This window comes from Gimesia benthica, assembly GCF_009720525.1.
GTDB lineage: Bacteria > Planctomycetota > Planctomycetia > Planctomycetales > Planctomycetaceae > Gimesia > Gimesia benthica.
Window position 1 is genome coordinate 576,714 of sequence record NZ_CP043930.1, and the last position, 230,686, is coordinate 807,399.

A 230,686-nucleotide genomic window follows, 5' to 3' on the forward strand; every position below is an offset into this window, starting at 1 on the left:
ACCCGCATGTGGACTTCCTGATCGGCAAAACACTCTCGGAACATTATCGATTTTCAGAGGGTGCCACCTACCAGAAACAGGCTCTGGAAAAAGAAGAAAAATATCTGCCGGCCCGGATTCAACTCGCACAGGACCAGTTAAGACTGGGACAGGAAATTAGTGGCTGGGAGCATGCCCAACAGGCACACGACCAGGACGGTTACGATACGACTATATTTAATCTGCTGGAGTTGAAAGACCAGTTGGCCCAATTTAGAACTCTTGAAGATGATTCCTTCATCATTCGCATGGAAGCCAGGGAAGCAGCGATTTACGGTGAGCAGGTCAAAGCTCTACTCTATGAAGCCAAACAGTCGCTCTGCCAGAAATATGGACTCAAACTCAACCAGAAAATCACCGTCGAAATCTTTCCCAATCCGGATGATTTTGCCGTGCGTACGTTTGGTATGCCGGCAATTTCAGGTTATCTGGGAGTCTGTTTCGGCAAAGTTATTACCGCCAACAGTCCCGCTTCGCAGGCCAATCACCCTGCTAACTGGCAGTCTGTGCTCTGGCATGAGTTCTGCCATGTCGTCACCCTGGAACTCACCCACAATAAAATGCCCCGCTGGATCAGCGAGGGTATCTCAGTGTATGAAGAACGTCAGAAGAATGCGTACTGGGGCGAGACCATGACTCCCCAGTATCGCGAAATGATCCTGCAGGGAGAAACCACGCCCATCAGTCAGCTGAGTAGCGCATTCATGAACCCCAAAAGTAGTCTGCATATTCAGTTTGCATATTACCAGTCATCCATGGTCGTGGAATACCTGGTCAGGAACTTCGGTCTGGAAACCGTACGTGAGATTCTGGGTGACCTGCAGGCGGGCATCCCCATCAATGTTGCTATCGAACGTCGCACAAAGATACTGGGAGAACTGGAAGAAGAGTACGCAGTCTGGCTGAAACAGCAGGCACTCGATTTCGCTCCCCGAGCAGACTGGTCCGAACAGGACCTGCGACCGCTACTCAATGACGATACCAAACGCTTCGATGACTGGATTCGGGAACATCCTGACCATTTCCGAGGTCTGATGGCCTATGCAACGATTCTTTCAGAAGAAAACCGCATAGTTGAACTCGAAACCATCCTTAAAAAACTGGTGGAAATCTATCCTGAATATACCGGAGCAGATAACGCTGCCCAACAACTGGCTCAACTCTACCAGAATCAGAAACGTTTCGCAGAGGAACAACAGATTCTGGAAGAGCATGCCCGTATCAATCCTGACGCATTGGGAGTCTATCAGAGATTGATTGAGCTTTATCAGCAGCAGGAAGACTGGTCTGCCGTTTATCAGACTGCCCGTCTGGCCCATGCAGTGAATCCTCTGAATCAGAATTCACAACTCTCACTTGCCATCGCCTGCACCAGACTGGACCGGCGGCAGGAAGCTATCCAGGCCTACCGGGCGATTCTGGCATTAGATCCCCATAATAAAGCTGAAATACACTACCAGATAGCCCGTCTGCTGAAATCAGAGAACCAGCAGCAGGCAAAACGACACACGCTGATCGCGCTAGAACAGGCTCCCCGTTTTCGGGCTGCCCACCTTTTACTCCTGGAATTGACAACAGATAACACCACCCCACGCTCGCAACGGAACTGACATGTAAATACAGAGGCTCGGGAGGAGCCTGCCATGAACAAAACCCTGATTTCACTGGCAGCCGCAGGCATCATACTGATCGTCGCCACGATCTGTATTGGACAGTACCGCTCCCGCAGCCCCATGGACCGGAATGGTGTTCCGGAATGGAAAGTTGATCCCGAGTTCCAGCACGACGTCTTCACATTCGTCCGCATCCGCTACAACTCACACCGGGGCTGGCGCCGCTGGGCTACCGATTATCCAGACAGTGATCTGAACTTCTCCTACCGTCTACAGCAATTAACTTCGCTGAAGGTCGATCCCGAAGGTCGAATCCTCGAACTGACGGACGAGGAGCTTTTCAATTACCCGTTTATCTATCTAATCGAGCCCGGCTCCCTTGAATTTACGGAAGAAGAAGTCACCGCCCTGCGACGTTACCTGACCAACGGTGGCTTCATGATGGTGGATGATTTCTGGGGAGAAGCCGAGTGGGACAATTTTGCCTGGGAAATGAAACGTGTTTTTCCGGACCGCGAACTGGTCGACATCCCTCTTGAGCATCCCATATTCCATTGTGTGTATGACCTCAAAGAAAAACCGCAAGTCCCCAGTATTGGCGTCGCCCAGTGGGGACGCTCTGAAGGAATTACCTGGGAACGGGAAGATGCCCGGGAAGTGCATTATCGCGGCCTGTTCGACGATAGCGGCCGATTGATGGCGGTTGTCTGTCACAATACCGATCTGGGTGATGGCTGGGAACGGGAAGGGGAGGACAAATGGTACTTCCGTGAGTTCTCTGAAAAGAAAGCTTATCCCCTGGGGATTAACATTGTGTTTTATGCCATGACCCACTGAATACAGCGTCTCTGCTTTGACAGTTTTTTTATCAGGAGTCGAAACGTGAATTTGAAACTTGTCTCCCCCGATGTCAGCGACACTGACGAGCGCATCTTTGAAATGCTGCAGAACAGTCGACAGCAGATTGACCGCGAAATTTCTAAGGCAGTCATTGGGCAAAAAGAAATTATCGACCAGCTCCTGATTGCACTGTTTGCCGGCGGACATTGCCTGATTACAGGTGCTCCGGGCCTGGCGAAAACGCTACTGGTAAATTCCCTGGCCCAGGTCTTCAAACTGAAATCTCAGCGTATTCAGTTTACTCCCGACCTGATGCCCGCCGACATAACGGGGACGGAAATTCTGGCAGGTGATACATCTGAATCACGGGCAATGAAGTTCGTCAAAGGCCCCGTCTTCACCAATATTCTGCTCGCAGATGAAATCAACCGTACGCCTCCCAAAACACAGGCTGCACTACTCGAAGCGATGCAGGAAAAACAGGTCACCGTCACGGGGATCAGATACGAACTGGAAAAGCCCTTTTTCGTGCTGGCAACTCAGAACCCGATCGAAATGGAAGGCACATACCCTTTACCAGAAGCACAATTGGACCGCTTCATGTTTAATCTGGTCATCGATTACCTCTCTGAAGATGATGAGGTCGCCGTTGTGACCCAGACGACAGCCCGCAATTCTGAACCGATCGAACCACTGTTTACCGGAAATGATATCCAGCAGTTCCATGGTTTTGTGCGTGAAGTACCTGTTGCCGAAGAGATTGTCCGTTACGCGGTTCAACTTTGTGCCGCTTCCCGGCCACACCAGGAGAATACTCCGGAATTTATCAATGAGTGGGTCAACTGGGGTGCCGGATTACGTGCAGCCCAGAGTCTGATTCTGGGCGCCAAAGCCCGGGCCGTTCTGCGGGGCCGAGTTCATGTCACCCAGGAAGATATTGAGGCCCTGCTGGCACCAGTCCTGCGTCACCGAGTTTTAATCAACTATCGCGCAGAAGCCGAGGGGGTCACCGTGGAACAGGTTGTGCAGAAATTGATAGAGACTATTCCCGCCCCCGTCAAAGGATGAATTGAAGCTGCATGAACACAAATACCACAGCCCGCCGTAATCAGAGACTGATGTCTCAACGCATTGACCCTGCCTGTCTGATGCGGATCAAATCTCTCGAATTACGTGCAAAAACCGTTGTTGAAGGAACCTGGAAAGGACTGCATCGCAGCCCCTACCACGGGTTCTCCGTTGAATTCACCGAATACCGCGAATATACGCCCGGAGATGACCCGCGCCATATCGACTGGAAACTGGCAGCTCGCTCCAACGAACACTACATTAAACGATTTGAGGAAGAGACCAACCTCTGCTGCCATATGTTGCTCGACCTCAGCACCTCGATGCAGTTTCAGAGCCTGGGCTATACCAAAGCCGAATACGCCAAAACCCTGGTTGCAACATTTGCCTATTTTCTGGCCCAGCAGCGCGATGCCACCGGACTGATCATTTTTGACGAGCAGGTAGAAACGGTCATCCCCGCTCGCTTTACGCGAGGCCAGCTCAGACGAATCCTGATCGAACTGGAACGTCCCCCGCAAGGTTCACACACCAATCTGATCTCTCCATTGAAACATGCAGTAGAAACCATCAATAAACGAGGGCTCGTAGTCCTGATATCTGATCTGATGAGCCCCCTGGATGAGTTAAATACCCACCTCGCCTATCTTCGCGCACAAGGACACGAAGTCGCATTATTCCAGATTCTGGACCCAGCAGAAATTCACCTTAATTTCCAAGAAACGGCCATCTTTGAAGACCTGGAAACTGGCGAGCGTATCGCCCTCAACCCCAAGACAGCCCGGGAAAATTATCAGCAACAGTTACAGGAACATCAGGCGGCGATTCAGTCGTTCTGCCGCAAACAGGGAGTTCATTACCATCAGTTAACCACAGATATGCCCCTTGAGCTGGGGCTTTCTGAATTCCTTACCGATCGCGCTGCTTGACAGTGCGATCTAATTAGAGGACCTGAGTTGAGTTTTTTAACCCCACTTTATTTATTTGGTATCATCGCCGTCGGACTGCCGATCCTACTGCACCTGGTCCGTCATCAGCCTAAGAACGTCTTCTATTTCAGCTCTCTCCGCTTTCTGGAACACAAGCCCCCCCAGACTAATCGCAAAAATAAAATCGAGCACTGGCTGTTACTCTCATTACGCGCTTTGGCCGTGATTCTCCTCGTCGCCGCATTCGCCCGCCCTTTTTTCAAGAACCAGGATCTGAAGCTCTCCTCAACACAGCCCCAGAGCCAGACCATTCTTCTGATTGACACCAGCGCCAGTATGCAGCGGGATTCCCTCTGGGAAAAAGCATTAACCCAGGCAAATGAGATCATCAAAGAGACGCCTCCGAATCAAATCGCAGTTTATACGTTTGACACACAACTCACAGCAGTCAAACCGTTACGACAGTCTCAAGAAACACGTTCAGCAAGCTCGCTCGAAAGAAACCAGAATCTATTAGGGGAATTGACTCCCGGCTGGAAAGCAACTGACCTGGGAACGGCCCTGACGGAACTGGCGGCACTCCTTCAGGAACAGGCAGTCTCTGATCCAACCGGGAGCATCCTGCGTCACACAAAAATTGAACTGATTACGGATTTCCAGGCAGGATCACGGACCGAAGCGCTCTCCGAGTTTTCCTGGCCCGAGGAGTTAAGTGTGCGGTTGCACCAGCTAGAAGCTGACAACTTAGATAACGCCGGCCTGCAGTTACTCACACTCGATGATGAGTCTCAACCGACAATTCGAATTGTGAATGCAGCTGACTCTCAGCAGGAAAAATTCACAATCGCCTATGAATTACAGCCAGGTAAACTCGAAAAGAGTCAGCAGGTCTATGTTCCTCGAGGCCAGTCTCGAGTTGTCCGCATGGCCTCCTGGCAACAGCCAGCCCCCGTTCCCAGAATTGTGCTCAGTGGCGATCTACAGAATTTTGATAACCACATTTATCTTCAGCCCGCGGCCCGGCCCAATCTGACAATCGTGCATTACGGGACTCCAGCCGAAAACTCGATTGAGTCTGCGAATTACTTTGCCCGACGGGCCTTTCCCAGTACCAGCCAGCGAGATATTGATTTTCAGACGATCGGCCCTGATACACCACCACTGCTGCTCACCGCAACAGAGATCCATCTGATGCTGATCAGTCGCCAACTGGCACCAGATGAAACAGAACAGGTCCAACGTTATCTGGAGCAGGGGGGAGTAGTCCTTCTCACGCTGCACGATGATCAGTCCACTGATTCGCTGAATCAGCTGGTGACGCAAAACACAGACACTACAGCACTGATAGAAACAGTCTCCCCCGAAATCAACGGTTATGCACTACTCACCGATATCAATTTCGAGCATCCCCTGTTTCAGATCTTTCAGGCTCCGGAATTCTCAGACTTCACCCGACTGAAATTCTGGAATTATCGCGGGCTCAAACTGCCGGAACAGATTCCACATCGGGTACTGGCCCGCTTCGATCATCATGCTCCCGCGATATTGGAAATATTACGAAATAAAGGAAAACTGCTCGTAATGAGCTTTGGATGGACGCCTCAGGAAAGCCAGTTCGCGTTATCAACAAAATTCGTCCCGATGTTAAATGCAATCCTGACTCTGAATGACAGGGCACAGAATACACCGGCACAGTTCACGATCGGCCAGAAAGTCAAGCTGCCCGTAGATCAACAGACGCGTCTAATCAGTACGCCTGATCGCTCCCAGATCAAACTTGCCTCCGATCAGCAGGATTTCACAGAAACTATTCTGCCCGGACTGTATCAGATTGAAAGTGATACCCAACTGCCCCCGACCAGGCAGTTTGCAGTAAATTTGGAAATTAGCGAAAGCCAGACTGAGCCTCTCGCACGAGAGAAGCTGGAAGCACTTGGAGTCCACTTTATGGACTCCGGTCCAGAATCACAGGAGCATACTTCTCCCGCCGAACTTCAGCGTCAGGCACAGTTGCGAGAACTGGAACAGAAACAGCAGATTTGGCGCTGGTTGATCATAGTGGCTCTTGCGTTACTGGGCCTGGAAACTGTGCTGGCCAGATGGTTGACCGGCAAATCTTCTGCGACAGGAAAGGCGTAAACATGGGCCTGCCCGATCTACTAAAACAGCTGAATCAGGTCATCTTTCGTCAGCAGATCAGTCTGAATCTTAAGCGACTGACGCTACTCTGGCTGGTTGCAGGCTGCCTGACCCTGCTGACGGTACTCCTGCTTCCCCCCGTAGCAGCTCCTGCCCAACAGTACTTGCTATTGGGAGTTTTACTGGGAGTCCCAACCTGTATCGCTGTCGGCTTGCTAGCCCATCGCTCGCGAAACCGCTACTCTCCAGCCAGTCGTCACGCAGTGGCAAAACTGATCGAAGAAACTTATCCTGATCTCGACACCAGTCTGCTCGCAACACTGGAGCTGGAAAAGCAAAACTGGAATGAGTCGCCCACATTTCTACAGAAGCGTCTGCTGGCCCAGGTCATATCACACGGTACAAACCATGACTGGAGGCAGGCTATTTCCAACCGCAGGCTGATTTTGCAGAGCACCACACACTTAACCTGCTTTACTGTCTGGTTGCTCTGCTGCCTGAGTTGCTGGACTCTGCTCCAGGCCGCTCCCACTCCTCAAAAAACCTCCATCGCTCTCATCAACCAGGCCCAACAGGAATTCAAAGTTAAAATTCAACCTGGTTCTACCGAGGTAGAAAAAGGGCATCCTTTGCTGATCACCGCACGTTTCTCGGGAAAAGTCCCGGAGACTGCAACTCTGCATTTCACAACTCCCAGCGGGACCACCACAGAACTTCCGCTGACCAAACAGCTGGACGACCCGATTTTTGCGGTTCGAATTCCTGCTGTAACAGAGGATTTGAGCTATCAAGTGCACTCAGCAGACTGGAAGTCAGATGTTTCACAGGTAAAAGTCTATGTCCTGCCCGAGCTGGTTCAACTTGACAGCACAATCACACCGCCAGACTATACAGGTCAACCAGCGCAGCGGAATGAAGACAGTCTCACACTGAGTGCGATTGTTGGTTCTAAAATTCAATTCCACGCCCGCTTTAATAAGCCAGTGAAAACAGCTGAACTTAGAAACGATAACGGCAATGCGTTACCGATGGTGATCGATTCAAATGGGTTATCGGGCCGTCTGACATTGCAGGCAGAACAGGACCAGACCTGGAACCTGCATCTGAACGACAGCGATGGTCGTTCAAACCGCACTCCACCATTTATCGATTTGGCTGTGATACCCAATCTTCCACCTGAAATCAAAATCACATTTCCAGCTCGTGACACCCGTGTCTCCCCACTCGAAGAGGCACTGGTCCAAGGCACCGTAGTTGACGACTTCGGCCTGCAACAGGTAGGTCTGGTTTACTCGATTCCTGGCCAGGAACCTCAGACTGTAGTACTCCGTCAAAGCGATAAAGCAGCAGTCGATTTCACAGCTGAGCACACTCTCTCTCTGGAACGTCTGCACGTGCAGCCCGACACCCTGATTTCCTATTACCTGTTTGCTGAGGATCTCGAAGCAGAGGGTCGCACGCGCAAAGTACTCAGCGACATGTATTTCATGGAAGTCCGTCACTTTGAAGAGATATTCCGGGAAGGACGATCTCCCGGAGGTGCCTCACAGGCAGGAAAAAGTGGCGGCAATGCACAACAGGCCGAGAAGCTGGCAGAACAACAAAAACAGATAATTAATGCAACCTGGAAAGTCATCCGCCGCGAGATCAAGCCAACCGTCTCTGAACAGTTTTCCCCAGATCTCGAGACGCTCTCGCAAGCACAACAGTCGCTGGTAGCAGAATTGCGCAAGCTTTCCGAAAAAATCAAATCCCAAAAGTCGAAAGCATTGATTGACTCCATCTCGCAAAGCATGCAGGAGGCCGCAACCCACTTGGACTCTGCCAGGGAGGCGCAGTCCGTATCGACACTTTCAACGGCTCTGGCTGCAGAACAGACCAGTTATCAGATGCTGCTGAAACTGCGTGCCCGGGAACATGAAGTCTCCAAGAGTAAAAACGGCGGAGGTAGCAAGGGGGGAGGCAGCAGCCGTTCGCAGACTCAACTGCAGCAGTTGGAACTGACCAATAAAAAACAGCGTTATGAAACAGAAAATCAGGCTTCTCAGCCCGTTGCTGCTCAACCAGATCGGGAATCTCTACAAATTCTGAATCGTCTGCGGGAACTGGCTGAGCGTCAGAAAGATCTGAATGAACAGCTCAAGGAGTTGGCCAATAAACAGCGGTTTGCCAAAACAGACGCAGAACGGGAAGAGATCGAACGACAGCTCAAACGCCTGCGGGAACGACAACGCGAACTGTTGCGTCAGGCAGATGAAGTGGCCCAGCGGATGGATCAGGCGAAACAACCCGATTCAATGAAATCTCGTCGAGAACTGGAACAGACCCGCCAGCATCTTCAACAAAGTGCTCAGTCATTAAAAGAGGGACAGGTCTCCCGGGCACTGAACTCAGGCACCCGGGCACAGCAGAAACTGAATCAGCTTAAAAATGACTTCCGCAAAAAAACAGCCAACCAGTTCGCCGATGCCATGCGTTTGCTGAACCAGCAGGCAGAACAGCTTGATCAGAAGCAGCAGGCTATCAATCAGGCGATTAATGACCGGGAACGGAAACCGGAACCGGGAGCACGGCGTTCCCTGCGAAGCCATCGGGGCAATTCAGAACTGGCAGATCAGTTGCAACAACAGGAAGACCGCCTCAAAGAAATCATGGAACAGATGAAGCAGGTTGTACAGGAATCGGAACAGGCAGAGCCGCTGCTCTCACGACATCTGTATGACGCAATTCGCAAAACGAGACCCTTTCGCCCCGAAGAAGCATTGAAAGATGCGGCCAATTTCCTGAAAGAGGGAAATGGTAATCAGGCTCGTGAAGCAGAAGAACGTGCTTCACGCGGCATCGAGACCATGAAACAGGGAATTCAGGTCGCCGCTGAGAGCGTACTTGGCAACGATCTGGAATCATTAAAACGCGCTCGCCAGGCACTCAAATCGCTCTCTTCTGAAATACAACAGGAACAGCAACTGGCAAGCAATTCTCCCCAACAAAAACCACCAGGCACTGGTTCGGGAAAACCTGGTTCCCCATCTCCACAACAAGCAGGTCAACGTCCCAATCCAGCAGGTTCTCAGGGGCAAGGTAAACCGGGTGAGAGTAGACAAGACCAGAACAGCCTGGCACAGAATCAGCCGATGCCTGGAAAATCAGGTCAAAATCCGTCCTCAGCCGAACAGTCAAAGTCTGGCCAGCCTCAATCTGGACAACCACAGCAGGGACAATCAGGACAAAGTCAACCTGGAAAAAGCCAGTCCAATTCATCAGGACAGCCTGCCAGTCAGGGCCAGGGCAAGGGCCAGGGGCAAGGGCAAGTACAGCTGACCTCGGCCCAGGCAGGCAAAGGAAACGGTTCTCAAGCCAACTCCCCCAACTCTTCTCAAAATTCAGCCGGCCCCAAATCTCTTAAGGGACAACGGGGACAGTCTCAGGGAGGACCTGGTGGTGGCCAAGGAGGCCCCGGCAGCCCAACCCCTGGACCTTTGACGGGAAACCAGTTCCGCGAATGGTCAGACCGGATGCGGGACGTGGAAGAAATGGTGGGGGATCCCGAACTACGTAGTCGAGTCGCTCAAATTCGTGAACGCGCACAGAGTATGCGTGCAGAGTTTAAACGTCACTCCAAAGCACCAGAGGGAGACTTGATCAATGCACAAATCCTGGAACCGCTGGCTGAAATTCAAACAATTCTGTCAAACGAGATCAGTAAACGAGGTGCGCAAACATCGCTGGCACCGATTGACCGTGACCCGGTACCAGAAAAGTACTCAGACCTGGTCCGACGCTATTATGAAGAACTAGGGAACGGAAAATGATCAGTCTGGCAGAAATTCAGTTTGGTGCTCCGGGCTGGAGCCTTTTTGTACCAGTAGCCATCATCACAGGACTGGGGCTGTTGGTCTACGCGTACCGTTCGCTGACAGTTCAACGTGCCCTGTCAGGGGGGGCTGCCGGGTTAAAACTACTGGCGATCGCAATCCTGGCTATCACCCTGACGGAGCCCCTCTGGAGTGGCACACGTATGGCCCCTGGCACGAATCTTTTCGCCGTCCTGGTCGATGACTCCCAAAGCCTCGCCATTCAGGATCCGAAAACGGGCAAACCCCGTAGCGAACAGTTGAAACAGTTACTAGCGTCAGCCAATAAACAGCAACCAGAAGCTCAAGCCCGCTGGCTGATCGATCTGGAACAGAATTTTTCCGTACGCAAGTACTCGCTCGACTCCCATGCTCATGTCCGCTCTGATCTGACACAGCTGAAATTTGAGGGAACGTCTTCGAATCTGGTAACCAGCCTCAATGAACTCAATCAGCGATACCAGAAACTGCCCCTCGCGGGAATTCTGGTGCTGACGGATGGTATTTCAGCCAGTGATACCAGCCAGTTGAAATCCAGCGTCCCCATCTATCCGGTTCCCATCGGTCATGTAGATCGGTCAACCGATCTGGCAATTACTAATACTTCAGTCAGTTATTCTCCTTTCGAGGATGCTCCGATACGCATCCTGGCCGATCTTTCAGCCACGCAATGCCAGCAGAAACAGCTTACCGCCCAACTAATAGATCCGGCTGGAAAAGTCGTTGAAACTATCACGCGCGAAGTCAGTCTGCCCGAGCAGCAGTTCCAGATTCGCTTCCAGGTCAAACCAGAAGAGACCGGCGTTGCCTTCTATCGGATTAAAACCAGTGTCAATATTCCAGAGGGGGGCGAACTGACGCTCGCTAATAACCAGCGCACACTGAAGGTCGACAGGGGACGGAAAGCACACCGCGTTCTTTATGTCTCAGGGCGTCCAAACTGGGAATTTAAATTCCTGCGGCGTGCGATTCATGAAGATGAGCATATTCAGCTGGTAGGACTGATTCGCATTGCCCAAAAAGAAACAAAGTTTGATTTTCGCAGTCGAGACGGAGAAGAGGGCAACGCCCTGTACCGTGGCTTTGATGAGAAAAACGAGAAGGATCTGGAACGCTATGATCAACCGGTGTTTGTCCGGATTAACACACAAACGCCGAATGAACTGAAGGATGGTTTCCCCAAAACCGAAGCCGAGCTGTTTCAGTATGAAACCGTAATCATTGATGACCTTGAAGCAGCCTTTTTTACTCACGATCAGATCGAACTGCTGACCCGCTTTGTTTCAGAACGGGGCGGGGGGCTGGTAATGCTCGGAGGCCAGGAGTCATTTCAACAGGGGGGCTATGACAAAACCGACTTTAAGCGAATGCTGCCAGTTTACTTTTCTCACGCTCCCAACCCACAGATATCCAGCGATGTCCAGTTTCAACTGACACGAGATGGCTGGCTGCAACCCTGGTTGCGTCACCATAAACAGGAACAGGACGAACAGAAACGACTGGCAGAAATGCCTGCGTTCAAAACCATTAACCGGGTAGACACCACCAAACCGGGCGCAATCCTGGCTGCCGAAGCAAAAAGCACATCACGCTCCTCTACCCCCGCAATCGCTTCGCAACGTTATGGACTGGGCCGCGTCACAGCTGTAATGATTGGGGATTTGTGGCGCTGGCGACTCCAGGAAGATACTCCAGATCCACAACTCTATAAAGCCTGGCGTCAGCTTTTGCGCTGGATGACTACCGACGTTCTGGAACCAGTCTCGCTGCAGGTTGTAGAATCTGAAGATGCCTCATCGGGTACAAAAATTAAGATTCTGGTCCGCGATCCCGAATTTCAGAAACGCAGTGATTACCTGGTCGCTTTAAAAATCACAACTCCCGACAAAGAAACGCTTGAGCTTACAGCTGAACCGCTCGCCGATCAGCCTGGAGAATACCAGACATTATATCTGCCACAACAATCAGGAGGTTTTACTGCCACCGCCACAGTCACTGCTCCCGATGGTAAAACTCAAACTGTCACCAGCGGCTGGGTACATGCTCCCGAGATCAGAGAGTTTCGCTCGGCCCAACCCGATCTGGCATTACTTGAGCAGTTGGCAAATGATTCTCAAGGTGAGGTCGTTCCCGCTGCCAAATTGCGACAATTTGTCAATTCGCTGGATCAACGCAAGTTACCGGTGATGGAAGAGGCTGTCACGCCACTCTGGCATCATCCGGGGGTGTTGCTGCTTGTCCTGGGATGTCTTTTGGGAGAATGGTCTCTCAGACGCTGGAAAGGATTACCCTGATGCGAAATTTCAGAATGACCATTATTCTGGCGGCGTGCTCTCTGATCTGTGGGAATCCGCTAGTGCACCTTGCTGCCGCAGAATCACCTGACAGACCAGAACGTTTTATCCTCGTGCTCGGGGCTGAAGGAACAGACGAATATGCCATTCAATTCGCTGACTGGGCTGAGAACTGGAAACAACTTGCGGTTGGAAAACAGGCCGAGTTGACTGTGATTGGAGAAAGCCTCGATGCCCGCAATTCTGATCGAACTTTGATCGAACAGGAACTCCTGCGTTCCCCGGAATCCTACAGTGCAACCTGGTTGATCCTGATCGGGCATGGTACGTTTGATGGGAAATCAGCTCGCTTCAATCTCCGCGGCCCCGACCTGACTGCAGAACAACTGCAAGTCTGTTGTGATCAGATTACACATCCTCTCGCAGTGTTGAACTGTTTTTCGGCCAGTGGTCCTTTCCTGCAGGCACTGTCAGGAAAGAATCGTGTGGTGATCTCTGCTACCAAAAATGGATTTGAGTTCTACTTTTCCCATTTCGGTAAGTTTTTGTCCGCAGCGGCTTCCGAACCAGAATCCGATCTGGATCATGACGGGCAGGTCTCGCTCCTGGAAGCTTATCTGGCCGCTTGTCGTCAGACAGAAGCACATTACCTGGAGCAGGGCCAACTGGCCACTGAGCATGCATTGCTGGACGATAACGGCGATCAGCGGGGCTCAAGAGCTGATCAATTTAAGGGGTTGGATCATCTCGCCGAGACAGGAGCAACGGCCAGCCTGCCAGACGGTCATCGAGCCCAGCAGTTCGCCGTTTGTGCATTGCGACCAGTTTCACAGATCACTGGAACTCAAAAGCAACGCCGTGATGCTCTGGAAATTAATATCTTGGAACTCAAACAGCGGAAGACAGAATTTGAAACCGAAGACGATTACTATCAACAGTTGGAACCGTTAATGATTCAACTGGCTGAGATCTATCGGCAAGCGGAGCGGGGTAACACTCCCACCATTCATGACCCGCTGGTGGTCCCTGTCAAAGCAGAACAGACCGGCGAATAACCGGTCTGCTTGCATAGTAGATTCAATTTTGACAGGGTAAGCAAATTACTCGCCACTGATTTCCTTGGCCAGTTTTTTGAGAGCTTCACTCTCAATCTGACGAACTCGCTCTCGCGTCAGTCCCAGTGCCTGACCAATCTCTTTGAGGGTCTTCGGTTCCTCACCATCGAGCCCAAACCGCATCCGCAGGATGTTGGCTTCTCTATCTGGAATTTCCTTCAACAGCCTGAAAACATGTTTGAGGTTGTCATTTTCAACCAGTTCATCATCGGGCCCTTTGAGACGGTCATCGGGAATCATTTCTCCCAGCGACCAGCCGGCGTCCTGTTGTTCTGACTGCGGCGAGGAATTGTAAAGCTGAATTGCTTTCTTGACGATTTTCAGTTTCTTGGGAGGAAGATCCAGTTCACGTGCAACTTCCTCAGTCGTCGGAGTTCGGTCCAGCGTATCCTGAAGCTGGGCAGTTGCCCGCCGCCACTTGGTCAACAGTTCAACCATGTAAGCAGGAATACGGATCGTTTTCGCAGAATTGACCAGAGCCCGTTTGATAGACTGCTTGATCCAATAACTGGCATAGGTACTGAAACGGGTCCCCATATCCGGGTCGAAGCCTTCGACTGCCCGCAGGAGCCCCAGGTTGCCCTCTTCGATCAGGTCCTGGAGTGGCAGGCCTTTGCCGGAATAAGCACGAGCAATATTCACCACCAGTCGCAGATTCGCACGAACCATCCGGTCGCGTGCCTCTTTATCACCATGTTCAATGCGATTCGACAGCTCTCGCTCTTCTTCGGCAGAGAGCAGGGCGGTTTCATTGATCTCTTTAAGATATGTTTCTAATGGATTCTGTACGGCTGAAGAGGAACGCCGTCGAGCAGTTTTCTGCATGGAAAACCTGTTATCTGTTTCTGGTGACAAATGGAAAGGCCGTTCGTTATCCATGGCTTTCCATTCGATTTGCAACCGTTCGCGGGAACTCGTTTCCTCTCGACACGATAATTCAATCACAGTCAGTCGGTTAGATATACCAACACCCTGTAGAGTTTTTATCGGCAGGCAACATCGCTTTTCTGAAACAGGAGTCGAAAAGCGGCCCGGGAAAACACGGTTCTACGGAAGCTGTAACGGTTATATCAACTGGGGTAGATTAGCGAGCTAAAACACAGCTATTACAGTACTTTTTCACAAACAGCCCACACTGACATTGCATCCAGCAACTTTGATCCATGTGCGTCAACAGTCGAGAAACAGACACGACTTAAGTATCTGGTAGAACATCGAATTCGCTCTAGACGTAAAAAAAGCGGCGATCGTTTCTGATCGCCGCTCTATATGCAACTGACAGTCAGTGACTGAAAGTTTTATGCAAGTTTACTCTTCGCTGGAATCTTCTTCTTTGGAAGCTTCCGCACTCTCTGAAGGCATAGTGAACAGTGGAGCATCTCCACCAGTTCCACCCATGAGTTCCTTACGAGGAGAGGAAGTAACTTCGCTGCTTTCACCAGCAGCAGCTTCTTCTTCAATCGGTTCTTCGAGTTTACGACTCAGGCCGATTTTACGATCGTCTGTGTCGACACGCAGGATTTTTACATCCAGGGTTTCGCCGACTTTGACGATGTCTTCCGGATTTTCAACCTTGTGGTCTGCCAGCTCAGAGATATGGAGCAGGCCTTCCAGTTCGTCTTCCAGCTCAACAAAGACACCGAAATTGGTGATCTTGGTAACCACACCCTGCACGATTGCACCTGGCTGGTATTTCTGAGGAATGTCGGTTTCCCAGGGATCCGAAGAAAGCTGCTTCAGGCCCAGGGCAATCCGCTTGCGTTCTTCGTCAACAGAAATTACCAGACACTCGATTTCATCGCCTTTCTTCATTACTTCACTGGCGTGTGAAATCTTACGGGTCCAGGACATGTCGCTCACGTGCAACAGCCCGTCGACACCTTCTTCCAGCTCGATGAATGCACCGTAGTTGGTAAGGTTGCGAACAGTCCCTTTGACCTTGGCACCTTCGGGGTACTTCTTGGTGACTTCGTCCCAGGGATTGGACTGAGTCTGCTTCATACCCAGAGAGATTTCCTGCTTGTCTTTGTTGACGCCCAGAACCACAACTTCGACTTCGTCACCGATATTGACCAGTTCACTGGGGTGGTTGATGCGTTTGGTCCAGGACATTTCACTGATGTGAACCAGACCTTCAATCCCGTCTTCCAGTTTCACAAAGGCACCGTAAGACATGACATTGACAACCGTGCCAGTAACCTTGGTTCCCACGGGGTATTTGGATTCGACCAGTTCCCAGGGGCTTGGTGATTTCTGCTTGAGGCCCAGAGCGATCTTTTCTTTGTCGCGATCGACGCTCAGGATCATGACTTCGATTTCGTCATCAATCTTAACGATCTCAGTCGGATGATTGATACGGCCCCAGCTCATGTCAGTGATGTGCAGCAGACCATCGATACCACCCAGGTCGACGAAGGCACCAAAGTCGGCGATGTTCTTGACAACCCCTTTGACGATCTGACCTTCTTCGATTTTGCTGAGCAGGTCCTGTTTGAGCTTTTCGCGTTTTTCTTCGATGAGCTTACGACGTGAAACCACAATATTACGACGGGCTTCGTCGATTTTGAGGATAACACACTCAATTGTGCGACCAATGTAGTTGGCGATATCAGAGGGACGACGAATATCGACCTGGCTGGCTGGCAAGAAGACGTTCACGCCGATATTGATCAGCAAACCACCTTTGATTTTGCGAACCACGGTACCAGAAACCACATCGCCTTCGGCGTGGGTTGCGATGACCTTTTCCCATTCGCGAATCCGGTCTGCTTTGCGTTTGGAGAGCATGGTCAGGCCGAACTCATCTTCGACCTCTTCGAGCAGGACCTGTACTTTATCACCGGCCTTAGGAGGTTCTTCCTCTTCGGACCATTCGTCGATATGTACGACACCTTCACTCTTGAATCCGATGTCAACGAGAACCTCTTCACCGTCGACACTCAAGACCACCCCGTCGATGATCTGATTCACATCATAGGCAATGGACACGGATGCGTAGACATCATCCAGCACCCAGTCATTCTCCTCACCTTCTTCACCCGCTTCAACTTCGGGCATGACCTCGGCGAATGCAGCATCAAGGTCTTCGTCAGAAATACCAAACTCTCGAATTAAGTTACGATCAACCATACTAAAAAAAATCCAACTACACTTTTGATTTCGAAATTCGTATCACGACTGGAAGTCATGGTTTTCTGATGTCAGCGGAAACAGAGCAAGGTTCTATTTCACAAGCTTAAAAGCGTCTCTTTATTGACATCATCGCATCATATTTGACAGATGCGGGCCTCTACAGGGCTGTCAACTTGCCTTCAAACCGGAACCGACAATCTAAAAAAAAAGCGAAGAGATCAGAGAATCTCCCGCAACGTTCCAGTGAATACCAACTTCTCCAAAACCATCAGTCTGACTTCATGGTCAATGCCCAACGCATTAATCAAGGCACAAAGCAGATCAGTCTGGCAAATATATCAGAAGGTTTTCATTTAATTCCAGCCATATAGGAGGCAGAAAGTGATGAAATCGCTGATTTCTTCGATTTTTCACCAAAATTGAGCCGGAATTCAATTTCACCCTGATTTAATGTCAGGAAAACCGGGGATGTGGCGACTCGTGTACCACAGACGGACTCTGTTGACTTAGTTTCGTGATTTTCTGGCGGATGGCATCAACCGAATCTGAATTATTCAAAATAGAGATTTTGAATACTGTCTCATAACTTTCACCGGGCTGTAATGCCTTGAGCCGCCCCTGTTCCCGTTCGGTTGCACGGAAATTAGGGTAATTGATGCCAGGTTCCAGGCCAGTCACGTAGCCAGCGGCTTCGGGTTGAGTATTTTTCCAGAGTGTAAAACAGGGTAGCTTCGACTGCACAAATTCCACCAGAAACCCTATTTCGCCCTCCCTTCCAGAAAGTAGGGCAGGGGTAAGCCCCTGTTCGTCGGCGACGGGTTGAAAATAGTAGGCTTGCTCGGCATAACCAAGAGTCGGCCCCAGATAGGTTTGATATTCCGTAACACCTTCTGCAGCCCGAGGATCGCGTGGAGCCATTTCTTCAAAGGGAATCGCGAACTGAGCTCCCGCTTCCAGAAAGGGTGCCCCCACATTGATGTGATAAAGCAGTTCGGATTCTGCTTCACTGGCACCGACATTGATAACCCGGTCTCTTATTGTAAATGATTCAGAGCCCAATTGAGTTTCCAGGGTCGATTCCAGCTGTAACTGGCTGCCAAACAGCATGCCTTCTGTCATGCGCCCTGTGATTCGTATCCAACCCCTGTCTGTGGGATCCAGTTCGACTGAAACATAATGAGCAGGAGTATTCGCGATGCGACCATGCAGAGTCAGTTCCGACTCAAGCGGGTTGCCGCCAGCATCTGTTCCAGGAGGCCCCATGGAAATCAGGCCACATCGACAGATCAATTCATTGAATCCACTCAGCCAGCCCAGGCCTCCTCGTTCAGAGAGGTTAACCAATGCAGGATTAACGGGAGCTTTGACAGGGGAATTCCACCCGAGAGGTAGCTCATCGAACATCCCGTTCCAGACTCCCATTCCCCTGGTAGGGATGATATTGAGCTTTAAACGCCCGTTATTGACTTCAATCAGGTCCACTCCCTCAGATGGACCTCCGTGCAATGGTCGTTTGTCGACAGACCATTCTGATTGCTTTGAAAACTCAGGGTGACTCTCTGAATTCAGAAGAACCTTCTCGATCCAGGTTTGAGAACTCACGTCAGTGAACAAAATCTGAGTTGGTTTCATCGGGGCGCCTCAATGCTTTGGGATCAGAAAATCGATATTTTCGTCATTACCATCGAAATAATGAATATCAGCCTGACGGTATGGATAATGTAAACCGCTCCATTTCACATATCCACCAGTGAATGCGAAAACGAAACAGAAACTACTCTTGCAGATGCTATTTACGACTTATAATACAGAATAGAACCGATTAATCTCAAACCGACAACCCTTTTACGACTAAAAGTTGATCATGGAACCATCGTCTATCGCACGTTTTCCACAGTCTGATGAGCACGGCTATCCTTACACGACCGAATGGTACGACTCACTGAAATCGTCCCTGGGTGAGGCGGGCTGCCGTCAGCTAGGCTTCTATCCGATCCCACAAGATTTTCTACTGTCGGTCGTGATCCCGATTTTCAATGAACAAAAGACGGTAGAGAACCTGATCAGCCAGGTTAAAGCAGTACCCATTCGCAAGGAACTGGTACTCGTCGATGATGGCAGTACGGATGGTACTCGAGATATTCTCAAACGTCTCGAAGAGCAATCGCAGTCGGAGCAGGATGCGTATAACGAAATCCGCGTCATTTTCCACGAGGTCAATCAGGGGAAAGGGGCAGCCGTCCGCACTGGTTTCCTGGAAGCGCAGGGAGATGTAATGCTGATCCAGGATGCTGACCTGGAATACGATCCCTCTGAGTACCCCCGTTTGCTACAGCCTATCATCGAAGGTCGTGCCGATGTCGTGTATGGCAGCCGGTTTCTGGGAGATCAGCCGCATCGCGTTCTCTACTATTGGCACTACCTGGGAAACAGGTTTTTGACAACCCTCTCAAACTGTTTCACCAACCTCAACCTGACCGATATGGAGACCTGCTATAAGCTGTTCAAAAAGGATGTGATCAAGGAAATCGCTCCTGGACTCTGTCAGAACCGATTTGGTATCGAGCCGGAACTGACAGCCAAAGTGGCCCGACGTCGCTGTCGTATTTTCGAGATGTCGATCAGCTATGATGGACGCACTTATGATCAGGGGAAAAAAATCGGCTGGAAAGACGGCGTCAAAGCACTCTGGTGTATCGTCCGCTACGGTCTGAAGGATTAGTGACCAGCCCCAATCTGCAATAAGCTGGCTCAGCGGCTGCACTTATTTTCACAACGGCTTGCCCGTTCCTTTCTAAAATCAGGTCTGCCACCATTGCCTGCGGGGCGGATTTTCCCATAGAATCAGCAAATAATATTTAATCTGGCAATGATACACATGTCTCCCCGCTCTTCGCAGGAAGAATTACCTGGTCGAACACGGATGTCTAACCAGAAGACAATGACACACCAGGATGATCCCAGCCATCAGCAACCAGTAAGAAGATCTTAAGCAACGAACGGAACAGCATATGGCCTCTCCGCAGGAGAATCCCCAACGAACTCCTCCTCCCGGCAAAGATCCCCAAAAGCCATCCAGCAAAGAAACTCAAGGTGCCCCATCAACCGGCCCCTGGCTGATTATCCTGCTGATTCTGGTCATTGGCAGTCTGATGATGATGAAATCTTCTCCGGAGAATACCGGTTCGAAGGTCGATTACAGCTTTTTCATCGATGAACTCAAAAGAGGCAACGTGGATTCCGTCGAGTTCCACGGAGATATACTGACCGGTAAATGGAAAGTCCGTCCGAAAAATCCGGGTGATAAAGAAAAGAAGGGAGAAAAGCTTGCGGAAGAGTTTAATACCGTGCTCCCCTCTCACCCGGTTGAAGATCGTGACCTGGTTCCCGAGCTGATCAAACAGAATGTAACCTTCAAAGCCGAGAGCACCAGTGTCGGCATCGGTACGTATATTTTACCCTGGCTGATTGGTCCCTTGCTGATCATCGGCTTCTTCTGGTTTATGCTCCGACGGTCGGCCGATCCCATGGGATCGGGAATGCTTGGTAATTTCACCAAGAGCCCGGCCAAACGATTCCGACCTTCCGAAGAACAGACCACCTTCGACGACGTCGCAGCGATGGAACAGGCGAAGGCGGAACTGCAGGAAGTGGTTGAATTCCTGAAAACTCCGGCCAAATTTCAGCGTCTCGGTGCTCAGATCCCCAAAGGGGTGCTTTTGATGGGCTCGCCAGGGACCGGAAAAACTCTGCTGGCTCGCGCCACCGCAGGGGAAGCCGGTGTTCCCTTTTATTCGATTAACGGTTCGGAATTTATCCAGATGTTTGTTGGCGTCGGTGCCAGCCGGGTGCGTGACCTGTTCCGCAACGCCAAGGAAAATGCCCCCTGTATCATCTTCGTCGATGAAATCGATGCCGTTGGTCGAATTCGTGGTGCCGGACTGGGCGGGGGACATGATGAACGCGAACAGACCCTCAACCAGATGCTCAGTGAAATGGATGGTTTTCAACAGAATGAAGCCGTCATTGTAATCGCGGCAACCAACCGTCCCGATGTTCTGGACCCGGCATTGCTGCGTCCCGGGCGATTCGACCGGCATATCACAGTTGACCGTCCTACGAAAGAGGGCCGGGCCGCGATTCTGAAAGTACATTCGCGGAAAATCCCCCTCTCGGATGATGTCGATCTGGAAAAGATCGCTGCAGGAACAATTGGCTTTTCGGGAGCTGATTTGAAGAACCTGGTAAATGAAGCTGCCCTGTCCGCGACACGGCTCAATAAAGATCAGGTTGACAAAGAAGATTTTGACAATGCACGGGATCGTGTTTTAATGGGACCACCTCGCGAAGAGATTCTCAGTGAAAAAGAGCGGGAAATGACCGCTTACCACGAAGCAGGCCACGCGTTATTAGCCTGGTTGCTTCCGGAGATCGATCCAGTGCATAAAGTGACCGTCATTCCTCGCGGCAGAGCGTTGGGCGTGACACAACTGCTGCCTGATGAAGAGCGTTATAACATGGGTGAGAAACAACTCCACTCGCAGTTAGCCTTCATGTTGGGTGGTCGTGCTGCAGAAGGGCTGGTGTTTGGTGAGCATACAGCCGGAGCAGCTGACGACATCAAGCGTGCCACACAGATCACACGTAAAATGGTCGGACAGTGGGGCATGAGTGGTGTAATTGGACCTGTGGCGTTTCGCCACTCAGACGAAAACCCGTTCCTGGGTAAAGAGATGAAATCTCAAGGCGAGTGCAGTGAAGAAACCGCACACGTCATTGACCAGGAAATGCAGCGGTTCTTAAACGCTGCTGAAGAACGGGCAGTGAAAATTTTAACAGAAAACAGGGAGAAACTTGACCTGCTGGCAAAAGCACTCGTAGAACAAGAGGCCATTGACAGTAATGACATCAAGCGTCTGATCGGAGTTTCGGTTCGGGAACAAGCGAACCTGGATAACGCGAAGCAGGCTGGTACTGATACAGAAAATGAACAGCCACCAGAATAATGCTCCGGCACAGGATGCCTCAGCGCAGAGCGAGATTTCTCCTGCCTCAGCAGGAATTTACAGGAAATGAATCAGAAGAAGAAAAAGAAAAAAAAGACCACAACCGCCAGTTTTGATCAGTTAGGACTCAATGACAAAATATTAAAAAACCTGAGCAAAGCAGGTTATGAAAAACCAAGCCCCATTCAGGCTGAGTTGATTCCGATCGCTGTCACCGGCAAAGACTGTATCGGCCAGGCACGTACGGGAACCGGTAAAACTGCGGCGTTCTCGTTGCCTGTTCTGCAGCAGATTGACCTCAGACGCCCAGGAATCCAAGCCCTGATCCTTGCTCCGACCCGCGAGTTGAGCGAACAGGTCGCTGTGGAAATCCGTAAACTCTGTCCTTCGAAGTCACTCAGTCTGGCCGTCCTTGTGGGAGGCAAGCCTGTTCGCCCCCAGGAAAACCAGTTAAAGAAAGGTGCCCAGATCGCCGTTGGTACCCCTGGACGAGTCATCGACCATATCAACCGTGGTAATCTGAAGCTAAACACCCTTCGCTTTGCAGTTCTGGATGAAGCAGACCGGATGCTGGACATCGGCTTCCGACCAGACATTGAGAAGATTCTCCGCAAGTGTCCCAAAGAACGTCAGACTTTGTTGCTCTCAGCAACACTGCCACCGCCTGTCGAGCGGTTGGCACAACGCTATATGAATGAGCCCGTGATGATCGATCTGTCCGAAAACAAAGTCAGCGTCGATGCCATCGATCAGTATTACATCACTGTCGATCCAGATCGAAAAATCAAACTACTCTCACGACTCTTGTTCCAGGAACGCCCGAAACAGACCATCGTCTTCACCAGAACAAAACGGGGAGCCGACAAGCTGGATCGGATCTTCTCGAAAAAACTGAAGGACGTTGCCGCCATTCACGGGGACCTGCCTCAACCCAAACGGGACCGGGTACTGAAAAAATTCCGTGAAGGAAAAATCCGTCTGCTGATCGCCACTGATGTGATGGGACGAGGGATTGATGTCAGTGGGATTTCACACATCATCAATTTTGATATTCCTGAATTCAGTGATGACTATGTGCACCGTATTGGACGAGTTGGAAGACTCTCATCAGATCTGAAGGGGGCCGCATTCACCTTCGTCGCCCCCGATGAAGGTGATCAGTTAACCAATATTGAGAACCGGATTAACCACATGATTCAGGAATTCCGGGTGGATAAATTTGAAGCCTACCGCCCCAAAAAACCACGCAAGGAACTGGAACAGATTTCTCACCTGGGGAACACAGAGCACCTGATCAATCCTGAGTTCGGTGATTTTTAAGCCGCGTCAAACCAGTTGCTGGAGAAACTGCTCAATGCGGGGCAGCATGATTTCATGTGCGTCTTCAAAGACGTAATGCCCCGCGTCTGGAATTCGCAGCGTCTCTGCCTGCGGGAACCGACGCTCGAATTCATCGAGAAAATTCGTGGTAAAGCACCAGTCCTTTTCTCCCCAGATCAACAGCATCGGCTTATCTTTGAACTGCGCTAGCCCATCCTCTACATGCTTCAATGTCTCATAACTGGGGTGTGAAGGCTTCAAAGGAATATCCTGCACGAAACGGTGCACAGCAACTCGATTCTGCCAATTGTCGTACGGCCCCAAAAAACCGGCTTTGATATTCCCGGTCAGCCGCTCATGTTTCTCCACGGCCATCCGAATCGCAGCCCCGGAAAAGAGATTGAGACCCCGGACGCACCAGGCACCCAAAACAGGGATTCTGCAGACTGCAATTCGCAGGGGAATTTCCTGTGAGCGAAAGGCGGCTGTGTTCATCAGGACGAACTTTCCGAACCGCTCAGGAAGATCGACCGCAGCCCCCATTCCGATGGCGCCGCCCCAGTCATGGGCAAACAATGTGATGTTCTTGAGATCCAGTGCCGTGATAAGGGTTTGCAGATTCGCGATGTGAGTCGCAAGAGTATAGGAATAATCCTGGGGCTTATCTGAGAGTCCACATCCCATGTGATCGACGGCAATCACACGATAAGAGCGGGAGAGCTGCTTCACCAGCCGCCGCCAGGCGAAGCTCCAGGTAGGATTTCCGTGCACCATCAGCAGAGGCTCTCCCTGGCCTTCATCCAGATAGTGATATTGATGACCGTCAATCTTCAGCCAGTGCGAAGCAAACGGATATTCTTCTTGGATCTGTTCACGAAAATTCATGTGGGTTTCTTCAATCGTAGTCTCTGACAGCATTTCTAGCGATGGCTCTCTATTACTGGTTTTGCATACCTTATCGGGATTCCCCGTTTCTGGCGAGTGAACCATCCAGTGCTTTTAAAAACCGCTCCAGATCTTCCCTCTGATGGGCACAGGTCAGCGAAATTCGTAATCGGGAAGTCCCCTGAGGAACAGTCGGGGGCCTGATCGCTCCCACCAGAAAACCATCTGACTGCAGATCCCTTGCCACCTGCATCGTTAAGGCAGGATCGGACAGGATCACAGGGATAATTGGCCCAGTGGAGGCGGGTACCGTCAGTCGAGAGCGTTCCTTCAGGCCTAACCTCAGATAGCGGGACAGCTCATGCAGTCGGGCGCGTCGCACCGATTCTGTCTGGATGATTTCCAGTGCAGCACAGGCAGCAGCACAGATAGACGGGGGCAGGGCAGTGGAGTAAATCTGGGTTCGCACGCGGTTCCAAAGCCAGTTTATCAAAGCTTCAGAACCAGAAACGAAGCCTCCCAGGCAGCCCACAGCTTTACTGAGTGTACCAATCCGAATGGTCACTCGGTCTTCAACCCCCAGTTCTTCAGCCAGACCGCGCCCATTACCTCCGTACACGCCGGTGCCGTGTGCCTCATCAACGATCAGGCTGGCCCCAAATTCCTCTGCCAGATCACAGAGATCACGCAAAGGGGCGGAAAGGCCGTCCATACTGAATACGGAATCGGTAACAATAAACTTCCTGCCTGCATCGGTGTGTTTCGCGAGCTCGCGTTTCAGTTTCTCCAGTTGATCATGTCGAAAGACACGAAACCGGGCTCCCGAAAGTCGGCAACCGTCAATCAGGCTGGCATGATTTAACCGGTCACAGAAAATGGTATCTGCTTCCTGAGCGACCGCCGAAATCACCCCCAGGTTGGCAGCATAGCCACTCGGAAATAATAGAGCCGCCTCAGCCCCTTCAAATTTTGCCAGTTGCTCTTCCAGACGAGCATGCCAGATGGTTCGACCACTCACCAGGGCACTGGCGCGAGCCCCTACTCCCAACTCAGACAGTGCGACAGAAGCTGCAGAGACCAGTCGTGGATCCTGTGCCAGATCGAGATAGTCGTTACTCGACAGATTGACCAGAGTCTGGCCATCAAGGAGACAACGTCCACCTGCAAGAGGCTGAAATATTCTGCGCGAACGAAACAGCCCCGCCTCACGGATCTGCCGGAGATCAGTTTCCATCCATTCCGGGAGTTCTGAGGACGCCATAAATTCGTCTACCTGACGGGAAGAACTACGAGAGTCCGACTACCTGAGTGCAATTACATGATTGCTGAGCCGTTCAAATCCATTTTCCGTGATCAAGTAATTATGCTCAATCCGCATGCCACCGATACCTTCCACATAGACACCAGGCTCCAGAGTCACCACGTCACCTGCCAAAAGAGTATCGATGCTCTCCGGCACGAGAATCGGTGCTTCCGGATGTCCCAGCCCGAGGCCATGACCGGCGTGATGCTGGAAGTTTTCCTTATATCCAGCATCCCAGATTGGGGCTGCTGTTGCGGCATGCACATCAGCACATTTGGTTCCCGCTTTGAGAGTCGACTCCCCACCCTGCATAGCAGCCTGGCAGAGACCAAACAGTTTTTCCTGCTCCGCACTCGGTTCGCCAACCGCAATCGTATTGGTAAAATCGCTACGGTATCCGTGAATCACGACCGAATAATCGAGAACGAACAGATCACCGTTGTCCAGAACATGACCGGAAGGTAGTCCGCCTGCCTTGGGGACCTGAGGCGTTGAAGCCCGGAAGTCACCATAAATAATCACTGGCAGACCTGCGGCCTGCAGCACCGCCGCTTGCACTTTACGAAAGACATCAAACTCACTCTTACCAGCCTCGACAATTTCTCGGGCACAGGCGTGACCTGCGTCACAGGCTTGCATGCACTGTTTCAGCAATGCGATTTCGTCATCGTGCTTCTGACGACGCAAGTGACGCAGCACGCTACCCAACTCAAGTGTCGCATCGGTCTGAGTGATTTCCAGTTCCTGCAGCGCCCCTACCGGCAACCATTCAGCTTCGATGGCACCGGGACGTCCATTTAATTGCGGGACAACTGACGCAAGTGCTTTAAACAGGGCGTGATCTCGATTTTCGACCGAATGTTTGTGGTCGTACCAGGTTTCAACGGCCTCGCGATCTACATAAAACTCGGCAGCAGCAGATCGGAGTGTAAAATTATCTCCGATCAGGGTTACGCCTTTTTCCCGATCCAGCAGTAACAGAGCCCGTTCGCCCCGAGAGAAACTGCAGGGTTGCACCAGAAAATTCGAGAGGTACAAGACGTGACGCGGGTCTGCAATCAGAATCCATTCCAGATGATCGGGAACTGCATCCCACAATCGTTTCTGTCGCGCCTGACATCCTTCTTTTGTCAACATAACGATATAGCCCTTCAGACAGATTAGTTTTCAGCGATTTTTCAGATCTACTTCTTATTCGTAACCGTTGGCAACCAGCCAGCGTTCCGCATCCAGGGCTGCCATACACCCACTACCAGCCGCGGTGATTGCCTGCTTGTAGTTGTCATCGGCCACATCACCGGCAGCGAACACTCCATCCACATTTGTATTCGTGCGGAAGGGAACCTGCCACTGGATAAAACCTTTGTCGTTCAGGTCGATCTGACCTTTCAGAAAATTGACATTCGGCGTGTGCCCGATGGCAGCGAAGTAGCCGGTGGCTTCCAGTTCTTCGGTCTGGCTTTCATCGACGGTGCTGCGAATCCGCACACCGGTCACGCCCTGTTCGTCGTTCCCCAGAACTTCATCGATGACCGAGTTCCATTTGACTTCGATCTTTTCATTCGCGAGTGCCCGGTCTGCCATGATCTTACTGGCCCGGAATTCATCACGACGATGCACGATGTAAACTTTGGAGGCAAACTTGGTCAGGTAGGAGGCTTCTTCCATCGCGCTGTCACCACCGCCAACCACCACCAGGGGATGATTGCGGAAGCGGGGCATCGCTCCATCGCAGACCGCACAGGCGGAAACGCCCATGTTCTTAAAACGATTCTCTGAGTCCAGCCCCAGATAATTAGCCCGGGCACCTGTTGCGATAATTACCGCCAGGGCTTCTACGGGTTCTCCATTTGACGGGGTCACCTTATAGGGATGTGATGAGAAATCGATGTCGACCACATCATCAGTGACGACCTTGGTGCCAAAGTTTTTGGCTTGTTGCCGCATCAGTTCCATCAGTTCCGGACCACTCACTCCATGACCAGTGTGAGGAGCCATATATTTGCGTTTGGATTCCTCAATGGAATCATTCAGGTACGACTCCAGATTACCCGCAGGAAACCCGGGATAATTCTCGACTTCGGTTGTTAATGCCAACTGACCGAGGGGAAGTGTTCCCTGCAAACGGTTTTCTTCAGTCACTGCTCCTTCAAAGCACAATGGCTCGAGATTGGCACGAGATGTATAAATGCAGGCTGCCCAGGCAGCGGGCCCTGATCCGATCACGACAACTTTTTCTGGCACGATTGATATCCTCCTGAGATGCATTCTTCCTGACTGAAGAGTTTGAAACAAACTTTCAGTACATGAATCTGCCAGTGGAATGGGGTTGGTAAATACAGCCAGCATACGAACCTGGCGTGTGTCACAATCCTACTGAAGTTGGGGCAGGAATTCCAGAAGCCGGGAGGACAGGATTAAGTGCTCAGACGGAAAAGAGGAAACAAAAAAAGGTGCTCCAAAACACCGAAGTGAATGGAGCACCTTTTCTGTGCTGAATGGAGCAAGTGCGGGCCAACGCTTGCCACCATCGCTGCCATAGGTATATTGCACAAGCTGTACCACTCAATATTTTTTCCTCATTTTTATCTCTAAGAGCCTGTTATATAGTCTTTTAGAGTTTTAAATAATTTTTAGCCGTTTGGGAGCCACTCTTGAACCCGTTGCATAATGCAACAATAGTTGCAAAATAAGACAGTGCAAAATGCAACACACGCTACAGCGGAGCACTTTTCTAAGTTTTGGCGATCAGAGTCTTGCTATTCCGGAGCTGGTTTTCATATTGTGAACCACAAACTGGCCTGATCGGTCTAGAATCATATAAATAAATGACTTATCTCCTGGCCTGGTTGCCAGGGCTGCTACATGTTTTAAGGAGAGTTCCGTGTCGAATGCGTCGCCTGCACGGCCGAAAAAGTTTACCGTCCCCCGCTTCATCGCCGCCAAACAGAAACAGCAGAAAATTACGATGCTGACAGCCTACGATTATCTGTCCGCAAAAATTCTGGATGAAGCAGGATTAGACTGCCTCCTGGTAGGAGACACTTTAGGAATGGTCGTGCAGGGCAAGAGCACAACACTGCCCGTGACCGTCGAGCAGATGATCTATCATGGTGAAATGGTGGTCCGGGCCGTTCAGAGGGCAATGGTGATCGTCGATATGCCTTTCATGTCGTTCCACGTTTCTCCCGCTCAGGCATTGGAGAATGCCGGCCGGATTCTTAAAGAGACCGGTGCAGACGCCGTCAAACTTGAAGGCGGCGTGAACCAAGCGAAAACGATTGAAGCGATTGCCGCCGCCGATATCCCTGTGATGGCCCACCTGGGGCTGAAACCTCAATCAGTACGTGCCCTGGGAGGTATGGGGAAAATTCAACGGGACGAAGACCAGTTGATTGCCGATGCCCTGGCAGCAGAAAGAGCAGGAGCGTTTGGGATTCTACTCGAAATGATTACGGCTCCCATTGCCAAACGCATCACAGAAACCGTCACAGTGCCCACTATCGGTATCGGGTCTGGAGCAGGTTGCGACGGACAGGTGCTTGTCACTCCGGATATGCTGGGCATGAATGCCGAATTTCACCCGCGATTCCTCAAAAAATACGCGGATCTGGCAACAGATATCACTACAGCAGTGCAGGCCTATGCCAGTGAAGTTCGGGAAGGCACCTTCCCGGATGAATCACACAGCCATACCTGATATCTTTTAATCCATTTATTTGGCGGATTCAACGGGTAAAACTTTTACCCGCTTTCCCAGAAGATTGTCGATCCCCAGCACGAACATGACCCAGAGAGCTGAAAAAGCCTCTTTCATGTTGATTTTGGAACTGCCATACCGACGCTCTTCGAAGGTGAAGGGAACCTCCTGAAAGGTACAGCCAACCCTGCGGCAGCGGTAAAGAATTTCTTCCTGAAATGCATATCCTTTAGCACGCAGCAGTTTAAAATCGATTTCAGCCAGTTTCGGAACACGGTAACAGCGAAAACTGCCGCTGCAGTCACGTGATTTCAAGCGTAGCAGCAGTCGAGCATACCAGTTGATCGCACCACTCATGAAATAACGCTTCGGCCCCCAGCCCTCAATTTTTCCGCCGGGCACATACCTAGAGCCGATCGCCACATCTGCCTGTTCGGTTGCAGCCACGAGATCAGGCATAAATCGAGGAGGATGGCTGAAGTCGGCATCGAGATTCAACACCAGATCATAGTGGTTTTCAATTGCATACTGAAAACCGGCAATCGTAGCAGTTCCCAGGCCCAGTTTGCCGCTGCGGTGTATCGAATGAATTCGCGAATCCGTCTTTTTGAGCGATTTGACATAATCGCCTGTTCCATCCGGCGAGTTGTCATCGATCACCAGAATGGCAGCATAGGGGAGATGATGATGAATCTCCGGAATCAGCTGTTCCAGATTTTCCTTCTCATTGTAAGTACATAATGTCACCAGCAGGCGCGGAGTAGCAGATTCATTCATCGGTTTCAGTAGCCCAGCATTCAAGCAGTCAAATCATTTGGGGGGAATCAGCAACGGTGTTTGTTGACTTGTAGCAGGCTCAGGAGCAGGAATCAACGGCGCCCCCGGTGTATCTTCTGCCTGGGGAAGGGGAGGTAACCCAAGATTGTTGATCTCAGGAAGCGGTTTGGGGGCAGTTGTTTTGTTTTCAGACTCTTTACGAGTGGGTTGCTGCTTCACAGCCGGAGGTGGTGGTAGCGTGCCTGAGATAGGAGCCGAACGCATTGGTCCCAGAGGTTGAATTTGGGGTTGAGGCTCAGATTTCTTCGATTCAAATGCCGGGGGACGCGTAATTGCCGGATTGACGACGTGACCACCGGAAGCTTGATTCTTCTGCGGGACCACCTGCTGAACCTTGGGATCCAGAAAAGCGAGGAAGTGATCCCCCCGTCCAGCCAGTCGGGCTGCAGTCTCAAAAACATCATGTGCCTGTTCGGCCCGACCATTGAAATGCAATACGACGCCAAATACGAATAAGCGTTCCGGATCGCGAATATCTTCCTTTACCCAGTCCGCTACCTGGTGGACCAGGGAATCTCTGGCAATCGCATTGTCGGGACCAAACAGTTCACTCAAGCTTTCTCCCGTCACAGGCCAGGAGGGATCCAGAGCCAGCCCCTGCTTAAATTCATAGGCTGCTCGATCATACTGTTTCAGTGCCACCAGAGCATAACCCTTCTTGAAATGCGGAGTGGCCAGATCTTTTGCCAATGAGGCTGCAAATTTGTAGCGTTCGTAGGCTCTACGGTAATCCAGCTTCTGGAAGTACTCATCTCCCTTTACCTGATTTCGGAGGCTCAGTTCTCGCGCATGCCGTGTGGAAGGGACGATGTATTTTTGAATCTTGCGTGAGGGCTCTGGTAAATAGTTCGGATCATTCCACCGCTGAAGATCCTGCTTAACAGCGTTATTGAGTGGCTGATTACTGACAGTTCCCGGATTGGTTAATGGCAGCGTCCCCGGAACATTACTGTAGGGATAGACCGTCGGCGGTGAAAATCCCTGACCGGGCAGGATCGGATACATACCGTTTAAGGAGTACCCATTGGAAAACAGCACAGGATTGCCAGCTACAAATGCATCAGTGCTGTAGTAACCGAAGCGGTTGTAAAAGTAAGGTCCCCAAGGATTTCCATAGTAAGTATTCCCGGGAAAAGCGAAATTGAAATAGACGCTACCATTATTCCCGCTGACCGACCAGCCGGGGCTGGCCCAGTTCCGGCCATAATATCGAGGATAAGAATGGCTATGGCCGTGATGAGAATGATGATGCCCGTGCGCACCATGGTGTCGATTTTGCGCCCAGCCAGGAATGGCAAAACCTGAAAGCAGACAGGCCGCGCTCAATATGAGAAAGTATCGCATTCATTCTCTCCTGTGGCCCAGAAATAGCGAGATGCATTCATTATGGTCCCCCGTTTGCGGAAAAGCAAGAACGGTTCAATCACTATAAACGAAAGCCTCTGACAGAAAACTACCTCTAAAATCAGAACATGAGCCAGGGTCATAACTCATCAATGCGGGAGAATATCTTTTTCACGCACAATTCACACTGTAGAGGCAAACGAATCAGCAGGCAGACTGGAAAAATCAGTTGCGATCGGAGTCATCAGACCTGATCGATAAATTCTCTCACAATCCAGGCAGGCTGGCAAAGTTTTAACGCTGATATTTCGAGGAGCCTCGAGAGTCACCTAATGCAAACCCTTCAATAAAAACAGCTCCCGGGAACAGGTCTCTCCGCACATTAGGCATAGCCGAAACGGTCAACTTCAACTTCTCTTCTAACACACAGCCCTCCCAGTTTGACACTTTATAAGGGTAGTTCAGCCGGATTTCACAGCATAAATCTACCCTAGATTATCCAACCGTTACGACGCACATAATCGTGTGTAAAAATGACGTAACCTTTTTATCTGATAATGACTTGAGACATTCAAGCGGTAATTACAGCACGCCGATAGATTGTACCAGTCGCAATGAGAATTCATATCTGAATGATCAAAACAAACAATTCGGATGTGAATCAGGACGGTGCTGGAGAGCATCGCCCGCAATCGAAATTACTAGAAGTTTATCGTAAGGGTATCTGACCTCGGAACGATGCCCTGAGAATCAAGCCAGCGCGAGTTGACGATTTCAACTTGGACCAATAGCAGTCCCAATAGGAACAAACCAAAATTCGCGCCGTAACCACTGTGATGTGACACAAGAGGCACATCAATCTGTCTATGATGGTCAGAAAACGACCCAAGAAGGAGACGCTGTTCTATGAAATGGATTAGTCTGTTCAGTGCATTTGTTGTGGCATTGGGGATGAATGCCGTTGCACAAGCAGATCTTTTTGACCTTTCGCTTAATTGCGGGGCTGCAAAGAGCTGTGAATGTGCCTCGACCTGTCAACCAGAATGCTGTAAACCCACTATTACCAAACCTTGTGAGCCTAACGTTTATACTTATCAGCGTCAGTGCTCCAACATTAAACCGCCTTGCTGCTGTGAATCTGCTCCAACCTGCTGCAAACCGCTTCGCAAGAAGCTGCGTGGCTGGTTCAAACGGAACTGCTGCAGCACCGATTCCTGCACTCAGGATAACTGCTGTGCACCAGCTCCAAAAGCTTGCTGTGCTCCTGCTCCCAAAGCATGTGCCGCACCAGCCCCTAAGGCTTGCTGTGCTCCTGCTCCTCAAGCATGTGCCGCTCCGGCTCCAAAAGCCTGCTGTGCTCCTGCTCCCAAAGCATGTGCCGCACCGGCTCCACAAGCCTGCTGTGCTCCTGCTCCTAAAGCATGTGCCGCACCGGCTCCTAAGGCTTGCTGTGCTCCAGCTCCCAAAAGCTGCTGCCCCGCTCCTAAGACCTGTGCTGCTCCGGCTGCAGATTCCTGCTGCAACGAACAGCCTTGCTGCAACGCTGATCCTTGCGAAATCGCTGAACTGATCTACCAGTCTCAGACTGCTTGCTACGCTAAACACCGTCGCAAAGCTATCCACAAACTGGGCGACAAGTTCCGCTGTGACTGCAACCCGGAAATCATGTGTGCCTTCATCTACGCTCTGAACGACGCTGACGAACGCGTTCGTGCTAAAGCTGCTGATGAAATCGGTGACCAGCTCCGCAAAAACTGCTGCTGCTGCTCTCCTGAGCTGACAGCTGCTCTGACCTGTGCTCTGGGTGACTGCGACAAGAAAGTTGTTCGCGAAGCTATCCAGGCTCTGGAACTTTGCGGATACGAAGTTGTTGAAGGTTGCTGCGAACAGCCTTGCTGCGACAATGGATGTGCTCCTGCCGGATGTGCTCCTTCTGCAGCTCCTGCTGCTCCTGCTCCAACTTCTGATCCTAAGGCTTACTTCCCAAGCCGTCTGCAGGATCAGCAGAAGCAGACTCGCCGCCTGAGCGGTAACAGCCTGTCAAACCTGTTCGGTCTGATTGACTAGTCTTCAATCAACCGGTCAGCTTGACCGATCTGAAAAACGAAAACGGCTCCTCTGGATTCAGGGGAGCCGTTTTTTTGTGTTTATAACCTGAATTCCTGCATTGAAACCTGGCCTTTCTGGACAGTATAATCCAAAATACAATAATAGATTGCCTTAAAGACCTGAAACAAATAGACTTAATTTATCGTTCGTATTCTGTGACCTGATTTGTTAGGATACTCCTAAGAATCAGGATAACAATCAGAAGTCACGAACTTATGTCGGGCTTGATCGATTGGAAATACCCACCAAACATGCGACTCAAAATACGGGTTGCATCCTGCCAACTATATCCTGCTGAAGACTACTGTCCGAGAGTAAAGAAACTTACCATGACCCTGTAAGTCACTCGTTGTCTGATTCCGGGAGCACTCCGATTCCTCGGACGGCTGATCTGAATCGACGATCCAGATTTGAAGGTTCACACCAATGCGACGTCGTAAATTCCTCAAATACTGCAGCGGTATCCTGGGATCTGTCTACGCCACCATTCTGGCGGTTCCCGCACTGGGCTTCCTGTTTTCGACACTGAAACGGGGCCGAAAGACTGAACAGACTTACCAGCTGTCCCGGCTGGATGATCTGGAACCCGGGGTCCCTCAGCGGTTCACTATTGTCGATCAACGAGTCGATGCCTGGACGAAATACCCTTCCGGCCCAATCGGTTCTGTCTGGATCACCAAGAGTCAAGATGGAAAAGTAACTGCATTCTCTTCGACCTGCCCCCACCTCGGTTGCGTGGTCGACTATGTGCCCGGCGACGAAGAATTCTTTTGTCCCTGCCATGCCGCCACCTTCCAGACAGATGGTGCCGTAGTCAGTGGACCTGCTCCCCGCGGTATGGACGAATTAAAGACCTCGATTGTAAAAGTGCGAGGAGAGCAGTGGGTCGAAGTCGAATTCCAGAAATTTGAAGCAGGAATTTCGGAAAAAGTTTCCATTGGCTGATTCAATGCCCTTAATTTTTCACACCGCGACTTAATCACCTTGACGAATTAATCTGTGTCCCCTGGGGAGAGATTTCCGTGCTGTCAGAAAAAACAAAACAGTGGATCGATGAACGAACCGGATACAAGAATTTCTTTCATGCGATCTTCCTATTAAACTTTCCGACCAAACGACGCTCTCGCTGGCAGTTTATCTGGGGAGGAGCTCTGGTCTTGATGATGCTGGTGGAAATCATCACCGGCGCACTCATGATGACCGTTTACAGTCCCTCTGAAGCCTCGGCCTGGGGAAGTGTGCATTATATGGAAACCCAGGTAGACCTGGGCTGGTTTGTCCGCGGATTACATCACTACACGGCGCATATGATGATTGTCGCGATCATCATCCATATTTTCCTGGTGATTATCTCAGCTGGCTACCGTAAACCGAAAGAGTTCATCTACTGGACCAGCCTGCTGATTGGTGGAGTGATTATCGGACTGACGATTACCGGGAACGCGCTTCCCTGGGACCAGAAAGGGTATTGGTCATATCAGATTGAAACCGGGATCGCCGGCACTATGCCGGTCATCGGTTCCACTTTGCGTTCTCTGGTAGTAGGCGGAAGTGAATTCGGCAATCTGACCCTGACACGGCTCTACACTATTCATGTGATGGCACTGCCTGTCATTGCCATCATGCTGTTCGTATTTCACATGGCGTTGATCCGCCGCGAACGCTTGCGAACCGCTAAAGTCAAAGAAGCAAACGATGATCCTAATGTGGATTTTGAACTGGATGAAGACGATCCAGTCAAAGACGAGATTACGCAACCTTACTGGCCTTACCAGACGACTCGTACCCTGGTTCTGACTCTGATCCTGGTCGGAATCGTGATTCTGCAGATCGTTGCCTATCCCGCATTGAAAAACAAGCATCTGGACGTTGGCATTGGAGACTGGCAAGCAGATCTACCCGCCAGTGAAATTAAGCTCGAGGCTCCAGCAGACAGCGCAATCCCTTATGTGGCACGTCCCGAATGGTTTGTTCGTTTTCTGTTCGAGTTACGGCACATGGTTCCTAAGGAACTTGAGGTGCTTGTCACCGCAGTACTTCCGGGTGTGATCCTGGCGATTCTGGTACTGGTTCCCTTCTATGAAAAAGTCTTTGGTGAGCAATGGGGACAGCGTCTGGCGATCGTGGTTTATGTCGGTGGTCTCCTGATTATTTCCGGTATCAGCTGGTACGGAATCCAGGCAGAACGCAGTGCACCGGATTATGAACTGAATCGTTCACAGGAACTGGCATATGCAGCACGTGCTTCCTGGCTGGCCAGCAAAAATGGGGTGCCGCCAGAAGGACCCGCATCTCTCCTGCGAAATGACCCCAAATCGATGGGACCGATAATCTTTGCCCGGCATTGTGGTATCTGCCATACCTGGAACGGACATGATGGAACCGGTCATAATATCATGGAAATGAAGGATGGCAAAAAAGTCATCGCTACGCCTCGTGCCTCTGATCTGGCTGGCTTCGCAACCACAAAATGGTTAACCGAATTTCTGCTGGATCCACGCTCCCCCAAATTCTTTGGGCACCTGGCTACCGTTAAGGGAGGGGATGCGATTCTGAACGGCGACATGAGCGACTGGGCAGACAGCTATGTCGGACCGGAAGGGATCCTTACGAAAGAGGATGTCGAAGCGGTCGCAGCTCTCGTTGCGCGGGAAGCGAAACGGCGTGATTATGTGAAACCTTCGCAAGAAGTTATTCAGCGAGGTATTTCCGTCTTCAGTGGAGTCGACTTTAAAGATAAGTCAGGAAAAGTCGTCGAGTTCTATGGCTACTGTGCACAGTGTCACGCAATGAAGGCTGGCGATCCCAACGAAGAGGGCGGGGGAGCCGCTCCAGATTTCAACGGATATGGTTCTGAAAAGTGGCTGATTGACTTTATCCGTAAACCGGGAGCCGAGCATTTCTACGGCGAGAAAAACATAATGCCTTCCTTTGAAGAGTCCAAAATCTCAGAGCATGATATTAAACTGCTCGTCAAGTGGATGCGTGGCGAATGGCAGCGTCCGACGGAGGAAAAATAACAGAGATGCTCTCCCGCTTATTATTGCCCGTTGTTTCCTGAGCGGGGAACGAGAACCACATCTGATCTCTCAAGATCGGATGTCTGTTTTCGTAAGTGTTTCAGGGCCGCTGTGAGGACAGGATCAGCGATTCTGATAAACTCCTCGGGGGCAGCCTTCACGGGTACGTCAGGTTGAATGCCAACAGTATCGAAGGGTTTCCCGCTCACATCCCGGGGAATCCAGCGGGGCAGGTTGACGATGATTTCCGCTCCCGCGTCCAGCTGGCGAGGGTTGCCGCTGGAGCCTGCAGTCCGATCTCCCATCGTGGTGACATGCGGACAGGCCGCCAGCATCAACACAAAGGCCTCGGCAGAACTCATCGTTCGCTCTCCCTGCAACACGATTACGGGCCCCCGGTAAAACAAGTTCTGATCGGGTGCGAAGATCCGCTTCTGCAGGGTTCCCAGATCGGTGTGCCTGGGGCCACTGCGATACTGATGCATGGCATACAGTGTCGACTCTTCGGCAAAATACCCTGCCATTTTCCTGGCCAACTGTTCTGCACCACCTCCGTTAGTGCGCAGATCCAGAATCAGGCCACGGGTCCCCTGCATCTGCTTCAAAGCCGCTTCAAACCGATCCGGCAGACTGGGAATAGACAGCGTATCAACGGCGATGTACCCGATCTGGTCCTGAGTCCGTCCCCAGCGCAAACCTTTGATCTGATTCAGCAGTCCAATCAGTATGACCGCAGCCGCAGGACTGGCGTTAAACAGTCGCTTCCGCTGATAACCATTCAGAAAACTTCCAGACACCCTGACGTACACGTGCAGATCTTTTAATTCCGTCAGCATCGCATTCAGCGTTTCTGCCAGATCCTGATTGGTTTTCGTATTCGCTGCCCCAGGCCGGTACTCCTGTTTCAACTGTTGCCAGTCGATCTGCTGTTTGTCTGCAAACAGAGCATACTCACGATCAAAGGCATTCCAGACCTGATCGAAGATCTGCTCCCCCTGTCCCTGTTCCAGTGGCTGGGGCACGGACACTGTCTGTCGATGAAAGGCATCCACGTACCGGGCGGTCTGTTTAGTCGTATCGATGGCATAAAACCGCCGTTCTCTTTCTGCGGTTTCACAGTCGAGCACCACCGATTCCCGGGAGGGCACCATCGGTCTGGCTCCTGCATGCCAGCTGGAACGGAGTTTGTGATTTACAAGTCGGCGAGCCTGTTTGATCAGATCTGCGTCTCCCTGTTTCCCAACCGTATCGGCGGGGAACAGCTCTCCCACGCGGGCGGGATGAAAGCGAAGCCAGATGCTGGTTATATGGTCTCCCTGACCGCCACTCGCATTGAGTATGTCCCCTGGTTGATCCGGATAGACGGCCGCCCAGAGGACATTCGAGCCATTTTTCCCCAGGACGACCTGGGATGGTCCGAGCTTGATCTGAAACTGATTCCTCAGCTGGTACTCGAATGACTCGAGCCGCCAGACGTCCTGCGGACCTGTCTGCCAGTCATAGCTTTGATTCTGTTTTGAGAAATCGAGCGTTGCTGGATACTGTTTTGCCAGGTCGGTGGCACCGACCGGAATGGTCCGCGCTGACACCAGGCTCATTACCAGAACGGAACAGACCAGACGAAACGTCCAACGTCGGCAGGCAGTTACAGAATGCATCATAGTACCTCTTCTCAGACGAGAAAGGATTCCAGTTTGATGAACCAGGTGCCTGCACAGCGGGGACGGGACGGCCGCCGCTGATCCGTTATTTTGACTCGAGTGACTCAGGTAATTTCACTTGCGAATGGCCAGAGAGATAGGCTATCAAATCAGCAATCTCCTGTTCGCTCAGCTTATCCAATTGCCCCTCCGGCATCAGTGAGAGATTTGACTGACTCATCTCTTCGATCTGACGTCGATCCAGTACCATCAGCTCTGTCTGTGTTTGCAGGGTGAGCTGCTGATCAGTCTTGCGAACGACATTCCCATTCAATACCCGACCATCTTCCAGAGCGACCACCACCATCTCGTATCCCTTAGGAATCAGGGCAGAGGGGTCGACCATGTTTTCCAGCAGATAATCCATGTTGGTCCGATTGGAACCCGTCAGATCCGGTCCAATATTACCGCCGCTACCGAAGAGACGGTGACATTTTGCACAAGTCTTCTCATAAAGTGCCCGCCCCTTCACACGATCGGCATGCTGTAGACGCTCTGCCGTGAGAAGAGTTTTATAACCCTCGATCTGGGCTCGCTTTTTCTCTGGAGTTTCCCGAGTCAGTCCCCAGACCTGATTCAGTTTTGCCTCTACCGCTTTGTCTTTAAAGTTGCGTAACTGACGCACATGAAATGCGGAGACATCTTCCTGGGGAACCTGTTTCTTGTCGATGGCAGCCAGGAGGAGTAGTACGTATTCCTTCCGACTGCAAAGCGTATCCATCAGCGCCAGACGCCCCTGATGTTTAATGTTGCGGTAACGCCCCAGCATGCGTTCTACAGTTTTGGGATCATAGAAACGTGAGAGCCCCCGAAATGCCAGGACCTGCAATTCGGTAGTGTAGGCAGCCTGCTGAATCACAGGCAGGAGATCTTTATCCTGAGAATTATTTAACAGGGACTCTAAAGCCTGATAGCGGCTCTTCATCGGCTGATCTTGATCCATCGCAATTTTCTTGAGTACTTCCATCGTCTGGCCATCACCAAAGACAACCGACAATCCAGTAACCAGCTCTTGCAGTTCTTTTGAATCTGTTTTCTTGGCCTGTTGTTTCAGTGTATTCCAGTTGCCAGGCGTTTCTGCCTTGAGACGACCTTCCAGAGCTGCCTGCATCCCGGTTAACAGATCCTGTTTGACTTCATTGTCTTTCGTGTCAATTACCTGCTGAACCAGACTCTTAACATATTCAGGATGCTGATCGATGTCTTCGGTCAGCCTGCGGGCAACAAGTTGACGGACCAACGGACGAGTTGCGTGTTTCAAATAATGAATTGCTGCGTCGCTGTCAGCCATTACAGCAGGTTCGATTCCGTACCAGAGCATCAGCGTAAAGTTACGATCCTCTGTATCCTGGTGATGGGTATCCAGAGCTGATGCAATCTCCCAGCGATCAGACTCAGGCAGCGACTGTAGTGCAGAAGCCAGATAGAGCCGCACCAGGCCTGATTTTTCATCCTTCGCCAGTCGGGCAAATTCCTTCACAGCTGAAGCAGGTACCTGATCGTCATCGACCAGATATCGAATGGCCCAGATCCGCACATGTTCGTTCGGATCCTGCAACTGTTTGGTAAGCCAGGCATCATTCACCTGATTCATACAAAAGAGAGTCCACATGGCACGCAAACGACGGGAGACATCTCTGTTCGTCTCAAAGATTTTCAATAGTTCCGCCTTGGCCTGGTTCCAGTTTTCCGACTCACCGGCACGCTCCATGAGAATGCGACGCGCATGGCGTACATACCAGTCGTTGGGATGTAGTTGCAGCTTAACCAACTCGCTGTCGGACAGTTTGTTGAGATCGATTTTTCCGGGGAAAGTCGGTTTCCCATAACTGACCTTATAAATACGCCCGCTGGTACGATGCACGCCATCATGGTCATGACATTCTCCCAGATCAGACCAGTCCGAGAGGTAGACTGCACCATCCGGACCATACTTCAATTCGATGCCACGAAACCAATCTGAACCAGTTAACAGAAAATCGGGACGGTGTGTCCCCTTGTACCCTGAACCTTCACGAACCAGCGAGTCATTATTGACCCGATGCCCGTGTGTGTTACACAGAAAGATCGAGTTTCGATATTTGGCAGGCCAGTTATCACCCAGATAGATCATGCCGCCACAATGACTGTGTCCGCCCCCCAGTTCACCGTGAACCCCCGATGTATCACGTGAATCGGTCCACTTTCCAGAGGAGCTGTCCCAGTGATCATGGTCGGCGCACTTCGTCATCAGTTCATACGCGTAGGGATTGGGATCACTGCCGTGTCCGGACATGCGAATATAGTGTGACCCGGGAATCATATGCCAGAGATGGCCGTTGACGTTGTTGGTGAAAAACATCTGGCCGTATTCATCATAGTCAAACCCCCAGGGATTGGTGGTACCGGAGCTGACTTCCTCCACGATCTTGCGATGAGGATGATAGCGCCAGATCCCACAGTGGATCAGTGTTCGCCGGGAAGGTTCCGTTTCGGGAGTCCCAACCAAAGACGAATCAGTAATTCCGTGCCGACCGTAGAGCCAGCCGTCCGGTCCCCAGGTCAGTCCGCTGACAATGTTGTGTCGAACGGTTTTATAGTTCCAGCCTTCGAGTAGCACCTGCGGTTCACCATCGGGCACGTCATCGTGATTTTTATCCTCAATGTAAAGCAATTCACCACGGCACAAAGCCCAGACGCCGTTAGATCCGACTGATACGCTGGTCAACGGCCCCTGTCCCTGCCAGAACACCTTCCGCTGATCCATCTGGCCATCACCGTCGGAATCTTCCAGAATGACAATTCGATCCTGATACTGATCCTGATAGACTCCATGGGCTTCATAGGTGAAACACTCCGCCACCCAGAGACGACCCCGGTCATCGATGGCAAAGCCGATTGGTTGATGCACATCAGGTTCACTGGCAAACAGATCTACTTTAAAACCCTCGGGGACAGTCATATTTTTGACTGTCTGTTCGGCAGAAGTCGCCTGATCCTTGGGATCCTGAGTATTTTCTATTTTGAAGTCATCAGCTTTGAGCAGAGACAGAGCGCCCAGGAGCAGGGCAGAGACCAGGAAGAAGAAACAATGGGGGCGTAGATCGAATAAGCGCATCGATAATCCTTATTAACTTCATGTCGGTGAGCATAGACAGTTAAAAATATGATTATCAATGCTATAGCAGGCTGGAAGCAAGAGCAATCAAATCGGGTTTCAGATCCCCGATTCTGTCAGAAAATCAGACTCGCGAATTTTCGCTTGTTTCAAACATCTCGCGAAATTTACCGAGCACCTTGGTAACCGCGGAAGAGAGGGGGCCATTCAGCATGGCACCAGAAGCCTGACGATGCCCACCACCGCCGAAGGATTCGGCAATCTTTGAGACATCCCAGTCAGTGCGACAGCGAAAACTGACTTTTACCTGTCGACTCCGTTGCTCCACTGCAATGAATGCTGCCTGCGTCCCAGCCAGGGTCAGACAGTAGTTAACCAGCCCTTCAGTGTCCACGGGAGTCGTCCCTGTGGCACTGAAATCTTCACAGGTCACTATGGTGTAAGCCAGCAGCCCATCAAAATCAGACTGGACTTTTCCCAGCACACGACCCATCAGTTTTAATTGAGGCAGGTTGTTCTGTTCGTACAGATTTTCATAGATTCGATGCGGTTCTGCACCGGCCCGAATCAGTTCGCTGATTATCTGCATCGTGTAGGCAGTAGTGGAGGGGAATCTGAACCACCCTGTGTCCGTGGCGATTGCAGCATAGAGAAATGTGGCGATTTCCGGGGTCAATTTACAGTTCAAAGCCTGCCCCAGATCAAAAATCAGACAGCCGGTCGCGGGAGAGGTCACATCTTTGAACTCGTCTGCCCCCAGAGAATCAGAGCTGACATGATGGTCAATGATGACTTTCCGCGACTTTGTTTTACGATAAAAGTTCGCCAGTCCCGGCAGTTGTGACCAGGCACTTGTATCCAGGATAATATGGATCTCTGCCCATTCGAAATCTTCGGTGGCGACCCCATCGCCGACATGGTGAACTTCATGTTCTCCCACCAGAAAATCCATCCCCTTCGGTTGAACCGAAGGATTAATGATACGAACCTCTTTTCCCAGCTGCCTCAGGAAACCGGCAAGGGCCAGTTCTGAGCCGAGTGCATCCGCGTCAGGACGAACATGACAGGAGAGAAGCACCTTCTGATGCGCACCGATCAGTTCACAGAGGGGGCTCCAGTCAATCTTGCTCATTCATGATTCCTGATCTAGTTGTGTGTTCCTGCTGATTACCTGAACTGACACCAGCTCAGCATCTGAACATCATAGAAGATTATTCCAGGCCCTTCCATTCAGTGGCCTGCTTTTTTGCTGATTCAACATCAATCGTCAATTGTATTTTGAGCGCCTCGACATTAGCAAAGGTTTGGACGTCTCTCAGTTTGTTTAGAAATTGTACGCGCAACTCCTGATCGTAAATCTCTCCTGTAAAACCAATCAAATGGACTTCGACTTTCGCGTCCTGGTTTTGGAAAGTTGGATTGCCTCCCAGATTGATTGCCGCGGGGAAACGTTTTCCCTCTGTGATGGCAAATCCACTGTAGACACCTTCCCCCGGAAGTAATGTCGGCACTCCCGAAAGATTTGCGGTAGGAAAACCAAGCCCCCGTCCCCGGGCATCCCCATGACCGACTGTCCCCTTAATCTGATAGAGCCGTCCCAGCATCTCTGCTGCCAGATCCACTTGTCCCATCTGGATCGCTTTACGAATTTCCGAAGAAGAAATCATCCGCTCAGCGCACATGCTGGGTTCAACAACCTTGAAAAACATACCCGCCTCTTCACAGAGAGACTCCAGCAGTGTCACATCTCCTGCACGATCTTTACCAAAATAAAAGTTGGGACCTTCCACGAGTCCTTGAGCACACAACTGATCACACAGAATCTGCTGAAAAAACTCCTGTGGACTCAAATTCAACAGCTCCCGACTGGTGGGGTAGGCGATGACACAATCCACGCCCAAGTGTCCCAGAATCGCGGCACGCTCTTCAATTCCCATCAGTTCGGGTGGGGCGTGTTCGGGGCGGAGCAGGTGAATGGGATGGGGATCAAATGTGAAGACCATCGGCGGCAGCTCTCTCTGGCGGGCATGATCGACCAGCGTCTGAATCATCTTCTGATGACCCCGGTGGACGCCATCAAAGTTCCCGATCGAGATCATTCCGCCCCGACAGGCATCGAATCCTTCTGTACCACGTATTAACACCGCTGAACCCAATATTTATTTGTCTTTATTTAGTAATTCGCCTGAATCGGGACAGATCGTCAGAAGTACCCCTTGAATCGACACGAATTCAGAAAATGTAGAGCGATAAGTACCATCTGCTCCCAAATATTGCTACTATTAAGCGTAGGAAAGGTGTTTCCTCGCTCTCCCCGATCTACGTCAGGTCTTGCTCCACATCTCTGGACCAGCCTGCATCCGGAGGGTGCTCACCTGTTTTTTCAAGCATGCTTTTGGTATCTCAAAACTCAACATGATACCATCCAGTAACAGATTCACTTTATTAAATAACTGGAGATAACGAAATGGATCAAAGCCCCATCAATCGCAGAGATTTCCTGAAAACCTCTGGAACGACCGCCGTCGCCGCCAGTGCGATTGCCGGACTGACCACAGCCCCCGCATTGGGAGCTGGAAACAGTAACGAAGCCATTCGCATCGGATTTATCGGCCCCGGGGGACGCGGTTTTGGTGCTCACGTCAAAAAACTCGTCCAGTTGAAAAAAGATGGTAAAAACATCGAGCTGGTTGCTGTCGCCGATGTCTATTCCGAACACCGTGACCGGACTGCCAACTACATCAAAAAAGAACTCGGCAACGATGTCGCTAAATACACTGACTACCGCGACATGATTGAGAAGGAAAAGCTGGATGCCGTCGCGATCGGAACTCCCGACCACTGGCATGCCAAGCAGACCATCGATTCCATGAACGCCGGCTTGAACGTTTACTGTGAAAAGCCGATGACGAAAAAAGTCGAAGAAGCCCTGGCAGTCGTTGATGCCTGGAAAAAGACCGGCAAAATCATGCAGGTTGGTGTGCAGTCTACCAGCCTCCCTGTCTGGGATGACGTTCGGGCCCGTCTGCAGGATGGCCAGTTGGGTAAGGTGCTCCAGTTCCAGACAGAATATTTCCGGAACTCTTCCATGGGACAGTGGCGTTACTACGCTCTGAAAAAAGAAATGAACCCCACCAACATCGACTGGAAACTCTGGTTGGGCGTTGATGACGGTCTGGCCGAGTATCAGCCGTTTGACCGCGCTGTCTACGCACAGTGGCGTCGCTTCTGGCCATTCGGGTCAGGGATGTATACCGACCTGTTCGTACACAGAACCACTTCCATGTTGAAAGCCACCGGACTCCGGTTCCCGGGACGCGTCGTTGGTGCAGGGGGGCTGTATCTGGAATACGATGGTCGTGACGTACCCGATGTCGCTACCGTTGCTGCTGACTTCAATGAAGGCGTGCAGGGATTGATCAATGCCACCATGTGTAACCAGGAAACCCGGATCAAACAGATCATCCGCGGACATAATGGTTCCTTCGTATTTGGCAACGGGGAAGGTTTTGATGGGTACGACTTCATCCCTGAACGACCTCAGGTCACCCGTGACAGTTCGCTGAAGCAGCAGCGGATTGACGTTGCTCAGATCAAAGACACGACCTACGCCCACTTCAAGAACTGGATTGAAGCGATGGAAGCCAATGATCAGAGCAAGTGTAACAACCCACCTGATCTGGGTGCAGCTGCGATCGCGGTGGTCAACCTGGGCTCCAACAGCTACCGACATGGTAAGGTTTACCACTTCGATGGCGAGACAGGCCAGATTTCGGATGGCGACGGCAGTTGGGCCAAGAAATGGGAAGCCATGTCCGAAGCGCGACAGAAACCCAAGCACATCCCCGGCTGGAAAGCAGGGGATAAGGGAAGCCTTCTGGAAGAGCCCAGCTACATGGCTCTGGCAGGCCCCTGGATTGACGGAAAGCCTCCGAAGAACAATCCCAATAATAATGCCGGTTAATACTCCGGTTTAATTTCTCAAATCCCGCGTTCCCTACCCGGAACGCGGGATTTTTTTTACACTGAGAGCATGAGTTAACCGATCTCGAACTTCGTATTCTTACTGACCAGACTGGAAATCAAGATGAAACATATCACCTCTCAACTTGCCTGCTGTCTGTTTTTGATCATTTTCACCCAGTTGAGCGTTACTGCCGCTGAAAAGAAAGGTTTCACCTGGAAAGATCATCCGGATCAGAAAGTGGCAGACCTGTACTATAACGGTCAACCAGTGCTGCAGTATGTCTACCCGTTTGATAAATCCACCCCGGAAACATTTCACGACACTTACAAAGTCTTTCATCATGTTTATAGTCCCCAGAGCGGAACGGTGATTACCAAGGGCCCCGGTGGGAAGTACACACATCATCGTGGATTATATGTCGGCTGGAATAAAACCAGCTTTGATGGCAAAACACTCGACTTCTGGCACTGTAAAAACGGAGCCCATCTACGTCATGACAAGTTCATATCGATGCAGGGTGGCCCAGATGCGGGGACAATGACTGCGGAGATCCACTGGGAGGATGGCGACGGGAAGCCCGTGATTATTGAAACACGCAAAGTAACGGTTACTCCGATCAAGGTTTCCAGCTCTGAAGCACCAGCCTGGCAGATCGACTGGCAAACTACCTTACAAAGTAAACGCGGCGAAATTACTCTCGACGGCGATCGTCAACATGCCGGTTTCCAGTACCGTGCCGCCCAGCCAGTAGCCGAGTCCAATAATGCGACCTATGTTCGCCCCGAGGGATCGCCTCAGCAACCGGCTCCCTACCAGGTCTCAGACCGAACCGATCCCGACAAGCATGTGAACCTGGGCTGGCTTGCCATGTCTTATGATATTGATGGCAAGCATTACAATGTGGAGTACATGGAAGATCCGAATGTACCGAAACCATCGCGATATTCCGAGCGTCCCTATGGTCGCTTTGGTGCCTTTTTCGATACGAAAATCGACGAAAGTCATCCGCTTAAGATGAACTATCGATTGATTGTGAGTGAAGGGAAGACTCCTTCCCAGTCCGAGGTTCAGAAACGTTATGACCAGTTTGTCTCCTCGTTAAAGAAACAGGACTCCTGATGAGTAAACCGACAGTTGCAATCATTGGTGCCAGCACAGACCGCCAGAAATATGGAAACAAATCGGTCCGCGCACATTTGAGCCAGGGATACGAAGTTTATCCTATCCATCCCAGTGCAAATGAAATCGAAGGCTTGACCGCCTATCCCAGCCTGCAGGCTGTACCTGCGGAGAATCTGGACCGAATCAGTGTCTATGTGCCACCATCCGTTGGAATCCAGCTGCTGGAAGAAATCCAACAGAGAGGAGCTAAAGAGGTCTGGTTTAATCCGGGGAGCGAAAGCCCAGATCTGCTGGAGCGGGCACGGGAACTGGGATTGAATGTAATTCAGGCGTGTAGCATTATCGCCATCGGTGAGTCCCCCGCGGATCATGCCGACTAAAGCGATCTCAAAATCGCGATTGAGCCCCGCAACTGGTTCGTATAGAATGAGATCAGGCACGCTGCAAAGCGGTCTGGATTGATTAACCCTCACTCGGTAGGCAATGAAGCATCGATCATGAAAAAATGTAAAGTCTGTAACAAGCCGGCAGTCTATCACCTGACTGAGATTCAGAATGGTGAGGCACAGGCACTGCATTTCTGTGAAGAACATTTTCAGGAATATATCAGCGGGCAGACATCGCAGGACGAATGGGAGCCTCAGGATGATGCGACTCTGATTGAACTCAGTTCTCAGGAACTGCAGTTAGACGAAGAGATGGAATGTCCCAATTGCGGAATCACATTTCAGGAATTTCGTAGTGAAGGACGACTCGGCTGCCCGCATGATTACATCGCCTTCCGAGAACCGCTGATTCAATTACTTGAGAACATCCATGGTGAGTGCGTGCACATTGGGAAATTCCCCAAGCGAGCCCCCACTTCCAGTCAGCAGCAGTACAATTTAATCAAACTCCGGCGAGAATTGACCGCGGCGATTGCAGAAGAAAATTACGAAGCGGCCGCCTCGCTAAGAGACGAGATTTCCAAGCTGGAGCAGGAAGAACAGGAACAGTCGGAATCAGACACCTCTGCCGAGTAAGCTGTCATCCCCTGTTTTAATGTCCGAAATGCTGTAAATCTGGCTGAAACCCCGTAAAGTCAAACTTTTTTCAGTCAGTCGATTTGTGTCTCCTCCCTGAAATCGTTAGTATTCCTGCAGATTCGCAATTCAACCGGGGATGTGGTGGAATTGGCAGACACGCTAGATTTAGGATCTAGTGCCGCAAGGCGTGCAGGTTCAAGTCCTGTCATCCCCACTCAAAAGCACTGACGCTTCTGGCATCAGTGCTTTTTTATTGCGTCGACTCCAGAATTCGCACTACTTGCGCATAGGTGTCGACTTCGATCAAATCGCCATCCTGGATCATTTTCGTGGCTCTGCCTGTGCCGATGAGCGTCGGCTTTTTGAGTTCGCGTGCCAGAATCGCTGCATGACAGGCGATGCCGCCATCGTCAGTGACAATCGCGCCACAGGTTTTCATGAGCGGGAGCAGGGCAGGATTGGACTGGATCGAAACCAGCACTTCATCAGCCTGAACCGTAAAACCTTGAGAATCCAGGCTCAGAACCACCCGGGCCCGACCGCGAAAGATTCCCGGCCAGGCGGCCTGCCCAGTCAACTCATTAGAATCTCCCACAGGCAGACTCTGTCGCTGTTTCGCAAGACGAGTCAACAGATAACCAGTCTGGGAAACCAGATGAAAGCTCTCCTGTCCTTCAAGCAGCTGAAAGATGTAGCGTTCTCCGGAATCGATCGACTGCAGACGCGTTTCCAGTAGTTCCCGAGTGACGAGCCCCTGTTTCAGTTCGCTCCATAACACCAGATCACAGGCGCGATCTGGCTGTGAAAATCCCAGCCTTTCAGCAGTCTGTTTCGCCAGAGGTTGAAGCAGTTTTCTTTCAATCACGGGGTAGAGAGAATGAGAACGAATCTGCTCTGCCAGAGAGCGTACCTCAGGATCATCAATCTGATGTAATTCAATATACGTCAGTAACCAGGCTGGAAAAACAGTTGTATGCTGGGCAACATCAGCGAAAAAATCCTCCAGTTCTGTTAGATCGGCGAACCCATTTACTCCCTGCTCAATGACGGCCGGGCCCTGTGCATAAATTCCCAGTCCATAACGCAGGATACGAATGATTTCGTCTCGATCATTCTGGAACAGATATCCAATTCGATCGAGGAACTCATCAGCCGATTTTTGAGAACTAAACAGATTCATCATACCCGTTTCGTCTTGTATCAGCAGTGCTTCATTGAGATGTGTCCCTAACGTATGATCCGCATGCCTGGCATCCATCCAGTAGGGGAGAATCGAAGCAGCCAGCAGGAAAAACGGACGCCTAACACAAAAATGCCATTCCAGACTTTGATCAAACAGACTTTGATCATATTCAGCAGCCAGCGTGGTGATGGGACGTGCCTGGAGGATCTGGAAGTTCCCATTCTCGATGGCCCATTCCGTGTCGATTGGATGCCCGTAATGATCATGCAATCGTGCGAGGATCCCGGCATATTCGGTAACCTGTGAGGTACTGATTTTAGGTTGGCTGCCTCGACCATCCAGTTCCTGCCAGACAGGCTTCGTATTTCCATCCCCCAGCCAGAGAGCCTCCTTCTGCTCACCGATGACCGACTCCAGTATCTGAAAAGAGTCACGCTCTACGATGAATTGGTCTGGAACAATCCGTCCGGAAACAATGGCTTCCCCCAATCCCAGACACGCCTCGATCAATTGGATGTCCGGTTCCTGAGTTACCGGGTGGACAGAAAAACCAATGCCCGAAATTTCGCTAGCTACCATCTGCTGTATGACGACCGCTACCGCGATCTCCCCTGAGGCATAACCGTGGGTCGCTCCATAGGCGAGAGCAGATTCGCTGAAGAGAGAGAGCCAGCAGTCGCGAATCCGTTTTGTAATTTCGTCTGGTGACACGTCCAGCCAGGTTTCCAGCTGGCCGGCCCAGGCGCTCGTAGCGCTGTCCTCACAGGTGGCACTGGAGCGTACGGAAACACGTTTTAGCTGCATTTCATCAGTTGCCTGCCTGACAGCCACTTCGAGTGGTTCTGGAAAACAGACTTCCTCGAGACAGCTCTGAATTTCAGCGCGTGCCTGGGCCAGGGACAGTTGATTCGTATTTAGTCTCTGAATGACATCAACGACAGCACGTTTAGGCTCCCCCTGGAAAAAATATTCTCGAAATGCACAACTGGAGACCACAAAGCCCGGAGGAACCGGGGCCTTAGCCTGAATCAGTTCTCCCAGGGATGCTCCTTTGCCTCCGGCTTCCGCCACGTGGGACGCATTGATTTCGGATAGTCGATAGATCAGCTGTGGCATCGCTCTGGTTCTCCTGGATCAGATCTTTTTTCAGACCAAAGCTTACCGAGTTCTCTACTGCCAAGAAATACTATTCATTTACACATATCTCAAAATAATAAAATCCTCATTTCCTGCTGATTTTCAGCACCTGGCTATATAGAGTGATCTGTACTTCAAATCCATTTCTACTTATGGTTCCCCCTGAACTTGAACTCCCAACCTGAGACTGAATGCGCCTAACTACGCATCGCAAGTCGGTCTTACTTAAAGCCTTTCTTCTTGTTAGTCAGCAACGGACTGTAACATGAGATATTTTCTGCTCTTACTTCCACTGCTACTATTTGAGGGGGATGCCGGTCTTTTTGAGTATCGCACCAAAAACTTCACCGTATACTGCCGAGACGCAACACTCGCAGTTCAGGTGGGAGAAGCAGCCGAACATTATCGCGATCGACATGCGCGGGAATGGCTCGGGCATCCAATACCCAACTGGTATGCTCCCTGTCCGATTCGAGTCAATGCAGGAGACTATGCAGGGGGAGGAGCAACTACCTTCTCCTTCGACCAGGGACAGGTATTTGGCTGGGATATGCAGGTACAGGGAACTTCCCAGAGCCTGCTGGAGAGTGTTATTCCGCACGAAGTACTGCACACAGTCTTCGCATCCCACTTCCGTCGTCCCTTGCCACGCTGGGCAGACGAAGGGGCTGCGACCTATGAGGAAGCAGAAGCCGAGAAACGACCGATCCGTGAACTGGCTCGTGAAGTCGTCGGCACCGAACGGCAGATCCCGATTCGGCGGTTGCTGGTCATGCAGAATTATCCCGACAATCTCGGCGGAATCGCTGTCCTGTACGCTCAAGGTTTCTATCTGGTAGAATACCTGATCGATCGGGAAGGGAAGCAGGAGTTTGTCCGTTTTTTGGATACTGCCTATCAGACGAACTGGGATACCGCGTTTCAGACCCACTACGGTTTCCAAAACCAGGAGACGGCATACACTGCAGCCTGGCAGAAACATAATAAGATCGACCAGCAAATTGCCAGCCGATACGAAGTCAAAATGTTTACTGGCGCTGACTGCCGCCAGTGCGAAGAGGATCGCAGGACCATTCTACCTCAACTGCGCGCTCGAGGACTGGTAGTAAAGGTTCTGGATTATGATCGCAATCTCGAACAGGCACGTCAGGAAAATGTAATCGGACTTCCCACATATATCATTTATGAAAATGGGAAACGGATCGCCAAACTGCGAGAGAGTCGCGCCCTGAGTTCACTGCTGCAGCGTCGCCATTGAGATTGATTTTATTCTGGGAGATTCGACTACCTGTCGACACTCTCAGAACAAAGCTCCCAACATCTATCTCGCGAATCATTCCCAGGAACGCCGTTCGATTCCCACCGACAGTTCTGTTGCCTGGTGACAGCCGGAATGCCCACAGTGCTAAATAAGCACCTGTCAGGGAATTACTGTAGATCTATCTACCACATCTAATCAAGATCGATACATGCAACTGTGTAAAGTGTTCAGCGGTTACAGTCTGTTTTTTTGAGTCCTCAAAAAATATAGCCCTGGATCCACAAGATTAACAACATTTCTTAATAAACAATCTTGTTGCTTCTCTTTACTCAAAGCATAATGAAATCAGCTATGTGCATCATTGATACACACAGCCTTGGTATTCTCGCGAAGAATCAAGCGCTCTGATTGAACGAAATACTAATCACTTCAATTCTCCTGAATTCTATTTCGTTTTATCAATTATCTTTGAAAGGCACACTCATGCGCACGCGCCCTCACAAACGTGGTTTTACCCTGATTGAATTGCTGGTCGTTATTGCCATCATTGCAATTCTAATTGCTCTCCTTCTTCCCGCAGTTCAACAGGCCCGCGAAGCAGCTCGACGCAGTACTTGCAAAAACAATCTTAAGCAAATCGGGCTGGCACTTCACAATTATCATGACACACATCGAGTACTGCCTCCGGCAACTATCAACGCAGGTTTATCGTCGTGTGATGCAGTCCATGGCTCAACTGGTAATCTGTTAAACCACACCTGCTACCAGATGATCCTGCCCTTTATCGATCAGGCAAATATTTACAACCAATACAACTGGAGCCTGCCCAGCGGCCGTGCAAATCATGGATCGGGATGCACAGGAACTGTCACGACAGACCAGTATTCGATTGTGACATCTCCCGTCCCGGTCTTTCTGTGTCCCTCAGATCCGGGAACTCAGCAAAATTCAACAACCTCTGGTCCATACTACGTCAGTCCCGGTTGGCGAACGAGTTACGGAGTCGTGAATTACACTACTGGAGGAAGTGGCGGCAGTTGGAGAGCAAACAACAGCACACTCAAAGGTGCGATGGGACCGAATGGTGCTGCTCAGTTCCGTGATTTTAAAGATGGTACCAGTAACACGATGGTCATGTGTGAAACCCAGTTGAACAAGACATCGACCAGTTATGGTCCTTACTGGAATGCCGCTACACATACATTTTTCATTATGCCGGGTGTCACAGGTTATACTCTCAACTTTGACAACACGAATGGAAAACAATACGCCTGGGGAGCCGGCAGCTTTCATGTGGGCGGTGGTCACATTCTGATGGGAGATGGTGCCGTCCGCTTCCTCAGCGAAAATGTAGACCGTGTCGGAGTAGTACAGGCATTGGTCTCTATCGGTGGTGGCGAAGTCATTCCAGAATTCTAAGTCTGATCTCCATGCTCTGCTTCTGATTTAAGTCGATCCAGACCGCGGTGATCGTCATCGCCGCGGTCTGGATTCTTTTCCAGCGACGCTCGCAATTTTACACTCAACTTTTAACTTTCTGACTGGATCAGATACATGTTTTTGTCCCTGAATCTTCCCAAATGCATTCTCTTCAGTTCATTGCTCCTCTTACTTACCGGTTGTTCAAGCGGTAGTGGTGAAGCTGTCCCTGATCTAGCGGATGTAAGCGGTGTAGTGACCATGGATGGTTCACCACTGGTTAACGCCAAAGTTATTTTTGAACCTCTGGAAACCACCGGCAAGGCTAGACGCCGAGCCTCCAGTGCTACAACTCAGGAGGATGGTTCATACAATCTGGAATACAATGAAGACGCCTCTGGTGCTTCCCTGGGTAAACACAGAGTTATGATCATTAAACTCACTGACAATCCGGAAGACGCAGGCAAACAACTGGTTCCCACGAAATATAACGACAAATCTGAACTTACGGCAGACGTAAAAGCAGATGGGAACACAATTAATTTCGATCTCAAATCGAAGTAAGTCGTATCAGATCTGGACTGGCTGTTTGACAGGAGCAGTTTTTGGTTCAACTTTCTCTGAACTGACGTAGTGACTGCTCCGCAGCAGAAACCGCTTTTCGACCAGATTCCACATCAGGATTGCCCCGAGCAACGTCAGGCAGACCGCTGTCCCCAGGAAAGACCAGGCATGCTCTTCAGACCAACCGGCGTTCAAAAGAAACTGGATTAGCGGGAAGTGCAGGATATAAACCCCGTAGGAGAAATCTCCATACTTTCCAAAGTTGCCTGCATACAGAAACAGACCGAAAAACAGGACAATCACTGCCAGCGCAGCAGGTTGCAGCCAGGGCAGGGGAGTCCAGTGATGCGTCAGCAACACGACAGTCGCCAGAGTGACCCAAAGTCTGATATGACGTTCGAAAAAAAGCAGGTAATAAAACAGAGCTGCTCCTGCGATGAAGAAACAAAGCTGCCCGGGTAGTTGGCGTGCCAGCTGTTCATAAAACGGATTCTCTGTCCGGATTGAAGCACCTAGTAACAGTTGGGCATATCCGATCGACAAGACATAAACGAGAATCAGCAGTGGCAAGCGGGGGACACGCCGCAGGCAATATACCAGCACTGGAACGGAAACATAGAACATCACTTCCACTTTCAGTGTCCAGAGCGCGCCATTCACCGCCGGCATCCGATTCGCTTCAAAGACTCCCGGTAGAGTGGATTGCAGAAAATTCAGAAACGTCAAATTAGCCAGCAGATATTTTACCCAGGTAAAAGAAAAGTACTCAGTCAGAGGTAGACGGCTTACCAGAACCAGTCCAAGGGCTGCCAGTAATATGACGGTAACGTACGCTGGATAAATCCGTCTGATCCGTTTGCTGGTATAAGAGGAAAGCGAAGAGGAACGTTCGTAACTCATCACGATCAGAAACCCGCTGACGACGAAGAATGCCTGGACTGCAATCCGCGATGAAAGATATTCAGGCAGCGCAGCTAACGCGCTAAATCCGGAAAGTTCCGCTGCATGCACCAGACAGACTGTCAGGGCCAGCAGCAGCCTGAGCAGATCAAAGTTATTCTTCTTGAGGCGGGGATGATCGAGTGGCAGTAAATCCATTTTCTGACCCGAAATTGACAGTGTGAGCGGCGAAGTACCAGCGGGGACTGTCGCAAAACAGGCAAACTCTGTCAATATGGGTCATTAACGATACTACTTTTAAAGCGGTTCAGGTAGTCAAAACGGCTTGCATACGGGAGCTTAAAACCGAATCGGAACCGATCTGCGTTCTAGCGAAGTCGCTTTCAGCTCCTTACAGGCATTCAGTTCCTCAATATGAGCTCGACACTGTTGCTGCAGATATCGAACCATCTCTTCCCGATGTTCCTCAGAGATCTGCGGAGACTCAGGGGGTGAGAGACGAGTCGGGGCCGCCTCTTCCAGAGACGATGCCAGCACCCCAACCAGCCCGGTGGCAAGATTCAGGGTCAACAACACCAGATAACGTGTTCTTTTATCGGTATTTACTTCTTCTTCTGAACTTGCGAGCCGCGTGTCCGGTTCGTGAAAAGCAGGTTCAAAATCGAATTCACAATTGCAGAATTCACAACGACTACTATTACGATCGATGTCTGCTCGACAGCTGGGACACACATGAAATTGCGTCCGAGGATCGTCCTCATGATATCCAGTCATCACGACTCCTTTACTGGTTTGAGGAGAAAGAGCGCGGGTAGCTCAGTCCTTTAGTCGGCCCACGGTTAATTGTACCTCCTCGAAAACTGCTGGCAATGTCATTTCAGGAGAGTGGTTCTTCAATCAGAAAAATCGACTGATTCAACAGGAGTGTACTGACCAGCACCCGAGGTGAATGGAAGCCACCTGACTTGTCTGGAATAATTCTTTTAGATCCAAAGCCGCTACTCTTTAGCGTTCTTCTCTCTCAACAGCTTGTCGTTGAAATCAGCCGGCTTTGATCCACTCTCAAGTCGCAGGTTAGCGCCCATACTCCGTTTTTGACTGAACGGAACCCGGTTCGCCTCTGACTTCTCCAGGATCGCATGCAGATCGGCCCGCATCTTTCTGATCTGCTTCTGATACTCAGGATCAAAAATCAGATTGTGCTGTTCCAATGGATCTTTTTCCATGTCGTAAAGTTCGTCAATATCCCAGATACCATGATACTGGATGAATTTATAACGTGGTGTCCGCAGTGCGAAGGTCGTTGGCGTCTGAGGGAAATTGAATTCCCAGTAATATTCATACAGAATATTCTTCCTCCAGTCGGCAGCCGGTAGTTTCCCTGCCGCCAGTTCCAGGAAACTTTGACCATCCATCTGAGGCGGTGTTTTCAAGCCGGCAGCTGCCAGGCATGTAGGGCCGATATCGATGTTGGCGACGACTTCATCTACCACGGTGCCTGGTTTCCAGAGACCGGGACAGACGCCGACCAGAGGCACCCGCATGGACGCTTCATACGCGGTCCGCTTGTCAATCAGGCCATGTTCGCCCCACTGAAAGCCGTTATCCCCCATGTACATGACCAGTGTGTTATCACCATAGCCATTATCTTTCAGCCACTTCCGCACGCGAGCGATCGATTCGTCCACGCTCAGCAGGGCTTCACAGTATAGACGATAATGCTCTTCGATATCCGTATCCTGGTGATAGGCAAAATCAACACCGTGCCAGCTGTTTCGTTGGTTCTTCAGCCACATCGGCTTGTTGAAGTAATTCTCAGAGGTATTGGCCATCGTTTTAGGGATCGGCATCGATTTATCTTTGTAGCGTCCCGCATGACGTTCCGCAGGATGGAACATCCCATGCACTCCCTTGTGTGAGAGATACATGAAGAAGGGTTTATCCTGCGTTTTGACACTTTCGTTCAACCAGTCGATGGCATAGTCCGTCAGTTCGTCGGTAATGTAACCTTTCTGCGGAACTCTTTTGCCATCGACATTCAATGACCATTTCTTCAAATGTTCGGGCGGGTAATAGTGCCCCTGACCGCGAAAGGAAACCCATCTGTCGAAACCGGGCCGTGGGTCATCAGAGTGACCGCCCATGTGCCACTTTCCAAAGAATCCTGTCTGGTAACCAGCGGCCTGCAGATACTGGGGAAAGAATTTCGTCCCGGGCGGGGTCAGCACGTTATTATCGACCACACCATGATTGTGCATATACTGTCCGGTCAGAATCGAAGCCCGACTGGGAGAGCAGAGGGAGGTGGTAACGACTGCATTCTTGAAGTAAACCCCCTGTTTGGCCATCGCATCCATTGCAGGAGTCTCTACCCAGGGATGACCGGCAAAGCCCATCACGTCATAACGATGATCGTCCGCGAGAATAAAGACCACATTACGCGGTTTGGCACCTTTGATCTTTTCCAGTTTGAGACCTGCAGGAGCGGAATCTGCGGCGGACAGGGAAGTGGTCCCCAGCAGGACCAGTAGACAGAGCGTCGAAATCAATCGCATGGCAACACCAGTATAAATTGAGAGTAATTCTTGGTTAGAGACGGATTGTCACACAGACGGGATTAAACTTATACACTCCCAAGTTAGCAAAGGGCACAATCCAATACAATAATAGCGGCTCGGGAAACAACGCCTACTCTGGCAACACCTGTAAATCTCCGCATAATACAGGCTGTAAATCCATACGTAATTTTCCACAAAGGGAGCAATGGAATGTACGATTGTGTCATTATTGGAGCAGGGCATAATGGACTGGTCTGTGCACATCAACTCGCACGACAGGGTTGGAAGGTGCTGGTACTGGAACGCCGCGAGTTTGTGGGCGGAGCCTGTGTGACCGAAGAACTCTGGCCCGGCTTTAAGGTCTCTACCGCGTCGTACCTGGTCAGCCTGTTGCTGCCTGAAATTGAACAGGAAATGGAACTGGCTCGTTATGGTTATCGCGTCCTGCCACGCAATCCGAGTTCCTTCACCCCCTGTACTGATGGGCGTTCTTTGCTGCTGGGACCGGATCTGAAACAAAACCAGGAACAGATCGCGCAGTTCAGCCAGCGCGATGCAGAGCAGTTCCCCCGCTATGAAGCGATGCTGGAACGAATCGCCGAGTGCCTGGAGCCTGCACTGATTCAGACTCCTCCCGACCTGCTTCCTCTCCCCGCATCCTGGAGATCAATCGGCCTGGGGAAAAAACTCCGCGACACGAAAACAGCCTACCACCTGCATCAGTCTCTGAAACGACTGGGAGAAACAATCCCGGAAGCAATCGAACTGCTCACCGGACCAGCTCTGCCGATATTGGACCGCTGGTTTGAATCAGACGTTCTGAAGTCAACACTGGCAACCGACGCGATTATCGGCACCTTTCAGCCCCCCTCCGCCCCCGGAACCGCATACGTTTTACTGCATCACGTCATGGGTTCTGCCGGTGGGGCACGTGGTGTCTGGGGTTATGTCGAGGGGGGAATGGGCGCACTCAGTCAGGCCATGGCCGCCTCTGCCCAGGCATCCGGCGTCGAAATCCGTACCGGTGTCACCGTGGATGAAATCGTGGTCCAGGGACAGCAGACAACCGGCGTTCGCCTTTCAACTGGTGAGACGATCGCAACTCGTAGCGTGGCCTCCAATGCCGATGCACATGTGACATTCGAAAAACTGATCCCTGCCGGCACGCTTCCTCAGAACTTCTCTGATGCGGTCAGCCGAATCGACTATAGCAGCGCCAGCATGAAAATTAACGTGGCTGTCAGTGAACTCCCCGATTTCACTTGTCTGCCAGGTCATAATGAACCAGGCCCACAGCATCGTGGAACCATCCACATCGGCGCCAGTTGCGAGGAAATCGAACGGGCCTACGATGATGCCAATTATGGCATGCCCTCACAAAAGCCGATTATCGAGATGACGATCCCCACTGCAGTCGACAACACCCTGGCACCGGAAGGGCAGCACATCCTCTCGCTTTTCGTACAATACGCACCCTACCAGCTTAAGCAGGGAAATTGGGACGAACTCAAAGAAGAGTTCGCCGACCGCTGCCTGCAACGGATAGCGGAATTCGCCCCCAACGTTCCTGCATCAGTCCTGCATCGCCAGGTTCTCTCTCCCCTCGATCTGGAACGAACTTTCAGCCTGACCGGCGGCAATATCTTTCAGGGAGCAATGCCCGCGCATCAGCTTTATAATCTACGCCCCGTCGCCGGCTGGAGTGATTACCGTACTCCGATCAAAGGACTGTATCTGTGCGGGAGTGCCGCGCACCCGGGTGGCGGTGTGATGGGCGCCTGCGGTCGCAATGCAGCACGGGAGATGCTTCGCGACGGGAAGCCCTGATCAGGGACTGACCAGTTCGACCGGCACGTCATGGAACAATGTCTCCGGTTGAGTTCCCAGAACCTGTCGAATCAACATCCGGGCAATCTCCTGTCCATATTCTTCCGGCGACAGTTGTGCCTGAATGTGCGGAAACTGGCAGGGGGTTGTATTGCGGGCAAAACGGTCAGCGACCACAATCTCGGGCTGTTTCTTTTGAACCCGCTTCTGCTCCGACAGGTAAGTCGCAATCGCCCGGGCCGCTGGTTCAGAACGACAGAGAATTCCCAGCTTCACTGAGGACTGCGACAGGACGTCTTGCGCAGAAACCTGAATCGCCCGATCGTCAGCCGGAAGACAGCGAACCGTCAACCGATCGATTCCCCAGCCTGCGCCGTGCATTTCCCGCTGTACGGCATCCAGCAGACAATGATCGCCGGCTGTCACTTGATCGCGAAATACGATCAGTACCCGCTGGCAATTCTGCTCGAGCAGATGTTGAAACAAGAGCCGACCAATCTCCCCCTGATCCCGGTCAATATGAGCCAGTCCAGTAATCGATGGTTGGAGTAACCCATTTACCACTGTCGCTAGTCCGCTCTCCTGCAGGATCCGCTGCACCTCCACCTGTGCTCGCTGCAAAACAAAGCCCTCAGTCTCGCTCGACTTGAGCGCCCGGTTCACAATCTCTTCCATATACGCTTCTTCATCCCGATGCGGCAGGAAGTTGAATTCAAGTTCTGCCTCGGGGAGTTCCCGCTGCAAGCCGATCAAAATACCGTCGGCCAGCAGGCCTTCCCGTTCTAGGTATTTCTGGTGTACCACCAGATGCACGCGTCGCAGGGGCCGCTCAGCCAGGTTCGATTCTGGATCAGCAATGAACGTACCGGCACGTTGTTTACGCACCAGAACCCGTCGCTGGGTGAGCAATTGCAGAGCCCGGTTGGCAGTCGTTCCACTGACCTGAAACGAACGTGCTGTTTCACTGGTTGTGTAGTAGGGATCCCCGGGCTGCAGCTTCCGCTGTTTAATATCGGACTGGATTCGCTCGGCCAGATCCACAATCGCTGGTTTCATTGAGAATCTACATTCACTCAAAAAAGGACGGTTTTTGCTTTGATTTCCAGATCCACTTTTATAATATTACGACATAGATAATAATATCGCAACAATAATATTATTAAACCTTTTTACTGGAAATCAGCCCATGCCCCCTTTTATCCTGCGCCCGGCGAAAACCTGTTCCCTGTTCCTGTTGATAATCTTAAGCCTGCTGCAGACCACTCGAGCAGGCGACCTGCAAAAGACAACGCTGTTTTCCGCCCGGGATGGTGAATATCACCACTACAGAATTCCTGGCATCATCGCCACCAGCAAAGGCACACTGCTCGCTTACTGCGAAGCCCGCAAGACAGCTGGCGACTGGGCCGATATCGATATTTTGATGCGCCGCAGTACCGATGGGGGACAGACCTGGGCAAAGCCACAGGTCATTCACAATGCGAAAGAAGAAACAGTCAACAATGTCGTTGCCTTCAACGATGCCCAGACCGGACAGGTGCATCTCCTCTATTGTGAAAACTATGCCCGCTGTTATTACACCCAAAGTAATGACGACGGACAGACCTTCAGCCCTCGCGTAGAAATCACCCCGGTCTTTGAAGAGTTCCGCAAAGAGTACGACTGGAATGTCATCGCCACCGGTCCCGGACATGGTATTCAACTGCAGAATGGGCGGCTGCTGGTGCCGGTCTGGCTGTCGACCGGAGGGAAGAAACATCGCCCTTCCTGCGTCTCCATAATCTTTAGCGACGATCACGGCAAGACCTGGCACCGCGGCGAGATCATCGTCAACCAGGGGGATCAGATCGCAGCCGAGACGATCCTCAATCCCAGCGAAACGGTTGCAGCCCAGTTGTTTAATGACAAAGTCCTCGTGAATATCCGCACCGAATCGAAGCCGCACCGTCGGTTGATTGCCGTCAGTGAGAACGGCGCGACCGGCTGGTCTGAAAAGCATTTTGACCCACAACTGCTCGAACCGGTCTGCATGGGCAGCATCCTGCGCGTCCCGGCGGGCAAGTCTCAGCCTCAGAATGCCATCGTGTTTGCGAACCCCGATAACCTGGAAGGTTCCAGCAAACGCAGAGGCCCCAACCGGGACCGCAAAAACCTGACACTGCAGGTAAGCTTCAATGACTGCCAGTCCTGGATCGGCAAAAGAGTGCTCGAATCGGGGATCAGTGGCTACAGCGATCTGGCAGCACTTCCGGACGGTACCATTGTCTGCTTCTACGAAGATGGCGGCCTGAAAAATAACGGTTACGACACAACCGGCTTGACAGTGGCTCGATTTCCATTGAAATGGATATTGGAGGATTGAGCCTGTCTGTTGTGATTCATTCGTCCCTCCTCACCGGTTACGCTCACCGAACTCGATTGAAAGTTGATCATGCCTCGTTCCCTCATACCAGTTGTTGTGCTGTTCTACAGCCTCCTTGTAATCCTGTCTCCTCTCTCTGCTGCAGAACCAGACCACAAAGTCGACATCTGTGTCTATGGCGGCACCTCTGGTGGTGTCGTTGCAGCTGTGAAAGCAGCCCGTCTTGGTAAGACCGCCATCCTGATCGAACCGGGCCAGCACCTGGGCGGCATGAGTTCCGGTGGACTCAGCTTCTCCGACATGGGAAAGTCAGCCACAGTGGCTGGCATGGCCCACGAGTTCTACGAACGGATCGGTAAAAAATATGGCAAGCCACTGGAAACACGACTGGAACCGCATATTGCTGAAGCGGTCTTTGAAGAAATGATCAAAGAAGCCGGCGTGAAGGTCATCCGGGGAGAACCACTACAGAAAGTTCAAAAGCAGGGACCACGGATCGTGGAACTGACCACAGAGCAGGGGACTCGCATCGCGGCAGAGATGTTTATCGACTGCACCTACGAAGGCGATCTACTGGCCGCCGCCGGCGTGTCGTATTCGCTGACCCGTGAAGCCAATTCACAATACGACGAAACATTGAACGGCGTACAGTTGTATGAAATTCCTCAAGTCCATTTTGGTAAGTATGACAAAATCGGCCGCCGCAAAGATCGGCGGGGGCTCTGGGATCGTGCCATCCCCCTCGATCCATACAAGATCCCTGGTAAACCGGAAAGCGGTCTGCTGCCCCTGATCGAGGAAGGAGAACTGGGAACAATCGGTGAAGCTGCTCCTGGAGTGCAGGCTTACTGCTTCCGTTTATGTGTCACCGATCAACCGGAGAACCGGATCCCGATCGCGTCTCCTGCCAACTATGATCCGGCCCGTTACGAGATCGTGGCCCGCTATATCGCTGCCTGTGAGAAAGCAGGCGATGATATGGACCTCCGCTGGTTTACCAAGCACGATGCACTCCCCAACGGCAAGTTTGATTTCAACACCGCCTATTTCGGTTTGAACTATGTCGGAGGCAACAAGGGGTACAGTGAAGCCTCACACGCTGAGCGTCAGCAGATTATCAAGGAACACGAAAACTATGCCCGCGGCCTCTTCTACTTTCTGAAGACGGACGAACGCGTTCCGCAGAAAGTACGTGATCAGGTTAGTCGCTACGGGCTCTGCAAAGACGAATTCCAGGACAATGGTGGCTGGCCTCACCAGCTCTATATTCGCGAATCGCGACGGATGGTCTCCGACCTGGTGATGACCGAACATTACTGTCGCCACCAGGTGGTCGCCCCTAAATCAGTCGGCCTGGCCTCGTACGGCATCGACATCCATGAAATCCGCCGAATCGTTCATAATGGAGTGATGGTGCGGGAAGGCAAACTGCTGGGGCACCACAGCACCCGCGGTCCCTATCCGATCGGTTTTGACGCGATCGTCCCCAAAGTGGAAGAATGCGATAACCTGCTGGTCACTTTCGCAATCTCCGCCAGCCACGTCGCTTTTGGCTCAACCCGCATGGAACCGGTGCTGATGATTCTCAGCCAGTCCGCCGCGACCGCCGCCAGCCAGGCCATCGATGTGGGGTGCGCTATTCAGGATGTCAATTACCAGCGTCTCCGCACCCAGCTGCTGGCTGATGGGCAACTGCTCGACTGGCCCTCACCTGTGCAAAACGGGAAGTCGACTGCACGAGTGATCGTAAACGCCGAAACATTGCCTGGCATCGTACTCGACAATTCCGACGCCAAATACACAGGTAGTTGGGCGGAGAGCAACGGTCAGCCTTCACCAATCGGCAGGAACTATTCCCACGATGGAAACAAGGACCGGGGCCAGAAGTCGGCCCGGTTCACTCCCGCGATCAAACAGTCAGGCGACTATGAAGTCCGGCTGATTTATACCTGGCATCCGAACCGTTCCAGTAAAGTTCCGGTGACGATTCAAAGTGCCGACGGCAAGAAAACCATCATTATCAATCAGCGTCAACCAGCGCTGGTCAAACAGGTGCCAGTCTCACTGGGAACCTTTCACTTTGAAGCAGGGCAGCCTGCCTCCGTCACAGTTTCCAACCAGGGGGCCGATGGCTTTGTCGTCGTCGATGGCCTGCAGTTGCTGCTGGTGAAACTCGCTGAAGCAGAACGGGCGGGGAAACGAAAATCGGGATACCCTCAGCTGACGATGGAAGCCAAACCGAAATTCCGTCAGCCCAACGCAGCCCAGGCAGCACAGGTCGCCTTCTCCCCACTGGCGGAAAAAACGCTGCCCCGTACACCCGGTGAATCGACGCGTCACTCCAGCGAGCCGGTTCAGCTGGCACGGTCTGCGGACGCGGATGAAGTCGCCGGGAAATCGTATGACATCGTTGTGGTCGGCGGCACCGGGGGCGGTGTGGCAACAGCCGTCCGGGCGGCCCGCGAAGGGTGTTCGGTCCTGCTGGTACAGCACAACGGGCATATCGGCGGAATGATGACCAACGGTCTGATGCAGTGGGACGCCCTGTATGGCGGGCCGCGTTCCCCGCTGTTCAGCGAGCTGTTGGAAAACATCGAAAACTACTATATCGACACCTTCGGCCGCGACTCGCGCGATCATCAGACCATCCGTTATACTCACGAGAAATATCCGATCGGCTGGGCCGAACCACACGTCGCCGAGCGGGAGTACAACCGGCTGGTTGCGCAGGAGAAAAACATCACTCTACTCCTGCACCACTACCCAACGGACGTCGATCGCCAGGGCTCCCTCATTCAATCAGTCACCCTCTGCCGATACGGCACGCCCGAGACGATTCAGGTGAAGGGAACCACGTTTGTTGATGCCACCTATGAAGGGGATCTGTTCGCGCTGGCCGACGTCCCTTACCGCGTGGGCCGCGAAGCCCGCGATGAATACGACGAGCCACACGCGGGCAAAGTCTTCGTCAACATTGACGGTCATCGGCCAGAGAGCGTCGTGAAAGAGAGGCTCAACATCCGCGTCTATGGTGCCCGTGAGGGGAGCATCGATCCCACCAGCCCATTTTCAGCGGATGGCGCAGTGCAGGCCTATAACTACCGGTTCTGTGTGACTTCAGATCCCGCTAACCGGCTGCCGATCCCAAAACCAGCGAGTTATGATCGTGCAGACTACCTGGACTTTCACCGTCGGTACATCCCGGCGAGCCAGGGGTCAAACCACAAATCACACGTCAACAGCCCGATCATGCCTGGGCAGAACCACGCCTATCCAGAAGCCGACTGGCCGACCCGCGAGAAGATCATCCAGCAACACCTCGACTTCGGCCTGGGACTGATGTGGTTCCTGCAGCACGATGAATCGATCCCTGCCGCCAAACGACAGGAGTACCTCAAATGGGGGCTGCCGAAAGACGAATACGCCGACTATGATCACGTTCCTTACGAAATGTACGTCCGCGAAGCACGGCGGATCGTGGGCCGGCACGTCTTCAACGAAAATGACGGGATGCTGGCGGATGGCTACCATCGCACACCGATCCACCAGGACAGTATCGCGGTGACCGACTGGTACATGGACTCGCACTCCTGCACGACAGATAGCCGCCCCGGCTTCAAATATGACGGCAAACTGATACTGACCGAAGAGTCCCGCCCATCTCAAATTCCGTATCGCGCACTGCTGCCGCAGGGGGTCGACAATCTGCTGGTGCCGGTCTGCCTCTCCGCGACCCACATCGCCTGGGGCGCCATCCGCCTGGAACCGGTCTTTCTCTCCACAGGCGAAGCCGCTGGTTACGCCGCCGCCCTGGCAAAGCAGCAGGGAACCACGCCAGCGGATCTCAATCCCGACCTGCTACTGAAAACGCTGGTCCGCCGCCGGCAGCTGGTCAGTTTCTTCAACGACCTGAAAGTGAACGACTCAGATCCCGCGATCCCCGCCGCCCAGTATTTCGCCACGAAAGGCTTCTTCAACGACTTTAACGCCCGTCTGAACGAACCGCTGACCAAAGCGGTCCGCGCCGTGTGGGAACGCGGGCTGAGACAGCTGGAGCAGGGGACGCTGAATCCCCACCAACTGGCTGCAAAGGTTCAGCAGGCGGAAGAACAAAAATCGCCGACGTCAGGGGAGACGCGCGGGGCATTTTTATTAAAAGCACGGAGCAGAATTGAACCACGGTCTTCCTGAGAATCCGAAACCCAAGTTGACTGTTTTCGCAGTTGAAGTATGATCTGAACGTTTTGATCTTCATTCTCAGAGTGCTCATTCTTCAGGAAGCTGCCATGTTCGACTTCGATACCCCCACCGTTAATGAAATTGCCGCGGATGTGTTTCGGATTGGCTGTTATGCGCCGGCCCTGGATTTGCAGTTTAATTATTTCCTGGTACAGGATGACGCGCCGCTGCTGTTTACGACCGGGTACAAGTCCAGCTTTCCGCTGGTACAGAAAGCGGTTGCGCAGGTAATGGATCCGGCAAAACTACGGTATATCGCCTTCAGTCATTTCGAGTCGGATGAATGCGGGGCGCTCAACCAGTGGCTGGACGTGGCGCCTGAGGCGGAGCCGGTCTGCAGTCTGGTTTCGGCAATGGTGAATATCAATGACTTCGCGATCCGGCCGCCCAAAGGGATGGTCGACGGCGAGCAACTTAACACGGGCAAATATCAGTACCGCTTCTGCTCGACCGCACAGCTGCCGCACGGCTGGGACGCGGGTCTGCTCTATGAAGAGACGCAGGGGACGCTATTCTGTTCGGACCTGTTCCACCAGGGAGGGAATGTGGACGCGCTCACTGAAAGCGATCTATCAGAACAGGTGCTGACGGCGATGCAGCAGATGCAGGCGGGTCCACTGGCCGACTACATCCCTTACACGAAACAGACGGACCGAATTCTCAACCGTCTGGCGGACCTGAAACCCAAAACGCTGGCAATTATGCACGGATCCAGTTTCGCCGGAGACGGTGAACAGGCCTTTCGGGATCTGTCGTCCGCGATGAAAACTGTCTTCGGTTGATGACCGCGAACATTTTCTTCTACCACGAAAGGGATGAAAAACACGAACGTTTCTGTTGGTGAAGAGATCAGGCTGAGAGACGGCAGATTGAAAAAGTGTTTGCACCCTCGAATGAGATCAGTCAGAATGAACCGTGAGAGTCCTTTGGAATGTTTCGCGAGGTTCTACCCAATGCATTCGTCCTTTAAAAAGTTACTGATCCTGTTCTGCCCGTCCGTCGTTTTTCTACTGCTGATGATAATGCTGGTCTACAACAAGCACAGTGCACAGCATGAGCCAACTCCGCTTGAGATCAAAATGGCACAAATTCGACTGGGCACCAGTGTGGAGGACACTGATGCCATCATCGGGACGCCCCCCGACCTCACAAAAGAATCCAGGGGAGTGATTGTTAATTCCACTTTGATGCTGGATGAATCGAATCCAAAGTCAGCTGGTTATGGTCCGCCCCAGGACTATAAACTGCGAACCTGGAAGGGTGAAGAAGTCAGCGTGACAGTCGTGTTTGACCTGGACGAAAAATCTGTCTGCCACTGGTCCTGGTGGAACAACCAGCCCCCTCAGTCTCCCTACGGCCCCTATCGGGTGTTTGAGCGCGTCGGGCTGTTTTGAGTTTATTTCACCTTCGCGAACTGCCTCTGAAAGAACTCCAGCATTTCGCGTTTAGGATTGCGGCCTTTGGCTTCCGGTGTGTAGATAAAGACGTTTTCGATTTCGAGTTCGTTCATCTTTTTCACCAGATCACGCCCGAAGTTGGGATGATGGATACCCTGGCCGGGGCGAGCGTTTGCGGGCAGGGGGCCGTCTGCTTCGCTGTAGACCATGTAGAGTGGTGGATCGTCTTTCGTCAGATGCATGATCGCCGACGATTCGTCGTAGCGTTTCTGCTGTTCCGGAGTGGGATGCAGGGCCTCTTCTGCTGTGTCAACGCCATAAGCTTTGAAAATCGAAGGATGCTCCCAGGCCCGGCCACCTACCAGAGATTTGATTTTAATCGGATCGTATGTGCTCTGTCCGCCAAAGGTGCCCACCGCCTGAATGCGGGTCGATTCGCGTTCAATGGGGTCGTCGCTGTCCGGCTTGGCCAGGTCGTCGTGAAAGGCGATCCACATTGAAATCCCGGCGCCGGCGGAGCCCCCAAAGCAGGCCACCCGCTTCGGGTCAATATTCCACTCCTTGGCTTTACTACGGAGAAACTGCACGGCCCGGGCTCCGTCGCGCTGGGGCTCTGGGAGCAGGACTTTTTTACCGTCAATAAAGCGGTAGTGAATCGCAGCGACGCTGATGCCGGCGTCCAGACACTGCTGTAGAAAGCCGGGATTCACCCGTTTACTGCCTCCCACAAATCCGCCGCCGTGAATGTAGACGACCAGGGGGGTCGGCTGATCGGATTTGGCCTGGTAGAAGTCGAGTACGTTCCGTGCATGGACACCGTATTTCACATCGGCGTGGGTCGGTTTAACAGAATTGACTGGTCTCCCCTGACGTTTCTGCATTTGCTGGCGGTAAGCCCGCGCTTCGTCTCGGGTGAGAATACCATCTTTGTTTTTATCAGCCGCCGGAAAGCGTTTCAACAACTTCTGCAGGCGTTCGTCCGGCTGCGGTTTTTCATCGGCTGCCCAGACTGGATACGAGCTAACCCCAAAGACACAGATGGCGAGGACGCAGAGAGCGAGATTTGTGAAACGCATTTGTAGCATTGAGTCACCCGTTTTCAATAGTTCTAAGAGAGGGAAACGATTCAAGAAAATCGATGGACATTTTAAAGTGCCGTGCTGTTACTTCTCAAGCAAATTCTTTGGCACTATGAATAACGCATACTTTTTCTACCATGACAGACACAAAAAGATTGATTTAAGCCAACCTGGACCGATTCCTTCCACGATTTTGAGCCCCGAGTGAGAGTGTCAGTATTTACTCCAGAACAGAAACAAAATCTATACTAAAGATCGAAAAACGAATCCGGTTCTACCGGGCAAGAATCACAAAACAGGTCTGACTTCGGGGTATCTGGACTGATAGAATAATATAAATCCTCTGGAATTTGCGGGCCGCAATCTGGAACAGCCCTGACAGGGCGGAAAGCGCTGGTTGATGAAAGTCCTCTCTTACCTCCGAAATAAACGAAGACATATCCGGTTCGGAACCATGCTCTGTCTGATGATCAGCCTCACTTCAGTCAGTCTGGCTCAGACGAATAACGGGGGCAACAATAACGGTAACAACACCAATAACCAGAACAACAATCAGAATGCCGGTGGGATCACCATTGATGCGAATGGTGTCATTTCTGCGCCGTTTCAGATCACGTTGAACAGCAAGCAACTAAACCAGAAACGGTTACAGGCCCTGGCGGCCCAGGCTCTGCCTGCAGACATCAATCAAAATTCGGAGTTCCGCAAGGTTTCGCTGGTGCAGTTGGAGAAAGTCTGCCAGGAATATAAAAACAAAAATGAGCCACTGGCCCCCGAGGTGCAATATCTGGCAGGGTTGTGGCGAATTGATTATCTGTTTGTCGATCGGGAGAACCATGACCTGGTGATCGCTGGCCCGGCAGAGGGCTTTGCATCGAATGCGCAGAACCGGGTGGTCTGTGTGAATTCAGGGAGGCCACCAATCCGGCTGGACGATTTGGTAGTGGCACTGCAATCGCAGGAACAAGACCTGGTGACTGGTTGTTCGTTTGATGCGAAACAGGAAAACCTGGCGAGGATGCATGAATACATTCGCAGAACAAACAATGCCTCTTCGACGGCGACCGCGGTAACCCGTTTCCGCACCATGGCTCAGATCCTGGGAATGCAGGACGTGACCGTGACAGGAGTGCCGGCGGGTTCTCATTATGCCCGGGTACTGGTTGAAGCAGACTACATGCTGAAACGAATTTCGATTGGCCTGGAGCCCTCGGGAATTCGTGAGATCAAAAGTCATCTCGCGACCCTGCGGGGTGGAGGCAACAGCACTCAGCGATGGTGGTTCACCCCCCTCTATGATGCATTCACAACCACAGCAGACCGGGATGCATTTCAGTTCTCCGGACAGCGATTACAGATGATGTCCCAGGAGGAGTTCGTTAGCCAGGCAGGCCAGCGAACAGAAGCCTCAGAAACCCGAAATTCAACAACCCGGTATGCGCAGCAGTTTACAAAACATTTCGCAAAACTGGCAGACCTGCACCCCACATTTGCCGAACTCCAGTCAATCACTGACCTCACCGTGCTAGCGGCATTAATCCGGAAAGAACGACTCGACGACCAGGTGGGATGGAATCATCGGTTCTTTCTTGCTGAATCCGATTATCTGGTCCCCCAGGGAAATATTCCCACACAAGTACCAACGGCGATGAATTATAAGAAGGCAGGGCGTTTGATGATTTGCCTGGTCGGAGGTGGTGTGACGATCAATGCTCGATCGGTACTGCGTCAGACCGAGTTTGTAACGATACGGGATGATTCACTGACTGAACGAAAGCAGTCAGTCCAACGGGGGGCAGGTGACCTGAAATCCCGCTGGTGGTGGGATTGACGTTCGACATGTGATACGTTTTACTGAAACTGATTCTCCTCACCCTCCAGACTCTTCTGGCCAACTGAAATCAACACGATCTATTAAAAGAAACTGAATTCATAATGAGACGCGCTTACTTATTAACTCTATTCTGTTTTCTAGTCTGTTCCTTCGTTTTGTCGAACAGAACTCTCCTCTTTGCGGCGAAACCTAATGTGCTGTTGATTATGACTGATGACCAGGGATGGGGGGACGTCCAGCTGCATGATAATCCGTTGATTGAGACGCCAAACCAGGATCTACTGGCGCAACAGGGAGCCCAATTTGAGCGGTTCTTTGTTTCGCCCGTCTGTGCCCCGACTCGAGCCGCCCTCTTGACTGGACGCTATAGTCTGCGGACGGGCGTGCACGGTGTGACCCGCGGTTTCGAGAACATGCGCGGGGAAGAGGTCACGATTGCTGAGATTCTGAAATCAGACGGATATGCAACCGGTGCCTTTGGGAAATGGCATAACGGGCGACATTATCCGATGCATCCCAATGGCCAGGGATTTGACGAGTTCTTCGGTTTCTGTGGAGGTCACTGGAACAGTTATTTCGACACGAACCTGGAACATAATCGACAGCCGGTTAAAACACAGGGCTACATCACAGATGTGCTGACTGACAAGGCGATCGATTTCATCAAACAAAACCAGGAACAGCCGTTCTTCTGTTACGTCCCCTATAACGCACCGCATTCGCCCTGGATCGTTCCAGAGAAATACTGGAACAAGTATGCCGACAAAGGTCTGGATGACAAAGCACGTTGTGCCTACGCAATGGTAGATTGTGTGGATGAGAATCTGGGCCGATTACTCAAAATCCTGGATGAGTTGAAGCTGGCTGACAACACCATTGTGCTGTTTCTGACAGACAACGGTCCGAACAGCAATCGGTACAATGGTGATATGCGCGGTCGCAAGGGCTCGATCCACGAGGGAGGTATTCGCGTACCGCTGTTCGTACGGTACCCGGGAAAAATCGAGCCTGGGACAGTCGTCAAGCCGATCGCCGCGCACATTGACATTCTGCCAACGCTGCTGGAATTCTGTGACGTGGAGTCAACATCTGGAGTTCCCGTGGATGGCAAAAGCCTTGTGCCGCTGTTGACCAAGTCTGCTGAAGCGAAGTGGCCAGACAGAATGCTGTTTGTCGATCGTCTATTCCGCAACTCGATTCCGGGAACGGAGCTTCCCGTCGGGTCAGTGCGTACCGACCGCTGGCGAGCCGCATATGAGCGAAACAAGTGGAGCCTGTACGACATGCAAGCTGACCCAGGGGAGAAAATCGACGTCTCTAAAGAGAACCCGAAGGCTCTGGATCGTCTTAAGACAGCTTACAGTAAGTGGTTTCAGGATGTATCAGAACTCGGCTTTGAGCCGATACCTATTCCTGTAGGACATCCAAAAACATCGACAACATCTCTGCCAGCAAATGAATCATTTCTGAAGCCGGAAGCCGGGCAGGGAATTAACTACAGTGGCAAAGGACACAATGGTTACGCTAACAGCTGGATCGAAGACTGGACCGACACTGGAGCAAATGCGGTCTGGCACCTGGAAGTAATAACGCCAGGAACTTATACAGCAACTCTGAAATACACCTGTGCCAAAACTGATGTGGGTTGCCAGATTGCCGTGGAAACCGGTGATCAGAGTCTGAGTGCGACAATTTCCAAGCCTCACGACCCGCCCAAGGTTGGAAACCAGGATCGGGTTGAGCAGTCAGATAACTATCAGCGAAAAGACTGGGCGGAGCTCAAGCTAGGCACATTGGAACTGAAAAAAGGCACCTGCGATCTCAAGCTCACAGGCATCAAAAAGCCAGGCAATGAATTGATCGACGTTAAGGGGCTTGAGCTGATGCGTCTGCAGTGAGAGTAAGCATGAGCCGCTCTGCGGCGTCCTCTGCACTCTGAATCGAATCAGGAATGCCAACACCACGGTAGGCGTTACCGGCCAGTTCCAGCCCAGGATAGCGTGAGGCCTGTTGTTCGATCTGCTCGACCAGTTCCAGATGCCCAAGATGATACTGGGGCATGGATTGATTGTGCCTGAGCAACTTAGAGAACAGAGGCTTGCCCTGCAGTCCCAGGATATCGTCGAGTTCGCTGCGCACAATTTCCTGCAGTTCCTCGTCGGTGTGTTCCAGCATTTCTGACTGCATGGCACCGCCGATAAAAGTACGCAGCTGAATACAATCTTCCGGCGCCCGACCAAGAAACTTACGACTGGCGAATGCCACTGCGAATATTTTGCGTTTCTCTGCAGCAGGAATCACCAGACCAAAAGCGCGGAGCGGATGTTTGATATCCGAGAGCTTATAAATATTAACGAGGATTGCAGTAGACGCATATTCAATCTGCGCAAGCAGGCTGGAAAGTTCGGGAGCGAAACCGGTGATCATGCTCGCCGCCTGATGCGTGGGCGCTGCGATTAAAACGGCGTCGAAATGCTGCGTTTGAGCAGTCCCCTTTGAGGCCATGGTCACCTCATATCCCCCCCCGCCGAAGGCACAACATGGGTAACACAATGTTCATAGAGGATTGTTCCCCGCTCGGAGACACGCTCTGCCAGAGTGCGTGTCAGCGTTTGCATACCTCCTTTGAACGCAGCAAACAGACCATAACGGGCACCTGTGGCATCGGACTGGGAGCGGGCTGCTTTCTTCTGATGCCGGGCGGCTTTGATCAGGCTGCGATGATCCCGTTCCATGTCCAGGAAGCGTGGGAGTGTCGCCCGCAAGCTTAGCTTCTCCGGATCGGAGGTATAAATACCGGCCACCAGCGGCTGCACGAGACGTGTCAGAGCTTCTTTACCAAAACGGCGGGTTACGAAATGGGCAAGACTTTCATCGTCCTGGTCGAGACCGTTTGAGCTGTGTCGACGAGGCAGAAAGTATTCCAGCCCCATGCGAATTTTCCCCCACAAGCTCAGCAACGGAGTACGCAGCATAGGGAGCATGCGCGAGGGGGTCATCAGTTCGAACCCGAGTGGGACAGGCACTGTTAACCCTCGACTCAATACGAGTGCTCCACGGTAACGGGTATCAGTGGAAATCAGCTGATCTACCAATCCCAGACGCTTACAGAGATTGATGCCTGCCGGTTTGTTGGTAATAAACATGTCGGCACCGGTATCGATCAGGTAATCCCCCTGATCGATAGTCCCGATCCACCCACCAGATTCTGGTTGCGATTCGAAAAGGGTCACTTCCACAGGCTGCTGCTGCTCATCAGACAGTTCCAGAATATGATGTGCAGCAGATAGACCGGACACTCCACCACCAATCACGGCGATGCGTTTTACTGCTGTTGAAGGATTGGAGTCAGTCATGAGGTCGTTCAATATCAACAGGACAACAAAAAGAACTTATTTCAGGCCAAACAGTTATCTGCAGCCGAGTTCATGGACCATTTCAACAAGCGTTTTGACTTTGTCTGGATTCATATCAGGCATCACGCCATGTCCGAGGTTAAAGATATGGCCGTTGCGACCGCCGGCGGCATCGAGGACGGACTTTGCTTTCTGCTTGAGAACCGGCAGATCGGCATAGAGAGCAATCGGATCCAGATTTCCCTGAACGGCTACCTCTGGACCGAGGATTTCCCAGGCATCTGCGAGGTTAATTCGCCAGTCGAGCCCAAAGACCTGACCGCCGGTCTGCTTCTGCAGTGGGATCAGGGCGGGGTTCCCTGTCATGAAGTTAATGACAGGAGCATGATCCTGTACCCCGGCTACCAGCTTCGCGGTATAAGGCTGAACGTACCGCTGATAATCTTCAGGGGAAAGACAGCCAGCCCAGCTATCGAAGATCTGTACGGCTTGGCATCCGGCTGTGATCTGACGTTGCAGATAGATGATGAGGTTGTCAACGAAGCGGTTCATCAGGGCATCCCAGGCAACCGGATCGTTATACATAATCTGCTTGGTACGTCGGTAATTTTTTGAACTTCCCCCTTCGATGGCATAGCTCGCCAGGGTAAAGGGGCAGCCGGCAAAACCGAGCAGAGGAATATTTTTCGGCAAGTCGGCACGGATCAGCTTGACGGCATCAAAGACAAATTCCAGGCAGTTCATATCAGCGATATCTGTCAGACGATCAACCTGGGAAGATTCCTGAATCGGATTGTGAATGACTGGGCCTTCGCCTTTGACATATTCCAGATTCAAGCCCATCGGCTCGAGAATCGGCAGTAAATCAGCGAACAGGATGGCAGCATCCACCCCCAGTACACTCTGTGCAGTGAGAGTGACTTCAGCTGCGAGTTCGGGAGTTTTACAGAGTTCAATGAAGGTGACCCGATTGCGAACTTCCATGTATTCCGGCAGATAACGCCCTGCCTGTCGCATGATCCAGATGGGGGTGGTATCAACGGGCTCGCGACGGACAGCCTTCATAAACCGACTGTTTTGACAATAGGCTGTATCAGCCTGCGGCGAATTCATTCTATTTCTTTCCGGTACGTAACGTATTGAGTATATCTATCAGGTGGGAATATTCTATCAGGTAGGTCGGTCTTCTGAAATTCAGGGCAGCATCGATTCCGGAATCAGGTCAGGAGACTGGATGAGTCATTTTTTCCGGGCCAGGATTTCAGGAGCAGATTCTAAGGCCCCTTTAACCAGCGGCCCCATTTTAGGTGGGCTCGATTCGTAGTCGATAGGGAGCCCCTCCTGATTCAGGGCCTCAGAGCAGGCGGGACCGACTGAAGCGATCATGGCTCTGGCTGCTGCAATGAGCCATTTATCGCGGACTTGTTCCTCTTCAGCAATCTGCAGAACATGAGACACCTGCTGTGCACTCGTGAACATCAGGATGTCAAAATCTCCTCTGATCGTCGCATGAACTGCATTTCGTAGCCCGGAAGTATCTTCAGGAAGCGCCCAGCGATAGACGGTCACCGGCATCACCTGGGCTCCCCGGTTTCGGAGTTCGTCATAAAATTCCTGAACCGGCTTTCCGTATTCCTGAACGACAATGTGCTTACCGGTCACGGAGAATTCTTTTTCATCCCAGATCGAAATAATTTCGTGCCAGGTATTGGGTTCCGGGGCGGAATAATGAATGGGAACTTCCCAGTTGCGAAGTACAACAGTTGGCTTAGGCCCGCGCACCGTCACAATTGTTTTTCGCAAAGTGTCGAGAACCTTTTCCCGGGGATAATATGCCTCTGCAGCCTGAAGCAGAGCTGTAGCTCCGACTCCGGTCAGAAAGACAATCACATCGATTTCACCACGAAACAACCGTTCGCAAAACGCTTTAACCTGCGCATTGTCTTCCAATGGGATTTCATCCATGGAGTGCACCAGAGTAGGAATCCCCTGATTGCGTTTGATCAGAGCCTGCATGGCGTCCTGTTTTCGACTTTCAAAACTACAGACGCGTAAACGGGGAGCATTCATAGAGCGAGTTTCACTGTAAACGTAAACAAAAGAGGGTGGCTGTGCAGTTATTATAGAGCGCGCAACAGAGACATTGAATGACCGATTTGCAGTTTCTTAGAGAGAACCTGTATTTCGGCGACAGGATCCCAGCCACTCACGAAATTCTGCATCAACTGCAGAGAGATCATCCACGTTCAGGATCTGACACAAGGTCAGTCGGCCTGTGGGGTCAGAAGCCTGATTCGTTCTGAGTTTGCGATAGAATGGAGAGAGGAGATTCTTTTGTTGCAGATACAGACAGAAACAACGAGCGTAAGCATATGTCAGAGCTTCCCGATCCGTTCGAATTCTGGCCTGGACCACAAGATCATTGAGAGGTGGAAGCTGATTTCGCTCTAGAGCAGATAACAGGATCTGAACCCTCCAGTTAGTCGTCCCCAAAAGTCGATTACCCTGGTCGGAAAACTCACACTGCTCATGTAGAGAAGCGAGACCTTCGTCAAACCATTCCGGCATGTCAGGATAATCGACCTCGGCCAGTGCGTGGGTCAATTCATGTCCCAAAGTTCCGCTACCTGTGGTCAGGTTCAGGACAATCCGCAACTCATCAGCCATGAAGTAACCATAATAAGATCCGGTCTGCCGCTGATCCAGATCGCGAGCGACCTGCTGATACCGTTCCTGGCTGGAAAGAGCGACAATTGTGACAGGTTGATCTGGTTTCGTGTCAAAATATGAGACATTCAGTGCGTACTCTGTCGGCTGGATCGCTTTGCGGTAAAGTGCATCAAGAGTGCTGACCTCATAATCACCAATCAGAACATAAGGTGCGATGATTAGACAATTGGTCGGTAGGGAAATGCGTTTCTGAATTGCTTGCGCCTGTAACTCGCAAGCCGTCTGAAGCTGCAAGGATACTGATTCAGAAGGTCTATCTGGAAGGGCTTGCCAGGATTCTGGTGGGCTGAGGCGAACGACATTTGCCAGTGCGCGGTTCTCCTCTGTACCAGAAAATACCAGGAGGTAAAATCCGGCGATCAGGCCAAGTGGCCCGGCGATCAGCAGAGTAGTGCGATGAAAAGACAAAAGCAAACCTTTGACAAAGTCGGTCTGACATGAATTCAGACTGCCTCAAATGACAGATGGATCTATCAAAAAGATGACATGTAATTATAGATCACCTGCCGATGGTCCACTTGAGTAAAGCTTGCCGGTTTTTGAAATTTAGAACATGTTGCAGCCCGCTTGAATATATTATCTGCCTTGATCGCCGCGAATTGCCTAATCATCAAAACCCTCATGACTGGTTCAATTTAACAGATGGCCTAATATTGTTCCCGGAGATGCAGAAAGAACGCGGTAAAACCCCATCAAGGATCAGTAACAATCTAACCGAAATCTTGTTATACTGGACTTACCGATTATGATGACGCAGAGGCCGACTGTACCATCAGATACTGAATACAGACCCTTAAAACAGATCAAAATGAGCCAATCTTTTCATCCTGAAACAAACCCAAACCGCCCCAATGTTCCGTGGCGGCCCCAAAGCCTGCACAATAAGATTCAGACTCGTCGACCATTATTTACCTCCGCCGAACTTCACGCACTAAAGACAGGAATGCATTGCACCATGTACCAATCAATGGGAGCTCACCCCGACGAAGTTAATGGAATTAAAGGCACACGCTTCGCTGTCTGGGCACCAAATGCACAGGAAGTCTGTGTGATCTGTGATCGCAACCACTGGAAACATGGAGAAAATCACCTTCATTCCAGTGATGCAGGAGTCTGGTCGGGGTTTCTCCCGGAGGTAGGCCAGGGAGACGCTTACAAATTCAGTCTGCGAGGCCAGAACGGTGAGTTCTTCGAAAAGAGCGATCCCTACGCTTTTTACTCCGAACTGCGCCCGAAGACCGCTTCGATCGTTTATGATATTGAAAACTTCCCCTGGCAGGACCAGCAGTGGTTACGAAAACGCCTGGAGACCAACTGGCATAATGAACCTGTTTCAATTTATGAAGTCCATTTGGGTTCCTGGAAACGCCCCAAAGACGGGCGACAGTTCTTTTCTTATCGGGAACTGGCCAAGGAACTGGTCGATTATGTGCATCAGATGGGCTACACCCACATTCAGCTGATGCCTGTCACAGAGCACCCGTTCGATGGATCCTGGGGCTACCAGACGACCGGTTATTTCGCACCAACCAGCCGGTTCGGCACCCCGCATGATCTGATGTATTTCGTAGATTACTGCCATCAGGCGGGCGTCGGCGTACTTTTCGACTGGGTTCCCGGCCATTTTCCCACAGATGGTCACTCCCTCGGCCGTTTCGACGGCACCTGCCTATACGAACACGCAGACCCTCGCAAAGGGTTCCACCCCGACTGGGGAACCTACATTTTTAATTACGGGCGGAACGAAGTTCGCGATTTCCTGCTGTCGAGTGCCCATTTCTGGATTGATAAGTATCACTTTGACGGCCTCCGCGTAGATGCCGTTGCCTCAATGCTGTATCTGGACTATTCACGAGAGGAAGGGGAGTGGGTTCCCAACCCCAGCGGAGGCCGTGAAAATCTGGAAGCAATTCAGTTCCTGAAGGACGCAAACATCAGCCTGCACGGAGCCTATCCGGGAATTCTCACGATTGCCGAAGAATCTACCTCCTGGGGAGGTGTATCACACCCGGTTTATAACGGAGGACTAGGCTTCAGCATGAAATGGGATATGGGCTGGATGAACGACACCTTGCGTTACATGCATTTCGATCCGATTTATCGATCACATCACCAGGGCGAACTTTCTTTTCGCATGATCTATGCTTTTACAGAAAACTTTGTACTGCCTTTATCGCACGATGAAGTCGTACACGGTAAACGTTCTCTGCTATCCCAGATGCCTGGCGATCTGTGGCAACAATTCGCAAATCTAAGACTGTTGTACGGATATCAATACACAATGCCAGGCAAAAAACTGCTCTTTATGGGGGGAGAACTGGCACAGTGGACCGAATGGAATCATGATAACGAACTTGACTGGAAACTGATCGGTCACGAAAAACATGATGGGATTCGTCGCCTGATCGGTGACCTGAACTACTTATACCGCACCGAAAAATCTCTATATGAGACTGATTTTTCTCAGGAAGGATTCTCCTGGCTCCAGTGTGATGACTCGAAAAACAGCGTATTTGCATTCCAGCGAAATTCGACAGATGATGAGGAGCACGTCATTGTGATTGCAAACTTCACACCTGTGCCAAGGGAAGGCTATCGAATTGGGGTCCCCAAAGCGGGTTACTACCATGAAATCATTAATAGTGACGCCAAGATTTACGGTGGTTCCAATATCGGAAATGCAGGTGGGGTCTACAGCGAGAAAATCAGCAGTCATGGTAAGAACGACAGTATCACGTTGAATTTGCCCCCGCTGGCATTGCTGATTATGAAACCGGTAGCAGCACCGCAGAAGAAAATAAAATCGGACACAAAGTAGAATACGTGTTTTGGGGATGCCAGATGGTACTGAACATCTTCTAGTACCCGTGCAGATAGAGAAATTCTGCAAAGAAAAGGGTGGAAATTGCGGTTCCACCATTCTATGATGTTGAACTTATCAGCACATTTTGCGTGCTGATAAAAAAGGACGCCGCTGAGTGTATAGGCGCTCGCCCAAACAGTCCCGACGAGGGAAAGTTCGGCTATACTCCCCAGCAGCGTATCCTTTGGTGAAGTTCAAGTCAGAGTGAGGAAGTTGCTCGTTTCCTCACTCTGTAGCTGAGAATAAAGCAAACATCGTACCAGCGACAATCCCATCTCAAACGCATTTCCATAAGTCCATATCTCAAAGCGACTTACAATATAAAAATATTATTTCTTTTTTTACAACCACCCTCCAAACTCCAAATCTGCCCTCCTCGAAGGCATTTTGCTGCTTAGATACACAGCAGATGGTTATCAAATGTGCTGCCAAAGATTCAGATAGAGTTATTCCGGGTAATCGTCTACTATGAAGGTTAAATAAAAGAATCAGGGACTTGCTGAGGATTGATGATTGCATAATCCCTCGACTGGTCCAGTCAGAATCATTTCTTGTGCTGATGGTGATTTCTTGTCTGACTTAGAACTTCAAGAATGGTCGCGTTACACGGGACCTGCGTGTTGGTATTCACTATCCTATCCCGGTGACTGGGTCAAAGATGAGAAAGATGGGATTCTGCAACTCAGCCCCCCGGAAGGTGAGTCCACTCTTACTATCAGCTGTCACTGGAAATCAGTCCTGCCGCAGACCTCTACAGTTGCTGGTATGGAAATGGATTTCGATCAACTGTTTGTCAGGCATCGTAATATCCAGCAGCGCACCCCGTTAGCAATCGAACATGAATCGAGTGCCTATTCTGGTGAAGCCATCATTCAAAAGAAACAGAGCTGGTGGCAAAACCTGGTGTCGTGGATCCCCGGTTTCCCCCAGAACTGGCAGTTCTGGAACCTGTGGTTGATACGTGAGCGATCAATCCAGATGGTCGTCACCTATTTTTATGATCCGCGAATTAAAGACGAACATTTTAACATCGTACAGCAAATCTTACACTCGATTCAGATTACTCTCGATCCTGCACAACCTCCAGAACTATTCGCACGGGAAGTCCTGACTCTGGCAGAAGCGAAGTTCCCACTGATTTCTTCACATTTATTACCGGGGTTCCGGCTCAAATTTGGTGAAGCAGAGTTGAATCTGAGCAATTTTTATCGAGCCTATCTGAATTCCCGATCTGAATTCGAGAAAAATATCACGACAGCCCTCGCCACGATTCTGCAGATCAATGAATGGGGAACCGATCAAACGGAACCGGAATTTGAACAGGTGCGGGATCGAATCATGCCGATCCTGTTATCCCGAGACTCTTGGCAGAACCATTTTCCCAATTTTGTCGGGGAGAACTGGATTGCGAATCTGGCCATCCTGTATGTGGTCGACGAATCGAACGCGTACTGGTATATTCATGAGAAGCTGCTGGAAAAGTGGGGAATCAACTGTGAAGAAATTCATGAGTTGGCCCTGACAAACCTGGACCGATATTTTGAGTATCACCAGATCGAGTTAATCTGCATGTCCCGGGAAGACGGGCCAGACATGATCATTCAAAGTAAACCTGATGCTTATAATGCATCTCAGGTACTGAGTCGGGGCTTTTATCAGCAGGCACGCCGGTTTCTGGGAAGCGAATTTCTGGCCGGAGTCCCCAACCGTGACTTTCTGCTGGCGCTCAGCTTAAGTGAGTCACAGATAATTGAAAAAATTCAGCACAATATTGCCTGTGATTATTTGAAAATGGACCACCCGCTTACGGATCAGTTACTGGTTGTCACTGCGGATGGAGTCAGCGAATATTGCGGTGTAGGCTGATTCTGGATTTCTAAAGTGATGAAAGAGTAATGCAACAGGAATTAAATATCTTCTCCGAGAGACCGGGTGAATTCATCACAATGGGAACTGGAACCAGCGTGGGAATTCCCATCGTTGGCTGTGACTGTGAAGTCTGCACATCCCCCAATCCGAAGAACCAGAGAGGACGCACTTCCGTATATATAGGCGCTCCTGAAGGTGGCTTTTTAATAGACACACCACCTGAGCTAAGACTGCAAATGCTACGGGAAAATATCCCCTGGGTTCACGCGGTACTCTATACTCATGGCCATGCCGACCATCTATTCGGTCTGGATGATGTCAGAATCAGCGGTTATCGACTGGAAAAATCGGTTACGCTCCACTGTGAAGAAATCGTGGAACAACAGATTCGCCGTTCTTTCAACTATGCTTTTGAAGAACCTACCCACAATCTTCACCACATGTCGAGGCCAAGGCTGGATTTCCAACGTGTCACCTTGGAACCTTTTGACCTCCTGGGCTTGAGAATTCAACCTATCCGACTGATGCATGGCACACTGCCAATCCTGGGATACAGGATTAATGACATCGCTTTCTGCACCGATGTTAGTCAGATCCCGGAGGAGAGCTGGCAGCACCTGGAAGGTCTGGAGTACCTGATTATCGATGCCTTAAGAATCAAACCACACCCCACACACTTTAATCTGGAACAGGGGCTGGAAGTCGTTGAGAAGGTAAAACCCAGGCGTGCTTACTTCACGCATATCTCTCACTCGCTTGAGCATGAAGAAACGAACGCCAGTCTGCCTGAGCATGTCGAACTGGCATTCGATGGTCTGTCATTGCCCTTAAGTGCGGCGAAGTGATTCTCCAGTTACGGAAGCTGGAGCTTCATTCCCGGCATGATGTAATTTGCATTCTTCAGTAGATCACGGTTTTTCTGGTAGATCTGAAACGCAGCGGAACGTTTACCATAAATCCGCAGAGCGATTGACTCCAGTGTATCTCCCTTCTGAATTACATAGGTCTTCGCTTGTTCGCCGTGAGTGCTGCTTTTAGACTCATCAGGTAGACGTTCAAACAGATCTTCTACAATTTCATCCACATTTTCAGGTTGGATCTGAGAGAGTGAATGCCCAATACGTGTTCCCTTATCTGTGGTCCCTGGTGTCAGAGGCGAGCGGGGGACAGGAATGAACTTACGGTAACTGTCAGGAATTGAATTCATTCCAGTTGAGTCTTCCAGCTGTTGAGAACTCAATGAATTTTCGAGCTGCTTAACGGCTTGCCCAACATCCTGCGCATCAGGAACTCCTTTTTCTGTTGACTGAGACAGTGACTCGATCAGCCCTTCAAACTGAACCGAGCCATTCTCTGATTTGAGCTTAGGCTGAGAAACCATCTGCCCCATTGTTCGTTTGCCTGAAACAGCAGGAGTTCCAGTATTAGTTTGCCGACCTGCTGACTGTGGTTTCATTTCAGAAGTCGGATAGACAGGAATCCGTAATTTCATACCCTCTCGAATGTCATTCGGACTACGAAGCTGATCGCGATTGATATTGAATATTTCCCGATATTTGCGGCTCGTCCCCAAGTAACGAATTGAAATTTCAGACAGAGTTTCGCCTGATCGCACTGTATGAACGCGATACTGCAGCGGACGTCTCTCGCCACTGTTTATTGGCTCTGGACTCCGCTGAGCCGGATTCACCTCCCAGGCATTATTATGCGCGGGTTTACGTGTTTCGTTCTTGAGAGGATCTGAACCTTGCGTTGAATCAGGAGCCTGCGGTTGTGTGAATGTTTGATTCTGGTTGGGCTCAAATTGATCATCTGCAAGATCCGAACTGGTAAACTGATTTTCAATCGTAACTTCTTCTTCCGGAAGTTCGATCTCTTTCAGAAAATCAGGCATTTCTCCCCAGCGTTCGGCGTTGCCGGACTTAGCTTGTCCGCCTGGTTTTGTATGAGAAATAGTTGGAACAGCAACTCCGGTTTCTTTCGTGCCCCGAGGTGAGTCCGAAATTCCGGTCAGAGTCTGCTCACTTCCGAGCTGAGTATCCAGCGGGTCTTTAGTCGAGGAACCCAGATAGGGCGTTCGATCTTTATCAGCGATCTGTTCATCCAGATAGTGGGGGTCATTGAGTTCTGGAATCTCAACGGTGGTATTCTTTTCCTGGCGTAGACAAAATGCGCCAACGAAACCAATTACCAGTAACGCTAAAGCTAAACCGACTTTTTTATCTTGATGCATTAGAACCTCGCCTCGAATAAACGCAGTGTAGTAATGCGTATCGGGCGAAGTTCTTTAAAAGAAAATCAGAAATTGAGCAGATCGGCTAAGCGCAGAAAGATCCTCCTTCCAGTATCACACTTGAGTGGATCATGCTGAAAATACGGAGAACGGTCAGAACAGCCCCATCAGTTGATCAGGCTGTAGTGATTAAATTGATCGGCGAAAAGAGCGTGACTCTGACGTGCCATCTCATCCGGGGGAAGACTACACCTCTGATCAGGTATGCGACTCCTGTTTGCGTCTCAACCGGCTGAATAGATTCTTGTATCTGCCTAGAGCAGGGCCTCTCAGATGGGCAGTCGCAGATGACTCTGATTTTTCTGTTGCTGGCGAATCCAGTCGAACAGAAGTTTTTGATGCAGTTTCAAGCTGACTGTCATGCTGCAAGTCATTTTCCCACGCTGGATAATTCGATACTGCTGAAATCTCTTCCGTCTCAGGCTGAACAATATCATATACGTCTGCAGGATCGGTTTCTTCAGGAACTGAATAATTCCGGATCTCATTCAGTGCATTGAGCAGCCCCTTACGAGTTTCCGAACAGACTTCATAAACCTGGGCAGCCAACAGCTCCTCAAAAGAGCCCTCACCACGTGAAGCCTCTGAAGCAAGTTCCTGGAATACGTCGGGCTCCAGTTGATTCAGTGCCGCTTCTTCAAATTCCAGTTCAGAAGTTTCATTCTGCTCAAGGGGATTTCCCGCGGAAAATTCAACGGTATCTTCAAGATCACTCTCTGATGCTTTAGTTGGCAGCTTCAGCGACTCTATGTCAGATACTCCCTGAGCCTGGAGCTGTGGTACATACTGGAATTGAGGCGCACGCAACTGAAAGACGGAAGTCGTGGACTCAAAACTCTGATGTTTTTCACCAAACAGGGACGCAGGATCGAATCCGCCATCGATGGCAGCATATCGATCAACGACATCTACAAAATCGCCGTATGTTTCTCTCACTGCCGAGAGAACCGGATTTAAATCAGCTTCGGACACCGGTTCCTGATTATCAACCGGAGAATTGATCTCCAAGTCTATTTCTACGTTCGTTTCTACAGGTGTTTGAGAAGATACGGTTTCACTGCCAATCTCGATCGCTTCTAATCCTTCACCAAACGAGAACGGGTCTTCGGTTGAAGCACTCTCCTCGGAGGTTGCCAGCTCTTCAAATATCTCCGAGGGTTCATCTACCAGCTGATGGAGTCGCTCCTCGATTGACTCATCAATGTCATGTTCCAGTAGAACATCATCATCAATAAACTGATCCAGCTCTGTAAGTGCTTCTTTTTTGCGCATTTCTTCGAGGGGGGAGGGAACCGGCAGGGGGTCATTCCAGTGAAGAGGTAATTGCTGCAAGTCTGCAAATGCTTCACGGGCGATCGCCTCATCAACTTCTTGAACATCCTGCATATAGGCCAGCATCAGGCTGTGATCGCAGATTTGATTCAGACAGCGAGGCAACCCGTCACTTACGTGAGTAATAAACTTGACTGCTTCGACAGAAAAACAGCGTTTATTCTGAGTTGAAACGCGATTGATGCGGTATTCAATGTATTCTTCAGATTCCTGTCGAGTCATTCGGTCCAGATAAGTCTGACATCCAATTCTCTGGTTTAACGAAGACAGCGCTGGCTGGATGAGCGTCTCTTCCAGCACCGTCTGTCCGGAAAGCAGCAGTTGTAGAGCAGGCTTTCCGTCAAAAGCGATGTCTGACAGAACCCGTAATTCCTCCAGAAAAGGAGTTCCCAGCAAATGAGCTTCATCGACAATCACAAGTAATGGCTGTCCGTGAACCAGAAAAGAGGAACGGATTTCTGCGGTCAAAGCCAGGCGTAATTCCTGCTCGCTGATTTTTTCATAACAGTCAGTCAAGCCATAGAGCAGTGTCTGCAGTAATGCCCGGACAGTCGGAAAATTGCAGTGCTCCAGAAACTGAATCTGGAACTGATCCTCAAGCCGATTAATCAACTGACGGCAGATAGCCGTTTTTCCAGTTCCCGCATCGCCGGTAAGAATCGTGATTCCATTTAAGCTGGAAATCGTTACCTGGATTTCGTCCAGTACATTCTGGTGTTCTGCTGCCTTGAAAAAACATGCAGGGGAGGGTGAAACGCTAAAGGGTCGATCCTTGAACCCAAAGAATGTTTCGTACATTTCCGATTGCCTTCTGGATGATTTTGACTCAAGAAAAGGACACTCAGAACCTGAAGCGCATCCTGACATTACCGGTCCCGCGTCCTATGGAGAATTCATCGAACAGGCTCCCCCCACTTCTTGAACATTACCATTACAATCGGCAGCATCTGAGCAGGGTCACAGGGGCGCATTACCCAAACGCTAGATCTTGACACTCCCTGGTATTGAAAATCGGAAATATTCCGATTGTGAAGAATGGGTAATCTTACCTGTTCGAGGACTCAGAGGTTCCTGTAAGACATGCGTCTCAATTCCTATCTCCAGCCACTGGTAAACCCTGAGTTGACGACATTTTCACAAGAATGTAAGTTTTTTCCTGGTAATATTTTATGAAAACGTAAGCAATTATACGTAACTCTCTCCTTTTTCTTCCCAGTTTGCTGGAGTAGACTTTATAACATGCTCGAAACTGAGGCCGTTTTCCCTAGTGTTCCGGTCTCTGATTTAATTGCAGTTTTAGCGATTTCAGTGTAGCGAAATTCAAAAATACCTGTCATTATTTCCAAGCTCTGAATTGTTTTATTCCTCATCTCAGGAGGCACTCGTAGAATTTCTGATGTCAGAAGCCACACTTTCTTTCTCTGATCCTGATCAGATCCCGGTTCTGCTGGGAACCCATGATTGTCACATCAGACAAATTCAGAATGCACTGGGTGTGAACGTCGTGCATCGAGGCGACGAATTACGAATCATCGGCGATGATTCGCAACTCCAGAAATCACTTCGCATCTTTTCCGAGTTAAGAGCCATCATCGAAAAGACCGGCCAGCTCAAAAATGAGCAGGTACAAACAGCCCTGTTTGGTGGAAACCCGAGTAGCAAGCAAGAAAAACAGACCCCGGACTCGACGCCTTCGGCTATTGATCTTTATGAAAAGTCCCGAAAAGTACATCCGCGAACTCCGGGGCAGTCTGAATACATCAAGTCGATCCTGGAACACGACCTGGTATTTTGCACAGGTCCAGCAGGGTGCGGTAAAACTTTCCTGGCGGTCGCAATGGCTATAAACGCCCTCCGCACGGAGCAGGTCCGCAAAATCGTGCTGGTACGCCCCGCAGTCGAAGCTGGCGAAAAGCTGGGATTCCTTCCGGGCGATATGCTGGCCAAGGTCAATCCATTTTTACGTCCGCTTCTGGATGCTCTGGGCAGTCTGCTCGACTATGAGCAGGTCAGTCGTTACATGGAAAATGATATCGTAGAAGTAGTACCGCTGGCATTTATGCGTGGTCGGACTCTGGACAACACATTTATCATTATGGACGAAGCTCAAAACACAACAGTGACCCAGATGAAAATGTTCCTGACCCGTATGGGAATGGGATCCAAAATTGTGGTCACAGGTGACGTCTCTCAGATCGACTTGCCCCCCGATGTCTCATGTGGCATGACGGATGCCATCAATCGCCTGCGAAACATAAAAGGCGTCGGACTTACTCAGTTAAAGAATGAAGACATTGTGCGTCATCGACTGGTAGGCGAAATTGTCAAGGCTTACCAGAACGAAGACATCTCCTGATACTGATTCTGACCGCGTTTTCTCAACTTAATCTCATCTTTTCGAACGACTCAGGTTGCTTCCATGGCTTTTTTTGGTCCTAAAAGATCCCGAACGGCGCTTGCTGCCAGTTTGCGTGATTCTTCCAAATTAAGTTCGAGGCTGCGCGAATTACTGAGCAACCGGGGTACACTGTCCCGTCTCAGCGTCTGTCTGCTGACTATCCTGATTCTGATGGTCGCAGTCGAAAGCTGGAAAGCACCTTTTCCCTACCGATTAGGCATGTACTCCGAACATGGGATTCTTGCCAGTGTTTCGTTTGAGGTAGCTAATCCCATCGAAACCGACCGGGAACGGACGCAAAAAGAGTCTGAGGTCCCGTATTACTTCATTCAGAACCCCATCTTGATTGATAACCTTCCCAAACTTCTGAGAGAAGACCTGAAAGCCATCGCCGATGCCAAATCTTTGGATGAACTGAATAGCGATGCCCGTGCTGAACTGGGTTTGACCCCCTCACGTCGGCTGGAACAGTTTGTAGATCAGTTCCCGGAAGAATCTGAGCAGACCTTTGCAGAATTGAAGTCACAGGTCTCCAGTCCTGACTCCAATGATACAAAAAAAATCGACGCAATCATTGAGGATTTTACAAAACTCATTGCACCACTCAAGACCTATGGGATTGTTAACGAAAATGATCTGACGAAACACCAGATTCGCCCCGGTGATAAAATCGAAATCGTTTACAAAGACACGGGAGAACAGAAGAAGGTAACCACCTTTGATATCCGGCTGCCTGACCAGCTCTCTGCAAACAGCGTGATCGGTCGTGAATGGAGTAAATTCCCCAAACTGGATTCCATGAAGTCGGCTCTGTCTCACTGGATTTACTTCCAGGCTCCTACAACACTGGTTTACGATGCTGCCCGAACCCAGACAGAACGAAAACAGGCAAGGCAGGACGTTGAAGAGGTCTACGACACTTTCCAGAGGGGCACAGTTCTGGTCGAACCTGGCCAATTGATCGAAGACAATCAGCTGGCTCTGCTACGAGCAGAGTACGAAACTAAAGAAAAAGCGGTCCCCTATTATGAGCGGGTTGTACGAGTCAGTTTCATTTTTCTGATGTTTATCGTACTGGCAGTCTTAAACGGATATCATCTGCTGAGAAATAAAAGGGCTGTTGCCAGAACCGTCAGCAGATTGAGTATCTATCTGAGCGTCATTGTCTTAACCGTGTTTCTGGGTAGGATTCTTTCCTACGATCCCTGGCGTGCAGAAGTACTGCCTCTGGTAGTCACCGTAATGGTCTTCGCAATCGTCTATGACCAAATCATGGCGATTCTGACAGCGTTGTCGTTGTCCTTGATCCTTTGTCTTTCCACGGGAAGCTCGCTGGGGCATTTCGTGGTATTGATGAGTATTTCTTCAGTGGCGGTTACTTCGCTGGCCACAGTCTCATCCCGCTCCACTTTAATCAAACTTGGTTTCGGCATGGGGTTGACCTACTTTCTGGTCTACTGGGGAATCAACCTGATCAACAGTCAGGAGCTTTCCAACGGCCTGATTGATCAGCAGGTCCTCTGGGAAAGCCTGCAGGGAGCAGGGTGGTGTCTGGCAGCAGGTTATCTGGTTGCCGGCAGTCTTCCCTTTATTGAATCCCTGTTTGGCGTGGTAACGGATATCAGCCTGCTCGAGATGAGTAATGTTTCGCACCCACTACTGCAGGAACTGGTCCGTCGAGCACCAGGTACCTATAACCATTCCATCTCGATGGCTACAATCGGTGAAGCAGCAGCAGACAAAATCGGTGCAAATGGATTACTGGTCCGGGTTGCCGCCTACTACCATGACATCGGCAAGATGCTCAAACCCCAGTACTTCATCGAAAACATGGTCGTTGGGAGTGAAAGTCTACACGACAATCTGGCCCCGGCGATGAGTACCCTGATCATTATCGGCCATGTCAAAGATGGCGTCGACCTCGCTCGTCAACACAATCTACCACAGCCCATCATCGACTTCATCGAACAACACCACGGCACCACGCTGGTTGAGTATTTCTTCCGCGAGGCAGAAAAACAGGCCGACCAGAGTCCAGATCATAAAACCGATGCAGAAGAGTCATCCTTCCGCTATCCCGGCCCTAAACCACAGACTCGTGAAGCAGGGGTCATGATGTTAGCCGACGCCGTGGAAAGCGCCAGTCGAACCTTGAGTGACCCAACTCCGAAACGGATTAAGTCTCTGGTCCATTCACTGGTGATGAAACGGCTGCTGGATGGGCAGTTTAACGAATGTTCGTTGACATTGAGTGAAATTAATATTGTCGAAGAATCCCTGGTGAAATCTCTGATTGGGATCTATCACGGACGCATCAAGTACCCCGAAGAACGTTCTGCATAATCGAGTAATCAACCACGGAATGAACACAACCGACCAGTATCAGATCGATATCCAGAACTCTCAAAATTTGCTCGCGATTGATGAGTCCCAGCTTCAAGACGCAGTCCGCTACCTGCTGGAGTCAGAACAGGTAATCCAGGCAGAGATCAGTCTGGCGATTGTGGATAACCCCACAATCAGGGAATTGAATCAGCAATATCTGTCACACGATTACGACACCGACGTGCTCAGTTTTCTGCTGGAGTGCTCCCAGGATGAGAGTGTGGACCAATCAGTCATCAGAGGAGCAGGGAAGTCGCTAGAAGGTGAAGTCATTATCTCGGCAGAGATGGCAATTTCCATGGCCGAACAATACCACTGGTCCGCTGCAGATGAATTTCTACTGTATGTAGTGCACGGGTTGTTGCATCTGTGTGGTTACGACGACCTGTCGGAAGATGAATTAAAAGTGATGAGAGCCCGCGAACAGCAGATTTTTGATCGCTGGAAATTACAGATTCCTCGCCGTGAAGAGTGAAATATGATCAGAATATTCCCGAGTTACCGATTTATCTCTGAGTTTCCAAAAGGTACACTCTAACCTGAACTGGCCGAGTTCCAGCTTCAACTTCTTCCCCTGATATTTGGTTATTTAATCGACAAATGGTCCCGCTGGTTATTACCGTACTCATCGCCTTGATCCTGTTTTCAGGGTTACTGGGCTTTTCTCTGAGAGATTTCTCACGCAGCCGACTGGAAACACTTTGTACTGAGGCGGGAGTCCCAGATCGATTCAGCGAAATTCTACGTTCACACCCTACCGTCCTGCTGGCCGCTGATATCTGCCATCTAACTGGTGTTATTCTCCTCTCAATTATCCTGACGCGACTGTATATACACATACCGGCCGAATTCAATTCGCTGGTTGTCACCGCTCAGTTTGCGGCTGAGTTGCTGTTAGGACTTTTGACTGCCATTCTGGTTATGTTAACTCTCCCTTGGACTCTGTCCCGCATTGCGGGAGAACAGTTCCTGCAGCGTTCCTGGCCACTGGTTCGCTGGATCCCCATTTTCCTGAGCCCAGTCACGTGGCTGTCCTGGAAAATCGATGAATTCTCACACCGCCTGGCAGGTAAAGAAGAGAACAAGAACGGCCGCGAGGCAAACATCAGTGAAGAAATCCTCTCGGTAGTAGAAGAAGGAGCCCGAGGAGGCATTCTGGAATCGGAAGCTGGCAAGATGATCCAGCGGGTGATGGAACTGCAGGATGAGGACGTTGGAGCTATTATGACCCAGCGAATGGATATGGAATACATTTCCGTAACTGCATCTTTGGATGAAGCTCTGCTCAAATTCATCGATGTAGGACATTCCCGGATCCCTGTAATTGGAGAATCTACAGATGACATCGTCGGCATTCTCTATGCCAGGGAACTTCTTAAGCATTACTCCAAAGAAAATCAGAACCTGAACTCAGCGGAACAGCTCACAATAAAGGATCTGATGTTTACCCCCTTCTACATCCCTGAAACAACCGGAATCGATTCACTGCTGGAAACCATGCAGAAAGAGCATGTCCACATGGCAATTGTCATCGATGAGTACGGCGGAGTAGCAGGTCTGGTCACCATGGAAGATGTTCTCGAAGAAATCGTCGGGGATATCGTCGATGAATTTGATGAAGAAGAGGAGCAGATGATTTTTGAACTGGGTGAAAACCTGGTGGAAGTCGATGCCCGTGTCCACATCGATGACCTGAATGAACAATATGATTATGGACTGCCTGAAGGCAAAGACTTCGATACGATCGGAGGATTCGTAATCACCCAGTTCGGTAAAGTCCCTCTACCGGGAGAAACCATGACCTGGCAACAGTTGCGTATTGAGGTCATTGAATCGGACGAACGCAGAATCAGTAAGCTACGTATCGAACTTGACCCCTCTCTGATGGAAGAAATCGACGCTGACGCCTAGTCATATACTTACCAGCGTTCCACCGGCCCACCAGGCACGGGGATATGCATAACAGGTAATGTGCCTGTCCGCGATCCAGAAGTAGGTCCTTGCGACGCAATATTGCGGATCGCCTGATCAAAGTCTGCCAGTGTCTGGGCACACTGGAATTCATGCCGCAATGCCGGTTTGACGCGCATCGATTTCAAATACCAGTGCCCCATTTTGCGAAACATGGAAATCGCCCGATTCTCGGTGGTCATCTCCAACAGATAGCGAAACTGCCTTAAGAGGAGTTCAAGCCGCTCATCAAAATTACCCGGGGGATCACAGTCTCCTGTCTGCTCCCATTGCACGAGTTGCCGGAATATCCATGGGTTTGCCAGTGCTCCGCGACCAATCGAAACCCCCGCACAACCTGTCGTTTTCAGCATGAAATCCGCATCCGCGATCGAGGTGACATCACCATTGCCTATTACGGGAATGGACTCTACAGCTTCTACGACTTGACGGATGCCATCATGATTTACATTTCCCTTAAACCCCTGCTCGCGAGTACGACCATGGATGGCGACTGCCACGATTCCCACCTGCTCGAACTCCCGGGCAAAGAAGGGGGCTGATAAATCAGAATCATCCCAACCGAGCCGCATCTTGACTGTGACGGGAATTTTGACAGCGTCTACTACAGTCTGCACCAGGGCGACTGTATCACTGGGGCGACACATCATACTGGCCCCGGCGCCCCCCTTGACGATCCGATTCACGGGACAGCCCATATTGATATCGATGGAATCGACCCCGCGGGACTCAAGTAACTGTGCCGCATCGCGCATGTATTCCGGCTTACTGCCGAAGATTTGCACTGCAAAGGGGGAGTCCTCTGGACAGGTCTGAATCAACTGAAGTGTTTTCTCACTTCCAGCCAGCAGGCCCCGAGCATTCACCAGATCGGTGGTTGCCAGCCCGACACCACCCAGTTCCCTGACAATCCGTCGAAAGGGTAAATTTGTGTAGCCCGCTAATGGAGAAAGCAGATATCGCGACTCGAGCTTCAACGTCCCATAACAGACGGCAGGACGAGACGCGGGTTTAGGAGGTAAAGTTTGATTCATGATCATTCAAATTGAAAATATGACAAAGCTTAGATACCAAGTTTTTATTTTAGCAGGGGATCAGACAACTGAAAATACTGACCAAATCAGGCTCTTACTCGCTTAATGACAGCAGAATGTTTCAAATCAACAATGTCAAAATAGGGAGAATAACAAAATATTTCTCATTGAAGTCACCCTACCGATTATGCCGATAAAGTCGATATCGCTTTATTCTAACCTCCACCGCGGGAAATGATCTGGTGCTGATTCGTATTTTGACAATATTGATTGGTTTGTCGAGCCTGACAGGGTGCGTGATCATGCGGACCACTGTGACCAATCCAAATCCGAGGCTCAAAACCGTTGCTGTGGTTCCTTTTTTTAATTTGAGCCAGGAGCCAGAAGTCGACGGACGCCGGTTTGCCCTCGCCTATTATTCAGAACTACAGAAGGTCCCAGGTTTCCAAGTCTTACCAGTCGGTGTTGCTGAAGTGGCGATGGTGGAACATCAGCTGCAGATGAATAATCCGGATGACGTGCTCAAGCTGGCGAAAGTTCTTGACGTTGATGCCGTTGTGATCGGTGCAGTCACTGATTACTCCCCCTATTATCCGCCTCGAATTGGATTGCAAGTCTCCTGGTACTCACCTCATGCCCAGGAATTTACTCCCGGAGTTCCACTCCTGGTCGAAGAGCGGCGTGAGAAAAAATCGGTCCTGAACCAGGTGTTTAAACTGGATCGGATTGTAAATCATGAAGCCAAAAAAGAAGTCCGGTATTCCAATCATCTGGAACGGAAACACACCCGTCAGGAGATGAAAGCCAAGTTCAAATCATATAAGGAATCCGCATCGGCTGAATGTCCACCTGAATCCCAGGTACCTGAGCCTGCTTCCGAACCAGTTTTCAGAGGTCAATCCGATGAGATGCTTGCTGCCTGGCCGCATACACAAAACCAGCAGCAGGTGATACAAGCCTCTGCTCAATCGAATCAGAGCGCCAATTCAACATCCCCCTTTGGTCAGCTTCCGTTGAAAGCTAATCCTGCTGTGAATTCGCCAACTGTTCAAAAATCAATGGTGGCTCCTTCCCCGACCTCACATTCCCTTCCCGAAACAAATTCCACCACAACTCCTTCATACACGAAGCAGTTTGGTGAATTTTGCCCTCCCACCACTGCGACTGAAATCGGCGTCTGTGATCCTCGCCAGCCATTCATGTCTTATACACGGTTGTTTGACGGTTCTGACGCCGCTCTGGTTGCCAACTTACGTGATTACCTGGAAGTCAGCGGAGACCGCCGCAGTGGAGGCTGGGAAGCTTACCTGCATCGGAGTGAGGACTTTATACGGTTTACAGCACATTTAATGATTGTAGAGATGTTAACACTACATGGTGGTCAGGCTGAGCACCAGATGATCTTCAAGGTCAGAAAATATCGATAACCCCACCTCTTAACCGCCGATATTAATTAGTGCGGTTGCTTGAGCACTTCCAACCAATCCTGTCTCTGACATAAGTGCTCTGATGAATAAAAAAGGACTGCTACTGTGAAACAACAAATGAATGTCGTTGCATTGGTAAAAGATTCAGAACGCTATGTTTTTCTGTATGACGATGCCAGTTCTTCCCAGATGCTTCAGACCCTGGGACAATACGCAGCAGATAAAGAGTTGAGCTTCACCTGGTATGATGCAGCAGTCATGAGTCAGAAAGTCAGAAAACTGAGACGGGAAGCTGAGCAGGAACAGCAGACTGGCAGATTACGCAAAACTGCATGAGAACGATGCTGACAGCACTTCTCTCAGACTCTGAAATCCACACATTCATTCAGCCAGACCAGCAATCACATGATATCCTCTGAGCATGTCAGGCCAGTTGAACTGCACGATGCGATTGATAGTTTCCTCAGGTACCTCGATATCGAGCGAAATGCATCTGAACTGACCTTGAAATCGTATTCAGAAGACTTGGGAAGCCTGCTGGAATATCTGACCGAGTACGAAGAGACGCTACTGTCGCCCGATCAGATCGGAATCAGCGAATTACGACGTTACGTCGCGTACTTACATGAGTGTCAGTACGAAAAAACTACGATTGCCAGACGTCTGGCGTGCCTGCGGAGTTTTTTTCGTTACTGTTGTCGCGAAGGATTCACTCAAACGAATCCGGCCAAGCCGCTTCGAACTCCTCGGACCGGAAGAAAACTGCCTCATTTTTTAACAACAGATCAGATTGGTGCGCTCCTGGAAGCGCCACCTGCCAATCAGAAAATGGGCTTAAGAGACAGAGCCATTCTGGAAACCCTGTATTCAGCAGGGCTGCGTGTTTCCGAACTCGTGGCACTCAATGTAAGCGACTGGGATCAGGATGCAAATATCATCAGAGTGCTTGGAAAAGGCCGCAAGGAACGTATTGCTCCCATCGGCAGTTATGCCGCCAAAGCACTCCAGCGCTGGACAGCAGAACGTGAGGGTAAGCCAGAATCTCATCCTGATGCGGATGCTCTTTTTCTGAACCGGCTAAAGACGCGACTGACATCTCGTAGCGTCGGCCGGATGCTGGAGAAATACCTGCTGCAGACAGGCCTGGACAAAAAGACCAGCCCACATACACTGCGGCACAGCTTCGCTACACATCTGCTGGATGGCGGTGCCGATTTGCGAAGTGTTCAGGAAATGCTGGGGCACAAAAGTCTGACAACCACACAGATCTATACTCACGTCAGCACCGCCCGCCTGCGTGAGACCTATGAAAAAGCCCACCCGCATGCTCAAAAGCAATATAAGAAACGCTGAGCGGCACTATTAAGACTGCTGCTCGGATCCAAAGAATCAGGCAGCATTTTAATCGACCTGATATATTTGAGGCGTCCCTGATTCCAGACTGCAACGGGCCAGTTGAACCAGCCGGATCGCCTGACAGACATCTCTGATATTCGCTACAGGGATAATCCCGCCCACAGCTCTGCGACAAAAGTGATCCAGCATGACTTCCAGTTCCTGACGGTCACTTTTTAGTGATTCCGTGATCGTTTCTGTGTCATTTTCCCAATGGATCTCATCCGGTGAATGAAATTCTGCGTGACCGTTCCGGCAATGAACCTGATGTCGGGGATAAAGTGAGTCAGTCGACTGCTGATGTTGTTTAATATCAATTAGTGCAAAACGCTCGGCAGCAGTGACCGGATCTGGTAGAAATTCGATTTTAATTCTCCAGTGATCCTCTGACTGAATACTCGAGTCTGAATGGAAACTGGAATGGACTTTAACCGGCTTGGTGCGCATGACGTAACAACACCAGTCGATTAATCCGACCAGAAAATCAGTTTCATTTTTCTGCCCCGGAATCTCCACCTGTTGATCAGCTGCAGGCCGACAGGTTTGCAGATGGATCGAAACCGGCTTACCAAGCCGTGTGACAACCAGTTCAAAAAAACGACTGGTGGCCTGGGAATAACGACGGCTGAATTCCGGCATTAATGTTACCAGTTGATTGGTTGCCCGCTCATGAATTTCCCCCAGGAGATTCAGATCTTCTCCCAGACTGCCGGCAATATACACGGGGCGATGCTGCTGACTCAGCACCTTCAATGGATAGTGATTCATCCATTCTGAATTTAACAGCAGGAAAGCGTCAACGGGATACCGGGTGGTCAATGCCTCAATCCCTGAGGCGACCGCTGCATTCCATTGAGATGAAACCTGTTCCGCTCGACTGCGCACCGGATCATAGACGGCTTTGATCTGGATTCTTTGATCCATCATCCGCAGGACGGGTTCATAGCGCTGCTCCCAATATGGGCCGAGCCCTATTATTCCAATTCTGACCATACCAGGAACATTACAATTTGGGAAACAGAATGAAACAGATTACATTCTCCAGACAGAACCTGATCAGAAATTCAGAATCCTCTACCCAGAGATCCAAGTGCAGAAACAGATATGATATTCATTAAATATGTATAGAATCAAGACTGTATGAGCCGGTCGCCATCGATACCATGAATCAGTGAGCTACATTCAATCAAGCTGGCCGATAATTCTTATATACATTTACCAGGATGACGCTGACAGATCAGGCAATCAGCCCCTCGACGTGACAGAGATTCTCTAATGAGATTGAATTCAGGCAAAGTCAATCGAATGCTGTTTTCCAGATCTCAGTGAACTCAGCAGCCATCACCTGAAAATCGAATTTCCCGCTCGCATCGTGTCTCTCGCGAAAAATTCCCATCTTACTGCAAAATCTTAAAAAGACAGCAAATAATTTGATAGTCAGGAGTTCAAACAAATTTTGGGTGTATGTTTTTTAGCTGAATTACGTAGAATTATGACTAGAGATCATTCCAAATCCAGTATTAATCAGTCCTTTTCGCCTGTCAAAAGGACTGATTCAGAAAGGTGAGCCAGTTATGGGTGATAATACCGATAAACCATCCGATCTCCAGAAGCAGAGTTCACTCAGTGTCAGCGAAGAAATCGAATTACAGGGCCATATAATCGATAGTCTGCTCCTGCCCAAGATTCTGGATGAAATTACGGTTTTGGGTGGCGATTTCTCGATTGATGAGATTTCAATTGGTCATTCCCGGTCTGACAGCAGTCGGGCCCAGATCAAAGTCACTGCCCCCGATGAAAAAACGCTACAGACAATCCTGACTCAGATTGCCCAACATGGGGCAGTTCCTCTGGAACAGCATGACTGTCTTCTGGCACAGGCTGACATGGGTGGCGCATTTCCGGAAGGATTCTATTGCACAACCAATCAGAAAACCGAGATCCGTGTTGATGGAAACTGGATTCCGGTATCGCTCCAGGAAATGGACTGTGGCATCGTGGTGAGTAAAGATCATAAATCAGCTCACTGCCTGCCGATGGCTGATGTTCAGGAGGGTGAACTGGTCGTGCTGGGTACCCGAGGCACACGTGTCTTTCCCATAGATCGAGGTGCACCAGAAGTTGCGGGTTTTTCATTCATGAACAGTACTGTCTCAAGTGAGAAACCCAAGGGCGTTACAGTCCGTGAAATCGCCGCCGAGATGCGACGCGCGAAGCAGGGAGCCGGAAAGATACTGGTGGTCGCCGGTCCTGCGGTAGTACATACCGGGAGTAGAGCCTATTTCAGCGAGTTAATCAGGGAAGGGTATGTCAATCTGCTGTTCGCCGGGAACGCTCTGGCTACCCACGACATCGAAGAATCGTTTTATGGGACCAGCCTGGGAATCTCTATGGAACATGGTGGATCCAGTGAAGAAGGACACGAACACCATTTACGTTCAATCAACCGGATTCGTCGTCTGGGTAGTATTCAGAATGCAGTCGAGCAGGGGGTCTTAACATCAGGGATCATGTATGAATGCGTGAAGAATCGGGTCCCCTTCCTGCTGGCGGGAAGTATTCGTGATGATGGTCCCTTGCCGGATATCATCACAGATACGGTCGATGCGCAGCGAAAAATGCGTGAAATGGTAGAGGGAGTCTCTTTCTGTCTGATGATCGCTACCACTCTGCATTCGATCGCTGTCGGGAATCTGTTACCGGCCAGTGTCAGAGTGGTCTGTGTGGATATTAACCCGGCTACTGTCACTAAACTGGCAGATCGCGGCACATTTCAGACAGTAGGGCTGGTTACTGATGTGGAACCTTTTCTCAGAGTGCTGCTCGATGAAATCAATAAATCATCGTAAGGATTTTGTTAGCCGGATCGCCTTGTTATACTATAAGTAAATCAGGCATTATTTGCCTCTAATTCAGCCTGTTTCCTCCGAAAGGGCATTCGCCATGCAGGAATCGACTCAAAAAAAATATCACGTTGCTGACTTCGCTCAGATCGAAGGGACCGCTTGCCCTTGTGGGACTGCCCGCCGCGCATTTGCTGATGTAGATGAGTTTCCCGGAACCCTGCACGTTACCGAGATATCTGAAACAGCAGAGCTGCACTATCATCGCAAACTGACAGAAACATACTACTTCCTGGAGTGTGGTGAAGATGCGCAAATGCAACTCGATGAAGAAATCATCCCTGTACACGCCGGAATGGCTATCGTAATACCTCCCGGGGTCCGTCACCGTGCTATCGGCACCATGAAAATCATCAACATCGTTTTTCCGAAGTTTGACCCTGCTGATGAATGGCTCGATTGAACCACTTTCTCGAAATACGATCAGCAGTTAAAAAGAGGCGGCGGTTCTTTATGTATTCACCGTCGTTTCACTGCAATAAGGGCAGGACTCTCCGTAGATAATTTTCCCACAATTCGTACATTCGTGTGCACCGTAGGATGGCTTATCGGGTGTTACCCAGCGCTGGTAAGCCAGAAACACGAATACGGCTGTGACGAAGATAGCAAACAGAATTGCTAATCCACCAGTACCGTAAGAAAAGAATATTCCCAGATCGATCACGATTCCGCAGACAAGAAAGACGATCGCATCCCGCAGACGCTCCCTGCGGTTATCCGGGGAATCGACAATTACCTGCTCCTGGTACTGCAGGATCTGATACAGCAATTGATCACGTTCTTTCTGGAGTTGCTGTGCTTCTTTCCTCGCACCAGCGGCGGACAGCAAACGGGCAGCGGTATCCAGAATACGGAGTGTATCGTCAGTGTTAATCTGGCTCTGATGAGCCCAGCGGTTTCGATACTCTCTCAGTTCGCCCACAAAGCTGCGTTCCAGAGGAGTGAAACGGTTACGAAAGACGCTGTTCCAGTGATCCCATAAAATCAGGAGTGTTGAGTGCGCGTCCCAGCGGATTGCGTCACCTTCAGGCTGTGAAGTCAGGGGAGAGTTACGGAAGCTCTCTTTGGCACGGTCAATCCAGCTGTCCTGGTAAACCGCTTTCATTTCCTGCTCAATGACGGGATAGAGTCCTGTCCCCAGTAACTCTAGAGCCAGCTTGATGCGCTCATTATCACCTGCCACGCAATTCCCCTCTTCCGCCTCACAGAATATTTCCCTAAAGCCAAACTCGTGAATCCTTTCTTAAGTTTCCTGATACCAGAACAATACTTCCTTTTTTTAGGGAACAGGTCAAGCACGCAACCGGCAGATTCAATTAAAGCAGGGGATTTCTTTGTCCACTAATCTGGTAGAAACGATTTAGCAGGCCTTTGCGGTGGTTAATTGCAAATGAGATTCAGGCAATCAGTTCATCCACCACACGGCCGTGAACATCAGTTAACCTGAAATCGCGACCTGCAAAGCGGTAGGTCAGACGCTCATGGTCAAATCCGAGCAGCTTCAAGAGTGTCGCATGCAGGTCATGCACATGCACCTTATTTTCAACAGCAGCAAATCCGAATTCATCGGTCGCCCCGTAGGCTTGCCCACCTTTAACTCCACCTCCAGCGAGCCACACAGTGAATCCGTGATTGTTGTGGTCACGACCATTCATTTTGCCAGCATTAGCTCCGGGTGTGGGGAGTTCCACAACCGGGGTCCGTCCAAATTCACCACCACAAACAACGATCGTATCCTGCAATAATCCACGCTGTTTCAGGTCTTTGAGTAATGCTGCAATTCCCTGAGAACACTCACCAGCCAGACGACGATGATTCTTCTCAATTTCATCGTGGTTGTCCCAGGGCTGACCGGCACCATGCCAGAGCTGCACGTAGCGAACACCACGTTCCACCAGCCTACGTGCAATCATCATCTGACGGGCATGCACTCCGGAGCCGTACATATCGTGGATGTGCTGTGGTTCCTGGCTGACGTCAAATACATCTGATGCCTGCATCTGCATACGATAAGCCAGCTCAAAAGACTGAATCCGGGACTCTAGGGCAGACTCCTGTGCCCGAGCTTCCTGGTGACGGCGGTTCAATGCCTGCAACAGGTCAAGTTGTCGACGCTGCTCTGGCAGGGACTGCTTCTTATTTCTGATATTGCTGATAAGTTTCTCAATATCAGTATGTTTGGTATCAATGTGCGTTCCCTGATAGGCACCCGGCAGAAAAGCAGAACGCCAGTTAGCAGATTCCGTAATGGGATATCCCCCCGGGCACATCACGACGAAACCGGGGAGATTCTGGTTTTCGGTCCCCAGACCATAAGTCACCCAGGCTCCCATACTCGGACGTGGCTGAATCAAATCGCCACAATTCATCATCATCAGGGAAGGCTCATGGTTCGGCACATTGGTATACATCGAACGTACGAAGGCGATATCGTCGACACAGTCTCCCAGTTCGGAGAACAGCTCGCTGACTTCCAGACCACTCTCGCCGTATTTTTTAAATTTAAACGGTGAGGGCAGGGCGGCCCCGGTTTTCCGTTCTGTCCGCAGGTTTTCCGTCGGCAGCATCTTACCAGTGTACTTCGCCAGCGCAGGCTTGGGATCGAATGTATCGACTTGAGAGGCCCCACCATTCAGGAAGATATGAATGACGTGCTTGGCTTTACCCGGAAAATGAGAGGTTTTCGGTGCCATAGGCGATTCTGTATTGACCCCAGAAGCTCCCTCAGCAGAATTCAACATTCCTTCAGAAGCCATCAGTGAGGCGAGTCCGAGCGAGCCCAGACCGGCACCGCACCGCTGCAACATCTGTCGCCGTGTTAAAATCGGATCAATATTGAAATGTGGGTTAATATCAGCCATGAGTTCAGGCTCCCCATTCTATTCGAATCTTTTGAAGAATGATTTAGTCTACAAACATGAATTCATTTGAAGTGCAAAGCACCTGGGCATATTTTTCCCAGCCACTCATTCGGGCAGGAGTTTTAACCTGATCCCTATGGTGTTCCAGAAACTGTCGCCCTAATTCAATTTCTTCCAATGCAGGATTTCGTGCCAGCACCCGATGGTAGAGCTGTGTAATCGCAGCCTCAATGCCTTTGTCGGCAGCCACCTTTTCCAGGTCGAGATCCTTGACCAGTAAAGCCGACTGTTCCAGTAAAAGCGGACTGTTCATCGCAAACAATGCCTGCTGTGGTACTGTCGTGTAAGGCCGTTCTGCGGTACTGGATTCTACGTTGGCAAAATCAAACGTCCGAAATACGTTGGGCAAATTATTTCGGTCGATAAAACTGTATACCGTTCGCCGGGGTTCCGTCGGTATCTGATCGATCTGGAAACTCCGCCCCCCTCGATCATCCGACAACTGTCCGGAGACAAACAGGATGGAGTCCCGCATTGCCTCAAAACTCAGCCGTCGAGGAACATGTTTCCATAACAGACGGTTGTCGGCATCAACCAGAATGGCCTCTGGATTATCTTGTGCTCCCTGCTTATAAGTCGCAGACAACATGATCAGTTTATGGAGTTTTTTTACGGACCAGCCCTCATCCATGAAGCGGGACGCCAGATAATCTAACAGCTCCGGGTGTGTCGGAGGATCACTGCGGACGCCAAAATCACTGGGAGTACGAACCAGTCCTTCCCCGAAGTGATGCATCCAGACCCGGTTCACGAAGACCCGCGCTGTGAGAGGGTTATCAGCCGAGGCAATTGCCTGAGCCAGCTCCAGTCGACCGCTGCCTTTCGCAAATGGCTTCCGATCCTCGCCTGCCAGAATCCGGAAAAACTGTCGTGGCACCTTATCACCACGACGGCCAGGATTTCCACGCAGATGTACGAAGGAGGTAACCGGCTGGTCTTTATCGTACATCACCATCGCCCGCGGTGGCGCACCTGGGGAGGTAACATCCAATGTGGCCAGCTCTTTTTCGAGCTGACGGATACGATTTCGCTGCGCCCGATTGAACATGCTCAGAGCCACTTCATCATTGCTGGCAGTGGGGGTCTCAGAGTCATATAAAATCTGTCGCAGTTCTTCAGCAGCCGGATCGTCCAGCTTCTCAGGTGCGGCAGTTTTGGCTTTGGTAGCGTCAGCAACCGTTTTCAACCAGGCCTCTTCAACCTCCTTAAAAACGCTACCATAAACCCGGCAGACGTCGTACATCGATTGCGGTGGGTTGTTTTTGAGGGCATGGATCACCAGGCGATTAATACGTTTATTCGGATCAGTCTCAGCTTCCGCTTTCGACAGTTTTTCAATGATTTCAGCCGACTGTCTGGCAAAATCACCTTTCTGTTTTTTCAGACCAGCAAATTCCGACCAGGGAGCAAATACCGAACGATAGTCCTTGGATTTCTTTCCCAGAAAAGCACGCCAGAGGTCCACATACCGCCGATGAGGTGCTTCTTTAGAATACTGAGGCTTTTCATCCCCTTGCGCCAGGTTCTGTTTTTCAGCAACCGCCTGTAATACCTCGCCGACGGACAGACGGGCTAGTGCGCGGAATTTGTCTGCTTCCGCATGTACATAATCGTCTACTTTTTTCTGGCGTTTGGCCCGTTCTTCCTGATATTTCTCATAAGCCTTCTCTGACTTGGGCTTGCCGATCAAAGGCAAATCTTTTTCTTCGGGTTCATAACTGCTGACAAACACGCTGTAAAGCGAGTAGTAATCTTTAATCGGCACAGGATCGAATTTATGGTCATGGCAGCGGGCACAGGATGCGGTCAGTCCGAGCAGTCCTCGTGAAACCAGATCGATCCGGTCATCTGTAATATCGTGGATGTTTCCGCGGTAACGGCGTCCAACTGTTAAGAACCCTAAAGCCGCCAGAGAACGATCATCACCTTTGCGATCTAACTGGTCTGCAGCCAGTTGTTCGAGGATGAACTGATTAAAGGGCAGGTCTTCATTAAACGCCCGAATTACATAATCACGATAGGTGTAGCTGTATGGATAACGTCGTTCGGATGTAAAGACATACCCTTTGGTATCGGCATAGCGGGCCACATCGAGCCAGTGTCGCCCCCAGCGTTCTCCATACTCGGGAGAAGCCAGTAGCCGATCGATCAGCTTCTCATAAGCCTGTGGGTCTTTATCATTGACGAATGCTTCTACTTCTGCATAAGTAGGAGGCAAGCCTGTGAGATCGAGACAGGCACGTCGAATCAATTTTCGCTGGTCGGCGGGCGGAGAGAGCGACAGTCCTTTTTCTTCCAGCCTGGCGAGTACAAAATGGTCTACGGGCGATAATGCCAGCTGATCATTTTTGACTGGTGGTACAGACGGCTTGGACACAGGCTGAAACGACCAGTGACTGCTGGATAAGGTTTCGTAATCATAGGCACCATCGCCGGGAACTGCTTTCGCGTCTTTTTCCGAGTAGGGCCAGGGGGTTCCCATTTTGACCCAACGGGTCAGCGCGGCAATTTCCTGGGGAGGCATTTTTCCTTCGGGAGGCATCTGACTGTCATCGTCGTGATATTGAATCACCTGAATCAGACGACTTTTCTGAGGATCCCCGGGAACAACCGCAGCACCGGTGTCGCTCCCCTTCATCATCCAGGCATGTGAGTCCAGACGCAAACTGGCTTCCTGTTTTTTGGAACCGTGACAGGCATAGCACCGCTTGACCAGAACAGGACGGATTTCTTTCTCAAAAAACTCAACCTGTTCCGCTGGGATTTTTTTGGTATTTGCAGCGTTTGCTTCAAAGGAAGCTGTACAGCTCAGGTAGACACAAGCTGCCAGATAGAAAGCTTTGGGAATCAGATGGGACTTCACAGTGGGAGAACTGCAAATCGGAAGTCGCTTCATTTCTAAGCTCTTTCTCAGTAAAACGCGGTGGGAACAATCAGGAGGGAAGGGACCGCCACAGATGGTGAGCATGGCAAGCCCGCTATATGTATTTTACACTGCCAGAAACGCAATGTGTAGTCTCTTTTTTGCGTTTAAGGCTTGTGAATCTTAGAGTTAGTTCAATTCTAATTCACGCGTATTCTTAACATTGTTGTGTAAATGGGCAGCGGTGCCATGTTTAATTAGTCCCGCTAATGTATTACAGTAGGACTATTGTCACTATCGACTGGATCTAAGGTCGATTCCACAGAATTCCCTGAACTCATTGCTCAGAAACGAGGTACTACGATGACTGAAGATCAGGCTTTAACTGAAGAGCAGATCCAGGAATTCCTGAACACTTACTCTGCATGGGAATTACGCGACGGATGGTTACGCCGAAAATTTGGAACCCCCGGCTGGTCTCATACTCTAATGCTGGTAAATACGATAGGTTATCTGGCAGAGGCTGGAAACCACCATCCCGATCTGAACGTTGGCTATGCTGCTGTCACTGTTAAGCTGCAAACTCACAAAGTTCGTGCCATCACAGCCAAGGACACCAGCCTCGCACAAAAAATTGAAGAGACAGTTCTCTGGCAACCAGCCGAGGATTCGGCACTTGATGGTTTCCCTAAAAAGTGGGTTCACTAGGAGAAAACGGACGCTTGAACAAAAACGACTCAATCGGGCATCCGGAACGGATACTGTTTGTCACCGGTAGACTGGCTGAATTTTCGCTTCGGGAAGTTCTGGAAAAACTCGCTCCCCAAGTGGGATTTGAGTATGAAGTCGCCGTTTTGAATGTGCAGGTCGCTGCCTTGTTGCACGTTCCGCTGATCAGACGCCGTCTGCAGGTTCCGGAATCTATCGATTGGGTTATGCTCCCCGGCATGTGTAAAGGAGACCTGCAGGAGCTGACCGATCACTTTGGTGTCCGGTTTGAACGAGGTCCCAAAGACCACTTCGATCTCCCCGAGTTTTTCGGTCAGGCGGACCGTCCTCCCCGGGATCTCTCAGGATTTGATATCGAAATTCTGGCAGAGATCAACCATGCGCCGCTACTATCGGATGAGGATATTCTGCGACAGGCAGACCTTTATCGGAACAAAGGTGCCGATCTGATCGATGTCGGCTGTATTCCGGGAGAAAGCTGGAGCAGAGTGGGAGAAGTCGTGCGACTTTTGGTCGAGGCTGGCCACCGGGTCTCTATTGACAGTTTCGACCAGGCAGAAGTCGAAGCCGCAGTTAACAATGGAGCCGAACTGATCTTGAGTTGTAACCATTCAAATCTTGACTGGGTTTCCAGGCTGGGAACAGAGGTGGTGGCAATTCCCGATCTCCCCGAAGATTTCGATTCGCTCCATAGAATAGTAGATCAATTACTGCAGTTGAACACGCCCTTTCGCATCGACCCCATCTTGGAACCGATTGGTTACGGCTTCGGTGCATCGCTAGAACGATATTACCGGGCAAGGCGTGAGTTTCCTGATTTTGAAATCATGATGGGGATTGGCAATCTGACAGAACTGACCGAGGTCGACACCGCAGGCATGAACCTCGTCCTGGCTGCCCTCTGTCAGGAATTACGGATCAAGAGTGTTCTGGCTACGGAAGTGATCAACTGGGCACGGACCGCAGTGACAGAATTTGATCATGCCCGACGACTGGTCAAATATGCGATTGAGAATAAAACTCTCCCCAAGCACATTCACTATCAACTGGTGATGCTCCGGGACCCCAAACTGAAACAACTGGGTGCCGAGGCACTACAGAATCTGGCCAGTCAGATACGTGACCCCAACTATCGCATTTTTGCCGAAGAGAATGAAATTCACGTCATGAATCGAGATGGGTACTGGAAGGGGACAGATCCCTATGAACTGTTCGATCAGTTCCAGGCAGTCGCCTCTAAATCATTGGATGCTTCGCATGCGTTTTATCTGGGTTACGAGATGTGTAAGGCTGTGACCGCACTTACATTGGGAAAACAGTATCAGCAGGATCAGCCGTTAAGCTGGGGCTTTTTGACACAGGAGGAAGTCAGTGCTCAGGAACGCAGGCAGGAAGAGGGAAAAGGACCTCAATGCGGGCCCCGCTGATGATTCCTTAACTTAACGGGTCCTGATATACTAAAGTCGGTTTCAGCGATTCTTACAGTTGCTCTATTCGCGTTTTAGTTCGAAATTGTTCAATTATGTCCGGTAATGTCTCTCAGGATCTCTCACATTGCTCCCCGGTGCAGGGGACTGGGGATACGAGCGAGCTCCCGCTCGTCGAAGAGCTCACCCCCTGTCCGGACCTCGAATCTCTGCTTCAGGAATTTACAAGCGAAAAGGGGCTCCTCGTCCTGGACAGCGCCCGTGATGCCGGATCTCTGGGCCGCTACTCCTACCTGATGTGCAACCCTTTGAAACGTTTTCAGATTCAACAGGCCCGATTGGGAACTGATCCCTTCGAGACGATCAGAAGACTTCATAGAGACTTGTGGAGACCAGCGATTTCAGAACTTCCCCATTCCAGGGAGGCTTTGCAGGACTGCTTTCTTATGAACTTGGACGCAGTTGGGAACAGTTTCCCCGGGCAATCAATGATGAATTCGGGCTCCCTGATCTCGCTGTCGGCTTTTATGACTGGGTCATCGCCTGGGATCACCAACAACATCGTGCCTGGTTGATCGTCCACGGATTTGATGGCGCCCTGGACTCACAATGTACCGATCAGGCTGCCCGGAAACTCCGTGAAATCAAACGACGAATTGATGCGGTTGTACTTCAGCAACACAATCATGTCCCAACTCAATCGAATCAGGGAATGCGGTTGGAACAAAAGGATCTCTCTGCCTGCCACGGGGTCGATGGATTTCCAGGGATCTTCAGCAATTTCAGCAAAGATGAGTTTCTCCGTCGTATTGAGCGAATCATTGAATATATCTACGCAGGTGACATTTTTCAGGCGAATTTCTCACAGCGATTACTCAGTCCGGCTACGATGCCAGCCGCAGACCTCTACCTCAATTTACGATCACGTAATGCGGCTCCCTTTGCTGGCTATTTTGCCTGGGATAACTGGACGGTACTCAGCGCCTCCCCGGAACGCTTCCTGCAGCTTTCGGGCAATGAAGTTGAGACCCGCCCCATCAAGGGAACCCGCAGGCGTAAGACAGTCCCCGAAGCCGATTTACTCACACGTGATGAACTGCGGGAAAGTAAAAAAGATCAGGCGGAAAACGTCATGATCGTCGACCTGCTACGGAATGATCTGTCCCGTGTTTGTCAGCCGGGTACCATTCGTGTCCCCCATTTGTGTGAAGTGGAGACATACCAAACGGTCCAGCATCTCGTTTCCGAGGTACGTGGAAAGCTCAAACCAGAACATAGTGTCTGGGATCTGCTGGCAGCCTCATTTCCAGGCGGTTCGATCAGCGGCGCTCCCAAAGTTCGTGCCATGGAAATAATCGCCGAACTGGAACCTACGGTCCGTGGCCCTTATTGTGGCTCGCTCTTCTATGCAGGACTTAATGGTGAATTTGACAGCAATATTCTGATCAGGACCTTTACAATCAGAAAAGGCTGGATTCAATTTCCTGTCGGGGGAGGCATCGTAGCTCAGAGCCAACCACGACTGGAGTATGAGGAAACGTTGCACAAAGCAGCTGGTATGCTCGCCGCTCTGAAACCCTGATCGTTCTCTTGAGAAGAGACAAATGATTCTGATTATCGATAACTACGACAGTTTTGTGTTTAATCTGGCCCGGTACTTTGAAGAACTCGGGCAGCAGACTCACGTCGTACGTAATGATCAGATAACGATTACGGAAGTCACTCAGCTGGCGCCGGCAGCAATTGTTCTCTCTCCTGGTCCCTGTACTCCCCAGGAGGCTGGTCTCTGCCAGGATCTGGTAACCCACTTTGTTAATCAGGTTCCAATCCTGGGAGTCTGTCTGGGACATCAGGCTATTGCCGCGAGTCTCGGAGGAGAGATCATCCGCGCACCTGAGCCGATCCATGGTCAGACATCGCTGATACACCATCAGAGTTCCCGACTTTTAGCTGGTTTACCTGATCCGTTTCCAGCCACACGCTATCACTCACTGATCATTGATGAAACTACTTTACCATCTGAACTGATAATCACAGCGCGGACCAGTGAGGGAATACCAATGGCGATTGAGCATCAGACCGCGTCGCTCTTTGGAGTTCAATTCCACCCGGAATCAATCCTCACAGAATGTGGTTTACAGTTGCTGGAAAACTTTCTCTCTTTTGTTCAACCCTGTCTCTCTGAGTAAAGCACATTTCTTCCTGCGTTCTGCTTTCGTTCCGGTTAGTCAAACTGGTTGAAGTATGACTGTGCCTGGTTGATCTTATCCGTCATGACCCCCCGTTTTTCGCAGTTCCTTCCCACCTGATTCAAGAACTGCGTAATACTTCAGAACAACCACCCCTCAATCAACCGATAAAAATGAAGTTATCAGAACTCAATCGAACCTGATATCCGCTTCTCTGCGCGCACTGAAGGCACAGGAATACGGGAAGTCTTGTAGGGGCTCTTAAATGCGATTTACCATCGTCAAACCAAACCGTCAAAGTTTATCAATCTTAACAGTCACGTTCTCGCTATTCGTGATCTCCATCAGCCAGTCCTCTGCTGGTGAATGGTTGCATGATTTTGACGCTGCCCAAAAACAGGCCCAGACTAAAGACCTGCCTATCCTGCTGCATTTTCATGCTTCATGGTGTGGCCCCTGCCATCAGATGGAACAAACGGTATTGCGAACCGCTGCCGTTAAGAATCTGTTCGGTCAACGAGTGATCGGTGTCAAAATTGATAGCGATCAGAACCGTCATCTCGTCGATCGATTCAACGTCCGTTCCTTACCCAGTGACATTCTACTGACTCCCACGGGGACGATTATCACTCGTACGGACGGATTTCAGAATCAAAACGTCTATCTCAGTTTCCTGGGCCGTGGTGCCTCCCGCTATGAAAAAGATCGACGGGTATATCTTGCTCAGAAAAGCAAACAGGAGCTGATGGAACGCAAGCGTCAGGAAATGGAACAGCAGGCAGAGGAAGAACCGGAACCTGTAAACACTCAGAAATCCTACGTTGCTTCAGCTCCAGATCGCGTAGGGCTGGAAGGTTACAGCCCGGTCGCCCTGACCAGGGATCGGGAATGGAAGAAGGGACATGAAGAATTCAGTTGGCCTTACCAGGGAATCACTTATCATCTGGCAAGTCGTACTGAACTGGAAATCTTCAAAGTCGACCCGGGGCGATATGCCCCGCAGTTACTGGGTTGCGACCCAGTGATCCTGAACAAACAGGATCGGGCCATTCCAGGTGATACCAAATACGGTGCCTATTATGACCGCAACCTGTACCTGTTTGTAGATCTGGAATCACGTGAAGAATTCAAAAAGAATCCAGACCGTTACAGCCGCACAATGCATGTGCTGAAAATTGAAGATGTGGGTGGCAGCATCCTGCGATAAAAGACACTTAATTCGTGTTAGCAGGCTTTTTCAAGGCATCTGTTTTTTGAGTTTCGAGGGGCAGGGGAACCGCTTTGTCTCCGGAAGACTTCTGAAATTCCTGCAGACGTTGACGATATCGCTTGTACAACCGGGTCTGCTTGCTTTCCGGTGGCATGATTTGGCCTGCCACACAGACAGCTTTAATATGTGAAGTCTGCTGTAGAGGTGAGCCGTCAGTGATAATCAGATTGGCCAGTTTCCCTTTCGTCAGAGAACCAACTAGTTCTTCGATACCGAGAATCTCAGCCGCAGACAGTGTCACAGAACGAATCGCAGCTTCTTCAGGCAGACCATAAGCAACCGCCATAGCAGCTTCAAAGGGAGTATTCCGCGAGTTCCAGGCACTGTTAGAACGAATGCAGAATGGCACTCCAGCATCATAGAGGTGAGCCGGATTTGTGTAAGGTGCATCGAATGGATCATAGCTTTCCTCAGGACGATGCATGACCGGCCCGACGATGACTGAGACTTTTCTCTCTTTAAGTTCTTTCGTCAGTTTCCAGGCATCAGCGCCGCCTGCAATAATAATTTTGAGTTTCTGCTCTTCCGCAAAAAGTAATGCTCCGGCAATCGCCTCTCTAGAATTGGCCTCTATCAATACTGGCATTTTACCATCAAGATAAGGCAGCAAGGCCTCATACCGCGGATCTATCACAGGACGCCGAACCTCATCGGCTTTGGTTTGTGATTTCAGTTTCTGGTACAGGCGTGCCTGCTTGAAAAACTCTTTGAGTTCATCCTGTCGATCCTGTTTGGTCGACCAATTAATCTGCAGCCCCGCTTCCAGTTGCATGACCATCTCGGGAGCGGTCCAGCCGGCTGTCTGAACGATAGATGACTGTCCGGCGATCAGACCTGACTGGGGACAGACCAGCACAGTTGTAATTCCCCCCGCACGGGCAACGGGAAACAGCTCGGAATCCGGATTGATGGCGACTCCCGTACGCAGATCAGGCTGTAAGTCACCACTTTCGGAATAATCCCGCGTCTCTTTAACCTTATCAATCTCAGTCAACCCCAGGGTCGTTCCAGTATCAATCATCCCTGGATAGACATGCAGCCCCTTCGCATGAATTTGCGGAAGCCCCTTGGGCAACGTTTTTGCTGGACCAACATATTCAATCTTCTGGTTTCGAACTATCAGTATCCCACCGGGAATCACTTCGCGATCAATCGGATGCAGCGTTGCTCCTGTGATTGCGAATTCATTCACATTGGCAGCTGGTAATTCCAGTGGCAGATCTTCCTGCTCAATAATTACTGTGCGGGAATGTGCCGACCTTTTTTCCGCGGCTTCAGACATCGCCGTCGGTTGATTCAAGCGATCAAAGTAAACTTCGCCTTCAATGATGGTCATTTCACAACGGGAATACGCATTCAATGGATGTCCATTAAAAATGGCAAAGTCCCCATCCTTTCCGATCTCGATTGAACCAATCTGTTGATCGAGCCCAAGTTCGCGGGCCGGATTGATAGTGATCGTCTGCAGGGCATCGCCGAAAGACAGGTTTCCATAGCGCACTGTTTTAGCCGCTTCCAGGTAGAGGTGCCGAATCAGTTCCCAGTCATCACTTTTGATTACGGTATTGATCCCGGCTTCATTGAGCAGAGCAGCGTTATGCGGAACGGCATCGAAGGCTTCAACCTTGTACGCCCACCAGTCAGAAAAGGTACTGCAACTGGCGCCATGCGCGAGTATTTCCGGTGCAATTTTATACCCTTCCAACACATGCTGCAGCGACCAGACGCGGATCCCTAAGTTAGAAGCGACGCGGAGCAGCATCAGAATTTCATCAGCGCGATAGCAATGAGAATGAATAAATTTTTCGTGGTTGACGATATCTGCCAATGCCTCAAGTCTCAGATCGCGACGGGGAGGAACCAGTTTTAATTCTGGATCTGCTTTTTTCGCTCGCTCATATTGCTGCCATTGGCGACGGTAGTCAACCGCTTCCAGAAACGCCCGCTGCAGCGTGGCTTCGACCCCCATCCGCGTGTTGGGGAAACGTGAAGTTCGAAATTTCACATTTTCTCCCAATGCAAATTTCACCCCCTGCGGTGCATCATGGAGGACATGTTCACGAGCGGTCTTGCCATGCTTCAGCTTGACGACAGCATCCTGGCCTCCAATAACATTGGCAGAACCGTGGAACAGACGGGCAGTGGTCACTCCTCCGGCTAGAGCCCGATATTCGGAGGGGTCAGCGGTATTCACCACATCTCGTACGCGGACTTCGGGCACGATCGATTGGGAAGATTCATTAATCCCTTCGGTAATCATAATATGGCTATGTGTGTCAATGATGCCCGGCATCACGTACATTCCAGTGACATCGATTTCGGTCGTTCCCTCTGGTACTTTCAAATCAGTACCGATGGCGGCTACTTTTCCATTCTTTACGAGCACGGAGGCCTTGGAGAATGTCTTACCTGTGACGGTGATCACGGTACCATTTTTGAGCAGCAGATTCCCACCTGTCGATGGATGACGACTGATCCGGTCTGACTCCAGTTCCGTCTGAAACTGATGCCGACTGATGTCTGCTCCCTCAGACGAAGCGTGTTTCGGCTTTTCAGCAATCAGTACTTCTGATTCTGCTGGGGAGAAATCCAGTTCGTCGCCCCCCATTCCTTCAAGGGAAAGTTGAATCGGATTATCCGGAGCAGAGTCACTCTGTGGCGTTTTTCGAACGGCACTCCAACTTGTTTCTGTTCCAAAAGCAGATTTCAGCTTCCCGGAAAGTTTCTGGGGCTGTTTTTCAGCTCCCAGAGTCCCATTGAACTGAAGTTCGATTGAGTGTTCCCCCGCACCAATGGCAACGGTGATTGTCAGCTTGTCCTTCTCTATTTTTCCTGCAGTGACTTTACCATTCCCTTTTTCACTGGAGAATGAGCCACGCAGTTCAGACCGGTCCTGGGCCAGCTTCAATTCACCAATTACTTTGCCTTGAGCGGACTCGATTTCGACCCCCCAGTCGCCAGCCAGATCAACTTTGAGTGGCTGCTCTTTCATTTCGGTGGGTGTCTTTGTCGGTTCCTGTTTTTTTTCTTTCTCTTTTTCGGTGAAATCAAGCTTGAGGCCATCCACAAACAGATAGCGTACTTTCGAATCGTCCTCTTCCCAGGGGTGCGACATCACAACCAGATGTGCCAATTTTCCTTTTTCGATTGTCCCCAGTCGCTGATCCATTCCCAGAATTTTTGCTGCATCGACCGTCAGACTGCGCAATGCTTCGTCGGACGAGAAGCCTGCTTTCACAGCAACTCTCAACTGGGGAACAACGTCAGAAATGTGTTGTTTCAGTTTCTCTGAGGTAAATGCAACAGGGATTCCACTTTCTGCCAGTTGTGTCAGCCCCTGGATTCTTTGCTGCCAGAGTCTGATTTTCTCCAGTTGAACACGCTGTGGTTCTGAAAATTCAGTTGTCAGTTTCTCCGATTTACTCTCTTCTTTGATTTTGGGCTTCTCTGCAAAGTCGAGTTGGCAGATAACTCCCTGTGAGTTTTTTTTCAGACGATCCAGACAGAGGTGGGCCTCCGCGGCACCAAGGATCACCGGCTTGATTTTGACTTCTTGGCAAAAATCGAGCGCGCGTAAAATCTGATCTCGCGAGTCGGCTGCAAACACCGGAATCTGTTTACCATGCAGTGTCTCCAGCAGAGCAACATAGGTAACATCGGTCGGTGGACGTTTTACGAAGGCTTCCTTGTCCCGATAAATATCCCAGTGCTGTTCATAGTGACGTGTATCCAGAAATGACTGACGCAGATGTGCGACCGCCCCCATCAACGTAGTTGGGTATACATCTCCATGCGGTGCATAGAGACGAAATGAACCCAGGGTCGTTTCCAGCAGGGTCGCTTCTCTGACAGGCAATTCGCTGGTGGAGATCAGAGTTCCCTGACCGCTGGCGATCTTACCCAGTGGAAGTACATGGACTGCTGTGAAACCAGCCTTCTGATAGTCAGAAAAATTATTTTTCCTGGATGTGATAGCCCGATTCGCCAGAAACTCGGGGCTGAGATAATTTCGATTATCCGGGCGGGTCGCTGCCAGTGCATAACGGCCGAAGTCGACTTTGCGCTCTTCAGGCTTTGGATGCTTGATGTCTTTGTCCAGCAGTTCTGCGGATGCAGCATCTATGAATCCGGGATAGACCTGCATTCCCTGACAATCCACGACCTCTGCATCTTCAGGTACAGTTAGATCTGTTCCGACGGCTTCGATCAATCCATCCCGCACCAGCACCGTGGCATTCTTGATTGTAGTACCGGGACGCGTCGTCACAGTGGCATTCGTCAGCGCAAACACCTGCGGTTGAAATCCTGGTTGCCGTTGGACTTGAGCCTGTACAGGAATAACTACACCCAGCAGACAGATGAAAAGCAGTCGTTTGAAGTATTTAAAATGTTGCATGTCGGTTCCATAAAGCGAAAGCAGGCAAGACACACAGCAGAGCTGTTCTTAATAGAGCTTTCACTGTAGCAGGCAGGTGGGCTGCTGAGAATAGGGAAACCCTGCTGATCAGGCAGGAAAGCCTGTAATTTCACTTGTGGCTCAGGGCACTACTGAAATTCACTGCTTCGTTTTCTCGGGAAACAGTCGTTTTTCCCGCTCTTGCTCATAGTCTGAGGTATCCCAGACCGGACCTTCTTTTTGAACAGCAGCATACTTTTCAACCAGCTTCTGCTTCAGTTCCTTCAGGCGATCCGGTTCCTGCCAGACCAGATTATGCTGCTCGCTGATATCCTGCTTCAGATTGTAGATCTCGAATTTGGTTAGCTTTGCATTTTTGATGAACTGTTGTGAAATCGAGTTCACATTGTTCCCCAAAGGCAGAATCCCCTCTGGTCCATTCCAGTGGGCCACTACTTTCCAGTCTCCTTCACGCATCGCGACGCGGGGAGTGCTGTTCGCACGATAGTAGTTCCAGAAAAGAGGCGTTGTTCGTTGAATCGGTTTTCCAGAAAACAGCGGCAGCAGATTCGCTCCATCCAGTGGCCGTTCGGCGGGTAATGGAACGGCAGCCATTGCGCACAGGGTAGGTAGCAAATCCACGCTGCAGACGGGAGTCGTATTCTCCTGCCCAGGTGTAATATGACCGGGCCAGCGGAGAATGCCAGGAACCCGGATTCCCCCCTCATAGATGTGCAATTTCATCCCCCGAAGAACGCCCGGCGATCCCCAGGATCGACGTGATCCTTTGCCGTAGCGGTTTAATGTTTCAGGACCATTGTCAGACGTAAAGAAGACAAATGTGTTCTCCGCGAGTTGCTGTTCTTCGTCCAATGTTTTCATCAAGCGGCCCACAGCAGCGTCCATATTGGCCACATTGGCAAAATACTGAGCCTGATCCTCATAGATGCTTCGATTGAGATACTGTTTAACCAACTGGGGAGGAGATGCGACTCGCTCATGTGGCTCATGAAAACAGACATGCAGGAAGAACGGTTTCTTTTTGTCACGCTTCTCTGTTAACCACTGAATTCCCTCGTCCGCCACAATCTGGCAGGAAAAACCTTCGATTTCTCCGACAGGCTCCCCATTCCTGACGAAATTAACCGGATTTTCGTGAGTAGGTATCGCATTATTCTGGGTACTGAACCAGTGCCTGAAACCATGATCGCCCGGCTGAGGTTGTTTGCTGGAATTGAACAGTCCATTACAGTGCCACTTCCCGACATGTGCCGTGTCGTACCCCGCCTGCTGGAGCAGTTGGGCAATTGTGGTCTCTTCGCGTTTCAGGTGCATCGGATGCCCCTCTGGAATCCAGTCATAAACCCCAAGTCGATTGGGGGTTCGCCCTGTCAGTAATCCTGCACGGGAAGGGGAACAGACCGGGGCACTGGCATAGCAGTCTGTCAGTCGCATTCCCTGTGATGCCAGCTGGTTCAAATGCGGCGTTTTGATGTGTGGGTGACCGTAGCACTCTAAATCACCATACCCAAGGTCATCGCAGAGAATGATGAGAATATTCGGTTTAGGGTCCTGTTGTTTTTCTGCGGCCTGAACCTGATTACTGAAAAGGGAGATTGCCAGAATAAATAGTGAGACGCTTTTTAATTTCATACTGCTCAACCTGTATGGTAATATGGATTCTGATTAATTTGGTCCAATATAGCTTTGCAAGGCTATCATGTACGATCCCCAAACCTCTCGCAATTCCGAACTTCAGGAATGTCAGTGCTGAAACAGGAAAACAATTCCAGAGAGGTACGAATAATCTTCTCCTGTAACGAAAGTCTTTTCCATAACTTCGCTGTAGAATTTGGGATAGTTCCATGAACGTCAACCGGTAATTTCTGGCACTTGTCCCGCATGGGATTGCCAGGGCCAGCTTAGAAAACCAGAGGAACAGTTATCGTGACCTGTTATCGAGCACTCATTCTCACTTTCTGCGTATGTCTGTTTTCCAGTTCGACCATTGCCGAAGCCGCTGAGACAAAGGGGAAAAAAAACCACAGGAAGAAAGTGGTCCTGATCGCCGGCCCCAAAAGCCATGGTCCCGTGGGAAATGGAATCCACGACTATCCCTGGTCGGTCAAGTTACTCAAAGTCATGTTGGACAATTCCAATATACAGGATCAGGTTCGTGTTGAGTATCATCTTGATGGCTGGCCTGAAAATCCCGCCACTCTGAATGACGCAGACACCATCATGGTCATTTCCGATGGCCGGGACGGTGAGAAATTTACCGAAGCTCCTCACTTTGCAAACCAGGAGCACCTGCAGCAGATTCAGAGACAGATCGACCGAGGGTGCGGCTTCCTGACCTTTCATTTCTCGACATTCGCACCGGACCAGTACTCAAAACAGATCCAAAACTGGTCAGGGGGCTATTTTGACTGGGAGGAGAACGGGGTCCGTAAATGGTACTCTGCCATTAAAACCTTGCAAGCCCCCGTCGTGCTTTCTCATGCAGAGCATCCAATCTGTCGTGGAGTCCAGCCGTTTGAACTGCGCGAGGAGTTTTATTTCAATCTCCGTTTTCAGCAGAATGACCCGCGACTGACACCGCTGTTGGAAGTTCCTGCCCTGCAAGGTAGAGCAGAGCAGGGGAATGTCGTCGCCTGGGCAAAAGAACGTGAAAACGGAGGACGTGGTTTCGGGACCACCTGCGGCCACTTTTATGATAACTGGCAGAACGCTGCGTTTCGCAAATTCATTCTCAACGCGATTGCCTGGACAGCACAAGCATCAGTCCCGGCACAGGGTGTCGAAGCACGCTATTATACCCATGAGAAAATCACCTCGGCCCTCACAGGAATCAAGGGGACTACACCTGCGATTGTGGATGATCGCCCGATTCGCGTGTTGATGTTCGCAGGCAATGAAGCGCACACCTGGCATAACTGGAAAAAAACAACTCCTGCGATTAAACAACTACTGGAGCGGGATCCTCGTATCAAGGTCGATGTCTCAAATGACATTGAAGATCTCTCACAAAAGCCTCTGCAAGACTACCAGGTCATCATTCAAAACTATACGAACTGGCACGACGGAACCCCATTAAGTGAGGCGTCGCGAACCGCCTTTATGAATTACATCCAGAAAGGAGGGGGGCTGGTCCTGATTCACTTCTCCAACGGCGCCTTTCATTTCTCACTGCCCAAAGCGGGAGAATCTGACTGGCCGGAGTATCGTAAAATCGTCAGGCGGGTCTGGAACCATGACGGAAAAGGGGAACAGAAAAGCGGCCACGATGCGTTCGGAAATTTTGAAGTGCTGATCACCGATGACTCTCACCCGCTGACGCACAATCTGCAGAAATTCCCCGTAACCGACGAACTCTATTTTCGACAGGCTGGCACGGAGCCCGTTGAACCTATCATTTCGGCCAAATCTAAGGTAACCGGAAAACGTGAGCCGCTGGCCTGGACCTATCACTACGGCAAGGGACGCATTTTCCAGACACTGCTGGGGCACAGTGAAAAAACGTACGACACCTTCGAAGCTTGTGAAATCCTGAGACGGGCGACAGCCTGGGCAGCGGGGAGAGACATACACGAACTCGAACGTCCCCCGAAAAAACCAACCAGCCCCAAAACAATCTCACTGATTGGTAAGGGTAAGTGGGGAAAGGCACTCAATACCAATGCAGGTTCGATCTCCATTCCCGCTAAAACAATTCATAAATCGAAACATCTGAGTGCTGACTGTTGGGTCAAGTTGAATTCGAAATCAGGATTTAATGTCTTCCTCGCCTCCAGCAAGAAGAGCAACCCGGCCCACTGGGAGATGTATTCTTATGCCCGCAGCGGTTTCTTTAGCGTGTATCTCCCGGGGCAGGGAGGTGAATACAAAACCAGGATTAATATCTGTGATCAGAAGTGGCATTACGTGGGCATGATCTTGGAACCTGACCGGATTCAACTGTTTGTCGATGGTAAACGAGAACTCGAAGCTTCACTTCCTGCTCCAAAACAAACAGAGATCGCCTCGGGGAATCTTCGGATCGGCGGCCTGGTGGAGAAGTCAATCTTTAGTGACGGCCTGCTGGATGAATTACGGATTACCAAAGGGGCGCGTGATTTAACACAGGTGCCCCCCAAACCTCTCGAAATAGATGCCGAAACTTTGATTCTGTTCTCATTTGATGAGATAGGCAAAGACTTAAGCACACGTGAAGAAGCCTCTGGTAAGCTCATTCCCCTGGAAACTAGAACCCAGGTTTCTCAAAAGACACCAGTTAAAAAAAAAGAGGCCCGTGATCACTGGGGCAAAGAATCGGTCGGCTTTGAACAGCCAGTCCAGGCGACCGAGGACAACCGCTGGCAACAGACAGACATAGGAAACTGGCTGGCCAGTATTGTGCCTCTCCCCTCGGGTTCCGTTAAGAAGGGACTCTCAATCCGGGTCGGTAACCAGCAGACAGGAACCGCCTGTTATGATACCAGACACTGTAAACTGCGTGGTCTCTGGACTGGGGGCTTCCTGAAACCATATCCGGAGCGTTTCGGACTGATCCGGGCCCCGGCTCCGGAAGGAATGATTCACTTTTCGACACAGGAGGGTCCCGGCTGGAGTCCAGAATACCCCTGTCGATTTCTCGGCTCACACGTCAATCGGGATCGTGTCACGCTGGAATATCAAATCGGTGAGACAACTGTTTTTGAGTCCCCCTGGCTGCTGAAGAATCAAGGCCCCCATTGTTTCACCCGGTCATTTGAAATCGGTCCGGGTAACCAAAGTCTGCAACTGCACATTGCGGACGCCAGTCAGTTGAAAACAGTACCTGGCGGCAACCGGCTGTTTATTTCTAAGGATCCACAGTCTCCCTTTACCATTGGATGCGACGGTTGGGACCAAATCCTGCCCCGAATCATCGACAATGGAAAAACGCAAACTGCGGTCTTTGAAATTCCGCCCCGAAAATCTACACAAAATTTCACCATCTTCTATCAAATCAATACGGCTCAGGACACTCAGCAAAAGTTCCCCACTCCCAGTCTGACATCGGCTTCCTTACAGCCACTCCTGATACCGGGGCCGTCCCGCTGGAATGAACTCCTGAGAACACAAGGAGTGGTCAGCATGGATGACGCTCCCTATGTCGTGGATACAATTTCTATTCCCTTCGAAAATCCTTATCGAGCCCTCTTCTTCATCAGCGGTCACGACTTTCTGGATAATGGGGACCTGGCTGTCGCCACCGTACATGGCGATGTCTGGCTGGTGAAGGGGATCGACCAGGATCTGAAGAATCTGAAGTGGAAACGCTTTGCGACCGGTCTGCTTCAGCCCTTGGGACTCAAAGTTGTGCAGAATAAAATTCATGTGCTGGGACGGGACCAGATTACGATCCTGCACGACCAGAATCTGGATGACGAAGCAGACTTCTATGAATGTTTTCATAATCAGTACTCCACATCGCCCGGAGGCCATGATTACGTCACCTGCCTGGAGACCGACTCATTCGGCAACTTCTATTTCATGCATGCCCAACAGGGAGTGATGCAGGTTTCTTCGAATGGCCGCCAGTTGAATAGCATCGCTTCCGGCTTCCGTAATCCTAACGGGATGGGAATCGGGCCCGGCAATATCATCACAGCCTCTCCCCAGGAAGGTAACTGGACTCCCGCCTCAAACATCACAGAAATCAGTCCCGGGGGATACTACGGATATGGCGGCCCACGTATCACGACAGAACGTCCGCGGGGCTACGATCGGCCGTTATGCTGGATCCCTCGCCTGCAGGACAATTCGAGCGGCGGTCAGGTCTGGGTCACCAGTCGTGAGTGGGGGCCTCTCCAAAACCAGTTGCTACACCTTTCTTATGGTCAGAGCAAACTCATGCTGACACTTCGAGAGGTAATCCAGGGGCAATCTCAGGGGGGCACTTTAACGCTCCCCTTGAATTTTGATTCAGGCGTAATGCGGGGAAGATTCAGCCCCCGGGATGGACAACTCTATGTCAGCGGCATGAAAGGCTGGGTGACCAATGCGGTACAAGATGGCTGCCTGCAGCGCGTGCGTTACACTGGTCAGCCTGTCGATCTCCCTGTCTCTGTCAAAACGATGCAGAACGGGATCTCTCTGACATTTTCAAACGCACTGGAACAGAAAACCGCAGAGAATCCAGACAACTATGCGATCCAGCAATGGAATTACCTCTGGTCTCAAAATTACGGCTCTCCGGAATACCGAGTCTCCGCCCCACAGGTTGAAGGGCGAGATGATGTGGAAGTCCTTTCTGCGACTTTGCTACCGGATCAGCGAACTGTCTTCCTGGAACTCCCGTACGTCAAACCTGTAATGCAGATGGGCATCTCTTACCATCTGACTTCACAGACAGGCACAGACCTGAAACAAACTTACTACCACACAATCAACGCCGTATCCACACAGAAAATGGATTCGGACAAGTTAACTCGTCGTAAGAAAATGCGATTGCTGACACTCACGCAGCGTCAGCAACTGAAACCAGGTATTCTCTGGAAATTCCATCAGGATAATGCCACATCAGAGATAAACGATGACGCACGCTCATCCCGCATGCTGGCCCTGTCGGTCAATGAGAACGAACCGGTCACCCCTTTTCTTAAACCCGGAACATTCTCAGCCACAGCAGAAGGTTTTCTGCAGGTCCCCCTGTCTGGAAAATACTATTTCAGTATGGAAGGCAGTGGAAATTGTCGCATGGCAATCAATCAGAAACTTGTTCTGAAAGCAGAAGGAACTGATCTCAAACAAGCCCCACCCGCTGCAGTTACATTGGAAAAAGGCTATAACCGAATTCGACTGGATTACCAGAGTCCTTTAAAGGAGGGAGCCCATTTACGAATCCTCTGGCAGGGTTCTCAGTTTACCACCGAACCCGTGCCTCCCACGATTCTAACTCATTTAAGCGATGATCGGCTATTGGAGAAAATGCGACAGATCAGGGCAGGGCGGTCGTTATTTGCCGAATTCAAATGTCACACCTGTCACGGGGTTAACCAGGAAAACTCAACGGGCTTCACCTTTGATGCTGAGCAGTTGTCGTCAGCGCAATCTCTGTCGAGGATGCCTGAGCTGAACCAGTCTCCTCCCAACCTTGATAATATCGGAAACCGGATCAGCAAACGCTGGCTATTTCACTGGCTACGCAACCCGCACAGCCTGAAACCAGATACCCGTATGCCTCACCTGCTAGGCCCCCCGGATTCTAAACAGACGATTCAGCAGGCAGCAGACTTAACTGCCTGGTTTGTGTCGCGGGCTACTAAACCTGTTCGTTCCGAACCCGGGTTGCCCCTGAACTCGGACGCTCCAGCCCCTGAGCAGTTAGTAGAATCTGGCGCGAAACGCTTCGAGGTTCTGGGGTGTATCAACTGCCATCACTTCAATACAGATAACCCCCAAGCCGACGAATACCAGAGACACTCTCTGGCATTAATCAAACGAAAATTCAGTCACTCACAGCTGGCTCGTTTTTTAGAGTTACCACATCTTCACCACCCCTGGAGCAGGATGCCAGACTTTAGATTAACACCAATTGAGTCAGCAGAATTATCGGCTTTTCTGATCGAACGTGCGGAAGGCAAAATCCCGAGTGCCATGATCCCCCCGGCTGGATCAGCACAACGGGGACAAAAACTATACTATGAGACGCTGGGCTGTGCCCGCTGCCACGGCTCCCTGCCGGGAGATGATCAGCCACTCACCCTCAAACGCATAGTATTGACCGGTCAGCCAACTGTGAATGGCTGTCTGTCAAAAGAGAATGAAGTCGCTCGTGGAATCCCCAAATTCAGTCTCAATACAGTTGAAAAAGAGTCGATCCAGGCCTTCCTGCATTTTGGAACTGAATCCTTACAGCAAAGGAACTTCTCCGAAATCTCAGATCGCTGGACGAAACAGTTGAACTGTGTCGCCTGCCATCACCGCGATACAATCCAGAGCCCGCGGGCCATGATTGTCGTTGATGAGGGGGTGTCTGGCTTACCGCCAGAACCCTTACCATCTCTGACCTGGGCGGGGGAGAAACTGAAATCGGGATGGCTGGAGTCCTTTCTGGCGGGGGAAATCAAATGGCGTCCCCGTCCCTGGCTGAAATCGCGTATGCCCCAATTTCCAGCACACGCCCATCTGCTGGCTGCGGGACTACGAGAGGAACATGGCATCCCATCACAGACTAACTCCCACCCTGCTTCAAGCCTACAACCAAAGCATGAGACACTGATTGACAAGGGTAAGCAGCTTACCACCAGGCAGGCACTCGACTGTCGTCAGTGCCACGGTATAGGGGACTTACAGCCTTCGGGAGATGAGAAAACCAGAATCGCTCTCGGAATCAATTTTGTGCATATACGCGAACGCCTGACTCCGGAATATTACCATCGATTCGTCCTTGATCCTCCTCGATTTGACATCTCAACCAAAATGCCGAAACTTTCCGCAGACGGAGAAACGACAAAGATTTCCACAATCCTGAACGGCGACGCCCGCCAACAGTTTGAGGCCATCTGGCACTATATCCATAGCCTGGAAGAGCCTGCACGGAGCTATTCGATAACCCCGCGCCCCGACTGAAAAATTAATTAATCTCAGATGTCTTTTCTGAACTGCATGTTAAAATTCTTCTCACTTCCAACTCTATTTTAAAGTATGTATTCAGGATTTACTTTCGATGCCGCGGTATATTCGCACGGGACATGGATCACATGATTCTTCTCTGAAACTGCGACTGGTTGTCGCTGCGGGGATCGCGCTGTTCTCATTGATTTCGTTTTTGATGAAATCCGATGTCAATGAAATCACAGGTGAAAGCCAGCGGGTCGCTCTTACCGAGCAACAGGAAATCGCACTTGGATTACAGGCTCTCCCTGCGATTCTGGATCAGCATCATGGCGAGCATCCGGATCAGGAAGCACAGGCTTACGTTGATCGAGTGGGTGAAAAACTGCTGGTAAGTCTGAATGCGTCTTTGAGGAAACAGGGGCGCAGGAACCCCTACCGATTTGACTTCCACCTGCTCAATGACAATCAGGTAATCAATGCTTTCGCCTTACCTGGGGGGCAGATTTTTATTACCGCCGGCCTGTTTCGACAACTTGAAACCGAAGGACAGCTGGCAGGAGTTTTGGGACATGAAATGGGGCATGTTTTGTCGCGCCATGGAGCACAGCACATGGCCCAACAGGAATTCACGCAGGGGCTGGTAGGAGCCGCAGGCGTGGCGGGCGGAGATGCCAGTAGTGCCCAGATGGCACAAGTGATCGGCTCCATGGTAAATATGAAATACAGTCGCAGCGACGAACTGGAATCTGACCGCTGGGGGATCAAACTCATGGTCATGGCAGGCTACGACCCATACGCCATGACCGGCGTCATGGAGATCCTTAAACGCTCTGCAGGGGGAGGGAGGCAACCCGAAATTTTCAGTACGCATCCCGACCCGGGGAATCGAATCCAGCGTATTCGTGATTACATCCAACGCACCTATCCTCAGGGATTGCCTGACGATCTGGAACCTTAAACAAGAAGTCTATTTCTGAAGCAACAAATGGTCTCAACAATGAATAATTACTGCATTGCGACCTGACTGAACAAAACATTCGTCAGAAACAGAATAGTCAATTGACTTTAATTGACGATAAGTTATGATGTAAACAGACTTGGCTTCCAAACCGATTAGTATTGACGCTGCATGTAGGTTTTGATAAACACTACTAACTAAGCAATCTCTGGTAAGCCGTTATTTTCATTGAGGATCTCTCCCGCTTTTTGAGATCAAATTTCCAGCACCCAGTGAGTATTTAATTTCACTGGTTACCAATTTGGCTTTTAAGTGAGTTGAGTCGTTACCAGCGGGTCGTCAGTTCCTCAACAGCACTATTCTCGATTTACTCGGGAATGCTTCTTCTTGAAAGTTTTTCTCTTTCTGGATGCACTTTAAGAGACTTTGCGTATCTGCCCCTGAGGCAGAACAGCCTTGCTTTCTGTTGGTCTGAGATGCGACCAATGATTCAACCCGGGGGTTGATTTATGTTTGAAACAGCAAGCTGGCTCAAGGATTGGATCTATTTTATTCTCCCAATTCACTGGAGTCCTCTCACGAAATAAATTGAGATTGTCTCACAAGTAAAACATTTAAAAGTTCCGTATTAGCAACCATTTATCGGTTGACGGAGTTCATAAGAAACGATTGAATTTCTAGTATCAGTTTTGACCATAATTTTTGCCTGAAAGGATATCGGCAAGACCATCACCTAACAGAGGCTTGAGTCAACAGACATTGCAAGTTCGCTGTTCTCAACGCCAGGGCCTCATCTCTTTACAATAGCCTAAGCGATGACCCTCCTAATACGGGAAGATAACAGGCCAAGACGGCCGAGTCCTCAAGCGGGCGAACGATTTCCCAGTGTAAATCTTTCTTCATGAGATCAAGACCAGGTCATAATTGTAAGAATTGACTCGAGTCGGTTTCCGCTGAAAAAAGAATCGGCACATTCAGAAGAATGCCAGCTACTTTTCAGTCTCCCTGTGAGCTCCGCGCTGTCAGTGGTCTGATTTGAAATCATGTATCAAGCTGGTCGTGTCATGTGAGTGCCGTAGTTGTATCTCTAATTACTTCTTTACTTCTTTATTATCATTTGGTGTTTCTGTATGGCTGCAAAGAGTTCTGAAACTTCAGATAAACCAAAAACCACCCGTCGAAAAACTACCAGGACACGCAAAAAAGCGGAAAAACCTGCCGAGGAAAATGTCGAACAAAGTGAAACTGAATCACTGCAGGACGAATATCATCGTAAGGCAGAAGATAACCTCGAGCTTTTCGAAAACCCTCACTCTTCTACTGAAGCAGACACTGAAAGAGAAGATGAAAACATGTCAGATTTTCCTGCTGATTCCATAGACGACGAGCCCAGCGCCAACCAGACAGACAATGACCGTTCCGGCGATAAATCTGGAGGCAATCGCCGTCGTCGGAGACGGAGAAGAAAATCAGATACCCCCAATGCTCAGGGACGCCAGGGGCAGGGAGCGAACAATCGCGGTCGCGCTGGCAATAGTAATAACCGGGGAGGTCGGTCGCGTACCGGTGCCAAACCCCAACAACGCCGGTCCCGTTCTACATCACCTGCCGCCAATGAAAATGTCACAGGTGTTATTGAAGGTGTTCTGGAGCTGCACCCTAAAGCATATGGATTCATCCGGGACCCCAAAGCAAACTACAAAGCTCAGGATTCTGATGCTTTTGTTTCCAGTTCATTGATTGAAAAACACAATCTGCGTGAAGGTATCCTGATTCGGGGCGAAGTTGGTCCGGGCACCAGAGGGCAAGGGCCTCGCCTGAAGAGCATCGAAACTATCGATGGGCGCACCATCGAAGAGTACATGGAAATCAAATCCTTCGATGAGCTCACACCAATCAATCCATTCGAGCAGATCAAACTCGAAACTGGCCCCATGCCGATCACGATGCGGGTAATGGATCTCCTGACTCCCATCGGAAAGGGACAACGTGCTCTCGTTGTTGCACCTCCTCGAACCGGTAAAACAATGTTGCTCCAGGATATTGCTGAAGCCGTCAGTAAGAATCATCCTGAAATCCGCCTGATGGTCCTGCTGATTGACGAGCGGCCTGAAGAAGTAACCGAAATGGAACGCTCCATTAAAGGCGAGGTTATTTCCTCTTCAATGGACCGGGATGTTGAAAGCCATGTCCGCACCAGCCAGCTCATCTTCGAGCGGGGCAAGCGTCTGGCGGAAGCCGGTGAAGATGCCTTCATCCTGCTGGACAGTATCACCCGAACCGCTCGTGCCTTCAACAAATGGGTTGGGAATACCGGCCGAACCATGAGCGGTGGTCTGGATGTGAAAGCGATGGACATTCCCAAGAAAATGTTTGGAACCGCCCGCCGCTTTGATGAAGGTGGCTCACTGACAGTTCTGGGCACAGCCCTGATTGATACCGGCAGCCGGATGGATGAAGTGATTTTCCAGGAATTCAAGGGAACCGGTAATATGGAAATGGTCCTCAGCCGGGAACTTTCCGACCGACGTATCTTCCCAGCAATTGATATTACGCTGTCCGGGACGCGACGCGAAGAAAAAATTCTCGAACCGGAAGTTCTCGAAGGGGTCACCATGCTTCGCAGAAGTCTGATCTCTTTGAATCCAGTTGAAGCCATGGAGCAATTGAGTAGCACGCTCAAGAAGTTCCCAACCAACAAAGAGTTTCTGGAAAAGATCCGGGCGATTCTCTAGTTGATCTGAATTTACGGACTTTAAAAAGTAGTACAGTTCGACAAACAGCATCGCGATTGTTGCGATCGGGGTCAGAGTGATCAAGCCAACCTCTTTAGATCAGAGGGAATCTTTCAGGTGTACGCTGCGGGTCCTGAACCAGAACAGCCTGATCATCGATCTGAGCAACATCAGCCTGTAGTTGGCTTTGTTCGCCTGGTGGTGCTTCTGATTCTCGCTTGTGTCATCGGGCTGGGTTATTATTTTTTCCGGGACCGGCTGACACTGGAATACTTCGCTTCCCAGGAAAGTTACTGGAAACAGTTTGCAGATCAGCATCCGGTTTCAATCTACCTGGTCGCCTATTTGATCTATGCGGGGATTACGGGGCTTTCTTTACCTGGAGCAGTACCACTGACGCTGACCTATGGCTGGTTCTTTGGATTCTGGAAAGGACTTATTCTAGTCAGTTTTGCTTCCACAACAGGAGCCACTCTGGCATTTTTAACAAGTCGCTATTTATTCCGATCCTCGATTCAATCCCGTTACCAGAATAAATTTCAGCAGATCAATCAGCAGTTTGAAAAAGAGGGTGCGTTCTACCTCTTTTTCATGCGACTCGTAGTCGCGTTTCCCTTCTTTCTGATTAATGTCGTTATGGGCCTGACGACAATCCGGATCTCGACCTTCTGGTGGGTGAGCCAGACAGGCATGCTTCCCGGGACCGCCGTCTTCGTTTATGCTGGTACCAGCTTTCCCACCCTGCAGGAATTGTCTGAACACGGCGCGAAAGGCATCCTGACGCCTCAACTCATATTCGCATTCATTTTACTGGGCGCCTTTCCGTTTCTGGTAAAACTCATCGCTCAACGCCTTCAACAACGCAAATAGAACATTCTGACTCAGGACAGAGAAAACGAGTATGACCGATCGTATTCAGCTACTTCCCGATGATGAATTCAATCAGGATCTGATCAGTGAGGTTCATCCCTCCGACTGGTCCAATCCCACTCCCAGTGGGCGCTACAATCTGGTAATCATCGGAGCGGGAACCGCTGGTCTGGTAACAGCGGCGGGAGCTGCTGGCCTGGGAGCGAAAGTCGCATTAATTGAGCGAGGTCTCATGGGTGGAGACTGCCTGAATACCGGATGTGTCCCCTCGAAAGCGATCATCTCTTCTGCCAGAGCTATACACAAAATTCTAAATTCAAAAGACTTGGGGATCGAATTGGCCCCCGAAGCCACCTCTGTTAATTTCCAGGAGGTGATGCAGCGCATGCGGAAAATAAGAGCCGAGATCAGCCATCACGACTCAGCTCGTCGTTTTCAGGAACTGGGTATCGATGTTTTTCTGGGTGAAGGTCGTTTTCTTGACCGCAAAACAATCAAAGTTGGGGAGCAGACACTTAACTTCAAAAAGGCCGTTATCGCAACGGGAGGACGTCCTGCGGTCCCTGACATTCCCGGTATCAAAAACATCAACTACCTGACGAATGAGAATATTTTTTCTCTGACAGAACTTCCATCCAGACTGGCAGTCATCGGAGGTGGACCAATCGGCTGTGAGCTCGCACAGACCTTTGCCCGCTTTGGCTCACAAGTCACACTCATCGAATCTCATGCGCAGATTCTTTCCAGAGAAGATAAAGACGCTGCCCAAATCATTCAGCAACAACTGGAACGAGATGGTGTTAAACTCGTCTTCAATGCGAATACCTCTCTGGTCTCTGAGAACGTACAGGAAAAACTTCTGACGATTGAAACGACAGGGCAGACAATCAAGTTGGAGGTCGATGAAATCCTGATAGCAGCCGGAAGAACCCCTAATGTTGAAGGTCTGGAACTGGAACAAGCCGGAGTTGATTACAATTCACTAACCGGTGTGCTCGTTAATGACTACCTGCAGACCACAAATCCGGATATTTATGGTGCAGGGGATATCTGCTCTCACTTAAAGTTTACCCACAATGCTGATTTTCAGGCTCGGCTGGTGATAGGCAATGCTCTGTTTCCTGGTAGAAGCAAAGCCAGTCGCCTGATCGTCCCATGGTGCACCTATACCGATCCAGAAATAGCACATGTGGGACTCTATGAGCATCAAGCCAGAGAAAAAGGCATTCCCGTCAACACCTTTATCCAGAAGTTGGACAGCGTCGATAGGGCGATCCTGGACAATGAAACCGCCGGTTTTGTGAAGGTCCATGTCAAACGGGGGACAGATAAGATTCTAGGCGCAACGATCGTCGCAGCACATGCGGGAGATTTGATTTCTGAAATCACCCTGGCCATGCAGAGCGGGACCGGTCTCAAAAAGTTAGCCAGCGTGATTCACCCTTATCCAACTCAGGCGGATGCGATTCGTAAAATCGGGGATCAGTTTAACCGCACTCGTCTTACCCCATTTCTGAAGTCCCTTTTGATGAAATGGCTGAAATGGACGCGTTGAAGCTCTGTTTTACACGATTAAGTCTGTATTTAGATTAGAATCAGTAAATGCCATTTGTAGAACGCTCCGCTGCAAGATACTCTGAAGTGAGAGATTTTGATTTCTTCAAACAAAGCAATGCACAAGCGCCAAATCCATGATCACAGAATACCAGACATATTTCGGAGACCTACATAACCACAACCATGTGGGCTATGCCCAGGGCTCTCTGGATCGCTCCTTTGAAATCGCCCGGAACCATCTCGATTTCTACGCTTTCACTCCCCATTCCTACTGGCCTGATATTGTGGAATACGATGGCAAAATATCCCACAAATGGAAGAATGGATTTCATATAGCCCGCTCCCGCTGGCCGGAAGTGGTTGAGCTTGCCAGACAATTCGACAGACCGGGGGAGTTTGTCACGATTCTAGGCTATGAGCGACATGGCACTCAAGAGGGGGACTATCACATTCTCTATCCGGATCTCAAAGGAGATTATGAACTGATCGAAGATCTGGCTGAACTTCAGGAATTTGCACGAAACCGGGGTTGTCTGCTGATCCCGCATCACCCTGCTAATCGACTGGGGCACCGTGGTTTTGACGCGACGAAACTGGCCCCCGAAGTGTCACCTGTCCTGGAAATTCATTCAGAATGGGGTTGCGCTGAACATGACCGGGCTCCTTTTCCGTATAAAAGACATACAGAGGGGGGACGCTGGACAAAGCACACGCTGCAGTACTATCTCAATCAGGGATACCGACTGGGGGTCATTGCCAGTACCGATGATCACCTCGGACATCCCGGTGGATATCGCGAGGGTCTGGCAGCCATCAAAGCCACTGAACTGTCTCGAGAAGCCTTGTTTGACGCGATCCGCAATCGTCGCACGTATGCGGTAACTGGTGACCGCATTGAACTCGATTTCTTCCTGAATGACCAGATGATGGGTCAGGAGCTCTCATTCACCCCTGATCGCCGTATCAAAGTTCACGTGCGAGGCTGGGATGAAATCGACCGGGTCGAAGTCCTGAAAAACGGCCGTGTGATTCATCGTGATTTTCCAGTCGACAACATTCCTGATAACCGGTCCTGGAATCATCCGGTTGTACTCCGCTTCGAATACGGCTGGGGACCGTGGCCCGCCCTGGGTTGGGGAGGGACAGCAGACTGGAATTTTGCCATACATGTGGAGGGAGGCGAGATTCAGCAGTTTCAACCCTGTTTCACACCGGGGCCCTTCGATGAATTCCGTCGAGATCAAATCCTGGATGTTTCATCAAATCGACTGATCGTCCAGTCGTTTACAGCATTGAAACAACAGGTTGACGACTGGTCTCAGAAAGCGATTGTGCTGCGAATTCAAGGAAATGAACAGACCCAGGTCAGCATTAAATGCACCCAACCCAGTGATTGCCAGCTAACACAGACTCTGGGTGAGTTAGCAGTCAGTAATGAAATGTTGTTTACACGTCCATTCCCCTGGGAATCAGCGATGTTGCACCGGGTTGTTTTTCAGAATCAATGGGAAACAGACTTTGAATTCACGGACGAGGGTGACGGAAACCAGGCTGACTGGTACTATGTACGCGTTATTCAATCCAACGGGGAAATGGCATGGTCGAGCCCAATCTGGGTGAATTCAAAATAACCTCTCTGAGTCACTCTATTGGTAATTTGCCCAGCTAGAAGAACACTCTTCTTTCCAAAAATAGGGGACCAATTGGCAGGTTTCCCGGAATTGAATCTTAACCTTATTTTGTTTTACAATAACCAGTTATAGAATTTTGTATTTTCCTTTCATCATTCATTGAAAGCAGTCCCCACAATGGTTGACCCAGACAACCAGACCTCGCATCTTGTCGCTCCCGTATTGGAACAACTGGAGCGTGGTAGCGGCCCGTTTTCCTCACTGATTCAACAGCTGACACAAATCGTAGGGAAAAACAGTCTGCTCTACGACGCAGATGAACTACTCGTCTATGAATGTGACGGCTATATCGTTGATAAATCGGCCCCCGACATCGTCGTTTTCCCAACGTCTACAGAACAGGTCTCGTCGATCGTCAAAATCTGCAATCAGTTTAACGTTCCCTTTCTGGCTCGAGGAGCGGGAACCAGCCTCTCAGGGGGCTGCCTGCCTATCGGCGGGGGAGTCATGATTGTCCTGACGCGTATGAAACAGATACTTGAAATCAATCTACGCGATCGTTACGCAGTTGTTGAACCAGGGATGGTGAACCTGCATCTGACCAATGCCCTGAAAGGAACCGGTTACCACTACGCTCCGGACCCTTCCAGTCAGGGATCGTGCACCATCGGCGGAAACATCGCCACTAACTCTGGTGGACCGCATACGCTTAAATATGGAGTCACTACGAACCACGTACTCGGACTTGAGGCAGTTCTCCCCAATGGCTCGGTAATCAATCTGGGGGGGCCGACAGCAGAAACACCAGGCTACGATCTGCATGGAGTCTATGTCGGAAATGAAGGTACTTTCGGCATTTGCACGAAAGCGATTGTACGTCTGACACGCGATCCAGAGGCACATCGCACTATGTTGGCGGTATTCCAGACCATCTCTGATGCGACCCGGGCGATCTCGGAAATCATAGCAGCGGGTATTATTCCCTCTGCTTTGGAAATGATGGATCAGGGTATCATTCAAGCGATTGAGGAAGCTTTTCACTTTGGTTTCCCGCTAGATGCGGGCGCAGTTCTGCTGATAGAAGTCGATGGACTGGAAATCGCCTTAGATGAGGAAGCACGACGGATTGTCGAGATCTGTAATGCACATAACGTACGGGAAATTCAGCGGGCAGACACTCCAGAGGAACGGCTTTTGATCTGGAAAAGCCGCAAGCAGGCATTTGGAGCCATTGGTCGACTCAGTCCCAGTTACTGTACTCAGGATGGTGTCGTCCCCCGAACCCGTTTACCGGAAATCCTGGAATTTATTGAAGCCACCAGTCAAAAATATGGCATGAGAATTGTGAACGTCTTTCATGCTGGTGACGGAAACGTACACCCGATTCTGCTGTTTGATGAACGCGATCAAAATCAGATTCAACAGGTAATGGAAGCCAGTGAAGAGATTCTCTCCAAGTGTCTGGAATTGGGAGGCAGTGTGACCGGCGAGCATGGAATTGGTGTGGAGAAAATCAATTTTATGAGTCGGATCTTCAATGAAACGGATCTCTCCCAGATGGAGAAGGTTCGTAATATTTTCAATCCACGTCAGATCTGCAGTCGCGACAAGGTACTTCCTCCCCATGGAGAAAAATCGCAGGCAGCAGTCACTTTATCACACCCTGGTCGACGGGCTCCGCACTGATCAACAACTACTGCTGATGTCCCAGCAGGATATGCTGCTGTTATGCTCACAACCGATTGAAAGACCACTTATGACACTCACACATTCCGGTACTCCGGAAGATTTTGTTCCGACATCCCAGTCTGAATTGAGTCGATTCCTGAGTGACAATGCAACATCTGCCCGTAAACAGACATTTCCGGTAGGAGGCCGTACCTCGCTGGCTGTCTGCTGCCCGGACAGTCATTCAGGTCCTTTGATCTGTACCTCCCAATTGAATCGAGTCGTTGATTATCCGGTCCGCGACATGACTATCACCGTCGAAGCCGGAATGAGACTAAACCAGTTAAATGAAATCATCTCAGCCGAAGGACAGCGTCTGCCGATCGACGTACCTCAGTCTAACCGGGCTACCATCGGAGGAGTGATTGCCACCAATACTTCAGGACCACGACGCTTTTCCTATGGTACGATTCGTGATTACGTGATTGGTGTTTCAGCAGTCGATGGAGTAGGGAATCTGTTCAAATCCGGCGGTCGAGTTGTCAAAAATGTCGCCGGTTATGACCTTAGTAAAATGCTCGTCGGCTCTCTGGGAACATTGTCAGTTATCAGCCAGGTCTCTCTGAATTTGCGCCCCAGACCAGAGTGCATGCAACTGGTCTGGTTTGACTTCGATTCCTGCCAGAGTGTTGATCAGGCACTGGAAGCGATTGTGACTTCGGGAACCCGGCCAACTGCTATCGAATACTGCAACAGTAAAGCGGCCCGACAAATTACTGCCGAATCACGGATTGAACTTCCCAATGAAAATCATGCCGTTTGCATCTGCTATGAAGGTCCTGAAAATGTTGTAAAGTGGCAGGCGCAGCAGATTATTGATGAATGGCGTGCCTTTTCCTCTCTCGATGCTCAGATTATTGAAGGAGCGCAGGCCTCTCAGTTATATAACGCTTTGACTGAGTATCAAACGTCATCAGATGATCCGGTGACGCTGAAAGCCGTTGTCTTACCATCACAAATGATGTCATTCATCGAAACTGCCACCAGTCTGAATATCGCAGTCCAGGCACATGCAGCAGATGGAATCGTATTCGGACATTTACCCGATTCTGCCAGTTCACTGGAAAACGTGAATCAGATTCTCGAACAACTGCAATCTGTAATTGATCCAGGAACCGGCTACCTGACCATTTACCAGTGTGAATCTGACTGGGCTGAATCTCTGCCACTGTTCTGTTCGCCTCCCGCTGGCTGGGAACTCATGCAGCAGTTGAAACAGGCATTAGATCCTCTGCAGTTATTGAACTCACGACGATTTACAGAGCTGGTGAAATCCTGATCCACAAGTTCTGAAACAATCATAATTAGTAAGCTTCACCCCAGAAGAGTTATCCCATGAAACCTGGAAGTGCCTTTTCTCAAACTACCACGGCAGACAAAGATCCCGCAGAAATTCCTGGATCTGAGATTCCCTATGAGAAGTTTCTGGACTGCATTCATTGCGGCTTATGCACTGCTGCATGCCCGACCTATCTGGAAACAGGGAATGAAAATGACAGCCCCCGAGGGCGAATTTATCTGATGCGTGCGGTCGTTGATCAACGCGTTGAACTATCGGAATCAGTTCGAGGTCACCTGGATCTCTGCCTGGATTGTCGTAGTTGTGAAACGGCGTGTCCTTCCGGAGTTCAATACGGCAGATTAATTGAACCGTTCCGGGTAGACATGCAGCATCTGGACGCCAAAGAGGGCAGGGGAGCGAACAATGACTGGTTTCATCGCTGGATCCTGTACCGGTTATTCCCATATCCCAACCGGATTCGCCTCTCGCTGATGCCGGCCCGGATGATGCAGTTTTTAAAGCTCGATAAGCTGGTTGACATCCTCGGCATTCCACTGCTGTTGCCACAGAAACTGAAACGGATGCACAATCTGCTACCACGTCTCAAGCCTGTAGAACCAGCCTTACCGGCAGTCTTGCCTGCACAGGGAACGCAAAGAGCTCGCGTAGCTCTGTTTACAGGCTGTGTTTCGGAAGCGATGTACAGCCACGTCAACCGTGCCACAGCGCGGGTACTGCAAGCCAACGGTTGCGAGGTTGTCATCCCCCGCAGCCAGGTCTGCTGCGGCGCCATTCATTACCACAGCGGTTCAGACGACGAGGCTCTGAAATTTGCTCTCCAGAATCTGGCAGCCTTCGATCAAGAAGATCTGGATGCCATTATTGTCAATGTCGCAGGCTGTGGAGCCATGCTCAAAGATTATGGACATATCGCGGAGGAAATTTCGGGGCCCACTGCGGAACAGACGGCACGTCTGAAACAGTTCGCAGGCAAGTTTAAAGATGTTTCTGAATTCCTGTTTGAACTGGGACCGATCGCACCCGAGGGAGAAATCACCCTCAAGGCAACCTATCACGACGCCTGCCACCTGGTGCATGCACAGAAAGTCCAGAATCAGCCACGCAAACTGCTGGAACTGATCCCCGGACTGACCCTGATCCCCTTGAATGAATCCACCATCTGCTGTGGAGCAGCTGGCAGCTATAATCTGACACAGCCTGAGATGGCAGATCAGTTAGGCAAACGTAAGCTGAATAATATTGTGGATACGGGAGCAGAAGTGGTCATCAGTGGGAACGTCGGCTGCACGCTCCAGATTGATTCGCAGATACGTCAGGCAAGAAAGCCTCTGCATGTCTTGCATCCCATGGAGTTGCTCGACCTGAGTTATCGAAAGCAAAAACCGTTAATTTAGCCGGTCAAGTTGATCCACTGCGTTTGAAAAACTATCCTACGCTCAACGGATAGCTTGTTTTTAATAAATAACCAAAGAGTGATTTTATGTCTCAACTCCCTCCCATTCAGGCGGTTGCCTTCGACCTGGATGGCATCATGTTTAATACAGAACACGTGTTTTTCCTCTCAGGCGATGCCCTGTTACAGCGACGCGGAAAAAAAATGACCCCCGATATTCTGAGAGGGATGATGGGGCGACGTGCTCATGAGGGGTTTGAACACCTCACTCAGTTCCTGGATAAGCCGGAAGATCCTCTGAAACTCTGGGAAGAAAGCCAGGAAATTTTCCGTTCCCTGCTGGATCAGCATCTGAAACCCATGGAGGGTTTGTTTGAACTGCTGGATTTCCTGGAAGAACTGGATATCCCCAAGGGAGTTGCTACATCTTCACCTCGTCCTTACCTGGAATCTCTGCTGTCCCGGTTTGACATTATTCATCGTTTCCCGATCAGCCTGACTGCTGAGGATGTCACTCACGGCAAACCACATCCGGAAATTTATCTGACCGCTGCTGAAAAAATGGGGGTCAACCCGGAGAATATGCTGGTTCTGGAAGACAGTGAAACCGGCACCCGCTCTGGTGTGGCAGCAGGAGCTTATGTGGTTTCGATTCCTCATGAGTTCAGCAATTACGGAGATTTCAGTTCAGCAAAGTTTATCGCTGATCGGTTGACGGATGAGCGAATTCTCTCACTCCTGGCAGAAAATCGAGGCTAAAAATGCCTCATCTACTGAGTAATCCCATTTGAACTTAGATTTCAGAACAAAGGCGCGCTGAGGTGCCATTTAAGGCTTCCCTGACCGATGCCAATCAGGGAGTCGAATTGAATGCAGGCTGCATTTCCGGGTTTAAATGTGATTGCCCCCCTCCAATCAGATCGGAAGTGCAACGGGCCACGTCGGGCATGTGGGCTACAATCGCGATTCGTTCAAAGGCTGTTGATCTGACAAAAGAGATCAATGAATCCAGGCTCAGACCGAAGCCCAACCAGGGTTGGGCATAGCAGGCTTCATCATTCAATTCCATAACATCCTGCAGGATCTGAGCGGTCTGAGTCGTCCTTACCAGCGGGCTGTGTAAAATCAGCTCGGGACCTGCATCATGTTTAGCGATCCATTTAGCGACCTTACGAAACTGGTGAGTACCATGGTCTGTCAGGGGGCGGGCAGAATCTCCTCCTGGTACTACACCTGCCTGCTCAGCTTTTCCGTGCCTGATGATCAAAAGTTCCATCTATATTATTCCTACCTTAGTTGAATGCTCAAAGCTGTGATAAAGTTCTGCGTAGGCAGAAGTCAGGGTTTGACCAGTTTTGTCTTCGTTTCAGATTCGGGTTTGAGATGTGTATCCATCCAGGAATACATGAGAGCCCGTGATTCATGGGCAACAGAATGTCCTTTTCCATGAACAAAAAAAGCAAAATTCTGAGGTGCTTTCTCCAGTTCATAGACGTCCATCACCTTCATCAACATCAGCACTCTTTGTCGCTGCGTCAAAGGGTCACCGTCATTGAGTCCCGAGAGATCTAGAAATGCCCGCGGTGCGATCAGGGACATGATTTCATGAAAATCAATCGGAGGCAATTTGCCTTCCAGAAGATCCGGTCGGATATGATTAAAATATACATACCAGTGATCTCTCGCCCAGGCTTCGACACGCGCATTCTGTCGGAAAAATGAGGCACTGCAATTCCCAGCTGCTGCCTGTACTCGCTCATCATAGGCAGCCAGGAACATTGATCCATGGCCTCCCAGCGAGTGCCCCAGCACGCCGATCTTGTCGGGATTAACTTCCCGCAAAGTCTGCAGCACATCAATGGCGATGGAATGTTCGTAGGTAAACTTTCCAACCGAGGTCCAATGTGGATGTTTCTCATGAAACGCTTTGGTGTCATATGGCCCCGCTTCCGGGATCCGGTGTCCTGCAACAAAATGATCGGGAGCAATTACCACATAACCACGTCGACAGAGATGATCAAGGTAAGCCTTGTCGGGGTTATCGATCAAACCTGCTGCACGCTGTTTGCCGTATTTATAAGTGCCGTGCAAGGCAACGATGGCCGGGGCAGGTCCTCTTAAATTGAGGGGAACTCCCAGGTAGGCATGCGCCCGCTCATCTTTTTCAACCTGATAGCTGATCAACTGTCGCCGATAGATACCATCTACAATGACTGTATCATGAAACTGGATTTGCAGATCAGGCTTTTCTGGTTTGTACTGATCTCGGAGTAACTCCAGATAGCGTTTTCTCAGTTGCTGTTTATGTTCTGCCCACTCCTCAGGTGATTCAATACCATGGAGCAGGTCATCCCAGGATGACTCAATTTTTTCGGGTTCTGACCGTTGCCTGGAACTGGCTTCTTCCGATTGCACGGAGAGGCTGTATCCCAAAATCACTCCCAAACAAGAGAGGAAACACAATAAAGATGATCGCATGAATATACCCTTATCGAAACTGGATAGGAGCATGCATTATCATCAATCAAGAAAGGGAATCACAACTCTTGAATTTAAATTTCTTCTGTTTTTCAAAGGTGTAGACTCACTTAACGGCTGTTCCCCATCTGCCTTCTGTGTATGGGTTCAGTGTCTGGTCTTGATTGGCATTGATTTCAGCTCTGATTAATCCCGATAGGCGACGTGACACCGTTTGCATTGCATTTTGAATGCCTTTAACTCCCGGGCCATCTGCTTCTGGTCATCCTTCTGAAATACTGTTTGCAGCGTATCGACCCGTTTCTCAGATTCTCTCATCCATTTTTGAAACATCTCATCATAGTCGTCGGCATACTTACGTGCCGCTTCACGAAACTCTTCTTTCAGAAGTACCAGGGTCTCGTGATTCTTTTTCCTGACCAGGGGATGTTGATTTTGCGTCTGCATTTGATCCAGTGATTCGAAATGATGGCTGATCTGCGACATGGCTTTAACCAATCGGGAAACTGGTGTGGACTCCACCAGTTCCGGGAGCGGGGTATCAGCGGAAGGAACTTTAAAATTCCGGATATCTCTCCATAATCCCGCATAGTCTTTACTGGTACCTGCCAGCTTTAAAAAATCGAGGGCCTGTTGCTGATTGAAAGTACCTCGACACAATCCGACGACCGCAGTCGCAGTGGGTCCACGGTGTTTGCCATGATGACAATGGATATAAACCGGACCTTTGATCTCCTTAGCGACGCGTGCAAAAGCCAGTCCTGCATCATTTGACACGCCATCGTAGCCGATTGGAATATGTACATAGCGCATACCAGCACTCCGTGCCATTTCCAAATGTGGTTCGGTTCCATCGACACTGACGATGGTTTTGACTCCGAGTTTTTGCAGGGCGTCAAAACTCCGCTGCTCTGCCGGCCCACTACCAGAGTAAACAGCCTCATCGACCTGAAAGACATTATCCAGACCTGGCAGACTCATCGACTTTACACCAACGGGCTTTTGAGCGGGCGCTGTATCCGTCTGCTGTCCTGATACAGAACCACTATTATTAACCAGAAGAAGCATACTGAAAAGAGTTATGCTGCGGAAAAATGCCATGTCCTGTCGTACCTGTTTCGTCTTCACATTTCAAAGGATTGCCCGTCACCTATTAAGAATACCAGACAAGCCTTTTTTGTTCAGTAATCTAGACAAAAAAGGCGTAAAGAAATATTTTGTTTTGAGAAAGCAATATTCAATATCAGACAGGCTTAGAGGAAGCTGACATGGCATACGACGAGGCTCTCGCCGACAGAATACATCAACTGTTGTGTCGCCGGGCAGGATATTCTCAGCGAAAAATGTTTGGGGGAATCTGTTTCCTGCTCAATGGCAACATGTGCTGTGGAGTCACGGGGACTAATCTCATGTTACGGCTGGGAGAGAAGAACGCTGCTCAGGCACTGCAGGAACCATTTACTCACGAAATGGATTTCACTGGCAAAGTGATGAAAAGCATGATCTATGTCAAAGCTGAGGGAACACAGGAGGACATTGATCTGAAAGAGTGGGTCAATCAGGCCGTCAAATTTGTACGGACGCTGCCTGACAAAACTTAACTGCGGATTAACTCTGAGACTGATTCAAGTTAATCCAGCACTTAACGGATTCAAGGGAACACGTAGCCCGGGGCACCATACCAGTAACCATAATAGTGGTAGGGATCAAAATAGAATCCTGAAGACTCCTGCATTATCTGAGCATAGGTCGGAATCGGGCTCACATTGATATTGATTGTAGGCCGGCCAGGAGTGATCCCCATCGCTTTACGTGCAGCGATCCGCTCCATGCGCTGCTTGGCCTGCAGGAATGCACGCTGTTGAATCAGGCGCTGGCTGACAGACATTCTCTGGTAGGCTGGCCCAGTCTGCTTGGAAGGCCCCCTCGTAATATTCACTTTCCCCTGGTGCTCATCAGAGCTTTTGTTATCTGAGCTGATCTGAAGAGGAACCTGCTCCTGACTGAACGCCGGTGACATCAGACACTGTGAGATCAGAATTACAGTAACGGCAGAAGAGCGCATACCCAGCCTCTCTCTTCAGTAGAAAATGAATAGTCAAAGTCCGTTCTGCGCAATATGTCTGCGCATAGGTGCGTCCTGTCATCACAGGATCACTTATGGAGACTCATCGACTTTCACCACCAATGATCTGAAGCAATTCATCCAAAACTCGAACTGGAAATTATTTCAGATTGAATCAGGCAGTTTAGGGAACCTTTACGACCTCAACCCAGGACGGAGATTTCCCCACCTCATAGGTGTCAATCCGCGTCAACTTGCCGGTCTGGGAATCAATACGATAGGCAGCCAGTTTCCCGTTATTTTGTCCCGCGGCGTACAGGAAGTGTCCTTCCGGGTCGATGTTGAAGGATCGCGGCGTTTTCTCGGTCGCTGCCTGTCCCAGTGATTTCAGTTTTCCAGTCTGAGGATCAACTGCAAAACAGGCAATGCTGTCATGTCCCCGATTGGAAGCATAAAGGTTTTTTCCTGAGGGAGAGAGTTCGATATCGGCACAGGTATTCTTCCCTTCGAAATCAGCCGGCAAAGTGGAAATGGTTTGAAACGCCTTCAAGGTTCCAGATTCGGAATCAAGCTTACAGGCAGTGACAGAACTCCCTTTCTCGTTATCGAAATAGACAAAACGATTGTCTTTTGAAACAGCCAAGTGACGGGGCTCCATCTCGGGGGCCGCTTCGAAGATGGGCGGTTCATTCGCTTTCAGTTTTCCTTCAGCTTCATTCCATAAAAACTGATAGACGACATTCGGCCCTGTATGGGGCACAAACACGTACCGATTTGATTGATCGGGCAGAATAGCATGTGCATTTTTGTCTGTCGGAATTGTCTGGAGAATTTCGGGCAGGATTGTGCCATCTTTCTTGAGTCGATGCACGGCGACTTTCCCCTCACCATAATAAGCTGAAAGCAGGTAGCGTCCCTTACGGTCTGTGGCGATGTAAGCTGCATTTCCCCCCGCTGGTACCGCAGAGATCAACGTGAGTGCGCCATTTTCAGGATTGATACTGAAGCTCATGAACTCTTTGGCTGAGCGGATGGATGCAAACAGATATTTCTTCTCTGGATCGACTTCCAGACAGCCTGTCGCGCCTGGGACTTTAACGTCGGAAAGATGCGTTAGTTTTCCATCCGCCTCATTCTGCTGATAGATGGCAATCTTCTTCTCACCGCCCAGAGAAATGTAAACATAGCTGGCTGCTTGAGAGGGAAGAATAGACACAAGACAGACTCCGGAAAGAATCAGGTAAAATCGAAGCAGTGAGAACATGGCGGCTACCCTGGAAATTCAGAAGTTGATAGGGAAATAGTCAGACTCCATTCACTTGCGCAGCGTTAAACAACTGCAGGTACCAGTAGAGCCGGTTAGTAGAGAGATTTCAAGCGGCAGTCGATTGTAAAGCACGTCCCAGAGCTTCCAGCTCCCGGGCACCACCGAAGACAATGCAGACATAAACCTGATCTGCTTCGACCCATTTCACGGTCGCGTAATTCCCCTTACCCAGTTGAGTATACTCGACCTTGCCTGGATCAAAAGAAGTCAAGGTGGGCAGGGGGCTGACTCTACTGGCAGGAATCTGCAGCAGAGCACCATAGACAGTGCGAGTTTTTCCGGATGAAAGTCTGAAAAAACGAACTGCAGCGTCGTGCACGACTGACTCGCTGATGGAAAGTCCGTAGGTCTGACCAATAAAGTTCAACAGACCTTTTTGATGCCAGCCACCTTGTGCTGGAAATGAGGTTGCGAAATTTCTATCGAATTCCGACATGAAGCGACTGTCCAGATTCAGTTCTGGACTGAGCTTCGCCAGGGGAATTACCGGTTGTCGGGTTACCCAGAAAAACGCCAGAACTGCGGCAAACAGCAGGCAAGTCGATAGCCCCACCAGGGTTCCTGGTTTTTTGAGAAAAGTTCTCCGGGAAACAGGAAGTTGATCTGTAGAGATGGTGGCATCGGAGCCACTTTGAGCCAGAGCATCCAGTACTCCCTGCTTTCCATTTTCTGGTACATCTACCTCAAATAAAACACGCTTGAGCTCCGAATGAAAGACGGGACCATCAGCGAATGAATCTGAGACAGTATGATCTGGCTCAGAATATTCAGGTGATCTGGATGATTCGGAAGCGTTCATGGTGATACCGTAAAGGGCAATCTTTTTTATGAATGAATCGGACTTATATCTTCCCGGAGCGAAGCAAACCGTTCCTGCAGAAAAGCCCTGGCACGTGCCAGCCGACTCATCACGGTTCCCAGCGGGATAGACAACTCATTCGAAATTTCTTTGTAGGATTGTTCTTCAAAATAAAACATCAATAAGGGGAGTCGAAAATCCTCGGGTAATTCGTCCAGTGCAGTCTGAAGTTCTTCTGAGGTCAGTTCCGGTATCTCTGCAGGATCAGAGGCAACATCAGGACTGGATCCCAGTGAAACAGACTCGGCTTTCCGCGTGACTTTTTTCAGAAACAAATTTCGCAAAATCGTACACAACCAGGAACGGGCAGACCTTGCATCGCGTAACTGGGACAGTTTCTTCTGTGCGATCAGATAAGTTTGCTGAGTCAGATCTTCTGCATCAGCTCTGTCGCCCGAAAGGCGAAAAGCATAGCGATACAGCAGCTGATAATACTCGTCAACTAATCGTGTCAGTTCTTCCGAATTGTTACGACTGGTCCGTGACATAACCTGATTCTCTAACTAAACAGAGGCAGTAAGACATCTGGTTATTCCCCAGGAAGGTGAATTTATTAGAAGTTTCTCGTTTTTTCCCACTCCGGCTTGATGCCGCGGCAAAACATGAACATTCGGACCCACCCTAAACTGAATCTCGCAGAAACTCAAGCTTCAATTACTTTGTGTTGGAGTGTGAGTGCCTGCAGGCGATTCATATCCGGGTCTGGCAATTCATCAAACGCTTTCACTCCCGGGATTCCTCCTTCAAGATTGACGAGTCTCAGAGGCTCCTGGGCCATATCTTCTCGATAATATTTCTCGCTGGGGAAAATATCAGCGGGATAGGTGAAGTTATCCAGCATCGCCAGAGCAGTACAATGCGAGGCCCCTGTTGCGCTCTCCAGCATCCCCCCGACCCAGCAGGGGATTCCCGCAGTCTGACAGAGATCATGAATCTTGACGGCGTTTGTCAGTCCGCCCACACGGCCCGGCTTAACGTTGACATATTGACAACTTTTCAAATTGACTGCCTGCTTTGCACGATAGGGATGCGTAATACTCTCATCCAGACAGACTGGCGTTTTAATTTGTTCCTGCAGTTGAACATGATCCGTCAGGTCATCGTGTTGCAGAGGTTGCTCAATCATTGCCAGATCAAATTCTTCGATCGCCTGAAACAGTGGGAGATCGCTCAGGCGGTAACCGCTGTTACAGTCAATATGGAATACCTCATCTGGAAAAGCCGTCCGAATTGCCTGAAGCATGGGGATATCCCAGCCGGGACGGAACTTCAGCTTAATCCGAGGAAACTGTTCCGAAACGGCTCCCCCAACGGCTTCAATCAGATCATCCAGATGATCCATCACTCCGAAGTCTGCTCCCACGGGTACTTCATTGCGGGTTGCTCCTAAAGCAATGTGCAGGGGCGTTCCGCTGATGCGACTGTGCAGACTCCACCAGGCATTATCCAGAGCCGCCTTGGCAAATGAATTCCCCTTATACAGCGAGAGGGCATCCTGCAGCGAGGAACCGCTGTCAAAGCTTTGTCCGACGACTGCTGGTGCCAGCCATTCTGAGACAGTATGAAATACCCCCCCCGCCCATTCCGGACTGTAGCAGGGGGCAGCCAGAGGTGTGCTTTCCCCCCAGCCATCAACAGAACCACTGGTCATCCGGCATAACACGGAATGAATGGCTGCGTCTTCGCCGTAAGCGGTACGCCAGGGATAAATCAGTGGCATCGCCACATGGTAAAGTTCAATCCGGTCTATTTTCATCAGAGATCAGTTATCCTGTGGTTTTCATTTTATAAAATTTTGTCAAAGGCAGATCAGGCGTCTTCCAGTAGGTCCCAGAATTCGCTCTCAGCAGCATCCATCCTGGTGGGCTTGCTGGATTGCGGACGCGGCTTCTTTTGTGCCTGTAAAGCAGAGCCCTTATTTTTCCTCTGAGAACCTGCCTGTTTTTTACGGGTTTTCTGTGGAGCATCAGGTGAGGTCGGCGTTTGTTTTCCGACGCCAGTACGACGTCCCTTATTCGACCTGCTGGATGCTGTTCCTTTCGAATGCTGTTCCGGGGTTGGACAGTCAGACGCCGGTGCCCCCTGCAGGGGGTCACCGCACTGGTTACATAATGCCACTGGTCGCTCTGAACTGTCCAGTCCACGTGCCACAGGATTCGGTTTAGTGGTAAAAGATTCCCGGGGCGCGGCTTTCTGCTCCTTACGCTCCGCTTTGATGAATTCTGCCTGATCCAGTATTTCCTGCAGCATCAGAGGATCAGACTGGGAATCTTTCTGTATCCCGTCCGACGAAGTGGCCTCTGTTGTTGCAGGTGCTGTGGATATCAGGTTCTGCTCCCGAGAAATTTCGATCCGCGCCTCTTTTCCGCTTGTCACATCTTTAGCGGAAACGTGCACACGTGCCTCAGCATCATATTCCATCTGTACTTCGATCTTGGAATCGACCGGCAGATTCGGAGGCAGTCCTTCAATTTTGCAGTTTCCCAGAATGACAAATGGTTCATCCTGTGAAGCGCCACTTTCGATCAGCTTTAGATGTACCCGGCGTTGATCAGGGGAGACAGTTCCGTAAGTATGTTTGACCGCTGCCGGCAACTTTGTATTAGCCGGCAAGAGATAATGCGGGATCCGCTGTTGCCCCGTCTGGTCACGCACCAGAAAGCCCAGTGACCGCGCGTTGACGCTGTGCTGCTTCATTTTGGACAGTCGACTGGCGGCATCCTTTGTCAGGATTGATTCCGCGTATTCCCGGTTACTGAGCAACATTCCCGCATAATAAGCTGCACCATGGGCAATCGACTGATCCGGGGGTAATGACAGATTCTGTGTCGTACCACTGGCCTGTTTCAGAGCATCACGAATCATGGGCATGCGGGAGGATCCCCCCGTAGTCAGCACAACATCCACATGGGCCCACCCCATATTGTTGTCCTTCAACAGTGCCCGGGTGATTTCAGTAGTGCGATCCACCAGCCCTTTACTCAGTTGCTCAAACTGCGACTGTGTAATTTGATAAGTTTTACGCTGTGAACCAACCTGGCAGGCCAGGGTGGTTTTGGGCCTGACGGTCAGGCTGCGTTTCGCCTGTTCAACTTCGTTCGCGAGATACTGCAGGCTTTCCGGATCGTTGCAGGGATTGATGCCGAACTCATTGTAAAACTGCTCAGCCACTGATGCCTGCAGTTTACTGTTCCAGTCAATTCCCCCCAGCTTGAGATCACCGCCACTGGCAATCACTTCTACTTCATCTTTCTGGTACTTAACCAGTGACAGGTCGAACGTACCGCCCCCCAGGTCGTAAACCAGAATGCGCTGCTCTTCTGCAAGTTCGGCAAACCACATCCCCTCGGACCCCAGCACGTAACACAGGGCAGCAGCCACCGGTTCATTGATCAGATCGACCTGTGTCAGTCCTGCCTGCTTACCAGCCGCGATTGTTTCCTGTCGCTGCAAATCGCTGAACTGAGCCGGAACAGTGATGACGGCCGAATCAATCCGTCCGATACGTTCCTCAGCGGAAGCTAATAGCTTCTTCAGGATGAATGCAGAGATATCCCGGGGAGAAAAGTAGCGTCCGTCAATTTCCCATCGAAAATCCTGCTTACCCAGAAAGCGTTTCGCATGCTGAACCACATTCTGCGGATTAACGATGGCGTGCCTGAGCGCTTCAGTGCCAACAATCACTTCAGCGCCGTCAAACATAGCCACGGAGGGAGTAGATAGTTCACCTTCCAGATTGGGAATGGTGACCGGCTCTCCATGTTCATTCAGATGAGCGATGCAAGAATAGGTAGTTCCCAAATCAATGCCGACAGCCTGTAACTTCTGCATAGCGCCTTAACTCTCTTCAGATAAGTATTTTCGCATATCTCCCGCACAAATGGGCAGGCATAGACTCCTTTGATATGGTATCATGGAAACAAGTCACACTCCAGCACCTGATTTCCGTTTTCCTGCATTGGAAGACAGTCCTAATAGAAAGTTCTGAAAAGTGCGTCAGTCCGCCCCCCGGAATCTCCCGTTCATCAATGCCAGCCTGTTTTCGATGTGCCTGACAATGTTTATTACGCAATCGGAATTGATTGCCCAACTGACAACAGGATCCCCCGTCATTCTCAACCGGGATCAACCACTTTACCTGGTAGAACGCAATTTCAGGCATGCCCTGACTCAGCCGATCTCTGCCTCCTGGTCAAATGTGGGAATTCGAACGGTTCTGGAAAGGATTGAAAAAACACAACAGATTTCCCTGATCCTCGACCGCCGCATCGATCCATCCACGACTCTCAAAATTGATCTTCAGAACCAGAGCGTGGAAGCGGGGTTGGATGAGATTGCCTCGGCACTCCACGCTAGAGCAATCGTTGTCGGAAGTAACATCTACCTGGGACCTGATCAGGCCATGGGGACGCTCAAAACCCTGCTGGCACAGAAGCAGCAGGAATTGCTCGCTCTGTCAGACAATCAACCTGGTATGAAAACGAGAGCAACTCAGCTTTCCAGGAATAAGTCATTTTACTATCAGGATCTCGATACGCCGGCTGAATTACTCAATCAGATAGCAGACTCCTATCAGATTACCATCAGCAACCCAGAGCGAATTCCCCATGATTTATGGTCACATGGCGCCCTTATGGCAGTGAATGCCGATGAAGCACTGCTCCTGGTGTTAAATCAACTGGATCTGACCTTCCTTTGGGAAAAGCAGGGAACCGCGATCCGGCTTTTGCCTGTTCCGGATCATGTGACTGTTCAAAAAACATACTCACCCCGAGGACGTTCACTGAATGAAACCATTGAACATCTCAAAGAGTTGTTCCCTACAGCGATGATCACCAGGGAAGGCAGGATGCTGCTGGTTGATGCTTCTGCTGACCTTCAGGAAAAAGTTGAAGCAGAACTGAATCCCTCAAAGCGCCCTGTTCGTAAGATGGGAACTCCTCAAATTGACGTACTTCCCATTCAACGCCGTAAGTTCACGCTTCGGGCTCAGAAAGTCCCGGTACTGGCCGTCATGCAGAAACTGGAGCAGTCCGGAATTGAATTTGAGTATCAGCCTCAGCAGTTAAAACAGGCTGGCGTCGATCTCAATCAGAGAATCGATATTTCGGTCCAGAACGCGGATGCGAATGAGTTTTTTGATGTCCTGTTCGGCCCTCTCAATCTGTCTTATCAAATTGAGGGGATCAAGGTGACTTTGACACCTAATAATTAGAGACATTAACTTAAGAGCAGCCTTCTCCTAAGGACATTTGACATTCCCAACTTTCCCGGAACTTTCTCCATTGGCGCTAGGGTGATACTTTGAATTAACGCCTCAAATCGGGTAACATCCCGAATTAGTGAGTGAAAACAAGTCTTTGTGAGTCTTTTAACGAGATCACCCACACTGTACAGAGGCTATCTTCCGCCCGCTCAGGAAACGGAATTGTTAATCGCAACCTATTTCAGATTAACACTTTACCACACAAGCCTTCTGACATTCGCCTGAATAACTGTGGGAAGCGTTCGTAAACGCCTTAATTGATTTGTAAGGAATCGATCATTCTGACACTCGCGGAATTTTCCTGAAATTCAACACGACACTGCCGGTCTGTTTCCGACCGTAGCTATCAGAATGATCAATTCATGCGTGTTTAAAGTATCCGTCAGAGATACCCCAGTTCCGGTGAGGAAAGGGTATTTCAATGAATAGACTACAGCAGAGTGAGGAGAAAACGTGGCAAGTCCCAAGAATATGATCGTGGCCCAGTCTGGTGGTCCTTCACCGGTCATCAACAACAGCCTGAGAGGTTTAGTCGAAACTGCGAGAGATCTTCCCGAAATCGGCACAATCTACGCTGGCTGGCATGGCATCGAAGGTGTGCTCAAAGAAGAACTGCTGAATCTGAGCAGCCAGTCTCCTGAAGAAATCGCTCTGCTGCGGGTCACGCCTGCCGCCGGTTCCGTGGGAACCTGCCGTTACAAGCTGAAAGATCATCAGAATGAAGACTTCGATCGGATCGTTGAAGTTTTCAAGGCTCACAACATCGGCTATTTCTGCTACATCGGCGGAAATGACTCCATGGACACCGCCAATAAAGTCGCTCAGATGGCAACAGAGCGGGGCGTGGACGTGGTTGGCATCGGAGTTCCCAAAACCATTGATAACGATGTGGGAGACAGCGAATTTAAACTGATCGACCACACTCCCGGGTACGGTAGTACCGCCCGCTACTGGATGAGCATGGTCCAGATGGCCAATGAAGAAAACCGGGGCAGTTGTCCTGCCGACCCTGTGCTGGTACTCCAGGCCATGGGACGTAAAATCGGCTTTATCCCGGCTGCTGCCCGACTGGCAGACCCTCAGCGCAAGATCCCGATGCAGATTTATCTTGCAGAAAATCCGATCAGCATCGAACAGATCCATGCACAGGTCAACGACCAGCTGCGCAAAGACGGCCGTCTGATCGTAGTTGTCAGTGAAGGGCTCTCCCTGGGCGATATCGGGGAAACGAAAGACTCCTTCGGACACACCCAGTTCAGCTCCAGCCAGCTGACGGTAGCCCAGTTGCTGGTCAATGAATTAAATGAGCGGGGACTGGCTGTGAAAGGCGCTGCCCGGGCCAACGTTCCGGGAACTGACCAGCGTCATAACATCGCTTACGCTTCTACCGTTGACCTGGATGAAGCGTACGGTGCAGGTCAGAAAGCAGCCCTGCTGGCCGCCGCTGGAGAATCAGGTTACATGTCAACCATTCTCCGTGCTGAAGGCCCGGGATACAATGTCCGTTACGACAAGGTACCACTGCCCGAAGTCGCGAACAGCGAACGTACCTTCCCTAAAAACTGGATTACAGCCGACGGGATGGACGTGACTGACGATTTCGTCAAATACTGTAAGCCTCTGGTCGGCAACGACTGGCCCAGCATCCCCATGATCAATGGGCGGATGAGACTGGCTCAACTGCAGCCGCTGTTCTCGGACCAGAAACTGCCTAAGTACGTTCCCCAGGCAGACAGATAAACCTCTACATACACAAGCTATTTAATACATACGGGAGACAATTGTGTCGGATAATCCTCTGGATACCAAGTTTGAGAAGAAGAGTGAGTTTCTGATCGGCATCGACTCAGACGGGTGTGCCTTCGATTCCATGGAAATAAAACACAAAGAGTGTTTCATTCCTAACTTTATCAACTATTTTGGCCTGCAACCCATTTCCAAGTATGCTCGTGAAGCGGCTGAGTTCACGAACCTCTACTCCAAATGGCGTGGGGCCAACCGTTTCATTTCCTACACTCTGGCTCTTGACCTGCTGGAAGAGCGCCCGGAAGTCATTTCCCGGAACGTCACGATTCCGCGTCTCCAGGGTGTGAGAGACTGGATCGAACGGGAAACCAAACTCGGTAATCCCACTCTGGCTGCCGAAGTTGAGAAAACCAAAGATGCTGACCTGGAACTGGCTCTGAAATGGTCACTTGCAGTCAACGAGATGATCGCCGATATGGTGCACGATGTGCCCCCTTATCCAAATGTTCGCGAAAGCCTCATCAAACTGGATCCGGTCGCTGACATGATTGTCTGCTCTGCGACTCCCAACGAAGCACTCAATAAAGAGTGGGAAGAACACGACATCGCACAATACGTTGATGCGATTTGCGGCCAGGAGGCAGGCAGCAAAAAAGAAACACTGGGTCAGGCAAAGAACTTTGGATACGAAGAAAATAAAGTCCTGATGATCGGCGATGCTCCCGGCGACATGAAAGCCGCGGAAGCTGTAGGAGCACTTTTCTACCCGATCAACCCTGGCGCAGAAGAAGCCAGTTGGGAACGTTTCATCGGCGAAGCCTGCGACAAATTCCTGAACGGTGAATTTGCAGGAGAATATCAGGCGAAACTGATTGCTGAATTCGACAGTTACCTGCCGGAACTCCCTCCCTGGAAGAAGTAAACCAGAGACGATCCTGAGCTCAGGAATGACATAACAGTCACAGTATCATTTAATCACAGAACATCATAAGCGAAGAAGAAATTTCCATGTCAAAACACGATATCGGCCTGGTCGGCCTGGCAGTGATGGGACAAAACCTGGTCTTGAATATGGCCAATCACGGTTATTCCGTTGGTGTATTCAACCGTACCACGAGCACCACAGACGAATTCGTCAGCCAGAAAACAGATGAACAGCAGATTACGGGTTACCATACCCTGCAAGAGCTGGTCGATAACCTGGCTACTCCTCGTAAAGTCATGCTGATGGTTAAAGCCGGCCCTGCTGTTGATGCCATTATCGACGACCTGAAAGGCATGCTCAGCCCTGGCGATATCATCATTGACGGTGGAAACACACACTTTGATGATACCAATCGACGGACCAAAGAAGTCGAAGATGCAGGACTCCTGTTTATCGGCACCGGTGTTTCCGGTGGTGAAGAAGGGGCACTCAAAGGCCCCAGCATCATGCCCGGTGGTTCCCCCGACGGCTGGCCTCACGTCAAATCGATTCTGCAGGATATCTCTGCCAAGGTTGGTGAAAACAACGATATTCCCTGCTGTGAATGGGTAGGAGAAGCGGGTGCCGGCCATTACGTGAAAATGGTTCACAACGGTATCGAATACGGTGATATGCAGCTGATCTGCGAATCATACTACATTCTGAAGCATGCCCTGGGCCTCACAAATGAAGAGCTCTACAAAGTCTTTGATGAATGGAATCGTGGCGAACTTGAAAGTTACCTGATCGAAATCACCCGCGATATCTTCACCGTCCTGGATGGAGAAACCGGTGACTATCTGGTCGATAAGATCCTGGACACCGCCAAACAGAAGGGTACCGGTAAGTGGATGAGCCAGCACGCTCTGGATCTGGGTGTTCCCACCACACTGATTACCGAAGCTGTTTACGCCCGTTGCCTGTCAGCCCAGAAAGAAGCACGCGTCCGGGCTTCGAAAATCCTGAGCGGTCCCGAGAAAAAATTCGAAGGTGACCGGGATCAGTTCATCGAAGACGTTCGCCAGGCACTCTACGCATCTAAACTGTGTAGCTACGCTCAAGGCTACGTACAGTTGAACTCCGCCGCAGAACACTTCGGCTGGAAACTCAACAACGGCGACATCGCTCTGCTCTGGCGTGGTGGTTGTATCATTCGCTCAACCTTCCTGCAGGACATTAAAGCCGCGTTCGACAAAAATCCGGAACTGGAAAACCTCCTGCTGGACGACTTCTTCCGCAATGCTGTTGAAAAAGCCCAGCCCAGCTGGCGTCGTGTTGTGGCCACTGCTGTCGAACTTGGCCTGCCAGTTCCCAGCTTCACAGCAGCTCTGAGCTACTATGATGGCTATCGTCAGGCACGACTGCCTGCCAACCTGCTGCAGGCTCAACGTGACTACTTCGGTGCTCACACCTATCAGCGGATTGACGAAGAAGGCACGTTCCACACCGACTGGATTCGTGAGCGTCGCCTCGATTCGTAAGCCCCTCAGCGGGTCTCTTCGAATCACCTGGCTGGTTCCACTGTAGCCAGACTATCCATTTGCCCGTTAATAAAGCCATAATAACACTTTATTAACGGGCATTTTCATGATGAGTGGTGAGGGAGTAAGACAATGCGTATCGTGTTGCTGGGAACAGGCGGATACCACCCGAATGATCGTCGACATACCGCCTGTCTGATGCTGCCGGAGTCCGGGATCATCTTTGATGCAGGAACCAGTTTCTTTCGCGTTCCCCAGTACATGCAAACCCGCGACCTGCAGATCTTTCTGACACACGCGCACCTGGACCATATTGTCGGACTCTCATTCTTTCTGGTTCCCATGCTGACCGGACAGGTTGATTCTGTCAAAGTCTATGGCGAAGCTTCCAAGCTGGATGCCATTCAGACTCACTTGTTCAGCGAAGAAATTTTCCCGCTGCTTCCCGATTACGAATTCATCACCCTACCTGAACAGGTCTCGGTTCCGGAGCAGGGCACTCTCCGTCACATCGACCTGGAACATCCAGGAGGGTCCGTCGGCTATCGAATCGACTGGCCCGGTCATTCTCTGGCTTACGTTACAGACACATCCCATCCTGATCAGCATCTTGAATTTGTCAAAGGTGTCGACCTGCTCATCCATGAATGTTATTTTCCAGACGAGCAGGCTGAATGGGCTGATAAAACCGGACACAGCCACACAACCCCTGTTGCACAACTGGCACGAGATGCCGGCGTTGGAAAGCTGGTACTGACACATATTGATCCTCAGCAGACCGGCGATGATCCGGTAGGAATTGAAGTTGCCCAGAAGATCTTTCCGAATACAATACTCGGTGAAGATCTGATGGAAATTGATTTTTAAGCCACGTCTCACACATACATGTTTCAACAAGCCAACTAAGAAGCACCTGAATTCCATGAAGAAAGAAACATCCCCGCAATCATTTCTTTCTCAGGAACTCCTCGAAATCTTACGGGATCCAACAGACGGCTCTCCTCTGGTTCTGGATGAATCACAAGCGAACCTCAATTCGCCAACCACAGAAAAAACGTATCCGGTTATAAATGGGATTCCTCGCTTTGTAGAGCAGGAGCATCTCTCCAGCTTCGGTCTGCAGTGGAACAAATATGAAGTCGCTCATGATGATGAAGACCAGGCGACATTTACAGCCAAAACCGGAATGGAGCTCAGCGACTTAAACGGTCTTCGCATCCTGGATGCAGGTTGCGGCGGAGGCCGTTACAGCAAGGTCGCTGCCGAGGCAGGGGGGATTGTCTTTGGTGCAGACCACACAACTGCAGTCGAAAAAGCGAATAAACTCTGCAGCCACCTCGATCAGGTACACCTGGTTCAAGCTGACTTGAAGCACCTCCCCTTTGAACCGGAGTCATTTGATTTCGTTTTTTCAATCGGCGTGATGCACCATGATAAAGATACCCGGGCCGTATTCGACGCAGTAGCCCGGATGGTCAAGCCGGGAGGTAAGTACTCCGTCTGGCTCTATCGGAAAAATCAATGGTGGCAGGAAGGCATCAATTCCGGGCTGCGAAAAATCACTACGCGCATGTCCCCGGAAAAACTGGAGCCCTGGTGCCGCCTGGGAGCATGGCTGGGTGGGATTCCTGTGATCAATAAAACCTTGAACAAGGTCGTGAATTTCAGCAACCACCCCAACTGGGAAAACCGGGTCTGCGATACCTTTGACTGGTTCGCGCCTGCTTACCAGTACCATCACACTGTAGACGAATTACAAGGCTGGTTTAAAGAAGCTGGTTTTGAACAGCTCAAAATACTCCCTCCGGAAAAAACAGGGAGTTTCTACCGCTGGTGCTATGATCACAATTTACTGATCGGCAGTGGCGTGAATGTCCAGGGAACAAAATCAGGAGAAAATCAGGCAGACAACAAGCCGTCTTGATTTTTCCGATCAGTACAGAATACGTGCCTTCCCTGACTGGAGTATTCAATACAGCATTCAAACTCGATTCGCTTCAATTGTGACAGTCTGAAACTATCAGATTTGATCTCCCGTGCTCCCTGCAGAAAGGGTAGATCAGCCTTGACAATCCGTTTCAAAAAAGTGATAGAGGAGTGAGCCTTTAGTTGCTATATACATCATTTTATCCTGTTGCTCAGCTCAATGTATGCCGTTCTTTGAAGTTGCAGATACAGAGTCAGGCCCAGCAGGTAAAATCCAGATAATTCAATATCCCCCACCAGTTGTACTGGTTTGGAATTAAGCGCCACAGGGAGAGTCATGAATCCATCGAATCCTCCGACCGGGCAATCGAATGCTGAAATAGAAGAACTACGCAACAAGTATTACAACGCAACAGTCCAAGATTTGCGCATGCCTCACGCGCATCTCATGATCATGCGTGTGAAGCCTGATGCAGAGGTTCCCCGCTTCTCAGGGGGCCAATATACAACCCTGGGCCTCGGTTCCTGGGAACATCGAGTCGATGGCGGACCTCTCGCAGAATTAGCGAAGCAGAAACTGATCCGCCGCGCATATTCGATTTCATGCCCTATGCTTGACGTCCAGGGAGATCTCCTGGCCAATGACGAGATTGATTACCTGGAATTTTATATCACTCTGGTTCTGCGGCCCGACACTGATGATCCACCGTTGACTCCCCGCCTGTTCAATCTGAAAGAAGGCGATCGACTGCATCTTGGTAAAAAACCGGTCGGCACATACACACTCAAACCAGTCGAACCTGAAGATAACGTCATTTTTGCCGGAACCGGAACTGGCGAGGCCCCGCATAATTCCATGACGATTGAATTACTCAAACGTGGACATACCGGGCAAATCGTATCAATGACTTGTGTTCGCTATCGAGGTGACCTGGGTTACCTCGATCAGCAGAAACAGTTGCAGGAAAAGTATCCGAACTACCACTACGGATCATTCACGACCCGTGAACCGGAAAATATCGATTCAAATCATCCTCAATACGTGGGGAAACAGTACCTGCAGGATATGATCGTACCGGAGAAATTCGAATCGCAGTTTGGCTGGTCGCCCGAACCTGGAAAGACACACGTTTTTCTCTGTGGCAATCCTTCCATGATTGGTCTACCCGAGAAAAACGATCAGGGAGAGTTGGTTTTCCCTGAATCCAAGGGGATGGTTGAACTGCTTACCGAGCAGGGATACAAACTCTCAACCCCGAAGAGCCCGGGAAATATCCACTTCGAGAAATACTGGTAAGCAAAAAAAGGGTGTCAATTACACCCCAGCGCATCGAAAACGGGGCCTGTCAATTCAGCCCCGTTTTTGCTAGGCGCATTACACACCTGTTTCGAAAGAAAACAGGGGGCAGCAGATTCACTGGTATTTTGTGATGTGCTTTGAAAAAGCAAATATTCCAGAACAGCGAATCTTTTTTATTCTGGTCCAGCCTGGCGACTAGTCCTTGCGGTGTCTGATCTTAGCTCTTGCACGTCGTTTTTTACGACCAATTTTTCGACGTCCTTTACCGGTCTTCTTGGTTCCCATTCGAAGCAATGCCTTTCGTATCTACTTCTAAAACTTAGAAAATTGAGATATTCACTCTCTGAATGCCGCAATCCACTCTAATCGTTCCTGATTTGAAGTGATTCTAGATCAGCGGCTGAGTTGTAAGTCCAAGGTGGAAAATACTATTTTAACAGGCATTGATCAAATCTTCAACCACTCATGTAACAGGAAATCACCTGTGCCTTGAGAAATCTGTTGCAAAACTCGAAGATAGACCAGCAGAAGACTGGCATTAAAAACCCTATTTCAACTTCAGGAACGACAATTATGGATTACCGTAACTTAGGAAAAGCTGGTGTACGTGTCTCTCCCGTCTGTCTGGGCACGATGATGTTCGGTGGCCCCACCAGCGAGGCTGACTCCATCTCCATCATGCATAAGGCCATTGATCAGGGAATCAACTTCTTCGACACCGCAAACATGTACAGTACAGGTGGCTCCGAAACCGTTGTCGGTAAGGCATTGGTCGACCGCCGTGATAAAGTCGTTCTGGCCACCAAAGGACGGGCGCCCATGGGAGATGGGCCCAACGATGCGGGAGCCAGCCGAGTTCATTTGATGCGGGAACTCGATCGCAGTCTGCAGCGGATGCAGACCGATTACGTCGATATCTATTATGTGCACACCCCCGACTATCAGACTCCGATCGAAGAAACGCTCCGCACTCTGGATGACATGGTCCGCTCTGGTAAGGTCCGCTATATCGCCTGCTCGAACTTCCGTGCCTGGCGTTTAGCCGAGGCTCTCTGGACGAGCGATGTGCGCAACCTATATTCCTTCAGTTGTGTTCAGCCGCTTTACAACATCATGAACCGAGACATCGAAGTGGAACTGCTGCCACTCTGTCAGGAGAAGGGGATCGGTGTTGTCAGTTACAGTCCGCTGGCACGTGGCATCCTGACGGGTAAGTACCAGGCCGGCAAACCATTCCCGGAAGGCAGTCGGGCCTCCCGCAATGATAAGCGGATGAACGAAGCGGAACTTCGCGATGTCAGCATCGAACTTTCGCAGGAAATCTCAGCCTATTGCGACAAAAAAGGCGTTTCGATGACGAATTTCGCGCTCGCCTGGTGCCTGGCCAATCCTATTCTGACATCGATCATCATTGGTCCGCGCACCATGGAACAGTATGAAGATAACATGGGATGCCTCGACGTTGAAATCACAGCCGAAGACGAAGAATTCATCAACTCACTGGTTCCCCCGGGAGAACACAGCGGAAAAGGTTTCCAGGATCCGCAGTATCCGGTAACGGGCCGCGGCAAATAATCGATTCAGGGAAGTCCCCCGAACTGACGGACTGCTTCGTACATGACGGTATTCGCTGTACTGGCAAGATTGAGACTGCGGACCTCTTCATACATCGGCAGTTTCAGATTACATTCGGGGGACGCGTCCCTGACGCTGGGAGGCAGACCATTACTTTCGCTTCCGAACAGGAGGACGTGTCCTGGCTCAAATTCAGCATCCCAGAGCAATCGGGTTGCGAACTTGGTCAGCTTCCACCATGTCCTGTCAGAGAGCCGTTCCTGTACCTCCTGCAGGCTGTCAACAGCTTCCCAGTTCAGGTGTTGCCAGTAATCCATCCCGGCTCGCCTCAAATGTTTTGCGTCCAGTTTGAACCCCAGGGGACGAACGAGCCAGAGTTTCGCTCCCACCGCCACGCAGGTGCGACCGATATTCCCTGTATTTTGCGGGATATCCGGCTGATAGAGGACGACATGCATCAGGGGTTCAGAGGAAGATGACATTCAGGTACTCAAACTGGTAAAAAACTGACAAAACAGTTACAAATACGAATTTACAGCACTCGCAAGCCAGCGCTGACTATGTAATACTTAACGCATTCCCGTTATTATACTTCTGCTTATCGCAGGTACGCGTCAGCGTAATGAATCATTATTTGAAATGGTACTGACAGTAGTTCCTGCTGCTGATCTTTTTCCAAATTCCCACAAACCGATTTCAGACCAGAAAACACAATAAGATCTTCCGATGTTTCAAAAAGTTACTGATGCCAGCTTCATCAAAGGTGAACACGAAATCCTCAAATTCTGGGAAGAGAACCAGACGTTTACCCAGCTCCGCCGGAAGAATCAGGGAAAACCCAAATGGAGTTTTCTTGACGGTCCGATGACCGCCAACAACCCCATGGGCGTGCACCATGCCTGGGGAAGAACCTACAAAGACGCCTATCAACGCTATTACGCGATGACGGGCCATGAACTCCGCTACCAGAACGGCTTCGACTGTCAGGGGCTCTGGGTTGAAGTGGAGGTCGAAAAAGAGCTGGGATATGGCACCAAACAGGAAATCGTTTCTCACGGGATCGATAAATTCGTCAACGAATGTAAAAAGCGGGTACTGAAGTTCGCCGCTCGTCAGACCGAGCAGTCTGTACGACTGGGCTTCTGGATGGACTGGGACAATCCAGATCAGTTACGCGAGCTGGCGCAGTCCGTTGGTGAAGAGACCGAAGTTACCATCACCACCCCCAGCGGAAAACAGGTGACTGACCGGGCAGACATGCTGGTCTCACGTCTGGGGAATGCGGAATGGGGCGGAAGCTACTTCACCTTCTCCACGGAAAACAATGAAACCATCTGGACCTTCCTCAAGAAGTGCTATGAACGGGGGAAGGTTTATCGAGGACATGACGTGATGCCCTGGTCCGGACGCGGGGGCAGTGCCTACAGCCAGATGGAAGTGGCCGATGGTCGTAAGCTCTCTGTCCACAAATCCATCTTCGTCCGCTTCCCACTGAAAGACCGGGAAAACGAATTCCTGCTGATCTGGACCACCACCCCTTGGACATTGACCAGTAACGTGGCAGCAGCGATCAATCCGGATCTGGAATACGTCAAACTCAAGGCGAAAAAAGACGATGCGATTTACTACTTCGCCAAGGACAACCTCGAGTATCAGCGACTGAGTCGTGAGTACAAAGAAGGCTTTGGACGCCCCGAGTGGTCCTGGCCCAAAGATGTTCCCAAACTGAAAACCCTGGCTCAGATTTTCAAAGAGCAGGGGGGATATGAGATTGTCGACACCATCAAAGGTGCAGAGATGGTGGGCTGGGAATACACAGGTCCTTTCGATAATCTGCCTGCACAACAGACTCCCGGCGGATACCCCAGTGACGATAATCTGCTGAATCAAAGTGGAATTTCCTGCCACAAGGTTGTCGATGGTGGACGCGATTTTAAAGGAAACCCGCATGTAGTCGCCGGTGAGGGAACCGGGATCGTACATACCGCCCCTGGCTGTGGTGATGTCGACCACCAGCTTGGCAAACAACTCGGGCTGGTCGCGATTGCACCGCTGGGCGAAGATGGTCGGTTCGAGGAGGGCTTTGGCGAATTCACTGGAATGGAAGCCATCGATCCTGCGACTCCGGAACTGGTCTTCGAAAAGCTCAAAGAGAAAGGCCTGCTGGTTTCAGTCGAACAGTACCCCCACATCTATCCGCATTGCTGGCGGACGGGCGATGAACTGATTTTCCGCCTGGTAGATGAATGGTTCATTAACATGGACTGGCGCGAAGAGATCAAAGATATCACCCGCCAGATCGACTGGGTCCCTTCCAGTATCGATGGGGAGCAGCACGAACTCGAATGGCTGACCAACATGCGCGACTGGATGGTCTCCAAAAAACGATTCTGGGGCCTGGCACTGCCGATCTGGGTAGACGAGGAAACTGGTGATTTCGAAGTCATTGGATCCCTTGATGAACTCAAGGAACGTGCTGTAGAAGGTTGGGAAGCACTCGAGGGGCACACGCCGCATCGCCCCTGGATCGATCAGGTGAAACTGAAAAACCCCAAGACCGGGAACCTGATGACCCGTATTCCGGATGTGGGAAATCCCTGGCTGGATGCAGGCATCGTGCCTTTCTCCACAATGCAATACAACACCAACCCGGAAGAGTGGGAGAAATGGTATCCGGCTGACCTGGTCACCGAATGTTTCCCCGGTCAGTTCCGCAACTGGTTCTATGCCCTGTTATCGATGGCCACCATGATGGATGGGACTCCTCCATTCAAAACACTGCTGGGATATCGCCTGGTGTTGAATGAGGAAGGCAAACCTATGCACAAATCAGATGGAACCGCCATCTGGTTTGAAGAAGCAGCCGAGCAATTGGGCGTCGACACAATGCGCTGGATGTACCTGGCACATAACCCCGCCAGCGATCTGCGTTTTGGAATGCGGAACCCGGACGAGCAGGTCACGCTGGAGACTCCGGAAGGCCCGATCTCAGAGACCCGCGAAGGAGCACCAACCTGTCTGGTTGAGAGTAAACCTGCCGACGAAATCCGTCGCCAGGTATTAATCCCTCTCTGGAACTCCTACGCATTCTTTGTGAACTACGCACGGCTGGATGAATTTGATCCTTCACAGGCTGCCGTTCCTGTTGCAGATCGTCCTGAAATTGACCGCTGGATTCTGTCCAACCTGCAGGCTCTGCTGGTCTCTGCCAAGACCGAGATCGAAGCCTACAATTATGCCGGCTTCCTCAAGAATGCGACAACGTTTATTGACGATCTTTCCAACTGGTATATCCGTCGGAACCGTCGTCGATTCTGGCGTTCACAGGATGCCAATGACACAGACAAACTGGCTGCCTACCAGACTCTTTATGAAGTTCTGGTCACGCTTTCGCAGGCACTGGCTCCGGTCATCCCGTTCCTGACCGAACGCATTTATCAGAACCTGGTAACCAGTTGGGATAAGAGTGCTCCCACCAGCGTGCACCTTTGTGATTTTCCCACCTGTGACACCACACTGCTGGATGAGAAACTCAACTTCCGCTCAGCTCAGGCTCAGATTATGGTCAAGCTGGGACACAAGCTGCGGGATGAATCGAATCAGCGTGTCCGTCAGCCGCTGGCCGAGTTACGCTATGCCTGCCAAACCCCAGAACAGGCTGAAGCGATTGAAAGCCTCGCCAGTACTGTGGAAGAGGAACTGAATATTAAGCAGGTTACCCGTTGTGAAAACCTGGATGAACTGGTCAGCTACACATATAAACCGAACCTGAAAACACTGGGTCCCAAATTCGGAAAACTGCTCGGGGTGTTGCGTAAGGAACTTCCCGAACTGGGCGATGATGTTCTGGGCCCCCTGAGACGCGGTGAATCGGTTTCACTGGAACTGGCGGGCAACCAGATCGATCTGGAACCGGACGATGTTCTGGTGGGAACAGAACAGGCTGCAGACTGGGCTAGTGCCGACGAGCAGGGGATCCAGATTGCGATCTCGACGAAACTAACACCGGAGCTGGAACAGGAAGGGATGGCCCGTGACTTCGTTCGCCAGATTCAACAGCTTCGCAAAGAAGCCGATCTGGAAATCGAAGATCGGATCATTGTCACATATGATTCGCAGGGGGCAGCAGAGATCGAACAGGCTGTTTCCAACTGGACTGATTACATCCTGGGAGAAACCCTCGGAGATCAGCTGGATCAGTCTCAGAGCCTGACGGATGGCAAAGAAGTCACCATCGGAAATGTGAAGGCCCTGATTACAATTCAGAAAGTGTAAATCAGCTGAATAGAAGGAGTGTCAACGTTACATCGATTTCACGTTGACACTCCATTTTCGACTTATTTACTTGTTCTGTCCCTGTTGTTCCTGAAGCCGTTCGACCAGTCGTCCCACATAGCTTTGCAGTCGACGATTAACCTGATCATTCTTCACAGGCAGATTAGCGATCTGTTCCTTCACAGCAGCGACCTTTTTTGGTCCCAGTTTATCCAGTCCATTCAGAGCCAGCATCGCGACATAGAGTCCATCTTTCTTCTGATTCGCGAGGGAAATCAGTGTTTCGACGCCTGCGTTGACATCCTGCTGATTTCCGTAGCGTCCCAGAGCCTCCGCGGCGATGCACCGTACAGACTTCGATGAATCCTGCAACGCGGCTCTCAACTGCGGTGCAGCCTGCTGCACTGCCTGTTTGCCTCGAATCAGAAAGCCCATCGCGGCCCAGTAGCGAACGACATCATTCTCATCTTTGAGGCCAGCCAGCAGCTCTGCCTGGGCATTCGTTTTTTGCGATGAGGCCAGATCCGCCATCGATAGAATCTCGGGCAGAGGATACAACTCGGAACTATGTCCGATCAGATAGGGTGCCTTCCCATCCGCCAGTCGATGAATTTCCGCCTCCGGCATGAAGCCCAGATCACGAATCGCCAGCAGTTTCTGATGCTGTGCTTTGCGAAGTTCATTCAAGACTTCCTGATGCTCGTCAGAATCGACCAGGTTTTTGACTTCGTCCTGGTCGTTCTGTAGATCGTAAAGCTCATCAGATGGCTTCGTTTCCCAGAAATAAGTTTGAGGTGGGACAAGTTCTCCCGCATCATACATGCGTTTCCAGACCTGAGTGGTCGGTGTCTGGAACATGTAATTCAGGTACTGGCCATATTCCTTGTGTGGCATATAGTTACGAATGTAAACAAAACGCTTGTTACGCACGGACCGCACCAGATCGTAGCGTTCATCCATTCTGCCCCGAAACCCGAACAGGTAGTCCTGAGGCTTGGTTTGATATTGTCCCAGAAAAGCATACCCCTGCATGTGTTCGGGAGGTTCGATTCCAGTCAAACTTAACAATGTTGGTGCAAAATCAACAAAGCTGACCAGACGATCCGACTCTCCATCAGTCCGATAATCGGGGGAAGCCAGACTGCGGAACTTAGGAGGAATGTAGATCACCAGTGGCACCTGCAGCCCCGAGTTATAAGGCCAACGTTTGCTGCGCGGCATTCCAGAGCCATGGTCGCCGTAATAAAAGATGATCGTATCATCCGCCAGACCTGCTTCTGCCAGTTCCTTGAGGTTTTTCCCCACCAGCGCGTCCATTTCCGTTATACGATCGTAGTATTGCGCCCAGTCGTGACGCACTTCCGGCGTATCCGGATGATAGGCTGGGACTCGTGCTTTCGCAGGATCATGAACCAGAGTATGAGGCCGGTTCCGGATTTTACTCTCATGACTGATGGTGTGATTAAAGACGGCAAAGAAAGGTTGTCCGGGCTTACGATTTTTCCAGTGAGCCTTCCGGCTGGATTCGTCCCAGATCTTTCCCACAGATTCGACGTTATAATCTTCCTTGCTGTTATTGGTACAGTAATAACCGGCTTTACGCAGGTACTGTGGATACATCAGAAACTGTTTCGGAAGCTTGACCATACTTCGCATATGTTCGGCCCCCAGGCAAGTCGGATACATCCCGGTAATCAGCGTGGTCCGGGCTGGAGCGCAGACCGGGGCATTCGACCAGCAATTGAGATAGATCGTTCCCCGCGAAGCGAGTTTATCGATATGGGGAGTATCCGCGTATTCATCCCCATAACAGCCGAGGTGGGGACCATTGTCTTCACTGGTAATCCACAATACGTTGGGGCGGACGTTCTCAGAATCCGCTGCTGATAACGTGGTGACGGATCCCAAAACCAGAGCCAGCACGATCGCACTGAGGAACGCACCGATTATCATTTGCTGAGCACTTCTAAGCTGCATAGATCTCACTTTCAATTCTAAACCGGTAAAACAGACGCCCCACTTTCAGAGAGTCTGTGAATTCTTTTTCTTACTGAGTTATGTCGTGCAGTCACAAATAGGCTGCCGACTACTGACCACGTACATCGTAGCAGAGCAGTAGATCCTGATCGCGCAGAAAAAGCTTCCCGTCAGCGACGACTGGATGCGGCCAGGCTGGCTTTCCAGTCCGTTGCGGCTGATCAAAGCGTCCTTTTTCCACATATGCTTTAGTGTTCACCTCGACAAGGGCGACGGGCCCCTTCTCACTACGCATGTAAATATGGCCGTCAGCACAAGTCAGAGCCCCTTTTCCTACCGAACGATCCTGCCAGACGGTCTCACCGTTTCTGAGGTTGATACATGTGAGAACCCCTGGATCGCTCGATCCATAAAGATAACCGTCGATCTGGACCATCCCACCATGATGATTTTTCATATCGGGAGTAAAGAAACCCAACTGCGCAGTGACCCGATTCTGGGCAGCCGACAACTTAAGCAGCGCCCCTCCGGTTCCATAGCCTGAAGCGTAAAACACGGAACTCATCTCAGGATAAAAAACGGGGGCAGAACAGTTGGCGGTCTTATTCGCCGCCCGATCATTGCCCCAGAGAGGCGTTCCGTTTTCGGCCGCAATTCCCATGACTCCCGAGTGGGTGAAATTTACGTATTGCTCGACACCTCCAACATCTATTTTGATCGGTGAAGCATATCCAGCCTGTGGATTGGAGGGCACTGCCGATTTCCAGATCAGACTGCCATCCTGCTTTTTCAGTGCAACCATGGTCGCGCCCTGTCCTCCAGGTGTGCAAATCAGCTTATCGCCATCGATGAGAGGAGATTCGCTGATCCCCCAGACGATATTTCTGGCTGAAAACTCCTGCAGAATATTCTTTGACCACTCGGGGTTTCCATCCCGTACGGAGAGGCAGGCAAGATTCCCATTCGCTCCCAGGGCATAAACCAGGTTGCCATCAACAGTTGGAGTGGAGCGTGGTCCATTTCCCTGGTTATTCTGAAAGATCGGTCCATTGGACTGCGACCAGACAATTTCCCCCGTATTCAGATCGATAGCAAATACTGTTTCTTCGTTGGCTTTGGTTCCCATGGTAAAAACCAGATTGCCACTGAGTGAGACGGAAGAATATCCTTCGCCCAGCCCGCGAGCAGTCCATAGGAGTTTGGGTGGGTTTTGGCTCCAATCCTTCAGCAGCCCGGTCTCTGTGGAAATATTAGCCCGGTTCGGACCTCGAAACTGCGTCCATCCCTGATTTCCTGCAGGACTGGCGTCAGAAGTAGTTCCCTTCTGGCTGGTTTTCATTTCTTTACGGGGACGTTCCAACGGGGGTTTTGTTTTAGGCTCCAGAGACTCCCGAACTGAAAAACGAGTAATCTTGCCAGAACTGTCAGTAAAAACAGTGGCTCGCTGTCCTGTTTTGAACTGATCGAAAGCAGCATTTTTTCCGTTGAAAGTAATCGGAATCGAAGCAGGGACGGTAAAACTTTTTTCTTTTCCACCCGAATTTTTGATCACCACCTGTTGTTGATCAGCAGAGATTGACTGGATTTCCCCACTGAAAATCGCTGCATCAACCGGGGATTCCAGCAGCATCAAATTGAACAGACAACACACCAGACTAAACAGACAGATCGATCGCATGAGAAACCTCTTTGAATCGGGAGAAAGCGTCTGACTTCCGTTTGCACTGCTGACCAGCAGGCAGGATCCTGTATCGATTGTACTGAAATTAATTCACGGTATGAAGCAGGAAAGCAGATTTGTCCATGAATGGCAGCCTTTTCTGACGGCCCTGTAGGGCACAGGACAAATGGTCCCTTTCAGTCAGCAGGTTTACCCCAAGCAGGCGCTGTCTGTAGTAAAAGATCAGCAACAACAGGGCGATGATCCGAGTACCAGGTCCAGCGATTTTCAGAAGAACTTACCCGGAAAAACGAATTGACCCAGATCCCATCCAGATCCAGTACAGGCAAGGGCAGAGGCCAGGTCGCATTGTAACCCTCGCCGGCATCTTCGAATGAGTTTCGACAGAGTTTCCGCAGTGGATTGAAATGGACGGAGTCTCCGGGAGTATTGAAATCTCCCACTATTAAAACAGGATTTTCTTTCTGCTGGGCAACTTCCTCTGCGAGCTTCTGAAGTGCCTCTTTGCGGGATCTGAGAATATCGCTGTTGATATCCACCAGGTAAACCACAAAAGCCTCTGAAACCGCGGAAGCCCCAGACTGCGACACATCAGCCTTGAGATTAATTTTGAGATAACGCCCCATCCGGCCGAAGTTCCCGAATTCACTCGCGATCGTGGGGAAGCGAGACAAGAGCATAAAGCCATTTTTTCCAGCTTGAAAACGGTACCCCGGAAACGACTTTTCCCAGAACTCCTGATCCGTGGATGAATAAGATTCCACTTCCACTAATGCCACCAGATCCGCATCAACACGCTTGATCTCCTGAACCATATTTTTAATGCTCCAGAGCTGATCTCCAACATTCCAGAACAGCACACGCAAAGGCATTGAATCCGCTTCCAACACAGGATTCGCAGTGTGATGCTTCTGAAACTGTTTCTGGTAGCACCACACGCCGGTTAACGCTCCCATTAAGAGCCAGATCAGAGCCAGACGGTGCCAGCGAATCCAGAGAGTCAGTACTGAAAGAAAGACCGCTCCTGTGCTTATCAGAATCAGGGGAGAGATATAGAAAATCAAAGTAGAAATCGTCCCCCCCGAGTCTCGGAATGTCAGGCGTACGATCAAGGCTAAAACCCAAAAGACTGACATGACAACAGCCAGAGGTTTCATCAGCCATATTCCCCTGCAGGCTGGTCTCCCAGGCTCTGACTGACCTTCACCATCTTGCTCAACGAGCTTTTCTGAGTTCATGTTTACCTGTTATTCCTGACAACACCAAAAGATCGGAAAACAAATTCAATTGATTCTGTAATTCTGATTCTGGATGAATTCCCTGGAAATATGTTATTATCACGCTACTAATGACATCATGTAACGTGTCAACTTCGACCTTTTTTACCAGAGGGATTATTACAAGATGAGCCAAACCCCCGAAGAGCGAATTCAGGAACTGGGCCAGACTCTGCCAACTCCGCCAAAGGCTGTAGGATCATACATTCCAGCCACCCAGTTTGGAAATGTGATTGTCACCAGTGGTCAGCTTCCTTTTATTGGTTCAGATCTGATGTTCAAAGGGAAAATTGGTGGGGACCATCTACATGAAGATGACGGGGCCAATGCTGCCTGCCTGTGCCTGATGAACGCCCTGGCGCAGGTCAAAGCCGTAGCGGGAGAACTCTCCCGAATCAAACGGATCATTCGCCTGGAAGGTTATGTCCATTCTGTACCGGGTTTTGATCGTCAGCCTTATGTTTTAAATGCCGCCTCTCAGCTTCTAACCGATATTTTCGGAGATCAAGGTAAACACACACGTGTTGCTCTGGGGATTGCGGAGATGCCCCTGGAAGCAGCGGTGCAACTGGCGCTCTGGGTTGAAATCGAATAATCCCCTCAATCTTTTTACCGCCTGCCCGAATGAAGTTCAGTGCGATTGCTAAATGGAGTGAGCACAATGCCACGAACTGATGTCGATTTTTCTTTCCGAAAGACTGTCCCCACTTACTGGTTCCTGAAGTGGGGGGTTTTTCTGCTGCTCTGGACACTGGCTTTGCCGGGGCCCTTGTCTGCACAGTTACCCAAAATCTCTCCAGGCACAGCCAAAAAACAGGATAGTCAGTCTCGAGAGGAGCCAGACAGCCGCGCTTCTGCAACTACAGAGCAGGGGCGCTGGACCTCGTTTCTGGGAAATCAGCGAAATGGGATATCCGACGAAACCGGACTGAATGTGAACTGGAATGAGCACAAACCGTCTGTCCTGTGGCGGGAACCACTGGGAGGTGGATACTCCTCCATAGTGATCGCCGACGGGAAGCTCTGGACGATGGCGACACACCTCAATCATGATTACATCATTTGTCTCGATGCCCTGTCTGGTAAGAAGCTCTGGTCAACTCGAGGTGCCCCCACCTACCTGGATCATCAGCGTCAGGCCCGAGGACCGCGGTCTACACCTACCTGGCATGCAGGTAAACTCTACTGCCTGCTGCCTGCCGGTGATCTTCTCTGCCTGACCGCAGACACAGGCCGCATTCTCTGGAAAGTCAATATTTTTGATATCAGTGGTGCGCCGCGACAGGAGCAGAAAACCATCTATTACTGGGGAATGTCTGCTTCACCTCTGATAGAAGGGGATCTGGTCATCCTCCAGCCGGGTGGATCTGCCAACAATTCGGTGATCGCCGTCCACAAGGACACAGGCAAGCTGGTCTGGTCTGCTGGAACTGACCCGCCGGGCTATGCTTCCCCAATCGTGATAGAAGCCGAAAACCAGCGACAGATTATCGTTCCCACTGGACAATCCATTCTCTCACTTAACCCGAAAGAGGGTAGCCTGCTGTGGCGGGTTGTTTGGGGAAACAAATACAACTGCAACTGTGCCACTCCCGTCTGGAATGAAGATTCCCTGTTTATCTCTTCCGCGTATGGGACAGGCAGTATGCGGTTTGCTCTGATTCTACAGAACGAGGAACTCCGCCCCATCTCGCGGTGGAAGAACCTGTCCATGCAGAATCAGTTTGCCACCAGCATTATCAAAGATGGGTATATCTATGGTCCCCACGGAGATCTGGCGACAGTCACGTATCGCTGCCTGGACCTGCAGCGAGGGGAGGTGCAATGGAAATCACGGCGAGTGGGAAAATGCACCCAGATCGCAGCTCAGGGTCATTTAATCTGTCTGACAGAGCAGGGAACCCTGGTGCTGATCGAAGCGAATCCCACCGAATATCGGGAAAAAGGGAAATTGACCGGCTTACTGGAATTCAAAGCCTGGGCTCATCCGGCACTCGCAAATCACAGGCTCTATCTTCGTGATGAAAAACGAATTCTATGTCTGGATCTGAAAGAAAAATAGCCGCGAGGAATCAGGTATCCTTCACGGCTATGTAATGTCACGCGGTAAATTTAACTTACTTTTCAGCAGTCTGAGACGCAAGAGATTTTTGCAGCTGCTGCAGTTTTAGCTGCTCCTGAGCAACCCGTTTTTTCTGAGCTTCCACCTGCTGCTTGATGTTGGCGTCATTGCGAACACTGTTATCCTTGGGCAAGGGACGCTGTCCAGGCAGAACCCGTTGCGGCGGATGTCGTAATTTTTCCAAGGCCACTTTGTTCTCCGCTTTGACGCGAGACAAGATTTGATCCGCTTCAAAAATCGTTCTGCGGGCTTCCTGGAAAACGGTTCGTCTGTCGCCGTCTTTACCGAACAGCGCTTCCTGATCGCGGAGCTCTGCATTGTCCGAGTTATCGATATCGTTTTTGGCGCTCATTAATGCATCGTAAAATGCACGCGTGAGTCCTTCTTTCAGATCGTCCCGATCCAGGTCTGAGTAATCGGTATCCTTTGAATCAGGCGAATTTAACTGAGCATTCTTGTTTTGTGCATCAACTTTTGGCTTTTGTTCTGCAGAGCTGAATCCCACCATCGTGATATAAAACAAGCCCATCACAACAGTCAGTGTTGCAAGTCGTTTCATCGGTCTGCCTCATCTCTGGTTAAAGTCACAAAACAGCCACAGGCTGTTTATTCATCGAATTTATTATATTCAAACTATTCACTTTATTTCAATCTTTTTACCAATTAAAGCAAATCAATTGAAAAACATGACGTAAAAAAAGCCTGTGTCGGAAACACAGGCTTATTGATATCTTAAAGATCGAACTTATGGGGAGTTGATCGCGTTGATTGCATTTGCCAGATCCATCAGTTCACTGTGGAGAGCATAACGTAGCGTGTTTAAACCAGCCAAGGCACCGATACCGATGATTGTCAGCAGTAACAGATACTCAACGAAAACAGAACCACGGACTTTACGTTTCCATCGCTTTGTTTGTGTCCGGATTAATTTTAACACAGGATGCCCTTTCATGAAGTTCAGATAGAAATTCCTCTAATTGAACTAGAGCATACTTTGTACCAAATATCCTAATTTTTACACCTTACCCTGATAACCCTTGGAAACGCCTTAAACGGCTCTAAATCAAACGATTTCAGGTGTTTGAATCTGTGAGTTCAAAATGGTTTTTCCATCAGAGCATTGAACCGCATTAACAATGATTAGCAATGCTAACCAGAACTGTTAACGTTCAGATACAAAAAGCAGAGGTGAGCTACCGAAGAAGCATCCAGAAGCCTGGCGTTATGCACGAGGGCGAGAACTGACTCAGGAATTTAAGGCACTGAGAGCGGAAGCACGATCAGGGAAGGTTTCCCAGAGCTGATCCAAATGAGTGACTTCCAGAACCTCTGTGCAGTATTCGCTCAAACCGCAGATACAGAACTTGCCGCCTTCTCGATGATTGAGTCGATTCCACATCCGGAAGATGACTTCAATGAAAGCGGAACCGAAGAAGGATGTATGAGAGAGATCGAGTACAACCACCGGAGGGGACGCTGTTTCAGCAACCTGCAATAACACATCGGTTAAGGCATCCAGTCTTGGCTCATCCAGATTTTCGTATTCTGGACCCAAAGCCACAACTGTGACCTGACCTTCTTTGACTATTTCCGGTGGGTAATCTGCAGGCATAATTCAGCTGTCAACAAGATCATCGTTGGAGAAAGCCCGTATTGAGAAATCAATCGAGCATCAAAGTAACCTACACATAGTAATCCAAATCAGTAACGTGTCAACCAAGAAATCCGATTCCGGGAGTAAGAACTATTGACGCAAGTCCATTCCGAGTGAATATTTACCAACAGTCCTCGACCATCGCAACTCCCCCAGTCTCATAGAAGGGAGTCGGCGGAGTTCTCTCGACCGTTATTGATCATTTTTCCATTCCTGAAGCCGGGCCTTCAGTTTGATCTTTTTATTGTTTCGCATGACCACTAATTCAACCTCGTCTCCGACTTTATGCATTTCCAGGGCATCCAGCAAGGAATTGGCATCCGTAATCGAGATCTCATCCAGTTGCATGATCAGGTCGCCCAGATGCAGATTCCCGGAATCGTCGATTCTGATTTCTCTAAGACCAGCTAAGTCTGCAGCGCCTCCCTCCATAATACTTTGAACCATGACACCGGAGACATCTTTGGGCAGAATCTGATTGATTTTGAGTTTACGAATCACGAAGTCATCAACCCCCAGGAAATTTAAACTGGGAGTCTGAATGAAGCCAAAGCGGATCAATTGGGGGACAAAGCGACTGATCAAATCAACGGGGACAGCATACCCAATCCCCGCATAGACATGAGAAGAGCTGTAGATTGCGGTATTAACGCCAATCAGCCGTCCCGAACTGTCCAGCAGAGGACCTCCCGAATTACCAGGATTAATAGCTGCGTCTGTCTGAATCACATTGCGGATCGATCTGCCTGTCACTGAGATGATCTCTCGCCCGAGCCCGCTGATGATCCCCGTAGTCAGGGTTTGATCCAAACCGAAAGGATTCCCAATGGCAAGCACTGTCTGTCCAACCTGCAAATCGCCGGAATAGCCTATTTTAATCGGTTTGAGCTGATCGCGTGGCGCGTCGATTTTCAGAACAGCCAGATCTTTAGATGGAGCAATGCCAACGAGTTTCGCATTCCATGTTGTATTATCTGCCAGTGTGACCGAGTACTCATCTGCCTTCTGAATCACATGAAAGTTCGTGACAACATGGCCCTTACGATCCCAGATGAACCCGCTCCCCGACCCCTGCGACGGAGTTTGAGGATTCATACTGAACTGGTCCATCGGGGATGCAAGACCGACCGTGCGAATATGCACTACTGAAGGAGATGACTCCTTAAACAGTTCGATCGTTCTCAACTCAGACTGCGTCAGATCTGTCCGTTCCCGGACTCGAAAATCTGGCTGACCATAATACCGCTTAAGCAATTTGAAGGTCATAAAGACAATCAAAATGGTGAGGATCAGGATCAACCATTTCTGAATCAGCGAGGATTTACCGGAAGACCCCGAGTAGGCAGACGGATGTTCTGAAGGCATGACCTGTTTTTTCAAATGAAAATTAGCAGCAGGATTCCAGGTACAGATAACACATTATATCTGTACCCTTATAAAACCTTACAGTGAATTCTGTCCCGGTTTTCGTTACTGCAGTCGGGCAGCGGCCGAATTGAGTTCACTGATGGCTTTAATAAAACGCTTCTTCAACTTGGGAGACAACTCTGCAAACGAGGATTGTACTTCCGGAGTCAGCATTTTATGACAACGTTCCACCGCAGAACAGATGCGTTTTACGGCTTGTTCCGGAGTAATTTCCGGCTTGGCAACTACTGCAGTCTCTGATCCAGATCCCTTGGGAGCAGGGGAGGCCGCCCCTGATCGGAAGGGGCTGTATTCACCGCCGGAGCCTGAAACATCTCTGGCATGCCCTGCGACTGTAGCTGCTGCATCGGATGGTTCGCGCGATCCCGGTTCCATCCCGGCCCGCTCCATCTGCTCGTATTCGGAGGGATCTCTGACAGATATTGGCTCATCTGAAACGAAGGTGACTTCTGCGTCTGAGGGATACTCTTCAAACGGCTCTGAAATGGAGAGATCTTCACCGTTCACTGCCCGTCGCCAGGCTTTCAGTTCTGCAACAGTCGCCTGGTTTTCTTCGGCCCACTGGAGACACTCAGGAGCATCATCCCAGGTTAGAGCAACATAGTAATGGGACCATTTCAGATTCGAATACTGATCTTTCACATCGCCGAAGGTCTCCCAGACACGTCGACGCTGATAGATCTGATCGCCACTCAGCCCAACCATTGCTCCAAAATCGGCATCGGTTCTGCCTTTGGCATACTTTTCCGTCCACTTGGCAGCACATTCGCCAATGACCCAGCTGCTGTCGCTCAATGCCTCACGAGCACGGTCAATCAGTTGTTCTTCTGTCAGTTTTTCGGTGGATTCGGTATGTTCGGTCATTTTACTTCGCTGATTTCTGTGTAGAACTATGATTCGCATTCCGGAAAAAAGTGATCAGATCCTGAACCATTTCCGGCTGAACTGTTTCAAAATGATGAAGCGTTCAAACCCAATCCTGATGCTACACGGAATCTATTGAGAATACCACCAAGCAGACTCACTTCGTTTTCCAGAAGCAATGATCGTCAGGCGGAAATTCCCTAAAGTTTATCAGCTGTCATTTCATCTCCCTGCAATCGAGGAAGTTAATCTGGGGGAGATATAAAAAAAATTCCGATCAGCCCTCGAATGCTTGACCTAACTGCGATTGGTTATTAGGATTCGGTCAAATTCGTCTGAGAAATCGTCGAATAATGATTCTATCACTTCTGTTGATTAAATCATTAAGACTCTGTAAGCTCCCTTCTGACAAGAGCTTATTGGTCTGAAACAGAACAATAAATAAGGCGCCGTAGCCAAGTGGTCTAAGGCGGCGGATTGCAAATCCGTTATTCCCCGGTTCGAATCCGGGCGGCGCCTCTCGAAAGAGCCTCTCCTTGAATGAGAGGCTCTTTTTTTATACCTCAAGACAGTTGCGCAGAACAATTAGATCCCGACACAAAAAAACCTGACAGACTGCGGCCTGTCAGGTTTTGAAAGAGTTCTGTTTTTCTGTTTCAAGCTATTCCGACTTCTGCTTGAGCTGGGCCAGTAATTCTGCATCTTTCAGACAATAAACCAGTGAAATGTCGCTGGCCATACGACCTCTGCGATCCTGGATCTGTCCGGTCAGATTCAACATCTGGTCCAGTCCAGCCTGCAATTCTCGATCAGTCTCACTCGATTTTGTTGTCTCTGACTGTTTCAGTTCTGCATCTGCAGAGCGCCACATGATCCAGGCAGATGTCAGTTCATGCAAATCAGAAGTGCCTCGGGGGTAGTAATCATTCATTCTTACCTCCCAGGCCTCTTGTGCATGCTTCCGACTCTGTTCGAACTTCATTCGGCTCATCCGCTCGTCCTTCTGGTGACGATAAGAATTCCCCTGGACATATGCAAGCTGAGCCCGTGACAGTTCAACAAGGTCTTTTCGTCCCAGACCTGCGCCGCGTTCTGAAAGGAGATCTACATTTTCCTGAATCCTCTCCAAACGACGAATATAATCTGCCAGATTAGATCCGTTGTCTTCCTCACGATTATCAAATGAGTTCGTTTCGAGGTTCGCAACAAAAACGGACCGGGACGCACGGCGGTATTCATTCAGATCTGCGGCGCCTACCATGAGTTCCTGTTTTCGTACTGAATGATACTGGTCAGAAAGACGATTGATCTCCCGTAAGGCAAAACCCATCTGGTCTTTTTTTTCAGCTGCGACAGCAATTTCGTATTGATTTTGTGCCAGAATTAAGCGGGCATGTACCACATCTCCAAACCAGCCCTGGGCCGCGGGCTGATTCATCATCTGCAGTTGTTCCACGGCTTTCTCAAGCAAGGCCTGTTTTTCTGAGAGTATTCTGACCCTGGCATTCTTAGCGTCACGAAGGTCAGCCACATTAATTCTCGTCTGATAGGCTACATTCAGTGCCAGTTGATAATCCGAAAGTGTCATCAAGCCGCGAGAAAAAGAATCGTAACTCTGATCAATCAGATCACTGGCATTGGACTCGAACTGTCGCAGTTGTCGATTTTCCTGTGAGGAGATTCGTTTAACAACTGGAGAGGAGACTTGTGGCTTTTGGGCTGGAACCGCTGCTGAAGCAGAAGAAGGACCAGGATCCTGCTTTTCCTGCAGGGGGACCACATTCATGGGAATGAATTCCCTCCGATCCGGCTTAGATGGGAGTCTGACTGTTTTCACTTCTGCCAAATCCAGCTCAGCTGGAGCCAGTGATACTGTTGCCAAGCCTTCCTCTATCTCTAGAAAGCGATGAATACTTTCCAGCGATGTTTCCTGTTGGATGGTTAAGTTCTGTGCCGTGACGGGGGATAGAAACTCTGAAGGCTGGGGACGCAACGCCAGACTGACAACCAGAACCAGGATGCCACAGCTCAGAAAAAAATGAGTTCGATCATTCATCAGTAAAAGAATCGCCAGAAAAGAAGTAAGCAGATCAAATTGATCTACTGTATTTGTTCAGAGCGATCCGTGCTTTAACCGACAAGCTTCTCCTTAATCCTGTCTATCGACCGAATTCACACTTTGAGATTCCGAATTCCTCATCCGGTGCTGTAATGAGCATGAGATGTATTTCTGACAGTTACCTGCAAAATGGTACGACAGGACTAACTGGACCTGTGATGTTCTCAAGATTGTCTCATCACAGTGAATTATTTCTTACTAATTCGACCTGATCAAATCATTTTTAGCAGACAGCAGAACAGTCAAGATTTCCAAACAACACATCCCATACACCATAAACAATTACTATATAACACCTTATACCACAAGAAGCATTACAGCTCTGACATGACTGTTAATCGATCCCCAGTAACCTGAAATAACTCCTATTTCCTCAAGATTACATATTTGATTTTGGTGATAACGTTTGTTATCGTGAACCCAACATCGCAATCGCTATATTCCACCCAAACAACGCAAGCAATTCCATCTTAACTATAGAATCGCTGAAGCAAATTTTTGATTGCTATTCAAAATTGAATCCGGGCCATCCTCAAACTCACAGCCTGGGTCTATTTCCAAGAGAACAAAGGAGCTGTGATGCCATCTCTGGGGATTATTTATACTTTCGACTCCAAATTAGAAGCCATCCTCAAACCAGGCTTGCTGCAGCAGATTCATAGCCAGGTCAGTCTGGCGAAGTCGTTGCCTGAACTAATGGAGCGGATCCAGAATGCTTCTCCAGCAACTGTTTATCTGGATTTGAGACCTCACGACTTACCCTCTGAATCCGATGATCGCAGCTCCGTGTTATCGTACCTGAGAGAAATTTGTGAATTCCCAGTCAATGTCGTCACGATTCTTGATCAGTTTCTACCCGTCGAATACGTCGAAACTGCGAATTTCATTACGGACGCCTTTCTTGAATTCCCCCCAGTGCCTGAAGAGTTAAATTTGCTGGCAGAAGAACTCGCGCAGCTTGAGCCTAAAATTATTCCAGAGAGCCTGCCTGAATCACGTCAAATCTTCGATCATAATAAGCAGGTGACTACATATACTCCGGAAATGATTCCGATTGTCGATCAGATTTCGAAGATCGCCAGACACAATGTTACCTTGCTGCTGATTGGTGAGACCGGTACCGGAAAAACCACGCTGGCCTCCATGATCCATGAGCTCTCGCCTAGAAAAGATGAACCATTTCAGAACATTGCCTGCGGTGCGCTTCCTTCTGATCTGATCGAAAGCGAATTGTTTGGCCATCTGCGTGGTTCATTCACAGGTGCAGAGCGGTCAAAAATAGGTCGTTTCGAAGCAGCGGGGAAGGGAACACTGCTGCTGGATGAAATCGATATCCTGTCTCCCAAGGATCAGGCCAAGCTATTGAAGGTAATTGAAACCGGACAGTTCGAGCCGGTAGGATCAACCGAGTCCCGTATTTCTGAAGCGCGATTGATTGTCGCCGCGAATGTGGAGCTTGAAGAACTGACCAGAAATAATAAGTTCCGCTCTGATCTGTACTATCGGTTGAATGTTCTGCAATTCCGCTTACCTGCACTGAGAGAACGTCCGAACGATATCATTCCCCTCTCTTTGCTCTTTATCAAGGAATGCTGTCAGCAACATGCCATTTCGGTTACGAAAATTCATCGCAAGGTCCTGGACCTTCTCAAACAATACAGTTGGCCCGGCAACTTAAGAGAGCTCAAAAATCAGATTCAACGGGCCGTCCTGTTTTCAAGTAACGAAGAGCTGACCACACACGAATTTTCGCCAAATCTGTTCCAGGAAGTCCAGCGCGATCCTCAGATTCAGTCAGTCGCTGCAGAGAATCAAACCCTTGCAGATCAGGTTGCACACAATGAGAAGCACCTGTTGCTCAAATCGCTTTCTGAGAACGGATATCGCAAAACAGCGACTGCGAAAGCCCTGGGAATCAGTCGGGTCGGGCTTTATAAGAAGATGCGTAAATATGGGATGCTGGATTCTGGCAAAACCAAGCTGCAAACGGAAAGCTAGATCAGTCACTTGATTTGTCGTGCATTCCTACGGGTAGAGTTTACAGTGAGGAGTCTCGTGCGATTTCAGGTCGCTTAATCAGACGACTCTACTGATTACCGCCAGTTGAATTCTGTTCCAGAACGCTCTCTGAAGTAGCACTGATGGTCTCACCGTAGGTAGAAGGTTCCAGAATCCCGCCAGGACGATGCTCGCGAATCAGAAAGTTTCGTAATTCAAGCACGGCGGGGGCGAAGAACAGGATATAAATCGGTGGTGCCATGCAGAAGATAACCGGAAACAACAGCTTGATACTTGTCTTGCTGGAATGTTCTTCCGCCCGTTGACGATACTTTCGGCGAATCCCGTCAGCAAAATCAATCAATGCAGTAGATACATTGGTCCCCAGTCTTTCTGTCTGAGAAATCATCAGAGAGAGCGTGTTGACATCAGGTGCATCGATTCGTCGGGCGAACTGCTTCAAAGCATCGGCCATGGAATTGGCATCAGCGTGTCGCCGGATGATGTCAAACTCAACAGCGATATCAGGGTGTGAAAATCGAACTTCCTCGGTAACTCGTTTCAATGCAGTACGCAAGGGCACACCACCGGTCAGACACATCATGACCAGGTCAAGTGCATCCGGAAGACCTTTTTGAATCCGGTTTACTCTACGGCTGGCCTGGTTGTGCAATACCATTCGAGGCAAACCATATCCACTGCCTGCCACCAGTAAGCCTGCTACCAGAATAATCTCGGGGTAATTAGTTCCCGGATCTGCAAGTACACATCCAATACCAGTGCCGATCAATACCATTACGATCAGAATATTTCGGGTCGCCAGATATTCAACCAAGGCGGTCGACCTGTAATAACCGGCTCGTTTAAGATCGAGTTCAATCTTTTTGATTTCCTGATCTGACTGAGGAATTACCCCAGCCATGGCACGTTTAAACGCACCAACATGCGAGGCTGAATACGTCGAACCTCCAGAACCTTCTCCACGATTTAATTCTTTTTTTCTACCAGCACGATTTCCGGCTGCAATCGCATCCCCTACCAGGAAGAATACAAAGCAGACCAGCAAAAATGTGGCGATTGTGATGAGATCTAAAAACATGTGAGGCTCTTTAATATTTGGATCAGCTTTTCAGCAGATTGAAGTCGTAGTTTAATAGTCCGTTCTCAACAGGGCGGAGACCCAGAAAATACCGACCACTTCCAGCACAAAGGCGATCATCAGCAGAATATTACCGATCGGATCCGTATACAGATTAGAAACATGCTCAGGAAAAGCGACCAGCAGAACGACAAACGCGACAGGAGCAACAACGGTCATTAAAACTGCCGAAGCACGTCCTGCTCCCGTAGAAGCCCGCATCTGACGGCGGTAATTGATACGATCCCGGATGACATCGGCCATTCGCTCCAGGTTAGCGGGTAAATTCCCACCCGTCTTGCGATAAAGCATTAATGTGGATGTCAGAATTTTCAGATCAATTAGTTGAATTCGACTGGAGAGAGATTTCATTACTGCAGGAATCGACATGTTCATGTCAAGTTGACGGGCACATCGTCTGAACTCATAGCTGAGAGGACCTCTGGTCTCTTCTCCAACAATAGCGATCGCCTGCTCCAGACTGGCACCAGCGTGCGTTGACCGAGCCAGCAGGTCGATCATTTCGGGTAGTTCTTCCTGAATTCTCTGCATCCGTTTTTTCCGGCGGTGATGCAGAACAATCAGGACCGCTACCATCCCGGCACACATCCCGGCAATTCCTGCCAGTGGCAGATCGGTATAAACGAAGATCGTACCACCAATGGCCAGTCCACAGGCGACAATCATCAGGAAGGCAGAGAAGGGGGTAAACTCAGATCCATTTTCCAGAATGAGTCGATCAAAACTCTGGTCGATCTTTCCCAGCAGACTGCGGGCAGGTTCCTGGTCAAAAACGTTCGGAATTCTTCGCAGGCGGGGACGTCCCCCAAATCTACCGGAACCGGACTTGTTGACTCCAGATAAATCCCGGACGATAAGATAGACAGCCAGAACAGCTACTGTCACTGCAACAAAGCACAATAATGCTACCGATGAACTGTTCACTTCCCACTTTCTCCACTACCAGTAAAACTCAAACTCTTGTGTCAGAAACCAGGACAATCAGGCTTTGAACGTTTTTTGCTCAAAAATCTGATCGCTCAGCCTGATCCCGGATGCTTCCATTCGCTTCAGACATGCAGGTCGGTAACCTGTGGAATAAAAATAACCGATAGCGTTCCCCTGATCATCCAGGCCCGTTTGTTCGAAACCAAAGATATCCTCGACCTGGTAATCTCCCCGCTCATTCAATGAGATAATCTCAGAAACACGGGTAATACAGCGTTGCCCCCTTTCAGGCGGGACCCATGCAGAACGATGCCGATACCATTTGCGATATACTGGCGGATAACAGGAAGTGGTAAGTCGAAACCACTCATGGCAACCATCATTTCCAGACGAGCCAGGGCATCCCGAGTGTCATTGGCATGGATGGTCGTCATCGAGCCTTCGTGACCAGTATTCATGGCTTGCAGCATATCCAAGGCTTCCGCTCCACGAACCTCACCGATGATGATCCGGTCCGGACGCATACGCAGACTGTTTTTGACAAGTTGTCGCTGAGAAATTTCACCGACACCTTCGGTGTTTTCCGTTTTGGTTTCCAGACGAACCACATGCTTGTGCTGCAGCAGTAATTCTGCTGAATCCTCAATCGTGACCAGGCGTTCTTCTCGCGGAATGAAGTTGGATAACGCATTCAAGAGAGTGGTTTTACCACTACCAGTTCCCCCCGAAATCAGCATGCTGATCCTGGAATCCACGACAGCTGCCAGAAAATCTACAATCTCTGGAGTTAGAGACTTTTTCTCGATCAGGTCATCAATTTCCAGTGGAACAGTACCAAAGCGGCGAATGGACAGTGAAGGACCATTCAGTGCCAGCGGAGGAATGATTGCATTGATACGGGATCCATCAGGCAGACGTGCATCTACCATGGGATTCACTTCATCGATACGTCTGCCAACACGTGAGACAATTCTCTGGATGATCCGCATCAGATGCTGATTGTCAGCAAAGATGACATCTGATTCTTCGAGTTGACCATTCCGTTCGATATGAATTTCGTAGGCGTGATTTACCAGAATATCGCTGATGGTCGTATCTGCCATCAGTTGATCAAGTGGTCCCAGTCCGAAGACTTCGCTCAACAGTTCGTCGAGCAACCGTTCCCGGTCGATACCTTCCAGAACAGATGCATGCTCTTCACAGATTTCAGTAGCAACGGCTCGCACTTCCCCGGAAAGTTCTTTTTCCGAGATTTGAGCCAGCATTGACAGATCGAGGGAATCTACCAGCTCCTGATGAATCAGAACTTTCTGTTTCTGAAAGTTCAATTCTGCCTCTCTGTTTTCTGGAAGGTAGCTTTCGGGTTCCAGAAAAAGTTTTTTTGTGCGAAGTGATTCCATGTCGTAACCTACAGATATAGTTTCCCAGCACGATCAGTCTGGAGCAGAAACTCCTTCCTGAACGGACTTCAATAACAAACAGACTTCAAAACTGCGCCAATCACCCAGGAATTCTGAGAAATCAGACTATCATCAACTTATCGGTCGACGCTCTGATTCTTTTCTGGGTTTAAAGTCCACTGGCGGGAACAGAAATCTCCGAAGTCTTATTCTCGTCCTGCTTCATCGTTGTTGTTGCTTTGCTTGAGGGAATCACTTCTGAAGCAACAGGAGTTTCGATTGCGTCGATCCAGTTCTGGCTCTTGTAGGCACGGTTGCCTTTAAAGTGCACTGTATTCAATGAGCCACCCCGATAGATATCCATACTGGAAACTCGCTGATTTGGGATGAATCCCAGAATGTTTGACAATGTCAGTCGATCGCTCGAACGTCCAGCAGAAACCACTTCAGTGTTTTCATTGGGGTTCCGCAGAGCCAGGCTCAGTACGCCATGATCCTCAACGACCTTGAGGACTTTGCCCTGTTCGGGTGATACTTCGAGAGTAACTGGATAATCAGCAGAATCTTTATTTCCCATTCCTACTTTGTGTCCGGGAACAGAGGTCTGATCTACAGCCAGAACGCGTACTTTTTCGAGCAGGGTAATGGTAGTCTCGGGAATCCCATCTGTTTCATGTGAGCGGAACAGAACATCAACAATTGCTCCAGGACGTGAGAAACCGGCCACATTCCCAATTTTGTGGATGGAAACTGTGACAGCGCGATTACCAGGCTCAAGAGTATCGGACAGTCCCGGGCCCATTCCTGTTGCATACAGATCAACTGTATGGAACGGCTCTCCGGCTTTGATTTCCGATTTCAGCACCCGGCCCTGAATAAATTCAGTCGCCATGATTCGTTGCAAGCCGTTCGGTTTGAATCGCTTATCCACCTGATCGGGCAGCATCTTCAAAATGGAGATATCATCCAGTGACAAAGTCTGCCCTGGTACGAGGTCTCGTGAAGCGATGGGAATGAAGACCTGCCGTGGTTTCGCTGGTGGATCTTCTGCTAACACGACAGGGCCCGGTTGCTTATGCAGGAACTGTCTCACAGTATAAGCTGCGCCTAAGCCTAAAAGAATTGCGAAAATCGCTGCCGTCATTGTTCCTGGACTAATTTTTGCCACGTTAACTTCCCTGAAATCTTCGATTAATAAAAAATTTCAATTCACCAATTGCCGAATGAATGCCCCGGCAGTGATGATACACGTTGTAATATTAAAGCTTAACCAGCGAATGATCAGCTTTTCAGCTATTCTCCAGATGCAGAAATCGTCAGATCAAGGGCGGCTGGTGCTGAACCATCGCCCACATCCATTGCTGCTGGAGCGACACTTCCCTCATCAGTCAAAGTACCGTTAGCAGCCATGCCACCGCTGTTGGTGTCGATATACTTACTCTCCACGCCATTGATCGTATAACTATATGACTGATCAAGACTGACAAGAGCTTCTGCCAGATCACCAAACCCCTGAACAATATGATCACGAAGCGTGACTAGACCTGGAATGAATCCAATAATCAGTATGGTGATAATCAACACTGTAGATAAGGCGGAGACATTACCTCCTTCATCCGACCAAAATTGACTTAACAGTTTCATTCCTGCTGCTATCCTGACTTTGAGAGAATGCTGACGCGTGTTTTACTGTCACTGAACCAATAAGTGCATCTTATATGCCAATCCAGTACTAACTTCTCAAATACTGCTTTTCAGGGTGTTCCCGAGTGGGCGTCCTCGGGAACCAGCCTGAAAACTCAAACTGTATCAGTACTACTCACCAACGGGAGCAGCGATTGTGACGTTAATACAAGCAGGTTCAGATCCTGCGGTATCGACGTTGGTGTCACAGAAGTCAGTCTGGTCAACGAACTGAGATCCAGATACGCTGGAAGTGTGTCCTGTTACACCAGAAAAACTGTAACTTTGATTAATGTTTGAGATAGCTAAAGCAAGGTCACCCAGTTCCTGTACGACCTGATCACGAACGGTGGCCAATCCAACAACAACCCCTAATACCAGGATCGTTCCGATCAACACGAGTTCAGATGAGACAACAAAACCTGCCTCATCATTCCAGAACTTATTAAGCATGTTCATTCTAACTCCTTAAGTATCATTTAAACTGACATAGTCAGTTCTTTTGAACATAGTGATAAAAAATTGAAACAGAATTATCATGAGTCCTCCCTAAATAAACAACGGGAGAACCCTTGGCTGCTGAGCCACATGGGCTCAGATTAACAACTAAGGTGTTTCACCGGTTGTAGCTGCAATCACTGTGATGCAGTGAGTAAAGGTACCTGCGCCACCGTTGTCATCCTGGTCACAGAAATCCGTGTTGTCATCAAACAGCGACCCTGAGGTGCTGGATGAGTGGCCTGTGATACCAGAGTAAGAATAGCTCTGATTGCTGTTAGACATTGCATTGGCAACGTCTGCGAGTTCTGCGATTACCTGATCGCGCAGTGTGGTCAAACCGACAATCATGCCGAGAACCAACACGGTAGCGATCAGCACAAGTTCTGTTGAAACGACGAAACCAGCTTCATCATTCCAAAACTGCTGAAACATCTTCATTCGTACTCCTCACATTAATCTGATGGTTAATGCATACTGAATGCGTCACAAGATCATGTGACTGTTAACAATCCAGTAAATTAACTCGTCTGCATACGCCCGGCGCAGACGTTGCATAAATACAGCAGACCATGTGCCACTTTTACCACACATGCATATTTTTCTTATTTTCACACCAGGTCGTAATCCGTGCATTTTTCCAACGACCGGTTTTTGAATCACTCCTGCTCAATCCGCCAGTTTCATCACAATTCTCTTTTCTGTTAGTTTTCCTGACATTTACAGGCAAACGTCACTTGGCAGGTGATACAGCAACCGAAAGTGTTTACGCTGGTTAACACTTTAAACAGCGGTGTAACCAGAGGTGCACAGCAGGTGTTAACCCTGTTTCTAGCGAAGATTGAGCTAGAGCCTGTGGGAAAGAACAGCACAGAATGCAATACAGAGATTTGGATGGCCTACCAAAGAGACAAGATTCGTCAATCTTTGGTTAGCGGAGGCAGTGCGACCTGGGCCGGGAATTTACCTCTCCACAAAGCCAGCGCTCTACCAGCATGGGACAGGAAGGTGAAGCTGTTCTTAATCTCGGTTTCCGGCATCTTTTCAATGGTTTCTACCAGCCATTTTCCTGCCTTCTCCAACGTTTCAGCAGGAGGGAGGACCTCGGCAGGAGCCAAAGCCCACCATTCCATTGCATGACCAGTCGCCAGCACCCGCCGTGCACGGGGTGTGAATTTCTGCTCCGTCGAGAGATCCAGCTTGGTTCCATCCCAGTTTTTATCCCAGAAACCCTCTGGAGACTGCGATTTCACCAATCGATCCGTGATGCTCTTTAGATAATCTATGACCTTCTTTCGTCCTGCGTCTGACAGTATCGGAGTCTGTTCATCCACGCGTAAAATCATAACCAGGGCATGCAGTCTATGATTTCCATAGCAGACTCCCTGAGTTGGCTTTTGCCGCATAATTCGGTCGCTGATTACATCGAAGTTGATCCGCTGACCTTCGCTGGTCACCCAACTTTGAGGGTGATCCAGAAATAGAGCAAATACCAGCGCTGACCACTCATATTCCACCTGATTCAGACTGAACGATTTCAGAGATTCCTGAATCATTTCTGCCAGCGTTGTCTCTCCTTGGGCGAGGACAATTGGATAATCGACGGGGGTCCCCACTTCCGCCAATGTGGCCAATGTATGGTCTTCGTGGCTTGACGTTTCCAGCCCTTCCTGGACGCGCGCCCGCAAACCATTCTGGTTTCGAACCAGTAGAGGCCTGGTTTTGTCTCCCCAGACTTGGCCAAAGCGGCGATGATCCAGCAGGATATCGCGCATCTCAATTCCTGACAGGGATTTGGGATCATCAAACACCGCTTCCAGTCCCCAGAAGCGCAGTGCATGATCCACATAGTTAATGCGGGGTTGTTTACCACGAAACTGTGGTCGCAGACGGGAAAGGACCTTACCGAGGTCAGCATCCGAGACGATTTCGGGGCGATCGTACTGCGGCTTCACCGTTAAAGGATTGAGCCTCAGGGCCGGTAGCTCCTTGGCTCGCTCCCAGTCCTGATAGCGTACGGCTGCCCAGCCAATCACGGCTCCCACGATCAGGATATGCAGACATAAAAATGCTGCGACTTTCAGTTTTTTATTTATAGATGCTCGCTGTGAACTCATGGCTGATCCCCTTCTGTCGCAGCAGATTTCTGCTCAGATTCTTTCTCTTTATCTGTAGCTTCTGATGCTTTTGCGGCCTCAATCAGAGCCGGTTCACGCGACATGACTAATGTCAGATCGTCCTCATAGACAGGTCGAAAACCTTCAAGACGCCGAACCTGTTTTTCTAAAGCGACCTGCTTTTCTTTGTGCACGATGAAGGTCGATACGTTGTATCTCTCTGCAACTGATTGCCAACCTCGATTCGCACGCGCTATTCCCAGATAATCTCGCCAGACGCGTGTCGGAGCCAGATGCACAGCGTTGGTCGTCATAAAGACCTTAAGATCTTTGGGGCCATCCCAAACCAGCCAGTCCCCCCACCACTGGGGATTCCAGACCTGTTCCTGAGGTGGATGAGCCCTGAGAAACTCGGTCAGTTTGCGCGGCGTACCTTCACTGTAAACCTTGTTGATATCACGTGGTTTTCCACCAAACAGGGGGGTCGCTATATTTGAAAAAGCGAAGCCAAACCAGAGTATCAAGACACATACGGAAGTCATAACCAATGATCTGCGTGCCCAGAAAGAACCTGTTTTTTTCTCTCCGGAACCTGCTTTAAGGTACACAGGCGTCGTCCGGGGAATCACGGTTGCCAGATGATTCACCATGGCATAGACAAAAATAACCGAAAACCAGCCAATCATCCGCACGCCCATAATCACAGACAGTGAGAGCAGACCAATCCTCAGCACATCTGCCGTCCTGACCCGTTCCCGACTATGGCGGTAGAGCCCCAGCATGAGGACCCAGGCCATACAGAACCAGATTCCCTCTGCATCCCGAAACTCCAGTGGCTCCCATTCCAGCACATCCTTGAGGTTAGGATTCCGTGGAAAGAGCAGGGAATTGAGGAACAGATCCATATGGTAAGGATTAAGTAATGCGGTGCAGACTGAAAGCTCAGTCACAATCAGCCAGCGACGAACCCACGGATCCGTACAGACCTGAATCAGACTCTTCGTCCTCCAGAGTACTTCCAGTGCCCGTCCCAGGAACTGTAACGCCAGGATGGCCAGACCTACGACAAAAGAACCATGCAGATTTGCCCAAGCCAGGAAAATCAGAGGAATCCCCAGATAGAGACTGCAAAGCAGGGGAGTGGGAGTTTTTCTTGCAGAAACGTTCTCGTCACTGTCAGCGGAAGGGAGCCAGCGGTCGTATTTTTCAGACCAGGCCATGACCACCAGCAGTAACGCCACGCAGAAGGTTCCGAAAATTTCCGGTCGGATGATGGCAATTCGACTGGAGGAAATCAGGATCAGCAGGAATGATCCAAGCGTGCTCACCCCGACGCGTCCCGTTTTGATATAGAAAGCACACCAGAACAACACGTGTGTCGCAAACACTGTCAAAGCAAAGACATGCGAAAGCCCCCGCACACCCCAGAATTCATAGACTTTGGCAAACAGGACCTGAGATAACCATGCCGCGTCAATACTTTTTACCCCCTCTGCCAGCGACAGGAAGGGATCATATTGAGGCAGACCTTGATGGCTCAGGATCCAGTCACCGTACGAAACATGTCCCCAGATATCTGAGTAAAAGATATGTACGTTTCCGAAATAGAAGAACAGCCAGGCAAACCAGAGGCACGTAATCAGATGCGACCAGCCCATGGAAAAGGTTTCTCGATAGAACTGACCTTTATCGAGTGCCGTTTCAGGCTCCAGAGTGCCGGGGTGAGAGTCGATCGACATATTTGCGTCCACAGATTTAAACAAACTCAACTTCTGAATTGATCGTTCAATGACCGGAACCTGGGAGTATAGTTCCGCAGAAACTGAATATGTTACGCAAACAATGTTCCAAAGCAGAGAAGAGAACTGGATCGCGCGTAGTCAAGCTGTCTGTTCACGTTAAATTGATGAACAATCTGTAAAGCAGCTGTATGAGATCAGAAACGCAAGAAGCCCCTGATTCCCGGGTACATTTTAGACTTGTTAGACTTGGATATCCCGGGCCGCGAGATGCTGAATCAGAGTCGGTGTATCTGTAAATACTTCCGCCTGTATCCCCAACCCACGAGCGACATTGACATAATCTGCGATGTCATCCGTGTAAAAGGCTTCTTCCGGAGCACACTGGATCTTTGAGAGTGCTAAATCAAAAATCGGCCGTTCCGGCTTGATGGCGCCCGCCTTGTAAGATGTCGCGAAATCATCAAAGCGTTGCAGGACCTCATATTCGTTCCAGATGAATTCGAAATGAGAAATACAGGTATTCGACAGAAGTACCAGCCGATGCCCGCGGTCTTTCAAAGTATCCAGAACGGGAACGAGGGACGCATTCAGCTCAAAAATATCAGATGCAGCCCGGACCAGATCCGGATAGGAGACAGATTGGCCTGTGGCCTCTTCAAACCACTGATGAAATTCCTCTGCCGATAACTGCCCCCGTTCAAACTCCCACTGTTTTCCCGAATCGATCAGCAGAGCCTGAATCTCCTCGCGGGTACGCCCACAAAGCGCCCCCATCTGTTCACACATTCGATCATGTGAAAAGAAAGCGAGAACATTTCCCATATCAAACAGAAAGGTACGAATCACGTTTTGACTCCGGATTTCTGGTCAGAATGCAGTTAAACGCCCCAGTTGTATGATCTCAGCCCCAGATGCACAAGACGCAAATCGGCTCCTTTTTCACGTCTGTGCTGGTCGATCTGCTTTCCAAGCACTGAAGCGGGCACCTCTTATTGACGACATCGCATAATTTGCTTAAATTGCCTGAAGATAAGAACTTGATGAGAACGTAACACGACCTGGTTCCTGTCTGTACACAAACTCTGGTTCGGACGCTGTTTCTGTGCCGGCATTCGAACTGGCTTTGCAATACGTGGAGAAAATCAGATGGATTATGAAAATCAATCCTCTTACCCTTCGGGGGAACCAGGCAAAGAGTGGCCCTGCCTGCGTCAATTCTGTGTGTTTATGGAAAACCGAGTCGGGTATCTCCATCAGTTGCTAAAGCTTCTGGAAAAGTTTGACCTGAGAATCATTGCTTTGAGCACCGTCGATTCGGTAGACGTCGCGATGAGTCGTATCGTTCTCGATAACTACGAGCACGCCAGGGAAATCTTTGAGCTCTCCGGTTATACCTTCTTCGAAAAAGATCTCATCGGTGTCGAATTGCCGGATGACACGCAGCCTTACATGAGAATCTGTCTCTCATTGCTCCAGGCAGAGGTCAACATCGACTACACTTATCCGCTGCTCTATCGCAGACATGGTAGAGGGGCGATCGCTCTGTGCGTTGATGATATCGATCTGGGAATCAGAACACTGACAGAACAGGGGCATCGCATCATCACCGAAAAAGACCTCAAAGATGATGACGAATACCTGCTCTGATTCAGAACGAGGCTGACTTACAAACCGGGCACGGCTTGCCTCTTACCGGTACTGGCTGCCTCGTAACAGGCGTAGATCGTCTGAATAATTCTCAAACTCTCGCGGCTGGTGAGCAGTGGTTCTGATTCACCTGCCGCCGCCAGGACAGCCTTACGAACTGCGGGAGTATACCCGCGCGGCTCCAGTGGTTTTTCAAAACGATAATGCTTCCCGTTGTGATTGACACTCCAATCCAGGGGACGATCAGCAAAGGGGAGCATCTCCAGCCAGCCCTTGCTTCCCCAGATTTTAATCATGGACTGATATCCCTGCTTCAGATAGAAGCCCGCGGTCAAAGTCCCTAGAAATCCCACATCATAACGCAAGGCGAATGCTGCCGAGTCTTCAACATCAAGCGGTTGACCACCGGCATTCGCCGTAAACCCGCTCACCTCGTTGATCGACGCACCTGTCAGATACATCGACAGGTCCAGCCAGTGAATGGCCAGCCAGGACAGAAAGCCCCCGCCGGCCTGATCCTTGTGTGCGTACCAGCTTCCATGATAGGCGGGTCTGGTTAAGCGGGTCTGATCGGCCAACAGTTGCAGTTCAACACCGTAGATCTTTCCCAGCGTCCCCTCCTGGATCAGTGTGCGTGCATACTGGATCTCCGGGTTCGTCCGATTGGCCAGGGCCAGCGATAAGTTCAGATGCTTACTTTCCGCCTTCTGAACCAGTGGCTCGAACTGAGACACATTCAGACACGCGGGCTTCTCTGAAAGCACATGTGATCCCTGTTCCAGTGACAGATCAATCGCAGCAGGCGCCTGTCGGGCCTCCATCGTGACCAGAGCCAGCTCCGGTTTATGATTCTGAAAAAGTGCTTCTGCCTGAGGATAGACCTGGCTCAACTTGGTCCCTAGTTCCTTTCGCGCCAGATTAACCTGTTTTCCACTCGGGTCCGCCAGATAAACCAACTTCACAGCTTCGATTGTTTTCAAAGCTGAGAAATACGCACCCAGGTGTGCCCCGGTCTCATTGGTCAACACGGCCACATCGATCTGATTACTCATCGCAGAATTCCTTCAGTTTCTCCAGGGGCCAAGCAGTCCACCAGAGGTCAAGACTTTGCATTTGAATCGACATCGTATATTTTATATGAATATATCCTTTCCGCTTTGTTCCTGCCAGATGCAACTTTGATTCTGGAACAGGAAGCTGTCACATATTTCAGGACCAGTCCTTTGTTAGCAAGTCATCTCGTAGCGCCCGGTCAACTTGAACTCATTGACGTTCCCGAACCCGAATTACCGGCTTCTCCACCTGCAGACTGTGCGGGTCAGATTATCTTTCAGCCCGAGACCACCTGTCTGTGTGGCTCCGACCTCCCTTATTTCAATGGCACCGACGAATGGGAAATTGAGATCGGTCACTCGCTACATGAGATGATTGGCACGGTCACCGCGACCAATGGAAACCGCTGGAAAGCAGGGGACCGTGTATTGGCTGTTCCCGTGATGCAACAGGGCCTGCAGGAGCGATTTCTGCTGGATGAATCCCGCACCATTCCCATCGTGACCAATATTCCCGAGGAACATGCATTGATGGCCCAGCCCCTGGGGACGGCCCTCTTCGCTCTCAAAAAACTTCCCAATCTGCTGGACAAGACCGTCGCTGTAGTGGGACAGGGACCGATGGGACAACTTATGAATGCCGCCTTGAACAACATGGGAGCGCGCCAGATCATCGGCATTGATCTACTCGAATCCCGGCTGGAGGTCAGTCCCCGCATGGGCGCCACCGCCACGATTTGTAACAGGAACCACGATCCGGTTACCGCTATCCGGGAAATTTTAAAGGGAGAACTGCCCGACATCGTGATTGAAGCGGTTGGTCACGCCGATCAGCAAATCAATCTCTGCGTTGAACTCTGTCGCCAGGCTGGTCAGATCCTGGTCTTCGGTGTTCCCCCTGAGACGATCGACAATTTTCGAATACGGGATCTGGTATTTAAAAATATTACCGTTCATTCCAGCATCAATCCGGATTTCAACCGTGACTTTCCGCTGGCGATGCAATGGCTCTCTGAGGACCGAATAGATGTCGGTCCGATTATCACACATCGCTTCCCTCTCGCTGAAATTCAGCAGGCATTCGAACTGTTCCGCGATCGAAGGGAGGGGGCTATCAAAGTCATCGTTGATTTCCCTGCGAAACAACAGGCATAATCGAACTATTACATCATTGAATCCCCCTGACTCTAAGGTTCCATCATAATGATATCTGACAAGCCCTGCCGTGTTCTGTGTGTATTGATCTTCTGTCTGCTCTTAACGACTACTGGTCTACGAGCAGAGAATCGCCCCAACATCATTTATGTGATGGCAGATGACATGGGCTACGGTGACCTGGGCTGCTACGGTCAGAAAATTATCAAGACACCCAATATCGACCAGCTTGCCCAGCAGGGGATGCGGTTCACCAATCACTATGCGGGGCATACCGTCTGTCGTCCCTCGCGGCTGGTCCTGCTTACCGGTCAGCATTCGGGACACACTCCGATCAGCCAGAATGAACAGTATTATTTCCAGGAAAACACAACGACCGTCACCTCACTGCTCAAACAGCAGGGTTACGCGACAGGTGGTGTAGGAAAATGGGCCCTCGGTATTCCAGAGTCAACCGGTGTTCCCAGCAAGCAGGGCTTTGATTTCTGGTTCGGCTACCTGGACCAGGGCAACGCGCACAACTTTTATCCCGAGTTCCTCTGGAGCAATGAACAGGAAGTTTCATTGCCGGGAAACAAGGTGGGCCCTCACAAACGGGTCTCGATCTCGCGCGAAACCTATTCGCATGATCTGCTGACCCGCGAAGCATTCAACTTTATCCGGGCGAATGCAGATAAGCCTTTCTTCCTGCAGGCGCATTACACAATTCCACACGCGAACAATGAAGGGGGCCGCGCTACCGGTGATGGCATGGAAGTCCCTGAATACGGCGACTACCAGGATCGTGAGTGGCCTCAACCTGAAAAAGGCTTCGCCGCGATGGTGACCCGCCTCGACCGGGACCTGGGCCGGATGGTCAAACTTCTGAATGAACTCAAGCTGGAAAACAAAACCATCATCTTTTTCACTTCGGACAATGGTCCCCACCAGGAAGGCATGCATCAGGTGGAATTCTTCAACTCCAATGGACCGCTGAAAGGATACAAACGCGATCTGTATGAGGGAGGCATCCGGGTGCCGCTGATTGTCAAGTGGCCGGGGAAAATCAAACCGGGCACCACATCCGATCACATCAGTGCTTTCTGGGACTTCCTGCCTACGGCCTGTGAACTGGCGGGAATCCAGCCGCCGAAAAACATCGATGGCATTTCCTACCTGCCTGAACTGCTGGGCCAGTCGCAAGAGGCGCATGCGACGATGTTCTGGAAATATCGGGGCAAAGTGGCTCTGCGGGCTGGTAAATGGAAGGCCGTCCAGACTGGCCCCGGTAAACCTCTAGAGTTGTATAATCTCGATACGGATATCGGAGAGACTCACAATCTCGCTAAAGATCATCCCGATATCGTCGCACGCCTGCAGCGACAGATCACCGCCAGTCAGTCTGCAGACTAGATGATTTCCGAAATCGGTTCGGTATGTTCAACGCCAACCAGTTTCTGATCCAGTCCGCCGTAAAAGTAAGACAGACGATTCGGGTCGAGGCCCATCTGATGCAGGATCGTCGCGTGCAGTCGTTTGACATGGAACGGTTTCTCCACGGCGGCAGCGCCGAGTTCATCGGTTGCCCCCACGGAAGTTCCACCTTTGATTCCACCGCCCGCAGTCCACATGGTGAATCCGAAGGAGTTATGATCGCGGCCGGTCCCTTTCGCGTATTCTGCAGTGGGCTGACGTCCGAATTCGCCTCCCCAGACAATCATGGTCTCATCGAACAGGCCCCGTGCTTTGAGATCCTTGATCAGCGCTGCGATCGGCTGATCGGTATTCCCGGCATGATAGCTGTGATTCTTGACCAGATCCCCATGTGCATCCCAGTTGGCATCATTATGATTTCCGCCTGAGTAGAGCTGAATAAATCGAACTCCGCGTTCGACCAGACGCCGGGCCAAGAGGCAGCGTCTGCCAAAATCAGCAGTCCGGGGATTGTTCAGCCCGTACATATCCTGAGTCTGTTGGGGCTCTGAAGCCAGATCTGCTGCTTCTGGTGCGTGTTGCTGCATCTTGAAAGCCAGTTCATAGCTGGCGATCCGGGCCGCCAGTTCCGAATTCCCCGCCCGGGTTGCTTCATGTTTTTCATTGGCCGTTTTCAGCGCATCCAGCAGTTCTCGCTGGACGGCTCTACTCATGCCCGCGGGTCGTCGCAGGTCTACAAGTGGTGCTCCCTTGGAGCGCATTGTCGTCCCCTGATAAGTGGCCGGCATAAAACCGCTGGACCAGTTCTTGGCGCCGCTGATCGGTCCACCTGTCGGATCGAGCATCACCACGTAGCCGGGCAGGTTTTCATTCTCGCTTCCCAGACCATAGTTCAGCCAGGAGCCGAGGCTGGGGAACCCGCTCAAGATGCGTCCTGAATTCATCATCAACATGGCTGAGCCATGGATTGGTGAATCCGCGGTCATCGACTTGAGAAATGCAATATCGTCGACACAGGTCGCCAGATGCGGGAACAGATCCGAAACCCATTGCCCCGATTGGCCGTACTGTTTGAACTTCCATTTGGGACCAACAACGCGTCCTTCGTTCTTTTCGCCGCCGCGTCCCTTGGTTTTGACGGGAATCGTCTTACCATCCAGACCATACAACTTAGGCTTATGATCGAACGTATCGACATGACTCGGGCCACCGTACATGAACAGGAAGATCACGCTCTTGGCCTTGGGTTTGAAGTGGGGATCTTTGGGTGCCAGCGGGTTCCGGAACTGACTTACACCGTCAGCGGCAACCGCCTGTGAATTCAGAAAACCATCCGCGGACAACATCCCGGTTAAAGCGACGGAACCAAATCCGCCTCCCGCTTCCCACAGGAATTCCCGCCGTGTTCGTCGGCAAAACTGGGCATGTCCGGCAGGTTGTTGGGGTTGCTGTTCTAAGCTCATATCCTGATCCTTTATACGCTCTCAGGCTCTCTCAAACCCGTTATGTCAATATCGTAATATCATAATCTTAATCGAGATAAACAAACTCATTGCGGTTTAAAATCGTCAGGCAGAAATAGTCCCGGGCCTGTCTCTCAGATAACTGATGTTTGTCAATCAGGCTCTTAATAAGTTGAACTCCCCGGTCCACCTCACCAGGCTGGGGTTGACGACCATAGGCGAGGCGAATTGCCCGTGCTACGAATGCCGGGTATTCCGGTCCCGCATCCTTGAGCAGTCGTTCGGTCAGGTGTTCTGCCTGACTGTTGACGAAGGCGCCGTTAATCATCCCCAGAGCCTGTGCCGGCTGGGTCGTCACAAATCGCACCGCACAGCTGCTGTCCGTGTCGGCAAAGTCAAAATTGAAGAGCAGGGGAGTCAGCAGTGAACGTTTGACGAAAATATAGACACTTCGCCGCGCCCGTTCTTCTTCCGAAGAATCTCCCCAACCCTGTCCCGGTTTTGACTGTCCCTGCATGACCTCTTTAGAAATCTGTGGATAAAAGCCCGGACCATACATTTTTGAATTCAAGCGTCCATTGACCGCCAGGATACTGTCGCGGACTTCCTCCGCACTCAATCTTCGCATATTGAACCGCCAGAACAGATCATTGGCCGGGTCGATGGTAGCCGCTTCTTCGGAGAATTGAGAGGACATCTGATAGGTATTTGACAGCATGATCAGCTTGTGCAAGGCTTTGAACCGCTGTCCCTCATCGTTAAATTTCAGGGCGAGCCAGTCCAGCAGCTCTGGATGTGTCGGCGGGACCCCCAGCTGTCCGAAGTTATTGGGTGACTGAACGATTCCCCGACCAAAGTGATGCTGCCAGATCCGGTTCACAATGACCCGCGAAGTCAGCAGGTTATCCTGATCGGCGATCCACTCTGCCAGTACGCGTCTGCGGCCGGAGGTTTTCTGCTCCGCCGAGGGTTGGGGAATTATCGCCTGCTCACCGCCGAAGATCTCAGGAAAACCGGGCTGGACTGGTTCCCCTTTCACATGCGGATTTCCCCGCAGTAGAACGAAGGTTTCCCGGGGTTCTTTGAGGCTGCGTCTGACGCTGAGCGCCATCTTGCGGGGAGGCAGTTTTTTCCGCTCCGCATTCAGTTCCTGCATTTCGGACTGCATCTTCTGATACTCCTGCATTTGTGCAGGCTCCAGAAATTGAGCCAGTTTTTCTTCCAGAAGCTTTTTGCGTTCCCTAGTCTCAGAGCGCCGCTGATCGACGCCCGACATCTTTTTAATACCAGTCTCTTCAATCGCACGCATTTTCTGCTTCAGCTCACCCTGTTTTTCGTCGAGCTCTGCGTAGCGGGTTACCAGCTTCGTACCCGTGATATCGGTTTGATTAAAAGAGAGTTGATCGGAGCGGATTCCGTATGAGTTCAGACCATGGAAAAACGCCATAAAGCGGTAATAGTCTTCATGGGGAATCGGATCGATTTTATGTTCGTGACAGCGGGCACAGTTCAGTGTCAGCCCGAGGAACACCTGACTGGTTGTGGTGACGATATCATCCAGCTCATTGTAGTAACTCAAGAGCGGGTCAGCCGGTTCATCATCCCAGAGCCCCAGTCGATAATAGCCGGTGGCGATAATGGAATCATTGGTCACCTGATCCAGTTCGTCCCCTGCCAGTTGTTCTTTAATGAACTGGGCGTAGGGTTTGTCTTCGTTCAGGGAGCGGATGACATAATCCCGAAAACGCCAGGCATTGGGTTTGTTACCATCCCGTTCATAACTGTTGGTATCAGCATAGCGGACCAGGTCCAGCCAGTGACGCGCCCAGCGTTCTCCGTAATGAGGCGAATCCAGCAGGCGGTCAATTATTTTTTCGTAGGCATCAGGAGCGGGATTGTTAACAAATTGATCGACTTCCTCGGGAGTGGGAGGCAGACCGGTCAGATCAAAATATGCCCGACGAATCAGTGCGACCCGATCTGCGGGTGGTGCAGGGAAGAGTCCCTTCTGCTCCAGTTTTTTCAGGATGAACGCATCAATTGGATTTTGAACCCATTCCTGGTTCTGGGTGGAGGGTGGTGCCTGCTTCCGGGGAGGTTCAAAGGCCCAGTGTTTTTTCCATTCTGCGCCCTGGGAGATCCAGTTCTTCAGCAATTCCACCTGGGCCTGCTTGAGCTGCTCCCCTTCCGGGGGCATCTGCAATCCATCATCCCGGGGGGAAATCCGGGCAATGAGTTCACTCTGTTCGGGATGGCGGGAAACAATTGCCGTTGCTTCCGATTCCAGTTTTTTGAACGCTTCATCACTCTGATCCAGTCGGAGCCCCCCTTCCTGTACATCGGGACCATGGCAGGAGTAACAATGCTTTGCCAGCAGTGGTTGGATCTCCTGTGTAAAATCCACGGGAGACTGTGAAGGAGACTTAGCAGGGGTAGTCTTCGTTTCTGCATCGACTTCTGCAGTGAACCCCAAAATGAAACTGAGGAGAATCCCCCAGAAGAGTAACTGAATTAAACATGGTCTGTTTCTCAAGCGACTGGATTCCGGCATTTAGACTTCTCTCTCCCGACATTGGTGTGATCATGGAATGATCTCAGCATTTTCCAGATGTCATAGTAACTCTCAGTTCAATTTATTCTATTCTCAATCATTCCATAAATGAATGTCAATTCAACAATAAACTAACCTAAGTTATTTCCCTCGCAGTGATTTGTGTTCATTTTCTTCCGCAATCTGAGGCGACACCCTCGAAAGTAGTCTGTCTGTAACTCAAAGGATTGTGCTATAATGGTGTCATCTGTAATCACAGACGCGCTTTGACACTGGCATCTGTTTTTGCCCCCGAGGAGAATTTGCAGGATGAAACGAATCAATCCTCCATTCTCAGGGCGTTCTCCCCTGAAGAGTGTCACTGCCAGACTGCTTTCAGCAGTCGCCCTCCTGTTGATCGGGCCTTGTACATATCTTCTCTCACAAGATGAACCAGCCCGCCAGCTCCTGCTGGCGTTTCTGGATCCTCCTGAACAGGCCGTTCCTGAACAAAGCGAACCTGACCCCGACGCGATCTCCGAAGATCGGGAAGCCTTGATTCATCGGATCTACCGAAATCGAAGCCTGCGAACGCAATTCGAACGTGCAGAACAGAAATTCAACGAACGGGAATTCACCGAGGGAGCCCTGCAGCTGGAAAAGCTGCTCGACCATCAGGAAGACTATTTTTTCTGGCCCGATGATGCGAAACACCCGTTCAATTTTCGTAAACGGACTCGGGAACTCCTTTCCACTGCCAATCCCCGGGACCTCGCCGATTACGAACGTATCTCAGGCCCTCAGGCCAATGGGATGCTGGAGCAGGCACGAGAGTCAGACGACCTGCGCCTCTTTGAACAGATCGCCTTACGCTTTTATCCCCTCCGGGCCGGATTTGAAGCCATCGATTATCTGGGGACCCGGCATCTGGAACAGGGGAATTTCGAGTTTGCTTCACGCTACTGGGATCTGCTTCTGGAGAGCCGCATCCATCAGTCCCGCATGAAACCAGTTCACTTTCTCAAAGCAGCAGTTGCTTACCAGCAATCAGACCAACCGAAAAAGGTCACGCAGATTCTGTCGCGTAAAAGTAAAGCTGAGGTTACTCTGGGCGGCGTGACATACCGCTTACCGCAGGCGATGGAACGACTCGCTCTGAACCTGCAAAACAGCCCAAGTAGACCTGCCGATCGTGGCTGGTTGATCTCCCAGGGGAACTCGCAACGAAACCAGTCTGTTGAATCGAGCGTTCCTTACTTTAAGGCCGACTGGAGCCAGCCGATTGCGCGAACTGAAAAATATCGTGCACTCGAGTACCTGATTAATTGGGAGCGAAAGCAGCAACGAGAGAACCAGTCGACAGCTGTCGCGAATGTTCCGATTGCGGTCGATAATCTGATTATCTATCGTGATTTTAAAGGGGTCAGAGCCGTCGATATCGATTCCGGTGAGACTGCCTGGTTGTTTCAGAGTGCCGGCAGCCTCAACCAGTTGATCGATCAGGTCGACGAACGCACGCCCGGTCATGCCGCGTATTCACAAAATCTGTCGCTGGAGAAATTCTACGCCTGTAACTCGATTTACGGCACGCTTTCCAGCAACGGTCAGGCAGTTTTTGCCGTGGACTACATTCCCGACCAGCTCCCTCCAGTCGAGAGAAACCTGGGACTGCGTCGCAATACGACACATTTTCCCCTGGTCTCACAAAAGGGCAATCGGCTGGTAGCACTCCCCGTCAAACGAATGCCGACTGCAGCCGACGGGTTAACTGCAATCCGGGCCCCTTCAGAAGATCCTCAACCAGAAACCACCTTTCCGGTGAAACCACTGTGGAGTATTTCCGGCTATTATTTCCTCGGTGCACCGCTACCGGTTGGAAACTATCTGTATGCGATCGCCGAGCATAACAGCCAGCTCTCTGTGCTCTGTATCAATCCACATGACGGCTCGATTTTCTGGAAACAGGGGCTGGCTTACGTCGATCAGCCGATTTATTCAGATCGCGAGCGATCATGGCAACAGGCACCGCTGGCCTCTAGCGAGGGGATCATTGTCTGTACAACACAGATCGATACCGTAGTCGCGTTGGATGCTACAAACGGCGACCTGCTCTGGAGCTATTATTACGGTGAAGGGGATAACTCCCGTCGGATCGCTCAGAAACGCTATTATCGCCCGGTCAGTTTCGGACATCCCGGACTCACGAGTGCCCCGGTGATCTCCGGCAACCGTGTCTTCTACCTTCCCAGTGGCTCCCCCTACATTCACTGTATTGACCTGCAAACAGGACTCCCCCTGTGGGAAGAAGTCAATCGCGAGGATGGCGAACTGATCGCTGCCGTAGTCGATGAGACTGTGCTGGTGCTCGGGGCTGACTACTGCCGCGGTCGGCATATCGAGGATGGTCGAGAGCTCTGGCATCTGCAGGTAGGACCAGTTTCCGGCATCGGTTTTCTTTCTCAGGAGAACTACCTGCTGCCGACCAGAGCAGGGCATGTGCTCAAAATCCATGTTCCGACCGGAAAGGAAGCAGGCTTCTCCCTCAGCAATACGAATCAGATTTCAAGTATCTTGAACCACGAGTTTAAACAGGACCTGCAAGAGGGCGCAGCCTATGCTTATGAGGTCGTCAAGCGAAATGGGGAGCCATCTCCTTCAGAGCAGAAACAGTATGACTGGGCTCCCGGAAATATTATCGCCCATCGTGGGCGGATTATTTCGCTGGGTCTCTGGCAGATTGATGCGTTTCCCCAGGCCGAAGCGATGCTGGCCAGCCTGCCTGACAATCAGCAGTCGCTATCTCCTCAACAGAAACAGATCGACCAACTGCTCAAAGCCGAACTCGAACTTGCCCTGGGTAACCTGACCGGTGCCCAGCGTCGCCTGGAGTCTCTTCTATCCAACCAGGCAGTCCCAGACATCCAGAATCGTTCCACAGCCCTGCTGCGGGAACTGCTCTATGCGGAACTCAATCGTGGTGGTCAGAGTGAAGCGGAACTCCTGGGTAAGCTGGAGTCGCTGGCCCAGACACCTCTGGAACGGGGACGCTTCCTGTCTCGTAAATCGAAGTACCTGCTGGAGCAGGAGGACTACCATGGGCTGATGCAGGTCGCTGAGGACTTCAAAAAAATTGAGGTCAATCAGCCGCTGGCCATGGCAGGAGACACACATCATCTGGTCACCGTACAAAGCCTGATCGCCGGGCTGATGCAGCGGATCGCAGACAAAGCAGATCAGAATGACCAGGCAACTCTGAACTCCATTATTGTCGAAGATCAACAGACGGCCTTACAGGGAGCGAACATCTCAGAACTACAGGCTTTTCTCGACACCTATGGCAGCTGGTCACAGGCAGTAGCAGTACGGAGTACACTGGCCCAAAAAATGATGCAGTCCGGACAGATTCAACAGGCGGAATTTCTACTGATGCAGAACCACGCCGATGCGAATCCCCATGTTGCCGCGGAAGCCGCCCGGCAGTTGCTTGAGCTTTGGGAAGCAGTTGGCCTACCGCATGAGGCGGCGGGACTCCTGAAAGAGCTCAATGAGAAGTATGCAAACATCCCGTTGGAGAATGGACAGACCGGAGCAGAATATGTCGCGCGTTATGACCGAGGGTCTGCTGCCTGGTCGATCTATCAAGCCATGCAACCTTCGAGAGATAACGTAACCCGGGTAAATATTCGTCAAAGCGACGTCGCTGCTCCTGCGCCGCAAATCGCGGCTACCTACAGAAACTATGAACGAAAGTTTCTGCCGCCACCAGAGATCTCGCAGTTGTTACTGAAACAGGGCTCCCTACTCACCGTGGTTAATCGGCACGCCGGTCAATCAATCGGTCAGGTGAAAGTCTCTGACCGGATTTCCTATCCCTATCATTCGCGAAATACGCGTGTGGGTCATTTTATTCCCCTGGGAAGCAGTCATAAAATTCATGGTGTTTCACTGCTACAGCTGGAGGGTGATGTTTCAGAGCCCCTCTGGACTACCGAATTCGACGATTTGAACAATTCTCAATCGCTGTTTTATGTCGGCCCTTCCGGACCTCGTGTCTGTGTCTTTCAGTGGGGCAACCGTCTGTTCGGTCTGAATCCTGCGAATGGAAAAGTACTCTGGGAGCGGAAGAACATTCCTTCCAAATCCGGTTTCCTTAGTGATTCCAGCAAAGGGCTTGTTGGTGATCAGGAAGCGATCGTCGCTTTCAGCATCAATCGTACGAATTACGATGTTTACAGCGCCATCACTGGAGAACGGATTCGCCAGGGAGAACTTGAGCTCAACAGCCGCATTCGACACGTATTTGGTCGCAAGCTGTTTTATGAAACCACATCCACGACCGAAAAGCGAGTCCGTCTCTGGGATCCGTTGACTGATCGACTACTCCTCGATGAGCCGGTGGACAACTCCGGTTTCTCTACTCAGATTTCCGATACCGAGCTGGCAATTCTGCTGCCTCCGAACCGGCTGCGAGTTCTGAATGTGGAAACGGGCGAGACCATGATCGAGACTGACATCCCTGATGAATATCTCAAAAACCTCAACAAGTTCATCGGCTTTTCCGACCACGGATGCTATTACTTTAATTTCTCTTACACCACGCCGCGTCGTCGCACACCGCAGAATGATTTCTTCATCAGTGACTCATTCCTGAATGTCGTGCACATCGATAATGACCTGCTGAGCATTGATAAGCAGTCCGGCAATATCCTCTGGAACCGCAATCTGCCTAAACGCTCGTGGATCGACACATCTCAGTATGAGTTGCCTTTCCTGATTTTCATGAGCAAAATCCGTACGGAATCCCGGACCCGGAGTTATTCGTTCCTGTTCGAAATTCTCGATGCCCGGACAGGCAAGACCATCGGCTTCAAGGATAACATCCTCAAGGACACGATTTTGCAGATGCAGATCGACCCCCGCTTGCGGAAGATTATCCTGCAGGGGATGCACAGTGCCGTGGAAATTGATTACCAGAACCCAACCCGGGGACTGGAGAATCTGCTGGACTCTCCGTTGTAACAGAAACTGAACGCAGGCCGCCTTCAAAAGCCCTGTTTCCGGAACCCGTGGCCGGGAAATTCAGGAATACCGGAGCCTCGATCATCCGGATGCTTGACCCGAACCTCACTCCCGTTTAGTCTGTCATAATCTTGAATTCGCGGCTGTCGTATAATGGTATTACCCCAGCTTCCCAAGCTGGTGACGAGGGTTCGATTCCCTTCAGCCGCTTTTCTTATCTGACAGACTCAGGTACTCTACCAAAGCTTGCTTAGCGTTTAGCTTTTTACCTGCTGCTGATCTTCCCCGCGAATCTGTGCCAGCTGTTTGGAAACGGCAGAGAAGGGGACTTCGTGAGGCATTTTGTCTGAAGTCGCCGCCATTGCTGATGCGACTCCGGCTGCTTCCCCCATCGCGACCGCATTCCCTGTGACCCGGTAACTGCTGTGCGCGATAAAGTCACCGCTGATGCAGCGTCCAGCCATCATCAGGCCGTTGACATCCCGGGCGATCAGAGCCCGTAACGGAATGTCATAGGGTTTTGATTTGAATGGTTTCTTTTCAATCGCCTTGGTTTTACCCGGGTTGGTGGAATGCACGTCGATCCCAAATCGGACATGACAGATTGCGTCATCAAAGCGGGCACCATTTTTCAGATCTTCACTCGAAACGTAATAACGCCCCAGAATACGACGTCCTTCACGCGTTCCGATCTGTTCTGCGGTCGCGATAATCTCAAGGTTCGTCCAGGGATCCCCCAGTTTCTTGAGACTGTTGACCAGCTTGTGTACTTCTCGACGTGCCTGCAGGGTTGCGTCGGTAACGTGAGCAGCATCGATCGAAAGTGTTCCATATTCATGGTTGGCCATCATCGCAAACAGGCCGTCCCGCACCCGGAAGATTGTCGGTCCACCATAAGAGGGATCCACGCCGGCACGCTGAAATTCTGCCAGCAGGTTCTTCTTGGGATTCCCCAGTTTGCGGGGTTCTGCATCGCCGCGGACAAACTGGGCGATCCCGTCTGTCGTTACGCCGGTCAGCAATACCATCAGACTCATCGGCTGGGTGAGCCCGGTACCGGGCTGCCCGAACTCATAGCCACAACCGGCCTGTGCCGCCATGTCGCCGTCACCGGTACAGTCAATGAATGACTTCGCCCGCCAGGCCTGTCGACCCGACTTCGATTCAGTGACAATTACCGACAGACGATTGTTGATGTCTGTCACAGCCCCGACCACGCGGGTATGCAGCTGAATCTTGACTCCCGCTTCCAGCAGCATGTCTTCGAGTAACAGCTTGGTTTTTTCGGTGTCGTAGGCGACCGACCCGTTATTCAAGACATTACTGGCATCACGTTCTTCGAGTTTTTCCAGAATCTCATGCATAATGCCCGGCTTCTTCTGCGCATCGATAATCAGTGTCAACGCACCAGCAGTCCAGACACCTCCCACACAACCATTCACTTCCAGCAGACGGGTTTTGGCTCCGCTGCGTGCTGCTGCCAGGGCTGCGGCAAAACCGGCCGGGCCACCACCACAGACAATCACATCGTCTTCTTCCTGAATGGGGATATTCCGGGCGGCTTCGTGAAAGATCTTCCCGTCTGGGGAAATCCAACCGCGGGTACGAACATGTTGCGCCGTGGAGTTCCAGACCGATTGACCGCCTCCATCCAGAATCAGCGTATTTGAGGGCCGCGTCACACCATCGACGAGGGGTTGTTTGTCAGCCGCATTGGCTGCCCCCGTCAGGAAGGCGGCAGTTCCACCGGCCAGATATTTTCCAAAATCGCGGCGGTCTATCTTCTTGTCTGCCATGTCAGGCTCCTCATATATACTGATGTCTGGATGCAGTTGAAACGGGGCTGGCTCTTAACCGTGAATGCGCCGTTGAACTTCCGCCACGATATCATCGATGGGAATTCGCTCCTGTTTCAGCGAATCACGATCACGCATGGTCACACAGTTATCCTGTTCGGTATCCCCATCCACTGTCAAGCAGAAAGGTGTTCCGATCTCGTCCTGACGCCGATAACGACGCCCGATTGCTCCCTGTTGATCGTAGACGGCCTGGATCCCGGCCTTTTTCAACTTCCCGTAAATGTCGGCAGCAACTTCCGGCATGCCCGCCTTTTTGATCAGCGGGAATACGGCTGCTTTCACAGGTGCCAGTTTGGGATGGAACTGCATGACGGTACGAGACTGCATCTCCCCCTTATCATCGGGTTGTTCGTCTTCGTAATACGCTTCACACAGGAACGCCAGAGTGGCCCGGTCGGCCCCTGCAGCCGGTTCAATCACGTGGGGAATGAACCGTTCGCGCGTCTGATCGTCGAAGTAGGTCAGATCTTTCCCGCTCCCTTTGTACTTAGGCTGACCATGCTCGTTCTTTTCAACCACCAGCTGATCGCCTTCTCGTACCAGTTTTCCTTCCATGTGGGAACGCAGGTCGAAATCACCACGGTGGGCAATACCTTCCAGTTCTCCATATTCGTTTTCTTCCATGAAGGGGAAGGCGTACTCGACATCCGCCGTCCCGACAGAGTAGTGCGCCAGTTCTTCCTGGGTATGGTCGCGGAGAATCAGGTTCTCAGGATTAATCCCGTGCTGAATGTACCAGTTGTATCTGCGGTCGCGCCAGTACTGATACCATTCGAAAGATTCATCCGGATGACAGAAGAACTCCATTTCCATCTGTTCGAATTCGCGCGAACGGAAGGTGTAGTTCCGCGGCGTAATTTCGTTACGGAAACTCTTTCCGATCTGGGCGATCCCGAACGGCACTTTCACGCGACCACTGTCGACGACATTCTTGAAATTCACGAACATCCCCTGTGCGGTTTCCGGACGGAGAAAGGCGGTTCCTTCCTCGCCCGAGAGAGCACCGATGATTGTTTTGAACATCAGGTTGAACTCACGAGGCTCAGTCAGTTCGCCCCCGGTATCTGGACAGCGGGCTTCCAGCTTACCGGTCGCGGGGATGCCAGCGTCTGCCAGCATTTTCGCGTATTCCATCAGGTTACAGACTGAAATCTGCGGCTCTTCGCTGTTGGAAAGATTATTGTCTTTCTCGTATTCCGCAATTGCTTTTTCCAGCCGCTTGCGTTTGGTTTTAGAGAGACCTTCCTCACCGATGTCTGCCATATAAGTTTCACAGGCGACCGGTTTCTGATCGGAAGCATAAGCGACTGCAACCGAGACATGATCTACGCGGAAGCGGGCCTTGGACTCTTTAGAGTCCACCATGAAGTCGTGGAACAGATCGAAGTGCCCCGAACTTTTCCAGACGCTGGGATGCATGATAATTGTAGTTTCGACCCCGGTCATGCCAAATGGTTTGGGGGCACCTTCGGGCGCAATGAGTTCGTTGTGAGTCGTGATCATATCGGACCACCATGCTTCACGGACATTCCGCTTGAGTTCGACTCCTAATGGGCCGTAATCCCAGAACCCCTGCAATCCGCCATAGATCTCAGAAGACTGAAAAACAAACCCGCGTCGTTTACACAACGCTACAATCTTTTCCATCTCTTTTTTCATTGATTTGGTCTTTCCATGCTGTCTTATACAGACATACTCAACTTCGGATTAAACAGAAATCGGCTTGAGAATCATATTAGTTCAGCCGGCTGAAAACGTAATCAGGCCGGTCTGGTGATCAAATTCAGGGACTTGTGAAATCAGTCCACGCTGGCAACATAATTGAATATCCTCTTCAAAGCCACGCCGAATCAGGTTGCGGCCTCCCAGGCTGGCGCGAACTCCCTGTAACAGGCCATCTGGCTGCTGGATCTGTGTCCGGTAATGGTCGATCACGATCCGTGTGGAATCGTCCAATACCAGATCCTGCTCGCACTGCTCGACCAGTTCGGATGCAATCGCACCGGCACAGAGACAGTCTTCTCCCGTAACGACCCCATCCGTTCCGGCACAGACCAGATAGATCAGCCCGTCACTCGCTTTGAGAATTTTCAGCAATGCGTCCAGATTAAGAAACGCCCCGATCAGGATTCGTCGCGCCTGGATGGCTCGTTTCAGTGCCCGTGTACCATTACTGGTGGTGAAGACAATCTTCCTGTCCTGTACCACGTCAGCAGGATAGCGGGCAGGGGAGTTATCCAGATCGAAGCCTTCAATCTGAATCCCTTTGCGTTCGCCTCCGAGCAGAACCTGCTCGCCTGCAGACCGGAGTTGGTCGGCCAGTTCACGGGCTTCGTCGATTTCCTGACACGGAATGACCGCCTCGGCTCCGGAATTCAGCGCGTAGGTCATCGTGGACGAAGCACGCAGAATATCCAGAATTACAGCAACACTCCCTGAAAACTCTTCAGGTTGTGACAAGACAGGTAAAAAGCAGGTTCGTATCTCAGCAGGCATGGCTCGTACTGTCGGTCGCGCTTTCCTTCAGATGAACAACAGGACTCAGCGAGCCTTGTCGGAAATATCCTTGCGGCACCAGGCACCATCCCAGCGGATGCACTTTACGGCCTGGTAGGCTTTCAGCTTGGCATCGCTGATCGAATCACCAATTGCGGTGACTCCCAGCACACGCCCGCCATCGGTGACAACCTGCTCATCTTTCATGGTTGTCCCTGCATGGAAGACTTTCGTGTCCGCCAGTGCTGCCGCTTCATCCAGTCCGCGAATGACTTTCCCTTTTTCGTAATCGCCGGGATAACCTTCAGCGGCCATCACCACACAAACGGTTGGACGTTCGTCCCACTCCAGTGGCTCGATATCGTCCAGACGCTCTTCCGCGGCTGCGAGCAGGAGTTCTCCGAGATCGGTCTTGAGCCGCATCAGCACCGGTTGTGCTTCGGGATCACCAAATCGCACGTTGAATTCCAGCACCTTTGGTCCCTGGTTGGTGATCATCAGACCGGCGTAGAGAATCCCGTTAAAGGGTCGATCTTCAATTTTCATGACGTTGACCATCGGCACCAGAATCTTTTCGATGATCTCGCTCATCAATGAATCGGTAACCAGCGGAGCAGGGCTGTAAGCTCCCATGCCACCGGTATTGGGACCTTTGTCTCCATCGTAGGCCGCTTTGTGATCCTGAGAGGTTTCGAGAGGGATAATCGTCGAACCGCTGACGATCGCCAGAATACTGACTTCCTGGCCAATCAGCTTCTCTTCGATGATGATAGTTTTCCCTGCATCGCCGAACTCTTTGATTTTCATCAGCGACCTGATGGCATCCAGTGCTTCCTGTTTTGTGTCACAGATCAGCACACCTTTACCCGCAGCCAGACCGTCTGCCTTAATCACCAGCGGCTGTTCTTCGCGGTCTTCAACAAAGGCCTCGGCCGCCTCAAAGTTATTGAATGTTTCTGATTTCGCTGTGGGAACATTCGCCTTCCACATCATCTGCTTGGCGAACGATTTACTGCCTTCCAGCTCCGCAGCCGCTTTGGAGGGACCAAAGACCGGAATGCCTTCCTTCCGCAGAGCATCTGCCAGACCTGCGACCAGTGGAACTTCGGGGCCGATAATCGCCAGGCCGATGGCTTCTTCCTTCGCAAAGGCGACCATGCGGGGGATATCCGAAACACTGATATCCACATTCGTTCCATCCAGACAGGTGCCTGCATTACCTGGAGCACAAAAGACCTGGGAGACGGATTCGGACTGAGCCAGTTTCCAGACCAGAGCATGTTCCCGACCACCCTGACCAACCACTAACACTTTCATCGTTCTCAATACCTGCTTGTTATTCAACGTCTAAAAATAATCAGGGATCCAGTCCTGCTCCGACTGTTTCCTGCTGAAAGTCGCATCCTAAGATCCTCGAAACCACCTCACAAAGGAGAGACGATGACTCTGGTGCCATTGTCAAGATGCGCTCAAAATGAGGGTTTTAACAGCAGTGGAGTATATCAGCACTGTTTTGCCCCTAGTAGCATCGCTTCCCCAAATTTATATTTTGCTCCTAAAAAGCTGCTTTTTCCCAATAAGAGAACTGAGAATCCAATTCGATTCCGCATTAACTTTCTTCAGAAACCGTTTCTCAGATATCTGTACTCAGACAGCCGTTGGACGAATGCCCCTTCAGTCTCTATAATGGTTCATCCGAAACAGATTCCCCGTTGCGGGCTTCGACCAATCTACGGTCGATGAACCCACGCAACCTGCTGCCTGTCACAGCTGAGGGAGTCATGGTATAACGTACGCAAGCTGAAATTACTCTTATCGTACGATTCCTGCTGAGTATTGACTTAAAGTGAATCAGCAAAAAGACTTTTAACCTTTTTATTCTCTGGAGATTAAAGTGTTTGATACTGTCGCCATCATTGGTGCCACCGGTGCCGTCGGGCACATCATGCGGAAACTGCTGGAAGACCGGAACTTCCAGGCGAAACAATTTCGATTTCTGGCTTCGGCCCGCTCCGCAGGCAAAACACTCGAATTTCAGGGAAAAACATACACTCTGGAAGAACTGACCAAAGATTCTTTTGAGGGAGTCGAGCTGGTCATCGCGTCTACCCCGGATGATGTTGCCGCCGAATTTCTGCCCTCTGCAGTCGAAGCCGGCGCGATCGTCATCGATGAATCGGGTTACTGGCGGATGAAGCCGGAAGTGGCGCTTGTCGTTCCGGAAATCAATCCCGAAGCGGCCCTGGAAGCAAAAGGGATTATCGCCAGCCCCAACTGTTCGACCACTCAGATGGTCATGGCCCTGAAGCCGCTGCACGATGCTTCTCCTGTGAAACGGGTAATCGTCAGCACATACCAGGCGACCAGTGGAGCAGGGGTTGCCGGCACCAGCGATCTGCTGGAAGGTTCACGCGCCTATCTGGATGAAAAAGACTACGAATATCAGGTCTTTCCTCACCCAATCGCCTTCAATGCGATCCCTCAGATCGGCAGCGAAAAGGAAGACGGCTACACCAGCGAAGAAATGAAGATGGTCTACGAAACCCGTAAAATCCTTGGTGATGAATCCATCCAGGTCAATCCAACCTGTGTCCGGATTCCCGTTGCCAACTGTCACAGCGAAACCATTACGGTCGAAACCGAACGCCCGATTTCACCAGAAGAAGCCCGCAAGCTCTTCTCTGAATTCCCCGGAATCACCGTAGTAGACGACCTGCAGAAACTGGAATACCCGCTCCCCTCGAATTGTGATGGAAGCGATGAAGTCTTTATCGGACGGATCCGCCGCGATATTTCGAATCCGAACGGGCTCTCATTCTGGTGCGTCAGCGATAACCTGCGTAAGGGGGCCGCCACCAATGCGGTTCAAATCGCAGAACTGCTGGCGAAACACAAAGCCTGCACCTAAGCAGGCTTTCGCCACCTGTTTCGTCTTCGCTGCTTCGCGCGTTGATTTTCTTTCTGTTTACGATGATTTTAGCCTCGTGAAAGTTACGCAATGACCGCCTTTCATTACCAAAACGATGAACTGTTCTGTGAAAATGTCCCTGTTGCCCAACTGGCAGAAGAATTTGGAACTCCGCTCTGGATCTACTCCAAATCAGCTTTCCTGGGACGGTTAAAAGAGATTCAGGATGCGTTCGCCGAAGTCGATCCGGTCATCTGCTACTCCGTCAAAGCGAATGGCAACCTGAGCATTCTCAAGACCATGAACGACGCCGGCAGCAGTTTCGACGTCGTTTCCGGTGGGGAACTGTTCCGGGTAAAACAGGCTGGTGCAGACACGACACGTGTGGTCTTCGCGGGAGTTGGTAAGACGGACGAAGAAATCCGCCAGGCTCTCCAAGCCGATATTCTGATGTTCGATGTTGAGAGTGAAGCCGAACTGGATGCGATCGCTGCCATCGCGGGAGAGTTGGGCTGCGTCGGTCGGGTCGCACTGCGTCTCAACCCTGATATCGATGCGAAAACACACCACAAAACCACGACCGGTAAAAAGGGCAACAAGTTCGGTATGGACATCGAACGGGCCACCGAACTGGCAGATAAGGTTCTCAAAGATGATCGTCTCGAGCTGACCGGCATCCATATGCACCTTGGTTCGCCGATCCTTTCGACCGATCCGTATGCCAAAGCGGTTAAAAAGGGAGCTGAAGTCATTCAGCAGCTGCGGGATAAAGGCCATAACACCAACTGGATGAATCTGGGTGGTGGTTTTGGGATCAGCTACAAAACGGATGAAGGCCCTTCCGCACAGACTTATGCCGACGTGATCGTTCCTACAATCAAGGAGATCGGCTGTCGTCTGGCTCTGGAACCCGGACGTTTCATCGCCGGAAACTCAGGCATCCTGGTCAGCCAGATCGTCTTCACCAAGCGGGAAGGGGGCAAGTTGTTCTATATCCAGGATGGCGGCATGACCGATCTCGTCCGCCCCGCGATGTATGACTCCTATCATCGCGTCTGGCCCGTCAAACCCAAGGTGCCCATGCCCTTTGACTGTGAAGGCGAAATCGCAGGCTGCGAGCCTGCAGACGTCGTGGGTCCGGTTTGCGAGTCCTGCGATTATTTCGCCAAAGATCGCTATCTGCCTCCCATGGAACGGGGCGACTATCTCTGCATGTTCAGCGCGGGTGCGTATGGTTCTGTGATGAGCAGCAACTACAATGCCCGCCCCCGTAGTGCAGAAATACTGGTGGATGGCAGCGACTATCAGGTTATTCGCCGTCGCGAAACCTACGAAGAGCTGATCGCGCTCGAACAGGCTTAAGCTTCAAATGGGTTCCCCGACTCAACTTCCCAATCTGTTCAGAAGACCAGATTCCGGTGGTCGGGTTATAACAGTTATCGGGTTCATGCCTGCTTTGCTGCGCTGAGAGCAGGAAAGCAGGGGGGCTCCGCTTCCTTCGATTGAACCGTTATCGCCGTCAGAAACGATGATACTTGATACAGAAGCTGCCGTGGAGAATATGTCCATACGAATACCAGACAACAGATTTCTGTGAAGAGTCTATTGAAATAATTGAATTATGTTGTTTTGGGTAAGGTGATAAGAATAGTATATTAAAACTGTTACTATCATCTCGCTGAGAGATATTCTATCTATCAGTTCGACAGTGCCTGCTCAGGCTCTGTCTCGATAGCCGCCATGAATAGCCGACAACCACGACGACACGGAGTCGACTGAATGTCTTTAAATAACCGGATCCTGGCATTAATTGCTCTGGTATTTCTCTGCGCTTTGAGTACGCCTTCTTCCGTCTGGTCTCAAGAACCACCACCGGCCACAACTCCTGAAACAACAACGGCTACCGGCCTGACTGCCGATGATCTGCTGCTCTCCAAGCCTGAGACCCCCGAACAGCTGATGCAGGCTGTGGTGCAGCTGACAGACCTGGGGCATGCGGCTTCCGCCAAAGCGTATCTGGACCAGTTGCTGAAAGGCAATCCAGACGATGAACTGATCCTGAAGCTCCGTGACAAGTACGGTCCTGCTGCTTTTCTCCGCCTGGCTAATAACAAGAAACTGCAACCCGAGTCGATCACCCTGTTAAAGAAAATGGAATCCGCCTTCAGGGCGTATGCCACAGATCCCTCCCGGATTAACTCTCTGATCGATGCACTTTCGGGAACGCCTACGGAACGGGACATTGCCATCATTCAGCTCAAATCGGCTGGTGAGATTGTTGCTCCTCCAATTCTCAAGCAACTGAGCCAGAGCCAGGACCCGGCACGAAATGACGAACTGACATTTGCCCTGACTCAGCTTGGTGATCCTGTCGTTCCGCCACTGATTGCAGCCCTGCGGGCACCACAGGAGAAAATTCGTAAAATCGCAGCAGACGTTCTCGGCGATCTTGCCCGACCGACTGATGCCCTCTACCTCTGGAATCCCGCTTTTTCCCAGAGCCAGCCGCAAAGCGTTCAAGTGGCGGCCCGCTTGGCACTGGCCAAGATCCTGGGTAAGAACCCCCGCAAGACCTATGAGCTGAATCGCCATGAAGCGCAGCTTGTACTGAAAAATGCGGCCCTCAACCTGTACCAGAAACATGAAGCGAAATCAGAAACCCAGTCCATCTGGGTCTGGGACAATGCGGCTCAGACGGTCGTCAAGAAGGAACTCCCCGCCCAGGAAGTCAACCTGATTGAAGGACTCCGACTGGCCAAAGAAGCTCTGGAAATGTCTCCGGACAAACAGGACGTACAAACACTCTATCTGGCAATGGCGCTCGCCCTTGAAGCATACCAGGTTGGCTGGAATCAGCCATTACCCGAAGGCCCCGGCACGACCTTCAACCTGGCCCTGCTTTCCGGTCCCTCTGCAGTCAGCCGTGTGCTGGCCCTGGCGATGAAACAGGGGCATACTCCCAGTGCTCTCGCCGCCCTCAAGGCTCTGGGTCAGATCGGTTCGCGCACACTGCTGCACGAACAGCTCGACAAGCACTCATCTCTGATCGCCGCCCTGAATTACCCCGATCGACGGGTACAGTTTGCCGCTGCTACAGCGATTCTGCAGCTTGACCCGGCAAAACCTTTCCCGGGAGCCAACCGCGTAATCAGCATCCTGACCCGCGCTCTGCGGGGCGAGGGCACACAGGCTGCGATCGTGGTCGACAGCAGCATTCCCCGGGGACAGACCATGGCGGGTGTGTTCCACGAGCTGGGATATGAAACCACGCCAGTTCAAACAGGCATGGCCGGTTTCAAAGCCGCCACCGATCGCATGGATGTCGAATTCATCGCGCTGGAATATAACATTGCACGCTGGGGGCTCTCTCAAACCATCGCCAACTTGAGAGCCGATTCCCGGACTGCAAATATCCCAATCATCATCTATGGCCCGCTACGCCTGCAGAACAAGATTGAATACTCGACACGCTATTATCCGCTGGTCAAGTATATGGTCGAATCAGAAAACACAGACGATATCGGCTCACAACTCAAGCCGTTTCTGGAGGGACTGAAAACCCCCGAACTCACCGGCGAACTTCGCTCCGAGTACCGGGCGGCAGCCTTGTACTGGCTGTCACACATCGCTTCCAGCCAGCGAACGAACATTTATGATCTGAAACAGGCTGAGCAGCCTCTGCTGGACCTGGTTTCCGACCGCAGTCTGGCATCGAACGCCCTGATCACACTGGGTGGAATCCCCACCCGCACGGCACAGGAAGACCTGGTGCAGGTGATTACGACTCCGACCTTTGAAGCAGACGTGCGTGAAATCTCCGCATTACAGCTGGCGTTCCATATCCAGAAGTTTGGACTGATGATCGATACCATGCAGATCTCGGCACTGCAGAAAGCCTACCAGGCAGCCAAAGATCCCAAGTTGAATACTGCACTGGCATCGGTGATGGGAACCCTCATGCCGGATAGCAAAGTGGTCGGCGAGCGGCTTCAGAAGTTCCAGCCTGCTGGTGCACTGCCTTAAGCGAGGCTTTTGCGACATCCGTAAAAAAACTCCGCAGGCTTTAACGAGCCTGCGGAGTTTTGTGTTTTAATAAGCTTGAGAGATGCTACTGGGCACTCGCCTGTGTTTTCTTTCTCAGCAGTGATCGCAGAGGTTCTTCCAGCAGTTTCACATCGGAAGTAACCACTTCGGTAATCCCCGTGTGATCCACCAGCATCATCATTGGCACACTACGTACGCCGTAGTGCAGTGCGGCCGGGTTGTTCCAGCCCCGCTTGTCACGAGCTGAGTAGAAGATCTGACGCCAGTCGAGTGGTGACTTCTCCTGGAAAGCATCGATGGCTGGTTCCTCCAGGTCCAGGTTGACGCCTACGATTTCAAAACCGTATTTGCGGTACTTCTTGGAGAGGGCCTGGATCTCAGGCAGCTGTTCAATAAAGGGTTTGGCAGTTGTCGACCAGAACACGACCAGCACCACGCTCCCTTTGTAATCGTCGATGGAGACATAACCACCTTCAATGGTCTCTCCGGCCAGCTGAATCGGCTGTCCTTTCAGCTTCAGACGACGAGACAGTCCGGCGACCTGTGCGGTCTCATTGCTTTTGGGGAACCTGGTTTCCAGATCGAGACAGCAGTCCAGGGCTGACTGATTCAAACCGTACAGCTGACAGGTTTCTGCAGCGGCCTGCAACATCTGTGGTGCCCGGATATTTTCCTGGGGAAAACGGGTGGCGAACAGACGAGCCTGCTTGACGAACTCTTCAATCCAGCGCGGGTCCTGCTGCGCAAAACGCTGTGCACTGGTATTCGCAAATTTCGCGACGGTGAAGCCAGCTTCCGCAGCGGAAGGAGAATTCGGATCGCGTTTATAAAGAGACTCGGAATGATCATACAGAGCGTCGATACTTTCCTGATCTCCCTGCAATGCCATCTGTAAATGGGCATCCAGCAGATGTCGGATACAGACGGTAAACAACCGCTGTTTTTCTTTGTCAGCGTGTGTCTGCTTTACAGCTTCCATCGCCAGTTGAATGATTTTCTGATTGCGGGCGGCACGGGCCTGCTTCAGTTCTTCAACGTTGTCAGTTTTCGGCAGGGCCAGTACACGCAGACGCGTGATCTCGCGTACGTTCCATTCGGCGGAACCTTCCTTCAGCTCGGAAATCTTGACTTCCTCATCGGCCAGTGACTCATCGTCACCATCCAGATCGTCCATATCGCGTTTATCACGTTCCAGGCTTGCCGTCTGAATCGCATTTGCATTTGGCTTGAGTGCAGGACCGGTTTGTGAAACCTGAGTGATTTTGGCACTCGGCGTTTTCTGGAGAGGTTTTGCATCGGCCGGAGCCGCTTCCAGCTTGCCGTCCAGTTTATTGTCCGCCGTCTGTGGAGCAGGGGAATCTCCGCCACCACAACCAAATTGAGTCAGCGATAACAGGCCCGCTGCTATCATCATGATACCGTGTCGATGCCTCATGATCTGGGGCTCTCCTTCCTTTGAGAGTCGGTAGTATCTGTCGAACCGGGGACGGGGTATTTCGGATTCAGAACTGAGCCGTTCCCTCGGCATTATCGAAAGTCAAAACACTGAATGGGGCGTGTTTTACGACAAAATCCACTTTGAAGGCAAGACGAAGGTGGAAAAAATTACAATCCACGTCCGTTTTAAAGCAGGTTTCCTGTCAGCAATCCCTTTCCAGGGAGCAGCTGTCAAACTCGCCTTCCTGCGCAGACTGCCTTAGAGCTCACCGTGATACTGCTTGAATGCTTCAATCGCAAAGTATTCGGGCAGGCCCAGCTGATTGTAAATCTTTGCCGTATTGCGGGTTCGGTCCTCAGCACGCACCCAGAATTCACGTTTATCGCTTCCCGGGTAAAAAGCACTGTCCTTCTGTGACTCATGCTTGAAGATCGCTTCCCGTTTTCGCAGGACGACTTCAGGACTCAGCGGAACAGCTCGCTCAATTTCGTGCGGTTCGTACTCTTCCCAGGCACCACGGTACATCCAGAATTCGGGAGTGATTTCTTCAGACTTAACCACATCCACGGCATTGATCACCGCTTCGGCACAGACGCGGTGCGTACCATGCGGATCGGACAGGTCTCCAGCCACATAAATCTGGTGCGGCCGTACTTCGCGTAACAGATCGGCGACGATCGCAATGTCATCTTCGCCAATCGGCTTCTTAGAAACTTGTCCCGTGTTGTAGAAGGGAAGGTCCAGGAAACGCAGATGTTCTTCCGGTACTCCGGCTGCCTGGGCGCCCGCAGTCGCCTCTGTTTTGCGGATCAGTCCTTTGATTCCCAGCATCTCGGCATTATCCAGGTCACCCGCATTCTTGCTGGCGATGCTCTCTTTCAAGGCTTCGATGTGGGACAGAACCTTGGTGTCATCGGCATGGAACAGTTTGTGGAATTCATGCACGAAATCCAGGTGCCGCAAAGCATCGTGATCGAATACGGCGATATTTCCACTGGTCATGTAGGCGATATAAACTTCATGCCCCTGATCAGCCAGCGTGATTAAAGTCCCGCCCATCGAAATCACATCATCGTCCGGATGGGGGCTGAAGACGATCACCCGCTGGGGCTCGGTCCCCGCAGGCCGGGTGCAGATGCCTTCCAGGAGTCCGTCGAATACCCGTTGACGAATCTGAGCCACGGAACCGTACTTGTGGATCAGCTGGTGCAGGTGGTTGTGCAGGAAATCGTCAGTTTCCAGTTTCAGAAGAGGCTTGCCAACTTCGTTGGAGAGCCAGATGACGGCTTTCTTCTCCAATTGGGAGTTCCACTCAATATTTCCGACGATCCAGGGAGTTTTCACCGCAGTCAATTCAGCGGCTGCGGCACTATCGACCGCGAATAAAGAATTAGCATGTGTCTGCAGGAAGCTGGCGGAAACCTCATCAGTGACTTCCATTTCCGCGGCCCGCTTGACCACCGACGCCTTATGCTCTCCCAGCGCCATGATGATAATCTTCTTAGCCGAGAGAATACTTCCGACCCCCATCGTAATCGCATGATGGGGCACGTTGTCTTCGCCAAAGAAGCCGCTGGCGGCATCGCGACGGGTAATTGGATCGAGGTTGACCAGTCGCGTCAGACTGTTTCGCGCACTTCCCGGCTCGTTGAACCCGATATGACCGGAGCGACCAATACCCAGTAGTTGTAGGTCCAGACCACCGTAACTCTCGATCAGACGCTCATACTCTTCACAGAAAATGTCTACGTCTTCAGCGGCAATATCACCACGGGGGATATGAATATTTTCCTGTTTCACATTCACATGATCGAAGAAATTCTCATGCATGAACTTGTGATAGCTGTGGATCGAGTCCGGATCCATGGGCCAGTATTCATCCAGGTTGAACGTGATCACGTTCGAGAAATCCAGGCCTTCTTCGTTATGCATCCGGATCAGTTCGCGATAGACGCCCAACGGAGTCGAACCGGTCGGTAGTCCCAGGACCGCTGGGATATTCTGTTCATTCTTTTTGCGAACCAGATCCGCAACAACAGAGGCTACAAACTTCGCCAGATCGGAAGAGGTCTCGAAAATCTGAGTAGGGACTTTCGTGTGCCTGACAAATTTGGATTTCGGTGTGATGCGTGCAGAGCGTGAGATATCAGTGGCCATCAGACAATATTGATCCGTTAAGAAAAGAACTCCAGATGCAAGTTGCTAACTGAATCACGATAAAGCTTCGCGCCAGCCGGGACAACTCAAAAAATATAGTCACACGAACACTAGCCCCGTATACGTGCTTTTTTAATCAATGTTTATTATAACTATCTCCACGAAAAGCTCACTACCAATTGTTAGACCTAAATACAGAGAGAAAGAAATTTTCATGGCAAATCAGGCAGAATCTCTGCGAATTCTTGCGATTCACGCCCATCCAGACGATATCGAAATCCAGTGTGCGGGTACTTTGGCCCGGCTGAAAAACCTGGGATGTCATATTACCATGGCCACCATGACCGCCGGCGATTGTGGCAGTGCAGAAATGGGACCGGTTGAAATTGCCAACGTCCGTCGAGCCGAAGCCCAGAAAGCAGCTGACATGCTCGGGGCAGACTACATGTGCCTCGAATTTCGGGACCTCGCGATCATTGTCGACAACGAATCCCGCCGGCGGGTCACTGAAGCAGTGCGCAAAGCCCGGCCGGACATCGTCTTAACGGCTCCCCCAGTCGACTACATGAGCGATCACGAAATGACCAGTCGTCTCGTGCGAGATGCCTGTTTTGGTGCGTCAGCGCCCAACTACACCACTCACGAAATTCAGCCGGCTCCGCCCACGGAAAAAATTCCGCATCTGTATTATGTTGATCCGATCGAAGGTTGCGATTATTTTGGTAACCCGATCGAACCACAGTTTATCATCGATATTTCTGAAACTTTTGATCTTAAGATTAAAATGCTGGCCTGTCACGAAAGCCAGCGGGCCTGGTTAAGAAAACAGCATGGCCTGGACGAATATCTTGATGGCACCGAGCGTTGGTCCGCTTCCCGTGGCGAACAGATCGGTGTAAAATACGGCGAAGCCTTCGTACAACACTGCGGCCATCCATACCCTCACAGCAACCTGCTCAAGGAACTGCTGGAGAGTAAATAACCAACCTCACTCACTCCATTCAACAGTAAAGCTGACAAGATGAACGAACCCGCTAAACAGGAACTGCCTTACACCGAGTCAGAAATCGAAACCATGGCTTCGGAAGACGCCAAAGCAGGGCGTTTTCTCACCAAGATGATGGTCTTCACCTTCTGCTACACCATCTTCGTCGGTGCCTATGTCATCTACTGGAGTCTGCAGAACTGACTGGCAGATGCCTCCGCAGGAGAACCAACTCGCTCTGATCGGTGTTGCCGGTCAGAGTTTTTTTTACGTCTGTGCTGCTTCCCGTTTTTCTTTAAATACGGTTCCATTCGGATTGAGCAGCATCCAGCACAACGCGGCACTCACATAAATGCCCGCCATCAGAATCAGCACTGATTCATACCGGCCCGCATCAAACATCGCCCCTACCACAACCGGGAGCAGGGCGGCTCCCAGATTGCCCATCATATTCATCATCCCGAAGATCGGCGCCACATGCTGGCCCCCTTTATCGATCGTCACCGTGTAACCGCAGGCGCCCCCCAGCCCCGCGAAGAACATACTGATCGAAATCAGTGTCATCGCCAGATTCATCTCTTTCACAAAATAGGCACACAGCGTACACAGCCCGCAGCCCAGCATGGCGACTATCGCGACTCCCTGCCGACTCCAGCGACGGCTCCCGGTTCGTTGCAGCACCAGATCCACCACGATCCCCCCCAGAAAATTCCCCACCACGAACGTCAGCAGCGGAAGACTGGTCAAAATGCCGGAAGAGGCCAGGCTGATATCCCGCGCCTTCTGCAGATAGACGGGAAACCACGTCATATAGAAAATATTCCCTGCCGCCCGGAAAAACTGCTGCCCACAGATCATCCACATCGAAAAGCTGGTCAGGATCTGCCCCCAGGGTGTCGGATCGGCGTGTGTTTCCTTTGGAACCGATTTCGTCTCTTCTGTTGGCGTCTCCGGCTCATCCCCGCGAATGAGATGCAACTCGGCCGGATTCACCGCCGGGTGATCTTCAGGACGATCACGGAACCAGTAGTAAAACACGACCGCCCACATAAAGCTCGGCACCGCGCAGAGATACATAATCGTCCGCCAGGAAACCCCGGGTATATCAATGCCTCCAACATGAATCCCCGCCAGCAGCAAACCGATGCTGAATGCACCAAAGGCACTGCCGATTGACATGAAACTGCCCAGCAGACCACTGGCCAGACCGCGTCGGGCATGGGGCAACCACTTCGAAATCGTACTAGCACAACAGGGAAAGATCCCCGCCTGCGAAATCCCAAAGATCAACCGCACGCCAATCAGCATCCAGAACCCGGTTACCATTCCGGTCAGCGCCGTTGCAATTGACCACAGGACGGCAAACGCGGTCAGCGATCGTCGCGTTCCCCACACATGGGCAATCCAGCCACTCGGAATCTGTGACAGCGCGTAGCTCCAGAAAAAGGCACTCATCACCCAGCCCATCTGCGTCTGAGTGATATCAAGCTCTTCCTGGATCAGTTTGGCGGGCACCGAAATCGCATTCCGGCTGATGTAAGCCACCGCTGCCACCAGACACAATAGTGTCAGTACCATAAAGCGGGCACGCGTCGGTGTTCCATACGAAGTCAGTTTCGGCTCATCCTGATCAGTCACAGAGATCGTCCCTCTCGGCTGGAGTGTCTTACTCGTCTGCTAACGCCTGCATCAATAGATCAAACAGTCGATCCACTTCCGCCTGTGTTTCTTCATCCAGATCCCACGCATGCGGCGTGCAGCGCTGCGCCGAAGTAAAGATTCCCCGCTTCACCAGCAGGTATTTCTCAATCGCCAGAAACCCATCGAGCCCCGCCTGTAACTGCAGCGCCACCAGCGCACTGATCGGAAACGAAATCCGATACGTCGCCCGGTCATCTCCGGCCCGCAGCGCATTCCACAGCGCCACGATCCCATCCAGCAGATCCACCCCCGGCATCGTCCCCGTAATTCCCCGCCGATACGCGTCCACCAGCAGGATTCCGCCCGAACCGTCATAGATCAATGCCTGCCCTGCGGTCGCATCGCGGAGTGCCGACAGGTTCGGACCAATGGGAGACGCTTCCGGCTTGAACCGGATTTTTTCCGCTCCGAACTCATCCAGCAGTCGACGATAAAAGTCGATGGAAATCGCGTTCCCCACATAAGAAGACGCATCCTGTACAATCAGGGGCAGGGCACACTCGCGTGCGATCGTCGCGAAATAATCCCACAGCGCCGCTTCTGGAATCGCCGTCGTCACCGGGGGGATCGCCATCACCGCGTCGCAGCCTTCCTCTTCAGCCTGTCGTGCATAGACCAGTGCCTGACGCGTGCTCTCCGCTCCCACGCTGGCGACGACCACGCCGCGTCCTTTTGACAGTTCTGCCATCAGCCGCGTGAGTTCCCCGCGCTCCTCATAGGTCAGACGCAGTACCTCCGAAACCATCGCCCCACAGACACCGTCTGCTCCCACTTCATAACACCAGTCGATCTCCCGCGCCAAAGCGTCCCGATCGATCGTCTCATCCTCCAGGAGCGGCGTATGCAGTACCGGCAGCACTCCTCGAATCATTCCGGCCATGGATCTGTTCTTTCTGCTAAGTCTGTCAGTTTCAAATTTTCAGGTCGCGTCTCTTATCGTCGCTCAGTCCTGGATGATCTCTTCAATCGCCTCGGTCATCCCCGCGATCAACTTTTCCAGTCCGCCTCGGGCAAACGGCGTCTGCCACACCTGGTACAGATCCAGGTCATACAGTTCCTCCGGAGTCAGGTAACCGGTCGTTCCATTGATCAGGTTCAGACAGACAATCGTCCGCTCGGGAAACCGCTCTCGCAACGTTCGTTGCAGAATCGAATACGCTTCGGTCGGGCTTCCTACCAATATCGTATCCCCCATTCGCCAGACCCAGATCGGCAGCTCTAAAGTATCGCCGTCTCCGATCCCGCGACGAATATTCCGCCTGCGCCTGAGACGTTCCTCCAGCGCCCGGTCCGTACATGCCTGTCGCTGCTGCTCCAGTTCATCCGCGGTCGGCCAGTCTTTGATCTGCATCTCCACGGTGACTTTCTTCCGTTTCAACAGACTCACCGGCGTCACCAGGGCATGCTTCCACACCGCCAGCGGTGCGCCTGATTCCATTACGCCCTTGTAAGCCAGACGCGTGCCTGGAGGATCCATGTTCTCCAGCGTTGCCAGTGCCGCATACGCGAGTTGTCTCCCGTGACGATCCGCCACCGTAGGATCGCCCACGTACTGATACCGCGGCGCGAGCTCTCCCGATGCCCCCTGCATGAACAGGGCAGGGACCCCCAACGTCTTCTGAATCGTCTCGCGCATCGCACCGGGATAATCGGGCGAGATCGCCGTGTTCTCCCACGCCAGCGTCGTCGGATGACAGGCGTAATTCACGATCACCGCCTGCAGCCCGCCCTCCAGATCGCTGATTCGTCCGACCACCAGCGTATCGTCAGCGGGCTCATCAGGATTCCAGCCGCAGATCAATCGCTCCCCGTCCGGGTCGGACAGATCCCGCATCCCCGCCAGTTCGCAGCGTCCGGTCTTCCATTCCACCACCGCCTCGGTCGCGTTTTTCATCGCCTGCAGCGTGACCTTGACCGACGCTTCGTAGACCTGCTCCAGGAACTCCGCCAGCATGTCACTCGCCGGCAGATCGGGATCGGGGTCCGTCAACGGAGGCGACGCATGCGTGTGCGTGACGCCGAAGATCAGCGAAGCCTCATCCAGTTTGAGCGCCTCCAGCAACCTTGACTGAAACCGGCGAAACGTCGGCAGCGAGCGCCACCATCCCAGGTCCCCATCCAGAAACACCGCCGGCTGCTGAGAATCGGTTTCGCAGAGTACCAGCGCGTTCAATGTCAGTTTGCGATGGATCCAGTCCGCCACGTCGTGTTTCGCGGCTCCCCAGTTCCGGGCATAGATCCCCACCGGCGGGGTGATGTCCACCGTCGCCACTCCGATCCGTCCCCGAAAGAACGCCTCTGTTTTCGCTGCTAAAGCTCGTTCATTCATCTTCGCCTCTGCTTTCCGATGGAGCGCTGCTGCCAGTTTGAATCGTCCGCTGTGTTGACCTGCTTTGGCTTACCAGTCGCCGATGGCCCCGTCCTGGTAGAAGACCCGCTGCACCGTCTCCTGTTCGAACGGATGCTTTTTGACCTCTTCCTCGTTGATCGAAATCCCCAGGCCCGGCTTAGTGTTCGGCTTCACCGTTCGCGTCGCAGGATCAATCTCGAAACCTTCCTCGACCACATCCTGACGCCAGGGTACGTCCTCGTGCACCGACTCACAGATGATGTAGCTCGGCTGCGAAAATCCAAACTCCAGCGAAGCCGCCGTACTCACCGGCCCCTGTGGATTATGTGGCGCCAACGCAATTCGGTGCGCGTCTGCCAGCGCTGCGATCCGCCGCGCTTCCGTGAACCCGCCACAATGAGTCAGGTCCAGCTGACAGATCTCGCAGCCCCGCTTTTCGAACAGATCCCGGAACGCCGCCAGATGCGTCAAACGCTCTCCCGTCGCGATCGGCGTCGTCACCGCGGCGTTGATCCGCGCCAGGCTCTCGATCGATTCCGGCCAGCACGGCTCTTCGAAGAAATACAGTCCATACGGGTCCAGTGCCTGCGCGAACTGTAGCCCCATCGCCGGTGAAGGGCGGGCATGGCAGTCCACCATGATGTCGATCTCGTCTCCCACCGCTTCCCGCATCGCTGCAACGCAGTCATCAGCCGCTTTGACAGGCTTCAGACCTTCAATCGGCATCGTGGGAGGCACCGCCATCGACTTGAACGCCGTGAACCCGTCCGCGACCGCCTGCTGCGCCAGCTCTGCGAACTGGGCCGCGTTGTCGGTCGACGTCTGGTAGAACGACTCCATATTGCCGCCCCCCAGATGACAGTACAGCCGGATGTAATCCCGCACCGGGCCGCCCCACAACTGATGACAGGGCACGCCGTGAATCTTCCCCAGGATGTCCCACAGCGCCAGATCGATACCGGCAATCGCCGTCGACCGCGTGACGCCACTCCCGTGCCAGAAGTGCTGGCGCCACATCATCTGCCACAGATATTCCACCCGCCGGGGATCTTCGCCGATCAACAGCTGGGACAGATCCTCGATCGTCCCCACGATCCCCCGCGTGTGCCACTCCAGTGTCGCTTCACCCCAGCCGAACAGTCCAGGCTGATCGGTGATCACTTTCACAAACACCCAGTTTCTCATCCGGGCGTGACACACCAGTGTCTCGATGCGTTCGATTTTCATCCGGTTCGGTTTCCCATCTGCAGAAGTTTTATTTTGGCGTCAAAATAACAACATACTCTGCGGGCGACCGGGAAGCAAGCCAGAGGACTCCCGAACCAGACACGATTTTCCCGATCGGCGCAGCAGCGACAAGTCCAGTCTGTACTGTCGTTTCGCTATCGCAGCCGCGTCAGGGGAACGTCAGGTCCTCATCGTCGTCTTCGAATTCCTCCAGCCGCTGCCGGGCCATATCCGCCCAGGGGCCCATTTCGTCGAATTCGAGATAAATCTTCCAGTGGGGCACCGCCTCTTCCACGCGGTTCAACTGGTGCAACACTTCCGCAGTATGCAGATGCGCATCGGGATAGTCGGGGTGAACCTGCAGCGCGATCTCAAACGCCTGCAGCGCCGCTTCGGGATCGCCCAGCTCGTTATGCAGACAACCCAGCTGAGTCCACGCTTCGATGTAATCGTGATCCCATTCCACCGCCGCGTAATATCGCTCGAGCGCGCCCTCCGTATTTCCCTTCAGATAGAGCGCCTCGGCCAGATGCAGATGCGTTTCCGGCACATCGGGTTGCCCCAGCAGTGACAGTCGGAACGCCTCGATCGCAGGCTTCGCTTCTCCCGCGTCCAGGTACTGGCAGCCCTCCTGAAACCATTCTTCCGCACTCCGATCCTTCACTTCGGGCGTCTTCAGGTGCTCGGTGAACTCAATCGTCCCCTCGAACTCCTCTTCGCCCGCCAGCTCGGGAACTTCGGTCTCTTCCGTACCAAAGTCAAACACCCGCTGTCCCTGTTTCGGATCGATCAGACCCCGCTCATCTTTCAGCAGCAGCTGGGCGTCCTGTGAAAGCAGCGTCAGCTGCGAGAGCGGGGCATCGATCTCGTTGAAGACCTTCCCTAGGTGTTGCAGGCTTTCTTCCAGTTCCCGCGGATGCACGCCCGATTCCAGCAGCTGCGACAGTCTCCGCACACTCGCGACTTCCTGGAAGGAAAAGTAGGGCAGTCGGAAAATCTTCCGCACCGGCTTGATCAGTCCCTGGCGTTCCCATCTGCGGATGGTCCCCACCGGAATATTCAGCATCTGCGTCAGCATCGCGGGCGTGTAAAGCTGATCCATATTCACGCCGGGATCGCGGAGCTCAATCAGCGCCAGCCAGTCCGATTCTTTAATGATCCGAATCGGCGTCCCTTCCTGAATCAGTTCCTGCGCCTGGCTCAGATTGACGGAAGGCGAACCATCTGCTTCCAGCGGCCAGCCTTCTTCACCCACCACCAGCAGCGTCGTCTGACGGCTCACATGCTGGGCCGCCTGACCGCCGTGCTGCTCGACGAACTCCCACGCCTTATGGTGTGTCATGGAGGCGAGCGTACCGGTAAAAACCACGCGTTCTCCCTGCAGCGCCGGCGAGCCCTGCAGCAGTTGATCAGGTTGTTCTTCTTCTGTCTCAGCCATAGTCTCTGTAATACAGAATTTCTTCATAAATATCGAGAAAAAAGGGGGTTATCAGATGCGAGTTTCAAAATATCATACCCCTAGCAGGTAAACTTTCCTTGAGGATACTGATACGCGAATCCGTTGGGTAGCTTTCAGGCCGATCCTTCATTATAAGGGAGCAAAATAAGTCTTTTTCCTGCTCAGGGTACTGTTTGTACCCCGAATTTTGACAATACATCCATGGGAGTTGATTGGAATGTCCGTGCTCGAGTCGAATGACCCCGAAATCTGGAACCTGATTCAGGCTGAAGCCAAACGTCAGAAAGACGGTCTGGAACTCATCGCCTCTGAAAATTACACCAGTGCTTCGATCATGGAAGCAGCCGGCTCGATCCTGACGAACAAATACGCTGAAGGCCTCCCCGGACGCCGTTACTACGGCGGTTGTGAAAACGTCGACGTCATCGAAAACATCGCCCGTGACCGGGCCTGCAGCCTCTTCGGAGCTGAATACGCCAACGTCCAGCCGCACTCCGGTTCCCAGGCCAACATGTCCGTCTACTTCACTGTCCTCAAACCAGGTGACACCTTCCTGGCGATGGACCTCGCACACGGCGGTCACCTCACCCACGGCATGAGCCTCAACTTCTCTGGTTCGCTCTACAATCCCGTCCCTTACGGCGTACGGGAAGACAATCACCAGATCGACTACGATCAGGTCGCCAAGCTGGCCCGCGAACACAAACCCAAAATGATCATCGCCGGTGCCTCCGCGTACCCCCGCGAAATCGATCACCCCAAGTTCGCGGAAATCGCCGCAGAAGTTGGAGCCGTCCTGATGGTCGACATGGCCCACTATTCCGGCCTCGTCGCTGGTGGCGTGCACAACAACCCGGTTGAAGTCGCCGACTTCGTTACTTCCACCACCCACAAAACACTCCGTGGTCCCCGGTCCGGCTTCGTCCTCATGAAGAAGAAGTACGCCAAAGACCTCAACCGCGAAGTCTTCCCGGGTATCCAGGGGGGGCCGCTGGAGCACGTTATCGCCGGTAAAGCTGTCTGCTTCAAAGAAGCCGCTACCGACGACTTCAAAGCCTACGCCCGGCAGATCGTCGCCAACGCGAAGACCCTCGCCGATGCCCTGATGGCCGGCGGTATCAAGCTCGCGTCCGGCGGAACCGACAACCACCTGATGCTCTGCGACGTCACCGCCATCGGCCTCGCCGGTAAGATCGCTGAAGATGCCCTCGACAAGGCCGGCATCACCGTCAATAAAAACATGATCCCCTACGATCAACGCAAGCCCCTCGATCCCAGCGGGATTCGCATCGGGACCGCCGCACTCACCACGCGCGGCATGAAAGAAGACGAGATGAAGAAGGTCGGTGCCTGGATTCTCAAAGTCCTCGGCGCCCCCGAAGACGAAGCGACCATCAGTGCCGTCAAAGGGGAAATCGAGGAATTCGCTCAGAACTTCCCCGTGCCCGGCATCGCGTAACAGACAGAACTCTGACTCATGACACAGCACAGCGATCTTGATATCACGACCATCGACTGCACCCGCGACGATGCCACCGCACTCTTCAGCGAACTCCGTGAGAAGCTGAGCCCCCGCGGCAACGTCGTCTCCGAAGCCGGTCGTCAGCGGACCATCGAACTGTTCGGCGAACCTCTCTCTCCGCAGGAGGTCGTCGAACGGATCTGTAACGATGTCCGCGACAAAGGCCTCGACGCACTCCTCGATTACTCGGAAAAGCTCGATCGCAAGCAGCTCACCCCCGAGACCATGCGTGTCTCGGCTGAGGAACTCCAGGAAGCCCACGCCAAGGCCGACCCCGAGTACCTCGCCACGCTGCGCCGCATTCGTGACAACATCATCGAGTTCCAGTCGGCTCTGCTGCCGGACGACGTCAAAGTCCTCCGCGAGGCAGGGGAGTCCCGTGTCGAACTCCGCCAGCGGTACCTCCCCCTCAAACGGGTCGGTGTCTGCATTCCCGGCGGCGCAGCCGCGTATCCTTCGACCCTGCTGATGACCGCGGTCCCCGCACAGACCGCAGGCGTGAAAGAGATCGTCGTCGTCGTGCCTCCCACCGATTTCGGGGGCTACAACACCGACATCCTCGCCGCCTGTCAGGAACTCGGCATCACCGAAATCTACCGTGTCGGCGGCGCCCAGGCGGTAGCCGCCCTCGCGTACGGCGTGGAAGGCATTGAACGCGTCGACAAAATCGTCGGTCCCGGCAACCTGTTCGTGGCCCTCGCCAAGCGTCACGTCTTTGGTGAAGTCGATATCGACAGCATCGCCGGCCCCAGTGAAGTCATCGTCCTCGCCGACGAAACCGCCAACCCCGAGTTTGTCGCCAGCGATCTCATTTCGCAGGCCGAGCACAGCCCCGGGTCCGGCGTCCTCATCACCTGGCACGCACCGCTGATCGAAGCCGTCCGCACCGCGCTGATCAACCAGCTCAATGAACTCCCGCGCGGCGACCTCGCCCGCCAGAGTCTGCTCGATTACGGCGCGCTGATCCTCGCCCGCGACGAAGACGAAGCCGCCCGCTATACCGACCTGCTGGCCCCCGAGCACCTGCACATCTCGACCGCCGACCCCGATCAACAGCTCGCCAAAATTCAGAACGCCGGTGCCATCTTCATGGGACATTATACTCCCGTCGCGACCGGCGACTACTACGCCGGCCCGTCGCACGTGCTCCCCACCGGAGGCACCGCCCGCTTCGCCAACGGCCTCTGTTCGATCGACTTCCTCAAACGCTCCTCGGTGATCTACTACAACCAGGAGGGACTGCAGGGAGACGCCCCCGGCATCACGCTGCTCGCCGAAAAGGAAGGCCTCACCGCCCACGCCGCCAGCGTCACGATCCGCCTCAAGGACTGAAGCGTTTTCACCTGAAGACCCGGAACTGAAAACCGCTGCGCACTGCACAAACTGGACTGGAACCGCTCCCGCCGATCCGTATGTTGTTTGAAATCTGGCTCGCGCGCGAGACACCTGCCTGAGCACCGGCACAAGCTTCACCAGTGCCTTAACCCCACCTGAACAGCCACCGCTTTTCACCACGTCTGCACCTGATCGCAACGCACCAGTGCCCGATGTTCCCCGGACACAGCCGGACAGATTCCGGCCGGACCGAGACAAATTCCAGGCCACACCAGGACAAAATCCGGCCACATCAGGACAAAATTTTGTCTTGACTCCCCCACGCCCATCCAGAAGATAACCCCAAATCATGAGCGGCACGGCGCTAGCCGCCGGTAACAACCAAAGCATCAGTAACAATTCCCATCCATGAAAACCAACCAATCCCCAATACGCTCCAACCCCAGCGCAACAAACCGCGGGGGTGCCACAGTTGGCTCGCCCAACTGTGCCCCAACAAACCAGCAACCAAAAAGACCGGGTGGGCCCGAATATAATTCGGGCCGAGCGCAGCGAGCAGGAAACCAACAGTGCAGAGGAAGGATCCTTAAACAGCATTCAATACAATTAATGTAGGGTGCGGACCCACGTGTCCGCCCGCCTCGCGACTCCCCACCAGTTCATTCCCCCCAATGGCACAACAGAGCCGCCCACCAACCCTGGGCAGCAAGGCCCCAGCCGCCGGTAAAAAACCAACCCAGCCATCATACAGATCGGCACAAAGCAGGGGAGCTGAAAACAAACCACCAGCCAGCATCCATCCACCTGTAAAAAACCAAACCAGCCCCGGTCGTCCACAAAAACCAACCCCAGCCAGCGAACCAGAATTCTGACACACCAACAGCAGAACAGAAATGAGCCGCAGGGCATTAGCTGCGGTTGAAACGACAGAGGTCTGCACCACCCAAATCAAGAATCCCCCCGACCGCAGGTAACCCCAAAACACCAGGGTGGGCCCGAATGCAATTCGGGCCGAGCGCAGCGAGCAGGAAACCAACAGTGCAGACAAGAGATCCACAACCCGCCCCCAATTCAAATCAATGCAGGGTGCGACCCACATTCAACGTAGGGGCAACCCTGTGTGGTTGCCCGCCTCGCGACATTCCACCAGCTCCTCCCCCCAATGGCACAACAGAGCACCCACCAACCCTGAGCGGCAAGGCGCTAGCCGCCGGTAAAAAACCAACCCAGCCATCATACAGATCGGCACAGAGCAGAGGAGCTGAAAATTTAGAAGTTGTCTGACTGATTCCCTTATGCAGAATACAACTCCCATTTTTTCTCGAACGGAGAAACAGACAGGGATCTCAACACAAACAAATTTTTCTTTGCACTAAGGACCGGCAAGGATGACGCGGAAAAAGACAGCTGCCAAAAAACATCTTCAATTGGATTCAGTCAAGAAACGACTGGGAAAACCTTTTTTTGAATCAAAGGGTATCGCCATTTATCACGGTGACACACTGGAGTTGAGCTCGCAACTACCAGCAAACACTTTCGATGCCCTGATTACGGATCCACCTTATTGTTCGGGGGCACCAGGCAGTGCGGTAATGGCAGACCCTTCCCAAAAGTATTGTCAGAGTGGAAAAACTCTCGGTCGCCCCTCCTTTGGTGGTGACTTCCGTGATCAAAGATCCTTCAAATATTGGTCTTTACTTTGGATTGCTCAAGCATTCAATGCCTGTAAAGAGTCGGCATACGGCCTGGTTTTCACTGACTGGCGACAACTGGCCACAATGACCGATGCCCTTCAGGCAGGTGGTTTCTGTTTTAAAGGCCTGATCAGTTGGGACAAGGGTGGAGGAGCCAGGGCACCGCATAAGGGATACTTTCGACATCAGTGCGAATATATTCCCTGGGGAACGAAAGGCAAAGTACCTCGACTGATTGATCGGGGACCATTTGCTGGTTCATATTCGATCAGAGTAAGTCAGCCCGACAAACATCATATGACAGGAAAGCCAACACAATTGATGCAACAGCTGGTACAGTGTGTCCCACCTGGCGGACTGACATTCGATCCGTTTTGTGGATCAGGAACAACTCTGGTCGCCTCTGCTCTGGAAGGACGATCTGCAATCGGCTTTGAAGTTTCTGAGCAGTATTGTGAAATTGCTGCTCAAAGAGTCAAAGCTGCACAGCATGGTAAGCCATTGCACTTTCAAAAAACCTGAAAGACCTGTCATTTAAGACCACTCAATTTCAGATATGACTTCACCGCCAACCCCAGCCAACGAACAAAGATTCTGACACAACAACAGCAAAACAGAAATGAGCCGCAGGGCGTTAGCCCCGGTTGAAACGACAGAGTTCTACACCACCCAAATCAAGAATCACCACCTGGCCTCAATTCAAAGTAGGGTGCGGCCCCATGTGTCCGCCCGCCTGGCGACATCCCACTAGTTCCCGTCCCCAATGGCACCACAGATCCCCCACCAACCCTGAGCGGCAAGGCGCTAGCCGCCGGTAAAAAACCAACCCAGCCATCATACAGATCGGCACAAAGCAGGGGAGCTGAAAACAAACCACCAGCCAGCATCCATCCACCTGCAAATACCCCAACCAGTCCAGGTCGTCCACAAAAACCAACCCCAGCCAACGAACCAAAATTCTGTCACACCAACAGCACAACAGAAATTAGCCGCAGGGCATTAGCCCCGGTTGAAACGACAGAGGTATGCACCGCCCAAATCAAGAATCACCACCCGACCGAAGGTAACCCCAAAACCCCAGGGTGGGCCCGAATGCAATTCGGGCCGAGCGCAGCGAGCAGGAAACCAACAGTGCAGACAAGCGATCCACAACCAAGCCCCAATGCAATGTAGGGGCAACCCTGTGTGGTTGCCCGCCGCGCGACATCCCACCAGCTCAACCCCCATTGGCACAACAGAGCACCCACCAACCCTGAGCGGCAACGCCCCAGCCGCCGGTAACAACCAAATCACCAGCCAAAACACCCCACCACGCAAAACCCGTCACCCAGAACAAAATCAGCCCCAACCAAACCAGGCAGGGGCCCCCAGAAACCCAAACCCCGGCACAATCCCTCACTCAACGATTCAAAAACACCAGCGGTGCTGTTACATTGAAGCAAGCAGGCAAAGCACAAGACAACAGCAGGAGCAGAACCATGTCACAACACGGGCCCTTTGAGATCTGGGTAGAACTGGAAGCCATCACAGACGGCACCTGGAAAGAGGACGTGGAAGATCAGTTCTGCAACGCGATCATCAAATTCGAAAACGGCGATCGCATCGGCCTCAACATCTGGAGCGAAGCCCGGTTCAACCGCCGCCCCACGGAGCTGTTCTGGTTCAACAACAAAGTCGCCCACGGCCCGGACCTGATCGTCAAAGAGTTCACCATCGACTCTATCAAAGCCACCCTCCGCCAGCTCATCACAGAAAACAACTGGCTCACCGGCAGAGGCTTCCCGGCTCAGGAGGATTGAGACTATTTCGATTCAAATCCGCAAATCACTATCTGAGCAGATGAAAATTATCGAGCAAAAATACATAGAAGCTGACATTCCAGAGAATGTTTTTTCAATCAAAAGAGAAATTCAATTATTAACTCGAGCTTTAACTATCATTTCATCGATTGTTTGGAAAACTTTTCTAGCAATACTTTACTTGGGTGATTCGCCAAAGAGACTAATTTATTGACAAGTGCGACAGGAACGATGGCATCATCGTACATATCACATTTCAACTTTTGAATGTTGAGTAGTACCGGTTGTAAATTCAAATAATCATCAGTCTTAGGATTTCTATTGACATCCTTATCCGTCACAGGAACCGTCAAGACTAATACCTGCCCATCATTAGAATGAAAAATCGCCTTACCTCCATAATACGATGAACTTCCGTAATGCATTGTGGATGAATCTCCGGGAATAATATACTTGTAGATATAATCATTACTTAAAAGAAGATAATTCCCTTTAGATAGTACCGGTTCACCTTCGAAACGAGAGCATATTTCGCGGGCATGCTCTACGAAAGAACCACTTTTCTCTATACCTACAAGAAATAAATTTTTGTGACGACGTAGATGATTGCAAAGAGACCTCATTAGACCATTCATATTCGCCGTCTGCCCTGAAAAACTCAGAGGCCCATCAATGATATATAGAAATTCATTCAGCAAACTAGATTGATACTCATATATGAAACGTATGAAATGGACCAATATCAACTGCTCAATTAATCTCGTTAAATACCCAAGTATTTCTCCAGCTCCTTGTTCTTCATCAACCACTTCATGAAGTCTAAATACGTCTGTCAAATATATTTTTCCATCAGGTGTATCAAAGGTAAAATCAGACTTCATATCCCGGATGCTTAAGTCTACTCGACCACTTCCTGGATTGAGATTTGGATTACTTGCCAACTCATAAACATCTCTTGATTGTGTTTCATATTGCTGGAAAACAAACCACTCAAGAGTCTCCATAAACGATGAACTATCTTGTTTCCTCATAAAAAAATCATAGATCGATTTTCTAATAGAATCTTTCAACGATGCTTCATTTTTCGAAACTATATTCTTTATAGGGATGGCAAGTTTAAATCTCTGAAGATTATGCAATTTTTGCATATCCTCGGGAAAAATGAATGGTTTAGCAGATAGGCTCTTCAAGTCTGCGGTATTGAAGAGAACGGCCCCGAATTGAAAAAAAGCAAATTGTGCACTTGGAAATTTCTTGTTGACTTCAACAGTTGTGTAGCCTCCATCAACAGAGAGTATGTACTTTATAGGGTTATCGATATTATCAGCTAATAATTCACACTGATTACTAATATCATCTTGATTGATTTCAAATGCAGCCTTCGGTAGGCGACAGTTTTGTACAAATTCCTTGATATAAGGATCTGTTATCAGCTGGGTATGATTAATCTTGGCAGCCCACTCATTAGGCCTATGGCTTCTGCTTGTACTACCCATATTTCTTTCTAGTCTTTCTTATCAGCAAGAAATTTATCGATCTGTACTGGAACAACAAAGGGATTGGTATATGTTTTCATCCGAACAAATCCCTTATCGTTGCCTGCACTGAATTTTAAAAGAGAAGCAATAAAGTCTGAGAAATCATAATACTTGCGTAATTCCCTTAACTCGTCCTCATTATTTAAATGAGCTATAAACCAGTTCTGAGTATTTTTTAAAATGTTAGAACTTATGGAGCTTACTTCCTGAGTGGCGTACACCATTCCCAAATGCAACTTTGCACCTTCCTTCGCCAACCGATTGTAAATCTGACTGAGGTCCTTATCGTCTTTTTTGGGAAATAGATTATGAGCTTCTTCAAAATAGAACTGTATAAAATTGTTTGGTCTATTACCTACAAATCTTGACATCGACTGCATAAACACTGCTTTGCATATCCTCTCCGAAAATATCGACTGAACAGTGGGAGATCCCTGCGACAGGTCGACGATTACTATTTTCCCCTCTAATAGCAACTTGGGGATTTTAATTTCAAATGAATCATCTGCCATCATGGTATGAAGTTCATGAAGCTCTTTAACCCGAATTTTCTTGTAACCACTAACAGATTCTTTTTCATTTGGTTTTTTGAAACCGGTAAGAAATGCGAGCAATGCCTTTAAATCGTCATCAGCCCATTCATGACCGTTTTTGTTTTCATATGAGGTAAAATAGCTATCGTCTTTATAATTTTTCCAGACCCATCCAAACCAAGAACATGCATCCTCAAGACTAATTCCCTTAACAGGATCTAGTCCAGCTTGGTTTACCTTTTTATTAATAGCTGCGTTGCCCGGAAAAGTTACTTTAAAATTTGCAGGTGGTTTAAAACCGGCCTTATATAAACAACACAAGTAAGCGGCACTGATCCTATCGAATCGAGTCTTTATTGAACGATCTGAAGAATAGTTTTCTGGCTTCGAAAGACTTACAGCTGCAAAATTATTTACGTAATCTCCGGTGATCTTCTTGTCTTCAAAATAACTTCTTATTAAATCAAAACCATTCTCTACTTCCCTGTAAAAATTGACTTTCATCACCTCAAAACCAGGCTTCTCCAGAACACTATATCGAATTACATTATCTGCATATAATTCATATATCGCAGTACCTTCATCTTGGAGGTTAGCATTAGCATATTCACCATTAACGTCAAAAATAATTTGCCCAACAGGGAAAGTGGGTGCACCTTGCTTTGTGAATGGCTCTTCTGCCCCGACCTTTTCTCTAATATTTTGTATGGATGCTTTGTTAGATATTTCTGCTGTAGCTTCAACAATTTTTTTTACTGTATTTGACTTGCCAGTTCTTGTCATTCCAAACGCGGCAGTTCGCTTTCCAATAAAATCTTGCGGACTTATATAAACATCAACACCTAGTTCTGAATGCTGAAATCTTCTACTAGAACTATACCGAACTGAACCTATCTTGAATTCATTTTCGTTACCAACAATGAGATCTATATCTCGTTGATTAACAATTTTTCGCAACACTTTTCCGGTTGCCTTATAAACACTATAGTTATTGGCAGAATAAAAGTTTTCTAAATCGGCACCAAACTCAACTCTATAGCTTACTCCCATTTCACCATTCGGTATTGATTGATCCTGGACTTTGTAAAATGCCCCCAAGACACGACAACTCAAACCAGAAAAACTAAACTCATATCGAGTAAAGTCATCAAGTTTACTCTCCCTCACACTACCAGCCCTGCCGCTGATATCAGAGCCATCTTTGTAATACTCAATCATTGAGCTAACAACATCATTATCTGTAGGTAGCTTTGAAGGAGTTAAGGCGCGCAACAAAACTGCCTCATCAACGCCATCTTCACCATCATAAAATGCTAGCAAGAAAGCTCCTTGGGGTATTCCTTTTACTCGATGCTTCCAAGCATCTGAAACGAGAATTTGCGCATTCTCATAATCTAAATAAAAAGGCCTACCCACAAAAAGCTCTTCTTTTCGACCTTGTTCGAAAATATCAACATCCAGAATTTCTTTTAACTTTTGCTCTAACACTAAACCTCTCCCTGACTGGTTGCTATCACTTTTGCTTTTGGAGTTTGCAATCTAATCCTGGTTCTTCAAATCTCATCATTGATTGACGAGCATACGTCTTATTAGCTTCAATTGAGATCCAGCGTCGATTTAGTTTCTCTGCACAATATCCGGTGGTATTACTGCCAGCAAAAGGATCGAGAACTAAATCAGACTCATCTGTTAAAAACTCCACAAAAAAATTCACTAATCCTCCA

Annotated in this window: 161 protein-coding genes, 3 tRNA genes and 2 pseudogenes (2 of these 166 only partly in view); 85 read left to right on the forward strand and 81 right to left on the reverse strand. The window is 50.8% G+C overall.

The annotated features are described in order from the left end of the window. The 8 genes in view from F1728_RS02395 to F1728_RS02430 are tightly spaced (at most 45 nt apart) and all read left to right on the forward strand, a layout consistent with a single transcriptional unit that may run on beyond the window. Positions 1–1,649: the 3' portion of a peptidase MA family metallohydrolase gene (locus F1728_RS02395; RefSeq protein WP_155362742.1), read on the forward strand. It extends 976 nt beyond the left edge of the window; the window shows 1,649 of its 2,625 coding nt (coding positions 977–2,625); its start codon lies off the left edge, out of view; its stop codon occupies positions 1,647–1,649. A 33-nt stretch (positions 1,650–1,682) separates the two neighbouring features. Beyond that, the gene (locus F1728_RS02400) at positions 1,683–2,489 is read left to right on the forward strand and encodes a DUF4159 domain-containing protein (protein WP_155362743.1); all 807 of its coding nucleotides are present in this window, start codon (positions 1,683–1,685) and stop codon (positions 2,487–2,489) included. Positions 2,490–2,534: 45 nt separating this feature from the next. Further along, complete coding sequence (locus tag F1728_RS02405) at positions 2,535–3,560, forward strand: AAA family ATPase (RefSeq protein ID WP_228030474.1); 1,026 nt, start codon at positions 2,535–2,537, stop codon at positions 3,558–3,560. 11 nt (positions 3,561–3,571) lie between these two features. After that, entirely contained in the window at positions 3,572–4,489 is a 918-nt protein-coding gene (locus F1728_RS02410; RefSeq protein WP_155362744.1) for a DUF58 domain-containing protein, read from the forward strand. A 27-nt stretch (positions 4,490–4,516) separates the two neighbouring features. Further along, a complete protein-coding gene (locus F1728_RS02415; protein WP_155362745.1) occupies positions 4,517–6,628 on the forward strand; it encodes a vWA domain-containing protein in 2,112 nt (703 codons plus the stop codon). A gap of 2 nt (positions 6,629–6,630) precedes the next feature. After that, complete coding sequence (locus tag F1728_RS02420) at positions 6,631–10,440, forward strand: DUF4175 family protein (protein WP_155362746.1); 3,810 nt, start codon at positions 6,631–6,633, stop codon at positions 10,438–10,440. After that, a complete protein-coding gene (locus tag F1728_RS02425) occupies positions 10,437–12,776 on the forward strand; it encodes a hypothetical protein (protein ID WP_155362747.1) in 2,340 nt (779 codons plus the stop codon). The genes F1728_RS02420 and F1728_RS02425 overlap by 4 nt, the downstream gene beginning before the upstream one ends. After that, positions 12,776–13,831, forward strand: coding sequence for a hypothetical protein (locus F1728_RS02430; RefSeq protein WP_155362748.1), 1,056 nt, complete (start codon positions 12,776–12,778; stop codon positions 13,829–13,831). Before F1728_RS02425 ends, F1728_RS02430 begins: the two co-directional genes overlap by 1 nt. A gap of 45 nt (positions 13,832–13,876) precedes the next feature. On the opposite strand, the gene F1728_RS02435 is transcribed toward F1728_RS02430, so the two are convergent. The 3 genes from F1728_RS02435 to F1728_RS02445 form a co-directional block, all read right to left on the reverse strand. Then, positions 13,877–14,716, reverse strand: coding sequence for a sigma-70 family RNA polymerase sigma factor (locus F1728_RS02435; protein ID WP_145040100.1), 840 nt, complete (start codon positions 14,714–14,716; stop codon positions 13,877–13,879). 483 nt (positions 14,717–15,199) lie between these two features. Further along, a complete protein-coding gene (gene rpsA / locus F1728_RS02440; protein ID WP_155362749.1) occupies positions 15,200–17,020 on the reverse strand; it encodes a 30S ribosomal protein S1 in 1,821 nt (606 codons plus the stop codon). 456 nt (positions 17,021–17,476) lie between these two features. Further along, the gene (locus tag F1728_RS02445) at positions 17,477–18,505 is read right to left on the reverse strand and encodes an aldose 1-epimerase family protein (RefSeq protein ID WP_194242650.1); all 1,029 of its coding nucleotides are present in this window, start codon (positions 18,503–18,505) and stop codon (positions 17,477–17,479) included. Between the two features lie 382 nt (positions 18,506–18,887). On the opposite strand from F1728_RS02445, the gene F1728_RS02450 reads away from it, so the two are divergent. From F1728_RS02450 to F1728_RS02460, 3 genes are all read left to right on the forward strand, one after another. Continuing rightward, the gene (locus F1728_RS02450) at positions 18,888–19,745 is read left to right on the forward strand and encodes a glycosyltransferase family 2 protein (protein WP_194242651.1); all 858 of its coding nucleotides are present in this window, start codon (positions 18,888–18,890) and stop codon (positions 19,743–19,745) included. Positions 19,746–20,034: 289 nt separating this feature from the next. Beyond that, positions 20,035–22,029 carry an ATP-dependent zinc metalloprotease FtsH gene (gene ftsH / locus F1728_RS02455; protein ID WP_155362751.1) on the forward strand — a complete coding sequence of 665 codons (1,995 nt, stop codon included), beginning with the start codon at positions 20,035–20,037 and terminating at the stop codon, positions 22,027–22,029. 66 nt (positions 22,030–22,095) lie between these two features. Further along, entirely contained in the window at positions 22,096–23,349 is a 1,254-nt protein-coding gene (locus F1728_RS02460; protein WP_145183849.1) for a DEAD/DEAH box helicase, read from the forward strand. Between the two features lie 6 nt (positions 23,350–23,355). Here the strand turns inward: F1728_RS02460 and F1728_RS02465 are convergent, their stop codons facing one another. From F1728_RS02465 to F1728_RS02480, 4 genes are all read right to left on the reverse strand, one after another. Further along, the gene (locus F1728_RS02465) at positions 23,356–24,234 is read right to left on the reverse strand and encodes an alpha/beta fold hydrolase (protein ID WP_155362752.1); all 879 of its coding nucleotides are present in this window, start codon (positions 24,232–24,234) and stop codon (positions 23,356–23,358) included. Positions 24,235–24,304: 70 nt separating this feature from the next. Next, positions 24,305–25,495, reverse strand: a complete 1,191-nt coding sequence (gene bioF, locus F1728_RS02470; RefSeq protein WP_155362753.1) for an 8-amino-7-oxononanoate synthase — start codon at positions 25,493–25,495, stop codon at positions 24,305–24,307. Positions 25,496–25,534: 39 nt separating this feature from the next. Beyond that, entirely contained in the window at positions 25,535–26,674 is a 1,140-nt protein-coding gene (locus tag F1728_RS02475) for a M24 family metallopeptidase (RefSeq protein ID WP_155362754.1), read from the reverse strand. Positions 26,675–26,728: 54 nt separating this feature from the next. Then, complete coding sequence (locus tag F1728_RS02480) at positions 26,729–27,781, reverse strand: FAD-dependent oxidoreductase (RefSeq protein ID WP_194242652.1); 1,053 nt, start codon at positions 27,779–27,781, stop codon at positions 26,729–26,731. Positions 27,782–28,421: 640 nt separating this feature from the next. Here F1728_RS02480 and panB point away from each other — a divergent pair. After that, complete coding sequence (gene panB / locus F1728_RS02485) at positions 28,422–29,237, forward strand: 3-methyl-2-oxobutanoate hydroxymethyltransferase (protein ID WP_155362756.1); 816 nt, start codon at positions 28,422–28,424, stop codon at positions 29,235–29,237. A gap of 15 nt (positions 29,238–29,252) precedes the next feature. On the opposite strand, the gene F1728_RS02490 is transcribed toward panB, so the two are convergent. The 3 genes from F1728_RS02490 to F1728_RS31175 all read right to left on the reverse strand — a co-directional run bounded on the left by F1728_RS02490 (position 29,253) and on the right by F1728_RS31175 (position 32,959). After that, positions 29,253–30,014, reverse strand: coding sequence for a polyprenol monophosphomannose synthase (locus F1728_RS02490; protein WP_155362757.1), 762 nt, complete (start codon positions 30,012–30,014; stop codon positions 29,253–29,255). A gap of 33 nt (positions 30,015–30,047) precedes the next feature. After that, entirely contained in the window at positions 30,048–31,418 is a 1,371-nt protein-coding gene (locus tag F1728_RS02495; protein ID WP_155362758.1) for a hypothetical protein, read from the reverse strand. Between the two features lie 1,319 nt (positions 31,419–32,737). Further along, positions 32,738–32,959 carry a hypothetical protein gene (locus F1728_RS31175; protein WP_187782284.1) on the reverse strand — a complete coding sequence of 74 codons (222 nt, stop codon included), beginning with the start codon at positions 32,957–32,959 and terminating at the stop codon, positions 32,738–32,740. A gap of 85 nt (positions 32,960–33,044) precedes the next feature. Between F1728_RS31175 and F1728_RS02500 the strand changes: the two genes are divergently transcribed. The 3 genes from F1728_RS02500 to F1728_RS02510 all read left to right on the forward strand — a co-directional run bounded on the left by F1728_RS02500 (position 33,045) and on the right by F1728_RS02510 (position 36,547). After that, positions 33,045–33,485: a HEAT repeat domain-containing protein gene (locus F1728_RS02500; RefSeq protein WP_232102274.1), complete on the forward strand. Its 441-nt coding sequence runs from the start codon at positions 33,045–33,047 to the stop codon at positions 33,483–33,485. Positions 33,486–33,953: 468 nt separating this feature from the next. Continuing rightward, positions 33,954–34,472 carry a QcrA and Rieske domain-containing protein gene (locus F1728_RS02505; RefSeq protein ID WP_145183825.1) on the forward strand — a complete coding sequence of 173 codons (519 nt, stop codon included), beginning with the start codon at positions 33,954–33,956 and terminating at the stop codon, positions 34,470–34,472. 77 nt (positions 34,473–34,549) lie between these two features. Beyond that, the gene (locus F1728_RS02510; protein WP_145440428.1) at positions 34,550–36,547 is read left to right on the forward strand and encodes a cytochrome b N-terminal domain-containing protein; all 1,998 of its coding nucleotides are present in this window, start codon (positions 34,550–34,552) and stop codon (positions 36,545–36,547) included. 20 nt (positions 36,548–36,567) lie between these two features. On the opposite strand, the gene F1728_RS02515 is transcribed toward F1728_RS02510, so the two are convergent. The 4 genes from F1728_RS02515 to F1728_RS02530 form a co-directional block, all read right to left on the reverse strand. Continuing rightward, the gene (locus F1728_RS02515) at positions 36,568–38,208 is read right to left on the reverse strand and encodes a S41 family peptidase (protein ID WP_155362759.1); all 1,641 of its coding nucleotides are present in this window, start codon (positions 38,206–38,208) and stop codon (positions 36,568–36,570) included. An 85-nt stretch (positions 38,209–38,293) separates the two neighbouring features. Beyond that, positions 38,294–41,344, reverse strand: a complete 3,051-nt coding sequence (locus F1728_RS02520) for a PVC-type heme-binding CxxCH protein (RefSeq protein WP_155362760.1) — start codon at positions 41,342–41,344, stop codon at positions 38,294–38,296. Between the two features lie 124 nt (positions 41,345–41,468). After that, positions 41,469–42,476: a DHH family phosphoesterase gene (locus F1728_RS02525; protein ID WP_155362761.1), complete on the reverse strand. Its 1,008-nt coding sequence runs from the start codon at positions 42,474–42,476 to the stop codon at positions 41,469–41,471. 79 nt (positions 42,477–42,555) lie between these two features. Further along, the gene (locus F1728_RS02530) at positions 42,556–43,488 is read right to left on the reverse strand and encodes a bifunctional riboflavin kinase/FAD synthetase (RefSeq protein ID WP_228030475.1); all 933 of its coding nucleotides are present in this window, start codon (positions 43,486–43,488) and stop codon (positions 42,556–42,558) included. A 323-nt stretch (positions 43,489–43,811) separates the two neighbouring features. Here F1728_RS02530 and F1728_RS02535 point away from each other — a divergent pair, with 323 nt between their 5' ends. The 5 genes from F1728_RS02535 (at position 43,812) to F1728_RS02555 (ending at position 47,672) form a co-directional block, all read left to right on the forward strand. Then, positions 43,812–45,308, forward strand: coding sequence for a Gfo/Idh/MocA family oxidoreductase (locus F1728_RS02535; RefSeq protein WP_155362762.1), 1,497 nt, complete (start codon positions 43,812–43,814; stop codon positions 45,306–45,308). Positions 45,309–45,431: 123 nt separating this feature from the next. Further along, on the forward strand, positions 45,432–46,430 hold the full coding sequence (locus F1728_RS02540) for a DUF6807 family protein (protein WP_228030476.1): 999 nt from the start codon (positions 45,432–45,434) through the stop codon (positions 46,428–46,430). Next, a complete protein-coding gene (locus F1728_RS02545; protein WP_155362763.1) occupies positions 46,430–46,813 on the forward strand; it encodes a CoA-binding protein in 384 nt (127 codons plus the stop codon). Before F1728_RS02540 ends, F1728_RS02545 begins: the two co-directional genes overlap by 1 nt. Positions 46,814–46,930: 117 nt before the next feature. Further along, positions 46,931–47,455 carry a UvrB/UvrC motif-containing protein gene (locus F1728_RS02550; protein WP_155362764.1) on the forward strand — a complete coding sequence of 175 codons (525 nt, stop codon included), beginning with the start codon at positions 46,931–46,933 and terminating at the stop codon, positions 47,453–47,455. A 135-nt stretch (positions 47,456–47,590) separates the two neighbouring features. Beyond that, positions 47,591–47,672: transfer RNA gene (locus F1728_RS02555), tRNA-Leu, on the forward strand. Between the two features lie 36 nt (positions 47,673–47,708). Here the strand turns inward: F1728_RS02555 and F1728_RS02560 are convergent. Next, positions 47,709–49,757, reverse strand: coding sequence for a PEP/pyruvate-binding domain-containing protein (locus F1728_RS02560; RefSeq protein ID WP_155362765.1), 2,049 nt, complete (start codon positions 49,755–49,757; stop codon positions 47,709–47,711). A 286-nt stretch (positions 49,758–50,043) separates the two neighbouring features. Between F1728_RS02560 and F1728_RS02565 the strand changes: the two genes are divergently transcribed. The 3 genes from F1728_RS02565 (at position 50,044) to F1728_RS02575 (ending at position 53,022) form a co-directional block, all read left to right on the forward strand. Beyond that, a complete protein-coding gene (locus F1728_RS02565; protein ID WP_155362766.1) occupies positions 50,044–51,036 on the forward strand; it encodes a thioredoxin family protein in 993 nt (330 codons plus the stop codon). A 486-nt stretch (positions 51,037–51,522) separates the two neighbouring features. Then, positions 51,523–52,458 (forward strand): DUF1559 domain-containing protein, encoded by a 936-nt coding sequence (locus F1728_RS02570; protein ID WP_155362767.1) that lies wholly within the window; start codon positions 51,523–51,525, stop codon positions 52,456–52,458. 135 nt (positions 52,459–52,593) lie between these two features. Further along, on the forward strand, positions 52,594–53,022 hold the full coding sequence (locus tag F1728_RS02575) for a transthyretin-like family protein (protein ID WP_149345728.1): 429 nt from the start codon (positions 52,594–52,596) through the stop codon (positions 53,020–53,022). Positions 53,023–53,028: 6 nt separating this feature from the next. Here the strand turns inward: F1728_RS02575 and F1728_RS02580 are convergent, their stop codons facing one another. The 3 genes from F1728_RS02580 to F1728_RS02590 form a co-directional block, all read right to left on the reverse strand. Beyond that, a complete protein-coding gene (locus F1728_RS02580; RefSeq protein WP_155362768.1) occupies positions 53,029–54,120 on the reverse strand; it encodes an acyltransferase family protein in 1,092 nt (363 codons plus the stop codon). A 141-nt stretch (positions 54,121–54,261) separates the two neighbouring features. Next, positions 54,262–54,498, reverse strand: a complete 237-nt coding sequence (locus tag F1728_RS02585) for a hypothetical protein (protein WP_155362769.1) — start codon at positions 54,496–54,498, stop codon at positions 54,262–54,264. A gap of 422 nt (positions 54,499–54,920) precedes the next feature. Next, positions 54,921–56,477 (reverse strand): sulfatase family protein, encoded by a 1,557-nt coding sequence (locus F1728_RS02590; protein WP_155362770.1) that lies wholly within the window; start codon positions 56,475–56,477, stop codon positions 54,921–54,923. 213 nt (positions 56,478–56,690) lie between these two features. Here F1728_RS02590 and F1728_RS02595 point away from each other — a divergent pair, with 213 nt between their 5' ends. Further along, complete coding sequence (locus F1728_RS02595; RefSeq protein WP_155362771.1) at positions 56,691–58,307, forward strand: phytoene desaturase family protein; 1,617 nt, start codon at positions 56,691–56,693, stop codon at positions 58,305–58,307. Here F1728_RS02595 and F1728_RS02600 read toward each other — a convergent pair whose 3' ends face one another. After that, the gene (locus F1728_RS02600) at positions 58,308–59,363 is read right to left on the reverse strand and encodes a GntR family transcriptional regulator (RefSeq protein ID WP_155362772.1); all 1,056 of its coding nucleotides are present in this window, start codon (positions 59,361–59,363) and stop codon (positions 58,308–58,310) included. It abuts the gene before it with no gap. Between the two features lie 130 nt (positions 59,364–59,493). Between F1728_RS02600 and F1728_RS02605 the strand changes: the two genes are divergently transcribed. The 4 genes from F1728_RS02605 to F1728_RS02620 all read left to right on the forward strand — a co-directional run bounded on the left by F1728_RS02605 (position 59,494) and on the right by F1728_RS02620 (position 66,302). Then, positions 59,494–60,669 carry a sialidase family protein gene (locus F1728_RS02605; protein WP_155362773.1) on the forward strand — a complete coding sequence of 392 codons (1,176 nt, stop codon included), beginning with the start codon at positions 59,494–59,496 and terminating at the stop codon, positions 60,667–60,669. Positions 60,670–60,738: 69 nt separating this feature from the next. Then, positions 60,739–64,860: an FAD-dependent oxidoreductase gene (locus F1728_RS02610; protein ID WP_155362774.1), complete on the forward strand. Its 4,122-nt coding sequence runs from the start codon at positions 60,739–60,741 to the stop codon at positions 64,858–64,860. A 95-nt stretch (positions 64,861–64,955) separates the two neighbouring features. After that, positions 64,956–65,690, forward strand: coding sequence for an oxygen-binding di-iron domain-containing protein (locus F1728_RS02615; protein ID WP_155362775.1), 735 nt, complete (start codon positions 64,956–64,958; stop codon positions 65,688–65,690). Between the two features lie 171 nt (positions 65,691–65,861). Next, positions 65,862–66,302 carry a hypothetical protein gene (locus F1728_RS02620; protein WP_155362776.1) on the forward strand — a complete coding sequence of 147 codons (441 nt, stop codon included), beginning with the start codon at positions 65,862–65,864 and terminating at the stop codon, positions 66,300–66,302. A 2-nt stretch (positions 66,303–66,304) separates the two neighbouring features. Here the strand turns inward: F1728_RS02620 and F1728_RS02625 are convergent, their stop codons facing one another. Then, on the reverse strand, positions 66,305–67,381 hold the full coding sequence (locus F1728_RS02625; RefSeq protein WP_194242653.1) for an alpha/beta hydrolase fold domain-containing protein: 1,077 nt from the start codon (positions 67,379–67,381) through the stop codon (positions 66,305–66,307). Between the two features lie 403 nt (positions 67,382–67,784). On the opposite strand from F1728_RS02625, the gene F1728_RS02630 reads away from it, so the two are divergent. Together F1728_RS02630 and F1728_RS02635 are read left to right on the forward strand one after the other, a co-directional pair. Next, positions 67,785–69,215, forward strand: coding sequence for a DUF1598 domain-containing protein (locus tag F1728_RS02630; RefSeq protein WP_155362778.1), 1,431 nt, complete (start codon positions 67,785–67,787; stop codon positions 69,213–69,215). A gap of 104 nt (positions 69,216–69,319) precedes the next feature. Then, on the forward strand, positions 69,320–71,116 hold the full coding sequence (locus tag F1728_RS02635) for an arylsulfatase (RefSeq protein ID WP_155362779.1): 1,797 nt from the start codon (positions 69,320–69,322) through the stop codon (positions 71,114–71,116). Here F1728_RS02635 and hemG (F1728_RS32055) read toward each other — a convergent pair. The 5 genes from hemG (F1728_RS32055) to F1728_RS02655 all read right to left on the reverse strand — a co-directional run bounded on the left by hemG (F1728_RS32055) (position 71,085) and on the right by F1728_RS02655 (position 75,538). Beyond that, positions 71,085–71,723 (reverse strand): protoporphyrinogen oxidase, encoded by a 639-nt coding sequence (gene hemG / locus F1728_RS32055; protein ID WP_261344575.1) that lies wholly within the window; start codon positions 71,721–71,723, stop codon positions 71,085–71,087. The genes F1728_RS02635 and hemG (F1728_RS32055) overlap by 32 nt on opposite strands. Before the next feature lie 2 nt (positions 71,724–71,725). Then, a complete protein-coding gene (gene hemG, locus F1728_RS32060; RefSeq protein WP_261344503.1) occupies positions 71,726–72,574 on the reverse strand; it encodes a protoporphyrinogen oxidase in 849 nt (282 codons plus the stop codon). A 54-nt stretch (positions 72,575–72,628) separates the two neighbouring features. Then, on the reverse strand, positions 72,629–73,687 hold the full coding sequence (gene hemE / locus F1728_RS02645; RefSeq protein WP_155362780.1) for a uroporphyrinogen decarboxylase: 1,059 nt from the start codon (positions 73,685–73,687) through the stop codon (positions 72,629–72,631). A gap of 126 nt (positions 73,688–73,813) precedes the next feature. Next, complete coding sequence (locus F1728_RS02650; RefSeq protein WP_155362781.1) at positions 73,814–74,644, reverse strand: uroporphyrinogen-III synthase; 831 nt, start codon at positions 74,642–74,644, stop codon at positions 73,814–73,816. Between the two features lie 96 nt (positions 74,645–74,740). Beyond that, positions 74,741–75,538, reverse strand: coding sequence for a hypothetical protein (locus F1728_RS02655; protein ID WP_155362782.1), 798 nt, complete (start codon positions 75,536–75,538; stop codon positions 74,741–74,743). 514 nt (positions 75,539–76,052) lie between these two features. Between F1728_RS02655 and glgB the strand changes: the two genes are divergently transcribed. The 3 genes from glgB to F1728_RS02670 all read left to right on the forward strand — a co-directional run bounded on the left by glgB (position 76,053) and on the right by F1728_RS02670 (position 80,881). Beyond that, complete coding sequence (glgB, locus tag F1728_RS02660) at positions 76,053–78,122, forward strand: 1,4-alpha-glucan branching protein GlgB (RefSeq protein WP_390644284.1); 2,070 nt, start codon at positions 76,053–76,055, stop codon at positions 78,120–78,122. A 615-nt stretch (positions 78,123–78,737) separates the two neighbouring features. Then, a complete protein-coding gene (locus F1728_RS02665) occupies positions 78,738–80,033 on the forward strand; it encodes a DUF1444 family protein (RefSeq protein WP_155362784.1) in 1,296 nt (431 codons plus the stop codon). 29 nt (positions 80,034–80,062) lie between these two features. Next, positions 80,063–80,881: an MBL fold metallo-hydrolase gene (locus tag F1728_RS02670; protein ID WP_155362785.1), complete on the forward strand. Its 819-nt coding sequence runs from the start codon at positions 80,063–80,065 to the stop codon at positions 80,879–80,881. 8 nt (positions 80,882–80,889) lie between these two features. On the opposite strand, the gene F1728_RS02675 is transcribed toward F1728_RS02670, so the two are convergent. From F1728_RS02675 to F1728_RS32460, 3 genes and pseudogenes are all read right to left on the reverse strand, one after another. Next, positions 80,890–82,269 (reverse strand): LysM peptidoglycan-binding domain-containing protein, encoded by a 1,380-nt coding sequence (locus tag F1728_RS02675; protein WP_155362786.1) that lies wholly within the window; start codon positions 82,267–82,269, stop codon positions 80,890–80,892. A 258-nt stretch (positions 82,270–82,527) separates the two neighbouring features. Then, the gene (locus F1728_RS31475) at positions 82,528–83,727 is read right to left on the reverse strand and encodes a hypothetical protein (protein ID WP_228030907.1); all 1,200 of its coding nucleotides are present in this window, start codon (positions 83,725–83,727) and stop codon (positions 82,528–82,530) included. A 276-nt stretch (positions 83,728–84,003) separates the two neighbouring features. Beyond that, positions 84,004–84,273 (reverse strand): annotated as a pseudogene (locus F1728_RS32460) (AAA family ATPase); the annotation flags it as partial. Between the two features lie 784 nt (positions 84,274–85,057). Here F1728_RS32460 and F1728_RS02685 point away from each other — a divergent pair. The 4 genes from F1728_RS02685 to F1728_RS02700 all read left to right on the forward strand — a co-directional run bounded on the left by F1728_RS02685 (position 85,058) and on the right by F1728_RS02700 (position 90,355). Beyond that, a complete protein-coding gene (locus F1728_RS02685; protein ID WP_155362788.1) occupies positions 85,058–86,017 on the forward strand; it encodes a PhoH family protein in 960 nt (319 codons plus the stop codon). Between the two features lie 63 nt (positions 86,018–86,080). After that, positions 86,081–88,402: an HD family phosphohydrolase gene (locus F1728_RS02690; protein ID WP_145183721.1), complete on the forward strand. Its 2,322-nt coding sequence runs from the start codon at positions 86,081–86,083 to the stop codon at positions 88,400–88,402. 19 nt (positions 88,403–88,421) lie between these two features. After that, complete coding sequence (ybeY, locus tag F1728_RS02695) at positions 88,422–88,919, forward strand: rRNA maturation RNase YbeY (RefSeq protein ID WP_155362789.1); 498 nt, start codon at positions 88,422–88,424, stop codon at positions 88,917–88,919. Between the two features lie 125 nt (positions 88,920–89,044). After that, complete coding sequence (locus F1728_RS02700; protein WP_155362790.1) at positions 89,045–90,355, forward strand: hemolysin family protein; 1,311 nt, start codon at positions 89,045–89,047, stop codon at positions 90,353–90,355. 8 nt (positions 90,356–90,363) lie between these two features. Here F1728_RS02700 and dusB read toward each other — a convergent pair whose 3' ends face one another. Then, entirely contained in the window at positions 90,364–91,449 is a 1,086-nt protein-coding gene (gene dusB, locus F1728_RS02705; RefSeq protein WP_155362791.1) for a tRNA dihydrouridine synthase DusB, read from the reverse strand. Between the two features lie 302 nt (positions 91,450–91,751). Here dusB and F1728_RS02710 point away from each other — a divergent pair, with 302 nt between their 5' ends. The 3 genes from F1728_RS02710 (at position 91,752) to xerC (ending at position 94,229) form a co-directional block, all read left to right on the forward strand. Then, on the forward strand, positions 91,752–92,876 hold the full coding sequence (locus F1728_RS02710) for a hypothetical protein (protein WP_155362792.1): 1,125 nt from the start codon (positions 91,752–91,754) through the stop codon (positions 92,874–92,876). A 105-nt stretch (positions 92,877–92,981) separates the two neighbouring features. Beyond that, entirely contained in the window at positions 92,982–93,212 is a 231-nt protein-coding gene (locus F1728_RS02715; RefSeq protein ID WP_228030478.1) for a hypothetical protein, read from the forward strand. A 102-nt stretch (positions 93,213–93,314) separates the two neighbouring features. Further along, complete coding sequence (xerC, locus tag F1728_RS02720; RefSeq protein ID WP_145443672.1) at positions 93,315–94,229, forward strand: tyrosine recombinase XerC; 915 nt, start codon at positions 93,315–93,317, stop codon at positions 94,227–94,229. Between the two features lie 48 nt (positions 94,230–94,277). Here xerC and F1728_RS02725 read toward each other — a convergent pair whose 3' ends face one another. Next, positions 94,278–95,264 carry a Gfo/Idh/MocA family oxidoreductase gene (locus F1728_RS02725; RefSeq protein ID WP_390643320.1) on the reverse strand — a complete coding sequence of 329 codons (987 nt, stop codon included), beginning with the start codon at positions 95,262–95,264 and terminating at the stop codon, positions 94,278–94,280. Positions 95,265–95,845: 581 nt separating this feature from the next. Here F1728_RS02725 and F1728_RS02730 point away from each other — a divergent pair. Together F1728_RS02730 and F1728_RS02735 are read left to right on the forward strand one after the other, a co-directional pair. Next, positions 95,846–97,120 carry an ornithine cyclodeaminase gene (locus F1728_RS02730; protein ID WP_155362794.1) on the forward strand — a complete coding sequence of 425 codons (1,275 nt, stop codon included), beginning with the start codon at positions 95,846–95,848 and terminating at the stop codon, positions 97,118–97,120. 94 nt (positions 97,121–97,214) lie between these two features. Beyond that, positions 97,215–97,577 carry a cupin domain-containing protein gene (locus F1728_RS02735; protein WP_155362795.1) on the forward strand — a complete coding sequence of 121 codons (363 nt, stop codon included), beginning with the start codon at positions 97,215–97,217 and terminating at the stop codon, positions 97,575–97,577. A 48-nt stretch (positions 97,578–97,625) separates the two neighbouring features. Here F1728_RS02735 and F1728_RS02740 read toward each other — a convergent pair whose 3' ends face one another. From F1728_RS02740 to F1728_RS02750, 3 genes are all read right to left on the reverse strand, one after another. Continuing rightward, positions 97,626–98,357, reverse strand: a complete 732-nt coding sequence (locus F1728_RS02740) for a Swt1 family HEPN domain-containing protein (protein WP_145183697.1) — start codon at positions 98,355–98,357, stop codon at positions 97,626–97,628. Between the two features lie 214 nt (positions 98,358–98,571). Next, positions 98,572–100,035, reverse strand: coding sequence for a DUF1501 domain-containing protein (locus tag F1728_RS02745; protein ID WP_155362796.1), 1,464 nt, complete (start codon positions 100,033–100,035; stop codon positions 98,572–98,574). Between the two features lie 43 nt (positions 100,036–100,078). After that, positions 100,079–102,991, reverse strand: a complete 2,913-nt coding sequence (locus tag F1728_RS02750) for a PSD1 and planctomycete cytochrome C domain-containing protein (protein WP_155362797.1) — start codon at positions 102,989–102,991, stop codon at positions 100,079–100,081. A 330-nt stretch (positions 102,992–103,321) separates the two neighbouring features. Between F1728_RS02750 and F1728_RS02755 the strand changes: the two genes are divergently transcribed. From F1728_RS02755 to F1728_RS02775, 5 genes are all read left to right on the forward strand, one after another. Next, the gene (locus F1728_RS02755; protein WP_145440467.1) at positions 103,322–103,666 is read left to right on the forward strand and encodes a 4a-hydroxytetrahydrobiopterin dehydratase; all 345 of its coding nucleotides are present in this window, start codon (positions 103,322–103,324) and stop codon (positions 103,664–103,666) included. Positions 103,667–103,680: 14 nt separating this feature from the next. Then, entirely contained in the window at positions 103,681–105,114 is a 1,434-nt protein-coding gene (locus F1728_RS02760; protein ID WP_228030479.1) for a DUF6513 domain-containing protein, read from the forward strand. Between the two features lie 385 nt (positions 105,115–105,499). Continuing rightward, positions 105,500–106,696 (forward strand): aminodeoxychorismate synthase component I, encoded by a 1,197-nt coding sequence (gene pabB / locus F1728_RS02765; protein WP_228030480.1) that lies wholly within the window; start codon positions 105,500–105,502, stop codon positions 106,694–106,696. A 22-nt stretch (positions 106,697–106,718) separates the two neighbouring features. Continuing rightward, a complete protein-coding gene (locus tag F1728_RS02770) occupies positions 106,719–107,303 on the forward strand; it encodes an anthranilate synthase component II (RefSeq protein WP_155362798.1) in 585 nt (194 codons plus the stop codon). 265 nt (positions 107,304–107,568) lie between these two features. Next, positions 107,569–108,510 (forward strand): thioredoxin family protein, encoded by a 942-nt coding sequence (locus F1728_RS02775; RefSeq protein ID WP_155362799.1) that lies wholly within the window; start codon positions 107,569–107,571, stop codon positions 108,508–108,510. A 7-nt stretch (positions 108,511–108,517) separates the two neighbouring features. Here the strand turns inward: F1728_RS02775 and F1728_RS02780 are convergent, their stop codons facing one another. Both F1728_RS02780 and F1728_RS02785 read right to left on the reverse strand, forming a co-directional pair. Next, entirely contained in the window at positions 108,518–112,969 is a 4,452-nt protein-coding gene (locus tag F1728_RS02780) for an amidohydrolase family protein (protein WP_155362800.1), read from the reverse strand. Between the two features lie 159 nt (positions 112,970–113,128). Further along, positions 113,129–114,622, reverse strand: a complete 1,494-nt coding sequence (locus tag F1728_RS02785) for a sulfatase family protein (RefSeq protein WP_155362801.1) — start codon at positions 114,620–114,622, stop codon at positions 113,129–113,131. 294 nt (positions 114,623–114,916) lie between these two features. Here F1728_RS02785 and F1728_RS02790 point away from each other — a divergent pair, with 294 nt between their 5' ends. From F1728_RS02790 to F1728_RS02835, 10 genes are all read left to right on the forward strand, one after another. Further along, a complete protein-coding gene (locus F1728_RS02790) occupies positions 114,917–121,567 on the forward strand; it encodes a ThuA domain-containing protein (protein ID WP_155362802.1) in 6,651 nt (2,216 codons plus the stop codon). 97 nt (positions 121,568–121,664) lie between these two features. Next, the gene (locus tag F1728_RS02795) at positions 121,665–122,513 is read left to right on the forward strand and encodes a M48 family metalloprotease (protein WP_155362803.1); all 849 of its coding nucleotides are present in this window, start codon (positions 121,665–121,667) and stop codon (positions 122,511–122,513) included. A gap of 1,352 nt (positions 122,514–123,865) precedes the next feature. After that, entirely contained in the window at positions 123,866–125,248 is a 1,383-nt protein-coding gene (gene rho / locus F1728_RS02800; protein ID WP_228030481.1) for a transcription termination factor Rho, read from the forward strand. Between the two features lie 117 nt (positions 125,249–125,365). Continuing rightward, entirely contained in the window at positions 125,366–126,118 is a 753-nt protein-coding gene (locus tag F1728_RS02805) for a TVP38/TMEM64 family protein (protein ID WP_228030482.1), read from the forward strand. A gap of 31 nt (positions 126,119–126,149) precedes the next feature. Beyond that, positions 126,150–127,673: a mercuric reductase gene (locus F1728_RS02810; protein ID WP_155362806.1), complete on the forward strand. Its 1,524-nt coding sequence runs from the start codon at positions 126,150–126,152 to the stop codon at positions 127,671–127,673. Positions 127,674–127,809: 136 nt separating this feature from the next. Continuing rightward, positions 127,810–129,306, forward strand: coding sequence for a DUF3604 domain-containing protein (locus tag F1728_RS02815; RefSeq protein WP_155362807.1), 1,497 nt, complete (start codon positions 127,810–127,812; stop codon positions 129,304–129,306). Positions 129,307–129,483: 177 nt separating this feature from the next. Next, positions 129,484–130,992, forward strand: coding sequence for an FAD-binding oxidoreductase (locus F1728_RS02820; RefSeq protein WP_155362808.1), 1,509 nt, complete (start codon positions 129,484–129,486; stop codon positions 130,990–130,992). Further along, the gene (locus tag F1728_RS02825; RefSeq protein ID WP_155362809.1) at positions 130,931–132,313 is read left to right on the forward strand and encodes an FAD-binding oxidoreductase; all 1,383 of its coding nucleotides are present in this window, start codon (positions 130,931–130,933) and stop codon (positions 132,311–132,313) included. Before F1728_RS02820 ends, F1728_RS02825 begins: the two co-directional genes overlap by 62 nt. A 56-nt stretch (positions 132,314–132,369) precedes the next feature. Continuing rightward, on the forward strand, positions 132,370–133,731 hold the full coding sequence (locus tag F1728_RS02830) for a (Fe-S)-binding protein (protein ID WP_155362810.1): 1,362 nt from the start codon (positions 132,370–132,372) through the stop codon (positions 133,729–133,731). Positions 133,732–133,817: 86 nt separating this feature from the next. Beyond that, a complete protein-coding gene (locus F1728_RS02835; RefSeq protein WP_155362811.1) occupies positions 133,818–134,489 on the forward strand; it encodes an HAD family hydrolase in 672 nt (223 codons plus the stop codon). Positions 134,490–134,583: 94 nt separating this feature from the next. Here F1728_RS02835 and F1728_RS02840 read toward each other — a convergent pair whose 3' ends face one another. From F1728_RS02840 to F1728_RS02850, 3 genes are all read right to left on the reverse strand, one after another. After that, positions 134,584–135,006 (reverse strand): SixA phosphatase family protein, encoded by a 423-nt coding sequence (locus F1728_RS02840; RefSeq protein WP_155362812.1) that lies wholly within the window; start codon positions 135,004–135,006, stop codon positions 134,584–134,586. Positions 135,007–135,068: 62 nt separating this feature from the next. Then, a complete protein-coding gene (locus F1728_RS02845) occupies positions 135,069–136,208 on the reverse strand; it encodes a dienelactone hydrolase family protein (protein WP_194242656.1) in 1,140 nt (379 codons plus the stop codon). 186 nt (positions 136,209–136,394) lie between these two features. Next, positions 136,395–137,189 (reverse strand): phosphatase domain-containing putative toxin, encoded by a 795-nt coding sequence (locus tag F1728_RS02850; RefSeq protein ID WP_194242657.1) that lies wholly within the window; start codon positions 137,187–137,189, stop codon positions 136,395–136,397. 287 nt (positions 137,190–137,476) lie between these two features. Here F1728_RS02850 and F1728_RS02855 point away from each other — a divergent pair, with 287 nt between their 5' ends. Beyond that, positions 137,477–137,809 (forward strand): TfoX/Sxy family protein, encoded by a 333-nt coding sequence (locus F1728_RS02855; protein WP_155362815.1) that lies wholly within the window; start codon positions 137,477–137,479, stop codon positions 137,807–137,809. 50 nt (positions 137,810–137,859) lie between these two features. On the opposite strand, the gene F1728_RS02860 is transcribed toward F1728_RS02855, so the two are convergent. The 6 genes from F1728_RS02860 to F1728_RS02885 all read right to left on the reverse strand — a co-directional run bounded on the left by F1728_RS02860 (position 137,860) and on the right by F1728_RS02885 (position 144,290). After that, positions 137,860–138,273 carry a hypothetical protein gene (locus tag F1728_RS02860; protein ID WP_155362816.1) on the reverse strand — a complete coding sequence of 138 codons (414 nt, stop codon included), beginning with the start codon at positions 138,271–138,273 and terminating at the stop codon, positions 137,860–137,862. Positions 138,274–138,457: 184 nt separating this feature from the next. Further along, the gene (locus F1728_RS02865) at positions 138,458–139,489 is read right to left on the reverse strand and encodes a lactonase family protein (RefSeq protein ID WP_194242658.1); all 1,032 of its coding nucleotides are present in this window, start codon (positions 139,487–139,489) and stop codon (positions 138,458–138,460) included. Between the two features lie 157 nt (positions 139,490–139,646). Beyond that, the gene (locus F1728_RS02870) at positions 139,647–140,399 is read right to left on the reverse strand and encodes a hypothetical protein (RefSeq protein WP_155362818.1); all 753 of its coding nucleotides are present in this window, start codon (positions 140,397–140,399) and stop codon (positions 139,647–139,649) included. 26 nt (positions 140,400–140,425) lie between these two features. Continuing rightward, on the reverse strand, positions 140,426–140,947 hold the full coding sequence (locus F1728_RS02875; protein WP_155362819.1) for an RNA polymerase sigma factor: 522 nt from the start codon (positions 140,945–140,947) through the stop codon (positions 140,426–140,428). A 155-nt stretch (positions 140,948–141,102) separates the two neighbouring features. After that, positions 141,103–142,215: an o-succinylbenzoate synthase gene (gene menC, locus F1728_RS02880; RefSeq protein WP_155362820.1), complete on the reverse strand. Its 1,113-nt coding sequence runs from the start codon at positions 142,213–142,215 to the stop codon at positions 141,103–141,105. 53 nt (positions 142,216–142,268) lie between these two features. Beyond that, positions 142,269–144,290: an Hsp70 family protein gene (locus F1728_RS02885; RefSeq protein ID WP_155362821.1), complete on the reverse strand. Its 2,022-nt coding sequence runs from the start codon at positions 144,288–144,290 to the stop codon at positions 142,269–142,271. Positions 144,291–144,450: 160 nt separating this feature from the next. Between F1728_RS02885 and F1728_RS31180 the strand changes: the two genes are divergently transcribed. The 8 genes from F1728_RS31180 to F1728_RS02930 all read left to right on the forward strand — a co-directional run bounded on the left by F1728_RS31180 (position 144,451) and on the right by F1728_RS02930 (position 154,717). After that, positions 144,451–145,674 (forward strand): hypothetical protein, encoded by a 1,224-nt coding sequence (locus F1728_RS31180; protein ID WP_194242659.1) that lies wholly within the window; start codon positions 144,451–144,453, stop codon positions 145,672–145,674. Positions 145,675–146,178: 504 nt separating this feature from the next. Then, positions 146,179–147,465, forward strand: coding sequence for a diphosphate--fructose-6-phosphate 1-phosphotransferase (locus tag F1728_RS02900; protein ID WP_228030483.1), 1,287 nt, complete (start codon positions 146,179–146,181; stop codon positions 147,463–147,465). A 43-nt stretch (positions 147,466–147,508) separates the two neighbouring features. After that, complete coding sequence (locus F1728_RS02905) at positions 147,509–148,393, forward strand: HAD family hydrolase (RefSeq protein WP_145183607.1); 885 nt, start codon at positions 147,509–147,511, stop codon at positions 148,391–148,393. Positions 148,394–148,479: 86 nt separating this feature from the next. After that, entirely contained in the window at positions 148,480–149,916 is a 1,437-nt protein-coding gene (gene gnd / locus F1728_RS02910; RefSeq protein ID WP_155362824.1) for a decarboxylating NADP(+)-dependent phosphogluconate dehydrogenase, read from the forward strand. Positions 149,917–150,048: 132 nt separating this feature from the next. Continuing rightward, the gene (locus F1728_RS02915; RefSeq protein WP_155362825.1) at positions 150,049–150,783 is read left to right on the forward strand and encodes an MBL fold metallo-hydrolase; all 735 of its coding nucleotides are present in this window, start codon (positions 150,049–150,051) and stop codon (positions 150,781–150,783) included. Positions 150,784–150,838: 55 nt separating this feature from the next. Beyond that, positions 150,839–151,840 carry a methyltransferase domain-containing protein gene (locus tag F1728_RS02920; protein ID WP_155362826.1) on the forward strand — a complete coding sequence of 334 codons (1,002 nt, stop codon included), beginning with the start codon at positions 150,839–150,841 and terminating at the stop codon, positions 151,838–151,840. Between the two features lie 339 nt (positions 151,841–152,179). Beyond that, the gene (locus tag F1728_RS02925; RefSeq protein WP_155362827.1) at positions 152,180–153,139 is read left to right on the forward strand and encodes a ferredoxin--NADP reductase; all 960 of its coding nucleotides are present in this window, start codon (positions 152,180–152,182) and stop codon (positions 153,137–153,139) included. 576 nt (positions 153,140–153,715) lie between these two features. Beyond that, positions 153,716–154,717, forward strand: a complete 1,002-nt coding sequence (locus F1728_RS02930; RefSeq protein ID WP_145440492.1) for an aldo/keto reductase — start codon at positions 153,716–153,718, stop codon at positions 154,715–154,717. Positions 154,718–154,722: 5 nt separating this feature from the next. Here the strand turns inward: F1728_RS02930 and F1728_RS02935 are convergent, their stop codons facing one another. Further along, on the reverse strand, positions 154,723–155,199 hold the full coding sequence (locus tag F1728_RS02935) for a tRNA (cytidine(34)-2'-O)-methyltransferase (protein ID WP_155362828.1): 477 nt from the start codon (positions 155,197–155,199) through the stop codon (positions 154,723–154,725). A gap of 244 nt (positions 155,200–155,443) precedes the next feature. Here F1728_RS02935 and F1728_RS02940 point away from each other — a divergent pair, with 244 nt between their 5' ends. Beyond that, positions 155,444–158,992, forward strand: coding sequence for a class I tRNA ligase family protein (locus tag F1728_RS02940; RefSeq protein ID WP_155362829.1), 3,549 nt, complete (start codon positions 155,444–155,446; stop codon positions 158,990–158,992). Positions 158,993–159,058: 66 nt separating this feature from the next. On the opposite strand, the gene F1728_RS02945 is transcribed toward F1728_RS02940, so the two are convergent. From F1728_RS02945 to F1728_RS02955, 3 genes are all read right to left on the reverse strand, one after another. Then, positions 159,059–160,945, reverse strand: coding sequence for a sulfatase-like hydrolase/transferase (locus F1728_RS02945; protein WP_155362830.1), 1,887 nt, complete (start codon positions 160,943–160,945; stop codon positions 159,059–159,061). Between the two features lie 133 nt (positions 160,946–161,078). Continuing rightward, on the reverse strand, positions 161,079–162,647 hold the full coding sequence (locus F1728_RS02950; protein WP_155362831.1) for a PQQ-binding-like beta-propeller repeat protein: 1,569 nt from the start codon (positions 162,645–162,647) through the stop codon (positions 161,079–161,081). 179 nt (positions 162,648–162,826) lie between these two features. Beyond that, positions 162,827–163,807 carry an endonuclease/exonuclease/phosphatase family protein gene (locus F1728_RS02955; protein WP_194242660.1) on the reverse strand — a complete coding sequence of 327 codons (981 nt, stop codon included), beginning with the start codon at positions 163,805–163,807 and terminating at the stop codon, positions 162,827–162,829. A gap of 247 nt (positions 163,808–164,054) precedes the next feature. On the opposite strand from F1728_RS02955, the gene F1728_RS02960 reads away from it, so the two are divergent. Beyond that, on the forward strand, positions 164,055–164,522 hold the full coding sequence (locus F1728_RS02960; RefSeq protein WP_155362833.1) for a RidA family protein: 468 nt from the start codon (positions 164,055–164,057) through the stop codon (positions 164,520–164,522). A gap of 66 nt (positions 164,523–164,588) precedes the next feature. Continuing rightward, on the forward strand, positions 164,589–165,989 hold the full coding sequence (locus tag F1728_RS02965; protein ID WP_155362834.1) for an outer membrane protein assembly factor BamB family protein: 1,401 nt from the start codon (positions 164,589–164,591) through the stop codon (positions 165,987–165,989). 55 nt (positions 165,990–166,044) lie between these two features. On the opposite strand, the gene F1728_RS02970 is transcribed toward F1728_RS02965, so the two are convergent. The 4 genes from F1728_RS02970 to F1728_RS02985 all read right to left on the reverse strand — a co-directional run bounded on the left by F1728_RS02970 (position 166,045) and on the right by F1728_RS02985 (position 169,995). Beyond that, positions 166,045–166,608 (reverse strand): hypothetical protein, encoded by a 564-nt coding sequence (locus F1728_RS02970; RefSeq protein ID WP_155362835.1) that lies wholly within the window; start codon positions 166,606–166,608, stop codon positions 166,045–166,047. 687 nt (positions 166,609–167,295) lie between these two features. Continuing rightward, the gene (locus F1728_RS02975) at positions 167,296–167,610 is read right to left on the reverse strand and encodes an STAS domain-containing protein (protein WP_187782252.1); all 315 of its coding nucleotides are present in this window, start codon (positions 167,608–167,610) and stop codon (positions 167,296–167,298) included. Between the two features lie 285 nt (positions 167,611–167,895). Next, a complete protein-coding gene (locus F1728_RS02980; RefSeq protein WP_155362836.1) occupies positions 167,896–169,068 on the reverse strand; it encodes a S1C family serine protease in 1,173 nt (390 codons plus the stop codon). Between the two features lie 105 nt (positions 169,069–169,173). After that, on the reverse strand, positions 169,174–169,995 hold the full coding sequence (locus F1728_RS02985) for a hypothetical protein (protein WP_155362837.1): 822 nt from the start codon (positions 169,993–169,995) through the stop codon (positions 169,174–169,176). Positions 169,996–170,440: 445 nt separating this feature from the next. Here F1728_RS02985 and F1728_RS02990 point away from each other — a divergent pair. Then, positions 170,441–170,514 (forward strand) — tRNA-Cys (locus F1728_RS02990). A gap of 142 nt (positions 170,515–170,656) precedes the next feature. Here the strand turns inward: F1728_RS02990 and F1728_RS02995 are convergent. Further along, a complete protein-coding gene (locus tag F1728_RS02995; protein WP_155362838.1) occupies positions 170,657–172,051 on the reverse strand; it encodes a hypothetical protein in 1,395 nt (464 codons plus the stop codon). 642 nt (positions 172,052–172,693) lie between these two features. Here F1728_RS02995 and F1728_RS03000 point away from each other — a divergent pair. Next, on the forward strand, positions 172,694–174,112 hold the full coding sequence (locus F1728_RS03000) for a sigma-54 interaction domain-containing protein (protein WP_155362839.1): 1,419 nt from the start codon (positions 172,694–172,696) through the stop codon (positions 174,110–174,112). An 88-nt stretch (positions 174,113–174,200) separates the two neighbouring features. Here F1728_RS03000 and F1728_RS03005 read toward each other — a convergent pair whose 3' ends face one another. The 10 genes from F1728_RS03005 to F1728_RS03050 form a co-directional block, all read right to left on the reverse strand. Then, positions 174,201–175,211 (reverse strand): type II secretion system F family protein, encoded by a 1,011-nt coding sequence (locus tag F1728_RS03005; RefSeq protein ID WP_149345654.1) that lies wholly within the window; start codon positions 175,209–175,211, stop codon positions 174,201–174,203. Between the two features lie 51 nt (positions 175,212–175,262). Continuing rightward, positions 175,263–176,195, reverse strand: a complete 933-nt coding sequence (locus tag F1728_RS03010) for a type II secretion system F family protein (RefSeq protein WP_145039881.1) — start codon at positions 176,193–176,195, stop codon at positions 175,263–175,265. 242 nt (positions 176,196–176,437) lie between these two features. Next, positions 176,438–177,526 (reverse strand): CpaF family protein, encoded by a 1,089-nt coding sequence (locus F1728_RS03015; RefSeq protein ID WP_228030484.1) that lies wholly within the window; start codon positions 177,524–177,526, stop codon positions 176,438–176,440. Positions 177,527–177,767: 241 nt separating this feature from the next. Beyond that, entirely contained in the window at positions 177,768–178,766 is a 999-nt protein-coding gene (gene cpaB, locus F1728_RS03020; protein WP_155362840.1) for a Flp pilus assembly protein CpaB, read from the reverse strand. A 125-nt stretch (positions 178,767–178,891) separates the two neighbouring features. Then, the gene (locus F1728_RS03025) at positions 178,892–179,242 is read right to left on the reverse strand and encodes a hypothetical protein (protein WP_155362841.1); all 351 of its coding nucleotides are present in this window, start codon (positions 179,240–179,242) and stop codon (positions 178,892–178,894) included. A gap of 171 nt (positions 179,243–179,413) precedes the next feature. After that, positions 179,414–179,740, reverse strand: coding sequence for a hypothetical protein (locus F1728_RS03030; RefSeq protein WP_315853510.1), 327 nt, complete (start codon positions 179,738–179,740; stop codon positions 179,414–179,416). A gap of 147 nt (positions 179,741–179,887) precedes the next feature. Beyond that, complete coding sequence (locus tag F1728_RS03035) at positions 179,888–180,220, reverse strand: Flp family type IVb pilin (RefSeq protein WP_155362842.1); 333 nt, start codon at positions 180,218–180,220, stop codon at positions 179,888–179,890. Positions 180,221–180,699: 479 nt separating this feature from the next. After that, the gene (locus F1728_RS03040; RefSeq protein ID WP_155362843.1) at positions 180,700–181,896 is read right to left on the reverse strand and encodes a hypothetical protein; all 1,197 of its coding nucleotides are present in this window, start codon (positions 181,894–181,896) and stop codon (positions 180,700–180,702) included. After that, positions 181,893–183,635, reverse strand: a complete 1,743-nt coding sequence (locus F1728_RS03045; protein ID WP_155362844.1) for a hypothetical protein — start codon at positions 183,633–183,635, stop codon at positions 181,893–181,895. The genes F1728_RS03040 and F1728_RS03045 overlap by 4 nt, the downstream gene beginning before the upstream one ends. Positions 183,636–183,878: 243 nt before the next feature. Next, positions 183,879–184,484 carry an HAD family hydrolase gene (locus F1728_RS03050; RefSeq protein WP_228030485.1) on the reverse strand — a complete coding sequence of 202 codons (606 nt, stop codon included), beginning with the start codon at positions 184,482–184,484 and terminating at the stop codon, positions 183,879–183,881. Between the two features lie 300 nt (positions 184,485–184,784). On the opposite strand from F1728_RS03050, the gene F1728_RS03055 reads away from it, so the two are divergent. Continuing rightward, positions 184,785–185,285: an acetolactate synthase gene (locus tag F1728_RS03055; protein ID WP_155362845.1), complete on the forward strand. Its 501-nt coding sequence runs from the start codon at positions 184,785–184,787 to the stop codon at positions 185,283–185,285. Positions 185,286–185,302: 17 nt separating this feature from the next. Here F1728_RS03055 and F1728_RS03060 read toward each other — a convergent pair whose 3' ends face one another. After that, complete coding sequence (locus tag F1728_RS03060) at positions 185,303–186,337, reverse strand: Gfo/Idh/MocA family protein (protein WP_155362846.1); 1,035 nt, start codon at positions 186,335–186,337, stop codon at positions 185,303–185,305. A 171-nt stretch (positions 186,338–186,508) separates the two neighbouring features. Here F1728_RS03060 and F1728_RS03065 point away from each other — a divergent pair, with 171 nt between their 5' ends. Both F1728_RS03065 and F1728_RS03070 read left to right on the forward strand, forming a co-directional pair. Further along, positions 186,509–187,492, forward strand: a complete 984-nt coding sequence (locus tag F1728_RS03065) for a zinc-dependent alcohol dehydrogenase (RefSeq protein WP_228030486.1) — start codon at positions 186,509–186,511, stop codon at positions 187,490–187,492. A 48-nt stretch (positions 187,493–187,540) separates the two neighbouring features. Next, positions 187,541–188,884, forward strand: a complete 1,344-nt coding sequence (locus F1728_RS03070; RefSeq protein WP_155362848.1) for an arylsulfatase — start codon at positions 187,541–187,543, stop codon at positions 188,882–188,884. Here the strand turns inward: F1728_RS03070 and F1728_RS03075 are convergent. Both F1728_RS03075 and F1728_RS03080 read right to left on the reverse strand, forming a co-directional pair. Continuing rightward, a complete protein-coding gene (locus tag F1728_RS03075) occupies positions 188,881–190,368 on the reverse strand; it encodes a DUF1501 domain-containing protein (protein ID WP_155362849.1) in 1,488 nt (495 codons plus the stop codon). The genes F1728_RS03070 and F1728_RS03075 overlap by 4 nt on opposite strands. 67 nt (positions 190,369–190,435) lie before the next feature. Beyond that, positions 190,436–192,841 carry a PSD1 and planctomycete cytochrome C domain-containing protein gene (locus F1728_RS03080; protein ID WP_228030487.1) on the reverse strand — a complete coding sequence of 802 codons (2,406 nt, stop codon included), beginning with the start codon at positions 192,839–192,841 and terminating at the stop codon, positions 190,436–190,438. A 387-nt stretch (positions 192,842–193,228) separates the two neighbouring features. Between F1728_RS03080 and F1728_RS03085 the strand changes: the two genes are divergently transcribed. Both F1728_RS03085 and F1728_RS03090 read left to right on the forward strand, forming a co-directional pair. Then, entirely contained in the window at positions 193,229–197,917 is a 4,689-nt protein-coding gene (locus tag F1728_RS03085; protein ID WP_155362851.1) for an outer membrane protein assembly factor BamB family protein, read from the forward strand. Between the two features lie 139 nt (positions 197,918–198,056). Further along, a tRNA-Gly gene (locus F1728_RS03090) sits at positions 198,057–198,127 on the forward strand. Positions 198,128–198,174: 47 nt separating this feature from the next. On the opposite strand, the gene F1728_RS03095 is transcribed toward F1728_RS03090, so the two are convergent. The 4 genes from F1728_RS03095 to purD all read right to left on the reverse strand — a co-directional run bounded on the left by F1728_RS03095 (position 198,175) and on the right by purD (position 203,598). Next, the gene (locus F1728_RS03095) at positions 198,175–199,713 is read right to left on the reverse strand and encodes an FAD-dependent oxidoreductase (protein WP_194242661.1); all 1,539 of its coding nucleotides are present in this window, start codon (positions 199,711–199,713) and stop codon (positions 198,175–198,177) included. A gap of 54 nt (positions 199,714–199,767) precedes the next feature. Next, complete coding sequence (locus F1728_RS03100; protein WP_145039846.1) at positions 199,768–201,423, reverse strand: glycine--tRNA ligase; 1,656 nt, start codon at positions 201,421–201,423, stop codon at positions 199,768–199,770. Positions 201,424–201,516: 93 nt separating this feature from the next. Next, positions 201,517–202,272: a 2-phosphosulfolactate phosphatase gene (locus F1728_RS03105; RefSeq protein ID WP_155362852.1), complete on the reverse strand. Its 756-nt coding sequence runs from the start codon at positions 202,270–202,272 to the stop codon at positions 201,517–201,519. Positions 202,273–202,317: 45 nt separating this feature from the next. Beyond that, positions 202,318–203,598, reverse strand: a complete 1,281-nt coding sequence (purD, locus tag F1728_RS03110; protein ID WP_390643347.1) for a phosphoribosylamine--glycine ligase — start codon at positions 203,596–203,598, stop codon at positions 202,318–202,320. Positions 203,599–204,166: 568 nt separating this feature from the next. Here purD and F1728_RS03115 point away from each other — a divergent pair. The 3 genes from F1728_RS03115 (at position 204,167) to F1728_RS03125 (ending at position 209,203) form a co-directional block, all read left to right on the forward strand. Continuing rightward, positions 204,167–205,180, forward strand: a complete 1,014-nt coding sequence (locus tag F1728_RS03115; RefSeq protein WP_155362854.1) for an aspartate-semialdehyde dehydrogenase — start codon at positions 204,167–204,169, stop codon at positions 205,178–205,180. Positions 205,181–205,270: 90 nt separating this feature from the next. Then, positions 205,271–206,542, forward strand: coding sequence for a diaminopimelate decarboxylase (gene lysA, locus F1728_RS03120; protein ID WP_145039834.1), 1,272 nt, complete (start codon positions 205,271–205,273; stop codon positions 206,540–206,542). A 417-nt stretch (positions 206,543–206,959) separates the two neighbouring features. Next, entirely contained in the window at positions 206,960–209,203 is a 2,244-nt protein-coding gene (locus F1728_RS03125; RefSeq protein ID WP_155362855.1) for a HEAT repeat domain-containing protein, read from the forward strand. 85 nt (positions 209,204–209,288) lie between these two features. On the opposite strand, the gene F1728_RS03130 is transcribed toward F1728_RS03125, so the two are convergent. Both F1728_RS03130 and nagB read right to left on the reverse strand, forming a co-directional pair. Next, entirely contained in the window at positions 209,289–210,659 is a 1,371-nt protein-coding gene (locus F1728_RS03130; protein WP_194242662.1) for a TlpA disulfide reductase family protein, read from the reverse strand. A gap of 261 nt (positions 210,660–210,920) precedes the next feature. After that, on the reverse strand, positions 210,921–212,819 hold the full coding sequence (nagB, locus tag F1728_RS03135; RefSeq protein ID WP_155362857.1) for a glucosamine-6-phosphate deaminase: 1,899 nt from the start codon (positions 212,817–212,819) through the stop codon (positions 210,921–210,923). A gap of 214 nt (positions 212,820–213,033) precedes the next feature. Between nagB and F1728_RS03140 the strand changes: the two genes are divergently transcribed. Both F1728_RS03140 and F1728_RS03145 read left to right on the forward strand, forming a co-directional pair. Further along, the gene (locus F1728_RS03140; protein ID WP_145039822.1) at positions 213,034–213,801 is read left to right on the forward strand and encodes a PIG-L deacetylase family protein; all 768 of its coding nucleotides are present in this window, start codon (positions 213,034–213,036) and stop codon (positions 213,799–213,801) included. Between the two features lie 39 nt (positions 213,802–213,840). Continuing rightward, a complete protein-coding gene (locus F1728_RS03145) occupies positions 213,841–214,008 on the forward strand; it encodes a hypothetical protein (RefSeq protein ID WP_155362858.1) in 168 nt (55 codons plus the stop codon). A gap of 63 nt (positions 214,009–214,071) precedes the next feature. Here the strand turns inward: F1728_RS03145 and F1728_RS03150 are convergent, their stop codons facing one another. The 5 genes from F1728_RS03150 to F1728_RS03170 all read right to left on the reverse strand — a co-directional run bounded on the left by F1728_RS03150 (position 214,072) and on the right by F1728_RS03170 (position 220,520). Continuing rightward, complete coding sequence (locus F1728_RS03150) at positions 214,072–215,442, reverse strand: MFS transporter (protein ID WP_155362859.1); 1,371 nt, start codon at positions 215,440–215,442, stop codon at positions 214,072–214,074. Between the two features lie 28 nt (positions 215,443–215,470). Further along, positions 215,471–216,385, reverse strand: a complete 915-nt coding sequence (locus tag F1728_RS03155) for a dihydrodipicolinate synthase family protein (protein WP_155362860.1) — start codon at positions 216,383–216,385, stop codon at positions 215,471–215,473. 63 nt (positions 216,386–216,448) lie between these two features. Continuing rightward, positions 216,449–217,834 carry an alkaline ceramidase gene (locus F1728_RS03160; protein WP_155362861.1) on the reverse strand — a complete coding sequence of 462 codons (1,386 nt, stop codon included), beginning with the start codon at positions 217,832–217,834 and terminating at the stop codon, positions 216,449–216,451. A gap of 69 nt (positions 217,835–217,903) precedes the next feature. Continuing rightward, entirely contained in the window at positions 217,904–219,082 is a 1,179-nt protein-coding gene (locus F1728_RS03165; protein ID WP_155362862.1) for an enolase C-terminal domain-like protein, read from the reverse strand. Between the two features lie 169 nt (positions 219,083–219,251). After that, positions 219,252–220,520, reverse strand: coding sequence for a tetratricopeptide repeat protein (locus F1728_RS03170; RefSeq protein WP_155362863.1), 1,269 nt, complete (start codon positions 220,518–220,520; stop codon positions 219,252–219,254). A 238-nt stretch (positions 220,521–220,758) separates the two neighbouring features. Here F1728_RS03170 and F1728_RS03175 point away from each other — a divergent pair, with 238 nt between their 5' ends. Together F1728_RS03175 and hisD are read left to right on the forward strand one after the other, a co-directional pair. Further along, positions 220,759–222,000, forward strand: a complete 1,242-nt coding sequence (locus F1728_RS03175) for a serine hydroxymethyltransferase (protein WP_155362864.1) — start codon at positions 220,759–220,761, stop codon at positions 221,998–222,000. A gap of 18 nt (positions 222,001–222,018) precedes the next feature. Further along, the gene (hisD, locus tag F1728_RS03180) at positions 222,019–223,395 is read left to right on the forward strand and encodes a histidinol dehydrogenase (RefSeq protein WP_155362865.1); all 1,377 of its coding nucleotides are present in this window, start codon (positions 222,019–222,021) and stop codon (positions 223,393–223,395) included. A 589-nt stretch (positions 223,396–223,984) separates the two neighbouring features. Here hisD and F1728_RS03185 read toward each other — a convergent pair. Then, on the reverse strand, positions 223,985–224,194 hold the full coding sequence (locus F1728_RS03185) for a hypothetical protein (RefSeq protein WP_155362866.1): 210 nt from the start codon (positions 224,192–224,194) through the stop codon (positions 223,985–223,987). A 592-nt stretch (positions 224,195–224,786) separates the two neighbouring features. Here F1728_RS03185 and F1728_RS03190 point away from each other — a divergent pair. Together F1728_RS03190 and F1728_RS03195 are read left to right on the forward strand one after the other, a co-directional pair. After that, positions 224,787–225,614 carry a DNA-methyltransferase gene (locus tag F1728_RS03190; protein WP_155362867.1) on the forward strand — a complete coding sequence of 276 codons (828 nt, stop codon included), beginning with the start codon at positions 224,787–224,789 and terminating at the stop codon, positions 225,612–225,614. A gap of 956 nt (positions 225,615–226,570) precedes the next feature. Beyond that, entirely contained in the window at positions 226,571–226,891 is a 321-nt protein-coding gene (locus tag F1728_RS03195; RefSeq protein WP_145039794.1) for a hypothetical protein, read from the forward strand. Between the two features lie 137 nt (positions 226,892–227,028). On the opposite strand, the gene F1728_RS03200 is transcribed toward F1728_RS03195, so the two are convergent. The 3 genes and pseudogenes from F1728_RS03200 to F1728_RS03210 form a co-directional block, all read right to left on the reverse strand. Further along, on the reverse strand, positions 227,029–228,387 hold the full coding sequence (locus tag F1728_RS03200; RefSeq protein ID WP_155362868.1) for a DNA double-strand break repair nuclease NurA: 1,359 nt from the start codon (positions 228,385–228,387) through the stop codon (positions 227,029–227,031). 8 nt (positions 228,388–228,395) lie between these two features. Beyond that, complete coding sequence (locus F1728_RS03205; protein ID WP_155362869.1) at positions 228,396–230,450, reverse strand: ATP-binding protein; 2,055 nt, start codon at positions 230,448–230,450, stop codon at positions 228,396–228,398. A 25-nt stretch (positions 230,451–230,475) separates the two neighbouring features. Then, positions 230,476–230,686 (reverse strand): annotated as a pseudogene (locus F1728_RS03210) (DNA-methyltransferase) (it continues 769 nt past the right edge of the window).

Coding starts and splice junctions, on each gene's coding strand:
- F1728_RS02400 (WP_155362743.1), top strand. CDS start 1,683: ATGAACAAAACCCTGATTTCACTGGCAGCCGCAGGCATCATACTGATC.
- F1728_RS02410 (WP_155362744.1), top strand. CDS start 3,572: ATGAACACAAATACCACAGCCCGCCGTAATCAGAGACTGATGTCTCAA.
- F1728_RS02420 (WP_155362746.1), top strand. CDS start 6,631: ATGGGCCTGCCCGATCTACTAAAACAGCTGAATCAGGTCATCTTTCGT.
- F1728_RS02425 (WP_155362747.1), top strand. CDS start 10,437: ATGATCAGTCTGGCAGAAATTCAGTTTGGTGCTCCGGGCTGGAGCCTT.
- F1728_RS02430 (WP_155362748.1), top strand. CDS start 12,776: ATGCGAAATTTCAGAATGACCATTATTCTGGCGGCGTGCTCTCTGATC.
- F1728_RS02435 (WP_145040100.1), bottom strand. CDS start 14,716: ATGCAGAAAACTGCTCGACGGCGTTCCTCTTCAGCCGTACAGAATCCA.
- rpsA (WP_155362749.1), bottom strand. CDS start 17,020: ATGGTTGATCGTAACTTAATTCGAGAGTTTGGTATTTCTGACGAAGAC.
- F1728_RS02450 (WP_194242651.1), top strand. CDS start 18,888: ATGGAACCATCGTCTATCGCACGTTTTCCACAGTCTGATGAGCACGGC.
- ftsH (WP_155362751.1), top strand. CDS start 20,035: ATGGCCTCTCCGCAGGAGAATCCCCAACGAACTCCTCCTCCCGGCAAA.
- F1728_RS02460 (WP_145183849.1), top strand. CDS start 22,096: ATGAATCAGAAGAAGAAAAAGAAAAAAAAGACCACAACCGCCAGTTTT.
- F1728_RS02465 (WP_155362752.1), bottom strand. CDS start 24,234: ATGAATTTTCGTGAACAGATCCAAGAAGAATATCCGTTTGCTTCGCAC.
- bioF (WP_155362753.1), bottom strand. CDS start 25,495: ATGGCGTCCTCAGAACTCCCGGAATGGATGGAAACTGATCTCCGGCAG.
- F1728_RS02475 (WP_155362754.1), bottom strand. CDS start 26,674: ATGTTGACAAAAGAAGGATGTCAGGCGCGACAGAAACGATTGTGGGAT.
- F1728_RS02490 (WP_155362757.1), bottom strand. CDS start 30,014: ATGAATGAATCTGCTACTCCGCGCCTGCTGGTGACATTATGTACTTAC.
- F1728_RS02495 (WP_155362758.1), bottom strand. CDS start 31,418: ATGCGATACTTTCTCATATTGAGCGCGGCCTGTCTGCTTTCAGGTTTT.
- F1728_RS02505 (WP_145183825.1), top strand. CDS start 33,954: ATGCGACGTCGTAAATTCCTCAAATACTGCAGCGGTATCCTGGGATCT.
- F1728_RS02515 (WP_155362759.1), bottom strand. CDS start 38,208: ATGATGCATTCTGTAACTGCCTGCCGACGTTGGACGTTTCGTCTGGTC.
- F1728_RS02520 (WP_155362760.1), bottom strand. CDS start 41,344: ATGCGCTTATTCGATCTACGCCCCCATTGTTTCTTCTTCCTGGTCTCT.
- F1728_RS02525 (WP_155362761.1), bottom strand. CDS start 42,476: ATGAGCAAGATTGACTGGAGCCCCCTCTGTGAACTGATCGGTGCGCAT.
- F1728_RS02535 (WP_155362762.1), top strand. CDS start 43,812: ATGGATCAAAGCCCCATCAATCGCAGAGATTTCCTGAAAACCTCTGGA.
- F1728_RS02540 (WP_228030476.1), top strand. CDS start 45,432: ATGAAACATATCACCTCTCAACTTGCCTGCTGTCTGTTTTTGATCATT.
- F1728_RS02545 (WP_155362763.1), top strand. CDS start 46,430: ATGAGTAAACCGACAGTTGCAATCATTGGTGCCAGCACAGACCGCCAG.
- F1728_RS02550 (WP_155362764.1), top strand. CDS start 46,931: ATGAAAAAATGTAAAGTCTGTAACAAGCCGGCAGTCTATCACCTGACT.
- F1728_RS02560 (WP_155362765.1), bottom strand. CDS start 49,757: ATGCCACAGCTGATCTATCGACTATCCGAAATCAATGCGTCCCACGTG.
- F1728_RS02565 (WP_155362766.1), top strand. CDS start 50,044: ATGAGATATTTTCTGCTCTTACTTCCACTGCTACTATTTGAGGGGGAT.
- F1728_RS02570 (WP_155362767.1), top strand. CDS start 51,523: ATGCGCACGCGCCCTCACAAACGTGGTTTTACCCTGATTGAATTGCTG.
- F1728_RS02575 (WP_149345728.1), top strand. CDS start 52,594: ATGTTTTTGTCCCTGAATCTTCCCAAATGCATTCTCTTCAGTTCATTG.
- F1728_RS02580 (WP_155362768.1), bottom strand. CDS start 54,120: ATGGATTTACTGCCACTCGATCATCCCCGCCTCAAGAAGAATAACTTT.
- F1728_RS02590 (WP_155362770.1), bottom strand. CDS start 56,477: ATGCGATTGATTTCGACGCTCTGTCTACTGGTCCTGCTGGGGACCACT.
- F1728_RS02595 (WP_155362771.1), top strand. CDS start 56,691: ATGTACGATTGTGTCATTATTGGAGCAGGGCATAATGGACTGGTCTGT.
- F1728_RS02600 (WP_155362772.1), bottom strand. CDS start 59,363: ATGAAACCAGCGATTGTGGATCTGGCCGAGCGAATCCAGTCCGATATT.
- F1728_RS02605 (WP_155362773.1), top strand. CDS start 59,494: ATGCCCCCTTTTATCCTGCGCCCGGCGAAAACCTGTTCCCTGTTCCTG.
- F1728_RS02610 (WP_155362774.1), top strand. CDS start 60,739: ATGCCTCGTTCCCTCATACCAGTTGTTGTGCTGTTCTACAGCCTCCTT.
- F1728_RS02615 (WP_155362775.1), top strand. CDS start 64,956: ATGTTCGACTTCGATACCCCCACCGTTAATGAAATTGCCGCGGATGTG.
- F1728_RS02620 (WP_155362776.1), top strand. CDS start 65,862: ATGCATTCGTCCTTTAAAAAGTTACTGATCCTGTTCTGCCCGTCCGTC.
- F1728_RS02625 (WP_194242653.1), bottom strand. CDS start 67,381: ATGCGTTTCACAAATCTCGCTCTCTGCGTCCTCGCCATCTGTGTCTTT.
- F1728_RS02630 (WP_155362778.1), top strand. CDS start 67,785: ATGAAAGTCCTCTCTTACCTCCGAAATAAACGAAGACATATCCGGTTC.
- F1728_RS02635 (WP_155362779.1), top strand. CDS start 69,320: ATGAGACGCGCTTACTTATTAACTCTATTCTGTTTTCTAGTCTGTTCC.
- hemG (WP_261344575.1), bottom strand. CDS start 71,723: ATGGCCTCAAAGGGGACTGCTCAAACGCAGCATTTCGACGCCGTTTTA.
- hemG (WP_261344503.1), bottom strand. CDS start 72,574: ATGACTGACTCCAATCCTTCAACAGCAGTAAAACGCATCGCCGTGATT.
- hemE (WP_155362780.1), bottom strand. CDS start 73,687: ATGAATTCGCCGCAGGCTGATACAGCCTATTGTCAAAACAGTCGGTTT.
- F1728_RS02650 (WP_155362781.1), bottom strand. CDS start 74,644: ATGAATGCTCCCCGTTTACGCGTCTGTAGTTTTGAAAGTCGAAAACAG.
- glgB (WP_390644284.1), top strand. CDS start 76,053: ATGACGCAGAGGCCGACTGTACCATCAGATACTGAATACAGACCCTTA.
- F1728_RS02670 (WP_155362785.1), top strand. CDS start 80,063: ATGCAACAGGAATTAAATATCTTCTCCGAGAGACCGGGTGAATTCATC.
- F1728_RS02675 (WP_155362786.1), bottom strand. CDS start 82,269: ATGCATCAAGATAAAAAAGTCGGTTTAGCTTTAGCGTTACTGGTAATT.
- F1728_RS31475 (WP_228030907.1), bottom strand. CDS start 83,727: ATGCTGGCCTATATGCAGGATGTTCAAGAAGTTGATGAGGCGATCGCC.
- F1728_RS02685 (WP_155362788.1), top strand. CDS start 85,058: ATGTCAGAAGCCACACTTTCTTTCTCTGATCCTGATCAGATCCCGGTT.
- F1728_RS02690 (WP_145183721.1), top strand. CDS start 86,081: ATGGCTTTTTTTGGTCCTAAAAGATCCCGAACGGCGCTTGCTGCCAGT.
- ybeY (WP_155362789.1), top strand. CDS start 88,422: ATGAACACAACCGACCAGTATCAGATCGATATCCAGAACTCTCAAAAT.
- F1728_RS02700 (WP_155362790.1), top strand. CDS start 89,045: ATGGTCCCGCTGGTTATTACCGTACTCATCGCCTTGATCCTGTTTTCA.
- dusB (WP_155362791.1), bottom strand. CDS start 91,449: ATGAATCAAACTTTACCTCCTAAACCCGCGTCTCGTCCTGCCGTCTGT.
- F1728_RS02710 (WP_155362792.1), top strand. CDS start 91,752: ATGCGGACCACTGTGACCAATCCAAATCCGAGGCTCAAAACCGTTGCT.
- F1728_RS02725 (WP_390643320.1), bottom strand. CDS start 95,264: ATGGTCAGAATTGGAATAATAGGGCTCGGCCCATATTGGGAGCAGCGC.
- F1728_RS02730 (WP_155362794.1), top strand. CDS start 95,846: ATGGGTGATAATACCGATAAACCATCCGATCTCCAGAAGCAGAGTTCA.
- F1728_RS02735 (WP_155362795.1), top strand. CDS start 97,215: ATGCAGGAATCGACTCAAAAAAAATATCACGTTGCTGACTTCGCTCAG.
- F1728_RS02745 (WP_155362796.1), bottom strand. CDS start 100,035: ATGGCTGATATTAACCCACATTTCAATATTGATCCGATTTTAACACGG.
- F1728_RS02750 (WP_155362797.1), bottom strand. CDS start 102,991: ATGAAGCGACTTCCGATTTGCAGTTCTCCCACTGTGAAGTCCCATCTG.
- F1728_RS02755 (WP_145440467.1), top strand. CDS start 103,322: ATGACTGAAGATCAGGCTTTAACTGAAGAGCAGATCCAGGAATTCCTG.
- F1728_RS02770 (WP_155362798.1), top strand. CDS start 106,719: ATGATTCTGATTATCGATAACTACGACAGTTTTGTGTTTAATCTGGCC.
- F1728_RS02775 (WP_155362799.1), top strand. CDS start 107,569: ATGCGATTTACCATCGTCAAACCAAACCGTCAAAGTTTATCAATCTTA.
- F1728_RS02780 (WP_155362800.1), bottom strand. CDS start 112,969: ATGCAACATTTTAAATACTTCAAACGACTGCTTTTCATCTGTCTGCTG.
- F1728_RS02785 (WP_155362801.1), bottom strand. CDS start 114,622: ATGAAATTAAAAAGCGTCTCACTATTTATTCTGGCAATCTCCCTTTTC.
- F1728_RS02795 (WP_155362803.1), top strand. CDS start 121,665: ATGCCGCGGTATATTCGCACGGGACATGGATCACATGATTCTTCTCTG.
- rho (WP_228030481.1), top strand. CDS start 123,866: ATGTCAGATTTTCCTGCTGATTCCATAGACGACGAGCCCAGCGCCAAC.
- F1728_RS02810 (WP_155362806.1), top strand. CDS start 126,150: ATGACCGATCGTATTCAGCTACTTCCCGATGATGAATTCAATCAGGAT.
- F1728_RS02815 (WP_155362807.1), top strand. CDS start 127,810: ATGATCACAGAATACCAGACATATTTCGGAGACCTACATAACCACAAC.
- F1728_RS02820 (WP_155362808.1), top strand. CDS start 129,484: ATGGTTGACCCAGACAACCAGACCTCGCATCTTGTCGCTCCCGTATTG.
- F1728_RS02825 (WP_155362809.1), top strand. CDS start 130,931: ATGGAGAAAAATCGCAGGCAGCAGTCACTTTATCACACCCTGGTCGAC.
- F1728_RS02830 (WP_155362810.1), top strand. CDS start 132,370: ATGAAACCTGGAAGTGCCTTTTCTCAAACTACCACGGCAGACAAAGAT.
- F1728_RS02835 (WP_155362811.1), top strand. CDS start 133,818: ATGTCTCAACTCCCTCCCATTCAGGCGGTTGCCTTCGACCTGGATGGC.
- F1728_RS02840 (WP_155362812.1), bottom strand. CDS start 135,006: ATGGAACTTTTGATCATCAGGCACGGAAAAGCTGAGCAGGCAGGTGTA.
- F1728_RS02845 (WP_194242656.1), bottom strand. CDS start 136,208: ATGCGATCATCTTTATTGTGTTTCCTCTCTTGTTTGGGAGTGATTTTG.
- F1728_RS02850 (WP_194242657.1), bottom strand. CDS start 137,189: ATGAGTCTGCCAGGTCTGGATAATGTCTTTCAGGTCGATGAGGCTGTT.
- F1728_RS02855 (WP_155362815.1), top strand. CDS start 137,477: ATGGCATACGACGAGGCTCTCGCCGACAGAATACATCAACTGTTGTGT.
- F1728_RS02860 (WP_155362816.1), bottom strand. CDS start 138,273: ATGCGCTCTTCTGCCGTTACTGTAATTCTGATCTCACAGTGTCTGATG.
- F1728_RS02870 (WP_155362818.1), bottom strand. CDS start 140,399: ATGAACGCTTCCGAATCATCCAGATCACCTGAATATTCTGAGCCAGAT.
- F1728_RS02875 (WP_155362819.1), bottom strand. CDS start 140,947: ATGTCACGGACCAGTCGTAACAATTCGGAAGAACTGACACGATTAGTT.
- menC (WP_155362820.1), bottom strand. CDS start 142,215: ATGAAAATAGACCGGATTGAACTTTACCATGTGGCGATGCCACTGATT.
- F1728_RS02885 (WP_155362821.1), bottom strand. CDS start 144,290: ATGCAGAAGTTACAGGCTGTCGGCATTGATTTGGGAACTACCTATTCT.
- gnd (WP_155362824.1), top strand. CDS start 148,480: ATGTCAAAACACGATATCGGCCTGGTCGGCCTGGCAGTGATGGGACAA.
- F1728_RS02915 (WP_155362825.1), top strand. CDS start 150,049: ATGCGTATCGTGTTGCTGGGAACAGGCGGATACCACCCGAATGATCGT.
- F1728_RS02920 (WP_155362826.1), top strand. CDS start 150,839: ATGAAGAAAGAAACATCCCCGCAATCATTTCTTTCTCAGGAACTCCTC.
- F1728_RS02925 (WP_155362827.1), top strand. CDS start 152,180: ATGAATCCATCGAATCCTCCGACCGGGCAATCGAATGCTGAAATAGAA.
- F1728_RS02930 (WP_145440492.1), top strand. CDS start 153,716: ATGGATTACCGTAACTTAGGAAAAGCTGGTGTACGTGTCTCTCCCGTC.
- F1728_RS02935 (WP_155362828.1), bottom strand. CDS start 155,199: ATGTCATCTTCCTCTGAACCCCTGATGCATGTCGTCCTCTATCAGCCG.
- F1728_RS02940 (WP_155362829.1), top strand. CDS start 155,444: ATGTTTCAAAAAGTTACTGATGCCAGCTTCATCAAAGGTGAACACGAA.
- F1728_RS02945 (WP_155362830.1), bottom strand. CDS start 160,945: ATGATAATCGGTGCGTTCCTCAGTGCGATCGTGCTGGCTCTGGTTTTG.
- F1728_RS02950 (WP_155362831.1), bottom strand. CDS start 162,647: ATGCGATCGATCTGTCTGTTTAGTCTGGTGTGTTGTCTGTTCAATTTG.
- F1728_RS02955 (WP_194242660.1), bottom strand. CDS start 163,807: ATGAAACCTCTGGCTGTTGTCATGTCAGTCTTTTGGGTTTTAGCCTTG.
- F1728_RS02960 (WP_155362833.1), top strand. CDS start 164,055: ATGAGCCAAACCCCCGAAGAGCGAATTCAGGAACTGGGCCAGACTCTG.
- F1728_RS02965 (WP_155362834.1), top strand. CDS start 164,589: ATGCCACGAACTGATGTCGATTTTTCTTTCCGAAAGACTGTCCCCACT.
- F1728_RS02970 (WP_155362835.1), bottom strand. CDS start 166,608: ATGAAACGACTTGCAACACTGACTGTTGTGATGGGCTTGTTTTATATC.
- F1728_RS02980 (WP_155362836.1), bottom strand. CDS start 169,068: ATGCCTTCAGAACATCCGTCTGCCTACTCGGGGTCTTCCGGTAAATCC.
- F1728_RS02985 (WP_155362837.1), bottom strand. CDS start 169,995: ATGACCGAACATACCGAATCCACCGAAAAACTGACAGAAGAACAACTG.
- F1728_RS02995 (WP_155362838.1), bottom strand. CDS start 172,051: ATGAATGATCGAACTCATTTTTTTCTGAGCTGTGGCATCCTGGTTCTG.
- F1728_RS03000 (WP_155362839.1), top strand. CDS start 172,694: ATGCCATCTCTGGGGATTATTTATACTTTCGACTCCAAATTAGAAGCC.
- F1728_RS03005 (WP_149345654.1), bottom strand. CDS start 175,211: ATGTTTTTAGATCTCATCACAATCGCCACATTTTTGCTGGTCTGCTTT.
- F1728_RS03025 (WP_155362841.1), bottom strand. CDS start 179,242: ATGAAACTGTTAAGTCAATTTTGGTCGGATGAAGGAGGTAATGTCTCC.
- F1728_RS03030 (WP_315853510.1), bottom strand. CDS start 179,740: ATGAACATGCTTAATAAGTTCTGGAATGATGAGGCAGGTTTTGTTGTC.
- F1728_RS03035 (WP_155362842.1), bottom strand. CDS start 180,220: ATGAAGATGTTTCAGCAGTTTTGGAATGATGAAGCTGGTTTCGTCGTT.
- F1728_RS03040 (WP_155362843.1), bottom strand. CDS start 181,896: ATGAGTTCACAGCGAGCATCTATAAATAAAAAACTGAAAGTCGCAGCA.
- F1728_RS03045 (WP_155362844.1), bottom strand. CDS start 183,635: ATGTCGATCGACTCTCACCCCGGCACTCTGGAGCCTGAAACGGCACTC.
- F1728_RS03055 (WP_155362845.1), top strand. CDS start 184,785: ATGGATTATGAAAATCAATCCTCTTACCCTTCGGGGGAACCAGGCAAA.
- F1728_RS03060 (WP_155362846.1), bottom strand. CDS start 186,337: ATGAGTAATCAGATCGATGTGGCCGTGTTGACCAATGAGACCGGGGCA.
- F1728_RS03070 (WP_155362848.1), top strand. CDS start 187,541: ATGATATCTGACAAGCCCTGCCGTGTTCTGTGTGTATTGATCTTCTGT.
- F1728_RS03075 (WP_155362849.1), bottom strand. CDS start 190,368: ATGAGCTTAGAACAGCAACCCCAACAACCTGCCGGACATGCCCAGTTT.
- F1728_RS03085 (WP_155362851.1), top strand. CDS start 193,229: ATGAAACGAATCAATCCTCCATTCTCAGGGCGTTCTCCCCTGAAGAGT.
- F1728_RS03095 (WP_194242661.1), bottom strand. CDS start 199,713: ATGGCAGACAAGAAGATAGACCGCCGCGATTTTGGAAAATATCTGGCC.
- F1728_RS03100 (WP_145039846.1), bottom strand. CDS start 201,423: ATGGAAAAGATTGTAGCGTTGTGTAAACGACGCGGGTTTGTTTTTCAG.
- F1728_RS03105 (WP_155362852.1), bottom strand. CDS start 202,272: ATGCCTGCTGAGATACGAACCTGCTTTTTACCTGTCTTGTCACAACCT.
- lysA (WP_145039834.1), top strand. CDS start 205,271: ATGACCGCCTTTCATTACCAAAACGATGAACTGTTCTGTGAAAATGTC.
- F1728_RS03125 (WP_155362855.1), top strand. CDS start 206,960: ATGTCTTTAAATAACCGGATCCTGGCATTAATTGCTCTGGTATTTCTC.
- F1728_RS03130 (WP_194242662.1), bottom strand. CDS start 210,659: ATGAGGCATCGACACGGTATCATGATGATAGCAGCGGGCCTGTTATCG.
- nagB (WP_155362857.1), bottom strand. CDS start 212,819: ATGGCCACTGATATCTCACGCTCTGCACGCATCACACCGAAATCCAAA.
- F1728_RS03140 (WP_145039822.1), top strand. CDS start 213,034: ATGGCAAATCAGGCAGAATCTCTGCGAATTCTTGCGATTCACGCCCAT.
- F1728_RS03145 (WP_155362858.1), top strand. CDS start 213,841: ATGAACGAACCCGCTAAACAGGAACTGCCTTACACCGAGTCAGAAATC.
- F1728_RS03155 (WP_155362860.1), bottom strand. CDS start 216,385: ATGGCCGGAATGATTCGAGGAGTGCTGCCGGTACTGCATACGCCGCTC.
- F1728_RS03160 (WP_155362861.1), bottom strand. CDS start 217,834: ATGAATGAACGAGCTTTAGCAGCGAAAACAGAGGCGTTCTTTCGGGGA.
- F1728_RS03165 (WP_155362862.1), bottom strand. CDS start 219,082: ATGAAAATCGAACGCATCGAGACACTGGTGTGTCACGCCCGGATGAGA.
- F1728_RS03170 (WP_155362863.1), bottom strand. CDS start 220,520: ATGGCTGAGACAGAAGAAGAACAACCTGATCAACTGCTGCAGGGCTCG.
- F1728_RS03175 (WP_155362864.1), top strand. CDS start 220,759: ATGTCCGTGCTCGAGTCGAATGACCCCGAAATCTGGAACCTGATTCAG.
- hisD (WP_155362865.1), top strand. CDS start 222,019: ATGACACAGCACAGCGATCTTGATATCACGACCATCGACTGCACCCGC.
- F1728_RS03185 (WP_155362866.1), bottom strand. CDS start 224,194: ATGCTGGCTGGTGGTTTGTTTTCAGCTCCCCTGCTTTGTGCCGATCTG.
- F1728_RS03190 (WP_155362867.1), top strand. CDS start 224,787: ATGACGCGGAAAAAGACAGCTGCCAAAAAACATCTTCAATTGGATTCA.
- F1728_RS03195 (WP_145039794.1), top strand. CDS start 226,571: ATGTCACAACACGGGCCCTTTGAGATCTGGGTAGAACTGGAAGCCATC.
- F1728_RS03200 (WP_155362868.1), bottom strand. CDS start 228,387: ATGGGTAGTACAAGCAGAAGCCATAGGCCTAATGAGTGGGCTGCCAAG.